Origin of the sequence: Nodosilinea nodulosa PCC 7104 (assembly GCF_000309385.1) — a bacterium.
Classification (GTDB): Bacteria; Cyanobacteriota; Cyanobacteriia; order Phormidesmidales; family Phormidesmidaceae; genus Nodosilinea; species Nodosilinea nodulosa.
In genome coordinates, this window is sequence record NZ_JH976537.1 from 909,552 (window position 1) to 1,092,426 (window position 182,875).

Sequence of the window (182,875 nt, forward strand, 5' to 3'; positions counted from 1 at the left end):
GCCAGCCCCCCCCAAGGACTAGCCCTGGAGTGCGCCTGGTCAACGCCGAAGACCGCTGCAAACATTTCTCACCTGCTGATTGTCCCAAAAAAAAGCGGATTTTGGATGAACCCTGGGTCTGATTGCCGTCTTAGCCCTGTTCAGTTACTCGGAGGAGGTCGCAGAACGTTTTAGCCTGCAGCTAGTCTCGCAAGTTGCTCTCCTGGCCGTCGCGACGGTAGCGCGGGTCGCGCCAGGCCCCGCCCACGCCGCGCAAAATGCCCCGCCCAATCAGGCCAATGCCGCGCCCGATCACGTCGGTGAGCACGTAGACGATGCCGCTGCCCACCAGCGATACCGCCGAGCGAAACCGGGGGGCGATCGCATCGCGAGCCTCCACCGCCAGAGTGACCGCCCGCTGCAACCCCGACAGCTGCTCCAGCTCCTCGCGCCGGGGCGAGTACACGGTTTCGGCCTGAATGCCCCGCTCGGTGAAGCCAAACAGCCGGTACTGGCTCTCAAAGATGGCCCTGGGTTCGTTGATCAGCCCGTCCCAGCGGTAGCGCCAGGACAGATCGTTGCGAAAGCGCTCGATGTCGCGGCTGGTGATCAGGCGGCGGTGGTAGAGGTTTTTCTTCAGCAGTTCGACATCGGCAAAGTGATTGAGCACCGGCTGCACCACGGCGTTGGCCAGCTGAATCAGCAGGTGCTCTAGCAGCGCCTGGCTGCGGGCCATGGCCTCGGGGCTGGCGGCGGCGTAGAGGCTGCCGTCCACCACCACCGATTCGTTGAACAGCAGGTGCCCTAGCAGGGTGGGCACCAGGGGAATGCGATCGAGGATGGCGGCCTGCACCACCGGGGCCTCCACCAGCAGCGTCGGCACCACGGGCTGCTCCAGGTTGCCCACCTGGAGGGTGTAGTAGCGGCCAAAGAAGTCGGCAATGGTCGCCTGCCACAGGTCTTGCAGCACCAGGGGGCTTTTTTCGCCCAGTTGCCCCGGCGGCACCTCGGCCTGGCGCAGGCTGTCGAGGGCATCTTCAATTTTGCGCAGCACCAGGTAAAACAGCTCCCGCTTTTTGTCGTCGCGCAGAATGTCGGTTTCCAGGGGCACGCCGCTGGTGTTGTCGAGCAGCCCCTGGAGTTTGTCAAACACCCGCTCAAACACCTGGGTGGCCAGGTCGCCCTGGCGCAGGGCCAGGCGCTCGGCGGTAGCGATCGCCAGGGCATCGCTCTCGTTGCCGGTCCCCCTGCCGCGGCCGCTACCATTTCCTTTGGAAGACAGCGACTCACGCCCGCTGCCCTGGGCTGAAAGTCGGCCTGAAGGGGTAGACGTCAGAGCGTCTCGCCTGGATTCGTCCCCTTGATTTGAGCGGCGGTTCAGGCGGCGCGCTTCCAGCTCTGCGGCGGTGGGGGTGGCCAGCAGCCTGCCCACCAGCCAGCGGGCGGCCCTCAGCTCGCGGTAGCGCCCGGCCAGCACGGCCTCGGCCAGGGGCGACCCCCGGCCCCGCCTGCGCTCGGCTTCGATCTGGGCCATCGCCGCCTCAATTTGCCGTACCGACGACCGCCGCAGGTTGAGCCGCAAAACCGCAAACGCCCCCAGGGCTGGGGTTGAGCCAGGGTCAGGGCGCTCGGCCATGGTGACAGCCGGCGATCGCGCCGATCTGGGGTCAGGGGCAGCGGGCGGGGGAGTACCCCTCCCCGCCAGCCGCTGAATTAGCTCCCCCAGCTCAGCTACGGCCATGCTGCGGGCCCCAAACCCGTCGGCCCCCATCTGGCTGGCGGCGGCCTCTAGCACCGGCTCGGCCTGGGCGCTGAGCACCAGCACCGGCAGGGTGGGGTAGCGGGCCTTGAGTTCGGCGCAGAGGCGCAGGCCGGGCAGCTGATCGGGCTGCCCCGCCCCCAGCCCCAGATCCAGGATCACCAGGTCGAGGTCGGGCAGGCCCCCCTGGGCAGCCCAGGCCTCGGTCCAGTCTTCGGCGGATGCGGGCGGGCCAGCCAGGCTAGAGCGGGTGGCCAAAATCGCCAGGGCGTCGTCGGCGCGGCTGGCCTCGGCCACCACCGCATACCCGGCGGTTTGCTCCAGCCAAATCCGCAGGCCCAGGCGAAACACCGGGTCTTCGTCTACCAGCATCAGGCGCAGGGGAGCGGTCGTCATTCTGATTTTGAATCTGTAGTCGAGGAACCAGTCGAGGCACCTTCCCCACCGGGCACGGGCTTGCCTTCGGCCTCCCAGATTGACCAGATGTAGGCCCGCTCGGATTTCCAGAGGGCGATCGCGGCTCTGGCCTCGTCGTAGAGCGCCCGCCCCGGCGCAATCTGGCTGGCCCGGTTGATTGCCGCCGTCAGGCTGCCGCTGTAGGCCAGGTCCTTGGCATCGTCCAAAATTGGCTTGTCTTCGGCAATCTGAATCGAGGCCGTCCAGTCCTGCACCAGTCCCTGGGCGCGGCTGTAGAGGGCGCGCCCAGGCTCAATATCCGTGGCTTTGTCGATCGCCTCCTGGAGCTTGCCGTCGTTGGCCAGGGCCACCGCCGCATCGAGAATCGGGCGATCTTCGATCACCTGAATTTCCTGCTGCCACCCGGCAATCAGGGTCTGGCCCTCCACCCGCAGGGCGCGCCCCTGCTCGACCTCCGCCGCCTTGGCGATCGCCGCCTCCAGGGCAGGGATGGTGCCGGGTTTGGCCAGGCTGCGGGCCTCGGTCAAAATTGGGCGGTCTTCGATGCGCTGAAGGTTGGCCTGCCACTGGGCCACCAGGGTCTGCCCCTGAATCCGCCGGGGACGGCCAGGCTCGACCATCTGGGCCTGGTGCATGGCCCACTCGTAGGTGGTTCGCTGGCCCAGTCGGGCTACCATTTCGCTAAACTTAAGTCGTCTCAAATCGTTGAGCTGCTCGCTCCACTGGTCCTTTGACGATAGCTCAGCCGCTGCGTAGGGACTGTTCGCCGGGAGCTGATTGACGGCAGCGATCGCCGCCATCAGCTCAAACATGTGGCCGTAGCGGGGCACCAGGCCGTCGCCGGAGGGTTCCGCCTGCTGGGCCAGCGTTTGGCCGTGGCTGAGCCGCAGCAGGTCGGCGGCAGCGGGCATTAGCTGGGGGCTGGGGGGCACCACGCTGGCCAGCGCCAGGGCCCCGGCGCGATCGCCCACCTGCCAGCGCTGGAGGGCCACATCCAGCACGGTCTCGCTCCAGCGATTGACGTCATTTTCTGCCGCTGGCCACACCTGGCTGCGCAGATCGATGCCCCGCGCCAGCACCACCGCCTGGCGCAGGTTCTCAATTTGGTTGGTGGAGGCCAGGTTGCGGGCCTGCAAGAGCTGATTCCACGCCTGCTGCTCGACCACGAACTGCTGCTGCCAAAACATATAGCGCGTCGTCAGCCAGTAGTCGCTCTTGAGGGTTTTGAACTCCTGAAGATAGGCTTTGGCCTGCGCCCAATCGCTGGCGGCCAGGGCGGGTTTGAGCTTGGCCTCGATCGCCCGGCCCTGCTCCCACTCCTGCTCCCACTCAAAAATCACCGACTGGGCAGGCTTACGCAGGGGCGTATTGAGGGGAATTTCCTCGGCCAGATTGACCGCATCGTCCAGCTTACCCGCCTGAGCCCAGTGGTTGGCCAGCACCAAAATTTGCTCCGAGGCATCCTTCAAAATGTCCTGGGCATCGTCGTAGTGGGCGTCGCTTTTGGGCCAGTTGGCGGTCAGCAGCACCGACTCCACCAGGTTGTTGGGTTCGCCGGTGCGGGCCTGGGCCTTGGCGCAGTACAGCAGGTCGCTCTCGGAATTAAAGGGCGTGATCTGGTCGCAGTCGGGCAGGGGCGGAATCCGGGTGAGCCACATCAGCGCCCAGCCGCAAAAAATCCCCGACCCCGCCAGCAGCAGCACCCACAGCGTCAGCCAAAACCATTCCCACGGCTTAACCTGGCGGCTCGGCCCAGGGCGCTGCCGACGAGAACTCAAGGGCGAAGAAGCCGGTGTAGATGCCATGAAGTCAAACTACCGAGAGCGAGCAGTAGAATCGAGACGGCCAGTGGGGGCGATCGCCAGGCTTTATCAGCCCAAACCCCACCGAAGGCAAAGATGCTGACACATTGTAGAAGCAATCTATAGACTTGATCGTAGATTTCGGGCCTAATTTTTGGGGAGATGACACCGGTATGGCGCGCGGCACAAAAAAACGCCTGAACAATAGACTCAGCCCCTCGGTGGGGAGTAAACGCTGGCCACTGGCCGCGATTGTCCTAGCCGCCCTGGCCGCCCTGGCCGCCGCGCCGGTCGCCGCCAACGGCCCCCTGCGGCAGCTGCTGATCAGCCACAACTGCATCGCCTGCGATCTCAGCGGCGCGATCCTGTCCGGCGCCAATTTAGAAAACGCCAACCTCACCAGCGCCAATCTGGCCGGGGCCAATCTGCACCAGGCCCGCCTGCCCAGGGCGCAGATGACCGAGGCCGACCTCGGCGGCGCCGACCTCAGCGGCGCGGTGATCAGTCAGGCCGACCTGTCCCAGGCCAATCTGGCTGGCGCCAACCTGAACGGGGCCACCCTCACCGGCAGCCGTTTTGTCGAAGTCAACGCCACCCATATCCAGCTGGAGAATGCCGAGGCCCGCGAGAGCAACTGGGCCAGCAGCGATCTCAGCGACAGCCGCCTGGACGGTACAAGCTTTGCCCAGGCCGGTTTTTCGGAGGCCAACCTGAGCCGCGCCACGCTCACCAACGGCAAATTTTACCGGGCCAATCTGATTGGTGCCCGCCTGGACGGGACCGACTTTACCGGGGCCGACCTGCGCGAGGCCCTGATTCGCGATGCCTCCGTCGAGGGCGCTAACTTTACCAACGCCGACCTGTATGGGGCCAATCTGGTCCGCACCGACCTCAGCCAGGCCAGGTTTTGCAACACCCGCATGGCCAACGGAGACATTAACAATGAAAACTGTGGCAGCTGATGGCTGGGCCTCTCGGCTGGCGGACGGGTCAGTGGCCCGGTTCGCCCAGCGGCCATGAAAATTCTGCTGGTCGAGGATGACGAGCGGATTGCGTTTCCGCTGGCGGAAGCCCTGGGCGACCAAAACTACGCCGTCGATGTGGCCGAGGACGGCGAACTGGGCTGGGACTACCTCGACACCTACACCTACAGTCTGGTGCTGCTAGACGTCATGCTGCCCCGCTTGAGCGGCATTCAGCTCTGCCAGCGGATGCGCCAGCGGGGCCTGCAAACCCCGGTGCTGATGCTGACCGCCCGCGATACCAGCACCGACAAAGTGCTGGGGCTCGATGCCGGGGCCGATGACTACGTGGTCAAACCCTTTGATCTGCAAGAGCTGCTGGCCCGGATTCGGGCGCTGCTGCGGCGCGGCACCGTCGCCCTGACGCCGGTACTGGTCTGGAGCGCCCTGGAGCTAGACCCCAACACCTGCCAGGTCACCTGCGAGGGCCAAGACCCGGCCCCTGGGGGCGATCGCCTGCCCCTGCCCCTCACCCCCAAGGAATACCAGATCCTGGAGTTGCTCATGCGCAACCCCCAGCGCACCTTTAGCCGCGACGACATTCTCAACCACCTCTGGGCCACCGAGGAAACCCCCGGTGCCGACACCGTCAAGGTCCACATTCGCGGCCTCCGCCAAAAGCTGACCGCGGCGGGACTGGCCCCAGACGCAGTAGAGACAGTCTACGGCCTGGGCTATCGGCTCAAGCAGGGATAGGTCCAGTGCTCCAACCCCAGTCTCCCCTTCGGTCTCAATTTGCCGCCCTGCGCTGGCGACTGCTGCTGTCGTCCCTGGGCGTGATCGCGCTGACCCTGGGCGCAGGGGCGATCGGGGTTTACCAGGTGGTGGCGCGAAGTCTCTACGGCCAGCTCGATCAGGCGCTGTTCAACCTGGCCGATGCGGCGGCCCACAGCCCGCCGATCGCCGAGCGAGCCAGGCCTGGGGCCACCTCAAAAAACCAGGCAGAGTCCTCCCGCGATCGCGAATCTGAGCAGGGGGAATCCGATCGGGGGGAATCTGGCCAAGGTCAACCTGTCCCGCCACCGGAGGCCGACACCTCGCCCGCCCCCGCTCCCGCCACAGACGGCGACGGCGACCTCGATTTACGCTGGCAAAACCTGCGCCAGGGCGATCAGACCATTGAGTGGTTTGATCGCACCGGGCAGCCGCTGCGCCAGGAGGGGAATGCCCCCACCGAAATGCCCCTTTCAGACAGCCTGCGCCCCCAGCAGATTAAAGGGCTGCGGCTGCTAACGGTGCCGATCTACGATGCCCAGGCCCTGCGGGGCTACGTGCGCGTCTCCAGCAGCACGGCCCAACTCGATAGCGAACTGCGCCGCCTGCGCCTGGGCCTGGGCTGGGGTGGGCTAGTGGCCCTGGGAGTCTGTGGGGTGGGCAGCTGGGGGCTAATGCGCCTGGCCATGACCCCGATCGAAAGCAGTTTTGAGCGGCTGCGGCAGTTTACCGCCGACGCCTCCCACGAGCTGCGCAGCCCTTTAACCGCGATTAAAACCTCCGTGGAGGTAATGCAGAGCCATCCTGAACGGTTTCAGGACACCGACCTGAAAAAGATGGGGTTAATCGCCAGCGCGACCGAGCAAATGACGCGCCTGGTCAACGATCTGCTGTTGCTGGCCCGGCTGGACGACAGTCGAATGGCCCCGGCGCAGGCCGCCGCCATTCCCATCGACGATTTGCTCGACGATCTGGCCCAGGTTTACCAGCTCCAGGCGGCCGCCCAGGGCCTGGGGTTTACTGTTGAGCTGGCGGCGGCGGGCAAGGTGTGGGGCGACAGCAGCCAGCTCAAGCGTCTGTTTGCCAACCTGCTCGACAATGCGATCAAATACACCCCGGCCCAGGGCAGCGTTAGGCTCAGGTCGCAGCTTCAGGAGGCCAGCGCAGTGGTCTGGGTGGAGGATACCGGCATTGGCATTGACCTGGCCCATCTGCCCCGCCTCTACGATCGCTTCTGGCAGGCCGACCCGGCGCGATCGCACCGCTCTGGCTCTGGCCTCGGTCTGGCCATAGCCCAGCGCATTGTGCAGACCCACCAGGGCAGCATCACCATCACCAGTCAGCCGGGCAAAGGCACGGTGGCGCAGGTCAAGCTGCCTCTTTCCTAGTTCTTTACCCCCCCCTTGCTAGAGTCGGAGCGAACGGGCCACCAAGGCATTTCCGTCCCGTTCGCGCAGTGACTTGGACTCAGCACATCATTATGGTTCGCACATTTCGCAAATATCATCGCTCCCTCGCCATCATCATGGCGCTACCGCTAGGGCTAACCATTCTCACCGGTCTGGGCTACACGATTTTTGAAGACTGGCTGCACATCGACAGCATTGGCCGAATCTTGATTGGGCTGCACTCCGGCGAACTTCTGGGTCTGGAGGACATCTACCCGGTCTTAAACGGTGTGGGGGCGATTGGGCTATTGGTCACCGGGGTGGTGATGGGTGGGTTGATGAAGTCTAACCGCAAGTCGCAAAATTCTTGAGCATTTGGAGACGCTAGTTATGGATCGCAGAATCTTTTTACAGTGGATAGGCCTTGGTTCGGTGGCCGGGCTGCTGCCCAGCTGCTTGGGTCGGCTGCGGGCCGCTAATGGCGCTACTGGGGGCGCTGCCGGTGCCGCTCCCCTCACCGCCCAGGCCTCTGCCTATACCCCGGTGGGCACGGTAAGCCAGCTCAACCAGGCCGGCGTTATTGTGAACAACCACACGCCGCTGGGGGCCGTCACGGTCGTCCGCGACCAGGCCAACCAGCTCAGGGCGGTGAGCCCAATTTGCCCCCACCAGGGCTGCCGAGTAGACTGGCAGGCCAATCGCTCAGAATTTCACTGCCCCTGCCACGGGGCGCGGTTTGCGGCTGGAGGCAAAGTTTTGACTGGCCCCGCCCGCTCCGATCTACCCGCCTTCTCCACGCGGGTGGAGAATGGCAATGTCCTGGTTGCCCGGGTGGGCAACTCGGCCTCTGGTCAAATCCCTGGCCAAACCTCTGATCAAGCGACTGAGGCTCGCTATCCGCTCGAAGCCGACGACGAGCTAGAACGCGGTGAGCACGAGGGCAATGATGACCGTGGGGAGCGGCACTCCAAGGGCCAGTCTACGGAGGTCAGCGCCTAGTGCAGCGTCAAGACTTAACTTTAGGGTAGGCAGAGGCCAGCTTACAGCGTGCGTCGTCTACCTTCATCTCCCAGTCAACGCCGCGCTGGGTGTTGTTGACATCGCAGGACCAAGCTGAGGTTTCAGCCTGCAAGGTTTCGATATCGCCAAAGCGACGGCCATCGATGCACTGTCGAGTCAGGGCAGTCAACTCATTCTCAGCCATGTTGAGCTAACTACCCTGTTTCGGGGTGTAGCAGAACTCAAGTCGCCGGACTAACTGCCGGGCTCGTTCAGGCTCAAATGCCTCATAGAACGCGCCTTTGGTATGGGTATTGAGGTTGTCACAGACTAATGGCACGACCTGGCCATCGGTGTAGCGCTCCTCCAGCACTCGGGCGACTTCAATCGCCCGGTCCACTTTGGTGCGCTGCGGGCGGACCGGCGCATTACGCCAACCCGCCAACGGCTCTGTAACCATAAAAATACAAGCGGTTCCGGCTCGTTCATACTCGTAGTCCACCCGTTTGCCGTGCTGGAGAGTAGCCGGACGCGGTATCCGGGTTTCCCGTTGCAGTTGCACGGGTTGTTCATCCATGCACAGAACCGGGCGGCTCGGGTCATAGGGCTGGGCATAAACCTCTAGAACCGCTTCCATCTGAGCCGTAAACTCAGCATCGGCCTCCGGTGGGATCACCCAGTACTCAATCTTGCGGTTGGTCATGCCGTTTTTTTCAGCGTCTGGCGCACGGTCTCATGGCTAACAGCCTCAACAAGTCCGAGCTCAACCACCTTGCGAGACAGGAGTCGCAAGGACCAGTTAGCCTAGCCCCTTGGGGGTGACCCTAGACGCATCGCGATGATCTGCGCTTCTCGCTCCCCATCGAACCGCTTTGCTGTCGGGGGACGGGTCCGTTTGACACCGTTGAGGAGTGACCTCAAAGCCCTGCTCGACCAGACGCCGTCGGAGGTTCTCCACCGTTTTCGTACGGCAGTCAAAGGCCTCGGCGATCTGACGGTCTTTCCAGTTTGGCCCCTCAGCATCGGCTTTTAGCAAAATCTGCGCTCGACGCACTTTCTGGCTACTGCCGCTGAGTTTCTTGATCACGGCTTGCAGGTGATGGCGATCGTCTGCGCTCAGGCGAACAATGTACTTCTTCTGCATAGCATTCTGGCTCGCTCCATGCAGAACAGGTTACCTCAGTCTTCCCATCAACCCTAATTCTTAGGGCTGATGCTGCCCTAGATACTGTGTTGGTTTTGGGCTGTCAAGCGATTGCTGCCGCCGACTCAGGCGGTAAGAGTTTGGTTGGGTCATACGTTTGGCCCGAGACCAGTATGCCGTAGACAATGCGAATGAGCTTGTGCATGGTGGCACCGACAATGGCCATTTTGGTCTTGCCCGCCGTCGCTAGCCGTTGGTGCCAAGGCCGAAGTTCTGGTGCCCGGCGCAGGATGGTGAGAGCCGGGAAGTATAGGGCTTTGCGGATCCGGGCGTTGCCAATTTTGCAGAGTCGAGTCTTGCCGGTCACCGAGGTGCCCGAGGTGTGCTCCTGTGGGGTGAGACCCGCATAGGCAGCGAGCTGCCAGGCAGAGCCAAAGGCCTTGATGTCACCAATTTCTGCGAGCAGCCAAGCGGCGGTGTCAGGGCCAATCCCGACGATGGAGACCAGCAAATCCGCCCGACCCAAAAACAGGCTAGTACTTGACCAAGTTAATTGTGACAGGGGCGATGGCCTGGGTTCAAGGTTCACGGTATACGGTTCACGGCTTACCTTAAACCGTATACCGTATACCTTGCCTTACCTATCATCTTTGGCTTGGCCGTCTGCTAGGGGCTGTAACCGCTGATTGTTGGCCCATCAGCAACTAATTGATGACAGCCCCTAGGACAATTCTCCCAATGCCAATTGCGACCATTGCCCCGGTGAGGTTAGGAGGTTTGCTTCAAGCCTCGCCTCAGGGGCAGCCCCTAGGCTAGAGCTGCCCCTGCCTAGGCAGCTATCTCCAGGCAAGGGGCATGTGCTCCCTACACGTCGCTGGAGATGTGCTCATGCTCAATCAGTTTCTAGGCCGTCGGTATGTTTATTTATCGCTGTTTACCGTCATGGTCGGGGCCGTGATGGTGGGCAGTTTGGCTACAGCCCAAACTAAGCCTGCAAAACCCATCGCCGCTATCAGTTCACCGGGAATAGGAAGTCTGAGTCTCAGCTCCAGTCAGATGCAGGCTCTAGAGGAGGTCGTTGCAGCCCATCGAGCCAGCTTTGAGGCCTTGCTGACCCCAGCGCAGCTCGACCAGCTCACCGCCCTGCGGGCGGAATATCGGAACGTCCCCATTGTCAACCTGGACGAAGACCCGATCGCTCGCCTCCATCTAAACCCCGCTCAGCAGGAAGACCTTACGGCCCTGCGCGCCATTCTGATGGCTCAGTTTGAGGCTATTTTTACCCCCCAGCAGCTTCAGCAGCTCGTAGCAATGGGGCTAATCGTGCCAGTTGAAGGGCCATAGGACAAATTTCCCACCGCAGAGGGCGACAATTGCCCTGCCGAGTTTGGGAGGTTTGCCTCAGGTGCATGCAGGAACCAAGCCCCTAGGATAGGGCTAACCCAGCAGGGTTGGTTGTGTGTTTTCCCCCCTTGTTTGTTCCATTTATGAGTTCCGCTGTCTATTGCTATGGAGAAATCACGTTATGCCCAGATCGTAGGTGGCTTGGTTATCCCTTTGCACCATTGGGGCTAGGGATAGCCGATAGCCGGTAAAGCGCACTCGAGAGTGCGTTGACTTTTCACTCCCTAACATCACTCCCTGCTTCTCTTGGCCTCCTACCCCGAGGCTAGGGGAAGTTTTTTTCTTAAGGAAGGCTGAAGATGTTAGGGGATGTTTGAAAAGTCCTATGCACCAGTTACCGCAAGTCTTCGCCGTCGCTCGTAGCTTCGCGCTCAATTCCAGGCCGAGAGCTAGACGTCGAATTCAGCCGGGTCAAAATCGGACTTTAGGCTGGTACTTCATTGGCAAAGCTCGCCTTGCGCCTAAACTCAAACGGCCCCGCCAGCGCCCCCCACACGTGCTCGTGGGTTTCCGGGTCGCGGCCCCGGTCCCAGCTGATGAACTGGTCGGCGTCGATTTCAAACTCGCTGTCTAGGTAGGTGAGTTTGCCGTTGCGGGTGACCATGCAGGCATTGCCGGGTTCGACCGACCCTTTAAAGCTGTGGCCCGTCCAGCGGACGAGCAGGTTGCAGCCGGGAGTTTTTTCAAAATGATCGGCGGTGAGCTTGGCTAGCTGCCCCAGGTCGCGGGAGGCGCCGTGGAAGGCTTCACCATCTTTAAGGGTGTAGTTTTCAATCACAATGTGATCGACCTGGACACTGAGCTTCATGCCGCGAGCGCGGTAGGGCTGATTGAGCATGAAGTCGTAGGCCTGCTCGATATAGAAGCCCAGGCCGCCCAGGGTTTCGGTGGGGAGGGGGCGCATGCAAACGCGAATGTGGGCAAACAGGGGCGGGTTGTCGAAGGCCTGCTGCTGATTGCTAAAGTCTGCCGCCATCCAGCGGGCTAGGGTGTGAACATCGGTGGCGTGGGTCATGGATGGGTTTAGAAATCGTCGTGGTAAGGTTCTAGTTTACAGGGTCAACGGTACTGGCTCTGGGATCAATGCCCCCATGAAAAAACTCCATCTGGCTATCTCAACCGACGACATTGCCGCCTCCGTGGCCGACTATTCTGCCCGATTGGGCTGCGCGCCCACGTTGGTGATTGAGGGAGCCTACGCCCTGTGGCGCACAGAGACGCTGAATCTCTCGATTCGCCAGGGGTCTGGAATCGCGCCGGGGCAGGTGCGCCACCTGGGCTGGGAAGATGATCAGGCCGAGGCGTTTACGGCGGAGGTAGATGTCAACGGCATGACCTGGGAGCGCTTTGCCGCCCAGCACCAGGCCGAGGAAATCAACGGGATTTGGCCTGGAACGAACTATCGGGTGCATGATGGGTAATGCACTGAAGCGGTGAATTGCGATGGCGGCTATGCCCACCTCTGAGACCTACCATCTGCATATTGAACTGCTGGATAGCGATCCGCCCATCTGGCGACAGGTCTGCGTTCAGGGCGATCGCTCCCTAGAAGACCTGCACCAGATCTTGGCCGCCGCCGTGGGGTGGTCGGGGCAGGCCGACTATGTGTTCAAGGGCCAGGGGCAGGTTTTAGCCAGTGGAGAAGATCGCTCCCTGGCCACGCTGCTCGCCCAGCCCGGCGATGCCCTGATCTACATCTACGCCCCGGCCCTGGGCTGGCTGCACAAGATCACCCTGGAGGCGATCGCCCCCGCCCAGCATCCACTCCCCCACTGCACCGCCGGGGAGCGCCAGTGCCCGCCAGAGTTTTGCAACGGCGTGTGGGACTACGTCGATCTGCTCGATCGCCTCAGCGACAGCGACGACCCGGAGGAGGTCGATGCCCTCTGGCAAAAAGTCGGCTACGACTTTGACCCGGAGCATTTTGATCGGGCGTCGGCCAATCAGCGATTGCAGAGCCTGGTGCAAGATTAGAAATCTGCAAACCAACAAGCCTGGGCGTCATTACTCGCGTAGGCGGAAATCTATGATGGACTGGCTCGTGTAGCTGGTATCTTAATTTCGGCGCAAATCGCTTAGGGACTCGCAGGAAAATAAGGTACCCGCAGCTTCCTCAGCTCACAGGGTCAGCACTGCCCGGTAGCGCACCTTGTTATCCATCACCCTTTGCAAAGCTTCGTTGGCCTGCTCCAGCGGAAACAGCTCAACCATGGGCTGAATGCCAAATTTATCCACAACCTGAAGCATTTCCGTAATCATGGCGGGGCTGCCAATCTCAGACCCCATAATGCGGCGCTGTTTAGAGGTCAGCGGCGTCACAGGAATCGTCAGCGGCTCGCTGGGAATGCCCACAAACACAAAGGTGCCGTTGGAGTCGTGATAGTTCACGTAGCCCAGCCAGTCCAGGGCCTGATTGGCGGTGTTGATGATGATATTCAGCTTGTTAATTGGCAGGGGCGGGGAGCCACCGGGGGGCACCAAAATGGCCTCGTGGGCGCCTAGCTGGGTGGCAAAGTCGGCTTTGTCGGCGGAGGTGATAAAAACCGTGACCCGATTGCCCAAACGGCTGGCAAACTGAATGGCTAAATGCCCAAGCCCGCCGATGCCAATCACGCCGATCTCCTGCCCGGAGGTCATGCCCGCATTGCGCAAGCCGGCGTAGACCGTGGCCCCACCGCAGAGAATTGGCCCCGCCGATTCCGTTGAAACGCCGGCGGGCAGGAGAAAGGCAAAGCGCGAATCGACCACCATGTAGTCGGCAAAGCCGCCATAGCCACTGACAATCAGCCCTCGGCCCGATCGCAGAGGTTGTGGTTGCCCTTCAAACAGTCCAGGCAGTGCATGCAGGAGCCCTGCTGCCAGCCCACCCCCACGCGATCGCCCCGCTTTAGGTGAGTGACCTGGGATCCCAATTCAACCACTTCTCCGATCACCTCATGGCCCGGCACCAGAGGGTATCGCGACCTCTGCCTCCACAAACAAAGCGACGCCCCTATGGTTTATTTTCTGGCTCTGGTCATTGGCATTGTTGCCGGACTGCGGACCATGACCGCACCCGCCGCGATCAGCTGGGCGGCCTATCTGGGCTACCTAAATCTTGACGGCAGCTGGCTGGCGTTTATGGGCTACCGCTTCACCCCCTGGATTTTTTCGCTGCTGGCCCTGGCAGAATTTGTCACCGATCAGCTCCCCTCCACCCCCAGCCGCAAGGTGCCGGTCCAGTTTGGGGCGCGCCTGGTCAGCGGTGCGCTGTCGGGGGCGGCGGTGGGAATCGGCAGTGGTGTGGTTTGGGGCGGCCTAGGGGCCGGGGTTGTGGGCGCGGTGATTGGCACGCTGGGCGGTGCGGCGGCGCGATCGCGGCTGGCGATCGCCCTTGGCCGCGACTTGCCTGCGGCGCTGATCGAAGATGCGATCGCCCTTGTCGTTGCCGTTTTAGTGGTGAGAATGCTGCCCTGAGCCAGACACAGCCTGGCCGCCAGCAGAATACTCAGCCCCAGAGGTTCAGGAAGTCCACTTCCAGTTAACGATGTCGTCGTGGTCTTTGCCCTCGGTGTGGGCGTAGTTGAGACATTCGATGATCTTGTTCTTCATTTTCTCTTTCACATGGGCTGCCGCTGAACCCAGCTTGGGCACGCGATCGATCACATCGATCACCAGGCTAAAGCGATCGATCTCGTTGTTGATAGCTAGCTCCAGTGGGGTGTTGATATTGCCCTGCTCCTTATAGCCCCGCACGTGGATGCGCTCCTGGTTCGAGCGGCGGTACACCAGCTTGTGAATCAGCCAGGGATAGCCGTGGAAATTGAAAATAATCGGCTTATCGGGGGTAAACAGCGAGTCAAAATCGCGGTTGGTCAGCCCGTGGGGGTGCTCTCCGTGGGAAATCAGGGTAAACAGATCGACCACGTTGACAAAGCGCACCTTCAGGGAGGGAAATTCTTCCCGCAAAATCGCCGTAGCCGCCAGCGACTCTTTAGTGACAATGTCGCCGCAGCAGGCCATCACCACATCAGGACTGTCTGGCTCGGTGCCGCAGTCGTCATTGCTGGCCCAGTCCCAAATGCCGAGGCCCTTGGTGCAGTGGGTCACCGCTGCCTCCATATCCAGGTACTGGAGGTGGTTTTGCTTGTCGGAGACAATCACGTTGATGTAGTCAACGCTGCGGAAACAGTGGTCGGCCACCGACAGTAGACAGTTGGCATCGGGCGGAAAGTAGACCCGCACCACGTCGGGGCTCTTGTTGGTAACCAGATCGACATAGCCGGGGTCTTGGTGGCTAAAGCCGTTGTGGTCTTGCCGCCACACCAGCGACGACAGCAAGATATTCAGCGACGACACCGATCGCCGCCAGGGCACGTGATTTTTGCAGATATCCAGCCACTTAGCGTGCTGATTAAACATGGAGCTAACCACGTGGGCAAAGGCCTCATAGCTGTGGAAGAGGCCGTGGCGGCCGGTCAGCAGGTAGCCCTCCAGCCAGCCCTGGAGGGTGTGCTCGCTGAGCATTTCCATCACCCGGCCATCGCGCGACAGCTGGCTGCCGTCTAGGTCTTCGGGCAAGAAATCGGCCATCCAGGCTTTTTTGCTCACCTCATACACCGACTGCAAGCGGTTTGAGGCGGTTTCATCTGGCCCCATCAGCCGAAAGTTGTTGGGGTTGTGGCGCATAATTTCGCGCATCAAGATCCCCAGGGCTTTGGTGTTCTCAAACTCCACGCTGCCGGGCTTAGGCACGGCGATCGCATATTCCCGGAAGTCGGGCATCTTCAGCGCCTTGCGCAGCATGCCGCCGTTGGCGTGCAGGTTGGCGCTCATACGGCGGGTGCCATCGGGGGCTAGCTCCTTCAGCTCAGGAATCAGGCTGCCGCTGTCGTCAAACAGCTCCTCAGGGCCGTAGCCGCGCATCCACTCTTCCAGCAGGCGCAGGTGTTCGGGGTTGCTGTGCATGCCGCCCATGGGCACCTGGTGAGCCCGCCAAAATCCCTCCACCTTGTGGCCATCGACATCCTTGGGGCCAGTCCAGCCCTTGGGGCTGCGCAGCACAATCATGGGCCAGCGGGGCCGCTCCAGGCTGCCGTTGATGCGGGCCTCGCGCTGAATGTCTTTGATTTTGAGCACGCACTCTTCCATCACCGCCGCCATTTTCTGGTGCATTTCGGCGGGGTCGCTGCCTTCGACAAAGTAGGGGGTATAGCCGTAGCCCCTAAACAGGCATTCCAGCTCCTCGTGGGAAACGCGGGCGAGAATGCTGGGGTTGGCAATTTTGTAGCCGTTCAGGTTGAGAATCGGCAGCACCGCCCCGTCGCGGGCTGGATTGACAAACTTGTTGGAGTGCCAGGAGGTGGCCAAAGGCCCGGTTTCAGCCTCGCCATCCCCTGCCACGCAGGTGACGATCAGATCGGGATTGTCCAGCACCGCACCGTAGGCGTGGGAGATGCTGTAGCCCAGCTCACCGCCCTCGTGAATCGATCCAGGCGTTTCTGGGGTGACATGGCTACCGATGTGGCCGGGGAAAGAGAACTGCTTGAAGAAGCGCCGCATGCCGTCCTCATCCATGCTTTTGTCGGGATAGATCTCGGAGTAGGTGCCTTCCAGATACACCGGCCCCAGCACCCCCGGCGCGCCGTGGCCCGGTCCGGCCACGAAGATCATGTCCAGGTCGTACTTTTTGATCAGCCGATTGCAGTGGATGTAGGTAAAACTTAGGGCGGGAGAGGCACCCCAGTGGCCCAGCAGGCGATGCTTCACCTGCTCGGACTTCAGGGGTTCCTTGAGCAGAGGATTGCTGCGCAGGTAAATCATGCCCACCGCGAGGTAGTTACAGGCTCGCCAGTAGGCGTGCATTTTACGCAGCTCTTCGTCAGTAAGGGGCTTGGTCTGGGGGGGAGAGGCTACTACCATGGCGTTTATTCCAGCAGAAAGTACGCGTTATCGTAAGAGACCAAAAACAGAGTTTTCAGATTTCAGGGTGTTCCACACAACACCTAGCTAGGCTTTCACCGTGACCGACTCAGCGGGCTGAGTTTATGCCATTGGCGCGTCACTGGTAAAGAGAGGAAGGTAAAAACAGGAAAGATTTTTTTCAGGTGGAATACTCTTGAATGTTTTAAAACATTTTTTCGCTTGCCTGAACAATACTCCGGTGAAGTTAAGCTCCAGTTATGGGGCCTGGAGAGAGCTGTAAATCCCGTTTTGCAAGGGCTGAAGCTGATTGGCGATCGCGATTTATCGTTTTGTTTCTATCGTTTTGTTTCTATCCTTAAAAAGCCACAAAAAGCCACAATTCGCCCCATAGAACTAACTCAATGTCAGCATAATGTCAGTTCAATGCGCGGGCGCAAAACCCGCCTGAGGCAATCCTATAAAACAGGTTAGGGCTGCTGTTTTTTGTCAGCATTGCTACAGCCAGTATTGCTACAGCCAGCATTGCCAAGCGATCAACCTCAGCGAGAATAACCGGGCTAGGGGCGCAGGTAGTACATTAAGGCCTGAACCAGGTCGGGGGCCAACTCCAGGCGGCGCTGGAGGTCAGCCAAATCTTGGTAGGGGCCGCGGCGCGATCGCTCCTGCACCAAAGCCTGGGCCAGGGCCGGGGAGATTCCCGGCAGGCCGCACAGCTGGCCCGCCGTAGCCTGATTCAGGCCTAGCCTGGGCAGCGTGCCGCTGTGTTCGTCGTAGTAGCAAAATGACAGCACCGGAGCCAGGGGCCGCAGCTGAGTTGGGGCTACCCCCAGGGCGGCGGCCACATCGTCTAGGCAGTGAAACTGCACCCCGGCCTGCCGCAGCCGCACCAACCCCTGGGCCTGACGAATCGACAACCCCGGCAGCCGCAGCCAATCGTCCACCGTGGCCTGGTTGACATCCACCGCAAAGCCAAGCCTGGCCGCCTGCTCCACCTCCTGGTAAGACCGCAGCCGATAGGCTGGATCCTGGCTCAGCCGACTCGCCAGCGGGTTAAGCTGTGCCCGTAGAAGTTGTAGACGCCTTAGCACAGATCACCCATCCACCCGCTCACCGACATTCATGTATACCTAGGCAATGCGATCGAGCAGCTGGCGCCGCTTTTGCTCAAACTCCAGCTCCGAAATCAGGCCCTCCTGGCGCAGGGTGTCCAATTCCCGCAGCGCAGTTCCCAAGGCGCTCACCTGGGCCGCATGGAGGGGAGAAACACCGTCGGTTGCAGCGGAAGCCTGGCTCCAGCGCTGGGCAAAATCCTCGGAGGACTGGGAAAGCAGCATCACCCCCTCAATGGCGCAGGCCACCTTGGGGATTGGGGTTAGGCCTAACAGCAGGTACAGCGCGCCCCAAAAAGGCTGACCCAGGTAGAACTTGTGTAACCCAGATAGCGGGGTCAACACTCCCAACCAGGCTAAGATAATGGCTGTCCGACGGGTGCGCTGTGCCAACATCATTCCCTTCGCTACCTGTGAGGTCTGTGAAGTGTGAATCTTTGAACTAATCTTGTGAAACCAGTATAAGCCTGGTATAAAGAATCGACATTGACCTCCGGATTCTAGTATGGGGTTAGCACTGATCCGCAAAGATAAGGATACTGAAAATACCTCACCTACGCTCTCACCCCTGAATGTCCCACGCTGCCTTCTCCCCTGAGTGGCTAAGTCGCTTTACCGATCCCTACGCGCTACTGGGGGTCTCGGTAGCCGCTGACGAGCGCCGTATCCTCAAGCGCTATCGGTCTGTGGCTAAACAGCTGCATCCCGACACCCTGGTGAATGTACCGGCAGAGCTGCGCCGGCTGGCCGACCAGGTGTTGCCCAAGCTGGTCAACCCCGCCTATCAGCGCCTTAAGCAAGACAAAGGCCGCAACGAAGTGCTGGCCACTCTGCGCTTTAAGGTGCGTCGCCTGAGCCGCGATCAGCAGCTCAAGCCGACGGGGGAGCAAAGCCTCAAGCTGCTGGAACTGCCCGAGGCCGAGGTCGAGGTATTCTACCAACAGGCGGTCGATCAGCTGTGCGGTCGCCAGTATGAGTCGGTGGCCGATTTTGAGGCCTGCACCCTACATCTGGGCGAGCTCAACCTGGTCTATCTGCGCCGCAAGATGGGTGCTCCCGTCATTCGGGAAAAGCGCACCGGGCTGGTGGCGGCTACTGCCCTTGCCTCCGAACCGCTGACTGATGTGCCCTCGGGCAAGTCAGCCTCTGGGCTGATGTACGCCGAACGCCACTATGGCCGTGCCCAGGAATATCTCAAGGGTAAAAACGTTCAGGCCGCGATTCAAGAACTCAAAGACGCGCTTAGGCTGGATCCCCAAAACAGCAGCTACCACTGCCTCATGGGGCAGGCCTACCTGCTCAACAAGCTGACCGGAATGGCGAAGGTTCACTTTAAGCAGGCCCTGCGCATCAACCCCAGCAACGCTGTGGCGCTCAAGTATGCCCGGCAGCTCAATTTGACCACGGCAGAAACCTCGCCTCGCCCCGCTGCCGTACCGAGGCAGGACAGCAGCAAGCGATCGCTATTTGGCGGCCTGTTTTCCAAGGGGCCAAGCCGCTAAGCCAGGAGCAATCTTGGCGGCTTGGCCCGATCGGCAGCACAGCCTACAGCACAGCAGGGCTGCGAATGTAATAGAATCGCAAGCGCCATGCCCGTCGCGATCGGAGAGCCTTTGTGAACAGCTTTAACGCCAAAACCCACCTCACCGTAGGCCATACCACTTACACCATCTACAGCCTGCCCGCCGCTGCCGCCGTGCTGGGAGATGTCAGTCGCCTGCCCTTTAGCCTCAAGGTGCTGCTCGAAAACCTGCTGCGCCACGAAGACGGGCGATCGGTCACGGCGGCGGATGTGCAGGCGGTGGCCGACTGGCTCCAGACCCAATCCTCCTCCCGCGAGATTGCCTATCGTCCCGCTCGGGTTCTCATGCAGGATTTCACCGGGGTACCCGCTGTCGTCGATCTGGCCGCCATGCGCGACGCCATGGTGAATATGGGCGGCGATCCCGACAAAATCAACCCCCTCTCCCCGGTGGATCTGGTGATCGACCACTCGGTCATGGTCGATTCCTTCGGCAGTGCCGCCGCCTTTGGCGAAAACGTTGAAAAAGAGTTCCAGCGCAACTTTGAGCGCTACGCCTTTTTGCGCTGGGGCCAGAACGCCTTCGACAATTTCCGCGTCGTGCCGCCGGGCACCGGCATCTGCCACCAGGTCAACCTGGAATACCTGGCTCAGGTGGTGTGGACCAAGGACGAAAACGGCGAAACCACGGCCTACCCCGACACCCTGGTGGGCACCGACAGCCACACCACCATGATCAACGGCCTCTCGGTGCTCGGCTGGGGCGTGGGCGGCATTGAGGCCGAGGCGGCCATGCTGGGCCAGCCGATCTCGATGCTGATTCCCGAAGTGGTGGGCTTTAAGCTCACCGGGTCGCTGCCCGAGGGGGCAACCGCCACCGACCTGGTGCTGACCGTGGTGCAAATGCTGCGGGCCAAGGGCGTGGTGGGCAAGTTTGTCGAATTTTACGGCGACGGTCTCGACCATCTCACCCTGGCCGATCGCGCCACCATCGCCAACATGGCCCCCGAGTATGGGGCCACCTGCGGCTTCTTCCCCATCGACGGCGAAACCATTCGCTACCTGGAGTTTTCGGGCCGCGACCCCGATCGCATTGCCCTGGTCGAAGCCTACGCCAAAGCCCAGGGCCTCTGGCGCGATGCCGACGCCCCCGACCCCGTCTTCACCGATTCCCTGGCGCTGGATCTGGCCACCGTAGAACCTTCCCTGGCGGGGCCAAAGCGACCCCAGGACCGAGTCACCCTGGCGGCCCTGGCGCAGCAGTTCAGGGAAAGTGACTTTCCCGGCTTCAGCGGCAAGCCCTACGGCGAAAAGCAGTCGGTGCCTGTAGCCGGCACCGGCTACAGCCTCACCGACGGCGACGTGGTGATCGCCGCCATCACCAGCTGCACCAACACCTCCAACCCCTCGGTGATGATTGGCGCGGGCCTGGTGGCCCGCAAGGCCCGCGAAAAAGGCCTCACCGTCAAACCCTGGGTGAAAACTTCCCTGGCTCCCGGCAGTCAGGTGGTCTCCGACTACCTGGAAAATGCGGGCCTCCAGGACGACCTCAATGCGCTGGGCTTTAACCTGGTAGGCTACGGCTGCACCACCTGCATCGGCAACTCCGGGCCGCTGCCTGCCCCGATCGCCAGCGCCATCGAGGAGCACGACCTGGTCGTCGGCGCGGTGCTCTCCGGCAACCGCAACTTCGAGGGCCGGGTCAGCCCCCACACCAAGGCCAACTACCTGGCCTCGCCGCCGCTGGTGGTTGCCTACGCGATCGCAGGCAGCCTGGCCATCGACCTCAAAACCGACCCCCTCGGCCAAGACAGCCAGGGCCGCCCCGTCTACCTCAAAGACATCTGGCCCACCAGCGCCGAAATCAAATCTGTCATGGCGGCAGCGCTCACCCCCGAGATGTTCCGCAGCCGCTACGGCAACGTGTTTACCGGCACCGCCGACTGGCAGCAAATCGCCACCCCCGAGAGCCAAACCTACACCTGGAGCGGCGACAGCACCTACGTGCAAAACCCCCCTTACTTCACGGGCATGGCCCCCAGCGTCAACGGTCAGGCCTTTGCGGATATTCTCGGTGCCCGGCCCCTGGCCATTCTGGGCGACAGCATCACCACCGACCACATCTCCCCTGCCGGAGCGATCAAAACCGATAGCCCAGCCGGTAGCTACCTGGTCGGCAACAACGTGGTCGCAGCCGACTTCAACTCCTACGGGTCGCGGCGGGGCAACCATGAGGTGATGATGCGGGGCACCTTCGCCAACATCCGGCTCAAAAATGAGATGGTGCCAGGCTCCTCCGGCGGGGTGACCAAGCTCATGCCAGAGGGCGAAACCCTCTCCATTTATGATGCCGCCATGAAGTACCAGGCCAGCGGTACCCCCCTGGTGGTGATCGCGGGCAAAGAGTACGGCACTGGCTCCTCCCGCGACTGGGCCGCCAAGGGCACCCGGCTGCTGGGGGTCAAAGCCGTGGTCGCCGAAAGCTTCGAGCGCATCCATCGCTCCAACCTGGTGGGCATGGGCGTGCTGCCCCTCCAGTTCGTAGATGGGGTGCATCGCGGCGTGCTGCACCTGGACGGCAGCGAAACCTTTGACCTGACGGGCCTCAGCGGCGGTATTCAGCCCGGCATGGCGGTCAATCTAACTATTCATCGGCTGGGAGGCGACTCCACCACCGTGCCCGTGCTGTGCCGCATTGACACCCTAGATGAAGTAGAGTACTTCCGCCACGGCGGTATTTTGCCCTACGTGCTGAGACAACTGCTGGCGGCCTAGGGGGCAAAACGCCCTCTGGAACTGTATTGCCCTGCATCCGTCAAGGGGAGAAACACGCAGTTGTTCCTAACCAACTCATCAACGACTCGTTAAGACTCGTTGAAGTTAAGAGCGGAGGCAGGGCAGCGCGGGGTTGCAACTTCTATAGTTTGGTCATTGTCGAGGGAACCCTGACAGTACCTATTGCCACTAATCATTACCAGGGATGCCGGTATGACCTCATCCATTGCCCCAGATCAGAATCCACCAGTAGCCGCCCAGCAGCCCGTCGATGAGGATCTAGACACCGCCTGTGTTGTGGGTGTGCCGTCTACGCTAACCGTTGTTGAAGCGGTTGAGTTTGAGCAGCAGGTCAAGCGCTACTGCCTCAACCAGCCTGTGCCGGAGTCAATCATTATTGACCTCAGCCAGACCGAATTTATTGACAGCAGCGGTCTGGGCGCCCTGGTAATTTGCTACCGCACCTGTAAGGCCAAGGGCATAGACATGGTGCTGCGGGGCGTACAGGAGCAGGTGCGCATGGTGCTGGCCCTCACCGACCTAGAGCAGCTGTTCACCTTTGAGGCTGTCGCCGGGGAACCAGAAGCCCCAGCCGCCAAGCCCGAAATGCGCTTTGTGGCCCTGACGGCCCATCCCTCGGTAACCTCCAGGGGCAAGCGCATGCTGGATATTGTGGGCGCCATTGTGGGCCTGATCATTACCGCCGTGCTGTCGGTGCCGATTGTGCTGGCCATCAAGCTCGAAGACGGCGGTCCTATTTTCTTTAAGCAGGTGCGGTGTTCCTGGATGGGCAAGCGTTTTCAGATTTGGAAATTTCGCTCGATGGTAACCGATGCCGAAGCCCTCAAGGCCCAGGTTAAAAACGAGGTGGAAGGCCCGCTGTTCAAGAACGAGAACGACCCTCGCATTACCAGGGTGGGCCGCTTTCTGCGCCGCACCAGCCTAGATGAGCTGCCTCAGTTTTGGAATGTGCTGCGGGGCGACATGAGCCTGGTGGGCACTCGGCCTCCTACTCCCGATGAGCTGGAGCAGTACCAGGTGCCCGAGTGGCAGCGCCTCGACGTGAAACCCGGCATGACCGGCGAGTGGCAGGTCAACGGTCGCTCTACGGTGAAAAAATTTGAGGACGTGATACGCATGGATTTGGACTACCAGAGAAACTGGAGCCTGGCCTACGACATTCAGCTGATTATCAAGACTGTGCTGGTGCTGTTTTCCAAGAAGGCTGGGGCGTCTTAGCCAGAGCGCAGATGCCAGGGCGTAGGTAGGTGAGGCGGTGGAGGGAGAGGCTTAGCGGTCTCTCCCTCGGTTGTTTTTGCGGGCTGGAATGCGCTTAGGACTACTCCGTCGCCTCTGGTTTGGCCAGCCGCGATAGAGTAAAGGTGTCGAAATTGCGGATGCACCAGCGGTATGGGGGTTCAGGTTCTGGCGATCGCGGTTTGGCTGGGCAGCATTGCCCTGTACGGGGCCGCTTTTTTCTTCCCGGAAGTGCATCGCCGCCACGATTTTTTCTGGAGCGGGGTAGGGGCGTTTTACGGCCTGGTGCTCTGGTTTAGCGCGGTTCAGACCTCATCGGTGGAGCTGCTTGGGCACCTGGCCAGTATTGCGCTGCTGGGCTGGTTCGGCTGGCAAACCCTGGCCCTGCGCCGTAAACGCACGCCGCTCAATTTACAAACTCCCCTGACCCAGGACGCCTGGCCTGCTTTCGGTCGGCAGCTCAGGCAGTCAGCATTGGGCCTGCTCAGGGGTACGCCGCTGGCCCGCTGGCTGCCCGAGGCAGAGGATGGTTTGCGGCCAGGGGATCCGGCGATCGCCACCAGCGAGATTCGAGTTTCGTCGCTCAAGGATGTGGATTACGAGTTTGTCGATGAGCTGGCCCCCAGCCCCCGCCGATCTGGTCCATCGGCGATCGCAGCTCCGTCTCCTGCACCTGTGATCGCAGAGTCAGCCAGGTCAACGGCTTCACCGCCCGTTACCGCCAAACGATCGCCTCGATCGCCAGCCCTACAGCCTCCCCCTGGCCCTAAGGTTCCGCCGAAGGTCAACCAGCCTGCGACCGTTGGGGCCAGGCTGGCGGGGCTCAAAGCCTGGATAGGAGACGTGGTCAAGGCTAAGACCACCCCCAAACCCAAGCGGGCGGTGATCGAGATTCCGCCCCGCCCCTCGCCGCTAAACAAGGGCAAACCCCAACCCACCGCCTCGACTGCGGCAAAACCGTCCAGTCCGGAGTCGTCTTCAGCGGTGACCATCGTCGATACTGAGGCAACGGAGAGTTTTGACGGGCCTGGGGAGGGCGATCGCGCCGCCGCTGCCCCGGGCGACCAGTCCATGCCCCCTGGGGCAGGGGCAGATGCTCCAGCCGGTCAATCCCCGGCGGATGACGAGGAGGCCAACTGGGGCGACGACGAAAACTGGGCCGAGGATGGAGATTCCTGCCACGCCGACCCCGACCGGCCAGATTAGCCCTGCAATTGCCGTCAACCTGACCTAATGTATATAGATGGTTCCCTGCCTGACCGACCTCCACGGTGCGGCGGGTCGAATCTGCAATAATGGCGCAAGCAATCCTTCACCCTTAGTCGATTTCAGGCTGTGACAGACCCCAAAAGCTACAAAGATACCGTTCTCTTGCCCCAGACCAGCTTCGATATGCGGGCCAACGCCACCAAGCGAGAGCCCGAAATTCAAGCTTTTTGGGCCGAAAACCAGATTTACGAAACCCTGTCGACCAGTAACCCCGGCGAGGTATTTGTGCTGCACGACGGGCCGCCCTACGCCAACGGCGACCTGCACATTGGCCACGCCCTGAACAAAATTCTGAAGGATACGATCAACAAGTACCAGCTGCTCAAGGGCCGCAAGGTGCGCTACGTGCCCGGCTGGGACTGCCACGGCCTGCCCATCGAGCTGAAGGTGCTCCAGGCCATGGATGCCGAGGCGCGGGAAAAGCTGACGCCGATCAAGCTGCGCTACAAGGCCAAGGCCTTTGCCCTCAAAACCATCGATCGCCAGCGGGAGAGCTTCAAGCGCTACGGCGTGTGGGGCGACTGGGATCATCCCTACATGACCCTGCTGCCCGAGTACGAGGCGGCCCAGATCGACGTATTTGGCCAGATGTATCTAAAGGGCTACATCTATCGCGGCCTCAAGTCGGTGCACTGGAGCCCGAGTTCTCAGACCGCCCTGGCGGAGGCGGAGCTAGAGTATCCCGAGGGCCACACCTCCCCCAGCATCTACGCGGCGTTCCCGATGGTGAGCGCGGCCCCCACCGCCCAGAAGGCGCTGGAGCCTTACCTGGGCGAGCTGGGCGTGGCGATCTGGACCACGACCCCCTGGACCATTCCCGCCAACCTGGGGGTAGCGGTAAATGGGGATCTAACCTACGCCGTGGTGGAGGTGGCGTCGGGGAAGCCGTTTAAGTACCTGATCATCGCCAGGGATCTGTGCGATCGCATCGCTCAAGTCCTCGGCTCTGATCTCACCCTCAAAGCCGAAATTAAGGGGGCAGCGCTCGAGCATTCCACCTATCGCCACCCCCTGTTCGATCGCGAAAGCCCCATCGTCATCGGCGGCGACTACGTCACCACCGAGTCGGGCACCGGCCTGGTGCACACCGCCCCCGACCACGGCGAAGAAGACTTCAGAGTTGGCCAGCGCTACGGCCTGCCGATCCTCAACCTGGTGGATGAAAAGGGCGACATGACCGCCGCCGCTGGCCCCTTCGCGGGGCTAAACGTGCTCAAAGATGCCAACCCCGCCGTCATTGAGGCGCTGGAAAAGGCCGGTTCGCTGCTCAAACACGAGCCCTACCAACACAAGTACCCCTACGACTGGCGCACCAAAAAGCCCACCATCTACCGCGCCACGGAGCAGTGGTTTGCCTCCGTGGAAGGGTTCCGCGACCAGGCCCTGAAGGCAATCCAGGCGGTGCAGTGGATTCCGGCGACGGGGGAAAACCGGATTACCTCAATGGTGAGCGATCGCTCCGACTGGTGCATTTCGCGCCAGCGCACCTGGGGCATGCCGATCCCAGTGTTCTACGACGAGGCGACGGGCGAACCCCTGCTGAATGAGGAAACCCTGGCCCACATCAAGGCCATCTTTGCCGAAAAAGGCTCCGATGCCTGGTGGGAGCTGAGCGAGGCGGAACTGCTGCCCGAGGCCTACCGCAACAACGGCCACACCTACCGCAAGGGGGCCGACACCATGGATGTGTGGTTCGACTCCGGTTCCTCCTGGGCGGCGGTGGCCCAGCAGCGCAACGAGCTGAAGTACCCGGTCGATATGTACCTGGAAGGCTCCGACCAGCACCGGGGCTGGTTTCAGTCGAGCCTGCTGACCAGTGTGGCCGTCAATGGCTGCGCTCCCTACAAAACGGTGCTCACCCACGGCTTTGCCCTCGACGAGCAGGGCCGCAAAATGAGCAAATCCCTCGGCAACGTGGTCGACCCTTCTATTGTGATCAACGGCGGCAAAAACCAAAAAGCCGACCCGCCCTACGGGGCCGACGTGCTGCGGCTGTGGGTGTCGTCGGTGGACTACTCCTCCGACGTGCCCCTGGGGGGCAACATTCTCAAGCAAATGTCGGACGTGTACCGCAAGATTCGCAACACGGCGCGGTTTTTGCTGGGCAACCTGCACGACTTCGACCCGGCCAAAGACGCGGTGCCCTACGACCAGCTGCCCGAGCTCGATCGCTACATGCTGCACCGCATGACCGAGGTGTTTGCCGACATCACCGACGCCTTTGAGACCTACCAGTTCTTCCGGTTCTTTCAGACGGTGCAGAATTTTTGCGCGGTCGATCTGTCGAACTTTTACCTGGATATCGCCAAGGATCGGCTGTACATCAGCGCGGCAGATTCGCCCCGCAGGCGCAGCTGTCAGACGGTGCTGGCGATCGCGATCGAAGCCCTGGCCCGTGCCATCGCCCCGGTGCTCTCCCACATGGCCGAAGACATCTGGCAAAACCTGCCCTACCCCACCCCCTACAAATCTGTCTTTGAGGCGGGCTGGGTGAACCTGGAAGATCGGTGGCAGCAGCCCGAGCTAGCCGACACCTGGGGCCAGATTCGCACCGTGCGTCAGGAGGTGAACCGGGTGCTGGAGCAGGCCCGCACCGCCAAGGAAATTGGCTCTTCTCTGGAGGCCAAGGCGCTGATTTACGTCGCCGATGGGGAACTGCGGCAGAAATTGGCGGCGATGAATCCTGAAGATGCGATCGCCCCGGAGACCAACCACGTAGACGAACTGCGCTACCTGTTCCTGGTCTCCCAGGTCGAGGTGCTAGATTCGCCAGCGCCTCTGACGGGCACGAAATTTAGCACCGAGTCTGACGCGCTGGGCATTGGCGTACTGGATGCAGAGGGCGAGAAATGCGATCGCTGCTGGAACTACTCCACCCACGTAGGGGAAAGCAGCGAAGATCCGACTATCTGCGATCGCTGCGTCGAGGCTCTGGCAGGCTCGTTCTAAATTCGTTCTAAACGGGAGCGGAAGAGTGGTACTCCTCAATGATGTCTCGAATCGGTTAGCCCTAGAGGACTCGGAAGAGCGGCGGGTGTTTAGCCAGGTGTCTTGGCAGCAGTACGAAGCTCTCCTGGCCGATCTAGGAGAAAAGTCTCCCTACCGGGTGCATTTTTTAGCCGGAGATTTGGAAATTGTGGCCCCCAGTCGTCTCCACGAGAGCGGTAAAACCCGGATTGGAGATCTGCTGCTGATTTACTTTTTAGAAACCAATACCGAATACTTCCCCATGGGATCGACTACCCTGCGCAGGCCAGAGCAGCAGGCCGGGGGTGAACCCGATGAAAGCTACTGCATCGGGCTAGATAAGGAGTTCCCTGACCTGGCGATCGAGGTGATTGTCACCAGCGGCAGCATCAATCGCCTGGAACTCTATCGCCGCCTGGGGATACGGGAAGTTTGGTTCTGGCAAAATGACCATTTGGCTATCTATCACCGCCGCGAAGACGACCAGTTTGTCGCCACCGCTGGCTACGAACCCATCGCCCGCAGCGAGCTGCTGCCCGGTTTAGATATCGAGCTGCTGACCCGCTGCCTGCAAAACCCCAACGCCCTCGCTGCCGCCAGGGCGTTTCGTCAGGGGCTTCAGAGTGCTAGGGGTGAGTAGCTTAGGGGGTAAGTAGCCATGGTGTATTCTTGGCAGATACAGGGTTAATCTCTCCGATCAGATCATCTAAATTAATCGATGGGGAAGAAGAATCATCTCAAGGCAATTAAAAGCTTGGAAGCACGAATTGCAGAGCATTTAGAGAAGATTGGGGTTGAGCTTCACAGGGAGATGCCAGATCCAGGGCTTGTACGACACTGGGAAAAAGAGATCAGGGCTTTTGAAAATGGCATTCGACAGGCTAGAAAACGATTAGGTAGATAAGAATGCAGTTAAGCTCAAGACAGCGATCCCTAGCAATTCAAGATGCGACGCTGAGCGCCTTAGTTCGAGAATTAGGTGATGAATGCAGTCGAGTCCTAGAGTTGATTCATCAGCTGCAACTGCCTGGCCTGAATGATGGCCAAAAAGCTGAGATCTTGGCAGAGCTGACGGCTTCAGCCATACATTTGCAGAGCCATTGTGATCAAGATTTTCAAGACTCTCTTGCCGATGAGCTAGAACAGCTCTCGGATGATGAGGGATGACTTAAAGAGAAGATCCCTGGGTTCTCAGAGAACCCAGGGATCTTTCTCCAGGCAGAGAATTTTGTTTTGGGTGAACCGGACGGGTCTTCGGCGAACCTACCAAACCATCCGGCCCGGTTTTATATTTGGATGGAGTCGCCCCCATCGCTGGAGCAGGTTTGGACTCCCGATCGTACGCCCAGCCGAATTCCTTCGGCTAGCTCTGACAAGCCAGGAGTGCTCGCGCCGGACACAACACGACCCGAAAACCAAAAAGGCTGTCGCGGTCGCCGGGCGCGAGTCTGCCGCGGTTGGCAGACCGGCAGACCGCGGGAACGTCGACCCAGGAACCACCGCGCAGCAGCCGCCGGGCATCATTATTCTCAGTTAACCAGGCACTGCCGTCGGTTGGGGCACCTGCATAGGTATCGTGCCAGTGGTCGGCACACCATTCCCACACGTTACCGTGCATGTCGTACAGCCCAAAGGCATTGGCTGAGAACTGAGCAACCTGCGTGGTCTCTCCGCGAAAACTACCGTAGGGGCCGCCGCCATAGTTACCTGGATATGTTTTACCTTGGTACTCCCAGTCTTGCCCTCGATAGTTGGCCAGATCTGTTGTGATAGTTTCCCCAAAGTGAAAAGGCGTTGTGGTCCCCGCTCGACAGGCATATTCCCACTCAGCTTCGCTGGGCAGACAATAGAGGCGCTGGGTGCCTTGAGCCAGTCGATCGCAAAACTCCACCGCCTCCCACCAGGAGATCTTTTCAACCGGGCGATTGTCGCCCTTGAAGTGTGATGGGTCAGGATCTAGCTCAAGCTGCACCTTTGGCAACGCCGCTACAGCTCTCCACTGCGCCTGGGTGATCGGGTATTGCCCCATGAAAAACGATTGCAGAGTAACCATGTGAATGGGTTTCTCGCTCTCATAATCGTTTGAGCCCATTTGAAAACTACCACCGGGAATCTGCACCATGTCCAAAAAGGTACGGTTGCCCAAATCTTCCCGATAACCTTGCGCAGACTGGCGACTGCGAGCAATCGGGTAAGTCTTCACCTCCTTATTGCTGAGGCCTAAAAAACCACCTGGCTGAGTCTCTGTCTTAACCTTGACGGTCGCCACCTCAAACTCAACCGGTTGCAACGGTAGGGGCAGAGTCCTGATATCTGCTGGCGGGCGCGGCGGCTCTACGATGGGTGGGGTCGTACGGGGTAAATAATTCGACATCATAGCGCCAGCAAAGCGGGCTGGCAGGCGCGGCTCTACAGTGGGTGGGGTCCTCGGCGGCGGCTCTGCGACTGGCTGCGGGTGATTCTGGAGCTTACTCATTTCAGCTTTGCCAGCGATCGCCCGCTGCCAGATGTCTGCGACATCCTCATCAGCCAAGCCCAACACCTGCCGTTGCCAGTCCCGTAAATCTGCCTTCAGGTGTGGGTCTAACGGGAACTGGTAATCAACCTCCTCCTGAAGGGCGGTTTTGAACCGTTCTAGGTTGGCCAGTCGCCGACGAAAGGGTTCCAACACGCTGTGGATGATCGCCTCTGCGGCTTCCTCTGCAATCCCCCACTCTTGCTGCCTCAGCCGCAGAATATCCTGACGGTAGGTGGTAATTTCGCCGCCTCGGGCAGACTCCTCTACCAGGCGGCGAAACTCTAGGGTGCGATCGCCTCTGGGGGCCTTGCTGAGCAAAATATCGAAGCCTTCTCTATCCAGCAAGATGTCGGGCTTCATATTCGGTTTGGCCTCCTGCACTTTGCCTTTGACGTAGTCGTGCAGTTCTCGCACAAAAATCTTGCCGTCCCGATCGGCATCGGCGGCTCCGGTTTCAATGCCTTCCACTAAGTATTGGGTATAGAGCGATAGCTCTGCACTCTCCTGCTGAAAAGAGGTTTGGGTCGCAGTAGAAGAGGTTAGCACCACACGCCCTTCGGCCCCCAGTTCTGGGCGCAGGTCTAACCCAGCGGCCTTGGCCTGCCAACCGTCCTTAAAGGCCCCGCTATAGCAACAGTCTAAAATCAGAATTTGCCGCCGGGCGTAGCACTGCACCGACTGCTGCTGCACAAAGCGAGCCGGTACCGCCGTGGCTTCAAAGTCGTCTTTGCTCGTCAAGCGGGTAGCCAAATGGAGGTGATTGTTGTCATCGGTAATGCCGTGGCCTGAAAAGTACAGCAGCACCAGATCATCCTTAGCAGGCTGTCGATACAACCGCTGAATCGCCAGGCGCATTTGCACCGGGTCTGGATCAACCAGGGTTTCAACCTGGTCAAATTCGGCCATAGCCGGATTTTCCAGCACCCGCTTGAGGGCGGCCACATCCTGGGGCGTAGCCAACAGCTCCGGCAGCCCCTCGCCGTACTGGCTGACGCCGATTAAGAGAGCAAATTTCTTTGGCGTCTCAGGCACCCGATTCTCCTTTGAGTGCCGCCAGCAGCTTCAGGGCGGTTGCTTCGGGGTCTTGCAGCTTGTCGCTTTCTAACTCTACTTCGCGATCGCCCACCTTTACCTTGACCTTAACGGGCGTATCGGCAAAGCGACTCGCGATCCAGGCCAAAAATCCCACAATATTTTTGGCGCTGACATCCGCCGTCAGCCAGCCGACTAGGGTGGCGTAGCCCTTAGCCCCTTCTAGGGACGTGACCGCTTCGGTGCGGTCGGCGCGCGCTACTTCATCCACCTGGCGCAGCTCTGGCAAAAGGCGAGTGGCAAACCTCAGGCGTTCATCATCCTCTAGTTCAGGATCGTCGAGACCAAGGGTGAATTGAAAGAGCTCGGATTGTGTCATGGTCTTGTTTCAGAATGGTGCGCCTGACTCGTTTATACCAAATCAAGTGCAAGTACGCTGTTCCCGGACGATTGGCCTATCGACGGAAGCGGGGGATGCTGGGGACAGAAGTGCGATCGCGGCTGGAACTACTCCAACCACGTGAGGAAAGCAGCGCCGAACCTGTGCCTGCGACAAATAACAAAACAGGTGCCCCTCAGATATTACTCAGGGGCACCTGCTAAGCCAGATTACAGGAGGAGATTAGGCACCGCCCGCGACGAAGATATATCGCAGCAGGAAGATGGCCGCCAAAATCCACATGCCGAGGGTGGTGTCGCTGGTTTTGCCCTGGAAGGCTTTGATCAGCGGGTAGGCAATCAGGCCCATGGCCAGGCCCTCAGCGATGGAGAACGCCAGCGGCATCATGATGATGGTGAGAAAGGCGGCGATCGCATCGGCGGGTTCATCCCAGTCGATTAGCTTGGCCCCAGACATCATCAGCACGCCGACAATGATCAGCGCCGGGGCGGTAGCAAAGGCGGGAATGCCCTGAAGCAGCGGAATAAACAGAATCGACGCCATAAACAGCGCCGCCGCCACCAGGGCGGTAAAGCCGCTGCGACCGCCCTCCATAATGCCCGAAGCCGACTCGATATAGGTGGTCACGGTGGAGGTGCCCAGCACGGCCCCGGCGGTGGTGCCCACGGCATCGGCCATGAAGGCCTTTTCTACGCCCGGAAAGCTGCCATCTGCTTTGATATAGCCCGCCTTTGTCCCCAGCCCCGTCAGGGTGCCAATGGTGTCAAACAGGTCCACAAACAAAAACACGAAGACGATGCTAATCATCTCCCAGAAGTTAACCCGCAGCATCTCGCCCAGCCCGACAAAGGCCTGGCCAAACAGGTCGGTAGGGGCCGCCGGAATCGACATCAGCCCCGTGGGCCAGGGGGAAACGCCAAAGATCCAGGCCAGCAGAGAGGTGCCCAAAATGCCCCACAGCAGCGCGCCCGTAACCCGGCGGGCGAACAGGGCGGCGGTAATGGCCAGCCCCAGCAGCGCCATGGCCGTTTGGGGCGATCGCAGGTTGCCCAGGGTCGTAAAGGTCGCCTCCGATGGGGCAATAATGCCCGCTCCCTTGAGGGCAATGTAGGCAATAAATAAACCAATCCCGGCAGTGGTGGCGTGCTTGACCGCATCGGGGATGGCCTCCACGATTTTGCTGCGCACGTTGGTAACGGTCAGCAAAATAAAGAGAATGCCCTCAATGAACACCGCCGCCAGGGCCACCCGCCAGTCCACACCCAAGCCCAGCACCACGGTAAAGGCAAAGTAGGCGTTGACGCCCATACCGGGGGCCAGCAGAAAGGGCAGCTTGGCGTAGAGCGCCATAATCAGCGTTGCCAGGGCGGCAGAAACCCCCGTGGCCACCACCAGTTCGCCAAACAAATCGCCCGACTCGTTGAGGAAAATGGCGTTCGACAGAATAGCCGGGTTGACGACCAGAATATAGGCCATCGTGACGAAGGAAGTGACCCCCGCCAGCGTCTCGGTGCGAAGGTCGGTGCGGAGCGCCTCAAAATTAAAGAACTCTGCAAGCTTGCTCCCCTGCCCCGAATCGGGGGGCGACTGGGGCAGATTTTCGGTGGGCTGGGTCACAGTAGCACTCCTTGTGAAGGGATTAGGTAAGTTGGCCGATATATAGCTGTGGCCAATGCGCCTAGGACCGTGGGGATCGTCAATGCGGAGACGGGAACAGCGCATCGGCGTATAGCGATCGCACAGGAGCTATAGCAATAGTCCCGTTAGCTAGGACATCCAGAAACCCTATGGACGTTCAAACGTTTGAACGTTTACAGGAGACATGGCTTAACCAGACTGGCTACAGCCATACCTGTGCAATGTCCTAACCTGTTTGGCTCTAGCTATAAACCCACAAAGCCAAGGGATTTAGACCCTAGTCCACGACATCTATCCGGTGGAATCTGTTATGAGAGCTACAATCCCCCATTTTTGACGCATACTGTAACGTCTCTGGCCGCGGTCTCCGCTGGTGGGCAGGCTGCGCGGTCAGCCCCGCCCGAGGGATGGATACTCACTTGCGCCAGGGCCAGCGCGTGCCCATTTCGGTCGCCGCCGACCAGCCCAGGTAGAGCGCCAGCAGGGCAACGCCAATTAGAAAGGGACCCAGGTCGTCGGGCATGATTGTTCTCAGCACTACCTACGATCGCCGCTGCTGAAAGCGACTGCGCAGCGCGATCGCCACGCTATTCATCAGCACCAGCATGACTAACAGCACAATAATAGCGGCGGCGGCGTTGTCGTGAAAGGCCTGCTGGGGGCGGCTAATCCAGTTGAAAATCTGAATCGGCAGCACCGTAAACGGGCTTTGCACCACATCTGCGGGGCAGCGCCCCAGGTCTAGGGGGTTGAAGTAGGGAAAGTCCTCGGTGCAGCCGGGGGTAAAGGGCACAAAGGTAAGCGCCCCGATGGTAATCAGCGGCGCGGTTTCGCCAATGGCGCGGGAGAGGGCCAAAATCACCCCGGTGAGAATGCCGGAGAGCGCGGCGGGCAGCACGTGGTCCCACACCACCTGCCAGCGGCTGCCCCCCAGGGCCAGCCCGGCCAGGCGAATGCCCTCGGGCACGGCGCGCAGGGCCTCGCGGGTGGCGACAATAATAATCGGCAGCACCAGCAGGGCCAGGGTGAGCGCCCCGGCCAGCACCGATCGCCCGCCGGTAAGCGGCTCCATCAGCCGTACAAAGGCGGCCAGCCCCAGCAGGCCGTAGATAATTGAAGGCACCCCGGCCAGATTGCTAATGTTAATTTCGATTAGGCGGGTGAACCCGTTGTCCTGGGCAAATTCCTCCAGGTACAGCCCGGCCCCCACCCCAATCGGAAACGCCACCAGCGGCACGATCACCATTACCCAGAAGGTGCCCGCCAGGGCGCCGATGATGCCCGCCTTTTCGGGGTGGCGGGAGGGAAAGCTGGTGAGAAACTGCCAGCTGAGGCGCCCTAGCCCCTGGCTCAGCACCTCAAACAGCAGCCAGCCCAGAACGGCGATCGCGATCGCCGTCGCCATCCAGGCCGCCAGCCCAAAGACGCGATCGGCGGCGTAGCGCTGGGGCAAATTGCCGGCGAACTCCGCCCCCTGCCCCAGGGTTGGCGCTGAAACCTTGGACGACTGCGAAGGGGCCATTAGTCGTATTTCTCCCGAAAGCGACGCACAAACCAGTAGCTGACAACGTTTAACCCCAGGGTGATCAAAAACAGGGCCATCCCCACCACAAAAATGGTGCGATAGGCCAGCGACCCAAAGGGCGCATCGCCCAGGCTGACCTGCACAATAAACGCGGTCATGGTCATCACGGGCACAAAGGGGTTGATAAAGCCCAGGCTGCCGTCGATGGCCTGGGGGTTTTGCCCCGCCGCCAAACTGACAATCATGGTTTCGCCCAGGGCTCGCGACGCGGCCAGAATGATCGAGGCCACAATGCCTGAGAGCGCCGCTGGCAGCACCACCGCCTGAATCGTTTCGCCCTTGGTGGCCCCCATGGCAAAGGCCCCCTGACGCAGATCCTGGGGCACGGCATTGATGGCATCTTCGCTGAGAGAGGCCACCAGCGGGACAATGCTCACCCCCAGCACCAGGCCCGCGCTGAGGGCGTTAAATCCCTGGAGCGCCGGGATAAACCGCTGCAAAAAGGGCGTTACCGTCAGCAGTGCGAAGTAGCCAAACACCACCGAGGGCACCCCGGCCAGCAGCTCCAAAATCGGCTTTAGCACCTGGCGCAGGCGAGGAGCCGCGTATTCGCTCAAAAACACGGCAATTAGCAGTCCCAGGGGCACCGCCACGGCCATGGCAATGGTGCTGGTCAGCAACGTGGCGCTGATCAGCACAAAGATGCCGAAGTCGGCGTCCTGAAACAGCGGCGTCCAGCGGGTGTCGGTAAAAAAGCGCCGGATCGCGTAGAAAACCCCCGCCGCCTGGCTGGGCGGTGCTAGCCCAATCGCCTCCGATCGCTCCACCAGAGTCCTGGGATCGAGGGCCTGAATCTGATCGCTCACCCCCTGAATTTCGGCTTCGGAGGCGTTGGGCAGCAGGTCGGGCAGGCGATCGATCCAGAGCGCCTGGCGAAAGAAGGGGTCTCGGAAAAAGTCGAGGGTCTCAAAAATCAGCGTCAGCACAATGCCCAGGGTAGTCAGAATTGAAATGGCCGCAAACAGCAGGCAAACAGCCCGCACTACGGCTTCTACCTGGCGACTGCGGCGGCGGTTGGGCCGCCACAGCGGAGATGTTTCGGCGGGCAACGGGAACTCGGCGGACATCGGGATCAGAGCCTCGCTGGGGGCTAGGGCATCAACAGTACATTACGTACGCTAAACCGCGATCGCACCATTTGCTCACAATATTTTGGGATTTAGCCAGTCTTTAAATCTCCCTTAACTGAAGCAAGGCTATTAGTCTATATTTTCTTAACCTAGCACCAAAATATTGCCTCGGACTCTTTTTATTGGGGATTTAATCTATGGTAAAAATAGACTTTTCCGGCTTCTCCACTGTATAGCTAAAGCCAGTCTGGCTAAGACATGTCCCCTCAAAACGCTCAAACGCTCAAACGCCCAAACACTCAAACGCCTCTGGATGCCATAACCCAAGTAACTATCGCTATATTCAACCAATACCCATTTTTGAAAAAGGCATAGCCAAAAAACTGCTCCGCCAAAGGCTAAATCCATCTGAGATTTTGGTTATCTTAGGGGCCGACTAAAGACTCTTAATATTTTCTAAATCCAACCTTATTGCAGGCATCAGACTTTCTTAGGATTAAACCTATACGCTCTCAAATGGCGAATTCGATATTTTAGTACGCCACGGAGAGTGTTGTATGGTTTTCAGTAGACAAAAATTCAACCGCTATGCGCTAGCCGGGGTGGTTACTGCCGCGATCGCAGCGGGCGTTGCTGTTCCTAGTGCATTGTCACAAGATTCAGTCATTCAAATCGATGGCTCCAGCACGGTCTTCCCCATCAACGAAGCCATGGCTGAGGAGTTCATGGCTGCAAACCGTGGTACTCAGGTTACTGTCGGTGTCTCGGGTACCGGCGGTGGCTTCAAGAAATTCTGTGCGGACGAACTAGATATTACCGGTGCGTCCCGCCCCATCAAGCAGTCTGAAATGGAGACCTGCGCCGCCGCTGGCATTGAGTACATCGAAGTGCCCGTGGCGACCGATGCCCTCACCGTGGTGATCAACCATGACAACACCTGGGCCAGCGAAATGACCACCGATCAACTCAAGATGCTGTGGGAACCGGCGGCAGAGGGCACCATTACCCGCTGGAACCAGATTGACCCCAGCTGGCCCAACGAGCCGATCACGCTGTTTGGCCCCGGTACCGACTCCGGCACCTTCGACTATTTCACCGAAGAAATCGTTGGGGAAGGAGGCGCTAGCCGGGCCGACTACACCGCCAGCGAAGACGACAATATCCTGGTGCTGGGGGTTTCTCGCGATGTGCACGCCCTGGGCTATTTTGGCCTGGCCTACTACCTGGAAAACCAGGACAAGCTCAAGTCCGTTGCGGTGAATGGGGTATCGCCCACCGCAGAAAACGTCGAGAACGGCACCTACGTTCCCCTGTCTCGCCCCCTCTTCATCTACGTGAAAAAGTCTAGCCTGGAGAACAATCCCCAGGTGCGCGCATACATAAAGTTTGTGCTCGACAACGCCGCTCAGGTTGTACCCGAGGTCGGCTATGTGCCGCTGTCCGACGATCGCTATGCGTCGATTCTCGCTGGGCTATAACCCTTAACCTAGGTTAAATCCGTCGATTCTGGGGCAAAGCCCTTGGCGAGATCTCTACTTTCCAGGGGCTTTGCCGTATTGTCCCCATCCTGTTGGCATGCCCTCGCTCTGCGGAGCAGAGCCTGCTTTTTCCCGCAGGCATCCCTGTTGGGTATGTGCTTTGAACTAGGGTTATTGAACTCGGATGGTGGACCAGGCACTGCGATCGCTCCTTCCCTAACGTTATCTCTGGTTTTCTATGGCCACTGGCAAGTCTCATCGGCCATTTGGGGTTAGGTGGTCCCCCTGGATTAAAACCCTGGCGGCTCCGCTGCTGGCGCTGTCCATGGGGTTCCACGCCCTGCTGCTGATCACGCCGCTGCCCTCCCGCCCTGCGGCAGAGGCTGAAGCGGACGCTGCCCCTGCCGAAGACGAAGAGGTTGTGGATTTATTGAGCATTAGCAGCCTGGCCGATGCTGAGCCAGCCCCCCCCGCTGATGAAACTCCAGCAGCGGAGGCACCTGCGGGTGCGCCGCCGCCAGCCGCGCCCCAGGCTCCGACCCAGCCAGTTGTGCCCGAGCAGTATCCTGAGGCACCCCCAGAAGCGCTTCCAGAAACGCCTCCAGCGGTAGATCCACTGGCCGCTGATCCCAGTGAGCCAGCTCCAGTGGCCGGGTTTGACCCCAACCGCCAGGCCCAGCTGGTTGCCTCAGCGATCGGTGGCCTGGGGCGAGAACCGGGCAAGAGCAACTTTGACCTGACCGACCAATTTCCGGGGGATATCTGGGATCTATACGTTGTCCAGTGGTCGGCAACCACCCAGCAGTGCTTCTTTAGTGCCATCGACAGAGGCAGTTACACCCTGCGCCCCCCCGCCGCCGATCTGCGGTACCTGAGCCGCAACATTCAGCTGGTAGAGCAGCAGGATATTCCGAGGACCTTCGCTGGGCAAACGGTGCAGCCCCTTGGCCAGGCCTACTGCGGCAACAGTCTGTTCGAGGTGCAGGATGGCGGCAGCACAATCCTTTGGGTTTCGCTGGTGCCCGTTAGCCCCGGTGGGTCTACCACCCTGGTGATCTTTTGGCAGGCCGACCCCAGAGGGTAAGCAGCCTCAGGTGCCATCAGAACTAATGGCACTATCCAATGGCAGTAATAGGCAGGTTGTTTTAGCCTGGGTTAGGCAGGTCTGGCGTCAACCATGATGAATCGAGCAGGAAAGGGAAAAATTCAGGGGCAGCGATCGCCGTGGCAAAACCTATTGGCACCCATGCTGCTGGCTTCGCTGGGCCTCCACGGGCTGTTGTTGCTCATGCCCATTGGGGCCTCCGACGAATCGCCGATTCCGCCGCCGGATCTAGAGCAAGACAGCGTTGCCATTACCCACGTTCCCCCAGCGGGAATGCCTGACTCAGCGGCAGCCTCAACTCCCTCGGCTGTGTCCTCGGCCTCTCCGCTACGGGTGGCCCAGTCCCAGGCCGCCAGGGTAGCGCGGGCTCAGGCCCCACGATCAGCCTCCGGCGCTAGGCAGCTAGCTCCCCAGCGGCGATCGCAGCCCTCCACCCCGGCTCGCCCCGCATCCCAACCAACCGCCGCGCCGCCGCCGCCCTCTACCCCGGCGGCCAGCAGCCCGGCGGCGACGGCCCCATCTCCCCCACCGGCCCCGCCCAGTCGCCCCCTGTTTAGCGCTGAGGTTGGAGAACACCTGCTGGCCTACGTAGCGACCCTCAACCTGCCCGCCAGCCAGATCGAGCAGGCGGCGGAGTCGATTCAAAATCGCTTTGCCTTTAACGCCGCCGCCGTCACCCGCGACGCTCTCAATGCCAACCAGCAGCAGTGGGAAGCCGCCATGCGTCAAGACACGGGCTTAGCCAATCTCTCCCCCGAGATCGATCGCACCGATTTTTCAACGGTATATCCCCAGCGCGTCTGCCTCTCTAACCTGCCAGGCAAGATCACCATCGGGGCCGTGGCCAACCCAGACGGCTCCTGGCGGGGCAAGCCGACTCTACTGCGGAGCTCAGGCTATGGCGCGCTAGATCGAAAAGCCCTTGAGGAGATTCAGCGCCACACCTTTGCCTCCGCTGAAGGCGTTAAAGCCTACCTGCTAACGGTGGACACCACCGTTGACTATGGTCCTCATCCCTGCCTAAATCCCAATCCAGACGCCTAGGGCTTGGTTCGTTAGGAGGCCAGCGCCAAAGGCACCTGGTTGCGATCGGTCAAGATTTCGTAGCCGGTTTCGCTGACCAGCACCGTGTGCTCAAACTGGGCCGACAGCGAGCGATCGACGGTTACCACCGTCCACTGATCCTTGAGGGTGCGGGTCTGCTTCGACCCGGCGTTGAGAATGGGTTCGATCGCCAGCGTCATCCCCGGCAGCAGCTTCATGTTGGGCAACTGCCGGGTGCGAAAGTTAAAGACCGAGGGTGCTTCGTGCAGGTTGCGGCCAACGCCGTGGCCAGTAAAGTCTTCGACCACCGTAAACCCATAGCTGGCGATGCAGTCTTCGATCGCCCCGGCAATATCCAGCAGCGTATTCCCCGGCTTCACCTGGGCAATGCCCGCGTAGAGAGCCGCCTCTGCCGCCGTCATGAGCTGCTGGGCCTGGGCCGACACCTCACCCACCGCAATGGTGATGCACGAGTCGCCGTGGAAGCCGTTGTAGTAGGCCCCCGTATCGACCTTCAGCAGGTCGCCCCGACGAATGACCTGGCGCTTGTGGGGAATGCCGTGCACCACCTGGTCATTGATGCAGGCGCAGATCGAGGCCGGAAAGCCGTGGTAGCCCTTAAAGCTGGGCGTCGCGCCCATTTCGCGAATCCGCGTTTCAGCATGGGCATCGAGGTCGGCGGTGGTCATACCGGGCCGGGCGATCGCCTCGATTTCTTTTAGCACCGTAGCGACAATACGGGCCGCCTCGCGCATAATCTCAAGCTCGGCCTCGCTCTTAAGCTCAACCCCTCGCACCCGGCGGCTGCGCTTGGGCAGTTTGAGCTGATCGGCCTGACCAGGAATTAGCTTTGCCAGTAGGTTCATAGATGACTCACGACGGGATTTTGGGCATTCACCCCTTTACCAGTGTAATAGCAGTCGAGGCTTAAGGATGGGCGGGCCAGCCGCGTCACCTCTCCACCGCTGCAACCAGGACAGAGCTGTCGGGGGAGGGGAAGAGCGGCAGCAGGGGCGATCGCCCCTACCACCAAATCCTGCTTAGTTACCCCCAATTTCCATTCGAATTCGCTGTAACTTCCCTTTAATATCAGACTTTAAATCGAACTCAAAGTTTTTCTATTGGGCCTCCCTAAAAGCAGGGACAAAGAGACTCCCCAACCGCTGCATACCCCCTCAATTGGCTCACCACCAGCTATTTTTCCCACTGGGTTAAAGCTTTTGTAGATCTTTTTCTGACCCACCAGATCAAATTCAGATCTTGAGTTGTACCAAGCAGAAAGCCACATTTCCTGGGCTGAACCTGGACAGAATGAGAGGATTTTACGTTTTCTTATGGATCGACCAGAACGGCCAAAATATAGTTTATAAGGATCTATGCGATGGTAATTGAGCCGTTTATTCCCCATGAGTGCGAAGCAGTTCATCCTTTTAGGACTTCCCGGTGTAGGGGTTAAAGCCCAGGCCGCCTCCCTTGCTCAGCGGTGGGGAATTCCCCATGTTTCGATGGGAGAGCTATTTCGGCAGGCCGCCGACCAGGGATCTGCCGCTGGCCTGGAGGCTCGTGCTTACCTGGAGGCGGGCGAACTGGTGCCCGATGCCCTCACCATGAAGCTGATTCGGAAGCGGTTTGAGCAGCCAGACACGATGCTCAAGGGCTGGGTCTTAGATGGATTTCCGCGCACCCTGGCCCAGGCCCAGGGGTTTGACGACTGGTGGTTAGCGTTTGGCCAGTCCGCAGCGACAGTGGTTTATCTTAAAGCCATGACCGAGCTTTTAATCAGTCGGCTAGCCGCTGAGCGAGGGCAGGCCGAGTCGGTTTCCGGCCTTCGCAATCGGCTAGAGCGCTACCAGGAAGAGATCGATCCTGTGCTTGAGTACTATCGGCAGCCGAGAGCAGAGGCCGACCCCCAGGGGCAATCGCGGCTAAAAACCATCAACGGCAACCTCTCTGCGGCTGAGGTCGCCCACGAACTCGCCCAGCTAGGCCAAAAGGACACCGGAGCAGCCCAGCTAATCACCAATGAAGCAGAACTCGACTCACTCATAGCTGAAAAATCGCGGCTGGTCGTAGATTGCATGGCCTCCTGGTGCGGCTCCTGCAAACAGGTGACCCCCTCCATAGATCGGCTGGCCGAGGCCTACAAAGACCGCGTTACCGTGATGAAAATAGACTTTGACACCAACCGGCAGCTATCCAAACGGTTTGGGCTTAAAGGCATACCAGCGGTCATGTTCTTTAAAAATGGTGAACGGCTAGAGACCCTAACCGGCGTCAAATCTTACCAGGAGTACAGCACCGCGTTAGCCCATCTGCTGGACTGACGTCGCCCTAGCCAGGCCGCCAGCGGCTAGTAGACTGCGGCAAAAGTGTAGCCGACTATTGCCAATCGCGAGGGAGCCAAGCGAGCTGGAATAGTCGGTATATTTCAGCATCTAGTTCTCGGCGGTTTGGTTGGGCAAAGGTTTAATGGCTCAACTGCATTATGAGTCTTCAAAGTATTTAAAGTGCCGTTGATCAAGAGTGCTTTTTAACTGTACCGATTACGGTTCCTGGGGCGTATTTGAGACCTCCTAGATCAAAAGAATTAAAGCGCTTTTGCAGGCATCATTACATCGCCGACCGATCTACAAGGGGCGACCAAATAGAGCTTTGAGAACCGCCGCTTCTTCGGCTAAAGCAGCAAAACAATCCGCCGTCAGAATTGCCGTAATTTTATTGAGCGCTAGACAATTAGGCGTGTTTTCCCCGATGTGATTTCTGACCTGCTGGGGATAAACTAGGGATCTGGAGGCAATTGCTGCTACCTCGTCCCCTAGAATTCAACCCCTGGGTTGTTATTTTCCGATGTCGCAGGCATTTAGGGTGTAGTCATAGTTCAACCTACAGTAGACCCCGTACCTGGCACAGTAGATTGCCCAGAATCTATCTATGGCTGCACTTTATCCCCTACCTGCCAATGAAGAAGAACGACTGGCAGCCCTATATCAGTATCAAATTCTAGATACTGAGCCAGAAGTAGCCTTTGATGGGCTAGTCGACCTTGCCGCCCATCTGTGCCAAGCGCCGATCGCAATTATTACTCTGGTCGATATGCACCGGCAGTGGTTTAAGTCATCGGTGGGGATAGACCTGTCTGAAACGCCTCGGGAGGTAAGCTTTTGTACCTACGCCATTCTCCACTCAAATCTACTGCTCGTTCCCGATACTCGCCAGGATGAGCGCTTCGCCAACAATCCCTTTGTGGTCTCTGAGCCTCACGTTTGTTTCTATGCTGGCGCTCCTCTGATCACTCCAGACGGCTACGCAATTGGCACGCTGTGCGTGATTGACACTGTGCCGCGATTTTTGAGCCAGCAGCAGCAAAATGCCCTGAAAGCCCTGGCCCACCAAGTCGTTGACCAGCTTGAACTACATCGCCACGTTGTCGCCCTCAAAGAGGCATTGCTAGAGCAACACCAGACAGCCAGCACGCTGCGCAACACCACCCAGGTTTTAGAAAACGCCGTCGAAGGCATTAGCCAGATCGACGTTCAGGGCCGCTATGTAGCGGTCAACCCCGCCTATGCCGCGATGGTAGGCTATGGGGCGGAGGAAATGGTAGGCATGCACTGGCGGCAGACGGTGCATCCTGAAGATATAGCCGCTGCGGAGTCCACCTACGAGCAGATGCTCATCCACGGCAGGGCCGAAATTGAGCTGCGGGGCCTTTGCAAAGATGGCTCTGTCTTTTTCAAGCAGGTTGTTTTGGTTAAAGCGAGTGGCCCCCAGCCCGACCCGCTCATTTTCTACTGCTTTACAAAGGATATTACGTTGCGCAAACAGGCGGAGGCGGCCCTGCTACAGGCCTACGACTCCCTGGAGCAGCAGATCGCAGACCGCACAGCGGCCCTATCGAGAACAAATCACCTGCTGCAGCAGGAAGTGGCAAGGCGACGACAGCATGAAATTGCCCTGCAGCGCCAGGCCCAGCGGCAGCGGCTGATGGGCGAGATTGCCCAGCGCATTCGCCAGTCTCTCAATTTAGACGAAATTTTAGCCACCACGGTGAACGAAGTCCGCCAGTTTTTAGCGGCGGATCGGGTTTTCATCTACCGTCTAGAGACAGACTGGAGTGGGGTCGTTGTGTATGAGTCAGCGTTAGAAGAGTGGGGCTCTATTTTGGGCATGAACCTGATCGAACCCTGCTTTGCCGAGCGCTATATCGAGCCCTACCGGCAGGGGCGCATCCACGCCATGGACAACATTGAGACGGCTCAGCTCAGCCCGTGTTATGACCAGTTTCTGCGATCGCTCCAGGTCAAGGCCAACCTCATCGTGCCGATTTTGCAGGATCAAACCCTGTGGGGCCTGCTGATTGCCCACCAGTGCCGCGAACCCTGTCGCTGGCAGCCCATCGAGATTGACCTGATGCAGCAGCTCTCAACTCAGGTGGCGATCGCCATTCAGCAGGCCAGCCTGTACCAGCAGCTGACCGTGGCCAATCAGGCGCTGCAGCGCCTGGCGGCGCTGGATGGGTTGACCCAGGTGGGCAATCGCCGCTGTTTCGACGATCATTTGGAACGGGAGTGGCGACGAGCCCTGCGCGAGCAAACCCCCCTGGCCCTAATTCTCTGCGATATCGACTTCTTTAAACTCTATAACGACACCTATGGTCACCAGCAGGGAGATGCCTGTCTGCGTCAGGTGGCCCAGGCCCTGAGCCGCGCGGTCGAGCGCTCGGCAGATTTAGTGGCCCGCTACGGCGGTGAGGAATTTGCGGTGCTTTTGCCCAACACAACCCCGGCCAGCGCCGCCTACGTGGCAGACAGGCTGCAGGCTGCCATCGAAGCCCTTCAGATCTCCCACGAAAGCTCGCCGATCGCGTTTCACCTCACCCTTAGTCTAGGGGTTGCCAGCCTGATTCCCCAACCGGCCGATGCCCCTGCAATGCTGATTGCAGCGGCCGATCAGGCGCTATACCTGGCAAAAGCAGCGGGCCGCGATCGCAAAGTAGTGCGCTAGCCCAGGCCTAATCTGAGAGGCTCGACCCCGTGTCGACATAGATAGACTCTAGTTTTTGCAGCACCTTGGGCTTGAGCTTGGTTTGCAGCTCGTTGCGCAAGAGTTCGCGGCTGGTGGCAATGGCCCCGGTGGCAGGCCGAGTTCGGGCGGTCAGAACCCATTCCTGGAGCAGACTCCGCTGGGGATCGGAAACGCTACAGCTCAGCACGTGAGCACAGCGGCGCGGGTTTTCTAGGGCAAACAGCAGCAGCTTGTAGGTGCCGCCCTGACCCAGCAGCGCGGCCATATCCTGACCCAGGGCGGTTTTGAGATCGAGGTAGCAGGGCAGCCAGCGAGCACCGCTGGCGCTGCTGTAGAGCACCGTAAGCCACAGCATCATCGGGTGGGGGGCCATGGTGCAGATGAAGGTGTTGTAGCGGGTGCTCACCAGCCGACGGTTGATTTCGGCATCGGGCATCATGGCCCAGAGGGTGGCCAGGGGGCCTTTGCTGGTGGGCAAGGCGTGGGGAAAGACGATTTCGGCAATGGGCTTGGTGGATGGCCAGACGGTTAGCTTACACACCTGGTCTTCTTTGAGCACCTCGGCAGGGGCGGGCTGGCGGGTGACGGGCACGCGGTTGAGGGTGGTACCAATCCGCTGGCTAATGCGAAACCCGTTGACGTAGCGCGACTGCAAAGGCTCCAGGATGTGCAAAATTTCCTGGGTGGTCTGGGGGCGATCGCCGGGCTGCTTGGCCATGCAGCCCATCACCAGATCTTCGAGCAGCTTAGGAATTTTAATGTTGCTGGCCACCTCCTCCATGCGCTTGGGGCTTTGCGTCTGGTGCACCTTGTACCAGCCGCCGAAGGTGTGGCTGCTGGCCCGCAGCGGCAGATAGCCAGTCAGCATCTGAAACATCATCACCCCAAGGCTGTAGATGTCAGAGCGGCTGTCCAGATCGTGGCCTTCCATTTGCTCGGGGGAGGCGTAGGCCAGAGTGCCCATGAAGCAGTTGGTCTGGTCGCTGTCGATCTGCATGAGCTTGGCGATGCCAAAGTCTAAAATTTTTGCCAGCTCCCCCAGGGTGGGGTCTTGCACAATCATGATGTTGCTGGGCTTGATGTCGCGGTGGATGATGGGGACCGGATTGGCCTGGGTCTTTAGGATAATGCCGTCGTGGGCGGCCTGAAGACCCAGACAAATTTGCCGAATCAGCCCTAAGAAACGAGGTACGGGCAGGGGTTGGAGGTTGATCATATGGCTCAGACTCTGCCCCTGGAGGTACTCCATCACGTAGAAGGGCACCCCTTCGTCGCTGACCCCGTAATCGGTAACGCGCACCACATGAATGCTCTTTTGGCCCAGCTGAGCGCAGGTCATGGCCTCCTGCATGAAGCGATCGCGCATTTTTTCGCCGGGCAGCGTTTGAGACAGCAGCTTAATGGCCACTCTAACGCTGCCCAGGAGCAAATCCTCGGCTAGATAGACCCGCCCCATAGACCCCTCGCCGATGGGTTCCAATAGCTCATAGCGATTTGCTAATTTACAGCCCAGGTTTGAGTCAGCCATAGAACGGTACTAGCCAGTAGTCAGGGGGCGATGGAGGCAAAATATCGACACAATAGCAGGGAGGAAAGCCAGGTTTGCTACCCCTGACGAGCCACCCAAAAGCTCAGAAACCGGGGTATTTGATCGCTGTAGCAGGACCTATCGACGCCAATGCAAGGCCCTGGCCTGACCCGCGACCCATGAAAATACGTGTGGCGGCGCCCGCCCTAGAACCTATGCCAATAGTGCACCCAGCTATACCCAAGCCTCAGCCACAACCACTGACCCTGGGATATAGAGTTAATATGCCCAGCTACAGTTGAAAGGTTTTGCCTCTACAGGTTTGTCTCTACTTTAGTACATTCTGCCTGGAGCACTAGCTGGGCAAGCGCCAGGCTAAATACCCAGGGGAGGGGTGCTTTGCAGGTGTAGGGTAGCCTCCATGGCGCTGGTCAGGTAGTGCCCGGTCATAATGCCGCTGGAGAGGTGATAGCGGTCTTTATCGAGGCGGTAGAGGGTCTCAAAGCCGGTGCGGCGCTGGCGATCGCCCAAGGCCCAATAGCGCTGAATAATTGAGTCAGGAGCCACCCAGCCCTCTCCTTCGACCCGGCCCAGCAGGCTGTGCTGCAGCACAAAGGTGTACTGGCAGTCGCCGCTGGTCAACCGACCCCGGTACTGAAGCGCCATTTCGCTGGGCTGGGTGTCCGGTAGCGCCAGCTTCATCACCATGGTGAACCAGTCGTCGCGGCTCCAGGCAATCAAGATTTTGCCTTTGACCGGGGTAGGCAGGCGATCGCGCTCCAGCCAGCTGCCTTGCAGGGTCCACCGGCCAGGCTCAATTAAAAAGCTATGCTCCACACCCTGTCTCCCCAGCCATTACATCCCCTGTGATACTGTCTCGGTTCAGCCTGGCCCACGGCAATCTGTCCATATTTCTCAAGCATACGCCCTATTGTTCAGACCGAGGTACGGGGCGCGGGCACCCCCTGGATTTAGAGGCTCAACCGGGGATGGCTGAGATGTCCCAACACCACCGGACCGCTCGCTCCGGTGACAGCGGGTAGGTTGCCCGCAAACCTCTGGCAGTGCCAGTAGCCCAGCATCGCGAAGGCGATCGCCTCTTTGTAGCTGGCCGACAGCCCCACCTCGTCGGTGGTCTGCACGGCGCTCTCCGGCAGGTGGGCCTGGAGGCGCGCCATCAGCACCGGGTTGTGGCTGCCGCCGCCGCCCACCAGCACGCGATCGGGCAGGGCGGCCAGAAAAGTGCGGTACTCCTGCGCCACTGAGGCGGCGGTGAACTCGGTCAGGGTTGCCACCAGATCCACGGCACTTAGCCCCCGGGCGCGGGCATCTTGCTGGCACCGCTGAAAGAAGTCCCAGCCAAACAGCTCTCGCCCGGTTGACTTGGGCGGCGGTTGCAGAAAGTAGGGGTGCTCCAGCCATGCCTCGATCAGGGCCTGGCAGGGAGTACCCTGGGCAGCCCAGGCTCCGTCGCGATCGTAGGCTAGGGTGCCCTCAGAGAGGGTGTGCATGGCGATGTCGATCAGCGAGTTGGCCGGCCCGGTATCCCAGCCCAGTACTTTAGGAGCGGGGCTCTGGCGATCCCAAGGGGGCAGATAGGCGACATTGCCGATGCCGCCCAGGTTTTGCACGCACCGCCGCTCGGTGGGGTGGCTGAGCAGGCAGAGATCGAGCACCGGCGCCAGCGGGGCACCCTCGCCCCCGGCCTCAATGTCGGCCTGGCGAAAGTCGCTGACGGTGGGCAGCTGCACCCGCTGGGCCAGGACGGCACCGCGCCCCAGTTGCAGGCTGTAGCCCAGTTGAATATCGCCGCGCCCCGGCAGCGAGGGACGGCCCACCGGGCGGTGAAACACGGTTTGCCCGTGGGAGGCCACCAGTTCGGCGGGGCCGGCCTGGGCCATCAACGCCTGGGCGGCATCGGCAAAGCTGTGGGCCACGGCGTCGTCCAGGTGAGCCAGCCTCTCTAGGCCCACGGGCTCACCGGCACAGAGGGCCAAAATCTGCTGCTGAAGCTCGGCTGGGTAGGGCCAGGTGAGGCCGTCCAGCAGAGTTACGCTCAGGTCGTAGCCCTGGCCCTCAAGCTCGACTAGGGCGGCGTCAATACCGTCGACGGAGGTGCCGCTAATTAAACCAATCACGCGCATGGGCTATACCGGTAGACGTTCCAAACCTTTGTTGCTGCCAATCACCACCATCAGCCCCCCGGCCTTAAGGCGGGTGACAGGGCTGGGGTTGATCTCAAATTTATCGGGTTCATTTTCGTGGCTGAGGGCCAGCAGGGTGAGTTCGTAGCGGTTGCGCAGGTCGAGGTCAACGATGGTTTTTTGATCAAAGGCCTTGGGCACAATCACTTCGGCGATGCAGTGATCGGGGTCGATCTCAAAGCGATCGAGAATGCCGGGGGTGGTGAGCGATCGCGCCAGTTCGCAGCCCATCTCGTGCTCAGGAAAGACCACGTGGTCGGCCCCGACGCGATCGAGCAGCTTGCCGTGGATCTCTGACGATGCCTTGGCGACCACGTTCTTAACCCCGGCCTCCTTGAGGTTGAGGGTGGTGATAATGCTTTCTTCGACGTAGTTGCCGATCGCCACGATCACCGTGTCAAAGTCGGTGATGCCCGCCTCGCGCAGGGCCGTGGGCTGGGTGGTGTCGAGTTGGAGAGCGTGGGCGGCAATCTGGTCGGTGAGGGCCTGGCTGACCCGGCGTTCGTCATTGTCGGCGGCCAGCACCTCATAGCCCAAATTGTTGAGGGTGCCGCACACCGCCCGGCCAAAGCGCCCCAGGCCAATCACGGCAAACTGGCGATTGGGCGATCGCATTTTGCGCAAAAACGTCAGCGACGACAGATTCACAATCCTTTTTCCCCGCTAAAAATGGTGCTCTGGTCGTGCTCTGGCCCGAGCCTGACCAATCTTATCACCCACCGCCGGTATCCCTATTGTCAGCGGGGTTCCAGCCCAATGGCTATACGGCAAGAATTCTTTTTTGCTAGGCTAACCTAATGGTTTTGGCCCAGAGGGTAAAGTAAGCACGTGAATATACAACTTGGTCGCGGCAAAGTAGTCCGCAGAGCATACGGCATTGACGAAATTGCCCTGGTCCCAGGGCCGAGAACTCTGGATCCAAGCCTGGCCAATACCCGTTGGCAGATCGGCGGCATCGAGCGCGATATTCCGATCATCGCCAGCGCCATGGATGGGGTGGTCGATGTGGCCATGGCCATTCAGCTCTCTAAGCTGGGAGCGCTGGGGGTGCTGAACCTGGAGGGCATTCAAACCCGCTACGACGATCCCAACCCCATTCTCGACCAAATCGCCTCGGTAGGCAAAGACGAGTTTGTGGGGCTGATGCAGACCCTCTATGCCGAACCCATCAAACCGGAGCTAATCACCAAGCGCATTCAGGCGATTAAAGCCGAGGGTGGCGTCGCCGCTGTGAGCTTGACCCCCGCCGGAGCGGCTCGGTTTGGGGCTACCGTTGCCGAGGCGGGGGCCGACCTGGTGTTTGTGCAGGCCACGGTGGTGTCGACAGCCCACCTGTCTCCGGCAGATATCGAGCCGCTGGATCTGGCGGCCTTTTGTACCGAAATGCCGATGCCGGTAATTTTGGGCAACTGCGTCACCTACGAGGTTGCCCTCAACCTAATGAAGGCCGGGGCCGCCGCCGTGATGGTGGGCATTGGCCCTGGGGCTGCCTGCACCTCGCGCGGGGTGCTGGGGATTGGCATTCCCCAGGCAACGGCAGTGGCCGACTGCGCCGCCGCCCGCGACGACTTCTTTGCCGAAACTGGCCGCTACGTGGCGATCGTCGCCGACGGCGGCCTGGTGACCGGCGGCGACATTTGCAAGTGCATTGCCTGCGGTGCCGATGGAGTGATGATCGGCTCGCCCTTTGCCCGCGCCGCCGAAGCGCCGGGGCGCGGCTTCCACTGGGGCATGGCTACTCCCAGCCCGGTCCTGCCTCGAGGTACCCGCATCAAGGTGGGCACCATCGGCACCCTAGAGCAAATTCTGCGCGGCCCTGCCGGCCTCGACGACGGTACCCACAATTTCCTGGGAGCGCTGCAAACCAGCATGGGCACCCTGGGGGCCAAAGACCTCAAAGAAATGCAGCAGGTGGAGGTGGTGATTGCTCCCTCACTGCTGACCGAGGGGAAGGTCTACCAGAAAGCCCAGCAGCTCGGCATGGGTAAATAGGCAAATCTGGCAGAGCCTCAACAGTTTGAGAAATGGCTTTTGGGACTTTAGAGTTTCAAAAGCCATTCTTTTGTCGAATTCAAGGCCTCTAGCTCTTTGAGTGTCGGCAGCCGTGGCAGAATTGGTGAAACAGCTGGAGACAACCCATGGTTGACATGCAGCAAATTGAAGCACTGGGTCGGCAAATTGCTGAGCAGTTCAAACCCGATCGCATCATTCTGTTTGGCTCCTACGCCTATGGCGAACCCACCGAAGACTCTGATGTAGACATCTTGGTTGTCTTACCTTTTGAGGGATATCCCGCCCGAAAAGCCGCTGAGATTCGTTGTCAGGTTAAGCCTGGGTTTGCGCTTGACTTGCTGGTGCGAACGCCTGAATATTTACTTCAGCGCTTGGCTATGCAGGACTTTTTTTTAGAAGATATCGTCAACAACGGCAAAGTGTTGTATGACAGCGACAATACAGGAGTGGGTTGATAAGGCTGAGGCAGATTTTGGCACAGCTAGCCGAGAATTGCAGGTTCGGCAGCTGCCAAATTACGATGCCGTTTGTTTCCACACTCAGCAGTGTGTCGAAAAATATCTCAAAGCAAGATTGTTAGCCGCTAACATTCCCTTCCCTAAAATCCATGACCTGACTGCTCTGCTAACTCTACTCAATCCAGTAGAACCTGACTGGGAGCGCTTTCGCCCAGCTCTAGCATTGCTGACCGACTTTGCGGTTGAAGTTCGCTATCCAGGCTTTTCTGCTGATCAAGAAGTCGCCGAAGAAATGTATGAACTTTGCGCCGAGGTACGGCAAGCGGTACGTCAAAGCTTGGGTTTGGCATGAGATGTATTAAAAGCCGAAATAGCAGGGTTTGCTGGGGCAATTGCCAGTGAGCCTTGGCACATACGTAGAAGCCCTGTTTCTTGCCTTAGGATACCGAGAATTAGGCCATAAAAAGCAAAAACTGGCTTTGACAAAATTTTGTCAAAGCCAGTCGATTTAGGGGTCTAGCGAGGAACCGAACAATCGCTAACTTACCAGCTGCGGGTGGGCGCTAGCGCATGGCCGCGAATCAGGCTGCCTACGGTTTTGGCGGTGATTTTCATCTGCACCAGGGGGTTGGCGGGCACCACGGTTTTGTAGAGGTAGCTGTCGAAGGTGAGCTTCTGCACGTCCATGTCAGAGCACATTTCGACGAAGGCCTCGCGGGTGGCGTCGGAACGGTAGAACACCGTTTGCAGCAGATCTAGCACTTTGTAGGTCATGCCGTACTGCTTATCCCAGCGCTTCAGGTAGACCTTGAGGTCGGCTTCGGTGGGAATGCGCTGGCCGTTGTTGGAGAATTCCACAATGGTTTCGGCGCACATGCGGGCCGACTTGGCCGCAAAGTAAATGCCCTCACCGGAGGATTTGGTGACGGTGCCTGCCGCGTCGCCCACCAGAGCCACCCGACCAACGACGCGGCGAGGTCTGGGATGTTCGGGGATGGGGTGAGCTTCCACCTTGATGATTTCGCCGCCTTCTAAGCGCTTGGCGGCGCGAGCGCGAATGCCCGCCTGGAGGCCCTTGATCTTGGCCTGGTTGACCCGCATGGTGCCGGTGCCGACGGCGACGTGGTCGTACTTGGGGAAGACCCAGGCGTAGAAGTCGGGGGAGACGTCGTTGCCCACGTACATTTCGGCCAGGTCTTCGTAGTAGGCCATTTTGTCTTCGGGCAGGCGAATGCGCTCCTGGAAGGCGATCGCGTAGTTATAATCCCCCGCCTTGATCGCCTTGGCGACGCGGGAGTTGGCCCCGTCGGCCCCAATCACCAGGTCCACCTGGAGGGATTTGTTTTCACCCACCAGCCCGTCTTCGGTGTGGGCGGTGTAGTGCAGGGTATAGGCCCCACTCTCGCTGGTGGGAATTTCCAGGGTGTGAACGGTGCCGTTGATTAGCTTGGCCCCGTGCATGGCGGCGCGATCGCGCAAAAACCCATCCAGCACTTCGCGGCGGCACATGCCGATGTACTCGTCATCTTTGAGAGTGCTGCCGATGTTGACCTCAACGTTGGAGGGGGAGATCATCTTCATCTTGCGCACGCGGCGATCGATGATTTCAGGCGGTAAGTCAAACTCTTCCACCATGCAGAGGGGAATGGCCCCGCCGCAGGGCTTGGCGTTGTCTAGCTTGCGCTCGAACAGGTACGTTTCAATACCGGCTTTAACTAACGTCTCAGCAGCCGAGGAGCCTGCTGGACCTGATCCTACTACTGCTACCCGAAGTACCAAGGGTGCCTACTCCACTATTGCAAAAAGCTACGGATGCATCGTATCACGCGACTTTCGGGATTTTGGCCCACTCTCGCGGGTTGTAACTCGATTGAAATACTCGTTTACATTGAGATACCCAGGCAGGTCTCAATCTATTCCCTGGCCAGAGAGAATTCTATGCCTCTCTTTGCGAGCGGTTCAGCTCGATGCCCAGCTCATCGGCCAGCCAGTTGATTACCTGCTGCCGTTCGCCGGGAGTAAGGTAAAAGCGGCCCGTCTGGCGCAGGCGATCGTTCATATCCTCGGTGTCGGCCAGGGTAAACAGGCCAGCGATGGTGCCCAGGGTGCAGAGAATATCGTCCCGACTCTGCTGGTCGAGGTTGCCGTAGCGGTAGCGGGCAATATGCTTGCCGAGACGATTGAAGTCGTAGCTGTCCTGGGCGAGCCGCTGCTTTTTGTCGTCAGGGATGGGTTCTCCCGCCGCGATTTTGGCGTAGTCGGTGTCCAGCATATCGAGATGGATGATGCGGGGCTGGGAACTCAAGCTGCCTCCTTTAGCCGGGCTGGGCCAGAACATCTAGCCAGGGTATGTCTATTAGCGCTATCAGGGTCAGCGCTACCGGGGCCAGAGGTTCCAGAGTAACGGAAGGATTTGAGATAGGCCTGTTTCGATCGGATATTTTTCAGAAATGGGCCGGAGAATGGAACAGAGCGTCTGCCTAGCCCAGGTCAGCAATTTCCATCGCCTGGTAGGCCGCCTCCGACATTAAATCGGTTTCTGACTGCACCCGATCGAGAAACACCTTGCCCTCCAGATGGTCGGCCTCGTGCTGAAAGATGCGGGCGACAAAGCCTTCCCACACCTGATGCCGGGGCTGGCCGTGGCGATCGCAGTACTCCACCTCGACCACCCGATGGCGAGGCACCCGGCCTCGCACCCCCGGCACGCTGAGGCAGCCCTCCCAGCCCAGCTCCAGCTCGTCGCTGGCGGAGACTAGACGCGGATTAATCATCACCAGCGGCTCCATCAAAGGGGCATGGGGATAGCGCAGGTTAGGGCGCGACGCCACCACCAGCACCCGCAGCGAATGGCCCAGCTGCGGGGCTGCAATACCGACACCGCTGGCGCTGCGCACCGTATCTAGCATGCGATCGATGAGCTGTTGCAGGCGGCGGTCATCCACAGACTCCACGGGCTGGGCGACCTGACGCAGCACCGGATTGCCAAGGGTCAACACCGCAGCCGACGGGGACTGGTTTGGGGACCCTGGCGGGTGCCATTGAGGGGAGTCTGGCATAGTCATTGCGCTCCAGTAGGGGCAAATAGTGGTTTGTCGATAGATACTGTAGTCATTGTATACATGCTCCCCAGGGGCCGGAGAGCTGTGCTTCAATAGACCAGCGGGACGCCACCGGCGCCTGACTCAATGGGGCACTACGGGATCCGATTTTTGCTGAAACGCTATATGTGGAATCAGGGACATTTTTTCGCCATATATCTAGTACCCTAGAGATCCCTAAGGCGGGGCGAGCTGGGCTGTCCCAGTCTGCGGCCAAGGGCCGAGAGAGCAGTTACACCTCCTTGGAGAACCCCCAGTTCGGGCGCCGGTTCTGGTGCCAGAATGCTAGCGGGAGGGAGGGCTCGCCCGATTGGCTAAACCATGCGCTATGTCTGCCCTCGGGCAGCGGTTGTTTAAGAGGTAAACCGTGGATCAGGCCCTGAATCGGTTGTGGGAAGAGGTGCTGAGCCAGCTTCAGGTGGAGCTGAGCCGCCCTACCTTTGAAACCTGGATTAAGCCCGCCCAGGCGCAAACCCTGAGCGATCGCGCCCTGGTGATCTCAACCCCCAACCCCTTTGCCCGCAACTGGGTGCAAAAGCACTATGCGGGCACCATTACCCAGGTGGTCAACAATATTTTGGGCAAGGCGATTGAGCTCCAGGTGACCGTGGTGCCCGATGGCGACAGCGCCTCGGCAGCGCTGCTGCCCATGGCGGAGGTCAACTGGCCCACCCAGGCGCCGGCCCTGCCGACTCGTCCGCTGCCGCCCACGCGGCAGGCTCCGATCGATCTACCGAGCTCGACCCAGGAAGCCTATAACGACCTCAACCCCAAGGCGGTGTTTTCGCGCTTTGTGGTGGGGGCCAACAACCGCATGGCCCACGCGGCGTCGCTGGCGGTGGCCGAAGCCCCGGGCCGCGAGTTTAACCCGCTGTTTTTGTGCGGCGGGGTAGGCCTGGGCAAAACCCACCTGATGCAGTCCATCGGCCACTACCGCCAGGAGATTGCCCCCCAGGCGCGGGTGGCCTACGTCAGCACCGAGCAGTTCACCAACGACCTGATCACCGCCATTCGCCGCGACAGCATGCAGCACTTTCGCGCCCACTACCGGGACGTGGATATTCTGCTGGTGGACGACATTCAGTTTATTGAGGGCAAGGAGTACACCCAGGAGGAGTTTTTTCACACCTTTAATACGCTGCACGAGGCGGGCAAGCAGATCGTGCTGGCCTCTGACCGACCCCCCAACCAGATTTTGCGCCTGCAAGACCGGCTGATCTCGCGCTTCTCGATGGGGCTCATTGCCGACATTCAGCCCCCCGACTACGAAACCCGCATCGCCATTCTGCAAAAGAAGGCCGAGTACGAGCAGGTGCAGATTCCCCGCGAGGCGATCGAGTACATTGCCGCCAGCTACACCTCGAATATTCGCGAGCTGGAGGGGGCGCTGATCCGCGCGATCGCCTACACCTCGATCTCGGGCCTGCCCATGACCGTGGAACACCTGACGACGGTGCTCAACCCGCCCGCCGACAAAATTGAGGCCTCACCCGGGGCGGTAGTGGCCGCCGTCGCCGAGCACTTTGGCGTCTCTGTAGAAGATCTCAAGGGCGCGTCGCGGCGGCGCGAAATCAGCCAGGCCCGCCAGGTGGGCATGTACCTGATGCGGCGGCACACCGGCCTCAGCCTGCCCAAAATTGGCGATGCCTTTGGCGGCAAAGACCACACCACGGTGCTCTACAGCTACACCAAGATCGAAAAGCTGCTGAAGCGCGATCTGGACCTGGCCCAGACGATTCGGCAGCTGGGCGATCGCATTAGCGTCGTTGAGCGGGGGGGGTAGGGGCGTGGGAGCGTCGGGGCTCAGGCCAGGCCTGAGCCAGCAGTGGGATGGGATAATCAGGTATGACTTTGATTGCCCTATGCCAGTATGGCTGCCGAACCTCCCGAAAACTCTATTCAGGTTGCGAGCCGGGCTGAGTGGCGCGATTGGCTGGCGGCTAATCACGATCGCCCGGAGGGGATCTGGCTGATCACCTTCAAAAAACGACCCGGCCAGCCCTACGTCTCCTACGACGACGTGGTAGAAGAAGCGCTGTGCTTTGGCTGGATTGACAGCAGGCCCAACCGCCTCGATAACGAACGCACCATGCTGTGGTTGGCCCCCCGCAAGCCCGGTACCGGCTGGTCGGCGCTGAATAAAAAACGCATTGAGGCCATGACTGCGGCGGGGCTGATGATGCCCGCTGGGTTGGCCAAAATTGAGGCCGCTCAGCAAGATGGCTCATGGGAATCGCTGGATGCGATCGAGCGGCTGGAGATCCCCCCCGATCTGGCGGCAGCGTTGGCAGAGAGCGATGTCGCTAGGGCCAATTTTGATGCCTTCCCGCGATCGGCCAAGCGCGGCATCCTGGAGTGGATTGCCAGCGCCAGGCGGGCTGAAACTCGAGATCGCCGCATTGCCGAAACCGTCAGCCTCGCCGCCCAGAACATCCGCGCCAACAGCTGGCCCCGCCGCCCCTAGCCAAGGGTCTCTAACTCCATCACCCCATCACCCCATCACCCCACCACTCCATCACCCCATCACCCCATCACCCCACCACTCCATCCCCCCATCCCCCCGTCCCTCACCCGCCCGCTGGCCGTGCCAACCCCGCAGCACCTCACTAGCCGCCGCCAGCGGCAGGGGCCGAGCAAACAGGTAGCCCTGGGCAGCTTCGCAGCCGAGCGCCTGGAGCTGCGATCGCTGCTCTTCGGTTTCCACCCCCTCGGCAATGCAGTCCATCTCCAGGTTGTGGGCAAGGTCAATGATGGCCTGCACAATGCCCTGGCGGTGGGGCTCTAGCTGGCTGACAAAGGAGCGATCGATCTTGAGGGACTGCACCGCAAACTGGCTCAGGTATCGCAGCGACGAGTAGCCGGTGCCAAAGTCATCAATGCTGAGCTGTATGCCGCGGGCGGTAATTTCGGCCAGGGTGTGGGCAATGCTGTCGGACTGCTCCAGCAAAACCCGCTCGGTGATCTCCAGCTTGAGGCGATCGCCCCGTACGCCAGTTTCAGCCAAAATTTGGTCGATGGTGGCAAGAAAGGTCGGATCGCGAAACTGCTGACCCGAAACGTTGACGCTGACCCGAAACCCCTGATCCAGCAGGTCATCGTGCTCCCACTGTTTAAGCATCTCACACACCTGGCGCAAAATCTGGCTGCCGATCGGCTTGATCAGGCCGGTGTCTTCGGCCAGATCGATAAAATCCCCCGGCATAATTAGGCCCCGATCGCGGTGCTGCCAGCGGGCCAGGGCCTCAAACCCCAGCAGGGTCTGGGTGGGTATCGCCACGATGGGCTGAAAATAGGTGATAAAGTCCCGCTGCCGAATGGCCAGGCGCAGATCGTTTTCCAGGTTAAGCAGTGCGATCGCCTCCTGGTACATCTCCAGGCCAAAAATTTCGTAGCGGTTGCGACCCGACGCCTTCGCCCGATACAGGGCAATGTCCACATCCCTAAAGATTTCGTTGCTGGTTTTGTAGGCGCTATTGCCCATGAGAATGCCGATACTGGCCGAGGTAAAAATAATCTTGCCATCCACCTCAATCGGGCTTTCCAGGGCAGTTTTGATTCGTTCTGCCACCTGAATGGCCTCTTTGAGATCGGCAATGCGGTCTAGAAAAATCACAAATTCGTCGCCGCCCCAGCGCGACACCATATCGATATCGCGCACACAGCCCTTGAGCAGATTGGTGACGGCAATCAGCAGCTTGTCGCCAGTCAGGTGGCCCAGACTGTCGTTGACCGCCTTAAAGCGATCGAGATCGATCATCAGCAGGCCAAAGCAGTTCTGGCTGTAGCGCTGGCACTGGAGAATTTCTAGCTCCAGACGTTTGGCTAACCAGTCGCGGTTGGGCAGGTGGGTGAGGGCATCGTGGAGCGAGTCGTAGCGGAGCTGCTTCTCCATTTTGACCCGGCGAGTCACATCCCTGGAGCTAGTGACAAGGCCCGTCACCCGGCCACCTCGATCGAGCACCGGCTTGGCCAGGGTTTCCAGCCAGAGGTAGCGCCCCGATTGACAGCGAAATCGGTAGCAGCTGGTCATCGATTCAGTCGAGGTCAGGGGCGTTTGAAACTGGAGCTGCAGGTACTCCCTGTCGTCGGCATGGCAAAAGTCAACGATCTGCTTGCCGATCAGGGTCTCGGGGTCGTGGCCGAGCAGCGGCTGAGCCGACGGGCTGACGTAGAGAAACTGCCCGCCAATGTCGTGCAGGCAGACTAAATCCCCCATGTGGTCGGCAATCAGTCGGTAGCGCATTTCGCTGTCGCGCAGCTCTTGCTCCACCTGCCGGCGCATCTGAATCTCGACCTGGAGCGATTGGTTAACCTCACCTAGCTCGCGGGTACGCTGCTGGACCTGCTCCTCCAGCGATTGGTTAAACTGCTCAAGCTGCCGCTGGGCCTGCCTCAGGCTGAGCTGAGTGCCCACCCTGGCCATGACTTCGGCGGTTTTAAAGGGCTTGGTTATGTAGTCAATACCGCCGACGGCAAAGGCCTTAACCTTGTCTAACGCCTCGTCTAAGGCGCTGAGAAAAATCACCGGAATGGCCTCGGTGGCCGCATCTGCCTTGAGGGTTTGACAGACGGTGTAGCCATCCATATCGGGCAGCATGATATCGAGCAAGATCAGGTCGATGGGGGTAGAGCGGGCTACGGTCAGGGCCATGGTGCCAGTCAGTACCCCCCGTGTTTCGTAGCCCTGGGCGCTCAGCTCGCGGGTCAGCAAATGCAGGTTATCAGATATATCATCGACCACCAAAATAGTGGGTTTAGGGCTGCGAATGGTGCTCATCGTCCCTGGGAGTGAGGGTCATAATTTTGTCAAACTGGAAATTGCCAATCCAGCCTTGAAGGGTTTGGTAAACCTGCGATCGCGCTGGCGGCAGCGCCTCGATCAGCTGAAGTAAGGTTTGCTGATCGGCCTGGCTGGCGGCCTGATAGAGGCGATCGCACCAGGCGGGCGGCATACCCTCTAGGCTACCCATCGGCAGGTTGCCGTCCCCAGGAGCAACCGCCGCTGCCCCCGGTTCGGGCTGGGCGTAGACAAATTTGGCCCCTAGGTGCTGGCCCAGCTTCTCGACGATCACCGCCTGCTGAAACGGCTTTCTAATAAAGTCATCGCACCCGGCGGAGAGCACCAGCGATTTTTCTTCATCGAAGACGCTGGCGGTGAGAGCCACGATGGCGGTGGCCTGCCCCTGCATCTGCGCTTTGATTTGGCGTGTGGCCTCGTAGCCATCCAGGATCGGCATCCGCATATCCATCCAGATCAAATGGGGCTGCCAGGACTGCCAGGAGGCGATCGCCTCCTGGCCGTTGCAGGCTTCGCGGACCTCAAACCCCAGATCGGTCAAGAACTGGGTGAGCAGGCGGCGATTGCTAAACTGGTCATCGACCACCAGCAGGCGATAGGGCGGCTGGTCGGGGGCCAGCCCGGTGGCCTGGCGGGCAGGCGCAGCAGGCATCAGCTGATCGGCAGTGGCCCACTGCACCGGCACCACAACGCTAAACTGCGACCCCTGGCCCGGCTGACTCTGCACCTCAATGGTGCCGCCCATCAGCCGGACAAACTGATCGCTGATGCGCAGCCCCAGGCCGGTGCCCTCGTGGCTAGCCCGCCCGGTCTCGGTTTGCGAGAACGCCTGAAACAGCAGCCCCATCTCCTCGGGGGAAATGCCGGGACCGGAGTCGATTACCTCAAACCGCAGCCAGCAACCCCGCTCGGCGGGGCCGGGAGAGCGCAGCACCCGCAGGGTGACGTGCCCCGCCTGGGTAAACTTGACGGCGTTGTTGAGCAGGTTGATCAGCACCTGGCGCAGCTTGCGCTCATCGGCTTGAATAAACGGCGGCAGGTCGGCATCGCGCTCGATGGTGAACCGGATCGACTTGATCTTGGCCCGCAGCGAAAAGATACTGTCCAGATTGTCAACAAAGTCGGAGAGGCTAAAGGCGGTGGCGCTGAGACCCATGCGTCCGGCTTCAATTTTGGCCAGATCGAGAACATCGTTAATCAGCTCTAGCAGATGTTCCCCGCTGGATTTGATCAGATCTAGCTCGGGGTGGTGAGCCGCCAGGGCGGCCTGGCGGCGCAGCAAATCGGTAAAGCCGAGGATGGCGTTGAGAGGAGTGCGCAGCTCGTGGCTCATATTGGCCAAAAACTCGCTTTTAGCCTGGTTTGCCACCTCGGCGGTTTGCTTGGCCCGCTGCAGCTCCTGAAATTTATCGGTCAGGGTGGTGGCCATCTGCTGGAAGTTTTGCACCAGCGATCGCAGCTCCAGCACCGGACTGCTCGGCCACTGAATCACCCGCCGCCGCTGCACCTGGGCGGGCAGGTTTGTCGTTACCTGGGCCAGCTCAAAGAGCGGGTCCACAAAGCGACGGCTGAGCCAGGTGGCAATGGCCAGGGCCAGCCCCGTCACCCCCAGAAGCACCAGCAGGCTCCTGGCGTGCTCCCGCTGCACCTGCTGAGCCTGGGCCTGGGCCGGTGACTCGATGACCAGCATCCAGTCGGCGATCTGCCGTACGGGGGACTCTTGCACAAACCGCGAGTTGCTCCAGCGGACAACGTACAGGGGGCTGTCGGCGGTGGGCAACCACTGGTAGGCGCCGTCGCCGAGGGGCACCACTTCCCCGGTCTGGCGCAGATCAAAGACCGTACCCCAGGGGCGATCGGGGTCTGTGCTGATGATTACCCGTCGGCTGGCATCGATCAGGGCTACCCGAAAATCCAGCGCGGCGGCGGTTTCTGCCAGCATTACCTGGAGATCAGACAGGTCAATCTCACCCCATACTCGCCCCTGTACCTGCCCCTGGTTGACAATGGGCTGACTCAGCAGCAGACTACGTTCTGGCGCAATATCGTTCCCCAGGCGATCGGGGGACAGAGTTGGACTGAGGCCGGCGGCATAGTCCACGGAGGGTAGCCGGATGCCCTGCGCGGAGCTGTGGTCGCTGGCCGCCTGCACCACAATCTCATCGGCGCCATTGGTCACAAGCAGGTGGTGAAAATCTGGCACCAGCGCCCGAATGATTTCAGCCTGAGCCTGTAGCGTTGTTTGGCTTTGGGCCGAGAGGGGAGAAGCAGCGGCGGCGCGGGCCGCGATCTTGGCCAGGGTTGCGGTGGCATCGGCATGGCGTTCGTACCAGTTGTCAATGCGGGCTTCCAGCGGTTGAGAAACCAGGCTGAGGTGAATTTTCTCTTCGGCTATCACATCGGCCACAACCCCGTGGCTGGCCTGGGCCATCAAAATCAGGGTGGGGAAAAAGGCCGCCGCGACCAGGAGATTAAACAGAGTTTGCTGTAGCGATAGGGCACTGGTGGCCTGGGGCCGCCCCAGCCAGCGGTGAATCGGCGTATAGGCCAGCAGCAGACTTGCCACCAGGGCATTAAAAATGCCGTTGACCGCCTGCTTGAGCATAATGATTTGGGTCTGGTCAGGGTTTAGCCCCAGCACCTGACCGTAGAGCAACCACACCAAAGGCACGCCCAAAAATGCCCAGTACAGCGCGCAGAGCAGCACCAGATTGTGCTGGCGGCGGCGGGCAAGACCCGCTACCAGCAAAAACTCTGCACAAAAAATGACAATGGCGTAGGGGTGATGCCACAGAACGTAGGTGTAGCTAGCCGCTACCAGCGCGGCGATCGCCCCCCAGCGCACCCCGTAGAGACTGAGCACGAGCCAGACGGCAATGGTGCCAAACAAAAAGTCGATATGAAAAAAAAACGACCAGCGAAAATAATTACCTAAAACCCCTAAACCAAGCAGGAGTGCCAGCCCCGCCCCGCTCTGCCGCTGCCCTAAGCTCTTTTTTAGTAGTGATGGTTTCCATGGCGCATGACCCATCGCTCCCGACTGTTGCATTAACTCCCAACCCCGCTGGCAGGATAACGGACCCGAACGCCTCTCCCTTGGCATCGGAGATGTAAGCCATCTCAACCCTCGGCCAATGCCGCTTTAGAGCGGTACAGCACAACCATCTCCTAGATTTAACGTTCCCTAGGGAAGGCGAAACGCCCTGGAGTATAAAGAAATTAATCTACGGAGCCAGATGTTTTGTCAGACAACCTTTGGCAGCTTTTAAGGTTAATAATTATTATTTTTCTTGCCCAAAACGGGCCTGGCCAGTGACGTGAGCTAGCATGAAAAGCGATCTTTTTCCGCCAGCGGGCAGCATCCTGTGGCCTAGGCCGTTACAGCCTGGGTAGAGCCAGATCCTCTCGGAGGCTGTGCCCTCAGAGGCCCAACCCATCCTGATATGAATAGGATTTAATCAGGCGTCAAAAAGAAATTTTGGTGGTGCTCTACTAGGCTTAAATGATTGCACCAGAGCGTGTTTGCTCTCGTTTAACCAGGCGATCTGGCCCGGACTATAGATTGAATTTTAGTTGCCAGTATTTTGCTGAAACCTGGCTTACCGGGAAGTTAGACCCAGGAAAATCTAGCTAGTGCTCGAAGGCTGAAATATCTCCACCACTTTGGTGCGCTTGGCTGCCTAGCTTGCAGAAATAGTTCCTAACTTCCGCCTCATAGCACCAGCGCAGCGCCAAGCTTAAGAATTTGGGCTCTGGCAAGCTGGGAACAGCGGAGTGAAATCCAGCAGCGGTAAGTCTCGTTGGGGCCTGCGATCGCGCCACCCAATCTACAAATTTAGGTTTGACAGACCGCTGGGGCGATCGCCAGCGCTCCGCCCCTGTTCCACCAGTAGGGGCAACCGAACCTGCTTGGTACAGAAATCGCCGCTTGTGAATTCTGGTCGCAGCGTCAAAGATTGGTGTAGGCAAACTGTCATCCAAACTCATCACCGAACCGCCATGACGACGATTCTGGAACAGGGTAATATCTCGATCCACACCGAGAATATTTTTCCGATTATCAAAAAAGCGCTCTACTCCGAGCACGAGATTTTTCTGCGGGAACTGGTGTCAAACGCCGTCGACGCCATCAAAAAGCTCTCCATGGTGGCCCGTTCTGGAGAGTACTCCGGTGACATCAGCAGCCCGGAAATCGAAATCAGGCTCGACAAAGACAAAAAGACCCTCACCGTCTCCGACACCGGCATCGGCATGACCGCCGATGAGATCAAGCAGTACATCAACCAGGTGGCCTTCTCCAGCGCCGAAGAATTTATTACCAAGTACAAAGACAGCGCCGCCGAAGACCCCATCATCGGCCACTTTGGCCTGGGTTTTTACTCTTCGTTTATGGTGGCCTCCACCGTTGAAATCGACAGCCTCTCCTACAAAGACGGGGCCGAGCCGATCCACTGGAGCTGCGACGGCACTACCCAGTTTGAGCTGAGCGCCTCGGAGCGCACCGCCGTTGGCACCACCATCACCCTGCACCTGATGGAGGGCGAGGAAGAATACCTGGAGCCCGCCCGGATTCGGCAGCTGATTAAAACCTACTGCGACTTCATGCCGGTGCCGATTAAGATCGACGGCGAGGTGGTCAACAAGCACGAAGCGCCGTGGAAACAGTCGCCCAGCAGCCTCACCGACGAAGATTATCTAGAGTTTTATCGCTACCTGTATCCGTTCCAGGAAGACCCGCTGCTGTGGATTCACCTCAACACCGACTACCCCTTTGTGGTCAACGGCATTCTCTACTTCCCCAAGCTCAAGCCCGATATCGACATCACCAAGAGCAGCATTAAGCTCTACTGCAACCAGGTGTTTGTCACCGACAACTGCGAGGAAGTGGTGCCCCGCTTTTTACTGCCCCTGCGCGGCGTCATCGACAGCACCGACATTCCGCTAAACGTGAGCCGGAGCTTCTTGCAGGGCGATCGCACCGTGCGCCGCATTGCCGACTACATAGCCAAAAAAGTGGGCGACAGCCTCAAGGCCCTGTACCGCGATAACCGGCCTAAGTACATCGCCAGCTGGCAAGACCTGGGCAACTTCGTCAAGTTTGGCTCCCTCAACGACGACAAGTTCAAAGAGCAGGTCAAAGACATCCTGATCTTCCGCACCACGGCCAAGCTGGGCGAGGCTGAGGAAGCCCCCAAGGTGGAAGTGCAAACCGACGAGGGCGACGCCTGGTCAGAGGTCTCTGAGGCCGCTAAGCCCGCCACCGACGCCAAGGGCAACTTCTACACCACCCTGGGCGAATACCTGGAGCGCAACAAAGACAAGCACGAAAACCGCGTCTTTTACGCCACTGATGAAGTCTCCCAGGCCACCTATATCGAGCTGTTCAAGAGCCAGGGCCTGGAGCTGCTGTTCATGGATTCGTTCATCGACACCCACTTTATTCCCACCCTGGAGCGCGAATACTCCGACGTTAAATTTGTGCGGGTCGATGCCGATCTAGACGACACCCTGCTCGACAAAGAAAAGCAGAGCGAAATTGTTGACCCCGCCACCAACAAGACCCGCGACGACGAAATTAAGGAGATGTTTGAGCAGGCGATTGGCTGCCCCCGCGTGAACGTCAAACCCCAGGCGCTCAAGGGCGAAGGTGCGCCCCCGGCCATGGTGCTGCTGCCCGAAGAAGCCCGCCGCATGCAGGAAACCATGGCGATGATTCAGCAGCAGGAAATGCAGTTTCCCGATGACCACGTGCTGATGGTAAACACCGCCCACCCGCTGATTCAAAACCTGCTCTCGCTGAGCCAGAGCACGATTATTGGGGCCGATGGCGGCAGCTCCCCGGCGGGCGACCTGGCCAAGATGATCTGCAACCAGGTCTACGACACGGCGCTGATGGCCCAAAAGGGCTTTGATGCGGAGGGGATGAAGACCTTTGTGGAGCGGTCTAACACCCTACTGACCAAGCTCACCGAGCGTTAGCAAACGCCTTCTGTAGCCAGAACCCCGGTTTCTTGAAGGAGCCGGGGTTCTTTCTAGTTGACGGTGCAGGCACGCCGCAGGCTACCGGAGATTTTGCCCGGTGGCAGCGCACAGCCCCTGTTGTTGTCTAACCCTTAGGATGGAATTAGACATTTGAGTTCTGGCGCGGTCGATGCGCCGTCACGCCCCTGCCCCTGGGGCATTGAAACTGATACTTTGAACTCACTTGGGTGAAATGAGTATCCAGATGGTTCGATGACGGCTCTGCTCTGCTTGCCCAGATGCTGTTTTCCCACCATGAGCTATGGCACCCCACACCTACAAGCCCCCCGTTGACGCCCTGCTGCACTACGGCGAATGCCAGGGTTTCAGCCCCAAAGATTGGCCCAACTACGTGCAGGAATTGAGCCTGACCGCCGACCATGTTCCCGCCCTCATTCAGATGGCACAGGACGAGCAGCTGTGGGCGTTTTTTGAGTCGGACTACGAGCGCGAAGTCGAGTTCCAGGCCGCAGGCATCGATCCAGATGAGGCGCTGTGGGCACCGATCCACGCCTGGCGATCGCTGGGGCAGCTGCAAGCCGCCGAGGCGATCGCGCCCCTGGCTGAGGTGTTGCAGCGCTACGACTTTGACTGGTGCTGGGAGGAAATTCCCCAGGTCTTTGGGCTAATCGGTGAGGCGGCGATCGCCCCCCTGGAGGAGCTGCTGGCCACCAAAATCAGTTACAACACAAAGATCTTCTTGGTCGGCGGGTTTGGCCGCATTGCCGAGACCTTTCCAGAACTGCGCGATCGCTGTGTGGAGGCGCTCACCCGGCAGCTCAGCCAATACAAACACCACCACCGCTCCGTCAATGGTGCCCTGGTGACTGAGCTGTTTAAGCTCAAAGCCACCGAGCCAGAATCTTTGGCGGCAATGGAAGCGGCCTACAGCGCTAAAAAAGTGGACGAAATGTTCGTTGGCTCCTGGCCCAGGGTGCAGGTCGATCTGGGCCTCAGGCAAGAATCTGACTTCACCGCTGAAGAACTGGCGATTCACTACACTCCCCAGCAGGAGGAGATGATGGCCAATATTAAAGCCTCGCTGGAGCAGCCCCCCCTGCCGCCGTCGCAGCGCTTGCCCAAAAAACTGGGAGCCTACGGTCTGGAAAAGCCGCCAGAATTTAAAGATATTGCGGCCCAGAGAGGCAGCAAAAAGCTACCCGAAAAATCTGGCTTTGGCGGCGGAGCGGCATCAGGCTCCAAAAAACGCGCGAAAAAGAAAAAGTAGCGCTCAATGCCCTGGGAACTACCAGCCCCTAATCCCTCGGCAAATACTTAATCAGGGCTTTCATGACTTCGTCGGGCCGAAACTGGATTAGCCTATCGGCATTGGGGGCGCTGAGAAAGTCTGTCCACTCAAAGATTTCGGCAAAGCCGAGCTGGTGAAGGGCAACAACGATAGAGCTAACCGAGCGCTTGCTGCCGATGACGAGAATTTTGACAGGCTCGCGATCAGGGTTGGGGTAGCTGTGGAGCTTGAGGGTGAGTTCGAGGTGAACTTGGCCAGAATCGGCTGACTCTGAACCAGTGGCAGGGTCTGGGGTAATGATGCGGGCACTGTAGCGGGCGGTGGAGTTGGGCTGCATGGTGCGTCAACAAAAACGATGACAGCATCATAGTCAACAAGTTAGTTGCCGTCAACAGATCAGTTGTTTACGTGCCTATGCTGGTCTGACACCATGAAGGCATGGGAAAAGCAGGACAGGTGCTCAGGCAGGTGCTTGAGGAATACGAGGTGAGCCAATACAGCCTCGCGGCGGCTCTCGATATTGAACGCAACAGCGTCTATCGATGGGCGAATGAAAAGAGCGATCCATCCGGCGAGACGATTGTGGAAATTGTCAGAGCCTTAAAAACGCTGCATCCTTTGGCGGCCAAGGCTTTTGTAGAGCGCTACTTAGGTGAAGAGGTCAAGGATATTTGAGACCTGTCTGTACCCAGGAAAGAGGTGAACATGCCAGTGAGAGATTATCGGGCCGATCTACTGGTTCAGTTGGCTGACTCAGACTATGCTGCCCTGTACATAAAGGCGTCACTAGACGAGACGCTGAAGGATCGCGATTGGGAAGCTTTTTGGCTGGCGATCGAAGATGTGGTTGAAGCTAGGCAGACAGCGGCGGCGGCGGTGATTAATATCAAGTCCGGCTAATGAACCCAAGAATTGTAGGCCGCTAACCCTTGCTTCTTCTGAGACCATAGTGCGGTCGATTAAGCGGACTTGATATGACGGTGATGATACGCTGTCGATCAGCCCCTGAAACGGCCTTGGGGGTGGGAAAACCCCAAGGCTGGAGCAGCCGTAGGTTGGATTAGCTTTAGCGAAACCCAACAAAACCCTTACTGGTGTTGGGTTTCGCTTCGCTCAACACCAACCTACATCAGGACTTTTGCCAGTCAATCAGGACAATACCTTCACCGACTCATCCTGGCAGTGCAATCGCTCCTAGCCCCCCGCCAAACTCACCTGGCTAGCCGCCGCAGCATACAAGCTGTTGGCGAGTGCGATCGCACCCTCCCGGTCAATAGGTTCATCCGCCTCTAGCAGAGACTCGTATCTGATTTGTGCAGCAAACGCGCTGTACTGTTGCAACGCCTCAAACGAGTCCATGTTGTAGCCCCTTTCTTCCAGCGATCGCAGCAAAATCCCCAGGTCGTGAACAAATGGATAAATGTCTCCAATAGCGGCGATCCAAGCCTTCAGACATTTCTCAGTAGCCTGCTGCATATGGAATCCAAAAATCTCATCGGCAAAAACCTCTGCATCCCTCATTCCCTCAAGGGCGCGGAGATCTCTCAAGGCGGCTTTCAGCAAGACCTTAGCCTGATCCACATCGTTCATAGATCACCCTTCCCTCCTGCAAGGCCCTTGTGGTGATATGGTTGCGGCTGCCCTGCCAGCCCTCTACCTCCTGCTGGCTGTAGAGCAAAATATCCGTCGGCACCCCAAACCTGCCCACCGCCTTTGAAATGCGGGTTATCTCCTGTCTGCGGCTGCGGTGCGGCCCAAACCCCGCCGCCGTCACCACCAGCAAATCTACATCCGAGTGCGGCCCTGCATTTCCCCGCGCCCTCGAACCAAACAGCACAATTTGTTCCGGGGCCACTGCCTGCACAATGGCCTCCGTCATCTGCTCCAGCAGTTCTGGAGTCAGTAAAGGAAGAGCTGCCATGCCCACAGTTTAGCCACTATTCCGTTTAGCCAGCCCAGGAAATATCATCCGGTTGGGGTTTAGATGGCGCGTCGGCCTGTAGGTCTGTAGCCATTTTTGGCTGCGGCTGACTAGCCGGGCTGCCGCGATGGTCAGAGACTGGCCCGGCAGGGCCATCGCCATTATTCACCTGCTTCCGCTTGATGAAGGCAGAAGAGGCAGACTCCTCCGGGGCCAGCGATCGCAAAAACCAATCGAGCGTCTCCTGGGAAAGCCAGCCGTGCAAAACCGCCAGCGCCCCAATTCGCAGCCCCGCCTGCGCCTGCTCTTTCAGTAGAGCTTCGACCTGGTGAGCATCCAGCAGCCCCGCCTGCTGAAAGTAGTACCCGATGGGGCTATCTCGACCGACCGCGACCAGCTTCGGCCACTGTTCAGCGAAAAACTCAATGGCGTCGCGCTTGACCCACCCGCGCAGCTCCAGAATGTCGCCTATTCTCAGATCGGGCTGCCACTGCTGATCTCGAAGCACCACATCAAGCTGAGCCTGGGAGAGCAACCCCGCCCGCTGCAACATTTCTCCAAGGGGCCTGGTTTTGGTATGGGCTGGCATGGCTAACGATCGAAACAGACGGCAATAACCTCTATTCTACCGTTACGCTCTTGGCCAGGTTGCGGGGCTGGTCCACATCCAACCCGCGCCGGGCCGCGATGTGGTAGGCCAGCAGCTGTAGCGGAATCACCGCCACAATCGGCGACAGCAGCTCATCGACTACGGGCACCGGCAGCAGGCGATCGAAGGTTTCGGCGGCGTCGGTGTCGTTCATGGGCACCACGCCGATGAGCTGGGCATCGCGGGCCTTGGCCTCCTGGGCGTTGGAGAGCACCTTGTCGTAGACGCTACCGGGCATGGCGATCGCCACCACGGGCACCTTGGCATCCAGCAGGGCGATCGGCCCGTGCTTCATTTCGCCCGCCGGGTAGCCCTCGGCGTGGATGTAGCTGATTTCCTTTAGCTTCAACGCCCCCTCCAGGGCGATGGGGAAGTTGATGCCCCGGCCCAAAAAGATAAAGTCCTGGGTCTCGTTAAACTCGTGGGCCAGCTCCTCGATATAGCGCTCCTGACTTTCGAGCACCTGCTCGATGTGGGCGGGCAGCTGGTGCAGCCCGTTGAGAATGGCCTCGATGCGATCGCCCGGCAGGGTCTGGCGGCGGTAGGCCAGATCGAGGGCTAAAAAGTAGAAGGCCATCACCTGGGCGGTGAAGGTTTTGGTGGCGGCCACGCCAATTTCAATCCCCGCATGGGTGTCAATAATGTGGGGCACCAGCCGCGACAGAGAGCTTTCGGGTCGGTTGGTGATGCCCAGCATGCGGGGGGCAAAGCGGGGATCGGGGTGGGCGGCGCGGCGGTTTTGCTCCATCTCCAGGGCGGCCAGGGTGTCGGCGGTTTCGCCCGACTGGGTGACGCCAATGGTGAGGGTATTGGGTATCAGCGGCGTGGGCGAGTAGCGAAACTCCGAGGCGTACTGCACCAGCACCGGCAGGTTGGCCAGATCTTCGATCAGGTACTTGCCCACCAGGGCGGCGTGCCAGCTGGTGCCGCAGGCAACGATCTGGAGGTGATCGAGACCCGTGAGCAGGTCGTCGGGCAGGCCCAGGCCCAGGGGAGAAGGAGAGGTGTTAGCAGCGTCGGCGGTCCAGGTGTTGTCGATGTAGGTCTCCAGGGCCGTGCGCACCACGCCGGGCTGCTCGTAAATTTCCTTCAGCATGAAGTGCTTGAACCCCTGCTTCTCCACCATGATGGGGTTCCAGTTCAGGGTGATGGGGTGCTTGCGCTGGCGATCGCCCGCAAAGTTGTACACCTCTACCCCCAGGGGCGTCAGGCTGGCCAGTTCGCCGTTTTCCATCGGCAGCACGGCGCGGGTGTGGGGCACAATCGCCGGGGTGTCGCTGGCGCAGAAAAACTCCCCCTGGCCAAAGCCAATCACCAGAGGTGCCTGCTGGCGCACCACCACCAGCTCGTCGGGGAAATCGGCGGAGATAATCGCCAGGGCAAAGGCCCCTTGCAGGTCGTTGGCGGCCAGGCGAGTGGCCTCCAGCAGACGCGATCGCCCCTGGGTGCTATCGACGGCCAGGTTGCTCAGGTACGAGGCAATCAGGTGGGGCACCACCTCGGTATCGGTGTCAGAGACAAACTGGTGGCCCTTGGCCTTGAGGGTTTCGCGCAGCTCGCGGTAGTTTTCAACGATGCCGTTTTGCACCACCGCCAAACGGCCAGAGCCGTCGCGGTGGGGGTGGGCGTTGTACTCTTCGGGTTTGCCGTGGGTGGCCCAGCGGGTGTGGCCAATACCCAGGCGAGCCGGGTTGTCGTGGCCGTCGAGTTTATCTTGCAGATTTTGCAGCTTGCCCTTGGCACGCACGCAGTGCAGCTCGCCTTCGAGCACCGTAGCAAGGCCAGCGGAATCGTAGCCGCGATATTCCAGCTTGCGCAGGCCATCCATTAGAATGTCGGCGGCGGGCCGGGTGCCGATGTATCCCACAATGCCACACATAGCGCTGTCTCCTGAGTAACTGCCTGGGGGGTTGAACGGCCGGGGGGACGGACGGGGACTCAAAATTAGCCTGACACTATAGAATACACGGTGCCTCGGCTGGTGGGATCGGTGAAAATCGTTTCAGAGCTGGTCAACGATTGCTCAGCCTCGGCCCGCTGTAGCCGAGGGCAGTAATCTGGCCTAGGGCACTTGGCAAAGGAGCGTTAAACCGTCAGGAATCGGCGTAAGTTGAAGCTCCAATTTGTCGTCATAAAAAAAAACTTTCCGATCCCGCAATCTTTTATTCGGTGGTTTACAGAGCCTCTAAACCTGGTAGATTGTCTTGGTATCGGCAAAGAGATTGAAGCATTGATATGAAAGTCCTTGTAATTGGCGGTGACGGCTATTGCGGGTGGGCAACTGCCCTGTATCTTTCCAATCGCGGCTACGAAGTCGGGATTTTAGATAGTTTGGTGCGGCGTCACTGGGATGCTCAGCTTCAGATCGAGACCCTGACCCCCATCGCCCCCATTCAAAGCCGCTTGCAGCGCTGGAAAGACCTCACCGGCAAGCACATCGACCTCTACGTCGGCGACATCAACGACTACTCCTTCTTAGAGGAGACCATGCTCGAGTTCGAGCCTGGCGCGGTCGTACACTTCGGCGAACAGCGATCGGCCCCCTTCTCGATGATCGATCGCGAGCATGCGGTGCTCACCCAGGCCAACAACGTCATCGGCAACCTGAACTTGCTCTACGCGCTGCGGGATCACTTCCCCGACTGCCACCTGGTCAAGCTGGGCACCATGGGCGAGTACGGCACCCCCAACATTGACATCGAAGAGGGCTACATCACCATTGAGCACAATGGTCGCAAAGATACCCTGCCCTACCCCAAGCAGCCCGGTTCGTTCTACCACCTCAGCAAGGTGCACGATTCCCACAACATTCACTTTGCCTGCAAGGTGTGGGGCCTGCGCGCCACCGACCTCAACCAGGGCGTGGTCTACGGCGTGCTGACCGAAGAAACCGGCATGGATGAGCTGCTGATCAACCGCCTCGACTACGACGGCATCTACGGCACCGCCCTCAACCGATTCTGTATTCAGGCGGCGGTGGGCCACCCCCTCACCGTTTACGGCAAGGGCGGCCAAACCCGCGCCTTTTTGGATATTCGCGACACGGTGCGCTGCGTGGAAATTGCGATCGCCAACCCCGGCGACCCCGGCATCTTCCGCGTCTTCAACCAGTTCACCGAAATGTTTAGCGTCGGCGACCTGGCCATGATGGTGAAGAAAGCTGGCACCACCCTGGGCCTCGATGTCGATATCCAGTACATGGATAACCCCCGAGTGGAGGCCGAAGACCACTACTTCAACGCCAAAAATACCAACCTGCTAGAGCTAGGTCTACAGCCTCACCTGCTGTCTGACTCGCTGCTCGACAGCCTGCTCAACTTCGCCGTCAAGTACAAAGATCGCGTCGACAAAAACCAGATTCTGCCGAAAGTTCAGTGGCGGCGCAGCTAGCGTAGATGTGTGGATGGGTAGAGGGGTAGAGGGGTAGATGAGTTGCTTGAACGTCACTCCCAGATGTTCTCTCGCTACCTCAAATGCTCCCTAAATCCATCCACCCGCCCCCCCATCCACTCGCCCCCCCATCCACTCGCTCACCCCCGAAGTCCCTATGCGAATTGCTCTCTTTACCGAGACTTTTTTGCCGAAAGTTGACGGCATTGTTACCCGTCTCAAGCACACCGTTGACCACCTGCAGCGTCAGGGTAATCAGGTGTTAGTGTTCTCCCCCGAGGGCGGCTTAACGGAGTATCGGGGAGCCAAAATTCACGGCGTGTCTGGGTTTCCGCTGCCCCTGTACCCAGAGCTAAAGCTGGCGCTGCCCCGCCCTTCAATCGGGGAGGCGCTGGAAGATTTTCAGCCTGACTTAGTGCATGTGGTAAACCCGGCAGTCCTCGGACTGGCGGGCATTTACTATAGCAAGACCCTGGATGTGCCCCTGGTGGCCTCGTACCACACCCATCTGCCCAAGTACCTGGAGCACTACGGCCTCGGCATGCTCGAAGGGCTGATGTGGGAGCTAATCAAGGCCATGCACAACCAGGCCCAGATCAACCTGGTCACCTCCACGGCTATGCAGACCGAGCTGTCGGAGCACGGCGTTGAAAATATTGAGGTGTGGCAGCGCGGGGTTGACAACGAGCTGTTTCGCCCGGAGCTGGCCAGTGCCGAGATGCGCGATCGCCTGTCGGCGGGCCACCCCGATGCGCCCCTGCTCCTCTACATTGGCCGCCTCTCCGCCGAGAAAGAAATTGACCGTATCAAGCCGGTACTCGAAGCCATTCCTGGAGCGCGGCTGGCGCTGGTGGGCGATGGCCCCTACCGCGCCGAGCTAGAGGCCCACTTTGAGGGCACCCACACCAACTTCGTCGGCTATCTGGCTGGGGAAGATCTGGCCTCCGCCTACGCCTCCGCCGATGCCTTTGTCTTCCCCTCCCGCACCGAAACCCTGGGGCTGGTGCTGCTGGAGGCGATGGCGGCGGGCTGTCCGGTAGTGGCAGCAAACTCCGGCGGCATTCCCGACATCGTTACCGACGGCATGAACGGCTTTCTCTTTGACCCGATGGATGAGGCGGGCGCGATCAGCGCCACCCGCCGCCTGATTGAGGCCAAAGCCGAGCGCGAGCTGATGCGCCGCAATGCCGTTGCGGAGGCCGAGCAGTGGGGCTGGGCGGCAGCCACCCGCCAGCTGCAGCAGTTTTACCGTCAGGTGCTAGCCCAGCGATCGCTGCCCATGGCCGCTTAAGCTCCTAAAATAGAGGCTCAAGCCCACGCTACTCTCCGCGAGGTTGGCCATGGTCGCCGCGTCCTCAACATCCTTGGTTGGGGAGGCTGAGAAGAGTGAGCAGGAGCGCCAGCGGGCCGAGCAAGAGCGCCAGCGGGCTGAACGACTGGCGGCCCAGCTGAGAGCAGCAGGTCTTGAACCCGAAGCATAGCCGCTGACTTACCTTGCTTTAGGTCGAATAATCGCGCCAAAATAGAGCTATAACAACGGCGATCGCTGACTCTATGACGGCTACCACTCCGCAATTCGTCTCCCCATCCCCCGCCCAGCAGATTCAGCCAGAGCTCACAGGGTCAGAGCTGGCCGTAGACGTAGCTATTGTTGGCGGCGGCATTGTGGGGCTGACCCTGGCAGCGGCCCTGGCCCCCAGCGGCATGGCCGTCGCGGTGATTGAAGCCCAAACGGCAGCGGGGGCAGCCGCCCGGCAGCGGGCCTACGCTTTTTCGCTAACCTCAGCCGATATTTTCAAGGGGCTGGGGCTGTGGCCCAAAGTGGGGCCGCAGATCTGCCATTTTGACAAGGTGCAGCTCTCCGATGGAGACTACGGCCAGGTAGTGCGGTTTTTGCCCGAGGATTTGGGCACTGAGGCGGTCTACTACGGAGCTGAGCACGGGGTGCTGATGGCGGCACTGCAAGGGGCGATCGCCGCCGCCGCCAACGTCTACTACCTGTGCTCGGCCACCCTGGAGGAAATGCATGACCAGGACGACTCGGTTATCGCTGAGGTCAGTACTCCAACAGGTAGATTCAGAGTGCGATCGCCGCTGGTGGTCGCCGCCGACGGCAAAGGTTCACCGCTGCGGCAGCGGGCGGGCATCGGCAGCGTCGGCTGGCGCTACCGGCAGTCCTGCGTGACCACTGTTTTAGAACCCGAACATTCCCACCAAAACACCGCCTACGAGCGGTTTTGGCCCAGCGGTCCCTTTGCCATCTTGCCCCTGGCCGATGGCCGCTGTCAGGTGGTCTGGACGGCACCCCATGCTGAGGCCCAGGCAATTCTCGATCTGCCCGAAGCCGAGTTCATGGCCGAGCTAGAGCAGCGCTACGGCACCCAGATGGGGCAGCTCAAGCGACTGACGGCCCCGGCGATGTTCCCGGTACAGCTAATGCAGTGCGATCGCTACGTACAGCCCCGCCTCGCCCTGGTTGGCGACGCCGCTCACAGCTGTCACCCCGTCGGTGGGCAGGGTCTCAACATGGGCATTCGCGATGCAGCGGCGCTAGCAGAAGTGCTAACCGACGCCTACCAGCGAGGGCAAGACCTGGGCGACGTAGCGGTACTGCGGCCCTACGAACGCTGGCGGCGGCTGGAAAACTGGGTCATTTTGAGCTTTACCGATGTGCTGACCCGCACCTTCTCAAATCAGATTTTGCCGGTGGTGGTGGTGCGGCGGGCAGGCCTCTGGGTTCTCAGCTCGGTGCCCCTGCTCAAGCGCCTGGCCCTGCGACTCATGACTGGACGGCTGGGGCGATTGCCTCGCCTCGCTCGTCTGGGGCAGCTTAAGTAGAGGTCCGTGGCAACTTACCTATCGGCGCAAGGGGGTTGCCGAAAACAGGTATTAACCAAAAATCAGCGCTTCTCGTAGGGGAAAATGGCCATTTTCCCCTGCCCAAATTCATACCTCAATTCAGTGATGCCGCCGCAAGCACTGCGCAACCAAGTCGTTAAATGGGAGCATGGTGCGCCACGGCCATGCATCGCACACCAGCTTATTTAAGCTCATTTAATACTGGTACTGTGCTGCCGATCGCGTGTAATCGCGCAGAGGAATGGCATAGTTCAGCGCCATATTTTTGGCAAACTTAAACAGGCTATCGTAGTTGCGCTGCCGACAGACCAGGCGGCCATCGCCGGAATACTGGTTGCCGTCGTCACGTAACTCAATGGCAAAATCAGACACGTACACAGAAAAAATTCGAGTTGCAGCGTTCATGATGGTTTGCGACTTGTTTAAGGATTGTTGAGTGAAGTAACCATTACTCACACTCAGCTTCAAACCGAAGGCGAGGCCCAGAAAAACCTGGTAAAACCCTGTCTAGGGTCAGAACCTGAAGTTGGACAAAAACCCGGCGGAACTATTGAGAAGTCTTGATATTGGCGGGATCTACGTAGTAGCAAGCGGCACTGTCCAGGCAGATATGTGCCCAGCCAGCATCGCTAATATCGACGAGTTCGTAGGTCGTTTCTTGAACAAAAAAGCCTCGGTGATCTCGGGTGCCGGGAAGCACAGAGAACCGATAATCGTGACCGTTTGAGGTGTTCATGGTGTTTTTTATCAGAGGTTTTAAATAACTGGCCGAGAACTTTCCCCACACCTTAAAGTTTATATGAAGCAAGTGTGAGGTAAGTCTATTTTTTGCGAATTAATTTGAATCTTTACCTTCGATCGCCAAATTGTTGTTACAAATACGATTTCTAAAAAAGGTTCATAAATAAGTTTTAAGCATTAGCTCTCCCAAAGCTCCAAAATGCGTCTTTATGTCCTATTACGGTCAATTAGAGGTGGCGGGCGCACTTCACGGAAATACACAACCTGCTTACGACTCTTGGCTGCTACCTGATTGACTGACAAAAGTGCTGCTGTAGGTTGGTGTTGAGCGAAGCGAAACCCAAAACCAACCTACAGCAGCATAAGGGTTTTAAGGGTTTTGTCAGTCAACCAAGGCCGCTACGTTGGCCTAGCAGACTGCGGCATAGGTTTTTGTGACTATGGCCAATCGCAAGGGGTTAGTGGGGCTAGGGTGCCAGGCTAATTGCGCTCGGCGACCCTCAGTTTAGCCGAGCGGGCGCGGGGGTTTTGGCTAATTTCGGCTTCGGTGGCAACCACGGGCTTTTTGGTGAGCACCTTAAAATCTGGAGAGTCTTTTAGGGTGTGCTTGACCATGCGATCTTCCAGGCTGTGGAAACTGATGATTACCAAGCGGCCTCCAGGAGCTAGCCAGGAGGGGGCTATCTTCAGCAGGGTTTCTAATACCTCTAGCTCCCGGTTGACGGCAATCCGCAGGGCCTGAAAGGTACGGGTAGCGGGGTGAATGCGACCATAGCGGTAGCTGCGCGGCACGCAGTGGGAAATGGCCTCCGCCAGGTCGGTGGTGGTCTGCCAGGGGCGCTGGTCGACAATTTTGCGGGCAATGCGGCGCGACAGCCGCTCTTCGCCGTAGGTGTAGATCAGGTTGGCCAGCTCGGTTTCATCCCAGTGATTGACGATGTCGGCGGCGGTGAGGTCCTGCCGCAGGTCCATGCGCATGTCGAGGGGAGCGCTCTGGCGAAAGCTAAAGCCGCGATCGCCCACATCGAGCTGCACCGAACTCACTCCCAGATCGGCCAAAATGCCGTTGAAGAGATTGCCCTTGGGGCTAAAGTCGGCAAAGTTGCCGTGCCAGTAGGTGACGCGATCGCCAAATTCGGCCAGGTTGGCCTGGGTAGCCGCGATCGCCGCCGCATCTTGATCGATGGCGACCAGCGTCACCGCAGGATTGGCCTCCAGAATCAGTCGACTGTGCCCCCCGCCCCCCGCCGTGGCATCTAAATATCGACTGCCGGGCTGAATGTTCAACCCTTCGACTACCGCTTCAGGCAGCACCGGCACATGGTGGAAGTCTAAATCAACCATTCCCGTCCATTCAAAACCTCGCTGAGTTTACTGTATCTGGCCCGGCCTCAGGCGCGACCTGTACTCAGCCCGTGGATGCCAACTGCGGCCAGAAGGGCGCTCAGCAATGTCCAGGTGCCGTCGGCAAAGAGGTTGATGCGGTGAATATTCTGACTTGCGTGGGCGACAAAAATGGCCTCTAGTCCGCTGTTCTGGTCAATAACGGCCTCGTAGTTCTGGTAGGCCAGCTGTAGAGCGTCCCAATCCACCAGGGCGTAATAGCCAAAGACCACGACCCCAACCGTCCCTGGAATGATGGCGCAAACAATAAGCAAAAGTTTTCGGGCCATTGGCAATCTCAATATCTGCTTTCTATGCCAACTGAGGCGATACCCATTAAGATACTCAAAGACACAGCACAACAGTACTTCGGCCATTGGGTAGCCCCTATGTCAATCATTGAAACTAAGACCGAGCCCATGGTGCTCAACATGGGTCCACACCACCCCTCCATGCACGGGGTGCTGCGGCTCATCGTCACCCTCGACGGCGAAGACGTGCTCGACTGCGAGCCGGTGATTGGCTACCTGCACCGGGGCATGGAAAAAATTGCCGAAAGCCGCACCAACGTGATGTTTGTGCCCTATGTGAGCCGCTGGGACTACGCGGCGGGCATGTTTAACGAAGCGATCACCGTCAACGCCCCCGAGCGACTGGCCGACATTGAGGTGCCCAAGCGGGCCAGCTACATCCGCGTCATCATGCTGGAGCTGAACCGCATCGCCAACCATCTGCTGTGGCTTGGCCCCTTTTTGGCCGACGTCGGTGCCCAAACTCCCTTCTTCTATATTTTTCGCGAGCGCGAGATGATCTACGACCTGTGGGAAGCCGCCACGGGGATGCGCCTGATCAACAACAACTATTTCCGCATTGGCGGCGTTGCTGCCGACCTGCCCTACGGCTGGATCGATAAGTGTCTCGACTTCTGTGACTACTTTTTGCCCAAGGTCGATGAGTACGAAAAGCTGATCACCAACAACCCTATCTTCCGCCGCCGGATCGAGGGCATTGGCACCATCAACCGCGACGAGGCGATCGCCTGGGGGCTCTCGGGTCCCATGCTGCGCGGCTCGGGCGTCAAGTGGGACCTGCGCAAGGTCGACCACTACGAGTGCTACGACGACTTTGACTGGGATGTGCAGTACGAGACCGCAGGCGACTGCATGGCCCGCTACCAGGTGCGGGTGCGCGAAATGCGCGAGTCGGTAAAGATTATTAGACAGGCCTGCAAAGGCTTGCCGGGCGGCCCCTTTGAAAACCTGGAGGCCAAGCGGATGTCTGAGGGACCCAAGTCAGAGTGGAACAGCTTCGACTACCAGTTCATCGGCAAGAAAATTGCCCCCACCTTCAAAATCCCCGCTGGGGAGCACTACGTGCGCCTGGAAAGCGGCAAAGGCGAGCTGGGCGTCTTTATTATGGGCAACGACAACGTTTTTCCCTGGCGGTTTAAGATTCGCGCCGCAGATTTCAACAATCTGCAAATTTTGCCCCACATCCTAAAGGGGGTGAAGGTGGCCGACATCATGGCTATTCTGGGCAGCATCGACATCATTATGGGATCTGTAGATCGCTAGAGATGGGGCCACACCCCAGGGCAGATTTTTGGGTCGATGGATTAATATAGCGATGGCTTGATTTTTGCCTTACCTGGAAAAACAGGCAGGGCAACGATCGCGGGCATAGCTTCTTTGCAGGGGCTAGATCGCCCCCACGGGGCAACTGCCCCCAACCCAGGCTAGCCGCAGCTAGTCTCCCTGTTCCTGCTCAGATCGCCGCCTGTGACCTCACTGCCCTCAAGCCCATCTCGCCATCTGATCCGACAGCGCCGTATGCAGCAGGCAAAGCGACGGCGGGCAGCGGCCATTGCGCTGCTGCTGCTGCTGGGAGTAGGTGTATTGGGCGTGCGATCGCTGCCGCGCATCTCCCTGCGGCAGCTGCAAAAAGCAGTGTGGGTTAGCCATCCCGAGCCGCTGGCTATGACCGGAGGCGATCCCTACATTCGCGCGCTCATGCGCACTATTTCTGCCGCCGAGTCAAACACAGATCAGCCCTATAACGTGCTCTACGGCGGTGCCGTTGTGCAGCAGCTCAACCACCACCCCAATATCTGCGTTGAAATTGTCGCCGGGCCAAACCAGGGGCACTGCACTACCGCCGCCGGGCGCTACCAGTTTTTGGCCGATACCTGGAAAGAAAAAGCCCTTCACTATCACCCCAGAGCGTCTAGCTGGTTCAAAGCCTGGGGAGACTACAGCTTTGACCCCGAGTCCCAGGACCTAGTGGTCTACTACTGGCTTAAGGATTCCTCCGCCTGGGGCATGGATATCCCTACCGCTCTGCGGGATGGCCGCCTGGAGGCGGTGCTGCACCGCCTCTCTGGCACCTGGACTAGCCTTGGCTACGGCATCGAGTCAAACAGCATGACGGCTCGGCTGCCCCACATCTACGACAACCTGCTCAAAGAAGAGCTAAAGTCGTCGTCCTCTGGCCAGCTGCCTTGAGGATATTCTAAAAACCCCGCCCCTGGTATGCGCATACCAGGGGCGGGGTGACTCAACTTCAACTTCGCCGAGAAACACTACAGCGTCATTCACGGCCATTCCATAAAGAACATCTGCTTTTTGCTCAAGGTTGTCTAACCGGACGCTGGAGTGCTCAGGCGGCGTTTGCTTTGTCGAGGTTTTCCTGGCGCAGACGCTCGAAGTTAACGGCGTCTTTGTCGAGGTTTGCCTGGCGCAGCTTGCCGAAGTCTACCTTGTCAAGGTTTTCCTGGCGCAGACGCTCGAAGTTAACGGCGTCTTTGTCGAGGTTTGCCTGGCGCAGCTTGCCGAAGTCTATCTTGTCGAGGTTTTCGTTGCGCAGCTTGCCAAAGTCTACGGCAGATTTGTCGAGGTTTGCCTGGCGCAGTTCACGTAGATTATAGGCGGCAAACGCTGGGGAGACTGTAGCGGCAGCGATCGCAGCAGTCAGAATGAAGAGAGCGGTGCGTTTCATAATTTCAGCTCCTATGGATCTCAGAGGTGTGTCGAATTGCTCGACTTGAGTTCCATAGTGCTGGAGGCAACTGAGCAGAAACCTTCCACCATCTGAGCACCCCTTAAAGGCTGGCTGAGAAAACTGAGCGACCCTTGATAGCCCCCTGAAAGTACAGCCGTAGCCAATTTAGCTAAGACCAATTCCCCAAAAAACGCTCAACCGCTCAACCGCTCAACCGTCTCTGAACGTCCTAATCTAAATAACTACAGCTACAAACACCTAAGACGCCAAACGCCCCAACATCGGAGTCATGACGACCAGGTATAGCGGTATCGCCACCGAAATAAAGCTGATCACGAAGCTCGTTTCCAGGCCATTCTCCTGGGCAAAGAACAGCGTCAACAAGCTGGGAGGCAATCCTGCACCCACCAGCACGGCAGACCGCTCTACCCCATGCAGGTCAAAAGCCGTTACAGCTACCCAGCCAAGGCCCAGACCGCAGCCGATCTTGGCCAGCGCTACCAACAGGTAGAGGTAGCCCCCCCTGCGCGGCACCTCAAACTCCATGCCTATCACCAGCAGCACCAGCAGCAAAAAACTATTTCCCAAAATATCCAGCAGGCCCAGCACCACTCCGTGGGTTATCCCCAGCCCGTTCAGCAGCAATCCCAGCAAAATGGCCCAGAAAAAAGGTGTTTGCCCCAGTCTTTTTACCACTGCTCCAGTCGTTACCCCGGTCTGGCCAAACCAGGCCGAAAGACAGTACACCACCGTTAGCAGGTAAATGGCCTGGGCCAGGTCAAACAGGACAATGCGGCTCAGTCCCACCTCACCGAAGGCCAGCAGCATCAGCGGGTAGCCCACCGCACCTCCCTCGAAGGTAGGGAATGTGGTCATCAAGGCTCCGGCTTTTACCTTCTCCCACCGCAGCCAGCGATTGGCCAAAAGGCCAATTGCCGTCAGCCCCAGCACCACGACCAGCGCCGACAGGGGCAGGTAGATTAAGTCGGGGCTTAGCTCAGCCGTAGCCAGGGCTTTAAGAATAACGGCGGGCAGGGCCAAATGGGTGAGCAACTTGCCAATTACCTCCGCCTCCGGCGGCCCCAGCACCCCAGCCCGCTTGAGGCTATAGCCGATGCAGCAGACCAGCACCATCGGCAAAATTTGAACAAGCATATGACTCCTTACCTGAAGTACACCCCCATGGTGTACAACGTTTTGGCAAAAGCCTATGGCTTTAGCTAAACCGTCTAGAACGGCTTGCTCTGGAGTTAGGGCACCTGTTGCCCAGTTTGCTGAAGCTGCCCGGCCTGCTGCTCGGCTTGCTGCTCGATCGCCTCAGCGGCTCCCGTCTGCTGCTGCTCCATGATGTCTGCGGCTTCGTTGACTTTCTCAATCGCCCCGGTGGGAAGGGGTTGCTCGGCCTCGGGCGACGGCTTCAGTTGGTTAAACATCAGCACTCCTACGGCCCCAGTGCCCACCAGTAGCCCAATCAAAGACAGTCCACGCATCGGTTTTACCTATTTCATAACTGCCAATACTTGGCGGCAGTTTCCTAATCTCAAAATACCCCTGCAGAGCGGTGGCCTTATCCAAACGAGATGGCTAGCACCCGCTGGGCCAAAACTCCGCCGGGATTTTTGCAAAGTCTGCTAAGAATTTTTGGGTATGGCGCTTCTGTAGATGCTTCAGGGGCCGAAAAACAGCTGGCCAAAACAGACAGTTAGCTCGTCACTACAGCTAGCCCATCGCCTTTGGTTTACAGACTTTGGCTCGCATGCATAAGACTTAACCTGGCTCAAGGGATAGCCCTGAGCCAGGTCAAACGTCGGTTTCACTTGCTCTAAAGCTGGCTAGCGCAAGCTTAGACTACAGATCTAGATCGGTTTAGAGCAGCAGCCTGACGAATTCGGTTTGCTTTGTCGAGTTCGCTTGTTTGGGGCGATCGCAGCCCCAAGATGGTAACGGCAGCCCATTTAGCTGCCCTGGCGTCGCGCCCGCAGCCGCTCTTCGTAGGAGCGCAGAGGGCCGTGGTTATCTTCTTCGCTCAGCCCGTAGTAGCCGGTTTCCTGATCGTAAATGCTGGGGTGGGCAGCGGTTGGGCGCGCGCTTTCACCGATAGGCCCCATACGCCGCAGATCTCCCTCTCGGGTGGGGTCTGCAATGGTTGCGGTGTTGCCCAGGGGAGGCATACGCCGTAAGTCTCCGGCTAGAACTTCGCTTTGCCCGTTGGTGACGGTGTAAGTATTGCCCATAAACTGACGGGTAGAGCGTCCCTTGGCTATGGGTTGATAAACACTCCTGACGTTGTTCTCATAGGTGTCGTCTACCACCATGTCATCGTTGTATTCTGGCAGGTGCTCGACCTGAGATTTGGTCAGACCGTCAACATAGACGCGGGTTTGATTGTAGTCAAACTTGGCTAGACCAATGGGCAGCAGCACGTTTTTGCCAAAAATCCACGGCCCAGTGTCGACCACCAGGTAGCGAAAGTGGCCGGAATCATCGACCAACAGATCTTTGGCTGTGCCTACTTTGTCGTCTCCCTCGGTGTAGACAGAGTAGGAGCTGATTTTGTCCATTTGGCCATCGACCAGGGTTTCGCGATAGTCAGGATAGTAATCTTTGAGTCGATATAAAGGCATATCAGCCTCCTTTAGTTTGATCTTACTTAAGATGCTAGCGAGGCAGCTTTTCTTCTCCATCGCTCAAGGGATGGACAGAGGCGTCTTCGGCGGGCATACATTTAGGTGGCAAACAGTTAAGTTGGCGAGCACAGTTAAGTTGGCGAGTAGCGATAGGCCATGATGCAGACTCAATCAATCCTTGCTACGGATGTTGTCCTGGTGGGCGGTGGCCACACCCACGCGCTGGTGCTGAGGCGGTGGGGCATGGCACCCCTGTCCGGGGTGCGGCTGACGCTGCTGACCGACCTGGTGGATACGCCCTACTCGGGGATGCTACCCAGCTACGTCGCCGGGCGCTACAGCTTTGACGAGGCCCATATCGATCTGCGGCCCCTGACTCGCTTTGCCCAGTGTGGGCTGGTGGTCGATCGCGCGGTAGGGCTCGACCTGGCCCGGCAGCGGGTGCTGTGCGCCAATCACCCGCCGATCGCCTACGATGTGCTGTCGATCGACACGGGCAGCACTCCGGCAACGGTGGCCGTGCCCGGGGCCGCCGAGTACGCGATCGCGGCCAAACCCGTGCCCACGCTGCTGCGCCAGTGGCAACAGATTGTGGAAGCTGTCGAAGCGAATCCCCAAGCGCCTCTCACGCTGGGGGTGGTGGGCGGTGGGGTGGGCGGCGTGGAGCTAACCCTTGGTCTCCACGAGCGGCTGGCGGAGTTGCTGACCCGCCTGGGGCAACCCGTCTCTAGCCTCACTCTGCATTTGTTTCACCGGGGCAGGGAGCTGGCGGCAGAGCGCAACCGCTGGACGCGCCACCGCCTGGAGCGGGTGCTGCGATCGCGCGGCATCCACCTCCATCTCGACGAAGCGGTCGTTGAGGTGTCTCTGGATGACCAGACCGGGCAGCGGATTGTCCATGGATCGTCGGGATTGACGGTGGGCTGCGATCGCCTCTTCTGGGTCACCAGCGCCGCTGCCCCCACCTGGCTGCAAACCTCTGGCCTATCTCTGAATGACAAGGGGTTTATTCAGGTGGGCGACACCCTGCAAACCCTCTCCCACCCCAACGTGTTTGCCGCCGGGGATGTGGCGACCATGGTGCACCACCCCCGCCCCAAGGCCGGGGTCTTTGCCGTGCGCCAGGGGCCGCCCCTGAGCGAGAACCTGCGCCGCTACGTGCGGGGCGAGGCGCTCAAACCCTTTCGCCCCCAAAAAGAGTTCCTTACGCTGATCGAAACCGGCCACGGCAGGGCGATCGCCTCTCGCGGCCCCTTTGCGATCGAAACCTCCCTGGCCCACCGCTGGAAAGACCACATCGATCGCAAGTTCATGGCCCGCTTCCGCGATCTGCCCGTGGGTCAAATGTCCCCCATCCCGTCCCCCCGTCTACCCATCCCCCCATCGCCGCCGCCCTGCGCGGGCTGTGGATCCAAGGTGGGCAGCGACGCCCTTACCACCGCCCTCGGTCGCGTCCGCCAGGAGTTTCCTGCGGTGGCCAGCGACGCGGTGCTGATCGGCCTGGAGGATCCAGATGATGCCGCCGTGGTCGCTGTGCCCCCCGGCTTAGCCACGGTGCACACCGTCGATTACTTCACCGCCCTGATTGACGACCCGTTTCTTTTTGCCCAGATCGCCCTGAAGCACTGCCTCAGCGATCTCTACGCGATGGGGGCAAAGCCTCACACCGCACTGGCCATAGTGCAGGTACCCTACGCTACCCCCGCTAAGCAGGCCGAAATGCTGTACCAAATCCTGGCGGGTACCTTTAAGGGGCTGCTGGTCAACGACGCGGTTTTGATTGGGGGCCACACCACGGTCGGGTCCCAACTGGCCCTGGGCTTTGCCTGCAATGGCCTGGTCCAGCCCGATCGGCTGCTGCGGAAGGGGGGGATGCAGCCGGGAGATGTGCTGATTCTGACCCAGCCGCTGGGCACCGGCACCCTGTTTGCCGCCGACATGCAGGGCCAGGCCAGGGGACGGTGGATTGAGGGAGCGATCGCCCATATGCTGACCCCCAACCGGGCTGCCGCCGACATTTTTCGCGCTCACGGAGCCACCGCCTGCACCGACATCACCGGCTTTGGCCTGGCCGGGCACCTGCTGGAAATGGTGCAGGCCGCCGGGGTTTCTGCCACCCTCAGGCTCGATGCCCTGCCGATTTTAGCTGGGGCCACCGACACCCTGGCCGCTGGCATCGTCAGCACGCTCCAGCCCCAAAACCTCCAGGCGGCCAAATTTGTCGATCCTGCCGCGAGGGATCACCCCCGCTACCCGCTGCTGTTTGACCCCCAAACCGCTGGCGGGCTACTCGCTGCCGTCCCCGCCCCCAGCGCCCAAACCTGTCTGGCGGCGCTCCAGGGCCAGGGCTATGGGGCCGCTGCTGTGGTGGGTGAGGTGCGCGCTGGCACCGATACAGCCTGGCCCTTGAGCCTATAGCAATAGTCGCGTTGGTTAGGACATCCAGAAATTCTATGAACGTTCAAACGTTTGAACGTTTACAGGAGACATGGCTTAACCAGACTGGCTACAGCCATAGTGCTCGAAGGCTGAAACATACTGACTATTCCAGCCCGCTTGGCTCCCTAGCCCCCCACTCCCTCGCCCCCCTGCCCCCTCGCCCCCGTGCTCCCTCGCCCCCCCGCTCTCTCGCAATTGACAATAGCCGTCACCCTTTTGCCGCAGTCTACTAAAACCTGGAACATAGACCACTTGGAGGCTCAGGCTCAAGAATTCAGGCTTTGGGTAATGGTGGCGCCATCGATCGCCCTGGCAAAGAAATAGCCCTGGCCATACTCGCAGCCCAAATCCAGCAAAATATCGTGCTGCTGAGCGGTTTCGATGCCCTCGGCGGTCACCGCCATGCCCAGGGTGTGGCAGAGACCAATGATGGCGCGCACAATCTCTAATTTTTCGGAGTCGATGTCCATACCCTGAATGAAGGAGCGATCGATTTTGACAATATCGATGGGAAACTGGTGCAGATAGCTGAGGGACGAATAGCCCGTACCAAAGTCATCCAGGCAGATCTGAACGTCGAGCTGCTTGAGCTGGGTGAGCATGGCGGCAGCCTCTTTAGCATTCTCAATAAAGACGCTTTCGGTAATTTCCAGCTTTAGGTCATCACCGCTCAGGCCGGTGTCTCGCAAAATTTCGGCAAAGGTGTCTACTAGATTTTTTTGGGTAAAGTGATTGCTCGACAGGTTGACGTTGATCGCCATGGTGGGGGATGGGCTGGGGCTGTTGGGCAGTCTGGTGATGCGGCCGTCCACCATTGCCCAGGCCCCTGTTCCCAGGTGCTGCCAGGCTCGGAGCTGCTGGCAAGCCTGCCGCAACACCCACTGATCGATGGTGGCGATCGCGCCCATTTCCTCGGCCAGGGCGATGAACTGATCGGGGTAGATCAGCCCATCTCCTGGTTTTTGCCAGCGCACCAGGGCTTCTAAACTGGCGATGTTCTGGGTGGCTAGGGAAACAATCGGCTGATAGTGCACCCGCAGCTCATCGTGGGCGATCGCCTGGGTTAGGGCCTGCTCGCGCTGCATCAATGCCAGCGCCTGCCTGTGCATAACGGCATCGAACACCTGGTAGCATCCCCGCCCCTGTTCCTTGGCTCGATACATGGCAATGTCGGCATCGCGCAGTAAATCGGTTGTGTTTTCGTAGGGAATTGAACTCTGCACGATGCCAATACTGGCGCTGATCAGCAGCTCATAGTTGTTGATCAAGAAGGGCTTTTTGAGTTCATCGACAATTCGTTCGGCGGTGTAGCAGGCGGTGGTTACATCGGTTATATCTTCTAAAAGGACGGCAAATTCGTCTCCGCCAAAGCGAGCTACGGTATCTACCGTTCGCAGGTGAGATTTTAACCGGGGCGCAATCTCCATCAGCAGCCGATCGCCCAGCAGGTGGCCCAGGGTATCGTTAATCACCTTGAAGCGATCGAGATCGAGCAGCATGACCACAAAGCCAAACTCCGGCAATCGCCGGGCGCGATCGATCGCCTGCTGCAGCCGATTCAAAAACAGAGCGCGATTGGGCAACTGGGTCAGGGCATCGTGCAGGGCGTTGTGCTCCAGCTGGGCCTCCATGCGCCGCTGTTCAGTGCTGTCGCGCACCACCATCACAGATCCCTCCACCAGACCTCGCTCGTTGCGAATGGGAGAGGCGCTGTCGGAAACGGGGGTTTCATGCCCCAACCTGGTCCGCAGCAGGGCATTCTCGGGCAGGTGGATAGTATTGCCGTCCTGGAGCGATTTCAGCAGCGGGTTTTCGATCAGGCTGCGGGTGAACTCATCAATGAATTGAAACACCTCCGTGGGCGATCGCCCGATCGCCTCAGTCTGAGACCAGCCGGTTAAGGCTTCGGCCACCGGGTTCATAAACTTAATCAGACCACTGGCATCACTGGCGGCCACCCCCTCACTGATGCTGTTGAGCACCGTCAGCAGCCACTGGCGATTCTCTCTGAGGTTTTTCTCGATGCCGTGTTTGTAGAAGGCAATATCGATATTGGCCCGCAGCTCTCTGGCCTCAAAGGGTTTGAGAATATAGCCAAAGGGCGTCGTCAGGCTGGCCCGCTGGAGGGTTTCTTCATCGGCATAGGCGGTCAGGTAAATGACCGGAATATCTAGGGCTTGGGTAATTTGGGCAGCGGCATCAATACCGTCAACGGCATCGCTGAGGTGAATATCCATCAGCACCAGGTCGGGACGCAGCTCTAGGGCAACCTGAACGGCCATTTCGCCGGAGGTGACGATGGTGGGCACCGCGTGGCCCAGGTCAATCAGTGTGGCCTGCAGGTCCATGGCAATGACGACTTCATCCTCTACAACCAGGATTGTCTTGCGATCCACGTTCTCCACAGTCATGCTCCCTGCAATGGAAAGGTAATCTGAAAGACTGCACCAGTGAACTGTGGTGAAGTCGGCCCAGGCTGATGGCAAGCCTGCGCTGGGTAAAGAGGCTGTGCCGACGGAGCGGCAGCGCTAGCGGCTATCTCAACCTCTCCGTGGATCTGTTTGGCCAAGTTTTGTACCAGACGCAGCCCCAGGGAAGACGTGCAGCGTAAATCAAAGTCTTCCGGCAGGCCAACCCCATTATCTTGCACCGTAAGCAGAATTCGATCGCTGGCGCCGGGACAGGAGGTGATGGCAATTTCACCCAGCCTACCGTCTGGAAAAGCGTACTTAAGGGAGTTTGAGATCAGCTCAGTCAGCATTAAACCGCAGGGCAGCGCCGTTTCAATATCAAAACTGTAAGGCTCAACCTCGATCCGCAGAGAGATGCGATTGTGGCTGGACAGATAGGTTTCAAGCAGGCTGTGGGCCAAACTATGGATGTAGTCAGCCAGATTGATGCGGGTGAGATCTTCGGATTTGTAGAGTTTTTCGTGCACCAGGGCCATGGCCCTAACGCGGCTTTGGCTGTCTCGCAGCACCGAGAGAGCCGCCGGATCGGAAACATTGCGCATCTGAAGGTTGAGCAGGCTGTAGATCACCTGGAGGTTGTTCTTGACCCGGTGGTAGATTTCTTTAAGCAGCAGTTCTTTTTCTTTGAGCGAGGCCTGGAGCCTTTCCTGGGATTCTTTGCGATCGCTGATGTCCTGCTGCACCGCCACCAGCACCGTGCCGTACTCGGGATGCTCAAACACCGAGGTGGTGGCGGTACACCAAAACGGCGTGCCGTCTTTTTTGACGTTGTGGACTTCGTAGGTAGACTCCCGATTGGCCAGCACTGACTGGCGAATGGCCTGGTTAACGTCTTCAGCGCTGATCGCCTCGGTGGCGTAATTCACGATCGACACATGCTGGCCGTTTAGCTCGCCGGGGCCATAGCCAAACATCTGCTCAAACTTGCGGTTGGCGTAGGCAATTATGCCATTGTCGGCCCTCACCACGCAGATTCCCCCGGCCATGTTGCGGGTAATCACCGCCTGAAATTCTTGGTTTTGCTCGGCCTGCTTGAGCTCGCTGATGTCGATAATTACCCCCAGCATGCGCACGGGCTGCTGGTCTGCGTCGTACAGGCCTCGGCCCCGGCCCACCAGCCATCGCAGGGTACCATCGGGGTAAAACACCCGATACTCGGTTTCGTAATCCGTGCGCTGGTGCAGGGCATCCTGCAGCGCCTGCTCGACCCGGCCCAGATCGTCGGGGTGAATGGCCTGGCGCCAGCTCTGATAGGGATCGTCCGTGGCGCTGGGATCTAGCCCCAGCAGCTTGAAGTGGTTGTCATTCCAGACCACAGTATTTTGCTGTAGGTCCCAGTCCCAGGTGCCGATGTGGGTGAATTCGAGGGTCAGCCGCAGCTGCTCTTCGCGGTGGGCCAGGGTGGCCTCGGCCCGCTTGCGATCGGTAATGTCTTCGACAATGTACGAAAACCGGGGATATCTGCTGGGACTGTTAGCAATGGGGCATACGCTGCCCGACAGCCAGCGATCGCCAGATGGATTCTGGCGGCAGTATTCAAACCGCACAGGGGCCTGGGTGCGCTCGGCCGCCTGGCAGTAATCGATCCAGCGCTGAATCGTAGCGAGGGATGTGCCCAGTTCGCTGGCCAGCCGATTCTCCATCACCTCAGGGGTTGCACCTAACACCTCGGCGGCGGCCCAGTTGTCGGAAATATGCAAAATGTCGTTGTGGCGCAGTTCAATCACCCCCATGGGCATGGCGGCACTGTTAAAAAAACTGCGCAGAATCGATTTTCGCTGGTGCAGGTCGGCGTTGATGCACTGCAGATCGGCGGTACGTTCGGCCACCCGCTGCTCTAGCTCGGCTTTGGCCTGGTGCAGGTCATTCAAAGCCTGCTGCCGCTCTGCCTCAATCCGCTTGCGATCGGTCACCTCTTCGCAGACGGTGCTAATGCCGATGACGCGATCGCCGTCCTTGAGTGGCCAAAAGCTTTCTACCCAGGTGCGCTGCACGCCGGGCTGAGCCGGGGTCTCGCCGCTAATTTCCACATTCAGCAGCGGCACCCCGGTCTCCAGAATGGGGCGCAGCATCGCCTCGGCCTGGTCGGCCAAATCGGGCAATAGTTCCCGCACCGTACGGCCCAGGTGAGCCTCTATGGGCAGACCGTTCATTTCGGCCAGCCGCTGGTTCACCCGTATAAAGCGCAGCTCGCGATCGATCACGTTGAGGCCAATGGGGGCCGACTGGTAGATGGTCTCGATTTCGGCGAGCTGCTGCTGGAGCTGGGCCTGCTGGGCCTGAAGACTGTTTTCAATGCGTTTGCGCTCCGCCTCTAGCCGTTTGCGTTCGGCTTCTAGCCGTTTGCTCTCGCTAATATCTCGAAAGAAAATATTCAGCCCGCCCGGATGGGGATAGGCCCGAATCTCGAGCCACACATCATGGTCGGGCGGTTCGTAATAGTGGCGCGAGAAATAGGCCGGCTGCTGCTGGGCGATCGCTTTTCGGTACAGGCTCTCCAAATTGCTGTTGAGGGCGGCGGGCCATTCTTCCCAGAGGGTCTTGCCCAAAACCGCCAACCGCGGCTTGCCGTTGATCTGCTCGCCCGCCGCATTTTGATAGGTAATTCGCCAGTCGCGATCCACAGCTACAAAGGCATCGCCCATGCCCTCCAAAACCTGGGTTAACCGAATCGAAGCCGTCTCGGCCAGGGCAACGGTGGGCTGGCATGTGGTTTCACAGGCTGGCCTAGGGGCGATCGCAGCGGCCCCAGACTGAACTGCTTCGCTGCACAAACAAAACAGACCGCCCACCCCACCGCTCTCGTCATGCACCGGGCTAAGGTCAACGGTGAAATCCTTGCCCGCCCCATCTATTGCAGCAATCAGCACTGACGCCTCGTCTGGGTCAACCGCCAGCTCGGGCCATACCTCCGGGCCGGGTCGCCCCAAAGCCCAGGGGTGCCGATCGCCCAGCAGCAGTCGGCAGCTGTCGTTGTAGAGCATGGCCCGCTGTGGCCCCCACAGGGTAAACAGGGGAGCGCGCGAATTCAGCACAATGCTGAGCGTGGTGCGCAGGCTCTGGGGCCATCGATCGACGGGGCCTAGGGGAGTATTGGCCCAATCGTGCGATCGCATCAGGACGCCCATTTCTCCTGCCCCGCCAAAGAGGTTTGCAGCACTATTCACGCTGTCGGCTTGGGCCATAGTGTCTATCCGAACATCGGCAAAAATTCGCTTCCTTGAGCGCCTAGAACCGCACCCCCAGCCCCTCCCCTAGCCCCCGGCCTCAGCCATCAGGCTCAGGCTCCCGGTCAGGCCCTGTTCAACAAGAGGCAGGCTTTTACATAGGATTCCCGAGTACAGCAGCAGCCCCTATGTTCTCGACAATAAACTTACAATAGGCAACAGAGCTGAGGGGCAAAAATGGCCTAAAAAAGCCAAAATCCCCGACTCAGTTCAGAGGGGCACCTCTAACGCGAGCAGGGGATTCTGGTTAACTGGCCGGGAGTAGATTAAATCCGTCAAGTCCGCAGCCTAGGTCGTGGCAGCCTTGTAGGCCGCCCACCCGCCGTAGGCCGAAATATCGGGCCAGCCGTGCTCGTCAATCAGCGCTTTGGGATACAGAAACGCGATCGCCGTGCCCCCGTCGGCCAGCTTCACCTCGTGGGGATACATGTGGGGCGGCTCGTTGTCCTTCAGGTAGGCGTACTGCTCCGCCGTCATCACGTACAGCTCTCCCGGAATGGCAATACCGTCGGCCTCGACTTCGTAAATGCCAGGATGCCAGCCATCCTTCACCGCGTGTAAACGGTAGATGGGAGACGTCTCGGTGGCCCCCACAAACGCTGCATCTTGCAGATTTTGGTTGTCGGGCTGGCCGCGCAGAGCCGAGCCGCAAATAAATACGGTAACGTTTTCGGTCGTGTCAGTCATGGCGAGCGTTCCAGTGCCAGGGGTAGCGCAAAAGGTTTCCAATTTACAACCTTAGAGGATCACGCCGCCCTCAACACATTTTTTTGCATACAGTCTTCAGCTTGACCGTTAGACCATGCGGCCATTGGGTTCCAGCAGCGCCAGCGTAAATGTAGGTGGTTCAATGACCAGCAGCGTTTCATCCCCCCGGCGAGCCAGCTTGGCCGCAATATCCAGCACCTTCACCGCATCGGTATCCTGCTTAAAAAAGCTGTAGTAGCGATTGTTGTAAGTCAGCGCCATTAGGGGCTTGGTCACATCGGGCACCTGCAGGCGGCAGGTTTGGTAAGCGTTCTCGTCGGCCACCATCAGACAGGGCTGAGGCCCCAGCATTGGCCGAATACCATAGCCCTGCTGCCGGGCGGGGGGCGCATAGCGGGCACCGACCTCGTGGGCCCATACCGCATAGCCCCGGCGCGTTTGAGTGATAGCGGCAATGGAATCTCGCTTGCCTAAACGCATCACCACATCGATGGCCTTACGGGCCTCGGGTACGACTTTGAGAAAGCTGTAGAACTGGTTATCTACGTAGATGGCCGACAGGCGGTGGTCGGTATCGGGTACCCGAATGTGGCAAGGGGTATACAGGTCGCGGTCAAACAGAAGCTTACAGGCAATGGCTGAGGTTGACGCAGCCGTCAGGGAAGCCAGGGAATCGAGGCGGGGGGAGACGCTCATAGGGCAGGAGAAGTTGCGGTGAGTGGGGCCGTCACCAGGGCCGTAACCCCAGCAACACAGTAGGTTTACCCAATAGCATGGGGGATGGTCAGTAATTTCCCAATGTTGAAATAACGGAGGTTTCGCGGCCTCAAAAAAGGGTTGGCCAGGGAAAATACGGAGACTTTTGGCTGTTCGCAACACAACGCAACACAGCACGGCTCCCGGGCGGATCGCTGGCCCGCCGCTCAGCTCCCAGCTCTGCTTTAGCCAGGTCAAGCGAAGCGTAGGGTTGGGCAATTCCTGATATGGTGAAAGTCTGAACCCTTGCCGATCTTGAGTACGCTGCCCCCGCTATGACAGCCACAGTAGATTCCCCAATTCCGGTTGTGTTTCCCCTGGCGGCGGTGGTCGAGCAGGGGGCGATCAAAATGGCCCTGCTGCTGGCGGCGGTGGACCCCAGCCTGGGCGGGGCGGTGATTGCCGGACGTCGGGGCACCGCTAAATCGGTGATGGCTCGGGCGCTGCATCAGCTCTTGCCCCCCATCGAAGTGATTGAGGGGTCCTGCTGCAATGCCGACCCCGCCGCCCCGCCGCTGTGGGACGATCAAACCCGCGATCGCTTCGGCGACAGTTTTGATGTTGCCGACCTGCCTACCCGCGTTATTCCGGCCCCCTTTATACAGATTCCGCTTGGGGTGACCGAAGATCGGCTGTTGGGCTCCGTCGATGTGGCCCGCTCCATTCAGGCTGGCGAGAGCGTGTTTCAGCCGGGGCTGCTGGCCGCCTCCAATCGGGGGGTGCTCTACGTCGACGACATCAACCTGCTTGACGATCAGGTGGCCAACCTGCTGCTGGCTGCCCTCACCGCCCGCCGCAACCAGATTGAGCGGGAAGGGCTGAGTTTTCAGCACCCCTGCGAGCCGCTGCTGATCGCCACCTACAACCCTGAAGCCGGGCCGCTGCGGCAGCATTTGTTAGACCGCATTGCGATCGCCCTCTCCGCCGACGGAGCCATGACCCTAGGCGATCGAGTCACGGCAGTGGAGCAATCCACCCAGTTTGCCAACGATCCCCAGGCGGTGATCGCCGCCTACGCCGACGAAATCGACGCCCTCAGGACCCAGATCATTCTGGCGCGGGAATGGCTCAAGGATGTCACCATCAGCCGCGAGCAAATTCAGTACCTGGTTACCGAGGCCCTGCGGGGAGGCATTCAGGGCCACCGGGCCGAGCTGTTTGCGGTGCGGGTAGCCAAGGCCCACGCCGCCCTAGAGGGCCGCGCCGAGGTGACAGCCGACGACCTGCGAGTGGCGGTGGAGCTGGTGATTGTGCCCCGCTCTCTGCTGCCCCAGGAGCCACCCGACGAACCGCCGCCGCCGCCCCCGCCGCCGCCCTCCGACCCCGACCAGGAAGAACCCCAGGACAATACTGAGGAGCAAGACACAGACGAGGACGACGAGGACGATACCCCCGACGAAGACGACATCCCCCCCAGCATCCCTGAGGAGTTTATCTTCGACCCAGAGGGCGTCATCATTGACCCATCAATGCTGCTGTTTGCTCAAACCATGGGTCGCCAGGGCAAGTCGGGCAAAGCTAACCTGATTTTTTCCGAAGAGCGGGGCCGCTACATCAAGCCCTTTTTGCCCCAGGGGCCGGTGCGCCGGATTGCGGTAGATGCCACCCTCAGGGCCGCCGCCCCCTACCAAAAATCTCGCCGCGAGCGCGAACCCGGTCGCCGGGTGATCGTGGAGCAGGGCGATATTCGCGCCAAGCGCCTGGCCCGCAAAGCGGGTTCGCTGATTATTTTTGTCGTCGATGCCTCAGGCTCAATGGCGCTAAACCGGATGCAGTCGGCCAAGGGGGCGGTGCTGGAACTACTGACCGAGGCCTACCAAAACCGCGACCAGGTGGCGCTCATTCCATTTCGGGGCGAACAGGCGGAGGTGCTGCTGCCCCCGACTCGCTCCATTGCCATGGCGCGGCGGCGGCTAGAGCGCATGCCCTGCGGCGGCGGCTCGCCCCTGGCCCACGGTCTGACCCAGGCGGTACGGGTGGGCATCAATGCCCAGCAGTCGGGGGATGTGGGCAGCGTGGTGATCGTGGCGATTACCGACGGTCGCGGCAATGTGCCCCTGGCCCGCTCCCTGGGCGAAATGCCCGAGCCCGACGCCCCTAAGCCCGACATCAAGCAGGAACTGCTGGAGATTGCCGGTCGCATTCGCGGCGTTGGTTATCAACTCCTGATTATTGATACTGAGCGCAAGTTTGTCTCCACTGGATTCGGTAAAGAGTTGGCCAAGACCGCCGGAGGCCGCTACTACCAGCTGCCCAAGGCCACTGACCAGGCCATTGCCGCCATGGCCCGAGGGGCGATCGCCGATATGAAGACTGGGTAAACAGTTCTGGTTCCGGCCTCTATTTAGCGCATCGGAGGGTCTAGACGGGCAATATGTAAGGTATAAGCGTCTGGGGGGCTGTCCGCCCTAGATATGGCCCACATCTGCTGTGCACCACCGCGAGTCGCCATGGAACGTCGAGTGTCATCGTTATCCCAGGGGCAACGCCTGCTCGCCGCTATCATGATTACCGACGCGGTGGGGTTTAGCACCCGCATGTCGGTCGATGAAGAGCGCACGCTAAGGCTGATCGATCGCGACCTTACCCTAATTGGCGACATCTGCCGAGAGTTTGGCGGTACGGTGCTCAAGTCCACTGGCGACGGCCTGCTGATTTATTTCCTCAGCGCGGTTGAGGCGGTCTCCTGCGGGCTAGAGATGCAGCGACGGCTGGTCGATCTGGCCGAAGGCCTGGAGCCTCACCAGTACCTGGATCACCGCATTGGCATTCACCTGGGCGATATTCTGGTCAGCGAGCAGGATGTGATGGGCAACGGGGTAAACATTACCGCGCGGCTGCAAACCTACTCCAAACCCCGAGGCCTGTGTGTATCGCGCACCATCTACGACGTGGTCAAGGCCCGGCTGAATCTGCACACTACCTTTTTGGGGCCGCTGCACCTCAAAAACATCGAAGAGCCGGTGCCCGCCTACCAGCTGGCCCTCCAGGCCGAAGAGACCGAGGCGGGGCCGCAGGGGTCTGAGGATCATACCTGCACTCTGCCCATGACCACCGAGGCCCTGCTGGCCAACGCCGTGCGCACCCTCAGTACCCACACCCACAGCCTGCGGATTAAAAAACTCGTGTTTGCCACCTACCAGCAGGCCTGGGAGAACGACCCAAAGGTGTTGGAGCAGTTTGATCTGCGGGTGCTGCTGCTCTCGCTGCGCGATCGCTATCCCGCCCTGGCCGATCTGGAAGACCAGCTGCAGCGAGTGGTAGCTGGGCTAAATCGCCGAGATTTTTACAACGAAGTAACTGAGATTATTCTCAAGCAGCTCCAGCCCTGGTACGGGCGATCGCTGTTTCAAAATTCTGAAACCGCCGATCCTGAGTTTACTCAGCTGACGGTGCGATCGCTGGAAGAACGCTGCCAGGCCATTGCCGAAACGTTCGACCAAAGCCCCGACGCGCTGCGGCTGCGCAAGCTCATCCACTGTCTCTGCCACGGCGGCTGGGAGAACGACCCCACCTGCCTTAACCAAATCTATTTGCCAGGGCTGATTCAGCAGACCTTAACCATGGCCCCCACCACCCAGGACCTACGCTATCGGCTGGGCCGTATTGTTAAACACCTCAACCGACGGCAGCAGTACACCCGCTTGGCCAACCAAATTGTCTTGGGCTTTCAGCCGTTGTACCAAAGCCAGCCGGAGGCGTTATCCGGTGCTACGGCCCTGGTCGAATCGACAGCACTAGGGGATGCTGCGGCTCTGGCCGAACCATCCGGCCCCTCAGTCCAGAGCGTTGAGGGAGGCTATACCACCCTCACCAGTTTGGCTGGACCTGATCAGCCCGCCGATTTGACCACCCTCCACGGTACGCTCTCCCACCCCCTGAGCTTTGAGACTGAAAATAGTGGTCCCCGGCACGATCGCTCGTCCCTGTTTGACCTGCGGAGTGAAATTCTTCAGTACGCCAACCCGCTGCGGGCCAAAATTCTGCTGTACTCTTGCCTGTACGGCCCCTTCGGCTACACCTCGCAAGACTGGTCTAACCTCAATCGCCGCACCCTCAACGATTTACTTCAGCAAACCTTTGAATATTGCCCCACCTATACTGATTTAGACAGTAAGCTATCCATTATTGCCCACTGCCTAGGCCGGGCCGGCGACGGCGGGCAGGCGGCTAGCGCCATTACCCAAGCCATGCGGGCCTACTATCCCCAGGACCCTAACGCAGCGCTAGAGCCTGCGGGAGTATCTGTCCAGAGTCAGTCATCCCCCCTTGAAAAGGGCCGGGAGTTAACTAACCTCAGCGATCGCCCTGCCGTAGTGGCCCAATCCTCCGTCCGCTCCTCTGCCTAAGCCCCCTATCAATATGAACGCCCGTGAACTGCTCGATGCCTACGCCCGTGGCGAGATGGATTTTAAGGGTGAGGCCTTAGTTGGCATTGATCTGGCTGGAGCCGATCTGATTGGGGCCAACATGGTGCAGGCCGACCTCGAAAACGCCAACCTGATGCTGGCCTTTCTCACCCGAGTCAGGTTTCGTCAGGCCAACCTCTCGCGGGCGCGCCTGGGTGGAGCCAACCTCAATCAGGCGGACCTGTCGGCGGCCATGCTGCGCGATGCCGACCTGCACGGCGCCAGCCTGCAAGGAGCCGACTTACGCAGTGCCAACATGGCTCTGGCCGACCTGCTAGACGCCAACCTCACTGGAGCCGACCTGCGCAATGCCGACCTCAGCGGTGCTAACCTGACCGGAGCCTGTCTGCGAGGAGCTAACCTGCGCCAGGAAAACCGCAAATATGCCACCAACCTGCGCGGGGCAAAGCTGCGCCTGGCCGATTTGCGAGGCACTAACCTATCGGGTGCCGATCTGGCCTACGTTGACCTCAGCGGGGCCAACCTGAGCGAAGCGGTGCTGCGCGATGCCAGCTTAAAGGGGGCCAACCTGCAAGGGGCCATCTTGTGCAACGCCAACCTCAGCGATGTCGACCTCAGCCAGAGCTGTTTAGAGTCGGCGGATCTGACCTATTGTCGCTTTCCCCGCAGCAACCTCAGTCAGGCAAACCTCAACCGTGCCAATGCCAGGGGGGCCGACTTTAGCGATGCCGTTATGGCCCTGGCCAAAATGGATGACTGCGACCTGGCCAACTCTCGGTTTAGCCGGGCCGACCTGAGCCGGGTAAGCCTGCGCCGATCTGTTCTTACCAAAGCCCTACTGGTCGAAGCCTACCTAGGCCGGGCCGATCTCACCGATAGCAACTTGAGCGAGGCTATTCTAGAGCGAGCCGAAATCAGCAGTACCACGCTGAGCAACGTCATTCTGACCGGAGCCACCATGCCCGATGGTAGTATTCACGGATAGTTAGCAAGTCGTCTATACCCTCTAGGCACATACCCTCTAGGCACATACCCTCCAGGCACACATTCTCCAGGCACTACTTCAGTGACCCTGGCACCGTTAGCTGAGGACTAAGTCTTGAAGTTTGATCAATCCAAACTGCGGCTGTGGCTGCGGCTCGTTGGGCAGTATGGCTACCGAGGCTGGCTCGCAGTTCAGGTCTGGCTGTGGGATACCCTCCTGGGCGCAGCGGCCTGGGTTGAGAACGCCCTGTCGCCCAGGCGGCGTTTGGTTGCAGCGGGCGACTTAACTCGGCTCCGGCAAGACCTGAAAGAAGAGTCTCAGCTGAGCTGGCACTACCTGGTGCTGGTGGTGGGATCGTGCATTATTGCTACCTTAGGGCTGCTCTCTAACAGCGCCGCCGTGATTATTGGGGCCATGCTGATTGCGCCTCTAATGCTGCCTATTCGCGGCGCAGCCTTTGGCATTCTAGAGGCGGATCGCCCCCTGATTCGCACCAGCCTTCTCGCCCTGACGGTCGGTTCGCTGCTGGCGGTAACCATCTCTGCTCTGTTGGGGGCACTGACCGGGGTAGCCCAGTTTGGCAGCGAGGTGATGGGCCGCACCCAGCCCACCCTGCTCGATCTGGGCATTGCGGTTACCGCTGGGGCGCTGGCGGGGGTCGCTAAGGTAGAGCCAAAATTGTCGAGCACCGTTGCGGGTACGGCGATCGCGGTTGCCCTCATGCCGCCCATCTGTGTCGTGGGGCTGTGGCTCGGCCAGGGCAACCTGTCGCTCAGTCTGGGGGCTCTGCTGCTCTACCTGACCAACCTGTTTGGCATTACGCTGGCCTGCATGGTGGCCTTTGTGCTGTTTGGCTACTCTATGGTGCATCGCGCCCGGCGGCCCCTGGGCATTACGCTGATCTTTACGGCGCTGCTGGTTGTCCCCCTGGGGGCCAGCACCCTGCAACTGCTCCAGCAAAACCAGCTAGAAGCGAGCATCAGAACAGCCCTGCTCGATCGCACGCTTACCTTTCAGCGCGTCACCCTGGTAGATATGGACGCCAACTGGTTGACCACTCCGCCCGACATATCCCTCACGGTACGCTCCTCAGAGCCAATTTCCCCTAAGCAGGTGGAGCTACTGGAGCAGTTCTTAACTAAGGAAATGGGCCGCCCCTACAGGCTTACATTTTTGGTAAGCCAGGTAGAGGCGATCACAAGCAGCCCACCCGCAGCGAACAGCGACGGGCAGTAGAGGCTCAATAGTCCAGCTCTTCTTCGTACTCGGTAACTTTTTTCTTTTGGGGAATATTGAGGGGTTTGGCCTGGTAGGGATGGCCCTCATCTTCCTCGGTCCAGACATCTTCGGTGACATCCTGGAAGTCGGCTTCGTAGGCTTTGTAGCCGCTCTGATCGTCGAGGGTGGCGGCCTGGTAGCGCTCGGCGGGCTGCTGGGCCTGGAGCGGTTCTTCGATGCGCTCGGGTTCACCCCAGTCGTCATCACTCCAGCGCTCTTCGGCGGTGGCGGGGCGAGCCTTAGAGAACTCGGCGGGCACCTGTACCCCAGAGGGCAGCTGGTTGGCGGTTGACACCGGCATGATGTACTCGCTGTCATCGTTGCGGTCCCAGGGGGCGCTGCCGATACCGAGGCGCTCCAGCAGGCCAACGCTGAGCTGCACCATTTTTTCTTCGGCGCCCTCAAAGACAATTAGGCGATCGGGACCGCTGCTGACGACCTCATCGATGGAGAGTTCGTAGGTGCTAATCACCTGGTCAGGAATTTGGGGCAGCCCAAAGGAGGCGATCACAATGGTTTCTATGCGCCCGTTGGTGACGTCAAATTTAAAGCCGCGTACCCGGCCCAGGGGCTCACCGGTTTCGGTAATCACTTCGCAGTTGACTAGGGTGCTGTAGGGGGCCACGCTGATCTCGTCTTCCATGGCGGCCTCGTCATCGACCAGAATGACGTCGCCAATTTGGCGGATGTTGGTTAGGGGCATGACCTGCTGGGTGCTTGAAACCAGCCCAGACATAATATTTTCCCGCAGGCCAATGGCCACGACTTCTCGCTGGTCTACATCAACCCAAACCTGGCTGACAATCCCTAGTCGCTGGCCCGAGTTGCGGGTAATGACCTGCGTACCTAAGAAGTCAGAGCGAAGACGATATTTGTCTAAGGTCATGTTTAATCCATCTCGTGGACCGAGACAACAGAGCGCTGGTGAAGCCAGGCATCCGGTAGACCGCATTACCCAAGGTAAATTTGGCACCTTAACCTGAATAGCTATCTTAACCAGAATCGTCTAATTCTACAGGAGGAAAGACCGAACTACCAGACGCAATCGAAGCACCCTAACCCCCCAAACACAGCCCTCTTGCCACCACCCCTCTCCGGGCCGGAGTTATCTAGGCAGAAGAGCTACAGCGTTGCGCCCTGGGCCTCCAGGTCGATGCCGAGCACCTGGGTGTAGGCACCCCGCGCCTGGGTGACGCCGATGGTGCGCTGGGCCGCCTCGATCATGGGACGGCGCAAACTGACCACAATGAACTGAGCCTGTTCAGCCTGGCGCTTAATCATGCGGGAGAGGCGTTCTACATTGGCCCCGTCGAGAAACATGTCTACCTCGTCGAAGGCGTAGAAGGGAGAGGGGCGATAGCGCTGGAGCGCAAAGATAAATCCCAGAGCGGTGAGGGATTTTTCGCCCCCCGACATCGAGGCCAGCCGTCGCACGGGCTTACCCTTGGGGTGGGCCACTAGGTTGAGACCACCGTTGAAGGGGTCTTCGGGGTCTTCAAGCTGGAGATGGCCGTCGCCGTCGGAGAGTTCGGCAAAGATAGTCTGAAAGTTTAGGTTGACAGCGTCGTAGGCTTCGGTGAAGGCCTGGCGGCGCAGGGTGGTAAAGGTTTCGATCCGCAGCAGCAGCTCGGTGCGCTCTTCTTCTAGGGTGGTGAGCTTGTGGGTAAGTTCGCCCAGGCGCTCCTCGGTGCGGTTGTATTCTTCCAGGGCCAGCATGTTGACCGGCTCCATAGCTTCCATGCGGCGCTGGAGCGATCGCAGCTCTTTGCGCAATTCCTCTAAGTCGGTTTCAGGGGGAATCTCCGGCAGTGGATCGGGGAGCTCAGCCGCCTGGGTGGCCAACAACTCCTGGGCCTCGGCTAGCTGCTGACGCCGCTCCTGCTGGGTTTCGATCAGTTTTTGGCGCTCCCACTCCTGCTGCTGGGTTTGGGTACGCTGGGTGCGTAGCCGCCCTTCAAGCGCGTCGCGGGCGGCTTTTTCGGCGGCCAGGGTTTGGTCGAGGACGGCCATGGACTGGCGCAGCTGGGCGATTTCTTGATTTAAGACAGCCTGCTGCTGCTGGAGCTGGGTGAGCTGCCGGTCGCGATCGCCCTGCTGCTGGGTCAGGGCCGTGAGGGTCTGCTGGGCCTGGTCGAGGGCCAAGGTGAGCTGCTGGCGCTGGTTATGCAGATCTTGCAGGCGCTGCTCGGCGGCCCGGAGCTCCTGCTGGCGACCGCTGAGCTGGGCCTCTAGCTGCCCCACGGCAGCCTGGGCCTGCTGCCATTCGCTGTGGGCCTGGGACTGCTCTAGCTGGCTGAGGGCCTGCTGCTGACGGTCAATTTCAGCCGCTTGGATCGGTAGGGATTCTGCTAACTCTTGCAGGCGAGCCTGGGTGCTGGCAAGCTCTTGCTGATGCTGACTGAGCTGCCGGTCGAGCTGAGCACGCTGCTGGGCCTGCTGCTGCTGCTGACTCTGCTGCTGCTCGCCCGCCAGCTGAAGCTCGCGGTACTGCTGACGCTGGGCAATCAGCGTTTGAGAGAGGGTTTGCAGCGTGCCGGAGGTGGTGTTGAGATCGCGATCGCAGCGCTCCAGCATCACCTCAATATCCCCCAGCCGCTGGCGCAGGGCCTGGGCCTCGGTAGATTCTGCCGGTTCAACGGTGCCAAAGTGCAGGCTGCCAGAGCGCGACGACACATTGCCCCCGGTCATGGCGCCGCTGGTTTCCAGAATTTCGCCCTCCAGGGTGACGATGCGGTAGTCGCCCAGGTGCTGCCGAGCTGACTGGAGCGTGTCGAACACCACAGTGCTGCCAAAGGTGTAGCCAAAAATATCGCGATAGCGCGGGTCGCAGTCGATCAGGTTGACGGCGTAGTCGAGAAAGCCATCGGGGCGCTTCCAGTCGGGCACCGGCGTAAACCGGGGGGCGCGAATTTTGTTGAGTGGTAGAAACGTAGCCCGCCCTGCCTTGCGCTGTTTGAGGAACTGGATGCCCTGGGCCGCCACCTGGTCAGTTTCGACAACCAGGTAGCCCAGCCGCGCCCCGGCGGCGATTTCCAGGGCTAGCTGATACTTGGGATCGACCTTGCCCAGCTGAGCCACCAGGCCGCTGATGCCCGCCAGGCCGCTCTCTAGCAGTAGCCGGGTGGCGTGGGTACCCTGGCTTTCTTGCATCGCCTGGGTTTGGGCTTCAAGTTTGTCGAGCTCGCGCTGTTTGTCGCGCTGTTCTCTGAGCAGGCGGGTCTGGGTGTCGCGCTGAACCGCTAGCTCGGCCTCGGCGGCGGCAATGCTGGCGGCGGTGGCCTGGATTTCTTTTTCTGCCGCCCCCAGCCGCTGGGGCAGCCCCGAATCTTCAGATACTAGCGGGGCTTCTCCCAGGCTGCGGTGCTGCTCGGTGAGCGCTTCGATCTGCTGCTCTAGCTGGCGCAGCCGCTCCTGGAGCCGAATCTGCTCGGCCCGCTGGGGCTCGATCGCCTGGCGCAGGGTTTCGATCGCCTGGCGCAGCTGGGTTTGCTGCTGAAGGCTGGCCTGGGACTGGGAGGCGATCGCCAGGGTGGCCTGACGGCGCTCTTCTAAGGACTGCTGCACCTGGTTTTTGGCCTCAGTCAGGGCGACTAGCTCGCCCGTGGTCAGCGACTCAATGGATTGCCCCACCTGCTCGAGGTCGCGCTGCTGCTGCAATTGGGCGATCTCGGTGTCGCGGCGCTGGGCGGCGGCCTGGTTCGTAGCCGCGCGGTTCTCCTGCTCCTGGCGCTGGAGCTGGCGCAGCTCGGCCTCGTGGGTGGCAACCTGGGCCTGGAGGGCCAGGTGCTCGTCTTCGCCCATGGCCCGAATGCGCGCGTTCAGGCTGGCCAGTTCGGCCTCCAGGGCCGCGATCGCCCCCTGCCCCTGGGCGATCGCCTGGGCCAGTCGGGCTGACTCGGCTTCGCCCTGCTCTAGGGTTTGGCGCAGAGCCGCGATCGCCCGCTGCTGGTACTGCCACAGCAGCACCGCCTCCCACTGGCTCTTGGCCTGAAAGGTGTCCTTCAGGCGTTGGTATTTCTCGGCCTTTTGCCGATCCTGGGCCAGACGTTCGAGCTGGGTTTGCAGCTCGCGCTCCACGATGCGAAAGCGATCTTCGTGATCGCGCACCGCCTCCAGTTTGCCTCGGGCCTGGTCAATTTTGCGATCGAAGGCCGCCACTCCGGCCAGCTCATCAATGATCTCCCGGCGCTCGCGGGAGTTCATCGAAATAATGCTGGTGACATCCCCCTGAAGCACCACGTTGTAGCCTTCGGGGTAAACGTGGAAGCGCTGCAGCTGCTCGTGGAGCTGGTTGAGGGTGCAGGGCTCGCCGTTGATATAGTAATTGGAGGTATAGGTACCCTGACTGGTAACCCGCAGCCGTCGGGTCACGCTCCATTCGCGGCCCACGGGCAGAGGAACAATATTTTCAGCCGCGTCCCCAGGTGCCGAAATGTCTAGGCCGGGGGCATGGCCGTCGGTACTGTGACCATTGGCACTGTTGCTATTGACGCTGTGGCCGTTAGCGCTGGCCAGACTGGCGCTGCCGCTGGAGGCTGCGGCTCCGTCGTCGCTGCCCTCCATCAGCAGTTCGGCGGGTACGTCGCTGAGGTCGAACGTGACGGTGACGCTGGCCTCGGAGGTAGCCCGCCGACTCATCTGGTTTTGGTTGACCAGATCGGGCAGGCGATCGGCCCGCATCCCCTTGGAGCTGGCCAGCCCCAAACCAAACAACAGCGCGTCTAGAATGTTCGACTTACCCGAACCGTTAGGCCCAGACACAACAGTAAACCCAGGCAGCAGTGGAACCTGGGTCGTACCCCCAAACGATTTGAAGTGCGATAACTCGACACGCTTGATGTGCACTGGCCAGCGTTACCTCAGGCTTGAGACAAGTGTACTACAGGGCAGGGGGTTTGACCACCCTTTCTGGCAATCAGGATCCACAGCGCCGTCTGGGGTGCTGCCGCCGACTAAGTTTAGTGCAAAGCGAAGGTTTTGTACGCCCCATGGCAGGGCCGCCCCCGGTCCCATGGCCAAGCGGAGGGATTGTGCCTCCCCGTTTTCTACGCTGTGGCGAAGGGCACCCGGAACCTAACGCAAAGCCCTCATCTTGGGCGCCAGAGGGGGGCGCTGCAACTTTCTGGGCGAATTTGGTCTAGATGGCACAATAGAGGGGACCTTCAACCCCCTGCCCCTGTGAGTCAGCCTACCCCGCCACCCCTGTCTCAGCCTGTGATTTTGGGTTTTGATCCTGGCCGGCAAAAGTGTGGTCTGGCCGTTATGGGGCTGGACCGAATGCTGTGCTATCAGCAGGTGGTCGCCGCCGATGCGGTGATGGAGGAGATTGCTGCCTTACGCCAGCGGTTCCCGATCTCAATGATTGTGCTGGGCGATCAAACCGCCTCCGGGGGCTGGAAAGATAGGCTTGGCCAACTGCCCGATCCGCCGCGCATCATGCTGGTAGATGAGCGATATACCACGCTGGAGGCGCGCGATCGCTACTGGCAGATGTATCCCCCCAAAGGATTAGCAGGGCTCATGCCGCAGCCATTGCGCAAAATCCCCCGCCCCATCGACGACATTGTGGCCATTTTGCTGATCGAGCGCTATCTGAGCCGTTTGACAGGGGAATAACTGAATACAGCAAGTTTCCACAGGCAGTATATGGACCCCGAGCAACGGCTAGATTACCTCTACAGGGAATACGTTCGTCTCAGTGAGCAGGCCGAGAACTACATCAAGAGTGCCTTTGAAGACCTGAGGCTAATGGGCGTGATTGGGGCAACCATAGCGCTTTGGAAGCCCATCGCAGACATCGTAGTTCTGGTAAATCCAGGTGTCGACTACAGCGGGCTGTTGTTTCTGGGGTTTTTGAGTCTGCTGCTAATTATTTCTATCATTGGCTTCTGGAACTTGATCAAGCAGTCCTTTATTATCTTTTTTGCCGATAACCTCCAGGGCTACGAAGAGGAGATCAGAAAAACGCTAAATGCCCTGGAAGATCCCAGGGTTTTTGGCTTGAATCTGGAAAAAGAGGCTAAGCTGCTGAGCAGCTACAGAACCACCTTCGCCGCCTTTTTGGGCTTGTTTGGCCTGGCAACAACTGTCATTCCTACCCTGATCCTGGCTTCTTTTCAAACCGCATACGCAACTGTTTACTTCACGCTGTCCCTGGTCATCTTCGGCATTTATTTTCGAGTCCTTAAAAAGTCGACCCGAAAATACCTGAAACGGTAGTGGAACGGCCTGTAGCCCTTCAAATCCGCTCTACAGCTTTGCCCGGATGGTAAACGAGTAGTCGCCGCCCGGTTCAAGCTGATAGTCAAAGCGCTCCAGAAAGCGGCTGAGGGGCTCGCAGATCAGCGCTCGGCCCAGCGATGGCTCGACCCTCAGCTGGCCCTGGCGAAAGCGCCACTGAAACTGCCACTCGTAGGTGCTGGCCCGCACTTCCCCTTCAATGCGGCCCTGGCTCCACGACTGGTGGGTAATGCGAACGTAGGCGGTAGTTTCAGATTGGCGACGGGTCACAGCGATAAAGGCAAACCAGTAAAAACAGCAGGTGGGCAGTGGGTTGGGCCAGCCCCCACAGGTACGATAACCGTAGCGTAGGCCGTGGTCTACCCCAATATTGTGGGCATCGATACGACCAAAGGCCCGAAATGCATGGGATAGCGAAGCAATTCAATCGGGGGCTGTTTAACCCTAGACGAAAAAACGGTAGCCTAGGGGGAAGGTAAACTGTGATCCCCTCTGGCGTTTTCCTTGGCGTGTTCGGCATCTTAGCGGGTGTAGGACGCGTTTTGTTCACCCATCTGCACCGATTGTAAGGTTGGACCCTGCCTGTGCCCAAGGTTGGCATTATTTACAACGACGTTAAACCTGTGGCCTGTCAGGCTGCTCTCGAATGGGAGGAGAAGCTGACTCGGCGAGGCTGCACCGTGAGTCTGGCTACGGGTATGGGCGGCATTTTGGGCTATTCTCAGCCCGATCGCCCGGTTTGTCATACCCCCCTCGGCAGCCTGGTACCGCCTCACTTCAACGAGGACATGAGCTTTGCCGTAGTGCTGGGGGGCGATGGCACCGTGCTCTCGGCCTTTCGCCAGCTGGCCCCGATTGGGGTGCCCCTGTTAACGGTAAACACTGGCCACATGGGTTTTTTGACCGAAACTTATATGAACCAGCTGCCCCAGGCGATCGAGCAGGTGCTAGAAGGCAACTACGAAATTGAAGAGCGGGGCATGATGGCCGTCCGACTCTTCCACCGCAGTGATCTGGTCTGGGAGGCGCTGTGCCTGAACGAGATGGTGCTGCACCGCGAGCCCCTGACCAGCATGTGCCATTTTGAAGTGGCGATTGGCTGTCACTCGCCAGTGGACATCGCCGCCGATGGCATTATTTTGTCAACCCCAACGGGGTCTACGGCCTACTCGCTGTCCGCCGGGGGGCCGGTGATCACGCCGGGAGTAGAGGTCACGCAGCTGATCCCCATTTGCCCCCACTCGCTCGCCTCGCGGGGGCTGGTGTTCCCCGATCGCGAGCAGGTGACTATTCGCTCGGCCAACCCAGATCCCCTGGTGCTGATTGTGGACGGCAATGCGGGCTGCTACGTGATGACCAAAGACGAGGTAAAAACCTGTCGCGCCCCCTACCCGGCCCGGTTTATTCGCCTCAAACCGCCTGAGTTTTTTACGGTGCTGAGGGAGAAGCTGGGCTGGGGGCTGCCGCACATTGCTAAGCCAACCTCGGTGGAGCTGCCCTGAGGGGAAGGTGGGGAAGGTGAGGAGATGGGGAAGGTGGGGAAAGTGGGGGGAGAGGGTGGGAATACTGGTCTGAGTCCTACATCCCCTGCCGCTATGGATTGGCCCACCCTTGCTGTGATCATCCCGACGTACCAGCGGGAGGCGGTGCTGTGCGACACCCTGCGCAGCGTGCTGGCCCAGGACTACCCGGCCTACCAGGTGGTGGTGGTCGATCAAACCCAGCGCCATGAGCCGGAAACCCAGCGATCGCTGGAAGCCTGGGCAGAGTCGGGGGCGATCGCCTGGCACCGGGTGCCCTGGGCGAGCCTGCCTGCGGCGCGAAATTTTGGCATTGAGCGCAGCCGTAGCGACATCGTGATCTTCATTGACGACGATGTGGTGCTGCCCCCCGGCTACCTCTACGCCCACGCCCGCACCTTGATGGAACGGCCCGAGGTGGGGGCGGTAGCCGGGCGGGTGTTTGACCGCATGAAGCTGGCAGAGCAGAAAGAACTGGAAATCGACTACCTGCCACCAGCGGCCATGGACCCCGGCATTGCCTGGTATCACCTGGATTTGGTGCACACGACTCAGCCCCAGCAAGTGCTGACGGCGCGGGGCTGCAATATGTCGTTCCGGCGAGAGCTATTCGATCGCCACGGGCTGCGGTTTGACGAGCGGTTTTACGGCAGCGCCGTGCGCGAAGAGTCTGACTTTTGCCTGCATATCCGCTCTACCGGCTATATCATCTGGTACAACCCCGAGGCCCATCTGGTGCACCTGGGGGAAGAGACGGGCGGCTGCCATGACATTGCGACGCGATCGCTCAACTACCAGATGAACTTTTACCACAACCACTTTTTGCTAGCCCTAAAAAACCTCACCCTAAGCCAAAATCTGCGCCTCTACGGGCGGCTCTTCAACTGTCATGTGCTGGGGCGCCCCCCCTGCAACAAAGATGGCAATCCGCTAAAAGTGCTCAGTCGGGGGGGATTTTTTGTGGCGGGATGGCTCTACACGGTCTACACCCTGATCACCACAGCGGGCAAACGCGGACGACTTTATGCGGAGAAGACATCAAAAGCGCTGTAATCCTTGTAATCCTTGACGTTAAGAATCTGGGGCTGGGGAATCTGCTCTGCGTGCCAGCCTCCATAATCCTAGAAGTTTCCCTAAGGGCAGGCTATGGCTGACGATCGAGACTCCACCATTCGATTACAGCTCGATCTGTCGTCCGACCAGCCGGGGCTGCTGGAAGGGTTAGACAGCTGGCTGCGCCTGGGGCTGATATCCGAGCGGCAGGTGCAAGAACTTTGCCGGACTCACCTCAGCTGCGACCTGTCGCCAGCGGTGGCGGCGGTTTCGGAGTCGGAGCTGAGCGGGGTGGTAAATCCCTTTGCTGAAAATCCCTTTGTCGAACCTGAAACGGCGATCGCCGCTGAGGATGCGCCAGGGCCGGAGCCGGCCGCCGGAGCTGCGCCGATTACCGATTTTATTCCGGCGGATTCGCCACCGCGATCGCGCCGCCCGAGAGCCGCCCGCGATCGCCAAAGCACCCCATCGGCTGCCCCTGCCGCGCCCGCTGCGCCGCGATCGCCCTCCCCTAGCAGCCTGTGGCTCAGCCGCCTCATGAGCGAGCTAAGCGTGATCTGGCTGCTGGGGCTGGGGGTGTTCCTAGTGGTGCTGTCGTCGGCAGTGCTGGCGGCCACCCAGTGGACCCGGTTCAATGCGGCGGGGCAGTACCTGGTGCTGCTGGCCTACACGCTGGCGTTTTGGGCGGTGGGGCTGTGGTGCCGCCGCAGCGCCAATCTACAGCTGACCGCTAAAACCCTGCAAATGATTACCCTGCTGCTGGTACCGCTGAACTTTTGGGCCTTAGATGGGCTGGGGGTGTGGCAGGGAGGCGGTTTTGTGGTGGCGGCGATCACGGCAACGGTCCTCACCCTGGCGGCCCTGCAAGAGCTGCGCCAGCACCAAAGCACTCCCTTGGAGCAGGCCAATGCCCTGGGGCTGGCCTACCTGCACACCGGCTGGGGCCTAGGAGCTGTGCCCATTCTGGCGGTCTACGCTGGGGTCGCGGGCAGTGCTGCCGCCACGGTCTACGGTCAGCGGCAGCGAGGGATGTCCTCGGGTCTGCGCTGGCCCACCATCGCCATCACCGCAGCCCTGGGGCTCCTGCTGGCGCGAGGGCTCACCGCTGTAGAATCCCAGGAGCTGGGACTATTTGGCCTCGCCTTTGGTCTGTACGGCGCGACCTGGGTGGGGCTGGGCCAGCGGCGACTGGTGCCTAAACCAGCGGCAGAGGCAAATCCAGAAGATGCTGCAACGCCGGAATCTCACGGCGATCGCACCGCTCGGTGGGGCATTGTCGCAGGCAGGGGGCTGCTGTGGTGGGGCTGGCTGATGGCGATCGGCGACTGGCTGGCCCAGGCCTTTGGGGTGAGTTTGCTGGGCCTGGGGCTGCGCCTTCAGGCCCTGGGCAAGCTGGGCCAGCGGCGCGATCTGCTGATTGCCTACGCGATCGCCGTACAGCTCGCCTTTGTCGGCTGGGAGCTGCTGCCGGGCTCGCTGCGGCAAACCATCGTCACCCCGCTGGCCAGTTGGGGGCAAATCAGCGGCGGCAGCGACGCGCTGCTGGGAATTTCTCTGTTTCCCTACGTGGTTGGCATGGTGGCCCTGGGCGACTGGTATCTGCGCCAGGGCAAGCCCAAGCTAGGGCAGTTTAGCGATGGTTTGGCCCTGGGCAGCAATGTCCTTCTCACCGGCCTGAGTCTGCTCAGCAACCCGGTGCTGGTCGTAAATTTGGTGGCCTCTACCATCACCGCGCTGGTGGTGACCCGGCGGCGATCGCCCCTGGCCCGCTGGCGCATTGTCGTCACCTACGGCCTGGCCCTGGTGACCACCCTGGTGGCGATCGGCAACCGCTGGCCGGGGCTATCCCTCAATCGCTGGCTGGTCGTGGTTGTTGTTTTGGCTACGGTTGCCCTGCTGCTCAGCAAAGCGCTGCCCGGGCTGTGGGGCAGCAGCGCCTGGCTCTACGGCGTGGGGCTGTCGGCGATGACCTATGCCCTGCTGTGGGGATACCTAATTGACGACGGGTTTTCCTTTGAGCTGAGCTGGCTGGGGCTGGTAATTCCGGTGGTGCTGGCGCTGATTGGTCGCCATCCGGCCAGCGTGTTAACTACGGGGATTGCTCTGCCCTTTACCCTAGGGCTGCCCTTAACCCGGCTGGTGGGGCTGGGCACCGCCACTGTGCTGACGGGGGTAAACAGCCGTTTTTACCGACGCCCTGGGGTAGCGTTTTTGGCCGTGGGCTTTGGGCTGGGCTGGGTTTACAGCAGCCTGGAGGATTGGATACCGGACCTGCCGCGCTCTTTGGCCGCTTGGGGATTGGTCACCGTGGGGCTGATGGCGGTGCTGTGGGGAATCTGGCGATCGCTGGCTAGAATCAGTCTCGACCCATCGCCTCTCGCCCATCAGGAAAACTCCGCCCCCCCTGCCCTATCTGCCCTGTATCGGGTGGCCTGCGATCGCTGGGGCCACATCCTCGCCGTTGGTGTGCTAGTTCTTTCAACGATCGCGATCGCCTGCTATTACCTCGACTGGCGCGAACCCCGACCCCTGATCGTCGCCGTTCTGGCGACCTTTTTGCTGGCCCTCACCCTGCGCTACTGGGGCGATCTTCGCCCTCTGGCCGTCTACCTCGCGGGCTGGGGGGTAGAACTGCTGGTGTCGGGGATGCTCATCGAGCGCTATCCCGAGCCGGTTGCCCTGGCGGTGCCGACCCTGGGCCTGGGGGCGATCGCCCTAGCCTCATCCGCGGCGATCGCCCGTTCCCGCCCAGCCCTCGCTCCCCCGCTGCACAATCTCACCCTCGCCTACGCCGGGCTGGCCCTGGCCCTGCGGGCCTACACCGCCACCGCCTGGACGGGCTGGCTGGTCGTGGGCGCAGCGCTGCTCCTTCTGGAAGTAGGCCGACGCATGCAGTCTCCCCCCACCCGCTGGCTGGCGCTGGGCCTGCTGTCGGTGGGCTGGTACGAACTGGTGATTTACCAGATGCTGCTGGGCTCTGGGGGAGAAACCGCCGATGCGCTGCTGGTGCTGGCCGGGGTGGCGGCGCTAATTATGACCGGGTACCGTCTAATGGCGGGACAGATCGATCGCACCCTCGGCATTCCCCAAACCGAGCTGGTCTGGGCCGCCCACCTGCACTGGCTGATCGCCAGTCTGCTGATGCTGGGGGGGGGACTTGGCCTTGGCTTTGGGCAGGCAACCCTGGGATGGTTGGGACTGGCGATCGCGGCCAGCCTGATCGTTTACGCCCTCAGCCAGGGGCGGTTGGCCAACCCCGACGCCAGTCAATCCGCCTGGGTCTACGCCGGGCTAGGGGAACTGGTGGGCTGGTTCGCCCTGGGGCGATCGCTCTTTCCAGCGCTAGGATCTCTGGATCCCTGGTGGGGCGTGGTGGCCTGTGCCGTGGCGGTGCCGGTGTACTGGGTGCCCTGGCCCACCTGGGGCTGGCCCCAGCGGCCCTGGCGGGTGATGGCGGTGGGCGTTCCCCTGGCGATAACGCTGCTCACGGGCGGATTTGATCACATTCCCACACTCTGGGTACTGACCGGGTTCTACGGCTGGCTGGCCTGGCACAGCGGTAAAATTCGCGTCTCGTATCTCTCTGTCTTTTGTGCTGCCTGGGCGATCTGGGTCTGGCTAGAGAATCGCTCCATTGACGATAGCCTCGCCTGGGTGCTGCCCCTGGGTCTGGCCCTGCTCTACATCGCCCGGGTTGACCCAGCGCTGAAACGGCCCGAAGGCAAAGAACAGCGTCACTGGCTACGGGTAATTGCCCTAGGGCTTATTCTGCTGACGGCCCTAATGACAGAACGGTGGGCCGGGCTGCCGGTAGGGGCCATGGCCTTGGGGGCGATCGCCGCTGGGCTGCTGCTGCGCCTGCGCGCTCCGCTCTACGTAGGCACGGTGATCTTTGCCCTCAACGCCCTCAATCAGCTGGTGCTGCTCAATTCGGCCTTCCCATTCATCAAGTGGGTGGTGGGCATCGTCGTGGGCATCGCCCTGATCTGGATTGCCGCCGATGTGGAGCGCCGCCGCGACCAGTGGCTCCAGCTCACCCAGAACTGGGGGCAAGATTTAGACGATTGGCAGTAAGGACAGCCGAGAAACCCGGTTTCTGGGCCAAAAACAGAAGTTAATGGTACGTCCCAAAAAGAAACCAGGTTTCTGTTCCCCCTTAGCTAAGCTCCCACAACTCCAGCCGCTGCCACCGCATCCAGCAAGTCCCGATGGATTTTCTCAGAGCTGCCAATCACCATGCCGGGGCGCAGGTAATCGTTACAAGTATGCAGCGGCGGCGGCGGCTCGCCCGTAAACGTAGTGACGATATAGCCCATTTCCTGGGCCATAAAGGCCAGGGCCGCGCCGTCGATAAACTGCCCCCGCGCCAGCACGGCACCGCACAAATCGCCACTGAGCAAGCCGTTGAAGTTGGGAATTTGGGTGGCCTTAGAATAATCGGTTTTGGTGTGATAGACCCGGTAGCCATTCCCGCAGGGATCGCTTCGCGAAGCGCTCAAATGCGGCACCATTTCGCCCATCTGCCAGCCCAGACAAACAGCTAGCGGAGGACTATCAACGGTGATTCGCGTGCAGTCCTCCAGGGATTGATCCAGCCTGCCTCTAAAGGTGCCCTCACCCCGCAGGGTGTAGTAGTAAATACCCTGGCTGGGGGTAATGGCGATCGCCGCCTCGTACTCATCGGCGTTGAGAATCGCCAAAATAATCTGGTAGTTGGAGTGGCCATCTAGATAAAACTGGGTGCCGTCAATGGGGTCAAGGGTGATCAGGTAGTCGCCCGCTGGCCCCAGGTCAATGGCGCGAAAATACTTGGTGTTGTAGGTCTGCTCATGCTCTTCGCCGTAGAAGCGCACCTGGGGGAACAGCCCCAGCAGCACCACCTCCATCATGGTTTGAACCGAGAGATCGGCATCGCTGAGGGCCGAGGCAAAAAAGTTGTCGCCCTTGCCGTCTTTGTCGGGCTGGGCCGCAATCTGAGCCTGAATTTGCTGGGCATAGGCCCCAGCGGTTTTTAGGTAAGGCAGCAGGGCCGTCAGAATTTGCCGAGGGGTAGTTGGGGGCAGCATAGGCATGTCTTTGGCGGTAGAGCACCCCCAATGTACGCCAAGGGAAGCAGGTTTGCTTTCCGGTATTGACCACAGGTACCCAATTCGGGTTCAACACCACCCCGATTCAACGGCAGGCAGCGTTGTAGGGGCAAACGGCGTTTGTCCTGCCTGGGTCAGGGCAAACAAAAAGCAGGGTCTCTTCAACGAAGAAACCCTGCTACATCTCAAGCTAGACCAGATTCATTACAGAATCCAATCGATCGCGCCATCCCTAGACGGCCGCAGTCTTGGCGACCTTGGCATCCAGTTCGCCCTTGGCGTACTTAACGGCATAGACCTCCACAGGCTCCTGCTTGATCTTGCTGGCTTGCCCAGCGGTACCGAAGGCGGTGTAGCGATCGCTGCACACCTCGGTCATGTACTTCATCGAGGGCTTCATAAAGTGGCGAGGATCAAAGTTGGAGGGATCCTTAGCCGCCGCTTCGCGAATAGCCGCGGTGATCGCCAGGCGGTTGTCGGTGTCGATGTTGACCTTGCGCACGCCGCTCTTGATGCCCTTCTGAATTTCCTCAACGGGCACGCCGTAGGTTTCAGGAATATTCCCGCCGTACTCGTTGATCATGTCCAGCCACTTCTGGGGCACAGAAGACGAGCCGTGCATGACCAGGTGAGTGTTGGGCAGGCGGCGGTGAATTTCCTCGATGCGGCTGATGGCCAGAATTTCGCCCGTGGGCTTGCGGGTAAACTTGTAGGCGCCGTGGCTGGTGCCAATGGCAACGGCCAGAGCGTCCACCTGGGTGGCTTCGACAAACTGCACCGCCTCATCGGGGTCGGTCAGCAGCTGATCGTGGCTGAGGGTGCCCTCAAAGCCGTGACCGTCTTCCGCTTCGCCAGCGCCGGTTTCGAGGGAGCCGAGGCAGCCCAGCTCGCCCTCAACGCTACAGCCAATGGAGTGAGCGACTTTCACCACTTCACTGGTGACCGCTGCGTTGTAGTCGAAGCTGGCGGGGGTTTTGGCATCAGCTTCTAAAGAGCCATCCATCATGACGCTGGTGAAGCCGTTGCGCAGGGCCGAATAGCAGGTGGCAGGGGAGTTGCCGTGGTCCTGGTGCATCACCACGGGAATATGGGGGTAGGTTTCGACCGCAGCGAGCACCAGGTGACGCAAAAAGTTTTCGCCAGCGTAGGAGCGGGCACCGCGAGAGGCCTGCAAGATCACGGGGCTGTCGGTTTCATCCGCCGCCTTCATGATGGCCAGAATTTGCTCCAGGTTGTTTACGTTGTAAGCCGGAATGCCGTAGCCGTTCTCAGCTGCGTGATCCAGCAGTAGCCTCAGTGAGACAAGCGCCATAAAATTCCTCCTAGTGTGTTCTCGCCGTTAGGCCTTCAAGACATGTGCGAGCATTCCATCTAACAAATATCCGAGTCCAGGTCGGTGGACTGAGCCAGATGAACTGGTCTAGCCAACATCCTGTGGTGGAGTATTAGCGGGAACACTCTGAGTAGGTAGCCTTACTCATCAATCTTAGAATAGATCGATGATCTATAACGAAATGTTTGGACAAGCTAAAACTAAGCTTAAAAGAACTCCCCACCCAACCGGGATGTGTACATCCCATCGCTATGCCTCATCATAGATCACTGTGGGGCACAGACCGTGAGTTCTGCTACCGGGGCATCCATCGATAAAAATGGGTCGCCTGGGATTCGAACCCAGGACCAATCGGTTAAAAGCCGAGTGCTCTACCGCTGAGCTAGCGACCCGTGACTGAAGCGATGTGACCATTCACTCAGCACGATTAGCAATCGTAGCACACGGCATTCATTTATAGCGCTGATAGCGAAATGAATATTGGGTGAAGCGGCGATCGCCGCCTGAATCCAGGGAAATCTTGGCTACAACCCCATTCTTAGTAGATTCGTTTCCCCATCATCCCTATGAATAAAACGCCCAGCGAAACCGGCCAGCCTCCGTCCCCCGCCAGCATGGCGCTGGAGCGACTGCTGGGTCAGATGCCGCCTGCCGTAGCCCACTCGTTCAGTGACAGGCAGCGAGAGGCGCTCCAGGCTGCCCTGGCCACTACCCTTTGGCAAAAGCATGCGGTAGACATTCGCCTTTCTATTCCGCTGCTGCTCAAGCGCTACTACCTGGTGGTCGTAGCTGGTCCAGAAAAGCGCTCCAGGGAGCGTCGCCAGCAAGATCAGTACCAGCGATCGGTTTCAGGGCAGATGGCCGTGGCAATAGGGGTAATGACCCTCAGCCTGGGGGTTTTAGCCGTGCTGATGCAGCTTACTCAGCATCAGGCTGGCTCCGGCGATCGCCCCCAAATTAGCCCCGCCGCCATTCCTTTTTTGGGCGATCGCACCACCTGCGAACGCAGTGGACGCACCTGGGAAGACGGCGAGTGCCTTGACTTCAAGCACGACCCTACCTTCTAAGCGCCTGCGGCCTGGTCAAAAGCGGTTACCGGCTCAGGGCAAGAAATGCTGGCTCTCCTGGCCACGGGGTGAGGTTACGTTCCGTAACCAAGCGCTTGTTTTCGTCCCAAAATGAAGCTTTAGTTTTAATGAAGCTTCACGTTTAGAGACCTTTTCATCCCCAGGCCATGTTCCCCACCCATCGCCCTCGTCGTTTGCGCCAGCACCCCCAACTTCGCCGCATGGTGCAAGAAACCCTGGTCACCCAGGCCGATTTGATCTACCCCTTGTTTGCGGTGCCCGGTGATGGCTTCGCCAAGGAAGTATCGTCGATGCCTGGGGTCTATCAGCTTTCGGTCGACAAAATTGTCGAAGAGGCCAAGGAAGTCTACGACCTCGGTATCCCCGCTATCATTTTGTTCGGTATTCCCGCCGACAAAGACACCGATGCCACCGGAGCCTGGCACGACTGCGGCATTGTGCAAAAGGCCACCACGGCGGTCAAAGAAGCGGTGCCTGACCTCTTGGTAATTGTCGACACCTGCCTGTGCGAATACACCTCCCACGGCCACTGTGGCTATCTGGAGGTAGGCGATTTGAGCGGGCGCGTGCTCAATGACCCCACCCTCGAGCTGCTGAAGAAGACCGCTGTGGCCCAGGCCAATGCGGGGGCCGACATTATTGCCCCTTCGGGCATGATGGATGGCTTTGTGCAGGCGATTCGGGCCGGGCTTGATGAGAGCGGCTTTGAAGATACACCCATTCTTTCCTACGCCGCCAAGTACGCCTCGGCCTACTACGGGCCGTTTCGCGATGCTGCCGAGAGTGCGCCTCAGTTTGGCGATCGCCGCACCTACCAGATGGACCCGGCCAACGGCACCGAAGCGCTCAAAGAAATTGAGCTGGACATTGCTGAGGGGGCCGACATGCTGATGGTGAAGCCCGCCCTGGCCTACATGGATATCATCTGGCGGGTGAAGCAGGCTACCAACCTGCCGGTGGCGGCCTACAACGTGTCGGGCGAATACTCGATGGTCAAAGCCGCCGCCCTCAACGGCTGGGTCGATGAGCAAAAGCTGGTAATGGAAACCATGACCAGCTTCAAGCGCTCTGGGGCCGACATGATTTTGACCTATCACGCCAAAGACGTCGCCCGCTGGATTGGCTAATTAATTGCGCTGAAGTGTTGCTCGAGATCCCAGGGTTGTACCCAAAGCCCTGGGATCTGGGTTAACAAGCTACTCGAACACCAGAGGCCACAGGTCGGCCACGGCGACTTCCCAGCCGGGCAGCAGGTCAGGGACGGTGAGAATGTCTCCATCGCTGAGGGCGATCGCCTCCTGCCCCAGCCGGTAAACCTCCACCTGGCGGCTCTCGGGATTGATCAAGATGCCGACCTGAGTACCCAAATTTAGGAATTCCTGAATTTTGTCTCGTAGTTTGGCGGCGCTATCGGTCGGCGATTTGACTTCTACCATCAGGTCTGGGGCCAGTTCGGCAAACGATCGAGGGCTACGGCGCAGCCGATCGGCTCTGACGAAGGAGACATCCGGGGCGCGGGTATCGGAATTTGGTAGCACAAAACCTGCGCTCGACCCCGTAACCCTGCCTAGCTGGCGGGGGCGAACCCAGTTGCCCAAAACTCTGGATAGTTCAGTAGAGACCTCGTCAGCCTCGTAGCCGGATGGACTCATAACCTTGACCTCACCATCCACCAACTCCATGCGATAGTCGGGATAGTCGGACTGAAGTTTGGCCAATTCGCGGACTGTCAATCCCATAATCTGTCCTCCCGCCAGAGCGATCTAGGTCTATTCTAGGGTTTGCCAGCGCCTAGATAAACTCGTGAATTGCGAGGAGTTTATGCTTTAGGCTTCAAGCAAAGAATTTTTGCCAACCTGCCTATGACCCTTATTCTGACCAACGATGACGGCATTGATGCCCCCGGCATTGCGGCCCTGCGTGAGGCGCTGGATGGCCACCCCACCTGGGTAGTAGCGCCCGATCGCCACCTGTCGGGCTGTAGCCATCAAATGAATCGGGGCGGACCGATCGCGATCGCCCAGCGGGAAGAACGCACCTTTGCCATTACCGGCACCCCGGCAGATTGCGCCCGCGTTGGGGTTAGCTACCTGTGCCCAGACGCGACCTGGGTGCTGTCAGGCATTAACGCTGGAGGCAACATGGGAGCCGATATCCACGTATCGGGTACCGTGGCCGCTGTGCGAGAGGCGGCTTTGCTGCGGGTGCCGGGCATTGCCATTTCCCACTACATTCAAAACCGCCGCCCGATTGACTGGGGGTTGGCGACCCGTCTCACGGCTCGGGTTGTTGAAACTTTGATGGCTGAGACACTTCCACCGGGCTGCTTTTGGAATGTGAATTTGCCCCATTTACAGCCCGGCGACTCAGATCCTGAGCTGGTCTTCTGCACCACCTGCACCCAGCCCCTGCCCACGGAATTCAAGGTTGACCAGGGCCGGTTTTACTACGTGGGCAACTACAACGATCGCCGCCACGACCCCGACTCAGACGTGGCCGTGTGCTTTGGCGGCAACATCGCGGTGACTAAAATTTGCCTCTGGTAAAAACTAAAACTGAATGTCTATGCCAACGCCGAAGTGATCGGAGAGGCCGCGCAGATCTTCAAGGCATTGGGGCCAGACAAAGGAACCCTGAATTGCCCCAGAGGGTTTTGGGTCAAGCAGATGTGGTCGGTGTTAGAATGCTGCCCCTGGATGAGTCGGTGTACTGGGTCGTTCTCCCCAGCGGTATAGCAAACTAGCTTCACGCTGTCTAGGGCCTGCCGCAGGGCCTGTTTGTTGCGGCGCGATCCGTAGTAGTTCAGGGCATTTAGGTCTTGGTTAAAGTCTCCGGCAACGATTAAGCCCGCCTCTGGATGGACTCCCTGAAATCGTTTCCAGTCGGCTTGGTGGGTGGCTAGGGCGGCGGCAAAAGTCTGGCCTTGGTGGTCGGGCTGAGAGGGCAGCACCGTGCCGTACAGTACCCATCCCTGGCCGCTGGGCTGGGTCAGCAGGGCGGCGACGGTGCGAGCTTTATCCCCAGTTTCTAAGGGTACAAGCTCGCCTGTTCTAACCCAAATTTGTACCCAGCGCTCATCCTCTGCCCCAGGGCGATCGGGCAGACCGCTGGCCACAGAAACGAAGTCCTCCCCTGGGGTAATACCCAGATGGGTCTCGGTCAAAATCCAAATGTCGGCATCGATGCGGCTGAGCCATTGTTGCTGGCGCTCAGCCTGTACCGAGGCAGGCAGGGCACGCTCAAGGTTCCAGGTGGCAATTTTCATGCGGAGTCAGTGGGCAGGCAGAACAGAGAACGTTCTCTGTAGAAGCTCCTACTTAACTCTGGAAGCGTGCCTTTTGCATATATTCCTCAATACAAAATTGGCCCCCGCTGACTTTCCGAAGATATTAAGGGGAAAACCATGGCCTATATAGCTGTAGCCAGTCTGGTTAAGACACATCTCCCATGAACGTTCATAGGGTTTCTGGATATCCTAATCAACATAACTATGGCTGTGGCCCTGGCCTAAAGCTGGTAAAGCTGGTTCAGCATGGCGCTGCTCACCTGGGCGGCGGCGCTATCGAAGAGAATTTGGCCCTGGCGCAGGCCGATGATGCGATCGCAGTATTTCACCGCAAACTCCACCTCGTGCAGGCTGATCACCAGGGTTTTGCCGGTGGATTCGCTGAGCTGGCGCAGCAGGTCCATCATCGCCCGCGATCGCTCCGGGTCCACGCTCGAAATCGGCTCATCGGCCAGAATGGCCATCGGGTCTTGCACCAGCACCCGCGCCAGGGCCACCCGCTGCTGCTGCCCCCCCGAGAGGCGATCGGTGCGGGCGTAGAGCCTGTCGGCAATGCCCACCTGGGCCAGGGCCTGGGCGGCAACCTCCACCTGCTGGGGCCACACCAGCGACCACAGGGCCTGGGGCAGCGACCAACGCCCCAGGTGGCCAGCATTTACGTTGTGAATCACCGCCAGGTTGCCCACCAGGTGATGCTGCTGGTAAACGGTGCCGACCAGCCGCTGAATGCGTCGCCGTTTCCTGGGGCTGAGACGACCGACCTCCTGCCCCAGGATGATGGCGCGTCCTGAGGTTGGCGCCTGGCTGCCGTTGAGCAGGCTGAGCAGGGTGCTTTTGCCTGCGCCGCTGGGGCCAATCAGGGCCACTCGCTCGCCGGGGGCGATCGCCAGGGTGCAGTCGCTCAGGGCCGCCACCGCCCCAAAGCGGCAGCTCACCCCCTCTAGCTGAAATATGGGTTCACAACTACTGGATTTTGCCAATTTTGCGGCCCACCGCTTCGATTTCGGCATAGTTGTCGTTGCTGGTGGCAATAAAGCGCTCAGCCCCAAACAGGTCGAGAATTTCCTTTTGCTCGGGTACGGCGGGGTCGAGCGCCAGCAGGGCTGCCTGCACTTTCTCCGTGAAACCGTCACCGTAGCGCTCATCCACGGCGGGGTTGATCACCCAGTGGTAGTCATAGTAAGCAGGCGTGCGCCAGATGACGTTGACTTTAGCGGTGTCAACAGCCCCTTCTGCGACGCGATCGCGCCACACCTGTTCGTTCAGCGCCCCCACCTCGTAGGTGCCCGCTTCCACCAGCTTAATGGTGGTGTCGTGGTTGCCCGAGAAGCCCACTTCCCCCTTAAAGTCTTTGGCGGTGTCAAGGCCCGCCTCTTCCATAAAGTACTGGGGCATCAGCCGCCCGGAGGTCGACGACTCGCTGCCGAAGGTGAAGGTGTGTCCCTTGATCTGGGCCAGATCTTGGGGATCGGTAAATTCCTTCAGGCCGGTACTCGCATTGGCAATGAAGACGCTGTGGAACTGCTCGTCGATGTCGCGCTGGGCGATCGCCTGGGCACCGGGCACCTGCAACCTGGCCTGCACCCCGGTCAGCCCGCCAAACCAGACCAGATCGAGATCGCCCACCTTAAAGGCGGTGACCGCAGCGGCGTAGTCGGTTACAGGCTTATATTCCACCGGCACCCCCAGCTCAGCTTCTAAATAGTCGGCTAGCTTGGTGTAAAGGCGCTGAAGCTGCTCGGGATCTTGATCGGGAATGGCCCCGGCAGTGAGGGGAATCACGGTTTGCTCAGCGGTTGTGCCGCTCTCCCCGGCCACATTTTGGTCTGGGCCGGAGGGCGCACAAGCCCCCAAGGGCAACAGCAACAGCAGGCCCGATACCCCTGCGATCCAAGAATGACGAATGCTTACCATAGATAATTTGCGCCCTAGATTGCGCCTTAAACAGCAGCATTAGATCATAAGCACCGAACTTCACCCAAGGCAATGCCCTGCCCTGGGGAAGCACCCGTTTCAAACCGCCCCTGAGATCGCCCTAGCTCAAATAGAGCAAACCGCCCAGCACCAGGGCCACCCCCACCAGCGCCGCCCACAAAAACCCGTTGTCGCTGCGATTGATTTGGCTGGGGTCAAGGGCCGGTTCTTCGGTCTTGGGGCGCGATCGCGGGGCAGACTTAGCCGCCACGGAAGAGGCCGATGTGCCCAAACTTCGCGCCCCGTCAGCCGATAGCTCATCTAAATCGGGAATTTGCGTCATCCAGTTGGTGGGGCGCTGGAGCTGAGGGGCTTGCAGTATGTAGAGCAGGTTTTTGCCCTGCTTGCGGGTGTCTAAATCCGGGTGGCGGGTCAGGATCTGGCAGAGGGCGATCGCATCCTGCTGCCTGCCCACGGCGCTGTAGGCATTCACCAGCCAGGTCTGAATCTCTCCACCCAGAGGCGTAGTGGCCTTGGCGAGCTGAACCGCTTCTTCAAAACGCTCCACCGCCTCGCGGTAGCTGCCGCGCTCAAAGGCGGCTTGGCCATTGACATACTGGGCTTGGGCACGGGCACGGGGGTCTTCGGTCATGGGTTAAATTAGGTCTTCATCGAGCCAGCTAGGCCCATCTACCAATGTAAACTGACTTCTACGGGGTTGAACAACCCGATGGGACTATAAACCGATGCCAGCCAGGGAAATCTATCACGATGCGGTGTGTACAGCACTGAAAAAGGACGGGTGGATAGTTACAGATGACCCGCTAGTTTTAACCATTGGCTTGCGCTCTGTTTTTGTAGACGTAGGGGCAGAAAAGCTGATTGCCGCTGAGCGCGGTCCCGATAAAATTGCTGTAGAGGTAAAAAGTTTTCTTAGCCCTTCTCCCATCAGTGATCTTGAAATGGCCTGGGGCCAATATTTTCTCTACGCTAGGGCACTCCAAAAGCAAGAACCCGATCGCGCCCTCTACTTGGCGGTGAACGAAACCGTATTTCAGACCTTATTTACCGAGGAAGCCGGGCAACTACTCTTGGCGGGACCAGGCTTTCGTCTACTTGTATTTGATTCAAACGCTGAGGAAATACTGCAATGGAACCCCTAGATCAATGGCGCAGCATTTTGGAAAAAACGCTCCAATACTATGCTGACTTACCCTATCGCTACGGCGATGTCAGAACTGATGTTGTAGTCAGTCGTGACCAAAATCATTTCTTCTTAATTCATGAAGGCTGGAATGGCAGCAGGCGCATTCATGGCATGGTTGTACATGCAGAAATACGCGATGAGAAAATTTGGATTCACTATGACGGCATCGAAAGCAGTATTACCGCAGATCTAGTGGCAGCTGGCGTACCTAAAGACCACATTGTTCTGGCTTTCCATTCCCCAGATGTAAGGGAACACACCGGCTTTGCCGTGGCCTAGCCGCAAGCTTTACCAGATTAGTGCCATGTTCAATCTAAATTCGGGGAGAACGGAATCTTCTGAAAGAGAAGTGGGATTGTTAAGCAGCTCAGGTGCTTGCCCCTGGCGGTAGATTTCGACCTGTCGGGTCTGGGGATTGATCAGCCAGCCCAGACGGACGCCGCTGGTCATATACTCTTGCATCTTCGCCTGCACCATCGAGAGGCGATCGCTGGGCGACAGCAGTTCCAAGACAAAGTCGGGGGCAATGGGCGGAAATTTTTGCCGCTGCTCGGGGGTGAGGGCATCCCAGCGCGACTGCTCGACCCAAGCCACATCGGGCGATCGCTCACCGCCACCGGGCAACTTGAAACCTGTGGAGGAGTCGAACACCAATCCGAGTTGCCGCTGGCGATTCCACAACACAAATTCTGTGGCCAGTTCAACATTCCGGTTGCCGGTTTCTCCACCCGTAGGCGACATGATGAGGAGATCTCCCTGGGCATTGCGCTCAAATTTGAGGTCTGGGTTGGTGATGCACAGCTGATAGAACTGATCATCGGTCATATCCAGGGCGGGCTGGAGCTTAATGGTGTAAGCCGTCATCAAAACCCCCAGGAGAGTGGTGCTGTTTCCTATGATAGGCCGCTGTAGCCCTACTCCTGGGCGGAAAAAGTATCATGACACGCTAACCCCATGGGAGCTGTTTTCCCTCAAGATAGAACTAGGGAATCAAGGAGATAAACACGTGGTAGCCCCAGCAATTAAGCCTCAGACCGACCCGCTTCATTACGAGGCCAAAACCCTCGCGATCGCCACGGCCCTGCTCGGGGCCACCCGCGAGAAGAAAAATCTCTTTGCCCAAATGCGCGACCAAATGCGCTGGGACGACAAGATCATGGACTTCGCCATGGCCAACCCCGGCCTCAAAGTGCAGCTGTTTCGCTTCATTGACGCCCTGCCCGCCCTGCGCAGCAAGCCGGAGATTGCTCGCCATCTGCAGGAGTATCTGTCCGCCGATGAGGTCGAGTTGCCCAACGTGCTGAAGGGCCTGCTCAACTTCACTGACCCCGACTCGGCCCCTGGCAAGCTGGCCGCCACCACCGTCGCCCCCGCCGTCGAGACCCTGGCCTACCGCTACATCTCTGGCGAAAAGATGGACCAGGCGATCAAGGCGATCGAGCGCATGCGCAAAGACAAGCTCACCTTCACCATGGACCTGCTGGGGGAGGCGGTGATCACCGAGGAGGAGGCCCAGGCCTACCTGCAGCGCTACCTCGACATCATGGCGCAGCTGTCGAACGCGGCGAAAAACTGGAAGACCATCGATGCGATCGACGTTGCCGAGGGCAGAGAACTCTCCAAGGTGCAGGTGTCGGTAAAGCTCACCGCCTTTTACTCCCAGTTTGACCCGCTGGATGAGGCGGGCAGCCGGGCCGGGGTCAGCGATTCCATTCGCACGTTGCTGCGCCGGGCACAAGAGCTTGGGGTGATGGTGCACTTTGATATGGAGCAGTACAAGTACAAAGACCTCACCCTGGCCATTCTCAAAGACATTTTGCTGGAGGATGAGTTTCGTCAGCGCGACGACATTGGCGTCACGCTCCAGGCTTATTTGCAGGACAGCTATGAGGATCTGCAAGACCTGGTGACCTGGGCCAAGCAGCGAGGCACCCCGGTCAGCGTGCGCCTGGTCAAGGGGGCCTACTGGGACCAGGAAACCATCACCGCACGGCAGAACGACTGGCCCAGCCCGGTCTATAGCCAGAAGGTCTCGACCGACGCCAACTTTGAGCGCATGACCCGGCTGCTGCTGGAGAACCATGAGTATTTATATGCGGCGATCGGCAGCCACAATGTCAGGTCCCAGGCCTACGCGATGGCAATCGCCGAAGAACTCCACATTCCCAAGCGTAATATCGAGCTGCAGGTGCTCTACGGCATGGCCGACAAGCTGGCCAAAACCCTGGCCGACCAGGGCTACCGAGTGCGGGTCTATACCCCCTTCGGTGAGCTGATTCCGGGGATGTCTTACCTGATCCGCCGCCTGCTGGAGAACACCGCCAACAGCTCCTTCCTGCGGCAGAACCTCGAAGATACTCCGGTGGAGACGCTGCTGGCGGCCCCGGAGTTTGCTGAAGAGGATTTGGCAGGGGAGCAGGGGGGCCACGGGGATTGGGAGCCGCCGTTCCCAAATGCGGCGGATACGGACTATGCGATCGCCGTCAAGCGCACCGAGGCCTTCGCCGCCCTCAAAGCGGTGCGGCAGCAGATCGGCCAGCGCTACAGCCCGATCATCGATGGCGAAGCGGTGAATACTGAGGCGTTCTTTGACTCGGTGAACCCCTCCAACCCCAAGGAGTTGATCGGCAAAGTGGGCATGGCCAGCCAGGAGCAGGCCGAACGGGCGATCGCCGTCGCCAAAGCCGCCTTTCCCGCCTGGGCCGCCACCCCTGCTAAAGAGCGGGCCAACATCCTGCGCCGCGCTGCCGACATCATGGAGGCTCGCCGCCACGAGCTCAACGCCTGGATCGTGCTGGAGGTGGGCAAGCCCCTGGGCCAGGCTGACCCCGAGACCTCAGAAGCGATCGACTTCTGCCGCTTCTACGCCGACGAGATGGAGCGCCTGGACGGGGGCTACGCCTACGACTACCCCGGCGAAACCAACCGCTACCGCTACTTTCCCCACGGCATTGGCCTGGTGATCTCCCCCTGGAATTTCCCCCTGGCGATCACCACCGGCATGACCGTGGCGTCGCTGGTGGCGGGCAACTGCACCCTGATGAAGCCCGCCGAAAACTCCTCGGTGATTGGCGCCAAGATTGCCGAAATTCTCTACGAAGCGGGCATCCCAAAAGGAGTGCTTCAATTTCTCCCCGCCAAAGGCTCCACCGTCGGGGCCTACATGGTGGAGCACCCCGACATCCACATGATCACTTTCACCGGCTCCCGCGCCGTCGGCTGCCGCATCTACGCCGAAGCTGCCCAGCTGCGCCCCGGCCAAAAGCACCTGAAGCGGGTGGTGGCCGAGATGGGGGGCAAAAACGGCATCATCATCGACGAAAGCGCGGATCTGGATCAAGCGGTGCAGGGGGTGGTCTACTCCGCCTTTGGCTACAGCGGCCAGAAGTGCTCGGCCTGCTCCCGCGTCATGGTGGTGGAGTCGGTGTACGACACCTTTATGCACCGCTTAGTGGAGGCTACCCGCTCCCTCCAAGTCGGCATCGCTGAAGATCCTGGCACCTTTGTCGGCCCCGTGGTCGATGCCGCCGCCCAGGCCAAAATTAAAGAGTACATCGAAAAGGGCAATCAGGAAGCTACCCTGGCTCTGGAGATGCCCGCCCCCGACACCGGCTACTTCGTTGGCCCCACAGTGTTTACCGATGTGGCTCCCGATGCCGTCATTGCCCAGGAGGAAATCTTCGGCCCGGTGCTAGCGGTGATCCGAGTGAAGGATTTCGACGAGGCGCTAACGGTAGCCAACAACACTGACTACGGGTTGACCGGCGGTCTTTATTCCCGTACGCCCTCCCACATCGACCGGGTGCAGAACGAGTTTGCGGTGGGCAACCTGTACATCAACCGGAGTATCACGGGTGCGATCGTCTCGCGGCAGCCCTTCGGTGGCTTCAAGATGTCGGGGGTGGGGTCAAAGGCGGGCGGCCCTGATTACCTGCTGCAATTCCTGGAGCCGCGCCACGTCAGCGAAAACGTCCAGCGCCAGGGCTTCGCCCCGATCGAGGGGGTCGATTAACTCAGAATAGATACCGGGGGTTCTTTGAGCACCCCCGGTATTTCCCTTTCCATCCCAGACCTTAATCGCAGATTCTGAACGGTTAATGGTCAGGTAGATCAAGTCGATCTCAGGAGCTGTTTAGCGCTCTTGAGGCAGGCTGTTGATAAAGTTCCATACCTCTGAGGTTAAAACTAAATAGTAAAAATCCCTCGTGTCGTCCTGTCTCATTTAGAGCAGCGAGATATTTCTGCCATCTTTGCAAACCTTGTCCAGGGTATAGTTACCGCGGGCTAAACCTAAATCTTGCGAAGTCAAAGAGGTTCGCCCAATGGGCTGGGCAAAGTAGGCCGACGCACCCCGTCGATGATCCCCTTGGCAGGATATACCCGCAAGAGCTTGGCTGGGAAAAAACACAGCGATAAAAACGACGAATACATATTTCCGCATAAAGCTAACTCTAGATTTCTTGCCATAAATCGTTCGATCTAGAGTGCCCGCTCTGATTTGGCCGTTATCAACCCTACAACAGGCCTTTGCAGATCAACCGATCGCAAGCCATATTGAAACCTGATGCCGACAGACTCAAATATCTATAACCTATAGCTAGAGTGAAATAGCGTTCTATCGTACCGCCACAGGGATGTGTTCACTTTGGCCAAACTGTGGGTTAATGGCAAAGGTCAACCCCTGCACCCTAAGAGCTAGCTATGACAGAAGCAACCAATCCTAGAGTATTTTTTGACATCACCATTGGCGGCACCCCCGTGGGCCGCATTGTGATGGAACTGCGGGCCGATGTTGCCCCCAAAACCGCCGAAAACTTCCGCGCCCTTTGCACTGGCGAGAAAGGCATGGGCACCGCTGGTAAGCCTCTGCATTTCAAGGGCTCTAGCTTTCATCGCATCATTCCTGAGTTTATGTGCCAGGGCGGTGACTTTACCCGCGGCAACGGCACCGGCGGCGAGTCGATCTACGGCATGAAATTTGCCGACGAAAACTTCACCCTCAAGCACACCACCCCCGGTCTGCTGAGCATGGCCAACGCTGGCCCCAACACCAACGGGTCGCAGTTCTTTCTCACCACCGTGGCCACCCCCTGGCTCGACGGCAAACACGTCGTCTTTGGCAGCGTGGTCGAAGGCATGGACGTGGTCAGCACCATGGAGCAGGTGGGCAGCCGCAGCGGCCAAACCTCTGAGCCTGTGGTCATCGCCGACTGCGGCGAACTGTAAAGACAGCTAGTCGTCGGGCGGAAACTGAAGTCTGATTTCCCCCGTCTCGCTGATGGTAACTTTGCCGCCCAGAGCCTCAATGCGAGCGATGGCTTTTTGGCGGGTGCCATCGTCAAAGGCGTTGGCGAGTACACTGGCCCAGGCATTGACCTGGGCCTGCTTGCTGAGGGGATTTTGGGCCAAAAAATCTGCCGTGCGCTGGGAGTTTTCGGCCATCAAAGGCGCATCAGGCTCGGGGGACTGTCGCGCCCAGTCGGCAGCGGTTTGAAATGATTTTTGGGCTGCTTTTCCGTTCCCTAAATACAGCAATTCGTCGACGCCGCGATAGCGCCAGATATAAAACCCATCCGATGGCAGCGCTGGGGTCAGATGCTTTAGTCCTTGGGCAATCAGCGCTACACTCTGCTCTGGTTGGCCAGCAAAGTTGCTTACACTGCCCGACAGAAACAGATAGAACCTCCGATAGTACGGGTCGTTGGGGATGATGGCCCTAAAAAAATCGGCGCTGAGGCTATAGCCTGTTTTAGCCCTTGCTTCATCGTCGCCAAAGTATTGCAAAAACCGCAGAAAAAACCAGTCTGCCACCACATTGTCGAAGCCAAAGGTAGGCATTTTTTGCGCCAGAGCCAGCGTAGCAGCGGTGGTCTGATCCTGCTGCTCAAGGTTCTGCTCGGTGACGCTGTGGTCTTGTAGGGCGGCCAAACGCCGCTGCTGCAAGGGCACAAGACTCACTAGCAGCGCCACGGGCAAAATCCAAAGCAGCAGGCTTTTGGCTCGATGCATAGGGGGATGGGGTGAACTGGAAAATTGCAGCATCGTTGTGGTTGGTAAGCGTAAGAAACCTATAGTGCGGGCTTCAAAATTGGGGGTGGTTCTAGAATAAGTTTACCCACGCCTGCCGCGATCGCTGCCCCAAGAGCTCCAGCCCAAGAAAGGCTGCGGGCAGCCCGTCGGCTCTCTTTCCTGCACGGCTATCCAACCTGTTAGCACCGTATTGGCATCTTCTACTATGGCTCAAGATTCTTCTTTGCAACCGACCCTAGCTGCGGCTATTAAGGAGCATTGGCTGGGGGTGCTGGGGGGAGTGGCCATGGTGGTTATGACGTGGCTGCCCTTCAGCTACCTGCGGATGGTGGGCTGGCCCTGGGTGCTGGTATGGCAGGCTGGATTTTTAGCGATCGCGATCTGGCTCCTAGGGCAACTGCGCCATCTGGACACCCCGTTCCGCCCCCTGGGCCACGGCCTTGACTGGGCCGTAGCGGTCACAGGCATTAGCCTGATTGTTTGCAGTCTGGCCAGCGACTTCAAAACTGTGGCCCTGTGGAACGTGATTTTGGCAGCGGTCTACGTCTTGACCCTCTACAGCGTAGTCAACTGGGCCAGTCGCGCCCAGGTTAAGGCAGTTCACCTCGCGGTGCCCCTGGCCGTAACGGTTTTGGGCACAGCCGTCATCTCTCTACTGCTGTGGCGGCCATCGGCCCCGTCGGCCCTAGACGACAGCTTTTCTACCGCCCTCCGCAACGCCATGCCCTTTGGCCATCACAACTTTGTCGGCGGCTACTTTGCCCTGGCCACGCCCGTTGTGCTGGCCTGCGCGATCGCCTTTAAAGGGTGGTTGCGATGGGGCGCCGTGGCCGCCAGCCTCTTAGCTGGAGCGGCCCTCTACGTCAGCGGCTCCAGGGGAGCACTGCTGGGAGTTCTGGTATGGTTCCTGGTGGTTGTCGTGGCGTTTGTCGTGGGTGCCACGGCCAAAAGCAGGCTCCGTCGTCTAGCTATCGGGGGCGGTGGGTTGGCGCTAGCTGCGCTGGTGCTGGCCAGCAATTCGCGGGTTCGCAGCCTGCTGGGTGGCTTAGGTTTTGTCCATCCCTCTGGCGCTGTGGTACAAGATGGCCCGCTGCTAGACCGCTACTTCATGTTCAAAACCGCTGTCAATATTCTGCGCGATCGCCCCCTGGTCGGCGTTGGCCCTGGGGTCATGAGCCGCGTGTCGAACCTCTATCGCCCCATAGAAACGGGAATGGGCCTAGACCATGCCCAGCAGCTGCACAGCACCCCAGCCCAATTCCTAGGCGAAATGGGGCTTTTAGGATTGGCCTTGTACGGGGTTTGGCTGGTACTAGTCGTCAGACTTTGGCTGCGCCTGTACCACACCGTGCAGGATGGTGCCAGCCGATGGCTGCTGTACGGCATAGGCGGCAGCATCTTGGCCTACAGCATCTCCAGCCTGACCGACTATCAGCTAGAAAACATCGGCATTTCGATCACCCTGGTCGCCTTGCTGACAATTTTGCTGCAAATTGCCGATCACACAGCCCTACCTGCGCCCTCACCTTTGGGTGGAGCAGCCCGCCGCTACTTCAGCCTGGGGCTCCTGGCCTGGCTGATTATGACAGGCTATCTGTGGCTGATGGCCGACCTGGGTTTCTGGTTTGCCCAGCGTGCCCTGCACCAAGTTGAGCAAGAAAATTTGGACGGCGCCATCCAAAACCTCTCCTCTGCCGCTGCCTTTGTCCCTTGGGATCCAACTTATCCTGCCCTGGTGGGGCAAGAACTCTATGGCCTACGGCCCGTGGTTCCCCCCGACCAGCAAGAGGCCTTGCGGCAGGATACGCTGGCCAATTTCTCTGCCGCCGCTGCGATCGCGCCCAACGACGCCTGGTTTAACTACAACCTAGCTGCCCTGCTGCTCTCTAAAGACCCAGCCGCCGCTGAGGTCTACAGTCGTCGAGCTTTGCAACTGCTGCCTCGAAAAGGGGGCTTTGGCCGTTATTTGCTGGGGCAAGCCTACCTGGCCCAGGGTCAAACGCCATCGGCCATCACGGCGCTGAGCCTCGAAGGGGTCGTCCAACCGGAGTTTTTGACCCTGCCCCTGTGGCAAAAAGAGCCGTTTGCCCCCCTCCAGGCCTCGGTGCTAGACCAAGCGGTGGCCCACCACGGGGCCGTACTTGGGGCCATGTCGCCAGAGGCCCCAGGCTATGCCCCCTTCTACGATCAAACAACCCTGGTGCGCTGGTGGTATCGGCAGCCCCTGCCTGAGCCACATCCCGACAAACTAAGCCCCATCACCCAGGCGCTGTTAGCGACCGATCGCAGTATCGAAGCCGCCCTGGCCGTTGTCACCCAGGCCCTAGACCAAGCCCCCCAAGACCAAGGACTACTGCTGCTTAGGGCCTGGCTGCAACCCAGCGAATTTGCCCAGGGCTACTTTGCCCAGGCTGAGCTATCGCCGCCAGCACAAGCCCAGCTAGCCGAGTCGTTTACGCAACATCGAGAGGCGCGATCGTGGTTGACATCCCTAGTCGCCCCTGCCCAGGGCACAGGCCGCAGTCTGCTGGGCCTTACCTATCGCAACCGCTACGCCCAGGCCGTTAACTTCATTGCCCCCCTCGCTGGGCTAGATGAGTGGGTAATTCCAGGTTTGCTGGGGCTATTTCCAGAATTTCCGAGAGAGTTTGCGGCCCTAGACCAAACCGTAGAAACCCTGCAAATAGAGCAGCTTAACCTACCCAGCGCCGTCAACAACCATTTTGAAATTACGCCCCCACCCCCCTAACCCTAAAACTTTTTGAGCAGGCGTGATCGCTAGTAGAGAGCAAGTGGGTAAGTTAGACCCAGGCGCAAACAACACCTCTACCGCCTACCCTCAAGGAGACATACACCTATGAAAACCTCTCTCAAAGCCAACCTGCTGAAGCACTTCATCACCAAAAAAGAAGAAGGCGGCTTCACCCTGATTGAACTGCTGGTTGTTATCATCATCATCGGTATTCTGGCTGCTATTGCCCTGCCTTCTTTCCTCAACCAGGCCAACAAAGCCCGTCAATCTGAAGCTAAAACCTACATCGGTTCTATGAACCGTGGTCAGCAAGCTTACCGCCTGGAAAACCGCGCTTTCGCCCCCGACTTTGTGAGCCTGGCAATTGGTATTCCTTCTACCACCAACTATTACACCTACACCATCGGTACCAACGGTGCTTTCGGTGCTGCTTCCCTAGCTACTGTCGTTGACCCTGCCCTTAAGGCCTATGTGGGCGGCGTTCAGCTGTCTTCGGGTAACGCAACTACTGAAGCTACCACCATTGCTACCCTTTGCGAATCGACCGCTGCTAACACCGCCGCAGCCGTTGGCGCTTTGAGCGGCTTTAACGCAACTGCGACATCCAGCACCCTGGACTGTAACTCTTCTGGCTGGAAAAAGCTATAACTAGCCTAGGCTTTGCCTAAATAGTTATTTTCACATCTAAAGGTTCAGTCACTGGTTATGTGGCTGAACCTTTACTTTTGGCTTTCTTTTCCTTAACTAGCAGCGGCAAAAAGCTAGCTTATAGCCTTACTAGAACTCTCACAATCTGCATTTCTTGATTTTTAGTTATAGCTGTAGCCAGCCTGGTTAAGACATTTCTCCTCAAAACGTTCAAACGTTCGAACGTCTCTAGATGTCCTAACCCAAATGACTATGGCTTTAGCAGCTATTCTGGCCATAGACTATTAGCTATGCTTTAGCCATGGCAAATCACCTGAGCTATGTACACGCATAAATCACACAAGTCTTAATCTCAAAAAACCAAATTAAACCAGGCATTCCGCAGCGGTAAACGACCATTTGACCCCAAAAATTGGGGCAGCAAACCAGGATTTGCATTGTCCCTAAAAATTTGAAACTCAAAGATTGAGGCTGCTAGCTCCCAGGGGAGTCACCAACGAGGGCATTTTCGTTGAGGACAGGATTGGTCACAATACGCTGCCCTAGGTTAACGCGCCACAGGTTAGTTTTCTTAAAGTTTGCCCCGGCTAGGTGAGCATAATCAAGGCAGGCCTCAGATAGGTTAGCGCGAAACAAATTGGCATTTTCCAGGCAAGCATGGCTCAAGTTTGCCAGTCGCAAAACGGCCTCTTGCAGGTTAGCTTCGGTTAGGTCAGCGCCGGTCAGTGTGGCCCGAAAGAGATTGGTTCCCACACAGCTGGCCCACCGCAGGTTAGCTTTGGCCATATTGGCGCCCATGAGGCTGGCACTGCTCAGATTGGCCTGACATAAATTGACGTTACTTAAATTAGAGTAGTAAAAGGTTGTTCTCATCAGACTGGCCGATTGCAACATGGCCTCTCGCATGTCTACTTCGTAGAAGTTAGACTCCCCTAAATCGGCCTTGGCTAGCAGGGTTTCCTGCATATCGGCCCTATAAAAGTGTGAATGCCGCAGGTTGGCGCTGCTCAGGTTAGCCGTGTAGAGATTGGTTTTGTAAAAGTCTACCAGGCTGAGGTTAGCATGGCTCAAATTGGCCATGCACAGGTCGCAGCGATATAGGGTCGATGACTCAAAGTTGGCGTGGGTAAAAACGCTTTCTCTCAGGTTGGCTTCGTAAAAGTTGGCGTGGCGAAAGTCAATCCCAGGCAGATGTAATCGGCCTAAATCTGCCCCCTGAAAGTCTGGTCGTATATCTGGATTCTGAACTCGCCAGGCGTTCCAACTTTCGACTCCTTCTTTCAGCAGGGTTAGATGTTCAGGGTTTGCCATGGGTTAATGCTCCCTAAATTGCGCACGGTGACAGATAGCTCGGCCATGCGCAATGCAACGATGTCAGGACAGCCTTTGAGCACTATGGGGTTCAGCAAACTGCTAAACCCCATAGTGCTCATTAGCCTTTTGGCTCTGTTTATAGCGGCACGAAACGTCCAGTCGTTTAGCCAAATCAGCAGGCTTTGCAAGACGTTGTGACTTCGCCCGCCAAGGTGGGACAGAATCTGCCAAGTTCAACTTTCCCTAAGAAGAAAGCTTGTTAACACTTATTCATATAATTGCGTAATTTCCTCAGCCCTCAGTAAACCTACGCAGTCGATGGCTAGCGAAATTCCATACCTCTCTCGGGGCGGCGCGCTGGCGCATAACCGTTGCGCCGGAAGGCTATGCAGAATGTTTTAAGCGATTTGGCGATGGCTATATCTACAATAAAATCTATGGGAGGAAATGCAGTCTCTGGTGGACTGACAGCTTTTCAAAGTTGTGCCAGCCAACCAGGTGCAGTTCTGGCCTGTTTGCTTGCCAGTTTGCCCATCTCGCCACCTATGCCGTAATCAAGATGACAACATCTCACGGGTTAAGCTTCCTGAACAACGGAGGAGAAACCGGAGCTCTTATTCAGGCGTTTAACTGGGCCGATACCCCACTGGGGCCGATGGCGTCTTGGTCGCAGAGCCTTAAGGTAGCGCTGCAGATTCTAAGCTCATCCCGATTTCCGATGCAGATTTTGTGGGGGCCAGACTATATTCAGTTCTACAACGACGCCTATATTCCGATCGCAGGCAACAAACATCCGGCCGGGATTGGGCAGCGGGCGGCGGACTGTTGGCGGGAGGTGTGGGATTTTTCGGGGGCGCTGCTGGATCAGGTGATGGCCACCGGGGAGGCCACCTGGTCTGAGGATCAGCCTTTGGTCTTAAATCGCAGCGGCCTGGCTGAGGAAGGATATTTTACCTTTTCCTATACGCCGATTTGGGACGAGCCGGGCCGCGTAGGGGGCATTTTCATTGCCGTCAATGAGACTACCCAAAAAATTTTGGGGGCGCGGCGCGAGCGCGCCCTGCGTGACGAAGCCCAGGCGGTTAGCGAAAGCCTCGCCAACGTGTTGACCAGCATCAGCGATGAGTTCATGATGTTTGACGACAACTGGTGCCTTACCTACATCAACGATCGCGCCGCTGCGGCCCTGTCCATGCCCGGTCAAGACCTGCTGGGGCAGTCTATCTGGACGGTGTTTCCCCAGGCGACAGCGGCCCCCTTTTACAAGGAACTGCACCGGGCGATCGAGGCTCAGGCGGCCACAAATTTTGAGCTGTTTTGCCCGGTCGAGAAGCGCTGGCTAGAGCACCGGGTCTACCCCTTTGGCAGGGGAGTATCGCTGCTGCGGGTGGATATTACCGATCGCAAAAATCTGGAGCAGGCCCTGCAAACCTCCGAGGAGCAGCTCAACAGCTTACTCAGCACGGCCCCAGCCTCGATTGCCCGCTGCCGCTTTTTTGCCGACCGCACCTACATTTTGGACTACCGCTCCGTGGGCTGTGAGGCCCTGACCGGCTATGCTCTGGAGGAGATTACCCCGGAGCTGTGGAGGGCTTGCACCTTTGCGGAGGACTGGGCGGCGATCGCTGACCCGATGTTCGATGCGGTGTTTGAGCAGCGGCCCATCACCGTAGAGTATCGCTTTTGCCACCGAGATGGGTCGGTGCGGTGGATTTCAGACAGCCTCACCTCCCGCCGGATGGACGACCAAGACGGCTGGATGGTGACGATGGTGGGCATTGATATTACCGCCCGCAAGCAGGCCGAAGACGACCTGCGCAGCAGCGAGGCCCATTTGGCCATGGCGCAGCGCGTGGCGCAGTTCGGCAGTTGGGAGTTCTATCTCGATGGCCAGCGCAGCGTGTGGTCAAAGGAGATGTTTGACCAGTTTGGCTACGACCCCGCCCGGGTCGAACCCAGCTATGCCGAACTCACCCAGCGCATTCACCCCGACGATCGCCAGATGGTAGAGCGATTTCTGGAGCGGGCGATCGCCGACCACCAGTCCTGCGCCTTCGACTTGAGAGTGGTTTTGCCCGATGGCTCGCTGCGCTATTTGCACTCGCGCTGCGAACCGATGGTCAATGCCCAGGGGCGGGTGGTCAAACTGCTGGGCACCTGCTTAGACATCACCGATCGCAAGCGGATTGAGGTGATTTTGCAGGAAAGCGAAGAGCGCTACCGCGTTTTGGCGGAGGCCATGCCCCAAATGGTTTGGATGGCCGACCGCAGTGGCGTTCAGTACTGGAATCAGCGCTGGTATGATTACACAGGCATTCAGCGGGGCGAAGCGCTGGGCACTGGCGGTACGCAAGTCGTGCATCCCGACGAGCAGGAGCGGACCCAGGCGCTGTGGCAGCAGGCCTTAGAGAAGGGTGAGGCATTTGACCTGGAGCAGCGCCTGCGTCGCCACGACGGCGTGTACCGCTGGTTTATCAACCGCGGCCTGCCGGTGCAGGACAGCCACGGCAAAACCACTCGCTGGGTGGGCACTATCACCGATGTGGACGACCAAAAGCAGCTCGAAAACCAGCGCACCCAGCTGCTGGAGCAGGAGCGACTGGCCCGCGAAGCCGCCGAAAACGCCAACCGCATGAAGGATGAGTTTTTGGCGGTGCTCTCCCACGAACTCAGGTCGCCCCTCAACCCCATTTTGGGCTGGGCCAAGCTGTTGCGCACCACTCAGCTCAGCGCAGCCAAGACCGAGTACGCCCTCGAAGCCATTGAGCGCAACGCCCGCCTGCAATCTCAGCTCATTGACGACCTGCTCGATGTTTCACGCATTTTGCGCGGCAAGCTGATTCTCAATAGCCTGCCCACATCGCTGACCGCCGTTATTCAGGAGGCCCTGGAGACGGTCCGCTCGGTGAGCGACGCCAAGGGGGTGGCCGTGCAAACTCAGCTCGATGAGTCGCCCGTTAGGGTTTTAGGCGATGCCAATCGCCTCAAGCAGGTGGTTTGGAATCTGCTGTCGAATGCGGTCAAGTTTACGCCCCCAGGCGGACAGGTGACGGTGCAGCTGACCTACCCAGACCATTGGGCAGAAGTTCGCGTCAGCGATACCGGCCAAGGCATTGACGCCAGCTTTTTACCCCACGTTTTCGATCGCTTTCGGCAGGCCGACAGCACCACCACGCGAGATTTCGGCGGCTTGGGGCTGGGGCTGGCGATCGCCCATCAAATTGTTGACATGCACCACGGCACCATCCAGGCCGAAAGCCTGGGGGAAGGGCAGGGCGCAACGTTTACCGTACGGCTGCCGGTGACGCTGGCGGCGGCGAAGGTTGAGCAGGCGGCACCATCATCCCGCCTCCACAACCTGAAAAATGTTCACGTCATGGTGGTGGAGGATGATAGCGATAGCCGCCATGTCATCACAGCGGCGCTCCAGCAGTTTGGGGCAAAGGTTACGACCCTGCCATCGGCGGCAGAGGCGATCGCGATCCTCGCCCACATCCAGCCTGACATTTTGGTGAGCGATATCGGCATGCCCGGCATGGACGGCTATACGCTGATGCAGCAGGTTCGAGACATGACCCACACCAGCCAGATTCCGGCGATCGCCCTAACCGCCTACACCACCGAAATAGATCAGCAAAAAATGGTTTTAGCCGGGTTTCAAAAGCATTTACCCAAACCCATGGAGGTGACCCAGCTGATCGAGGCCATTGCAGAGCTGATATCCAAAAATGTCGAGTAGCCGACAATGAAACCGAATCCCTATGGGCACACCCCTGCGTTTATTCATTCAGACTATTTTTCCTGAATTCACCATCAACTGGGCGCAGGTGGAGCCGCATTTAGAGACGCGATCGCTCAAAAAAGGCGACCTGCTGCTGCGTGAAGGCGACCCCTGCGAATTTTTAGGCCTCACCCTCCAGGGCTGCCTGAGACTTTTCTTTTTGAAGGACGGCAAAGAACTCACCCTGTTCTTTTGCCCAGAGGGTTATCCCCTGGGCGATTACCAAAACCTGCGGCTGCAGCGGCCCGCGATTTTTTCGTGCCAGGCGATTGAAGACGCCGAGGTGCTAGTGCTCAATCGGCAGGTCCTGACAGTGTTAGAGGCCGCCCCTGAGGGGCCACAGCTAATGCGGCTGGTGGTAGAGTTTTTGGCCTTTCGGCTGCGCGATCGCCTGCTGTCCCTCTACTGCGACAGCCCCGAGCAGCGCTACCTGGCTTTGATGGAATCTGAGCCAGACCTAGTGCTGCGGGTGCCCCAGCACTACATTGCCTCCTACCTGGGCCTAGAGCCAGAGTCGCTCAGCCGCCTCAAGCGCCGGGTCTATCAGCGGCAGCTATCCCGACAGAAGCCTTAACCCAGGTCAAGGCGGCCCGGCAAGGGGGCCCCCTAGCATGGGGTTATCGCAAACGAGAGACCCCATGGATATCAACCCCAACGCCCCTGTCAGCGCCCGCCACCAGATCACCATCCACGCCCCGGCTCAAATTATTTGGCAGATTTTAACCGATATCGATCGGTGGCCAACTTGGAACTCTAATATTTCAGCGGCAACCCTGGGCGGGCCGCTGCAGCCTGGCACGACCTTTGGCTGGAAATCGAACGGCACCGGCATTGTTTCAACCCTGCAAGCGGTTGAACCTCACCGCTACCTGAGCTGGACGGGGAAGGTGATCGGCACTCGCGCCATCCACACCTGGTCGCTAGAGCCGACTGGTGACGCCGTGGTGGTTACTACAGCAGAATCCTTTGAAGGCTGGCTGGTGCGGTTGACCAAAGGCATGATGCAGCGCACCCTCGACGCATCGCTGGTGGCATGGCTGGAGAGCCTGAAGCAGCGATCGGAGCAAGTTCAATAAAAGCCTTGCAGATTCCGTAATCCTGTGTTGTAGTATGTATACTACAACGTACTCGCTCGCAGGACGTTCATCGTCATGGCTTCCTTTCAACAGGTTATTCGCTACTACAGTCGCTACCGCTGGGTGGCTGTGTTTAGCATTGCCGCCAGCAGTCTGTTTCAGATTGTCGATCTGGCGGTGCCCTACTCGATTGGGCAAATTCTCAACGTGCTGTCACAGCAGCCCGTCGACGACCTCAGCCAGAGAGTCATCGATCGGGTTGGGGCCGGGGTGGGCTATCCGGCGGGGCCGGGGCTGGCGATCGCCCTCTTCCTGGCGGTTATCTTTATCGCCACCGTCGTGCGCGCTCCGATTCAGCCCTGGCTGAGTTCCTGGTTTCACTGGGATATTGCCCTGCGCACCCGGCGCGACCACTCGCTGTCGGTGGTGCGCAAGCTGCTGAGGCTGCCCCTGGGCTTCTACGACGAAAACAACCCTGGCCGAATTTCTGGACGGGTGGCGCGGGGGCTGTCGAACCACACCTGGACCTATCCCGAAATCGCGGGCCAGCTGATTCCCAAGCTGTTTCGCATTACCGGCATCTTTTTGCTGATCGCCTGGATTGACTGGCGCATTGCCCTGGCTTTTTTGGCGTCGTTTATTCTGATTTTGGGCTTTAGCTCCAAGGATCTGATTCGCCTGAACCGCAAAGAGCAAATCCTCGATCGCCACATTGAAAACACCGAGAGCCGCACCTCGGAGATTATCACCAACATCAAAACGGTGAAGGCCTTTGCCACCGAAAGCCAGGAGCTGCGGCGGCAGAGCCAGCGCCTGGAGCGGGAGTTCACCATGGTGCTCCACGTCATTCACAAGGGCTACGTGATTTTGTCGACCTGGCAGGATTTCATCATTCAGGGCTGCGTGTTTGGCATTCTGGTGATGACCCTGCTGGCTACCCTGCGGGGGCATATTTCGCTGGGGCACTTTATCACCACCCTGACGGTGTCGAGCATGGCCTACTCGGAGCTAGAGCCAATTAGCAACCTGGCGGAAATTTTCGCCCGCCGCTACGCCTCAATGCTCAGGTTCCATGAATTTATGGAGCAGCCCCTGGGCACCGACGTGGTGAATTTGACCGATAGCCCTGAGAGCCTGCCCGCCTACGAGTTCACCGGCAAGGTGCACTTCGACCAGGTGAGCTTTGGCTACGACGACGAAAAGCCTGTACTACAAAATATCGACCTGCTGATTGAGCCCTGCCAAACGGTGGCGCTGGTGGGGCGATCGGGCTCGGGTAAGTCGACTTTGGTGAAGCTGCTGTTTCGCTACTTCGACCCCCACAGCGGTCGCATTCTGATCGATGGCGATGACATTCGCAAATTAGATGTGACTGGCTACCGGCAGCGGCTGGCGATCGTGCACCAGGAGGTGGACGTGTTCAACGGCACCCTGCTCGACAACCTCAAGTACGGCAACCCCACCGCCTCCATGGCGCAGGTGAACGAGGCCTGCCGGATCGCTCGGGTCGACGAGTTCATTCACCGTCTGCCCAAGGGCTACTACACGGTGGTGGGCGAGCGGGGGGTGCGCCTCTCGGGCGGGCAGCGGCAGCGGCTGGGCATTGCCCGCGCCCTGCTGGTCAACCCCGACGTGCTGGTGTTTGACGAGGCGACCTCCAGCCTCGACTACGAATCGGAGCGATCGATTCAGCTGGCCATGCGCTCTATTCTGGGCACCCGTACGACCCTGATCATCGCCCACCGGCTCAGCACCGTACGCGAGGCCGACAAGATCGTGGTGCTAGAGGAAGGTCGGATTGCCGAAGTGGGCAACCACGAGCAGCTGCTAGCCCACGGCGGCATCTACCACCGCCTGCACGTACTGCAAGAAACCGGCGAAATGGTGGCGTAGAAAAGTCAGCAAAAAACATGGAAAAAGGACGCTAGTTAGAGGGCTAGCGTCCTTTTTCGGGTTTTTCTATGTCTATACGCAGATTTAGTTCTATTCTTGCAGATTATGTTTTTTTGGTGCGCTTTTTTTACTTTACTTAGATCATTTAAGATGGCTAAACGTCCACGGTAGGATTTTGAGATGTCGGCTAATTCTCAAGGCTTAGCACCCTATCGGCAGGAGATACATTCTAGATTGAAGCAACTTTCCCGGCAAATTTGTCTGGTTGTCATTTTCATTGCTGTAGCGGTGTTGGTGGGCTGGGAATCGGCCATTCCCTGGCTAAAAAGCGGCCTGCCGGGGTTGCCAACCATGACACCCAATACGGCCTTGGGCTTTCTTTTGGCCGGCACTGCTTTGTGGCTAGAGGGTACCCCCCCAGCAGATCAGCGACGCTACGTTTGGCAAACGACGCTTTCTCTGGGGCTGGCGCTGGTTTGCTTCGGGCTAGGCGGCATTAATCTCTTAGAATTTTTGCTGCATTGGGATACAGGTCTAGGGCATTGGCTATTTCCCCAGTGGGCCGAACAGCTCAATCCGGTTTCTAAGGGCCGCCTTGCACCTAATACAGCGCTCAACTTTGTGCTTTTTAGTGGGTCGGTGTGGCTGCTGCACCAGCGCCAGTATCGCCAGGCCCAGGTTATGGCGTTGGGAATGTTTTATATTGCGCTAATTGGGTTTCTTGGCTACCTCTACGACGTTGAATCGCTATACGGTCTGGGCTCTTATTCGGCGATGTCGTTGCCCACTAGCGGGGCTTTTTTATTGCTAGCGTTGGCGCTGCTGTCGCGCTACCCCAATCGCGGCGTGGTGGCGATTTTGACGGCAGACCACGCCGGGGGCGCCCTGGTGCGGCGGCTGGTGCTGGCGGTTGGCCTGGTGCCAATAACTCTGTGTGGGCTGATTTTGACAGGGCAGCGCCAGGGGCTTTACAGCAGTGAGTTTGGGGTTGTTTTGCTCTGCGTGTCGGTGGTGCTGATGCTGAGCCTGGTGACCTGGTGGAGTGGCCAGGTGCTAGAGCAGAGTGACTACTATGTCTCCTTTGACACGCTGACCGGGTTGCCCAATCGACGGCGATTTGAGCAGCAGCTCAGCCAGTGGATGGGCTACTGCCGCCAGCACAATCACCTGCTGTGCGTGCTGTTTTTGGATATTGATCGGTTTAAGTACATCAACGATGTGCTTGGCCACGATCTGGGCGATGAACTCTTAATCCATCTGGGGCGGCGGCTTCAGGGCCTCACCCCTGAGGACGGGTTGCTGGCCCGCTGGGGAGGCGATGAGTTCGTGCTGCTACTGCCCAAAATTCAGGATTTGGCCGCTGGCGTGAGCCTGGCAGAAGTGATATTGACCTCGCTGGAGCTGCCCTTTCAGCTGCAAACCCACTACCTCAACATCAGCGCCAGCCTGGGGGTGGCCATTTTTCCTGAGGATGGCGAGGATTTGCGGGCCTTGCTTCAAAAAGCCGATCTTGCCCTATTCGAGGCCAAAAGCCAGGGCCGCAATACCTACCAGGTCTATAGTCAGGTGTTCTCGGAGCGAGTCAGCGAAACCCTGCGACTTGAAAACGCCTTAGTTAAAGCCCTAGAGCAAAGGGAGTTTTCGCTTTTTTATCAACCCAAAGTGAGTCTAGCCACGGGGCAGCTGACGGGCCTGGAGGCGCTGCTGCGCTGGCACTCTCCTGAGCTAGGCCCAGTGTCGCCAAAGCGCTTTATTCCCGTGGCTGAGGAAACCGGGCTAATTGTGAGCATCGGCGCCTGGGTGCTGCAAGAATCCTGTCGTCAGGCGCATGTATGGCAGCGCGAGGGGCGACTGTCGGTGCCCATTGCTGTCAACATATCGGTGCTACAGCTTTACCAGGCTGACCTGCTCTACCAGCTAAAACAGCTGCTGGCTGAATTTGATCTGCCGCCGTCGCTGCTGGAGCTTGAGGTTACCGAAACAGCGGCTATGCAAGATGTTGACTACGCCCAGGCAAGGCTGCATCAGCTGTCTGACCTAGGGATTGGCCTGAGCCTGGATGATTTTGGCACAGGCTTTTCGTCCCTTGCCTACCTGAGTCGGTTTCCCCTAAAGGTGCTGAAAATTGACCAGGCCTTTATTGCCCCGATCGCGACATCGGCGACGGCCCAGGCCATTGCCCGTTCCATTATTGAGCTAGGCCACGGTTTAGATCTACGGGTTCTGGCGGAAGGTGTAGAAACAGAGGATCAGCTAGCCTACCTGCGATCGGTCCACTGTGATGAGATTCAGGGCTATATCTTTCAGCGACCGATGTCGGCGGCGGAAACCGCAGACTTTTTGCACAGGGTCTCTGCGCCGTAGGTAACTCTGCCCCGCAGCCAATCGGTGGCCGTCACCCCTTAAACCGGTGTATCCAGCCTGGTGTATCCGGCCTACCGAGGCCGCACCTTTTGCCTGAAATGTTCGATATCTACGACCTTGGGCGCAGTAGGCCCGACCAGTCCATCGAGCAGCCCTGGATCTAAACCGTCCAGGGGGGCGAGCACAAACTGTCCCATGGTGCTGCACCCGTGGCCCACCAGGTGAATTATCTGCGGTGCAGCCGTTTCCGATCGCACCCAGCTGACCCCATGGCTGCCGATAACCAGGTGCTTGTCGCGCAGGGTGCAGCCCACGCCGTGGTCTTCAAAATACTGTAAAATCTTGCGGATAGTCTGAAACGACAGGTGCTGCCGCAGCCGACTGATGGCGCGAATTTCGAGGATTTGCTCCCAGGAGTAGAGCACCTCTAGCCGGGGCGACTGCCCCACTCGCTGAGGCACCACAATTCCTGTTTTTTCGAGATAGGCGAGGCGGCCTGGGCTGCTGCGGGCTAAGACAACGGCATGGCGGCGAGGGAACCAATCCATAGCGGGCACTCCAACACAAACGCTAGATGTGGGGCCAATACAATCAACTCTACGCTATGGGTATGGAATTGTCCGGAGGCTGAGGAACCTTTTTGGAAGTTTTGCAATCCTTTAAAAACAAAAAAAATGGGGATCGCCTACCCTGCACTGGATGCGGCGACTCTAACGTTTCTTGAAGTATTCTTCGCAGAATAGGGTTTTTGCACTAGGGCGATTGTACTAGCCCTAGCCGCCGCTGACGGGGGGGATCAGCACGACCTCATCGCCGTCGTGCAGCGGGGTATCGTCGGCGACAAACTGGAGGTTGAGGCCCAGGCGGGTGCGATCGCGCCAGGGTTCCAGTTTGGGGTGCTCGGCCAGGGCGCGATCGCGCACATCCCCCACCGTTGCCCCGGCGGGAAACTGCCACTGAACCTCGGGGACGCCGTAGGCCTCCTGGTAAATGGCAAACAGCTTGACGGTGACGGTGATGGGGTTGGGCACGGGGGGCGATCGCTCCTATCCGTTAACGTTCTGGTCGGTGCTACTGGGCCACATCCACTCCAACCAGCCGAGACACCACCGTCTGAATCGCTGGCGCGAACGCCTGGAGCACCGGCGACAAAATTACCACACTCCCCGCCGTGATGATGATAGTGCGGGCCGTGGTCAGATTATCGCGTTGAAACTGAAAGAAGCGCTCATCCCAGCGCTCTACCTCCGACTTCAGCTCCTGGCGGCTCTGCTCCAGCTTGTCATTCAGCTCCTGGCGGCTCTGCTCCAGTTTGTCATTCAGCTCCTGGCGGCTCTGCTCCAGTTTGTCATTCAGCTCCTGGCGATTTTGCCCTAAGTCGCCTCTAAGCGCAATGATTTGCTCAACAACGTCGGCCAGGGTAGGTTCTCGATCGGGGGTTGTTGTCATAAGCACTCCTATGGTTCAAATTTTAGGTCAAAGCTTCCCTGATGCGCCGAGTATGCCATCGCCTGGCGTACCCAATTTGGTTTCAGTATTGGTAACGTCACCTGAGCCCTATAAGGCTCAGGCCATAGTAAAACCATCTAAGTTTGGCTGAGGCAACCCTATGACCCGTTCTGCATTCCCCCTGCTTCGTAACCGTCGCGCTGCGCTGCTGGCCTTTGCGCTGGGGGCAACCCTGGTGGGCGGCTGTGCCGAAGCACCTAACCTGACGCTAAATCAAGACGCCATGACCACCGATGCTGAGGTGGCGATGGGCGGTGCTGCTGCCGGGGCCGAAAACCAGGCGCTGGCACCGGCTGCCGATTCTGCGGCCAAGGTCAGTGAACCCGTTGACCCGCTGCCCTCTAGCGATATCGGCCAGGCTGCGCCCCAGCTGGTTAAGCAGGCCAACCTGGTGCTGCTGCTGACCGATATTGACCAAGGGTTAGATCAGGTGCGAACCATCCTTCAGCAAGCCCAGGGAGACGTGCTGAGCCTGCAAGATCAGCGGTCTCCCCAGGGGGCAGCCCAGCAGATCACGCTGACGCTGCGGGTTCCCCAGGCCAAGCTAGATGCGGTACTGGATAGTTTGCGCCCCCTGGGCACCGTGCAGCAGCAGTCGCTCAGCGCCGAGGATGTGTCGAGCCAGCTCGTCGACCTGGATGCCCGGATCAAAAATCTGCGCCAGTCGGAGGCCGCCCTGCTGAAAATTATGGAGCGATCGGGGGAAATTTCCCAGGTGCTAGAGGTGTCGCGGGAGCTGAGCAGCGTGCGCGAATCGATCGAGCGGATGGCGGCCCAGCAGCAAAACCTGAAGCGCCAAGTGGCCTACTCGCAGATTTATTTAACCCTGCAAAGCCCCGTCACCCAGGTTGCCCCCCTGCGCCCCGTGGGCGAAACCCTGGGCAACACCTGGGAGGCCGCTACCCAGTCGGTGAAAGCGTTTACGGTCGGTGGATTAAAGCTCGGGCTGTGGCTGCTGGCCTATAGCCCCTACTGGGCGCTACTGGTGGCGGCAGGCTATGGCGCCTATCGCCTGCGGCAGAGTCGCACGGCCCAGCCCGCGGTGGCTGAAGCCGACAACAGCTGAGCGCCCCGAGAGCCGCCGACCCAGTTTCCATTCTTGAAACCACGCCTGGCCCACCTCTGGCCCATGACATCGTAGATACAGCGTTAACCGACACTTCTTTGCTATGGAACACCGATGGATGGGATGGGCCGCGCTTTCGGGCGGTCTGCTGGCGATCGCCCTGGGCGCTAGTCAGCTCCAGGCCGAGCCACCCACTGCCCCCGAACTCGCCCCTCGCCGTGGATTGGGCGACGCACCGCTTCGTTTAGCTCAGGCACCCACCGTGGCCCCCCCAATGAACCCAGAACTGACCCAGGCCCAGCTAGGCTTTGGCTTTGCCCTTTTTGATCAGCTGCGCCAAGAAACGCCCGACGAGAACGTGCTGGTGTCGCCAACCAGCGTATCTCTAGCCCTGGCGATGGCCTACAACGGCGCGGGCGGCGAGACTCAAGTGGCGATCGCGCGCGCCCTCCAGCTTCAGGGGCTAGACATCGACCAGCTCAATGCGGGCAACCAGGCCCTGACCCAGTATTTGACCCAGCTCGACCCCGAGGTGGCGCTGGACATTGCCAACTCCCTCTGGGTAAACCAGGATCTGCCGGTGCGGGCCGACTACGCTGACCGCATGCAGGCAGCCTACGGTGCCGAAGTGGCCGCCCTTGACTTTGGCCAGCCAGCCGCTGTCGATCGCATCAACGACTGGGTCAAGCAGCACACCCGCGATCGCATTCCCACCATTGTCGATCAGCTGCCCGCCGACCAGCTGCTGGTGCTGGTCAACGCCGTGTACTTCAAAGGAGCCTGGAGCGAGGCCTTTGACCCCGCCCGCACGGCGGAGCATACCTTTACCCTGGCCAGCGGCGACACCATTCAGCATCCTCTAATGGCCCAGCGGGGCGATTACCTGTATTTAGAAACCGACCAGTTTCAGGCGGTAAGCCTGCCCTACGGCAGCGGCTCGCTCAGCTTTGAGGTAATTTTGCCCGCCCCCGGTCTTGACCTGGCCGAGTTTTCTGCGCAGCTCAGCCCTGGGCACTGGCAGAGCTGGATGAACCAGATGCGATCGCGCCCCGGCCAAATTCAGCTACCCAAGTTCCAGTTTGACTACGAAGCCGACCTGATCCCGGCACTGAAGGCCCTGGGCATGGGCATCGCCTTTGAGCCCGGCAAAGCCGACTTCTCAGGCCTCACCGACCTGGAGGCCGTGATCAATCAGGTGCGCCACAAGACCTTCATTGAGGTCAATGAAGAGGGCACCGAAGCCGCCGCCAGCACCGCAATCGGCATCATGCCCACGTCGATCCAGCTGCCGCCCGATCCGCCGTTTGAAATGGTGGTCGATCGCCCCTTTATCGCCGCCATCCGCGATCGCGACACCGGTACGCTGCTGTTTTTAGGCGCGATCGTAGACCCGAGGTAGGTGGATGGGTGGATGGGTGGATGGGTAGGCGGGTGGATGGGTATACAGGTCAAGCGATTATGCTTTCTCCTACACGCTCCCACGCATCCACGATCCCACGCCCCCACCCTTACTTCCCTCCCCCCCGCTGCTCCAACAGCCGCTGCCACTCGGCGTCAATCTTATCCTTCTGCGCCTCCTCCTGTTCCGTGAGATCGGTCTCAGTGGTGTAGGCCAAGTTATCGGTACCCAGCACCGTCTGGCCCGTGAGGGTTTCGGCAAAGGCAAGCTTTTCGCGCTGGTCGTCGGTGAGCTGGTTCAAGACTTCGGCCCGCTGCTCGCGCTCGGCGTTGCGTGCTTCAATCCTGGCATTTTGCCGCTGCACCCAAAAGTAGCGAACCAGGGGCACGGCCAAAAAGGCTACCCCGTAGCCCAGCAGCACCCAGTAAAGCGAGTGCGCTAGGGCAACGATACCGCCCAGCTGAATAGCCAGGCTTGGATCTTTGAGCATGCTGCCCAGCACCAGCGCCCCCACCAGGTTAGCCCCGCCGAGGCCAGCGGCGGCCATGATCTGCCCAGAGGTGGCCTGGCTAAAGCGCTGGGGAATTTCGCGCAAAAACCGAGGCGGTGTAAAGCGGCGACTCTCCTTGGCGGTCACCTGGAGTTCTGGAAACTGGTACACAATGCCACCCTGGGGGCTGACCTGGGGCACGCCGTTAAAGCGGCTCAGCACCGGCACCATGAAATCTTCGAGATCGCGATCGCGGCCCAGGTCGCCCAAAAACGGGGTAATCTGCTCGGCCACCACGGCCCCGCCGTTGGCCTGAATCACCTGGGCAACGTTCTGCCAGCGGCGATCGTCGAGGTCGGCATTGGGGTCACCATCGCCAAACAAGAACGAAAATACCGCTTCCAGAAAGTTCAGTTCGCTCTTAGTGCGCGGTCTGCGGCGGCGATCGCGCCTGGGGTCAAACATCCAGAAAATATCTGGCCCTAGCCAGATACGGGGCATGAAGACCATGCCGCCGCCGCCCCGGCTACCGCCGCCGTTGTTGTCGTCACGCCCGGCGCTGCTGGCCGCGATCGCCAGCAGCGTAATGGCCACCACAATCAGCACCAGCGACAAAATCAGCAGAATGCCAAAGGAAATGCGAATCAGATAAAACAGCGCCCGCCAGACCTTCTCCCAGGCGGACTGCCAGCGCAGCCGCCAGGATTTGCTCCACAGCACCGCCTGAATGTTCTTAGGAAAGACGTAGGCCACCTCGCCCGACTCGGCCACCTGTAGGTGGGCCTGCACCTCGGAGGCCAGGGCCAATACCCCCTGCTGGGCCTCCAGTAAAGGAATACCGGCCTCGGCGGCCACATCCCCAACTGTGACTCGATAGCCCAGCCGCTCTACGGCCTGGGTAATCGTCTTTGTCTGCGCCATGATTTGCGCCATAGATAAACGAACCCCCTGGGTTCTAACGACCGCACAACCACTAGTTGCACCTACAACCAGTATAGAAAGCGCAGTCTTGAACTACAGGGGGCAGTAACCGTACCGGGAGGAGCAATTTTGGATTGGCCATTTTGGATCTTGGTGGTTAGCCTGTGCATTTCTACGGCTTCGGCAACCGAAAATCTAAAATCCAAAATCCAAAATCACCGTTAGCCCTTGCCCAGCACCTGGTCACGGATTGCGGCAATGTCGCCCAGCAGCTCTTGCCGATTCGACGCCTTGAGCAGATAGCGGTAGAGAAACCAGCCGCTGTAGATTAGCCCGATGAGCTCGAAGGTGGGAGCCAGCAGCGGAAAATCGTTGATGGCGCTGAGCAGAGCCAGCACCAGCTTGACCGCAATAATGGCGGCAATAATCAGGCCCACCGTCACAATGGGGCGGCGGTATTGCTTAAAGAAAGTAGATACGTAGTCGGGCAAATCGCCCAGTAGTCCAGACACCTTATCCCACACGATCTGCACCTGGCGGGTCGCCTCTTCCCCCAGGCTCTCAGTGGCAGATTCCGACGTTTCTACGTCAAGTACCGGATCAGGCACCGGCGTTACAGGCTCTGTAAATGCAGTATCCGATTGATAGTCACTCATGACGGCTTATCCCAGGGGCTTAGTTAAGGTCTAATGATATGCCGAGCACAGCTCAGGAAAATAGCTTTCCCACAGACAAAACTCCACGTCTAGACTTGGCTCGGCGCTAAACTCGAAATAAGGATACACCCAATTCTGATTGAGTGTATTGAGCTTTAGGAGTGTTATAGACCGAAACCATTCGATTTTCAATTTTTTTTGCCCCAATTCGAATGGTTCAGGTCGTGCGGCTGGGGCAGCTTATTCTCCTGAGAGCCCCTCCAGAGAATTTAAATACTTGTAAAGCCGTTTGCGATCGACCACAAAGCCAGGATCAGAAAGATCTCTAGAGCTGCTGTGGCGAGATGGGGCCGACCAGCGAATAAAACTGCCCTGGGGGCGATCGCCAGCGCGATTGTTGGAATATTGCGATGTCATTGACGCTCTCACTTCGGCCCCATTACTATGGCATATCAGCTCCATCTCCAGATTCGCCCCCAGCTTTGCCTTAGGAGTGTACTAGCCCTATCGAAACGGTCTACGGAAATCTAAAGGGTCTCAAACCCAGCCAGCTCAAGCAGCTACAGCGCATTTATCACCAGCGGCTGCCGGGCGACTGCGTAGTTACGCCCGAATTTGCCCAGCGCCTGGCAGCGGTCAGCACCGAGCTTGACAGCCCTCTCTGTGCCTACGTCAACCGTCGCGGCCAGGTGATCAGGGTGGGAGTGGGCACCCTGCGGCAAACCCAAATTCCACCCTCGGAACTGCCCCGCTACGGAGCCGAGCGTCTCAGCGGCATTCGCTGTATTGCTACCCAGTTTGAGCCAGACCCACCCAGCGACGCCACTCTCACCACCATGGCCCTGCAGCGGCTCGACGTATTAGCGGTGCTGGCGCTGACGGGCACGGGCTTTGCCCGCCGGGGGGGCGGAGCCACGGGCTACATTCAGAGCACTTTTCTGGCTCACCTGGTGCCTCACCCCGAGCAGCGCTGGCTGGTGTCGGCCCCCACCGACCTGGACGAGCTGGCCCAGCAGGACTTTTTGGCCCTGGTCGAAGGGCTGGAGGCGGAGTTTAGCCGCGCCTTTACCGCTCTCCAGGTTGAAGATGAGCGCGATCGCGTCCTGGTCGTAGGTCTTTTTACCAGCAACCAGAGCACCGATCACTTTGAGCACCGCCTCGAAGAACTAGAGCGTCTGGTCGACAGCGCTGGCGGCGAGGTGCTGGACACGGTGTACCAGAAGCGCCCTCGCCCCCATCCCCAAACCGTACTGGGGGCCGGGAAGGTGCAGGAGGTAGCCCTGGCCGCCCAAACCGTCGGCGCAAATTTAATTGTGTTCGATCGCGACCTGTCCCCGGTGCAGGTGCGCAACCTGGAAAATATGGTGGGCATTCGGGTGGTCGATCGCACCGAGCTCATTCTCGATATCTTTGCCCAGCGCGCCAAGAGTGGCGAAGGCAAGCTCCAGGTGGAGCTGGCCCAGCTGGAGTATCAGATGCCGCGCCTGACCGGGCGGGGCAAAGCGATGTCGCGCCTGGGGGGCGGCATTGGCACCCGAGGCCCCGGTGAAACCAAGCTGGAGACCGAGCGGCGCACCATTCAGCGGCGCATCGTCAAGCTCCAGCAGGAGGTCAACCAGCTCCAGGCCCACCGGGCTCGCCTGCGCCACCGCCGCCAGGACGACAACCTGCCCTCGATCGCCGTGGTGGGCTACACCAACGCGGGCAAGTCAACCCTGGTCAACACCCTGACCAACTCCGAGGTCTACGCCGCCGATCAGCTGTTTGCCACCCTCGACCCCACCACCCGCCGCCTGGCCATTACCGACCCCGAGACGAACGAAACCACCCAGCTGGTGCTCACCGACACCGTGGGCTTTATCGAAGAACTGCCCACCTCGCTGATGGATGCCTTTCGCGCCACCCTTGAGGAGGTCACCGAAGCCGACGCCCTGCTCCACGTGGTCGATGTGTCGCACCCCGCCTGGCAGGACCAGATCCACTGGGTAATGCGCATTCTCAAGGACATGCCGATTGTGCCGGGGCCGGTGCTACTGGTGTTCAACAAGGCCGACCGGGTAAGCAGCGAAACCCTGGCGATTGCCCACGACGAGTACCCCAATGCCCTGTTTATCTCCGCCACCGAGCGGCTGGGGCTAGAGACGCTGCGGCAGCGATTGCTGCAATTGATTGACTATGCGGTCACGGTATAACTAGAGAAACCGATTTCCTTGAGGCCACCATGGTTCAGGCCGCCCCCCAACCGCTTACCTTGGACGAATTTATAGCCCTATATCCCGAAGACGGCGGTCGCGCGGAATATGCCGCAGGGCAAGCTTTTCTGGCTGGCCAGAGACTGACCTCGCCAACTTTTTCGGAACTAGAGCTTACGGTAACCTCAGTTCGGGATAATGCTGTCCCCTCCTTGGAGGGGTGCCCGAAGGGCGGGGTGGGTTAAACCTACGGCAAAATACAAGCTTCTAGATAGGGTGAGTTGCCATGCTGGCCTAGACAACCCACCCCTACCCCTCCCAAGGAGAGGACAGTGGGCCTGCTTTGTCAAGGTCTTTTCTTATCCCGAACTCAGCTTACGGTAGACCAAATCATCGCCGTGGGCCAAGCAACAGACCTACCGCATTAAGTGTCCGCAGGGTTGGGGAGATATAACTATGTCAGTTGAAATCATGCGGGAGAGTTAGCGGGTGCCCGATAAACCCATCAAGCGCAACGTTCGCCGCTACGAACAGGACTGGTTTAAGCTGCTGTTTCGGGTCCGAGGGTCGGTGATACCGGCGGTCATGCCTCGGGTGCTGCTGTGCGCTGCTTTTTCGCTGGGGATATTGCTGCTCCATGGCCGGGGCTGGCCGGTGTCGTCGCCCATTTTGGGTTCCCTGGTGCCCAGCCTGGTTCTGGGGCTGCTGCTTGTCTTCCGCACCAACACCTCCTACGAGCGGTTTTGGGAGGGGCGCAAGCTGTGGGGCAATGTGGTGAATCTCACCCGCAACCTGGCCCGGCAGATGTGGGTGGCGATCGCCACGCCCCAGCCCGCCGACCACGAGGCCAAAAAAGCGGCCATACACCTGCTGCCCGCCTTTGCGATCGCTATGAAGCTGCACCTGCGCGGCGAACCCCCGAACTCCGAGCTGGTCGGTCTGCTCACCGCCGACCAGTGCGCCCAACTGCGGCAGATGCACAACCCGCCCCTGGAGATCGCCTTTTGGGTGGCCGACTACCTGCAAACCCAGCAGGGGCGGGGCACCCTCAACCCCCACCAGCTCACCTACTGCCTGGAAACCCTGGACGGTCTGGTGAACGCCCTGGGCGGCTGCGAGCGCATTCTCAAGACGCCCATGCCGGTCGCCTACAGCATTCACCTCAAGCAGCTGCTGATGCTGTACTGCCTGGCGCTGCCCTTTCAAATGGTGGCCTCGGTGGGCTGGGCCACGCCCTTTCTGGTAGGGCTGATCAGCTTTGCGGTATTTGGCATCGAAGAGATCGGCATCGAGATCGAAAACCCCTTTGGCCACGACCCCAACGACCTGCCCCTCGACTTGATCTGCCGCACCATGCAGCAAAATATCGAAGACTTGATGTCGCTGGTGCCGGGCGTGGGGCGATCGCATCAAGCCGCTGTAGAATCAACCGCTGACAATGCTGAGCACAGATATGAATCCAAAAATCAACGCCTCTCGTAGGGGCAAACGACCGTTTGCCCTCACCCAACGGCATGCCTCACGCCAGCAAAAACCCAACCGCGGAATTCACGGCAAAAACCCGATCGTCTGCCCCGGTGGCCTCCTTTGACAATGGAGCACTGAAAACGAAGAATGGATTACGAAAGTTTTCTAAGCTTTTTGGTGCTGCGCCCGGCGACCCGGCCCCCAGGCCCAATGGCCAGGCGGCTGAGACTGAGCAGACCAATACCAACCACCGCAAAATTGCTGGTGCTGGCTACACCTGTTTTTGTGATGGCTGCCTTGGCGTTGCGCCGCAGGGTTTCAGCCTGGGTGTTGATGGTTTGGAGGGCCGTGGCAAAATCAGCCTCGGTAGCGGTAGCGGCAATTTCAGGATTAGACCGACTCTCTTCGACCTGAACTTTCAGCTGTGCGGCCTGTTTAGTAATGTTGTTTATAGTCTGAGCTTGGAGGGAGAAGCTTTCACGCACAACAAATAGGCCGATCAGCAAAAAGAGGGTCCCCAGACCAAGACCGACGTAGCCAATCGCTTTACGCAGGCCCAGGTTATCCCAGGCGCTGTAAATCAGTAGCGCAATGCCAATCAGCAGCACGATGCTGCGATCGCCCATCTGCAGCAGCAGCCCCACTCGCCAAGCCGTGCCCGACCCCAGCGGAAATATGAGAGCCGTCATGTCTACAACAAAGCCCAAAATGCAGGTCATGCCGACAATGCGGGCAATACCCTGACTATCTACAAAGGTAGAAGAAACTGGATTCGAAGCACCAACCATACCAAAACTCCCGCTGTACATTCGCTGAGGTCTAGGGCGATAAGTGAGCTAACCGCCGCTAGTACATCGTCCTACCGAAACTTTTTCATTCGGTAGCGGCTGATTCCGCCAGGTTTTACTCAACTTCACCCGATGTTTACAGGCCAATTGCCCTGCCATGCCGAAGCCCCTGCCGTGATGGCAAAGGCTCCCGCGCATTGACTGGCGTAGCAAGGATTGACTTAAGCGTCCTGCTCCTGGCTGGACCGGCGACGACGCAGAGCGGCGACGCCCATGCCAATTAACCCCGGCAGCAGCGCTGGAGTCGGCACATAGCCGTATTGCAGGTGATCAACCTCCCAGTCGGCACTGTTAGCAACCTCAATTTCGATCGCGCTAATACCGGGGTAGTAGCGGGCACCAAAGAAGCGATCCTCATCGGTTCCGCCGTAAGCAGAGCTATCGCCCAGATTGTTGCTAATAATTGTCTTCAGCAGCTGGTTACCGGCCCCAAAGGCTCTAAAAATAACGTTCCCGCCCCCAATAGCACCACCATCTACATACCCAATATCGGTAAGTACGATACCGGCATGGCTGGGCAGCTTGCCTAGCACAGCGGCGTCAAAGACGAAGCGCAAAACTTTATTGCCGTTGGAATAGAGGCTGTGGCCGCCATTCCCGTTGCCGTCGAGAGCACCGTCGTCCCCATCGACAGAATCGGTCAGGGAAGCGGGGCCTAACACTAGGGGGGGAGGGCTAGAAACAATCGACACCCCTGGTGTGTTTAAAGCCCCATCTTCAAAGTCTTCGACATAGAAATAACGAAAATATGGATCTGTGACCCCAGGGTATCCGGGATAGTCAGACAAAAAGGGGCTATCACCAACTTGGGTATAGGCAGTAGGACCGTATGGGGTGGCCGCATTTGCGGCTGGAGCCTGGCTTACCATGGCGATTCCAGCGATCGCAGCAGCGATACCGAGGGTGGTTTTTTCAAAAAAAGGTGAATTCATTGCTGATGTGCAACTCCGGTGAAAAGAACAGCGGTAGACTGGCCCTGAGTTGCGACAAGGAAAACTTGTAAGAAACCTGCCGTGGTAGAGACTCTAGAAGCTAGGGAAGATGTAGAACCCTGCTATAGAGTACTACGTAATTTGACTTAGACTGGTAAAGTTTAAGACCCGGCTGGATATGCGAGTTTAAAGAAAGAACGAAGCACGCCAAAGCCCTCTCTATTTCTCTATGAAGTCTCTAGAAAGAGTACAGAGTGAAAGATTGCCTGGGCAAGCATTGCGCCTAGGCAAAGTAATTTGCAGCATTTAAAGCTCCGGCGTTGGCATCTCCTCCGGCCATTCGCAGGCCAGTCACTTCAGCTACCAGGTCGGTGTCTTTAGAAAAGGCTGCCGTGCTGTTGTTGACTGATACAAAGCTGCGGGTTCCCCAGCTATACAGCACCGCCTGATTGGCCCTCAGAGCTTGAGCGCCACTCGATGCTTTATTTTTATCTCTATAAGCCGCTATCGTTGCCTCGGCTAGATTGCCGCCGCTCACCTTCCCAGCATTAAATAAACCCTGGGGTACCTGGGTCGTCAGCAGATTGTAGTCGTAGTCGAGCTGAATGCGATCGCCCTGGGTGACATCAAACCCGACTATGCGATCGAGGGCATCTAGGGTTGACTGACCGAGGGCCTCGGCCTGCGATCGCCCCGTGTAGACAATGCGATCGGCCCCACTGCCGCCCGTCAAAACATCGGCCCCTCCCAGCCCCAGCAGGCTATCCTGGCCACCATTGCCCAACAGGGTATTGGCCCCCGAGGTGCCGAGCAGGATATCACTGCCGCTGCCCCCGGTGGCGGGCAGTCCGCCTCGCTCAAAGGCACCCACATCGGGGCTCGAATCACGGCTAAACTGGCGCTGGTCCTGGGTTGGCACCGAGCTGCCTTTGACTCCGGTGTTGATCGCCGGGCTGCCCGCCAGCAGGGGATGCACCAGGTCGCCGCCAATTTTCATCAGCGGCCCCAGCTGTGGGTCCACAACGCGGCTGCTGGCGGCCACCCGCTTGCCAGAGCCGCTGGGGGCCGGAAACTCAATATTGCCACCGCCGTCTTTGGGAGGGTAACCCACCTGGTTTTGGTTGCGATCGCCCGCCGTATTAAACGCCACAATCGAATTGCGCAGGGTGATAGATCCCTTATTGGCGTAGTTCATCCACAGCGCGCCATTGGCCCGTCCGGCCACATTGTTGACAATCGTGGCGTTGGTAATGTCGACGGGGGCAGCCGCGTCGGTGTTGAGAAATATCGCGCCCCCAGCATCTTTGGCCACCCGATTGGCAGAAAAGGTGCTGTTTGCGATCGTGACCGCTTTTTTGGTTTGTATCCAGAGCCCCCCGCCCTGAATCTCGGCCACGTTGTTGGCAATACCGACATTGCGCAGGGTAATCAAGCCCCCATTTACCTCTAGCCCGCCGCCGCGAGCCAGGTTTTTACCGCTCAGGCTAACCGTGTTTTTGAGCAGCGTGCTGTTTTCAACTACCAGCTTATCTGAGTCATAGCCCCAGGCGTAGATCGCACCGCCGCCGCCTTTGGCCTTATTGCCCTCAAACCAGCTGTCCTGAATGCGCACAGTGCCACCACTGGTGGTACCCGGCCCGCCAGGTCCAGCACCGTCGCTAAAGATTGCGCCGCCGCCATTGCCAATGGCGGTGTTGTTGTTAAACACCGAGTTTTTGACCGTCATCGGCGTCGAAATATTGTAGATAGCGCCACCGTTGAAGCCGCGGTTGTTGGTAAACCGAGAGTTTTCAATCGTCAAAAACCCAGAGCCACCCGCCCCGCCAGCGCTATTGGTCGAAATAGCCCCGCCGCTTTTGCCGTTTTTGGTCAGGCTGCCGTCGTTGTGGTCAAAGACGCTGTTTAAGATAGTTACCTGAGCCCCAGAACCAACCTGAAGCGCCCCGCCCCGCCCGGCTTTGTTGTTTTTGAGCAGGCTGTCCACCAGCGTAATTTTAGAGAAATTGCTGGCGTTGATAGCCCCTCCCAGGCCAGACACCTGGGCACCCTTGCCATTGCCGTTGACCAGGGTCAATCCTTTAAGCGTTGCCGTTACGGGGGCTTGAGATGTCCCCACCTGGAAGATGCGGCTGGCGTTGTTGCCGCTAAGGGTGAGGTTGGCAACTCCGGTGGCATCGATGGTGATGTCTTGATTCAGGACCAGCTCACCGCTGGTAAGTTTAATGGTCTTATTAGCCAGACCCGACGCAAAGCGGATTACGCTGCCTGCCGATGCCGCCGCAATAGCGGCCCGCAAAGAACCCGCCCCGCTGTTGGCCGTATTACTGACGGTAATCGTGGCTAGATTGCCGTTGTAGTCGGCCTGGGCCTGGGCACTAAAGGCCATGCTAGCCTCAATGGGGCCGGTCACCAACTCCAGGTCCCAATCCCCGGCTGCACCGGTAATATCGTCGGAGGCGGCGACATCAGCCCCGGTTAGGTTGCTCAAGCGGTCCATAAATGACCGACCGCCAATGCCACTACCAACACCGCAGCCGTAGAGCAAAATATCGGCGGAAGGCGACAGTGCGCTACGCCAACTGCCCAGAGAAGCCCCATAGGCATTTAGGCTATCGCCGCTGAGCGTCGTCGATCCCAGTTGCAGACTACCCGCCTCACCGTGGGAAACAATGTGGATGCTGTCTAAATCGGTGACCGATCGCAGGGCGGCGGTAATCTGCTCAATACCATCGCTAGCCGAGTCAAGAAAAACAATATCTAAGCCGGGCAGTATGCCCTCCCACAGGGGGTTGGCATCGGTCACTGCGCCATCAATAAAGACAATGCCTTTGGCGGTAGCGGGAACACGTTGAGTCGTCATTTTTTCTCCAGGAAATCTGCGTCAAATGTCGTCTCATTGTGTGCTCCAAAGCTCAAAAAGCTATTCGAAAAACTAATCAAAAAAGCTTTTACGGTTCAGAAGTTAGCATAAAAAACAAGCCAAATCAAATTTGTTTCCCTATACCTAAAAATCCGGAAAGGGAAAACAAATCTTAGCGAAGACACGTGATAATGACTTACAAGCAATGGTAGATAAAGCCCTGAGCAGATGAATGGCAAGATTGAAGGATCGCGATCGATTCCTTCGCCTTCTCTCATCAGCCTAGCTTTAGATTAACTTTATAAAATCTTCAAAGCCTTCCGTGTATTCACGCGCCTTTGCCATTATTTCCTTAGTTTACTATCCGTATTCCTGCTAGCGCCTAGCGGCAGCTTTAGGGGTTCGCAAGTCACAGCCCAGCCGATGCGATCGCAGAAAAGAGGTGCAGCAAAAAGGGCGCAGCATAGCAACGCCCTCAGGAGGTTACAACCCTCTATTCATCCAAGCGAAGCAAATTAGGCTTGCTCGTCTTCGGCCAGATCACCCTGTTTTTTACGCAGTGCTGCGATACCAAGACCCACTAGACCTGGCAACAAAGCTGGGGTGGGAACGGCAGTTGCATATTCCTTAAATGCAATACCACCGGAGAAATCTTTTGAAATTGTGACACTGCTGATTTTCTCAATGGCATTTTGTGGAAGAACGTTCAAAACAGTATTATTGTTGATCAGGCCCTGGAACGTGAATTGACTGCTGTTGCCGAGCTGATCAAGAACCGTAAACAGAACCGATTCACTGCTTGAAATCGATGTCGCGAGCTTAATGCCAAAATAGGCCACCGGAGAAGAAGAAAAATCAAAGACAGCAGTACTAGCACCATTACGCAGCCTGAGATTATCATTGCCAGGATTAATGCGGATATTGATATTTGGACCGGCTGGCTGAAGGCCAGCGAAACCATCAAAAACCTCGACCGGGTTGCCTCCCGCTGTGCTGAGGAAGTCAGCAGTCTGCGTAAAGGTAAACGCATGGGCGGGCTTAGCGTTAGTGACGCTTACGGTCGCCAGCACTACAGCTGCAGCGATAGCGACATTTTTGGGTGGGAAAATCGACATGCTTGTGCTACCTAGTTATCTAAAAAACATGAGTTATCTAAAAAACCTGATTCAAATTTATTGGTAGATTACTGGGTAGATTGTATTTGCTCTGATTTTGGCCATTCAAACAGCACTCTAAACCAGAGGCTATATGCTCGAAGCCAAGTATCAATACCTAGGATTCTTGACTATATTAAAGCACAAAGTTCTCTCTACAGGCTACGGACAAGCGTTGCTCACAGTGTTCTTGCAGACATCTTTAAATAATCAGTAGCTGAGGGATCTAAATCTACACAGTATAAGGGAACCTGTCATTTATTAACTAGGTATGACCAATATCTATAGCGAATATAGACTTGAATTCATTCAGACAAAAGGCCTACATTCTGTAGTATCTCTACGACGAAAGAGATCTTTGCTTCGATCGCTCTATCAAAGCCATCATGGTGTAGTAATACACCGTCAGCAATATACCCACAAAAATTTGCCCGCCCCAAAATCCATGCCAAAAGTTAAACCACCACTCGCCCCAGTACACGTGGGCAATAGTCACCAGCATCAGTCGCGGAATGTTAAACGCCAGCGAAATCACAACAGCCACAGCAATCAGCATTGCCATCTGGGCTGGCTTTTGCTTATATAAAATTCCCATAATGAATCCAGTAGCCGCAACTGAAAGCGCCATGTCTAAGCCATTGCACCCCCATCCCACCTCCACGGCCCCCTCAGGAAATGTAATATAAACTCCCTGCTGCACGGCGGGAAAACCAATCGCTCGCATTGCTGCCGCACTGACTTCAGCCATTCTAATTTCCAGGAACTGATAGGGGGTAACAAAATCCCAGATGAACCGAGAAATAAAGCCAATACGTGGGTAAGTGGTCAGCCCAATCAAAGACGTAGGCACCCAGAATTGACGAAAAACGCTGGCTCCCCAGGTGCTACAGGCAATACCCGCCAAGATTGTCATCCACAAAAATGCCTGGGGCCACAGCGCAAACCGACAAAAGGGAAACAGCACTGCCCCGGCTACGATTAGCAGATGCCCCAACAGTCGGTCTTCTTCAGAAGCCTGCAACTTAGTCAGCACAGCCCGCCGATTCCACAGTTCGGCTCCAGCCACCAACAGCATGCACAGGATCAAAAACCAGCCCACTTTGCCCTGAAAAATTCTGGGGATTAAGTAGCCTAACCAGGCCGGGAAATAGGCAAGGCCAACGGCTAACCCCAGCAGCACAAACCGCCCGTGGCGATCGCTCGCAAGTGCTTTCAACCAAACCAGAGCAGATTGCAGATAAGCTTGCAGCTTCATGGGAAAGGATATCTATGTACTGCGGGTGCACTTAATGCCAAATCGGCCCAGGCTCAATAACCCAAGTCCGACAACAATTTGGCTGCCCAAAATCGCCACCATTGACTTAGCCGTCGTGCTGCGGGCAGTTTGCTTAAAGTTGCTGGCCTGGGCTTCAATTTGAACGAGTTCTTGATCCAGGCGCTGCTGAGTAATTTCGCCAGGCAGGTCAGGGCTGGTTTGCGCAGTTTGGACTTGGGATTGTAGTTCCTCAAGCCGGCTATCGATATTGCCTAGGGCCTGATTCTGAAGCACCAGCGCATCTCGAATGACCAGTACGCCCGACAGCAGAAATATAATCCCGCCGAGCAGGCAGGCCAGCGCTATAGGACGAGCCAGCGATCGCTGCTCTAGGCTACCGTACAGCACCAGTGCCACTCCCAAAAACAGCAAAATGCCGCGTCCACTCACCTGCTGCATCAACGCAACCCGCCATTCCAAGGCCATTGGGTCAGGCGGCATAGCAGAGGTCAAGATATTGAGGGCAAATCCAACAATACAAGCCAGGCCCACAACTACAAAAACGCCCCTAGCGGCATAGAGTGGGTCACTGGATGACGAAAGAAAGGGAGATCCAGGCATGCTGGTCATGGCAAAACCAAAGTTAAAATCAACACATAGGCAGGCGAACCGCCATCTCTTAAATTTTCTGCCTGAGAACCCCAAAACCGGACGCTTTTGGGCAAGCCAAACAAGCTACACAAAAAATTTATACATTACATATCTAAGGTCCTAAGAGAACCAGCTGTCTCCTGGCGGGGAGATCGAAGCAACAGGGGTCTAGTCTGCCTCGCTTCCCGAGCCTCGTGCCATCGCAGACCTAACAGCACGGCAATGGTAACCACCTGCCCAGGCTCCTCCATCTGGGTCAGAATGAAGCCAAACACTACTGTACTCAGCAAAAAAAACTTAGCTATATCGTCTACACAGAACCAGCGCCAGGCTACATAGGCCAGGTAGAGATAGCTAAACAAGCCCAGAAAGCCCAAATCGCCCCAGATACCTGCCCAGGTAAACAGCGGGAAATACACGGTGGACTGCCGCGCAATCCAGCCGCTGGTAACAACGTTAAATACGGCTTCTGAAGCTGGGTGAGTAGTTGACCCCAGAGGTGTCAGTAAGTCGGCATAGTCCCTTAAGATCCATCCCCCCAATCGGCTGACGCCATGGCCAGGGCCAATCCCAAGAAACCAGTTTAGCAATGATGTGTAGTAGGTTGGAATAATCCGAAACGCGGCGGTTTTCGTTAGGGTTGCCTCGCCATCTGGTCCGTATATTCCATCGCGACCCAGCCAGTTTCGGTAGGGGGCCAAAAACCCATAGTCTAGATTAAAAACCGCCCAGTAAAAAACGCTGATCAAAATAGCCATAACCATGGCGTAGATAATCAGCTTGCGGAAATACCTGACCTTGGTAAAGACTAGCAGTACTCCGCCCCCCATCAGGGCGAGAAAAACCTGTTTAGAGTCAGAGATCTGGGTTTGGAAAATCCCTGCAATGAATAGAGAACTGCGTATCCACAGGGGCTTATCTTTAAAATAGCTAAATGCATATAGGCCCACATAGATCGTCACCGTACAGGAAATGTAGTTGCCTGCACTGCCGCCGCCGCCGCCAAATACGCCAGTAATATTGTCCTGTAGCGTTCCCCCGTCGGGCTTGGGATACAGCCCAACCGGGATGAAAACCCACTGAATAAAGGCCAAGCCAGCGTTTGAGACAGCAAAGATCAATATCCATCGACGAAACCGCTCCAGGTTCCGGCCAACCAAAGGAGCCATGACCATGGCCGCTAGCAGCATGTAGGGCTCAGCCAAAATCATGAAATAAATAAAGACGTTAATCAGCCCAGCCCGGTTGAGTAGGGCGCTGGCGGTCATAACGGCTAGCAAAAGGCCGATCGCAAACACCAGGTCTTTGACAATTCTGGCCTGCATGCGATCGCGCAAAGGAGCCGTCAGTAGCACAACTCCAGTGACAATAGGGATGAAACCAAAATGGACAAAGTTCAGGACTGAAGGCGCACCAAAAACTGTGAGCAGGCGAGGATAAAAGATCGTGGCATATCCCCACAGCAGTAGGGTAACGGCTTTAACTCTCCCTTTAGTTTTTGAATAAAGAACAGGTGTATTCATCGTTTTAGGTAAATGCCCTGAGACAGTTATATTTGTAGTTTCGAACGAACTACGCCATACAGATTCAGATATTGTTGAGCAACGGTTTTCTTTAGAAAAGCGGGGTTAATGTAGCTATCCCGAGGGGCTGGCTGAGTCAGGGCATTTTCCATGGCCTGCACCAGGTTTGATAACGGCGCTTCGGTCAGTGAAAAATAGCGGCAGTGGGGAGAGGCAATCTCATGAAAGATCGCAATGTCTGAGCAGACAATTGGGCAGCCCAGGGTTTGGGCCTCCACCAAAGGCAAGCAAAACCCTTCGGTGGAAGAGGGCATCACAAACACCTCGGCATGTTCATACAGCCACCGCAGTTCGCCGTCGCTCAGGCCCGACAAAAACCGCACCTGCCCCTGCACGCCAAGGGCTTGCACCAGCTGATGCAGCGCCTCGGTTTCGGGGCCACTACTGCCGACTAAACAGAGCTGCGCGCCTGGGGTCAGTCGCTGGGCCTGGCTGAGCTGGGCATAGGCCCGAATCAGCAGATCCAAATTTTTGTTTTTGCGGTGCTGGGCCACGCCCAAAAGAAAGGGCTTACCCAAGTCTTGGGCAAGCTGGGCGGGCACGGCCGCCTCTCCCGCACCAAACTCAACCGAGTTGTAGATCACCCGCAGCGGCTTTCGGCGTTGCAGGGTGGGGAAATACGCCTTCAGCGCATCCAGGGTAACCTGAGACACGCAGGACAAGCCCTGGCACTGGCCGACACACTGCCGCAAAAACCACTGGTTAAACCAGACCTGAGGGTAGCCAAAATTTTGGGGGCACTCGTAGGGATACAGGTCGTGGATGGTGGCCACCAGCGGAGCCTTAAACCAGCGCCGAACAATGGGAAACGGAAAGGAGAGGTGCACCACATCGGGCTGGAGCCGATTGGCCAGGCGGGGGAGTTCGTTCAGAAACCAGACGTTGCGGCTAACGGAACTATTTTTGATATCGATATCAATCAGCTTAATTTTAGGAGAGTCCAGATCAAAGCTGTTGGCAAAGTAGTCGACCTGCCAGCTACCAATCAGCACCGTCACCCGGCTGACCTCATCGCGCTCGGCCAGGCACTGGGCTAAGTTAGCCCCGTGGCGGCAGACCCCGGTTGGTTTTTCGGGCCGATGGAGAATGGGAATCAGGATATGCATAGATTTCCTAGCTCACCTTTACGGGGGTGGGGCGCACGGTGGCTTGATAGAGACGGTCCAGCCGCTCTCCCACCACCCGCCAGCCATAGTTTTCGCTGACCAGGGTGCGGCCGGCGGCTCCCATGGTTTCGCGCAGGGCAGGGTCTTGGGCCAGGCAAGTCATCGCCTCGGCCATGGTGTGTACGGTTTGAGCAGGGGTTTGGGCCGCCACTTTGAAGCCGGTTTCTGCGGTCACCTGCACGGCTGGGCCACCCAGATCCAGGCAAACCACGGGTCGCCCGGCGGCCATGCCCTCAATACAGACCCAGCCCCCCGAGTCGTGCAGGCTGGGGTGCACCAGCACGTGGCATTCGCGCAGCTTTTCGAGGGTGTCCTCGCGGCTGAGGCGGCCCCAAAACCTGACCCGGTGGGCAATGCCCAGGGCTTGGGCCATGGCCTGGAGGGTCTGGCGTTCGGGGCCGTCGCCCACCAGCCAGTATTCGGCATGGGGCAGATTGGCCTTCGCAAAGGCCCGCAGGCCCAGATGATAGCCTTTCCAGTGCAGCAGCCGCCCCATGCTGATAAATCGCACCGGCGCATCGGTGGGTAGGAGATACTGCCGCAGCGCCCACAGCTCGTCTTCGAGCAGGCCCACCTCGGGCACGATTTGGATATCTTGCGCGCCCATCTGCCGCAGCCGGGCGGCGGTATCGGTAGTGGTAGCCCGTACTACGGTGCTGTTTTGGGCGGTGAGGCGGGCGAAGGGGTCCAGCTCGCCCAGTTTGCGCACCAGATCGCGGCCCACTTCGTAGAGCCGCGCCCGCAGGCTAAAGTCTTGCCAAAAGGGAGCCGGGGCGGTTTCACCGCCGCCCACCGGACCCCAGATAAAGGGAATGGGCAAAAAGGCCAAAAAGCTGGGGCTGGAGTATTTGACGAAGGTGACGTGGTGGGCCAGATCGAAGCCGATTTCCCGGTGCAGCTTTTTGGCCACAAAGTAGGCCTGAATTTGCCACAGATAGTAGTGAATCTGCATCGCTCCCGACTGGCCCCACCGCATGCTGTCCTGCCAAAAGGGCAGGGTGAAATAGACAAAGTGAAGGTTGGGCAGCGGGTTGCGGGCCAGCTCGGCCTCGATCGCATCTTTGCTTTCGTCGGGCCGGGTGAGCACCCAGACCTCGTGGCGCTTGGCGACCTCGCGGGCCACGTTCCAGCCGACGCCCCGCTCGGAGCCTCGCCCAGGTTCGCAGGAGTAGGCAGAGAGTAAGACCTTCATCGATACGCTCCTTGGGCTAGTGGGACAGGGTAGGAACGGTGGTCGCCAGGGCCGGAGCCAGTTCTGCCACCCCGACGTTGGGGCTGAGCCCGCGCTGCTGGCGAATGCGGTTGGCCACTTCAATAAACGACTGCACCGCAAAGTTCAGGTCTTGACCGTCGAAAACAGCCATGGAGCGCTGGCTGTAGCGATCGCGCGTTTCGGCATCGGCCATGTCAACCATGGCGGCGGCCAGGGCGCTGACGCTGCCGTAGCGGTACACCAGGCCGTTGTAGCGGTGGATGACCGTGTCGCTGTAGCCCCAGTTGCCGCAGCGATCGCTCAAAATCGGCGGGCAGCCCGAGGCCATCGCCTCCGACACCACCAGCGGATGGGGGTCAATGCGCGAGGTGCACACAAAACAGTGCATGGCGGCGTAGTAGAGGGGCAGCTCCGACTGGTTGACAAAGCCCACATTCACCACCTCGCCGTTGAGCTGGGCCAGGCGGGCGTTGATCTCGGGCTCCAGATCGCCGCCGCCCAGCATAATGCCGCGAATGCGAGGATCTTGCCGGTGGGCGGCGGCGATCGCCTCAATGAACTCAAACGGCGACTTGCGCTCGATGTACTTGGCCACAAAACCGTAGAGCAGGGTGTCGTCGTCCCAGGCGTGGCGGCGGTAAACCCGCTGAATATCGGCCTGGCGGTGGGTGATGGTCTGCCGGTAGCGATCGCCATCCACCGGGTGGCAGCCCCGAATAATCTTGTCGTCGCCAATGCCGTAGTGGCGCAGGTGAATTTCGTTGTGGTCGCCGCAGGAGAGCCAGTAGTCGGCCAGGTTCATCATCCAGGGATACATAAACGACATTGCCACCCGTCGCGCTCGGCTATAGCGCCCGTCGGAGAGAATCGTGGCGTCGTTTTGCATGATCAAAGGAATGCCCCGCAGCTTGCAGAGCAGCGCCGTCAACCGATAGGAATAGTTGACAAAGCTCTGCATGAATACCGCATCAAAATTTTGCGACGTTAGCTGACTCACCAGCCCAGGGCTAATGGTGGTTTTGCGGCGGACGGCTGGCACTTTGCCGGACAGATCTCTGAGGTATTGATAGTCGTAGCCATCGAGCAAATCCACGTCCCAGGCCTGGGCGCTATTGCCCAAAAGCTGGTCGCCAGCCTGCTGATTTTCATTGGAGAGGTACAGCACCTTGACCGATAAATTGGGCTGTTCGCTCAGCTTTTTCCAGAGTGGGCCGTGGTGCTGGGTAGGGTGGGTAAACACTACCCCCAGGCGAAATGGTGTCGTCATGGTTCCTATCCCTATGTGTAAACGCGCTGAATTCCAACGGTGAGTAACTACCAATCGAGGCTCGTTTCGTAGCCCAAGTCCATCAGCAGCTCGCCTGCAACTCGCTTAAAGGCTTGCCTGTGGGGGTCTTTGAAATACTTTTGCCAGCCGCCAATCGAGCCTTTACCACCCTTGACGTAGGTGTGCGATTCTTCGGGATTCATCGCCCGTGACGAAAATCGGGCCTTCACCTCGTTGTCAGGCACCGAAATCTCCAGGTGGTCTAAGATTTGCTCGACCAGGCAAAGTCGCTTGTCTTCGTCGCCGCCACCCCGTTCCCCGACTAGATCTTCAAAGCGAATAGACAAGGTATCGGGATGACTTAGCCATCCTTTCCACCGCCTAAAATCCTGGCCAATATCGGGTTGCGACAGGTTGGAACCCAGGGGCGAGCCCAGGGGCACCCCCTCAATGGTGTGCATCAACTGCTGATCAAAATCGGGCAGCTGCCGGTACAGCGGGTGCAGAAAAATGCGCTCTTCTTTGGTGACCCAGCGGGCGTGGGATACGGCCACATCGCGCAGATCGCGGTAGATAAAAAACAGCTTGCAGCGATGCTCGCTGAAGATATCCAACACCTCGTCACTGCACATCAGGTGGCTGCGAACAATGGCCTGATCTGGCGCTGAACCAACTTTCCAGCGAATGTGGGCCGGAGTATTCATAATGCCGCACAGGGCCTGCACCGAAACAATGTCATCCCACTGCTTTAGGCCCGGCATTGAATAGAGAATTTGATACAGTAAATGGGTGCCGCTCTTAGGATAAGAATTACAGATAACCAGCCGTTTAGATTTACCTAAACCAGTGAGCTTTTCTTTAAGATATCGACTCAAAAATAGGGTGTCTCTAGCCTGAAGTCGGAGGCTGTTTTTTAATAAATAACTCAATGGGGCAACCCTCCTGGGCAAAACGACTTAGCTCCAAATGACTCGGCTCCAAATGACTCAGCTCCAAATGACTTCGCGCCCGCTCTCATCCCTTCTTCAGTACATCCTGGTAGGCATCCGCAATTTTTTGGGCGGTTTTTTCCCAGGTGAACAAATTTATTCTCTCCCGGCCTCGCGCTACGAGGCTGTGGCGCAACTCCGGATCGCCCCACAGCTGCCGCACGGCCTGGGCGATCGCCCCCTCATCCAGCGGATCAACCAGCAGGGCGGCATCTCCGGCCACCTCTGGCAGCGCCGTCACGTTTGAAACCACCACGGCGGTACCGCAGGCCATCGCCTCCAGCACAGTGAGGCCAAACCCTTCATAAAAGGAGGGAGCCATCAAGATATCGGCGGCGCTGTAGATCTGATTGAGGGTGGCTAGATCCGGCTGCCCCAGATAGCTGACGTTTTCCTGAAGACCTTGATCGTCGATAAACTGCCACTGGGCGAGGGTAAAATCACTGCCCACCTTCCACAGGTGTACTGGCATCTGCCCACGCAGTTGCACCAGGGCGTTGAGAATGCCCTCCAGGTTTTTGCGAGGGTTGTTAGACCCCACGTTGAGTAGGCAGCAGGTGGGTTCGCTCAGGCCATAGCGCTGCCGCACTGAGGCTCGTTCGGCCAAGGGTCTTACCGCCATGCTGGGATTGACTCCGTTGGGGGTAACGGTAATCTGCTGAGGTGGAATGCCTAGGTGGCGAGTCAGGTCTTTGGCAGTGTAGTGGGAGACGGTAAAAATGTGTTCGGCCCTGGCCATACCGCGCACGGCGTATTTCCAGGTGGCCATGCTCACCCAGGGCAGCCGGGCGCGACCCTGAAACCAGTCGGGGCGAATCCAGTTGATGATGTCGTGGCAGGTAACCACCGTAGGCAGACCCAGGCGCTGGAGCTGGGGCACCAGGTAACCATCACTGTGGTCGATAATGTGGGCAACATCGGCCTTGAGGTGCCGCAGCGATCGCGGGTAAGACCAGTAGCGCTGGTAGTACTTATGCAGCCCTCCCTGCCAGGATTGCTGCACCTGCTTCAGAGCACTGTGGTCGGGAGCAATTTCAACAAAGTCCCAATCGGGTCGCACGGTTCTGAGCCCGGCCACAACCGCATCGGCATAGACATCCATGCTGGCTGAGACCCCAGGGGACCGTCGCAAAATAGCAATACGCATAGTGGGTTAAGTTATAAAAAATAGCGGGTCCAAGAGCCTTAGCCCAGATCCGACCCGGCTGCTCCAGCCACAGCGGGAGCAGTAACCAGGCTGCGCAAGCCCTTCAGCAGCCGCTGAATCGCCTGGGGGCGCTGGTGGGGGGCGAACAGCCAGACAATGGCGGGTTTGGCCAGCGCGCCCGGCATCAGCCCCACCCACAGAAACCAGAGGCTAAAAATCAGCCGCTTGGGGGCGTTGTAGTCGGAGTAGCGCCACAGGGCGCGAATGCCCAGCCGGGTTAGCTGCCAGCGAGTGTCACTGGGCACCGGGTGCACCTCGGGGTCAAACCGCAGCGACGACAGCCGCGACCACACCCGCCCAAAGGAGCGCATGTAGAGATCCTCGGGCACCGCGTAGCCCAGCTTTGGCCCCCAGGTTTGCAGCAGTTCGCAGCGCTGCAGGTCGTGGCGAATAAAGCGGTGAAATCGGCCGCTGCTGATGGTGGCCATGGCCCACTGGTTGCTGTCGTGGATGCGGTAGGCCCCCAGGGGGGCTTCCACCGTCGCCACATCGCCATAGAGCGGAATCAGCACCGAAAGGTAGTCGTCGGAGGTGGTGGCGTACTCGCTGGCAATTGGGGTGACCTGGGCCAGGGCCTGGCGACTGAGGGCGTTGCCGCTGGTGGGGGTGCCGTTGTAGGTACCCATTTTGATCAGGGTGCGCCACACCTCGCCAGCGGCTAGGGGCAGGCTGGCCGGGGGCAGCGTGTAGCCCCGGGGGGTGCCTTCGCCATCGACCACATCCAGCCGGTAGTGCACCTTGGCCAGCCCCGGCTGCCAGGCGGCAACGATGCGCTCCACAGCCTGGGGATACAGGTAGTCGTCGGCATCGAGAAAAAGAACGATATCGCCGCTGCTGGCGGCAAAGCCGCTGTTGAAGGCAGCCCCCTGCCTGCCGTTGGTGGTGTGCAGTACCGGGATGATGCGATCGCCGTACCCGGCAATCATCTGCCGCGACCCATCGGTGGAGCAGTCGTCGACGACAATCACCTCGACCCTGGCGTAGGTCTGGCCCAGGGCGCTCTCGATCGCCTCGCTCAAAAAGCGCTCGTAGTTGTAGTTGTTGACAACAATGCTAACCAGCGGCTTTGCCTGCTCAATTGCCATTTCAATCGCCATTGGGCCTCCCTAGCTGCGCTCTGAGACGCCGCTGCTAAACTGCAATCGAAACCGCTCCTGAATCGCCACCCAGCGCAGGCGCAGCATGACCACCGTAAACTGCCACTTTTGGCCGGGGCCACGCAGGCGACCGTCCTGCCAGGTGCGCCAGAAAAAGCGAAAGGGCGGCTTCAAAAAGAGAATGAAATCCCTCAGCAGAGCCGATTTAGACTGCTGAGCCGCCGTCAGCATGTCGTAGCGGCCTCCCATAATTCGCACCGATCGCTTGCGCAGATCGGCCCAGGTGTTGCGGGCCGGGTGGTTGACCTGGGCCTCGCGGCCGTAGAGCTGGCGGTAGCCCGCCGCATACACCCGCTGCCCCCACTGCTTGTCGCCCCCCGACTTGAGGGTTTCGTCAAAGGGGCCAACGGCGGCTAGCACATGCTTAAAGGTAAACAGGTTGGCGGTTACCCCAAAGTGGTCGTTGGCCAAAAACTGATCCTGGGGAAAAGCCAGGGCAATGGTCTCGTACAGCTCGTAGGGGTTGGGGCGATCGCGGTTTTGGGCAAACAGCTCCACATGGCCCGCCACTAGGCCCACATTGGGCTCACTCAGCAGGGCAGCAACGCCATGCTCTAGCCAGCCCGGCTGGGGAATGCAGTCGGCATCGGTAAAGGCAATCACCTCCCCCAGGGCCAGTTCTACGCCCCGATTGCGGGCAATGTAGGAGCCGGGGCGCGGTTCAGAGGCCAACCTCACCCGCTCAAACCCGGCTGTCGCCGCCGCTACGTCCTCCTCGGAGTTGTTGTCGACCACAATGATTTCGTAGCGCTCGGCGGGGTAGGTCTGCTGCGCCAGGGCCTGAAGGCAAAGCCGCAGGTGAGCATTGTCGTTGTAGACCGGAATAATGATGGAGACGAAGGGTTGAGAGCGTGTAGACATAGCCTGAGTAAGATAATTAGCAAGTTCTATAGCGATCGCCGCGTTAGGCAAAATGCAGCTCATGCAAAAGACCGCCGGGGTTGCGTCCAGCCGTGGCTGACTCAGCCAAAACGTTCCACCGCCAGCGCTATCTCTATACAAAGCTCTTGAAGCGCAGCCGGAAACGGTAGTAGGCAATCATCAAATAAATCTCCAGGCGGGTTAGCCAGGGGCTCTGGGCCAGGTAGGTTTGCAGCATTTGGTCGCAGTCGGCATCGGCACAGCGATCGCTGGCGTAGCTGCTGCTGCGGTAGGTGGCATAGCCCTTGGCCAAAAACTTCTGGCTAATCTTGCCCAGCTCGGGAAAATTTTGCTTCAGCCAGTAGCCGGTGGTGGTATAAATCTCCCCAAACATGCGGCGTTTTTTGTCGACGTTGAGGTTTTTGTAGTAGTTGTTGTGAAACCTGTAAACGCCCAGGTTTTTTGTAGTTCGATAGCCCAGGCTGAGCCCCACCGCAGGGGTTTTAATGTACAAATCGGTAATCGCCATGCCCGAAAGGCCCTTGATGGCTGGCAGCGGAAACAGCTTTTCAGATATGCGTCGCGAAAAACAAAGGTTCGAGGTAGAGGGCGTAAAGCCCGGGATTTTGCCCTCGCCTAGCTGCTTTCTAAAGTCAATTTTCTCAAGCTGCTCGCGCACCGGCATGGCGCGAATGGTTTCAAACAGCGTATCTAGCTGGTCTAGAGCAATATCCTCGGTTTCAATCGGGGCCGATTCGGTAAACACCCAGTCCACATCGGGGGCTGACTGAAACAGCTCAACCACCTGGGTCACCCGCTCTGGCAAAAACAAATCGTCGGCGTCCAGCAGGCAAATAATATCGCCACGGCTGGCAGCATAGCCCGCATTGAGGGCCGACGCCTGGCCGCCGTTGGGCTTGAGCACCGGGATAATGCGATCGCCGTAGCTCTCAATCACCTGGACTGAATCATCGGTAGAGCCGTCGTCTACCACAATCACTTCCACCTTGGGGTAGGTCTGGCCCAGGCAGCTCTCGATCGCCACCGGTAAAAAGCTGCCGTAGTTGTAGTTCATGATAATGACGCTAACAATCGGCAGCGCCTGATCCTGGGTAGCATATAGCTTTTTCATAGCCTTAATTCTCAGTCCAGTGGGACAAGTCCTGCTTAATCAGATCCTCTAGCTTGCGAATATCGTCGCGATAGCAGCGCTTAAGCTGCTCTTTAACCTCTGGAATAATGCTATCTTTTTTGGTATAAAAGACTCGCTTCAATGGGTTAGCAATAGCAGAGTAAACAGGCTCAGGCAGCATAGCCTGAATTTTCTCTTTAAACTGTCTGTTCTTGAAAACGTAGCGATTCAGCACTTTGCTGCGCGGTTTTTTAGAGGCGTTTTCCCGTGAAAAATTGGGCGCAAAGCTAGGGTCAACCCCCAGGAACTCAAACACCTCAGCGCAAACCTTTCTGGGGTTTTGGTTGAGATTTCTCCACAAAATTATTTTAATTCTGTGGTGCTCAAACAGCTTGTAGTAGCGATTTACCTGCTCGTAGTAAAAGCCCCCTTTCTTATAAAACCAGCCCACCTGCCAGTGCTGTTTTTCTCGGGTCGGTTCCTGGGCCAGGGCTTCCTCAAAGCTCAGGGTCTCACGTCCGTCGCGCAGATGAAAACAGTAGGCCGAAAATGCTCGATCGATGGGGTTACGCAATATCATTAAAATTTTGGCGTCAGGGATAGCCTGTTTAATGCGCTCCGCTGACTTTTCAAAAAATAAGTACTCCGTAGAAGCCTCACCAATGGCAATTTCGTTGGTTACACCGTCAAATAGAGTTTCGTACTCCTGCCGCGACATTCCCTTCTCGCGGTAGAGGTTGCCGATCGCCTGGTGATAGAAGGTTGTGTAATACTCGGGCGCAAAGTATCTGGGTTCCTTGCGAGGGCTCATATAAACCTGCGGATGCTGGCTGAGGTATTTATAAAGGGATGTTGTTCCGGCTTTGGCTGCTCCTACAATTAAAAAATTGGGCAGTGTCATGGGCATAACCTCTGAACTCGCGTGTGATATCGATCTTTGCTCCAATGGTTTGAAAAAAGTTTTAGACAGGTAAATCTAACGGAAGTGAGGTAGCCTTTGGGGTGAAGCTAAACCTCCAGTCCCCACTGGCCAATATCAACCCCATAGACCTGCTGTAGTCGTTTCAAATCGTCGCGCAGCTCGTCTACTACAAAGCTGTACTGTTCCTCAGAGAGCTTAAATTTTTCCTGTACCCGTCCGGTGCTAAACCAGCCGCGCACCGTGGTCATTACGGGTTCTCGATAGCTGTGGGGCAACCGGCAAATCACCGGAGAGGCGATGTATTTATCCACTACCGGCCAGGCGCGGTTGGTAATTTTTTTGCCCGTAGAGCTATTGTGCTGTTTGCCCAAATCAGAAAACTCAAAGTCGGCATCCACCCCAAGAAACTGGCAGACCTGTTTGAGAATTTTGTCGGGTTGTTTTCTAAGATCGTCGGCATTGAGCAGCAAAATATCTTCAGGGTCAAACCGCTTAAAGTATTCGTCTAGCTGCATCGCGTACTTTGAGACTTCAATGGCTGGGTAAGGGATACCGTTGACGATCGGCTGCTTGTAGCGAATTGACCAGCGTTCTTCCAGGTCGTGGGTGCAGTGGGAAATAATCCGCTCAACTGGGTTTTTGATGATGTAGATAAACTTAAATTTGACGTTTTCCTGCTTGGCTGTGGTGAGGATGCGATCGGCGGCATTGGGCAGCCGGGGTATCTTTGAGTAATTGATCGAGGCCTCCATGGCGATCTGGTGCTGACCAGGGTCTACTTGCCAAAGACTTTGATAATACTTAAACCCTTTCTCCCACGACTTCTCATGGGTAAAGAAGTTGGGCTCTTTGCTGATGCAGCCCACAATCTGGGGATGCTGAGCCAGATAGTTGAACAGGCTGGTGGTACCGCACTTCATGGCACCAAAAATAAGTAGATAGTTTTGAATAGGGTCAACCACAGCAAACTCCAAAAGCTTAAACGGCCAGAAGGTGTCTAAAGCGTAAACCTGAAAAGCTTAGGGCAAAACAAATAAATTCTTTTTCTACGCAATAAAATATCTATCGAAGCAGTTTTGATGGCTATCAAAGACTGAACCTAAGCTTAGCCTTTCTCCCAACTCGTCAACTCTGTCTGTCGATATAGCTTGGCTCGAAATCAGCTTAAAAATCGCCTTAGATAAAGCTTCGCCCGTGTAAGGTTCAAAAGTGCTGATTGCCCCTGGAACCAGATGATTATACTCCTCAATCTGGGGAAGGCTATAGGCTAAAATATTAGGGTTTCGGGCTGAGATCCAGGTCGATAGCGAGCCTGAAGCCGAACATGTTTTAAATGGACATACGGCAACATCAGTAGCGGCCAGGTACAGGTTGAGATCGTCTTCAGTTAGATAGCCTGTAACCTGCAATCGATCGGCAACATTGAGCGATTTGGCCAGGGTAAATAAGCCATCTAAAAAAGTTTCGGAACCAGGGCTACATTTCCCCGCAAATATGACCCTCACATTCTCAGGCAGGGTAGCCATAGCTTCCACCAGCAGCTCATGCCCTTTGCGACGATGGATCCATCCCAGCAGAGTAACTACAATATCCTCTTTAATGCCCAGCAAGATCCGAGATTGATGCTTATCCACTGCCAGACTTCTAGCCTCTACAAAATGGGGAATAATCGCTATTTTTTTGTCAACCTTTTCTCGGATGCTATCTATAGATGCCAGTCGCTTTTTCTCTTCTTTGGTGCAGACCAATAACAGGCTGGCATGATTAACGAGCAGCCAGAGAGCAGAGGCCTTAAACCCATACATTGCCTTCAGGAATGTGAGCATGTCGCGGACTTTAAAGGCGTACTGCTGCCAGTAGACGTCGTGTAACGTAACAGCTAGTGGCGCTTTGCACCCGGCCATAAATACCATCAGGTTGATAACGCTAAAATTGTTTCCCCAAATAGCTTGGTTGTACTGGATATGGACAATATCCGCCTCAGCTAATTGTTTGGCAGCCTGCCAGAGAACTCTGAGGTTGCTGAACCAGCTAGGGCCTAGATCAGCTTGAACCTCTAAAACTGCCAGGTTTTCTCTACGTCTAGCTTCTGCCGCTAGCAGACGACCATAGCGATGCAGCCCGTGCTCGGGCTTGCCCAGGTGTAGGTAGCCAATTTTCATCGCTTTATCCGCTTCTCTACGTACTGCCTGGCTCGATTGAAGCTGCGCTCGGTTTTAAGCTGGGTTGCCACCCACAAGACCTGCCAACCGGAAGCGTAGGGCTCATAGCCCAGTCGCATCATTTCGTCTTTAACCACCCAATCGACGGTGGCAATTTCTTCGGGGGTCATGTCCTGCTGCCATCGGGTTAGGGAGTCAGCACTGACGGGCTTGACGGCGTTGCCCTTCCAGGGTTCGCGGCTGACGTTGACTCCTTTAGAATCTTGTCGATAGTAGTCCAGCATGGCGGCCTGAAACGAGAGGCCTAAAAATTGGCAGATTGCTTTGAGGCTTGCTTCGGGATTAGAAACCAGGGCTTCATAGTGCAGGTTATAGATAGCGCCATCGGCGGGAGGGCACTGCCGAGCCGTTGCCATGTAGCGCCGCCACACGCCCGCATCGCCGCCAATACTGCCCGTGGTCCAGGGCACTTTTTTCCAGGAGTTAACGACCGCCCGAGGGTCCCGAATAATATGAATAAAGCGAGCCTCGGGGAAAAATTCTTGGAGAGTTTGCATGTAGAGCAGGTGGTTAGGCGTTTTTTCGCCAACCCTAGCGACGGCGCGCTTTTGGCGAAACTGGCTGAGCACCAGACCGAATAGATTTTTGTAGCTGCGCTCCAGGGTTTGGGCCGCTGCGATGAAGTCGGGAGCCGATAGCTCCATTTCGGCGAATTCGGGCAGATCGACGATGGCTTGGAGCAGGAGCTGGTAGGCGCGATCGCTCTCTAGGCTGCCGTACTGCTCGCGCTTGAGCCAGAAGTTTCGGATAAAGTGCGTCTCTGGCGCGATCGCCACCTCCGGATGGGCATCTAGCATTTGCTGAAGCAGGGTGGTGCCCGAGCGAGGGCAGCCGACGAGAAAAATGGGGGCCAGCGTTTGCATAACCATACTCTCTTGCATCGTTTAAGACGAATAGCCCAGACGGCGCAGCAGGGGGCCTGCTTCTTGCTCAATATGCTGAAGCTGATCGGCTGAAAGCTGGCGCTGCCATCCCCCTACCGAGTCAGCCCTGGCGTGGGCAAAGGCCTGGTACAGGCACTGAGCAGAGACTGGGTTATGAATACCCAAATAGTCGAGCAACTGCTCGGCCTCTTGCTGAGGCTGAGAGACTAAATTTTCGTAGCGAAGCTCGTAGTACTGAGCCGCCGGGAGGGTTTGAGCCTGCTCTAAAATGGCGCTGACGTGGCGCCGCCAGGCCCAAATGCAGCGGTGAATATCGCTGGTGGTTTCAAACTCGTGGGCGCGATCGCTCTCTACCCAAAAGCGCGGATAGGGACCGTGGCGATAGCCACTCGACTCTCGCTTGTTAGACTCCGCTGAGGCAGCCTGCAACCAGGGCTTTTTGCTATGGGAAAGGGCCGCGTCTCGCCCGTCTCGAATAATGTGAACAAACTGGGCATCAGGAAAAGCCTGGTGCAAAAAACTAATCAAAAAGCAGTTGCGGGGAGTCTTTTCGGCAAATCGCAAATCGCCATCGGCATGCAGGCGCAGAAGCCAGCCATAGACAAAGTGGTAAAACCGACTGGCCTTGCTAAAGCTCCACTCGTTGCTGTGCACATAGCGAGCCGCAGCTTTAGTAGCTACTGGCTCAAAGTGGTAGGAAATTTCTGGAATGTCGGCAATGCATGAACCTAGAAAGGTGGTGCCAGATCGGGGCGAACCGACGATAAAAATAGGCCGACTGAGATTGGGAAAAGCCAGGTGCCACAGTCTGGAAGTAGAGAAGGGTCGCGACTGGCTGTGGTAATACTTTTTATCAACGACTGCGGTTTGTCGCGCCCAGCTCAGCAGATTAAACCAGTTAATAGGCTTAACCAGCTCAGGGCGATCGCCACCCGCCTTGGCTAAGGCAGCAGTTTCTACAACATTCATAGCTAAGTTAATCGGTAGGAGAACAGTTAAATCAGCAGAATGCTAGGGGTTTACCTGAGCCGCTCTAGCGAGTATGGATTCTGTCTTGCCAAGCCATGCCGCAATATAGTCGCTATCTAAAATAGTCAACAGCTCTTTGATCTCGCCTTCATATTTTTCGGCCAGCAGAAACTCTATCTCGGTAGGTATACTTTTTTCAACCGATACATTCTTGCGCTCAGCCAAATTCTTGGGGGGAAGCTTCAGAGCATCTAAATTGAGAAAGGCGCAAACCTTTTGTAGTAAACGCTGCGGATCGGAAACTATTTCGTCATAAAAACCAATAAACACGGCATCTTTACCAAAAACTGCCGTCCAATCGTTAATCATACGAACGTAGTCGCCGCGTCTAGACACTTTAGGTTGATCTAAAATATGCTTAATTTTAGCTGCTTCATTGAGATGGCTAAACCGACCTTTGGTATACTCAAATCGAACCTGAGACCAGGCCCGATCCACAGGATTTCTCAGCATTAAAATAATTTTCAGCTCTGGCAAGAGCGTTTTAATCGATCGAATATCATCTAGATCGATCAGCGAATAGTCGGGAGTAATTTCACCCTTGAGCAGATGACCGCCGTCGGCAAACAATGACAGGTACCAAGAATCCCCATAGGTGCCAAAGTAAAAGCGCGTCATCCAGCGTATTTGCCGCCAGCTACCCGATCTAATTGCCCTTGACAAATCTTCTTTGAGCAATCGTCGAAATTCTTGGTGATAGGTTTCCTTCCCGATGAGACGATTAATCAGTTTTTTTTCTGCCAGATAGCTCCAGGAGGGATATTTGCGATCGCGATCAAAATAGTGCAGCTCTTTCTTCGGCGGCATCCACACATCGGGATGGCTTTTTAGAATGCTCCAGAGCCAGGTTGTACCTGCCTTTTGCGCTCCTACGCCTAAGAAATCAATTGTGCTAGTGTTCATTGGGTTTGCCTATACTGAAATTCTTTAGATGTAGCGGTGCTTGGGTTAACAAGATACTTAGGCGTTATTCCAGTAAAGCCGCACGTTAACAAGCGCCTTAGCCAACTTTAGATACAGGTAGATATAGACAACCAGAATTCGCTTTCCCACATTTCTAATATTGCTATTTCTCAAAATCTGTATTAGGTGGCTAGCCGGAGGCTTTAAGTCAGCCAGAACAACGCCTAAAAATTTGATGGGTGGTAGCTCAAGCTGATTTTTAATGTAAAACTCGCCTTCGTAGACGCGGCGTAGCTTTTGGCTCAGCTCTTTTAGCTCAGACCGAGCGGGGTGGCAAATCTCCACATCCTCGGCGTAAACCTGCTCATACCCAGCAGCATATACCCGCTGTCCCCACTCGCGATCGCCCCCCGACTTTAGCGCCGGGTTAAACAGCCCCACCGCTTCAAAAATCTCGGGCGTAGTAAACAGGTTAGCCGTTACCCCAAAGTGAAACGACTTGATGTACTTCTCTTGCTGTAGAAAGTGTAGGCTGTCGTAAAGCTCAGCCGGGGTGGGGCTTTGGGGGTCTTTAAACGAAAAGTTGATGCGCCCCGCCACCAGACCACAGCCCTTGTGGCGAAGCATTTGGTCCACGCCTTTTTCGATCCAGTCTGGGGCGGGGGAGCAGTCTGAATCGGTAAAAGCCAAAATGTCGCCCTTGGCCAGGGCAATACCTGTGTTGCGGGCGTTATAGGAGCCAGGGCTGGCTTCAAAGGCATAGCGCGCCTGGGCAAACGAGGCGACAATGCCCTTTAGATCTTCGGTAGAGTTGTTGTCTACCACCACCACCTCATAGGCCGATTTAGGGTAGGTTTGGTTTTCTAGCAGGCCCAGGCAGGTGCGCAGGCGATCGCCATCGTTGTATACCGGAATAATGACCGAGACAAATAAATGGGTCATAGCAGCCTAGGCCCCAAAGCAGGCCCGATAAACTTCCACGGTCTTCTTAGCGACATCATCCCAATCCCAGGCTTGGGCCATTTTATAGTTGTACTCTCCCCTGGCGGCGATAGTTTCTTGCTGCCGCAAGGCCGACTGCAATGCTAAAAACAAGCCATCTCGCTGCGCTGGCTCGTACAGAAAGCTGCCCTGCTCGGTTAGAACTTCGGTAATGCAGTCTTTTTTGGGCGCCAGGCACGCGCGACCAAACGACATTGCCAGCAGCACAGCTCCAGAGGTCAGGATCTGACGATAGGGAAACACCGCCACATCGGCGGCATTCATATACACTTGAACATCGTCGTCGGGCACAAAGTCAGGAATGAAATCGATCGAGGGGTTAGCCTCTGCCCTCTGCTGGATGGTTTCAAGTAGTGCTTTGTCTTTTGATTTACCAGCGATGACCAGATGGGCCTCAGGATGGTTAAGCTTTTCAAAGGCATCAATTAGCTCGGTTACACCTTTGTAGGGTCGAATTAAGCCTAAAAACAAAAAGACAAACTTAGACTCTGGAATGTTAAGCCTCTGGCGGGCTTCCTGCCGTGACACCGAGTTTTTGTACTGCCCAATATAGTTAGCATGGGGAATCACGTGCACTCTGCGGGAAATATTGAAAGGAAACTGTGCAACCAGCTCTTTTTTCGCTGCTTCTGAGTGGACAATGATGGCATTGGCTAAGATTACCGTAACCAGCGTGCAAATGCGATCGAGCAGGGGTTCGCGATCGTCGTGATCTTTGATGTTGTGAGCTGTCCAGACGACCTTTATCCCACGCAATTTAATGACGGTTAGCCCTAGTACATATTTAATTAAAGGACGGAAGGCTTTGAGGGTAGAAGATTCACTATAGAACTCGTGTAGCCAGTGAATATGCAGTAGCTCGGCCTCGCGACTGTTGATCTCTTGGGGCAGATAAACTCGTTTACCTTCAATGCCTTCTGAGCTAATACCAAATTTGGCCATGGCATCAGCCAAATTGAGTTGGTAGGGGTTAACAGCAATAAATCTAGGATAAAAACATGTATTCATAGAGCTAGGAGCCTAGGAGCTGTAGTCCTCAGAATAGGATAGTGCCAGTAGTACTAAGAAACTGACTCGCTGATCTTCAATACATTGCATTAATTAATACACTCTGCACAAGACCCAATATTCAGGAATTTCTGACAATTTGATAGCAAGGTTTATCCAAAAATTCCTAACTGTTTCAGTCCTCGGTTAAGGAACGAAGATTTGGCTTTAGACTTATTGTGGCCTTGAAAGCCAATTGCCCCTGTGGGATGAAGACCCCATTTCTCAACAAACTTTTGCCTATCAACATCTGAGCCTGTTTTTTGCCTGAGTGTATCTCCAGAATAAGCTATAGGCTTGTGCTCAAAGAAGATTTGAGGTAAAGCATGGACAATTACTTCTTGCCTATAGCATTGCATAAAGAAGTCGAATAGTTCAAAAAAGAAGTCATATCTTGGATCGAATTGGATTCTCTCAAAAACCTTGCATCGAATGAGCATCGTGGCTAGGACCACATCGACTTTTACGCTCGTCATCTTCATCTCATTCGCATCGTCAAACCCAAGAAAACTTTTGTAAACCAGCTGTTTATCTCCTGATTGACCAAAATGAAAGTATTGTCCTATCGCTCTTTTCGAAAAATCTCCATGTTCTCGCCATGCCGCACCTACGATGTCTACATGAGGCTTTTCCTCTAAGTATGAGATCATCTTTTCAATTGAACCAGGCGTAACCTCATTATCATCGTCAAGAAACAATAAATAGGGAGTCTGAGTGTTCTCGATAATTATTTTTCTCGCAGCCGATGGACCAATCGGAGAATCAAATTGAATGCATTTAATTTCGGGATATTTACTATAAATATCTAGATTTCTATTAGTTATAAGGCTGTCAACAACTATAATTCTATGATCAATTTTTAGATTTCTAGAGATACTACTAAGGCAGCCTTCAATAGCTTCAGGCCTGCCGCAGGTTGGTATGCCTATGGTTAGACAAGATTTAGTGTTCATGGCAACTATGATGCTCCAATGAGATGTCTGAAGTCAGAAGTTTTTCGCGTGGAATTATGGCATTTTTCCGAAAAAATAGCCTAAATCTGCCTAGAAATAATTAACTTGACCACCAAAACCTCAATCATTTTTTATTCGAAAACTTAGTACCTCGACGATAGTAAGCCACAGTATTATGCCTTAGTTGTCTGACTGGTAGAAAACTGCATTTGATGATACTTCCAGAGTTTTCCTCGCTCTTTTAATAAATCATCGTATCCGCCTTGCTCCACAATTCGTCCTTTTTCCATTACCACCACTTTGTCCGCATTAGCAATGGTCGAGAGTCGGTGAGCAATAGCAATCACCGTGCGGCCCTTGGCTAGCTTCTCTAGCGACTCTTGAATCAGTCGCTCCGTTACAGAATCCAGGGCGCTGGTCGCCTCATCCAAAATCAAAATTTCGGGATTTCTAAGCAAGGCGCGAGCAATGGCAATTCGCTGGCGCTGCCCACCCGAAAGCCGCACGCCGCGATCGCCCAGCACCGTATCAAACCCCTGGGGCAGGTCATAGACAAAATCCAGCGCATTGGCCATTCTGGCTGCCTCTAGCATGTCGGCTTCGGTGGCGTTTTCTACCCCGTAGGTCAGGTTGTTGCGTACGGAGGTGTTAAAAATAAACGTGTCCTGGCTCACAATTGCCATGTTTTGGCGCAGCGTGTTGATTTTGAGATCGCGCAGGTCAACCCCATCCACCAAAATGCGTCCCTGGGTGGGGTCATAAAACCGGGGCAGCAGGTCAGCCAGAGTCGTTTTGCCCGCTCCAGAAGAGCCAACCAAAGCGGTCGTTTCTCCCCGCTTAATCGACAGGGTAATGTCGTGCAGCACTGGCTCATCGGGGTTGTAGGCAAAGTCAACAGCTTCAAAATCAATCGAGTGCTTAAACCCAGCAAAGGTCACCGTGCCGTCGGCAAAGTAGGGTTTGTCGTCGCGGCGCAGCAGGTCGTTAACCGCGCTCAGCGCTCCCTGGGATGAAATAAACCCAACCCGAGCATTGTTTAGGGCCGAAACCAGCGGCGTAGTGCGAATCAGCACAAATAAAAAGGTCAGCAATTCCGCCGCCTTGAGCCGCCCGGTAGAAATTAGCAGCCCGTACGACACCACCACCATACCCACCAGCAGCGTCGCGCCCAGCCCCTCAATCAGCGGCTGCACCAGGCTAGACAGCCGAATGACCCCTAGCTGTGAGTCGTGAACCTTGCGGGTTGCGGCATAGTAGCGCTTGCGCTCAAACTCCTGGGTGCCCGAGGCGTGCACCGTGCGAATGCCGTTGATAAACGACAGGGCGCTGTTGGTAAAGGCCTTGTTGGCCTTGGGCACCTCAAAGCTAGCCTCGCGCACCCGCCGGGTGAGCGAGGTCAACCCCACCGACATCAGCCCAAACACCAGCACCGAGGTCAAAAAGAGCTGCCACGATAGCAGCAGCATCGCCGCCAGATAGGCCAGCACCTTTGACCCCATTACTACGAAAGTAGACAGCACGTTAAAGGCCGCCTGCACCTGGTTGATTTCTCCCCGCAGGGTGCTAATCAACGAGCCAGGGCTAGAGGTAGCAAAGTAGCTGAGTTGAAAGCTGGCAAACTGGTCAAAAACCCGACGGCGCAGGCAGTCTACTAATCTAAGGGCAGTGCGTTTAGAATAAATGTTGCCCAAATAGTCAAAGCCCGCCCGTAGCCACACCCCCAGCAGCAACAGCCCAGATAGCCGATAGATACGCTGCGCAGCCGGGGCTTCGGTGGCCAGCACCACCTGGTCAAACCAGGCCAGCCCGGTGCGCAGGGCTGGCTCTTCGGGGTTGGTTAGCCCCTGCAAAAACGCGGCAATAAAGCCTACGGTAAGCCCCTCAAACACAGCGGCAATTAGGGCAAAGCAAACGGCGGCAATGGCAATCCAGCGAAAATGCCTGAACTCGCGCAAAATGAGCTGGTTGTCTTTCCAAAAGCTGGTAGCTTTGACCAGGTTTCGAGCAAAGGTAGGTAGCGTTAATTTCATAGAGAAGAATATTCCAAAAACAAAGGCGATGGCCTGAGTCAGCCATCGCCTTTGAAACAACTATAGCGATTAATAGTGGACGTGCCTGGTCGCCCCTAGGCGGTCATCGCCGCTTTGCGCTGGGGTCGCTTGCGCTCTGAGCGCCTTACTCCCCCGGCCATTTCGTACTCATAGCTATCGCGGCCAAACTTAACCTTGACCCCGCTCAGCATGTGGTCCGACATTTCGCCAAGCGCTCGTTCCTCCGCCAGCATTTCGTTATACAGGCTATCTACATTCGACAGCATTGCATTGTATTTTTGCTGCTTGGCCCGCAAGGCGTTGATAGCCTCCCAATACATCTCTAGGGTTCGTCCATTGCCCAAATCTAGCTCCGGCTCAATCGACACCATCGACGTGGCCCGCAGTTCAGCTTTTTCTAAAATTGCAGAGAGTCTTTTGCGTCTCGACATCCTGTAAATGCCCCCATGGCATGTAAAACAACAGTGTTGGGCTTTCCCAACGCTCACACTGTAGCCAAGGCTTGAAAGCCAATATCACCGTAAAAATTGGGAACTCTGCAATGCCAGATCTTGCCTCCCTGTCAAAAAGATCCGAAAATTTCCCCAAGGCATTAATCCCTTACTGCAAAGCAATAAGCATTTCAAAGGAAGGCTTACTGCTTTCTTTAAAGGGCTTATTGCTTTCCTTGAACGTCATAAGCCTTTCCTTGCAACACTCAAGCCAGCTAACGCAAGGTTTATCGATTCTAAGACATGCTATAAGCTACTCAAACAACCCCCAAAGCCTTCCTTTGCATCCTCTAAGCCATTTACTGCAAGGCGTAAGTGTTGCAAAAGCTGCCTTTAGCCACACAGGTATGCAGGGTGTACAAAGCGAAGCGTGCCCGCCCTAGCAGGCACACCTATCCCCTGCGCTGCCCGATCGCCTGGCGGCATTTCGGAACAGGGCAAAGAGACTGAGATCTAGAGCGACCGTCAAAGCCCCTTTGCAACAAGGACCCTCAAAGTAGAGGGCTGGCTTAGGTTGTTATTTTCCTTTACAAGGCTAAAAGGCCATCTCCGGAAATATCTGCACCCGGCCCCCCGGTCACCCATGGTTTAAGGTCTGGTGAAATCTGTATCAAAATATCAAAAACGTCCTGATCGCACGTTTGCAGGGTAACAAGCAGCGAACACGCTCTACGCCCTTAGCCCTAGCGCCATGGTTGGGAGTGGGCTAGCGATCGCCAATCGAGTCACTGCGGTACCGCAGTGAGGTCAGAAAATTGGCGGCATCTTCCGGACGCAAGATTAAGAGACGGTAAACGTAAGGTAAATAAGGCCATTGCTATTGCCCCCAAACGGGCCAAGAGCACGGTACCTGCTTGGGTATATCTCACTTTTGTTAGCCTGACTTTCCGCCAGAGGCGCAAGCCAGATCTCCTAGATCGTTCTCCCCACTTAGAGACGAGAGAACGAAGCCAGGATTAAGACTACAAAACTGAGATGTGCCCAACCGCTCCTCTGCGGGTAACCAGCTCGCATTTTTCTGCAAACCGCCCTAAAGCTTTGAAAGATCATGCAAAAAACCTTAAACCACTATGCAGAGGTAATCCTCAGCCCAAATAGAGTTGGCTTGTTTTTACTGGCCATTGTAGCCGTAGCCGGGGCAGGGCACATTATTGTATATGTGCTGGCGAATTTTTTCGACATCAGAAGCTTCCCACTGGCGGGAATATTTCATTTTTTCAATATGCGTGATGAGGGCAATTTCCCTACCTACATTTCGGCCTTAAATCTGCTGCTGGCGGGTGGGCTATGTGGATTCATTTTTCACCATGAAACTCAGCTAAAAAAATATGCTGCCTGGCACTGGCTAGGGTTGTGCATGCTGCTTTTAGGTATGAGCTTAGACGAGGCGGCCCGAATCCACGACGCCATCATTGGGCCGCTGTCCATCTACTTCTTAGGTCGAGGAGAAGGTGTTTTGTACTACAAGTGGTATCTATTCTATCTTCCTATTGTGGCTGTTGTGTGCGCTGTTTATATCCCTTTCCTCAAGCGACTTACGCTGTTTTTTTTCGTCGCGTTTTTTCATGTCTGGGGCGGTCTTTTTGACTGGGGCAGTCGGCATGGAGATGGTCGAAGCTTTCCTGTTTTCAACAGGTCGAAATATAACTAACCAAAGCGTAGGCATGAGCGTTTTTCTAGAAGAAACGCTAGAAATGCTGGCCGTGGTTATTTTGATCCATACGCTGCTGGTCTATATCTCAACTTTTGGTTATGCCCTCAAGCTCAAAATATCTAGCCATAACCGCTAGAGGTCTTGGCTATGGCTAGATTGCCTTAATCCTTTGCGGGATGCGTTAGCGATAGCGCAACGCACCGTCGTATAAATCTGAGTGGCTGACAGAAGTTCTACTTGGGGGTTGGATGAAACGAAGTGAAACCCGACAGCAGCAGCGGTTTGTTGGGTTCTGCCAGCGCTCTACCTAACCTAGGTAAGACCATAGCTTTCATCAGCTTTGTCGGTCAACCAGCGTATAGGGTAATGCGCTATGGCTACGCCTGATAGCACCGTTTAGGTGCGGCAATCTACTTAAACCGACTTGATCTCTCAGAGGGCGTTTGAAAAGTGATCTGCTGTAGCTTTAGCCACCTGCTGATCCCCCCTGCCCCCCTTAAAAAGGGGGGTAAAAGTCCCCCTTTTTAAGGGGGATTTAGCGATTATCTTGATTGTCAACCACTTGTGGCTGGCGTGGCAGTCTGAGCGGGTTCTGTATCCTTAGGGTCTCGCCACGATTGACCTTGGGTGACCAGCGCATTGAGGATGCCTAACAGC

At 58.2% G+C, this 182,875-nt stretch carries 156 protein-coding genes, 1 tRNA gene and 2 pseudogenes; 68 read left to right on the plus strand and 91 right to left on the minus strand.

The annotated features are described in order from the left end of the window. Positions 1 to 181: 181 nt before the first annotated feature. A complete protein-coding gene (locus tag LEPTO7104_RS0103970) occupies positions 182 to 2,134 on the minus strand; it encodes a DUF3685 domain-containing protein (protein ID WP_017297251.1) in 1,953 nt (650 codons plus the stop codon). Continuing rightward, the gene (locus tag LEPTO7104_RS0103975) at positions 2,131 to 3,933 is read right to left on the minus strand and encodes a hypothetical protein (RefSeq protein ID WP_196358087.1); all 1,803 of its coding nucleotides are present in this window, start codon (positions 3,931 to 3,933) and stop codon (positions 2,131 to 2,133) included. Before LEPTO7104_RS0103975 ends, LEPTO7104_RS0103970 begins: the two co-directional genes overlap by 4 nt. A 197-nt stretch (positions 3,934 to 4,130) precedes the next feature. On the opposite strand from LEPTO7104_RS0103975, the gene LEPTO7104_RS32655 reads away from it, so the two are divergent. The 5 genes from LEPTO7104_RS32655 to LEPTO7104_RS32660 all read left to right on the plus strand — a co-directional run bounded on the left by LEPTO7104_RS32655 (position 4,131) and on the right by LEPTO7104_RS32660 (position 8,080). Next, positions 4,131 to 4,919 (plus strand): pentapeptide repeat-containing protein, encoded by a 789-nt coding sequence (locus LEPTO7104_RS32655; protein WP_017297253.1) that lies wholly within the window; start codon positions 4,131 to 4,133, stop codon positions 4,917 to 4,919. 54 nt (positions 4,920 to 4,973) lie between these two features. Further along, on the plus strand, positions 4,974 to 5,675 hold the full coding sequence (locus tag LEPTO7104_RS0103985; RefSeq protein WP_017297254.1) for a response regulator transcription factor: 702 nt from the start codon (positions 4,974 to 4,976) through the stop codon (positions 5,673 to 5,675). A 5-nt stretch (positions 5,676 to 5,680) separates the two neighbouring features. Next, complete coding sequence (locus LEPTO7104_RS0103990) at positions 5,681 to 7,081, plus strand: sensor histidine kinase (protein ID WP_017297255.1); 1,401 nt, start codon at positions 5,681 to 5,683, stop codon at positions 7,079 to 7,081. Positions 7,082 to 7,173: 92 nt separating this feature from the next. Then, on the plus strand, positions 7,174 to 7,452 hold the full coding sequence (locus LEPTO7104_RS0103995; RefSeq protein WP_017297256.1) for a hypothetical protein: 279 nt from the start codon (positions 7,174 to 7,176) through the stop codon (positions 7,450 to 7,452). 19 nt (positions 7,453 to 7,471) lie between these two features. Continuing rightward, positions 7,472 to 8,080, plus strand: coding sequence for a QcrA and Rieske domain-containing protein (locus LEPTO7104_RS32660; RefSeq protein WP_017297257.1), 609 nt, complete (start codon positions 7,472 to 7,474; stop codon positions 8,078 to 8,080). 7 nt (positions 8,081 to 8,087) lie between these two features. Here the strand turns inward: LEPTO7104_RS32660 and LEPTO7104_RS39865 are convergent, their stop codons facing one another. The 4 genes and pseudogenes from LEPTO7104_RS39865 to LEPTO7104_RS32675 form a co-directional block, all read right to left on the minus strand. Then, entirely contained in the window at positions 8,088 to 8,285 is a 198-nt protein-coding gene (locus LEPTO7104_RS39865) for a hypothetical protein (protein ID WP_017297258.1), read from the minus strand. A gap of 6 nt (positions 8,286 to 8,291) precedes the next feature. After that, positions 8,292 to 8,783 (minus strand): transposase, encoded by a 492-nt coding sequence (locus LEPTO7104_RS39870; RefSeq protein ID WP_017297259.1) that lies wholly within the window; start codon positions 8,781 to 8,783, stop codon positions 8,292 to 8,294. A gap of 96 nt (positions 8,784 to 8,879) precedes the next feature. Continuing rightward, on the minus strand, positions 8,880 to 9,224 hold the full coding sequence (locus tag LEPTO7104_RS32670) for a helix-turn-helix domain-containing protein (RefSeq protein WP_083886997.1): 345 nt from the start codon (positions 9,222 to 9,224) through the stop codon (positions 8,880 to 8,882). Positions 9,225 to 9,327: 103 nt separating this feature from the next. Next, positions 9,328 to 9,744: pseudogene (locus LEPTO7104_RS32675) on the minus strand (transposase); the annotation flags it as partial. 368 nt (positions 9,745 to 10,112) lie between these two features. Here LEPTO7104_RS32675 and LEPTO7104_RS39875 point away from each other — a divergent pair. Then, positions 10,113 to 10,568: a hypothetical protein gene (locus tag LEPTO7104_RS39875; protein ID WP_196358088.1), complete on the plus strand. Its 456-nt coding sequence runs from the start codon at positions 10,113 to 10,115 to the stop codon at positions 10,566 to 10,568. Between the two features lie 484 nt (positions 10,569 to 11,052). On the opposite strand, the gene LEPTO7104_RS0104025 is transcribed toward LEPTO7104_RS39875, so the two are convergent. Further along, on the minus strand, positions 11,053 to 11,643 hold the full coding sequence (locus LEPTO7104_RS0104025) for a chromophore lyase CpcT/CpeT (RefSeq protein ID WP_017297262.1): 591 nt from the start codon (positions 11,641 to 11,643) through the stop codon (positions 11,053 to 11,055). Positions 11,644 to 11,719: 76 nt separating this feature from the next. Here LEPTO7104_RS0104025 and LEPTO7104_RS0104030 point away from each other — a divergent pair, with 76 nt between their 5' ends. Together LEPTO7104_RS0104030 and LEPTO7104_RS36665 are read left to right on the plus strand one after the other, a co-directional pair. Beyond that, a complete protein-coding gene (locus tag LEPTO7104_RS0104030) occupies positions 11,720 to 12,049 on the plus strand; it encodes a VOC family protein (RefSeq protein ID WP_017297263.1) in 330 nt (109 codons plus the stop codon). Between the two features lie 22 nt (positions 12,050 to 12,071). Beyond that, positions 12,072 to 12,602, plus strand: a complete 531-nt coding sequence (locus LEPTO7104_RS36665; protein WP_017297264.1) for a plasmid pRiA4b ORF-3 family protein — start codon at positions 12,072 to 12,074, stop codon at positions 12,600 to 12,602. Between the two features lie 144 nt (positions 12,603 to 12,746). Here LEPTO7104_RS36665 and LEPTO7104_RS32685 read toward each other — a convergent pair whose 3' ends face one another. Together LEPTO7104_RS32685 and LEPTO7104_RS41525 are read right to left on the minus strand one after the other, a co-directional pair. Continuing rightward, positions 12,747 to 13,379 (minus strand): zinc-binding dehydrogenase, encoded by a 633-nt coding sequence (locus LEPTO7104_RS32685; RefSeq protein ID WP_017297265.1) that lies wholly within the window; start codon positions 13,377 to 13,379, stop codon positions 12,747 to 12,749. A 32-nt stretch (positions 13,380 to 13,411) separates the two neighbouring features. After that, positions 13,412 to 13,549, minus strand: a complete 138-nt coding sequence (locus LEPTO7104_RS41525; protein ID WP_277996974.1) for an alcohol dehydrogenase catalytic domain-containing protein — start codon at positions 13,547 to 13,549, stop codon at positions 13,412 to 13,414. A gap of 73 nt (positions 13,550 to 13,622) precedes the next feature. Here LEPTO7104_RS41525 and LEPTO7104_RS0104045 point away from each other — a divergent pair, with 73 nt between their 5' ends. Continuing rightward, entirely contained in the window at positions 13,623 to 14,084 is a 462-nt protein-coding gene (locus LEPTO7104_RS0104045) for a hypothetical protein (protein ID WP_017297267.1), read from the plus strand. A gap of 45 nt (positions 14,085 to 14,129) precedes the next feature. Here LEPTO7104_RS0104045 and LEPTO7104_RS0104050 read toward each other — a convergent pair whose 3' ends face one another. The 3 genes from LEPTO7104_RS0104050 to LEPTO7104_RS0104060 form a co-directional block, all read right to left on the minus strand. After that, positions 14,130 to 16,529 (minus strand): phosphoketolase family protein, encoded by a 2,400-nt coding sequence (locus tag LEPTO7104_RS0104050; RefSeq protein ID WP_017297268.1) that lies wholly within the window; start codon positions 16,527 to 16,529, stop codon positions 14,130 to 14,132. Positions 16,530 to 17,089: 560 nt separating this feature from the next. Beyond that, positions 17,090 to 17,620 carry a ComEA family DNA-binding protein gene (locus LEPTO7104_RS0104055; RefSeq protein ID WP_026072352.1) on the minus strand — a complete coding sequence of 177 codons (531 nt, stop codon included), beginning with the start codon at positions 17,618 to 17,620 and terminating at the stop codon, positions 17,090 to 17,092. A gap of 39 nt (positions 17,621 to 17,659) precedes the next feature. Then, positions 17,660 to 18,040, minus strand: a complete 381-nt coding sequence (locus tag LEPTO7104_RS0104060) for an NINE protein (protein WP_017297270.1) — start codon at positions 18,038 to 18,040, stop codon at positions 17,660 to 17,662. A gap of 173 nt (positions 18,041 to 18,213) precedes the next feature. Between LEPTO7104_RS0104060 and LEPTO7104_RS0104065 the strand changes: the two genes are divergently transcribed. The 8 genes from LEPTO7104_RS0104065 to LEPTO7104_RS0104095 all read left to right on the plus strand — a co-directional run bounded on the left by LEPTO7104_RS0104065 (position 18,214) and on the right by LEPTO7104_RS0104095 (position 28,598). Further along, positions 18,214 to 19,143: a J domain-containing protein gene (locus tag LEPTO7104_RS0104065; RefSeq protein ID WP_017297271.1), complete on the plus strand. Its 930-nt coding sequence runs from the start codon at positions 18,214 to 18,216 to the stop codon at positions 19,141 to 19,143. A 113-nt stretch (positions 19,144 to 19,256) separates the two neighbouring features. Further along, positions 19,257 to 21,938, plus strand: a complete 2,682-nt coding sequence (gene acnA / locus LEPTO7104_RS0104070; protein WP_017297272.1) for an aconitate hydratase AcnA — start codon at positions 19,257 to 19,259, stop codon at positions 21,936 to 21,938. A 213-nt stretch (positions 21,939 to 22,151) separates the two neighbouring features. Beyond that, positions 22,152 to 23,177 (plus strand): anti-sigma factor antagonist, encoded by a 1,026-nt coding sequence (locus LEPTO7104_RS0104075; protein ID WP_017297273.1) that lies wholly within the window; start codon positions 22,152 to 22,154, stop codon positions 23,175 to 23,177. Positions 23,178 to 23,348: 171 nt separating this feature from the next. Continuing rightward, entirely contained in the window at positions 23,349 to 24,401 is a 1,053-nt protein-coding gene (locus LEPTO7104_RS36670; RefSeq protein ID WP_017297274.1) for a Ycf66 family protein, read from the plus strand. A gap of 129 nt (positions 24,402 to 24,530) precedes the next feature. After that, positions 24,531 to 27,413 carry an isoleucine--tRNA ligase gene (gene ileS, locus LEPTO7104_RS0104085; protein ID WP_017297275.1) on the plus strand — a complete coding sequence of 961 codons (2,883 nt, stop codon included), beginning with the start codon at positions 24,531 to 24,533 and terminating at the stop codon, positions 27,411 to 27,413. 25 nt (positions 27,414 to 27,438) lie between these two features. Beyond that, the gene (locus LEPTO7104_RS0104090; protein ID WP_017297276.1) at positions 27,439 to 28,071 is read left to right on the plus strand and encodes a Uma2 family endonuclease; all 633 of its coding nucleotides are present in this window, start codon (positions 27,439 to 27,441) and stop codon (positions 28,069 to 28,071) included. 78 nt (positions 28,072 to 28,149) lie between these two features. Then, positions 28,150 to 28,335: a hypothetical protein gene (locus LEPTO7104_RS43495; RefSeq protein ID WP_040695269.1), complete on the plus strand. Its 186-nt coding sequence runs from the start codon at positions 28,150 to 28,152 to the stop codon at positions 28,333 to 28,335. Between the two features lie 2 nt (positions 28,336 to 28,337). Beyond that, entirely contained in the window at positions 28,338 to 28,598 is a 261-nt protein-coding gene (locus LEPTO7104_RS0104095) for a hypothetical protein (RefSeq protein WP_017297277.1), read from the plus strand. 196 nt (positions 28,599 to 28,794) lie between these two features. Here LEPTO7104_RS0104095 and LEPTO7104_RS36675 read toward each other — a convergent pair whose 3' ends face one another. The 5 genes from LEPTO7104_RS36675 to pstC form a co-directional block, all read right to left on the minus strand. Continuing rightward, complete coding sequence (locus LEPTO7104_RS36675; RefSeq protein WP_017297278.1) at positions 28,795 to 30,981, minus strand: caspase, EACC1-associated type; 2,187 nt, start codon at positions 30,979 to 30,981, stop codon at positions 28,795 to 28,797. Next, complete coding sequence (locus tag LEPTO7104_RS0104105; protein WP_017297279.1) at positions 30,974 to 31,360, minus strand: effector-associated constant component EACC1; 387 nt, start codon at positions 31,358 to 31,360, stop codon at positions 30,974 to 30,976. The genes LEPTO7104_RS36675 and LEPTO7104_RS0104105 overlap by 8 nt, the downstream gene beginning before the upstream one ends. A gap of 243 nt (positions 31,361 to 31,603) precedes the next feature. After that, complete coding sequence (locus tag LEPTO7104_RS0104110; protein WP_017297280.1) at positions 31,604 to 32,998, minus strand: NCS2 family permease; 1,395 nt, start codon at positions 32,996 to 32,998, stop codon at positions 31,604 to 31,606. A 562-nt stretch (positions 32,999 to 33,560) separates the two neighbouring features. Continuing rightward, positions 33,561 to 34,541, minus strand: a complete 981-nt coding sequence (gene pstA, locus LEPTO7104_RS0104120) for a phosphate ABC transporter permease PstA (RefSeq protein WP_017297282.1) — start codon at positions 34,539 to 34,541, stop codon at positions 33,561 to 33,563. Continuing rightward, entirely contained in the window at positions 34,541 to 35,671 is a 1,131-nt protein-coding gene (gene pstC / locus LEPTO7104_RS0104125) for a phosphate ABC transporter permease subunit PstC (RefSeq protein WP_017297283.1), read from the minus strand. The genes pstA and pstC overlap by 1 nt, the downstream gene beginning before the upstream one ends. Before the next feature lie 560 nt (positions 35,672 to 36,231). On the opposite strand from pstC, the gene LEPTO7104_RS32705 reads away from it, so the two are divergent. The 3 genes from LEPTO7104_RS32705 (at position 36,232) to LEPTO7104_RS0104140 (ending at position 39,301) form a co-directional block, all read left to right on the plus strand. Continuing rightward, on the plus strand, positions 36,232 to 37,152 hold the full coding sequence (locus LEPTO7104_RS32705; RefSeq protein WP_071527179.1) for a PstS family phosphate ABC transporter substrate-binding protein: 921 nt from the start codon (positions 36,232 to 36,234) through the stop codon (positions 37,150 to 37,152). A gap of 238 nt (positions 37,153 to 37,390) precedes the next feature. Beyond that, a complete protein-coding gene (locus LEPTO7104_RS36680; RefSeq protein WP_051158473.1) occupies positions 37,391 to 38,236 on the plus strand; it encodes a hypothetical protein in 846 nt (281 codons plus the stop codon). Positions 38,237 to 38,329: 93 nt separating this feature from the next. After that, complete coding sequence (locus tag LEPTO7104_RS0104140; RefSeq protein WP_155523514.1) at positions 38,330 to 39,301, plus strand: energy transducer TonB; 972 nt, start codon at positions 38,330 to 38,332, stop codon at positions 39,299 to 39,301. Between the two features lie 11 nt (positions 39,302 to 39,312). Here the strand turns inward: LEPTO7104_RS0104140 and map are convergent, their stop codons facing one another. After that, positions 39,313 to 40,167 (minus strand): type I methionyl aminopeptidase, encoded by an 855-nt coding sequence (map, locus tag LEPTO7104_RS0104145; protein WP_017297285.1) that lies wholly within the window; start codon positions 40,165 to 40,167, stop codon positions 39,313 to 39,315. Between the two features lie 540 nt (positions 40,168 to 40,707). On the opposite strand from map, the gene LEPTO7104_RS37930 reads away from it, so the two are divergent. Together LEPTO7104_RS37930 and LEPTO7104_RS36685 are read left to right on the plus strand one after the other, a co-directional pair. Further along, complete coding sequence (locus LEPTO7104_RS37930; protein ID WP_071527180.1) at positions 40,708 to 41,625, plus strand: nucleoside monophosphate kinase; 918 nt, start codon at positions 40,708 to 40,710, stop codon at positions 41,623 to 41,625. Between the two features lie 607 nt (positions 41,626 to 42,232). Then, a complete protein-coding gene (locus LEPTO7104_RS36685) occupies positions 42,233 to 44,305 on the plus strand; it encodes a diguanylate cyclase domain-containing protein (protein ID WP_017297287.1) in 2,073 nt (690 codons plus the stop codon). 7 nt (positions 44,306 to 44,312) lie between these two features. On the opposite strand, the gene LEPTO7104_RS0104160 is transcribed toward LEPTO7104_RS36685, so the two are convergent. The 4 genes from LEPTO7104_RS0104160 to LEPTO7104_RS0104175 form a co-directional block, all read right to left on the minus strand. Beyond that, positions 44,313 to 45,854 carry a serine/threonine protein kinase gene (locus tag LEPTO7104_RS0104160; RefSeq protein ID WP_017297288.1) on the minus strand — a complete coding sequence of 514 codons (1,542 nt, stop codon included), beginning with the start codon at positions 45,852 to 45,854 and terminating at the stop codon, positions 44,313 to 44,315. A 375-nt stretch (positions 45,855 to 46,229) separates the two neighbouring features. Further along, on the minus strand, positions 46,230 to 46,691 hold the full coding sequence (locus LEPTO7104_RS0104165; RefSeq protein ID WP_017297289.1) for a hypothetical protein: 462 nt from the start codon (positions 46,689 to 46,691) through the stop codon (positions 46,230 to 46,232). A 134-nt stretch (positions 46,692 to 46,825) separates the two neighbouring features. After that, positions 46,826 to 47,998 (minus strand): anhydro-N-acetylmuramic acid kinase, encoded by a 1,173-nt coding sequence (locus LEPTO7104_RS0104170; RefSeq protein ID WP_017297290.1) that lies wholly within the window; start codon positions 47,996 to 47,998, stop codon positions 46,826 to 46,828. Positions 47,999 to 48,001: 3 nt separating this feature from the next. Next, positions 48,002 to 48,706 carry a potassium channel family protein gene (locus tag LEPTO7104_RS0104175; protein ID WP_017297291.1) on the minus strand — a complete coding sequence of 235 codons (705 nt, stop codon included), beginning with the start codon at positions 48,704 to 48,706 and terminating at the stop codon, positions 48,002 to 48,004. A 180-nt stretch (positions 48,707 to 48,886) separates the two neighbouring features. On the opposite strand from LEPTO7104_RS0104175, the gene LEPTO7104_RS0104180 reads away from it, so the two are divergent. From LEPTO7104_RS0104180 to LEPTO7104_RS37935, 3 genes are all read left to right on the plus strand, one after another. After that, a complete protein-coding gene (locus LEPTO7104_RS0104180) occupies positions 48,887 to 50,050 on the plus strand; it encodes a GuaB3 family IMP dehydrogenase-related protein (RefSeq protein ID WP_017297292.1) in 1,164 nt (387 codons plus the stop codon). Positions 50,051 to 50,196: 146 nt separating this feature from the next. After that, on the plus strand, positions 50,197 to 50,526 hold the full coding sequence (locus LEPTO7104_RS0104185; RefSeq protein ID WP_026072357.1) for a nucleotidyltransferase domain-containing protein: 330 nt from the start codon (positions 50,197 to 50,199) through the stop codon (positions 50,524 to 50,526). Then, positions 50,498 to 50,881: a HEPN domain-containing protein gene (locus LEPTO7104_RS37935; RefSeq protein WP_071527181.1), complete on the plus strand. Its 384-nt coding sequence runs from the start codon at positions 50,498 to 50,500 to the stop codon at positions 50,879 to 50,881. The genes LEPTO7104_RS0104185 and LEPTO7104_RS37935 overlap by 29 nt, the downstream gene beginning before the upstream one ends. A 191-nt stretch (positions 50,882 to 51,072) precedes the next feature. Here the strand turns inward: LEPTO7104_RS37935 and chlP are convergent, their stop codons facing one another. The 3 genes from chlP to def form a co-directional block, all read right to left on the minus strand. Next, the gene (gene chlP / locus LEPTO7104_RS0104195) at positions 51,073 to 52,308 is read right to left on the minus strand and encodes a geranylgeranyl reductase (protein ID WP_017297295.1); all 1,236 of its coding nucleotides are present in this window, start codon (positions 52,306 to 52,308) and stop codon (positions 51,073 to 51,075) included. A gap of 157 nt (positions 52,309 to 52,465) precedes the next feature. After that, positions 52,466 to 52,834 (minus strand): hypothetical protein, encoded by a 369-nt coding sequence (locus LEPTO7104_RS0104200; RefSeq protein ID WP_155523515.1) that lies wholly within the window; start codon positions 52,832 to 52,834, stop codon positions 52,466 to 52,468. Between the two features lie 175 nt (positions 52,835 to 53,009). Then, positions 53,010 to 53,588: a peptide deformylase gene (def, locus tag LEPTO7104_RS0104205; protein WP_083886998.1), complete on the minus strand. Its 579-nt coding sequence runs from the start codon at positions 53,586 to 53,588 to the stop codon at positions 53,010 to 53,012. A gap of 409 nt (positions 53,589 to 53,997) precedes the next feature. Here def and dnaA point away from each other — a divergent pair, with 409 nt between their 5' ends. Together dnaA and LEPTO7104_RS0104215 are read left to right on the plus strand one after the other, a co-directional pair. Continuing rightward, the gene (gene dnaA, locus LEPTO7104_RS0104210; protein ID WP_017297298.1) at positions 53,998 to 55,413 is read left to right on the plus strand and encodes a chromosomal replication initiator protein DnaA; all 1,416 of its coding nucleotides are present in this window, start codon (positions 53,998 to 54,000) and stop codon (positions 55,411 to 55,413) included. 87 nt (positions 55,414 to 55,500) lie between these two features. Then, entirely contained in the window at positions 55,501 to 56,094 is a 594-nt protein-coding gene (locus LEPTO7104_RS0104215; protein WP_017297299.1) for a YdeI/OmpD-associated family protein, read from the plus strand. Positions 56,095 to 56,145: 51 nt separating this feature from the next. Here the strand turns inward: LEPTO7104_RS0104215 and LEPTO7104_RS0104220 are convergent, their stop codons facing one another. After that, a complete protein-coding gene (locus LEPTO7104_RS0104220) occupies positions 56,146 to 58,407 on the minus strand; it encodes a two-component system response regulator (protein WP_017297300.1) in 2,262 nt (753 codons plus the stop codon). Further along, positions 58,385 to 61,459: an ATP-binding protein gene (locus LEPTO7104_RS0104225; protein WP_026072358.1), complete on the minus strand. Its 3,075-nt coding sequence runs from the start codon at positions 61,457 to 61,459 to the stop codon at positions 58,385 to 58,387. Before LEPTO7104_RS0104225 ends, LEPTO7104_RS0104220 begins: the two co-directional genes overlap by 23 nt. A gap of 968 nt (positions 61,460 to 62,427) precedes the next feature. Here LEPTO7104_RS0104225 and htpG point away from each other — a divergent pair. Next, a complete protein-coding gene (htpG, locus tag LEPTO7104_RS0104230) occupies positions 62,428 to 64,407 on the plus strand; it encodes a molecular chaperone HtpG (protein ID WP_017297303.1) in 1,980 nt (659 codons plus the stop codon). A 304-nt stretch (positions 64,408 to 64,711) separates the two neighbouring features. After that, complete coding sequence (locus LEPTO7104_RS0104235; RefSeq protein WP_017297304.1) at positions 64,712 to 65,677, plus strand: hypothetical protein; 966 nt, start codon at positions 64,712 to 64,714, stop codon at positions 65,675 to 65,677. Positions 65,678 to 65,705: 28 nt separating this feature from the next. On the opposite strand, the gene LEPTO7104_RS0104240 is transcribed toward LEPTO7104_RS0104235, so the two are convergent. Beyond that, complete coding sequence (locus LEPTO7104_RS0104240; protein ID WP_017297305.1) at positions 65,706 to 66,035, minus strand: hypothetical protein; 330 nt, start codon at positions 66,033 to 66,035, stop codon at positions 65,706 to 65,708. Positions 66,036 to 66,136: 101 nt separating this feature from the next. Here LEPTO7104_RS0104240 and LEPTO7104_RS0104245 point away from each other — a divergent pair, with 101 nt between their 5' ends. Together LEPTO7104_RS0104245 and LEPTO7104_RS0104250 are read left to right on the plus strand one after the other, a co-directional pair. Next, positions 66,137 to 66,373, plus strand: coding sequence for a helix-turn-helix domain-containing protein (locus tag LEPTO7104_RS0104245; protein ID WP_017297306.1), 237 nt, complete (start codon positions 66,137 to 66,139; stop codon positions 66,371 to 66,373). A gap of 30 nt (positions 66,374 to 66,403) precedes the next feature. Further along, positions 66,404 to 66,598, plus strand: a complete 195-nt coding sequence (locus LEPTO7104_RS0104250) for a hypothetical protein (RefSeq protein WP_017297307.1) — start codon at positions 66,404 to 66,406, stop codon at positions 66,596 to 66,598. 294 nt (positions 66,599 to 66,892) lie between these two features. On the opposite strand, the gene LEPTO7104_RS0104255 is transcribed toward LEPTO7104_RS0104250, so the two are convergent. Genes LEPTO7104_RS0104255 through glmS form a run of 4 tightly spaced genes read right to left on the minus strand, consistent with a single transcriptional unit; the run spans position 66,893 to position 70,147 of the window. Next, on the minus strand, positions 66,893 to 67,288 hold the full coding sequence (locus LEPTO7104_RS0104255) for a HEPN domain-containing protein (protein WP_017297308.1): 396 nt from the start codon (positions 67,286 to 67,288) through the stop codon (positions 66,893 to 66,895). After that, entirely contained in the window at positions 67,266 to 67,619 is a 354-nt protein-coding gene (locus tag LEPTO7104_RS0104260) for a nucleotidyltransferase domain-containing protein (RefSeq protein ID WP_017297309.1), read from the minus strand. The genes LEPTO7104_RS0104255 and LEPTO7104_RS0104260 overlap by 23 nt, the downstream gene beginning before the upstream one ends. Positions 67,620 to 67,644: 25 nt before the next feature. Further along, the gene (locus LEPTO7104_RS32725; protein ID WP_017297310.1) at positions 67,645 to 68,208 is read right to left on the minus strand and encodes a hypothetical protein; all 564 of its coding nucleotides are present in this window, start codon (positions 68,206 to 68,208) and stop codon (positions 67,645 to 67,647) included. Between the two features lie 31 nt (positions 68,209 to 68,239). Beyond that, positions 68,240 to 70,147: a glutamine--fructose-6-phosphate transaminase (isomerizing) gene (glmS, locus tag LEPTO7104_RS0104270; protein ID WP_017297311.1), complete on the minus strand. Its 1,908-nt coding sequence runs from the start codon at positions 70,145 to 70,147 to the stop codon at positions 68,240 to 68,242. Between the two features lie 356 nt (positions 70,148 to 70,503). Between glmS and LEPTO7104_RS0104275 the strand changes: the two genes are divergently transcribed. The 4 genes from LEPTO7104_RS0104275 to LEPTO7104_RS0104290 all read left to right on the plus strand — a co-directional run bounded on the left by LEPTO7104_RS0104275 (position 70,504) and on the right by LEPTO7104_RS0104290 (position 74,496). After that, on the plus strand, positions 70,504 to 71,658 hold the full coding sequence (locus LEPTO7104_RS0104275) for an NAD-dependent epimerase/dehydratase family protein (protein WP_017297312.1): 1,155 nt from the start codon (positions 70,504 to 70,506) through the stop codon (positions 71,656 to 71,658). A 157-nt stretch (positions 71,659 to 71,815) separates the two neighbouring features. Then, on the plus strand, positions 71,816 to 72,949 hold the full coding sequence (locus LEPTO7104_RS0104280; RefSeq protein ID WP_017297313.1) for a glycosyltransferase family 4 protein: 1,134 nt from the start codon (positions 71,816 to 71,818) through the stop codon (positions 72,947 to 72,949). A gap of 49 nt (positions 72,950 to 72,998) precedes the next feature. Continuing rightward, positions 72,999 to 73,139, plus strand: coding sequence for a hypothetical protein (locus LEPTO7104_RS39880; RefSeq protein WP_017297314.1), 141 nt, complete (start codon positions 72,999 to 73,001; stop codon positions 73,137 to 73,139). 73 nt (positions 73,140 to 73,212) lie between these two features. Then, positions 73,213 to 74,496, plus strand: a complete 1,284-nt coding sequence (locus LEPTO7104_RS0104290) for an FAD-dependent hydroxylase (RefSeq protein WP_017297315.1) — start codon at positions 73,213 to 73,215, stop codon at positions 74,494 to 74,496. A gap of 216 nt (positions 74,497 to 74,712) precedes the next feature. On the opposite strand, the gene LEPTO7104_RS0104295 is transcribed toward LEPTO7104_RS0104290, so the two are convergent. The 4 genes from LEPTO7104_RS0104295 to LEPTO7104_RS0104310 all read right to left on the minus strand — a co-directional run bounded on the left by LEPTO7104_RS0104295 (position 74,713) and on the right by LEPTO7104_RS0104310 (position 76,931). Further along, complete coding sequence (locus LEPTO7104_RS0104295) at positions 74,713 to 74,922, minus strand: hypothetical protein (protein ID WP_017297316.1); 210 nt, start codon at positions 74,920 to 74,922, stop codon at positions 74,713 to 74,715. A gap of 142 nt (positions 74,923 to 75,064) precedes the next feature. Beyond that, entirely contained in the window at positions 75,065 to 75,253 is a 189-nt protein-coding gene (locus LEPTO7104_RS32730; protein WP_017297317.1) for a hypothetical protein, read from the minus strand. A 485-nt stretch (positions 75,254 to 75,738) separates the two neighbouring features. Continuing rightward, a complete protein-coding gene (rsmH, locus tag LEPTO7104_RS0104305; RefSeq protein WP_017297318.1) occupies positions 75,739 to 76,602 on the minus strand; it encodes a 16S rRNA (cytosine(1402)-N(4))-methyltransferase RsmH in 864 nt (287 codons plus the stop codon). 47 nt (positions 76,603 to 76,649) lie between these two features. Continuing rightward, on the minus strand, positions 76,650 to 76,931 hold the full coding sequence (locus LEPTO7104_RS0104310; RefSeq protein ID WP_017297319.1) for a hypothetical protein: 282 nt from the start codon (positions 76,929 to 76,931) through the stop codon (positions 76,650 to 76,652). A gap of 99 nt (positions 76,932 to 77,030) precedes the next feature. On the opposite strand from LEPTO7104_RS0104310, the gene LEPTO7104_RS0104315 reads away from it, so the two are divergent. Together LEPTO7104_RS0104315 and LEPTO7104_RS0104320 are read left to right on the plus strand one after the other, a co-directional pair. Then, the gene (locus tag LEPTO7104_RS0104315; RefSeq protein ID WP_017297320.1) at positions 77,031 to 78,215 is read left to right on the plus strand and encodes an NAD(P)H-quinone oxidoreductase subunit H; all 1,185 of its coding nucleotides are present in this window, start codon (positions 77,031 to 77,033) and stop codon (positions 78,213 to 78,215) included. A 255-nt stretch (positions 78,216 to 78,470) separates the two neighbouring features. Next, a complete protein-coding gene (locus tag LEPTO7104_RS0104320) occupies positions 78,471 to 79,142 on the plus strand; it encodes a glycoside hydrolase family 24 protein (RefSeq protein ID WP_017297321.1) in 672 nt (223 codons plus the stop codon). 154 nt (positions 79,143 to 79,296) lie between these two features. Here the strand turns inward: LEPTO7104_RS0104320 and LEPTO7104_RS0104325 are convergent, their stop codons facing one another. From LEPTO7104_RS0104325 to LEPTO7104_RS36690, 4 genes are all read right to left on the minus strand, one after another. Then, positions 79,297 to 79,635, minus strand: coding sequence for a hypothetical protein (locus LEPTO7104_RS0104325; RefSeq protein ID WP_017297322.1), 339 nt, complete (start codon positions 79,633 to 79,635; stop codon positions 79,297 to 79,299). 261 nt (positions 79,636 to 79,896) lie between these two features. Further along, positions 79,897 to 80,793, minus strand: coding sequence for an AEC family transporter (locus tag LEPTO7104_RS0104330; RefSeq protein WP_071527183.1), 897 nt, complete (start codon positions 80,791 to 80,793; stop codon positions 79,897 to 79,899). A 95-nt stretch (positions 80,794 to 80,888) separates the two neighbouring features. Further along, positions 80,889 to 81,128 carry a hypothetical protein gene (locus tag LEPTO7104_RS0104335; protein WP_017297324.1) on the minus strand — a complete coding sequence of 80 codons (240 nt, stop codon included), beginning with the start codon at positions 81,126 to 81,128 and terminating at the stop codon, positions 80,889 to 80,891. 465 nt (positions 81,129 to 81,593) lie between these two features. After that, positions 81,594 to 82,262, minus strand: a complete 669-nt coding sequence (locus tag LEPTO7104_RS36690) for a PRC-barrel domain-containing protein (protein WP_017297325.1) — start codon at positions 82,260 to 82,262, stop codon at positions 81,594 to 81,596. Between the two features lie 159 nt (positions 82,263 to 82,421). On the opposite strand from LEPTO7104_RS36690, the gene selD reads away from it, so the two are divergent. Beyond that, the gene (selD, locus tag LEPTO7104_RS0104350) at positions 82,422 to 84,683 is read left to right on the plus strand and encodes a selenide, water dikinase SelD (RefSeq protein ID WP_017297327.1); all 2,262 of its coding nucleotides are present in this window, start codon (positions 82,422 to 82,424) and stop codon (positions 84,681 to 84,683) included. 287 nt (positions 84,684 to 84,970) lie between these two features. On the opposite strand, the gene LEPTO7104_RS0104355 is transcribed toward selD, so the two are convergent. From LEPTO7104_RS0104355 to LEPTO7104_RS36695, 4 genes are all read right to left on the minus strand, one after another. Then, complete coding sequence (locus LEPTO7104_RS0104355; protein ID WP_017297328.1) at positions 84,971 to 87,115, minus strand: EAL domain-containing response regulator; 2,145 nt, start codon at positions 87,113 to 87,115, stop codon at positions 84,971 to 84,973. Continuing rightward, on the minus strand, positions 87,112 to 90,360 hold the full coding sequence (locus tag LEPTO7104_RS0104360) for a PAS domain S-box protein (protein WP_017297329.1): 3,249 nt from the start codon (positions 90,358 to 90,360) through the stop codon (positions 87,112 to 87,114). Before LEPTO7104_RS0104360 ends, LEPTO7104_RS0104355 begins: the two co-directional genes overlap by 4 nt. A 330-nt stretch (positions 90,361 to 90,690) precedes the next feature. Continuing rightward, a complete protein-coding gene (locus LEPTO7104_RS0104365; protein ID WP_017297330.1) occupies positions 90,691 to 91,089 on the minus strand; it encodes an allophanate hydrolase-related protein in 399 nt (132 codons plus the stop codon). Positions 91,090 to 91,197: 108 nt separating this feature from the next. Beyond that, entirely contained in the window at positions 91,198 to 91,806 is a 609-nt protein-coding gene (locus LEPTO7104_RS36695) for a hypothetical protein (protein WP_017297331.1), read from the minus strand. A 335-nt stretch (positions 91,807 to 92,141) separates the two neighbouring features. Between LEPTO7104_RS36695 and bchD the strand changes: the two genes are divergently transcribed. The 4 genes from bchD (at position 92,142) to LEPTO7104_RS0104390 (ending at position 98,457) form a co-directional block, all read left to right on the plus strand. Beyond that, positions 92,142 to 94,187 (plus strand): magnesium chelatase ATPase subunit D, encoded by a 2,046-nt coding sequence (bchD, locus tag LEPTO7104_RS0104375; protein WP_017297332.1) that lies wholly within the window; start codon positions 92,142 to 92,144, stop codon positions 94,185 to 94,187. Positions 94,188 to 94,316: 129 nt separating this feature from the next. Continuing rightward, positions 94,317 to 96,215: an adenylate/guanylate cyclase domain-containing protein gene (locus tag LEPTO7104_RS0104380; RefSeq protein ID WP_026072360.1), complete on the plus strand. Its 1,899-nt coding sequence runs from the start codon at positions 94,317 to 94,319 to the stop codon at positions 96,213 to 96,215. Positions 96,216 to 96,228: 13 nt separating this feature from the next. Then, on the plus strand, positions 96,229 to 97,221 hold the full coding sequence (locus LEPTO7104_RS0104385; protein WP_017297334.1) for a pentapeptide repeat-containing protein: 993 nt from the start codon (positions 96,229 to 96,231) through the stop codon (positions 97,219 to 97,221). Between the two features lie 114 nt (positions 97,222 to 97,335). Continuing rightward, positions 97,336 to 98,457 (plus strand): DUF389 domain-containing protein, encoded by a 1,122-nt coding sequence (locus LEPTO7104_RS0104390; RefSeq protein WP_017297335.1) that lies wholly within the window; start codon positions 97,336 to 97,338, stop codon positions 98,455 to 98,457. A 4-nt stretch (positions 98,458 to 98,461) separates the two neighbouring features. Here the strand turns inward: LEPTO7104_RS0104390 and LEPTO7104_RS0104395 are convergent, their stop codons facing one another. Next, on the minus strand, positions 98,462 to 99,385 hold the full coding sequence (locus LEPTO7104_RS0104395) for a PRC-barrel domain-containing protein (protein WP_017297336.1): 924 nt from the start codon (positions 99,383 to 99,385) through the stop codon (positions 98,462 to 98,464). A 236-nt stretch (positions 99,386 to 99,621) separates the two neighbouring features. Beyond that, entirely contained in the window at positions 99,622 to 103,344 is a 3,723-nt protein-coding gene (gene smc / locus LEPTO7104_RS0104400) for a chromosome segregation protein SMC (RefSeq protein ID WP_017297337.1), read from the minus strand. A 417-nt stretch (positions 103,345 to 103,761) separates the two neighbouring features. On the opposite strand from smc, the gene LEPTO7104_RS0104405 reads away from it, so the two are divergent. Next, on the plus strand, positions 103,762 to 104,115 hold the full coding sequence (locus LEPTO7104_RS0104405; protein ID WP_225887079.1) for a RuvC family protein: 354 nt from the start codon (positions 103,762 to 103,764) through the stop codon (positions 104,113 to 104,115). Positions 104,116 to 104,145: 30 nt separating this feature from the next. After that, positions 104,146 to 104,718, plus strand: coding sequence for a hypothetical protein (locus LEPTO7104_RS36700; protein ID WP_017297339.1), 573 nt, complete (start codon positions 104,146 to 104,148; stop codon positions 104,716 to 104,718). A 30-nt stretch (positions 104,719 to 104,748) separates the two neighbouring features. Here the strand turns inward: LEPTO7104_RS36700 and LEPTO7104_RS0104415 are convergent, their stop codons facing one another. Then, positions 104,749 to 105,009: a DUF3146 family protein gene (locus LEPTO7104_RS0104415; RefSeq protein ID WP_017297340.1), complete on the minus strand. Its 261-nt coding sequence runs from the start codon at positions 105,007 to 105,009 to the stop codon at positions 104,749 to 104,751. 314 nt (positions 105,010 to 105,323) lie between these two features. Between LEPTO7104_RS0104415 and LEPTO7104_RS0104420 the strand changes: the two genes are divergently transcribed. The 3 genes from LEPTO7104_RS0104420 to LEPTO7104_RS0104430 all read left to right on the plus strand — a co-directional run bounded on the left by LEPTO7104_RS0104420 (position 105,324) and on the right by LEPTO7104_RS0104430 (position 111,386). After that, on the plus strand, positions 105,324 to 106,241 hold the full coding sequence (locus tag LEPTO7104_RS0104420) for an NAD(+) kinase (protein ID WP_017297341.1): 918 nt from the start codon (positions 105,324 to 105,326) through the stop codon (positions 106,239 to 106,241). A gap of 93 nt (positions 106,242 to 106,334) precedes the next feature. Continuing rightward, a complete protein-coding gene (gene hpsN / locus LEPTO7104_RS0104425; RefSeq protein ID WP_017297342.1) occupies positions 106,335 to 107,312 on the plus strand; it encodes a hormogonium polysaccharide biosynthesis glycosyltransferase HpsN in 978 nt (325 codons plus the stop codon). A gap of 93 nt (positions 107,313 to 107,405) precedes the next feature. Further along, positions 107,406 to 111,386 (plus strand): SCO7613 C-terminal domain-containing membrane protein, encoded by a 3,981-nt coding sequence (locus LEPTO7104_RS0104430; RefSeq protein ID WP_017297343.1) that lies wholly within the window; start codon positions 107,406 to 107,408, stop codon positions 111,384 to 111,386. Positions 111,387 to 111,472: 86 nt separating this feature from the next. On the opposite strand, the gene LEPTO7104_RS0104435 is transcribed toward LEPTO7104_RS0104430, so the two are convergent. The 3 genes from LEPTO7104_RS0104435 to LEPTO7104_RS0104445 all read right to left on the minus strand — a co-directional run bounded on the left by LEPTO7104_RS0104435 (position 111,473) and on the right by LEPTO7104_RS0104445 (position 114,124). Next, on the minus strand, positions 111,473 to 112,378 hold the full coding sequence (locus LEPTO7104_RS0104435; RefSeq protein ID WP_017297344.1) for an inositol monophosphatase family protein: 906 nt from the start codon (positions 112,376 to 112,378) through the stop codon (positions 111,473 to 111,475). Between the two features lie 253 nt (positions 112,379 to 112,631). Next, positions 112,632 to 113,711: a class II fructose-bisphosphate aldolase gene (fba, locus tag LEPTO7104_RS0104440; protein ID WP_017297345.1), complete on the minus strand. Its 1,080-nt coding sequence runs from the start codon at positions 113,709 to 113,711 to the stop codon at positions 112,632 to 112,634. A 341-nt stretch (positions 113,712 to 114,052) separates the two neighbouring features. Continuing rightward, positions 114,053 to 114,124, minus strand: a tRNA-Lys gene (locus LEPTO7104_RS0104445). Positions 114,125 to 114,298: 174 nt separating this feature from the next. Between LEPTO7104_RS0104445 and LEPTO7104_RS0104450 the strand changes: the two genes are divergently transcribed. Further along, the gene (locus LEPTO7104_RS0104450; RefSeq protein WP_017297346.1) at positions 114,299 to 114,799 is read left to right on the plus strand and encodes a hypothetical protein; all 501 of its coding nucleotides are present in this window, start codon (positions 114,299 to 114,301) and stop codon (positions 114,797 to 114,799) included. Positions 114,800 to 114,966: 167 nt separating this feature from the next. Beyond that, positions 114,967 to 115,947: a porphobilinogen synthase gene (hemB, locus tag LEPTO7104_RS0104455; protein ID WP_026072362.1), complete on the plus strand. Its 981-nt coding sequence runs from the start codon at positions 114,967 to 114,969 to the stop codon at positions 115,945 to 115,947. 69 nt (positions 115,948 to 116,016) lie between these two features. On the opposite strand, the gene LEPTO7104_RS0104460 is transcribed toward hemB, so the two are convergent. Further along, positions 116,017 to 116,559 carry a Uma2 family endonuclease gene (locus LEPTO7104_RS0104460; RefSeq protein WP_026072363.1) on the minus strand — a complete coding sequence of 181 codons (543 nt, stop codon included), beginning with the start codon at positions 116,557 to 116,559 and terminating at the stop codon, positions 116,017 to 116,019. Between the two features lie 123 nt (positions 116,560 to 116,682). Here LEPTO7104_RS0104460 and surE point away from each other — a divergent pair, with 123 nt between their 5' ends. Further along, the gene (gene surE, locus LEPTO7104_RS0104465; protein ID WP_017297349.1) at positions 116,683 to 117,366 is read left to right on the plus strand and encodes a 5'/3'-nucleotidase SurE; all 684 of its coding nucleotides are present in this window, start codon (positions 116,683 to 116,685) and stop codon (positions 117,364 to 117,366) included. 17 nt (positions 117,367 to 117,383) lie between these two features. On the opposite strand, the gene LEPTO7104_RS0104470 is transcribed toward surE, so the two are convergent. From LEPTO7104_RS0104470 to LEPTO7104_RS0104485, 4 genes are all read right to left on the minus strand, one after another. Next, on the minus strand, positions 117,384 to 118,085 hold the full coding sequence (locus LEPTO7104_RS0104470) for an endonuclease/exonuclease/phosphatase family protein (protein ID WP_017297350.1): 702 nt from the start codon (positions 118,083 to 118,085) through the stop codon (positions 117,384 to 117,386). Between the two features lie 242 nt (positions 118,086 to 118,327). Next, positions 118,328 to 119,116, minus strand: a complete 789-nt coding sequence (locus LEPTO7104_RS0104475; RefSeq protein ID WP_051158474.1) for a phosphonate ABC transporter ATP-binding protein — start codon at positions 119,114 to 119,116, stop codon at positions 118,328 to 118,330. After that, positions 119,070 to 120,020 carry a putative selenate ABC transporter substrate-binding protein gene (locus LEPTO7104_RS0104480; RefSeq protein WP_017297352.1) on the minus strand — a complete coding sequence of 317 codons (951 nt, stop codon included), beginning with the start codon at positions 120,018 to 120,020 and terminating at the stop codon, positions 119,070 to 119,072. The genes LEPTO7104_RS0104475 and LEPTO7104_RS0104480 overlap by 47 nt, the downstream gene beginning before the upstream one ends. A gap of 121 nt (positions 120,021 to 120,141) precedes the next feature. Continuing rightward, positions 120,142 to 120,672 carry a tetratricopeptide repeat protein gene (locus tag LEPTO7104_RS0104485; RefSeq protein WP_017297353.1) on the minus strand — a complete coding sequence of 177 codons (531 nt, stop codon included), beginning with the start codon at positions 120,670 to 120,672 and terminating at the stop codon, positions 120,142 to 120,144. A gap of 94 nt (positions 120,673 to 120,766) precedes the next feature. On the opposite strand from LEPTO7104_RS0104485, the gene LEPTO7104_RS0104490 reads away from it, so the two are divergent. Together LEPTO7104_RS0104490 and LEPTO7104_RS0104495 are read left to right on the plus strand one after the other, a co-directional pair. Further along, on the plus strand, positions 120,767 to 121,183 hold the full coding sequence (locus tag LEPTO7104_RS0104490; protein ID WP_017297354.1) for an element excision factor XisH family protein: 417 nt from the start codon (positions 120,767 to 120,769) through the stop codon (positions 121,181 to 121,183). Further along, positions 121,171 to 121,506, plus strand: a complete 336-nt coding sequence (locus tag LEPTO7104_RS0104495; protein ID WP_017297355.1) for a XisI protein — start codon at positions 121,171 to 121,173, stop codon at positions 121,504 to 121,506. Before LEPTO7104_RS0104490 ends, LEPTO7104_RS0104495 begins: the two co-directional genes overlap by 13 nt. A gap of 9 nt (positions 121,507 to 121,515) precedes the next feature. Here LEPTO7104_RS0104495 and LEPTO7104_RS0104500 read toward each other — a convergent pair whose 3' ends face one another. Beyond that, positions 121,516 to 122,091: a Uma2 family endonuclease gene (locus tag LEPTO7104_RS0104500; protein ID WP_017297356.1), complete on the minus strand. Its 576-nt coding sequence runs from the start codon at positions 122,089 to 122,091 to the stop codon at positions 121,516 to 121,518. Between the two features lie 142 nt (positions 122,092 to 122,233). On the opposite strand from LEPTO7104_RS0104500, the gene pruA reads away from it, so the two are divergent. Both pruA and LEPTO7104_RS0104510 read left to right on the plus strand, forming a co-directional pair. Beyond that, complete coding sequence (pruA, locus tag LEPTO7104_RS0104505) at positions 122,234 to 125,239, plus strand: L-glutamate gamma-semialdehyde dehydrogenase (protein ID WP_017297357.1); 3,006 nt, start codon at positions 122,234 to 122,236, stop codon at positions 125,237 to 125,239. A gap of 689 nt (positions 125,240 to 125,928) precedes the next feature. Next, positions 125,929 to 126,453, plus strand: a complete 525-nt coding sequence (locus tag LEPTO7104_RS0104510; protein WP_017297358.1) for a peptidylprolyl isomerase — start codon at positions 125,929 to 125,931, stop codon at positions 126,451 to 126,453. A gap of 6 nt (positions 126,454 to 126,459) precedes the next feature. On the opposite strand, the gene LEPTO7104_RS0104515 is transcribed toward LEPTO7104_RS0104510, so the two are convergent. Next, positions 126,460 to 127,236 (minus strand): hypothetical protein, encoded by a 777-nt coding sequence (locus LEPTO7104_RS0104515; protein ID WP_017297359.1) that lies wholly within the window; start codon positions 127,234 to 127,236, stop codon positions 126,460 to 126,462. 226 nt (positions 127,237 to 127,462) lie between these two features. Between LEPTO7104_RS0104515 and LEPTO7104_RS0104520 the strand changes: the two genes are divergently transcribed. Together LEPTO7104_RS0104520 and LEPTO7104_RS0104525 are read left to right on the plus strand one after the other, a co-directional pair. Then, the gene (locus tag LEPTO7104_RS0104520; RefSeq protein WP_017297360.1) at positions 127,463 to 130,006 is read left to right on the plus strand and encodes an O-antigen ligase family protein; all 2,544 of its coding nucleotides are present in this window, start codon (positions 127,463 to 127,465) and stop codon (positions 130,004 to 130,006) included. Between the two features lie 108 nt (positions 130,007 to 130,114). Continuing rightward, positions 130,115 to 130,657: a type IV pilin-like G/H family protein gene (locus LEPTO7104_RS0104525; RefSeq protein ID WP_017297361.1), complete on the plus strand. Its 543-nt coding sequence runs from the start codon at positions 130,115 to 130,117 to the stop codon at positions 130,655 to 130,657. 474 nt (positions 130,658 to 131,131) lie between these two features. On the opposite strand, the gene LEPTO7104_RS36705 is transcribed toward LEPTO7104_RS0104525, so the two are convergent. Continuing rightward, entirely contained in the window at positions 131,132 to 131,968 is an 837-nt protein-coding gene (locus tag LEPTO7104_RS36705; protein WP_017297362.1) for a pentapeptide repeat-containing protein, read from the minus strand. 562 nt (positions 131,969 to 132,530) lie between these two features. Between LEPTO7104_RS36705 and LEPTO7104_RS32755 the strand changes: the two genes are divergently transcribed. The 5 genes from LEPTO7104_RS32755 (at position 132,531) to LEPTO7104_RS36710 (ending at position 141,085) form a co-directional block, all read left to right on the plus strand. Continuing rightward, entirely contained in the window at positions 132,531 to 135,710 is a 3,180-nt protein-coding gene (locus LEPTO7104_RS32755) for a PAS domain-containing protein (RefSeq protein ID WP_083887001.1), read from the plus strand. A 22-nt stretch (positions 135,711 to 135,732) separates the two neighbouring features. Next, complete coding sequence (locus LEPTO7104_RS0104545) at positions 135,733 to 136,326, plus strand: Crp/Fnr family transcriptional regulator (protein ID WP_017297365.1); 594 nt, start codon at positions 135,733 to 135,735, stop codon at positions 136,324 to 136,326. Positions 136,327 to 136,390: 64 nt separating this feature from the next. Next, positions 136,391 to 136,828, plus strand: coding sequence for an SRPBCC family protein (locus tag LEPTO7104_RS0104550; RefSeq protein ID WP_017297366.1), 438 nt, complete (start codon positions 136,391 to 136,393; stop codon positions 136,826 to 136,828). A gap of 75 nt (positions 136,829 to 136,903) precedes the next feature. Beyond that, the gene (locus LEPTO7104_RS0104555; RefSeq protein WP_017297367.1) at positions 136,904 to 138,721 is read left to right on the plus strand and encodes an ABC transporter ATP-binding protein; all 1,818 of its coding nucleotides are present in this window, start codon (positions 136,904 to 136,906) and stop codon (positions 138,719 to 138,721) included. A gap of 234 nt (positions 138,722 to 138,955) precedes the next feature. Further along, a complete protein-coding gene (locus tag LEPTO7104_RS36710) occupies positions 138,956 to 141,085 on the plus strand; it encodes a putative bifunctional diguanylate cyclase/phosphodiesterase (RefSeq protein WP_017297368.1) in 2,130 nt (709 codons plus the stop codon). Between the two features lie 71 nt (positions 141,086 to 141,156). Here the strand turns inward: LEPTO7104_RS36710 and LEPTO7104_RS36715 are convergent, their stop codons facing one another. From LEPTO7104_RS36715 to LEPTO7104_RS36720, 3 genes are all read right to left on the minus strand, one after another. Next, positions 141,157 to 141,633, minus strand: coding sequence for a MerR family transcriptional regulator (locus LEPTO7104_RS36715; protein WP_017297369.1), 477 nt, complete (start codon positions 141,631 to 141,633; stop codon positions 141,157 to 141,159). A 225-nt stretch (positions 141,634 to 141,858) separates the two neighbouring features. Then, complete coding sequence (locus LEPTO7104_RS0104570) at positions 141,859 to 142,116, minus strand: MoaD/ThiS family protein (RefSeq protein WP_017297370.1); 258 nt, start codon at positions 142,114 to 142,116, stop codon at positions 141,859 to 141,861. Positions 142,117 to 142,156: 40 nt separating this feature from the next. After that, the gene (locus LEPTO7104_RS36720) at positions 142,157 to 142,534 is read right to left on the minus strand and encodes a hypothetical protein (protein ID WP_017297371.1); all 378 of its coding nucleotides are present in this window, start codon (positions 142,532 to 142,534) and stop codon (positions 142,157 to 142,159) included. Positions 142,535 to 142,694: 160 nt separating this feature from the next. Between LEPTO7104_RS36720 and LEPTO7104_RS32775 the strand changes: the two genes are divergently transcribed. Both LEPTO7104_RS32775 and LEPTO7104_RS0104585 read left to right on the plus strand, forming a co-directional pair. Further along, positions 142,695 to 143,660: a DUF4349 domain-containing protein gene (locus LEPTO7104_RS32775; protein WP_017297372.1), complete on the plus strand. Its 966-nt coding sequence runs from the start codon at positions 142,695 to 142,697 to the stop codon at positions 143,658 to 143,660. 103 nt (positions 143,661 to 143,763) lie between these two features. Next, positions 143,764 to 145,059 (plus strand): serpin family protein, encoded by a 1,296-nt coding sequence (locus LEPTO7104_RS0104585; RefSeq protein WP_155523517.1) that lies wholly within the window; start codon positions 143,764 to 143,766, stop codon positions 145,057 to 145,059. 109 nt (positions 145,060 to 145,168) lie between these two features. On the opposite strand, the gene LEPTO7104_RS0104590 is transcribed toward LEPTO7104_RS0104585, so the two are convergent. The 3 genes from LEPTO7104_RS0104590 to LEPTO7104_RS39885 all read right to left on the minus strand — a co-directional run bounded on the left by LEPTO7104_RS0104590 (position 145,169) and on the right by LEPTO7104_RS39885 (position 147,543). After that, positions 145,169 to 146,470: a hypothetical protein gene (locus LEPTO7104_RS0104590; protein ID WP_040696053.1), complete on the minus strand. Its 1,302-nt coding sequence runs from the start codon at positions 146,468 to 146,470 to the stop codon at positions 145,169 to 145,171. A gap of 221 nt (positions 146,471 to 146,691) precedes the next feature. After that, entirely contained in the window at positions 146,692 to 147,126 is a 435-nt protein-coding gene (locus LEPTO7104_RS0104595) for a CAAD domain-containing protein (RefSeq protein WP_017297375.1), read from the minus strand. Positions 147,127 to 147,366: 240 nt separating this feature from the next. After that, positions 147,367 to 147,543 (minus strand): hypothetical protein, encoded by a 177-nt coding sequence (locus LEPTO7104_RS39885; RefSeq protein ID WP_155523518.1) that lies wholly within the window; start codon positions 147,541 to 147,543, stop codon positions 147,367 to 147,369. An 89-nt stretch (positions 147,544 to 147,632) separates the two neighbouring features. Between LEPTO7104_RS39885 and hflX the strand changes: the two genes are divergently transcribed. Further along, positions 147,633 to 149,318, plus strand: a complete 1,686-nt coding sequence (gene hflX / locus LEPTO7104_RS0104600) for a GTPase HflX (protein ID WP_026072367.1) — start codon at positions 147,633 to 147,635, stop codon at positions 149,316 to 149,318. A gap of 489 nt (positions 149,319 to 149,807) precedes the next feature. Further along, positions 149,808 to 150,800, plus strand: coding sequence for a bestrophin family protein (locus LEPTO7104_RS0104605; protein ID WP_017297378.1), 993 nt, complete (start codon positions 149,808 to 149,810; stop codon positions 150,798 to 150,800). Between the two features lie 137 nt (positions 150,801 to 150,937). On the opposite strand, the gene hpsJ-C (LEPTO7104_RS0104610) is transcribed toward LEPTO7104_RS0104605, so the two are convergent. The 26 genes from hpsJ-C (LEPTO7104_RS0104610) to LEPTO7104_RS32795 form a co-directional block, all read right to left on the minus strand. After that, entirely contained in the window at positions 150,938 to 151,573 is a 636-nt protein-coding gene (gene hpsJ-C / locus LEPTO7104_RS0104610) for an HpsJ-like protein, cyanoexosortase C-associated (RefSeq protein WP_017297379.1), read from the minus strand. A 221-nt stretch (positions 151,574 to 151,794) separates the two neighbouring features. Continuing rightward, positions 151,795 to 152,565 (minus strand): PTPA-CTERM sorting domain-containing protein, encoded by a 771-nt coding sequence (locus LEPTO7104_RS0104615; protein ID WP_017297380.1) that lies wholly within the window; start codon positions 152,563 to 152,565, stop codon positions 151,795 to 151,797. A 283-nt stretch (positions 152,566 to 152,848) separates the two neighbouring features. Then, positions 152,849 to 155,425 carry a DUF4347 domain-containing protein gene (locus LEPTO7104_RS36725; protein ID WP_051158475.1) on the minus strand — a complete coding sequence of 859 codons (2,577 nt, stop codon included), beginning with the start codon at positions 155,423 to 155,425 and terminating at the stop codon, positions 152,849 to 152,851. Positions 155,426 to 155,940: 515 nt separating this feature from the next. Beyond that, a complete protein-coding gene (locus tag LEPTO7104_RS0104625) occupies positions 155,941 to 156,540 on the minus strand; it encodes a PTPA-CTERM sorting domain-containing protein (RefSeq protein WP_017297381.1) in 600 nt (199 codons plus the stop codon). 379 nt (positions 156,541 to 156,919) lie between these two features. Next, positions 156,920 to 157,795, minus strand: a complete 876-nt coding sequence (crtC, locus tag LEPTO7104_RS0104630) for a cyanoexosortase C (protein WP_225886924.1) — start codon at positions 157,793 to 157,795, stop codon at positions 156,920 to 156,922. 51 nt (positions 157,796 to 157,846) lie between these two features. Next, on the minus strand, positions 157,847 to 158,464 hold the full coding sequence (hpsJ-C, locus tag LEPTO7104_RS0104635) for an HpsJ-like protein, cyanoexosortase C-associated (RefSeq protein ID WP_026072370.1): 618 nt from the start codon (positions 158,462 to 158,464) through the stop codon (positions 157,847 to 157,849). Positions 158,465 to 158,589: 125 nt separating this feature from the next. Beyond that, positions 158,590 to 159,840: a hypothetical protein gene (locus LEPTO7104_RS32785; RefSeq protein ID WP_155523519.1), complete on the minus strand. Its 1,251-nt coding sequence runs from the start codon at positions 159,838 to 159,840 to the stop codon at positions 158,590 to 158,592. A gap of 194 nt (positions 159,841 to 160,034) precedes the next feature. Further along, entirely contained in the window at positions 160,035 to 161,174 is a 1,140-nt protein-coding gene (locus tag LEPTO7104_RS0104645) for a glycosyltransferase family 4 protein (protein WP_017297385.1), read from the minus strand. 7 nt (positions 161,175 to 161,181) lie between these two features. Further along, positions 161,182 to 162,426: a glycosyltransferase family 4 protein gene (locus tag LEPTO7104_RS0104650; RefSeq protein ID WP_017297386.1), complete on the minus strand. Its 1,245-nt coding sequence runs from the start codon at positions 162,424 to 162,426 to the stop codon at positions 161,182 to 161,184. A 16-nt stretch (positions 162,427 to 162,442) separates the two neighbouring features. Next, complete coding sequence (locus LEPTO7104_RS0104655; protein ID WP_017297387.1) at positions 162,443 to 163,714, minus strand: glycosyltransferase family 4 protein; 1,272 nt, start codon at positions 163,712 to 163,714, stop codon at positions 162,443 to 162,445. A 47-nt stretch (positions 163,715 to 163,761) separates the two neighbouring features. Continuing rightward, complete coding sequence (locus tag LEPTO7104_RS0104660; RefSeq protein ID WP_340627199.1) at positions 163,762 to 164,664, minus strand: sulfotransferase domain-containing protein; 903 nt, start codon at positions 164,662 to 164,664, stop codon at positions 163,762 to 163,764. Between the two features lie 64 nt (positions 164,665 to 164,728). Further along, positions 164,729 to 165,850 (minus strand): glycosyltransferase family 4 protein, encoded by a 1,122-nt coding sequence (locus LEPTO7104_RS0104665; protein WP_026072371.1) that lies wholly within the window; start codon positions 165,848 to 165,850, stop codon positions 164,729 to 164,731. Between the two features lie 38 nt (positions 165,851 to 165,888). After that, entirely contained in the window at positions 165,889 to 167,007 is a 1,119-nt protein-coding gene (locus LEPTO7104_RS0104670; protein ID WP_017297390.1) for a glycosyltransferase family 2 protein, read from the minus strand. 9 nt (positions 167,008 to 167,016) lie between these two features. Then, positions 167,017 to 167,928 (minus strand): glycosyltransferase family 2 protein, encoded by a 912-nt coding sequence (locus LEPTO7104_RS0104675; RefSeq protein ID WP_017297391.1) that lies wholly within the window; start codon positions 167,926 to 167,928, stop codon positions 167,017 to 167,019. Between the two features lie 133 nt (positions 167,929 to 168,061). Beyond that, complete coding sequence (locus LEPTO7104_RS0104680; protein ID WP_017297392.1) at positions 168,062 to 169,060, minus strand: glycosyltransferase family 2 protein; 999 nt, start codon at positions 169,058 to 169,060, stop codon at positions 168,062 to 168,064. A 4-nt stretch (positions 169,061 to 169,064) separates the two neighbouring features. Beyond that, entirely contained in the window at positions 169,065 to 169,961 is an 897-nt protein-coding gene (locus LEPTO7104_RS0104685) for a sulfotransferase family protein (RefSeq protein ID WP_026072373.1), read from the minus strand. Positions 169,962 to 170,068: 107 nt separating this feature from the next. Then, complete coding sequence (locus LEPTO7104_RS0104690; protein ID WP_225886925.1) at positions 170,069 to 170,944, minus strand: sulfotransferase family protein; 876 nt, start codon at positions 170,942 to 170,944, stop codon at positions 170,069 to 170,071. Between the two features lie 84 nt (positions 170,945 to 171,028). Further along, positions 171,029 to 172,144, minus strand: coding sequence for a glycosyltransferase (locus LEPTO7104_RS0104695; protein WP_017297395.1), 1,116 nt, complete (start codon positions 172,142 to 172,144; stop codon positions 171,029 to 171,031). Continuing rightward, complete coding sequence (locus tag LEPTO7104_RS0104700; RefSeq protein WP_017297396.1) at positions 172,141 to 173,067, minus strand: sulfotransferase family protein; 927 nt, start codon at positions 173,065 to 173,067, stop codon at positions 172,141 to 172,143. Before LEPTO7104_RS0104700 ends, LEPTO7104_RS0104695 begins: the two co-directional genes overlap by 4 nt. Before the next feature lie 21 nt (positions 173,068 to 173,088). Continuing rightward, on the minus strand, positions 173,089 to 174,057 hold the full coding sequence (locus LEPTO7104_RS0104705) for a sulfotransferase family protein (RefSeq protein ID WP_017297397.1): 969 nt from the start codon (positions 174,055 to 174,057) through the stop codon (positions 173,089 to 173,091). A 42-nt stretch (positions 174,058 to 174,099) separates the two neighbouring features. Further along, positions 174,100 to 175,020, minus strand: coding sequence for a sulfotransferase family protein (locus LEPTO7104_RS0104710; protein ID WP_071527185.1), 921 nt, complete (start codon positions 175,018 to 175,020; stop codon positions 174,100 to 174,102). Between the two features lie 57 nt (positions 175,021 to 175,077). Continuing rightward, positions 175,078 to 175,962: a glycosyltransferase family 2 protein gene (locus tag LEPTO7104_RS0104715; protein WP_017297399.1), complete on the minus strand. Its 885-nt coding sequence runs from the start codon at positions 175,960 to 175,962 to the stop codon at positions 175,078 to 175,080. Positions 175,963 to 175,968: 6 nt separating this feature from the next. Beyond that, positions 175,969 to 176,964 (minus strand): glycosyltransferase family 4 protein, encoded by a 996-nt coding sequence (locus LEPTO7104_RS32790; protein WP_017297400.1) that lies wholly within the window; start codon positions 176,962 to 176,964, stop codon positions 175,969 to 175,971. A gap of 218 nt (positions 176,965 to 177,182) precedes the next feature. Continuing rightward, entirely contained in the window at positions 177,183 to 178,022 is an 840-nt protein-coding gene (locus LEPTO7104_RS0104725; protein ID WP_071527186.1) for a glycosyltransferase family 2 protein, read from the minus strand. A gap of 173 nt (positions 178,023 to 178,195) precedes the next feature. Beyond that, positions 178,196 to 180,052, minus strand: a complete 1,857-nt coding sequence (gene hepA / locus LEPTO7104_RS0104730; RefSeq protein ID WP_017297402.1) for a heterocyst formation ABC transporter subunit HepA — start codon at positions 180,050 to 180,052, stop codon at positions 178,196 to 178,198. 95 nt (positions 180,053 to 180,147) lie between these two features. Continuing rightward, entirely contained in the window at positions 180,148 to 180,504 is a 357-nt protein-coding gene (locus LEPTO7104_RS32795) for a hypothetical protein (RefSeq protein ID WP_040695285.1), read from the minus strand. A gap of 110 nt (positions 180,505 to 180,614) precedes the next feature. On the opposite strand from LEPTO7104_RS32795, the gene LEPTO7104_RS39890 reads away from it, so the two are divergent. The 3 genes from LEPTO7104_RS39890 to LEPTO7104_RS42215 all read left to right on the plus strand — a co-directional run bounded on the left by LEPTO7104_RS39890 (position 180,615) and on the right by LEPTO7104_RS42215 (position 182,354). Then, positions 180,615 to 180,947, plus strand: coding sequence for a hypothetical protein (locus LEPTO7104_RS39890; RefSeq protein ID WP_155523520.1), 333 nt, complete (start codon positions 180,615 to 180,617; stop codon positions 180,945 to 180,947). A gap of 665 nt (positions 180,948 to 181,612) precedes the next feature. After that, positions 181,613 to 182,215, plus strand: coding sequence for a hypothetical protein (locus LEPTO7104_RS0104740; RefSeq protein ID WP_026072374.1), 603 nt, complete (start codon positions 181,613 to 181,615; stop codon positions 182,213 to 182,215). A gap of 13 nt (positions 182,216 to 182,228) precedes the next feature. Next, the gene (locus tag LEPTO7104_RS42215; protein ID WP_017297404.1) at positions 182,229 to 182,354 is read left to right on the plus strand and encodes a hypothetical protein; all 126 of its coding nucleotides are present in this window, start codon (positions 182,229 to 182,231) and stop codon (positions 182,352 to 182,354) included. A gap of 418 nt (positions 182,355 to 182,772) precedes the next feature. On the opposite strand, the pseudogene LEPTO7104_RS43500 reads toward LEPTO7104_RS42215, so the two are convergent. Continuing rightward, positions 182,773 to 182,875 (minus strand): annotated as a pseudogene (locus LEPTO7104_RS43500) (IS110 family transposase); the annotation flags it as partial.

Bases quoted from the DNA above. Each gene is read 5' to 3' on its own strand.
- rsmH (WP_017297318.1), bottom strand. From the start codon at position 76,602: ATGGTTGATTTAGACTTCCACCATGTGCCGGTGCTGCCTGAAGCGGTA.
- LEPTO7104_RS0104645 (WP_017297385.1), bottom strand. From the start codon at position 161,174: ATGCATATCCTGATTCCCATTCTCCATCGGCCCGAAAAACCAACCGGG.
- htpG (WP_017297303.1), top strand. From the start codon at position 62,428: ATGACGACGATTCTGGAACAGGGTAATATCTCGATCCACACCGAGAAT.
- LEPTO7104_RS0104480 (WP_017297352.1), bottom strand. From the start codon at position 120,020: ATGGTAAGCATTCGTCATTCTTGGATCGCAGGGGTATCGGGCCTGCTG.
- LEPTO7104_RS36685 (WP_017297287.1), top strand. From the start codon at position 42,233: ATGGCTGCACTTTATCCCCTACCTGCCAATGAAGAAGAACGACTGGCA.
- LEPTO7104_RS0104330 (WP_071527183.1), bottom strand. From the start codon at position 80,793: ATGCTTGTTCAAATTTTGCCGATGGTGCTGGTCTGCTGCATCGGCTAT.
- selD (WP_017297327.1), top strand. From the start codon at position 82,422: ATGATGCAGACTCAATCAATCCTTGCTACGGATGTTGTCCTGGTGGGC.
- map (WP_017297285.1), bottom strand. From the start codon at position 40,167: ATGAACCTACTGGCAAAGCTAATTCCTGGTCAGGCCGATCAGCTCAAA.
- LEPTO7104_RS0104060 (WP_017297270.1), bottom strand. From the start codon at position 18,040: ATGATGTTGGCACAGCGCACCCGTCGGACAGCCATTATCTTAGCCTGG.
- LEPTO7104_RS0104250 (WP_017297307.1), top strand. From the start codon at position 66,404: ATGCCAGTGAGAGATTATCGGGCCGATCTACTGGTTCAGTTGGCTGAC.
- LEPTO7104_RS0104515 (WP_017297359.1), bottom strand. From the start codon at position 127,236: ATGCATCGAGCCAAAAGCCTGCTGCTTTGGATTTTGCCCGTGGCGCTG.
- LEPTO7104_RS0104680 (WP_017297392.1), bottom strand. From the start codon at position 169,060: ATGAAAAAGCTATATGCTACCCAGGATCAGGCGCTGCCGATTGTTAGC.
- LEPTO7104_RS0104450 (WP_017297346.1), top strand. From the start codon at position 114,299: ATGAATAAAACGCCCAGCGAAACCGGCCAGCCTCCGTCCCCCGCCAGC.
- LEPTO7104_RS0103995 (WP_017297256.1), top strand. From the start codon at position 7,174: ATGGTTCGCACATTTCGCAAATATCATCGCTCCCTCGCCATCATCATG.
- surE (WP_017297349.1), top strand. From the start codon at position 116,683: ATGACCCTTATTCTGACCAACGATGACGGCATTGATGCCCCCGGCATT.
- LEPTO7104_RS32705 (WP_071527179.1), top strand. From the start codon at position 36,232: ATGGTTTTCAGTAGACAAAAATTCAACCGCTATGCGCTAGCCGGGGTG.
- LEPTO7104_RS32655 (WP_017297253.1), top strand. From the start codon at position 4,131: ATGGCGCGCGGCACAAAAAAACGCCTGAACAATAGACTCAGCCCCTCG.
- LEPTO7104_RS0104260 (WP_017297309.1), bottom strand. From the start codon at position 67,619: ATGGCAGCTCTTCCTTTACTGACTCCAGAACTGCTGGAGCAGATGACG.
- LEPTO7104_RS0103970 (WP_017297251.1), bottom strand. From the start codon at position 2,134: ATGACGACCGCTCCCCTGCGCCTGATGCTGGTAGACGAAGACCCGGTG.
- LEPTO7104_RS0104490 (WP_017297354.1), top strand. From the start codon at position 120,767: ATGCCAGCCAGGGAAATCTATCACGATGCGGTGTGTACAGCACTGAAA.
- LEPTO7104_RS39865 (WP_017297258.1), bottom strand. From the start codon at position 8,285: ATGGCTGAGAATGAGTTGACTGCCCTGACTCGACAGTGCATCGATGGC.
- LEPTO7104_RS0104065 (WP_017297271.1), top strand. From the start codon at position 18,214: ATGTCCCACGCTGCCTTCTCCCCTGAGTGGCTAAGTCGCTTTACCGAT.
- hpsJ-C (WP_026072370.1), bottom strand. From the start codon at position 158,464: ATGACCAGCATGCCTGGATCTCCCTTTCTTTCGTCATCCAGTGACCCA.
- hemB (WP_026072362.1), top strand. From the start codon at position 114,967: ATGTTCCCCACCCATCGCCCTCGTCGTTTGCGCCAGCACCCCCAACTT.
- LEPTO7104_RS32790 (WP_017297400.1), bottom strand. From the start codon at position 176,964: ATGGCCAAATTTGGTATTAGCTCAGAAGGCATTGAAGGTAAACGAGTT.
- LEPTO7104_RS0104030 (WP_017297263.1), top strand. From the start codon at position 11,720: ATGAAAAAACTCCATCTGGCTATCTCAACCGACGACATTGCCGCCTCC.
- hpsN (WP_017297342.1), top strand. From the start codon at position 106,335: ATGGATTGGCCCACCCTTGCTGTGATCATCCCGACGTACCAGCGGGAG.
- LEPTO7104_RS0104185 (WP_026072357.1), top strand. From the start codon at position 50,197: ATGGTTGACATGCAGCAAATTGAAGCACTGGGTCGGCAAATTGCTGAG.
- LEPTO7104_RS0104545 (WP_017297365.1), top strand. From the start codon at position 135,733: ATGGGCACACCCCTGCGTTTATTCATTCAGACTATTTTTCCTGAATTC.
- LEPTO7104_RS0104725 (WP_071527186.1), bottom strand. From the start codon at position 178,022: ATGAACACTAAATCTTGTCTAACCATAGGCATACCAACCTGCGGCAGG.
- LEPTO7104_RS0104485 (WP_017297353.1), bottom strand. From the start codon at position 120,672: ATGACCGAAGACCCCCGTGCCCGTGCCCAAGCCCAGTATGTCAATGGC.
- LEPTO7104_RS0104495 (WP_017297355.1), top strand. From the start codon at position 121,171: ATGGAACCCCTAGATCAATGGCGCAGCATTTTGGAAAAAACGCTCCAA.
- LEPTO7104_RS37935 (WP_071527181.1), top strand. From the start codon at position 50,498: ATGACAGCGACAATACAGGAGTGGGTTGATAAGGCTGAGGCAGATTTT.
- LEPTO7104_RS36705 (WP_017297362.1), bottom strand. From the start codon at position 131,968: ATGGCAAACCCTGAACATCTAACCCTGCTGAAAGAAGGAGTCGAAAGT.
- pstA (WP_017297282.1), bottom strand. From the start codon at position 34,541: ATGGCCCCTTCGCAGTCGTCCAAGGTTTCAGCGCCAACCCTGGGGCAG.
- LEPTO7104_RS0104740 (WP_026072374.1), top strand. From the start codon at position 181,613: ATGCAAAAAACCTTAAACCACTATGCAGAGGTAATCCTCAGCCCAAAT.
- LEPTO7104_RS36680 (WP_051158473.1), top strand. From the start codon at position 37,391: ATGGCCACTGGCAAGTCTCATCGGCCATTTGGGGTTAGGTGGTCCCCC.
- LEPTO7104_RS0103985 (WP_017297254.1), top strand. From the start codon at position 4,974: ATGAAAATTCTGCTGGTCGAGGATGACGAGCGGATTGCGTTTCCGCTG.
- LEPTO7104_RS0104275 (WP_017297312.1), top strand. From the start codon at position 70,504: ATGAAAGTCCTTGTAATTGGCGGTGACGGCTATTGCGGGTGGGCAACT.
- LEPTO7104_RS0104240 (WP_017297305.1), bottom strand. From the start codon at position 66,035: ATGCAGCCCAACTCCACCGCCCGCTACAGTGCCCGCATCATTACCCCA.
- LEPTO7104_RS32725 (WP_017297310.1), bottom strand. From the start codon at position 68,208: ATGCCAGCCCATACCAAAACCAGGCCCCTTGGAGAAATGTTGCAGCGG.
- LEPTO7104_RS0104235 (WP_017297304.1), top strand. From the start codon at position 64,712: ATGGCACCCCACACCTACAAGCCCCCCGTTGACGCCCTGCTGCACTAC.
- LEPTO7104_RS0104710 (WP_071527185.1), bottom strand. From the start codon at position 175,020: ATGAACACTAGCACAATTGATTTCTTAGGCGTAGGAGCGCAAAAGGCA.
- def (WP_083886998.1), bottom strand. From the start codon at position 53,588: ATGCCAGACTCCCCTCAATGGCACCCGCCAGGGTCCCCAAACCAGTCC.
- LEPTO7104_RS32730 (WP_017297317.1), bottom strand. From the start codon at position 75,253: ATGAACACCTCAAACGGTCACGATTATCGGTTCTCTGTGCTTCCCGGC.
- LEPTO7104_RS39885 (WP_155523518.1), bottom strand. From the start codon at position 147,543: ATGACATCGCAATATTCCAACAATCGCGCTGGCGATCGCCCCCAGGGC.
- LEPTO7104_RS0104460 (WP_026072363.1), bottom strand. From the start codon at position 116,559: ATGGGATTGACAGTCCGCGAATTGGCCAAACTTCAGTCCGACTATCCC.
- LEPTO7104_RS0104435 (WP_017297344.1), bottom strand. From the start codon at position 112,378: ATGCTGCCCCCAACTACCCCTCGGCAAATTCTGACGGCCCTGCTGCCT.
- LEPTO7104_RS0104695 (WP_017297395.1), bottom strand. From the start codon at position 172,144: ATGAAAATTGGCTACCTACACCTGGGCAAGCCCGAGCACGGGCTGCAT.
- LEPTO7104_RS0104705 (WP_017297397.1), bottom strand. From the start codon at position 174,057: ATGAATGTTGTAGAAACTGCTGCCTTAGCCAAGGCGGGTGGCGATCGC.
- LEPTO7104_RS0104335 (WP_017297324.1), bottom strand. From the start codon at position 81,128: ATGCGTGGACTGTCTTTGATTGGGCTACTGGTGGGCACTGGGGCCGTA.
- fba (WP_017297345.1), bottom strand. From the start codon at position 113,711: ATGGCGCTTGTCTCACTGAGGCTACTGCTGGATCACGCAGCTGAGAAC.
- LEPTO7104_RS0104385 (WP_017297334.1), top strand. From the start codon at position 96,229: ATGAACGCCCGTGAACTGCTCGATGCCTACGCCCGTGGCGAGATGGAT.
- LEPTO7104_RS0104050 (WP_017297268.1), bottom strand. From the start codon at position 16,529: ATGGTAGTAGCCTCTCCCCCCCAGACCAAGCCCCTTACTGACGAAGAG.
- LEPTO7104_RS0104225 (WP_026072358.1), bottom strand. From the start codon at position 61,459: ATGGGTCATGCGCCATGGAAACCATCACTACTAAAAAAGAGCTTAGGG.
- LEPTO7104_RS0104095 (WP_017297277.1), top strand. From the start codon at position 28,338: ATGCAGTTAAGCTCAAGACAGCGATCCCTAGCAATTCAAGATGCGACG.
- LEPTO7104_RS0104430 (WP_017297343.1), top strand. From the start codon at position 107,406: ATGGCTGACGATCGAGACTCCACCATTCGATTACAGCTCGATCTGTCG.
- LEPTO7104_RS0104140 (WP_155523514.1), top strand. From the start codon at position 38,330: ATGATGAATCGAGCAGGAAAGGGAAAAATTCAGGGGCAGCGATCGCCG.
- LEPTO7104_RS0104365 (WP_017297330.1), bottom strand. From the start codon at position 91,089: ATGACTGACACGACCGAAAACGTTACCGTATTTATTTGCGGCTCGGCT.
- LEPTO7104_RS0104590 (WP_040696053.1), bottom strand. From the start codon at position 146,470: ATGGCGCAGACAAAGACGATTACCCAGGCCGTAGAGCGGCTGGGCTAT.
- LEPTO7104_RS0104655 (WP_017297387.1), bottom strand. From the start codon at position 163,714: ATGACGACACCATTTCGCCTGGGGGTAGTGTTTACCCACCCTACCCAG.
- LEPTO7104_RS0104470 (WP_017297350.1), bottom strand. From the start codon at position 118,085: ATGAAAATTGCCACCTGGAACCTTGAGCGTGCCCTGCCTGCCTCGGTA.
- LEPTO7104_RS36700 (WP_017297339.1), top strand. From the start codon at position 104,146: ATGGACCCCGAGCAACGGCTAGATTACCTCTACAGGGAATACGTTCGT.
- LEPTO7104_RS0104555 (WP_017297367.1), top strand. From the start codon at position 136,904: ATGGCTTCCTTTCAACAGGTTATTCGCTACTACAGTCGCTACCGCTGG.
- LEPTO7104_RS36670 (WP_017297274.1), top strand. From the start codon at position 23,349: ATGGGGGTTCAGGTTCTGGCGATCGCGGTTTGGCTGGGCAGCATTGCC.
- LEPTO7104_RS0104220 (WP_017297300.1), bottom strand. From the start codon at position 58,407: ATGAGCACCATTCGCAGCCCTAAACCCACTATTTTGGTGGTCGATGAT.
- LEPTO7104_RS0104215 (WP_017297299.1), top strand. From the start codon at position 55,501: ATGGCTGCCGAACCTCCCGAAAACTCTATTCAGGTTGCGAGCCGGGCT.
- glmS (WP_017297311.1), bottom strand. From the start codon at position 70,147: ATGTGTGGCATTGTGGGATACATCGGCACCCGGCCCGCCGCCGACATT.
- LEPTO7104_RS37930 (WP_071527180.1), top strand. From the start codon at position 40,708: ATGAGTGCGAAGCAGTTCATCCTTTTAGGACTTCCCGGTGTAGGGGTT.
- LEPTO7104_RS36720 (WP_017297371.1), bottom strand. From the start codon at position 142,534: ATGACAACAACCCCCGATCGAGAACCTACCCTGGCCGACGTTGTTGAG.
- LEPTO7104_RS32775 (WP_017297372.1), top strand. From the start codon at position 142,695: ATGACCCGTTCTGCATTCCCCCTGCTTCGTAACCGTCGCGCTGCGCTG.
- LEPTO7104_RS0104025 (WP_017297262.1), bottom strand. From the start codon at position 11,643: ATGACCCACGCCACCGATGTTCACACCCTAGCCCGCTGGATGGCGGCA.
- hpsJ-C (WP_017297379.1), bottom strand. From the start codon at position 151,573: ATGGTTGGTGCTTCGAATCCAGTTTCTTCTACCTTTGTAGATAGTCAG.
- LEPTO7104_RS39870 (WP_017297259.1), bottom strand. From the start codon at position 8,783: ATGACCAACCGCAAGATTGAGTACTGGGTGATCCCACCGGAGGCCGAT.
- LEPTO7104_RS0104360 (WP_017297329.1), bottom strand. From the start codon at position 90,360: ATGGCCCAAGCCGACAGCGTGAATAGTGCTGCAAACCTCTTTGGCGGG.
- LEPTO7104_RS36715 (WP_017297369.1), bottom strand. From the start codon at position 141,633: ATGGATTGGTTCCCTCGCCGCCATGCCGTTGTCTTAGCCCGCAGCAGC.
- LEPTO7104_RS36695 (WP_017297331.1), bottom strand. From the start codon at position 91,806: ATGAGCGTCTCCCCCCGCCTCGATTCCCTGGCTTCCCTGACGGCTGCG.
- LEPTO7104_RS0104255 (WP_017297308.1), bottom strand. From the start codon at position 67,288: ATGAACGATGTGGATCAGGCTAAGGTCTTGCTGAAAGCCGCCTTGAGA.
- LEPTO7104_RS0104585 (WP_155523517.1), top strand. From the start codon at position 143,764: ATGGAACACCGATGGATGGGATGGGCCGCGCTTTCGGGCGGTCTGCTG.
- LEPTO7104_RS32685 (WP_017297265.1), bottom strand. From the start codon at position 13,379: ATGGTGGTCGATTCGCGCTTTGCCTTTCTCCTGCCCGCCGGCGTTTCA.
- LEPTO7104_RS0104595 (WP_017297375.1), bottom strand. From the start codon at position 147,126: ATGAGTGACTATCAATCGGATACTGCATTTACAGAGCCTGTAACGCCG.
- LEPTO7104_RS42215 (WP_017297404.1), top strand. From the start codon at position 182,229: ATGAGCGTTTTTCTAGAAGAAACGCTAGAAATGCTGGCCGTGGTTATT.
- LEPTO7104_RS0104160 (WP_017297288.1), bottom strand. From the start codon at position 45,854: ATGGCTGACTCAAACCTGGGCTGTAAATTAGCAAATCGCTATGAGCTA.
- LEPTO7104_RS0104310 (WP_017297319.1), bottom strand. From the start codon at position 76,931: ATGGCCCGAAAACTTTTGCTTATTGTTTGCGCCATCATTCCAGGGACG.
- bchD (WP_017297332.1), top strand. From the start codon at position 92,142: ATGACAGCCACAGTAGATTCCCCAATTCCGGTTGTGTTTCCCCTGGCG.
- LEPTO7104_RS36690 (WP_017297325.1), bottom strand. From the start codon at position 82,262: ATGCCTTTATATCGACTCAAAGATTACTATCCTGACTATCGCGAAACC.
- LEPTO7104_RS0104715 (WP_017297399.1), bottom strand. From the start codon at position 175,962: ATGACCCATTTATTTGTCTCGGTCATTATTCCGGTATACAACGATGGC.
- LEPTO7104_RS0104380 (WP_026072360.1), top strand. From the start codon at position 94,317: ATGGAACGTCGAGTGTCATCGTTATCCCAGGGGCAACGCCTGCTCGCC.
- LEPTO7104_RS0104685 (WP_026072373.1), bottom strand. From the start codon at position 169,961: ATGACACTGCCCAATTTTTTAATTGTAGGAGCAGCCAAAGCCGGAACA.
- LEPTO7104_RS0104315 (WP_017297320.1), top strand. From the start codon at position 77,031: ATGTCAATCATTGAAACTAAGACCGAGCCCATGGTGCTCAACATGGGT.
- LEPTO7104_RS0104550 (WP_017297366.1), top strand. From the start codon at position 136,391: ATGGATATCAACCCCAACGCCCCTGTCAGCGCCCGCCACCAGATCACC.
- LEPTO7104_RS0104405 (WP_225887079.1), top strand. From the start codon at position 103,762: ATGGGGCTGGACCGAATGCTGTGCTATCAGCAGGTGGTCGCCGCCGAT.
- LEPTO7104_RS0104325 (WP_017297322.1), bottom strand. From the start codon at position 79,635: ATGAAACGCACCGCTCTCTTCATTCTGACTGCTGCGATCGCTGCCGCT.
- LEPTO7104_RS32670 (WP_083886997.1), bottom strand. From the start codon at position 9,224: ATGCAGAAGAAGTACATTGTTCGCCTGAGCGCAGACGATCGCCATCAC.
- LEPTO7104_RS0104395 (WP_017297336.1), bottom strand. From the start codon at position 99,385: ATGACCTTAGACAAATATCGTCTTCGCTCTGACTTCTTAGGTACGCAG.
- LEPTO7104_RS0104670 (WP_017297390.1), bottom strand. From the start codon at position 167,007: ATGGCGATTGAAATGGCAATTGAGCAGGCAAAGCCGCTGGTTAGCATT.
- LEPTO7104_RS0104700 (WP_017297396.1), bottom strand. From the start codon at position 173,067: ATGCAAACGCTGGCCCCCATTTTTCTCGTCGGCTGCCCTCGCTCGGGC.
- LEPTO7104_RS0104245 (WP_017297306.1), top strand. From the start codon at position 66,137: ATGGGAAAAGCAGGACAGGTGCTCAGGCAGGTGCTTGAGGAATACGAG.
- LEPTO7104_RS0104525 (WP_017297361.1), top strand. From the start codon at position 130,115: ATGAAAACCTCTCTCAAAGCCAACCTGCTGAAGCACTTCATCACCAAA.
- LEPTO7104_RS0104510 (WP_017297358.1), top strand. From the start codon at position 125,929: ATGACAGAAGCAACCAATCCTAGAGTATTTTTTGACATCACCATTGGC.
- LEPTO7104_RS0104665 (WP_026072371.1), bottom strand. From the start codon at position 165,850: ATGCGTATTGCTATTTTGCGACGGTCCCCTGGGGTCTCAGCCAGCATG.
- LEPTO7104_RS0104520 (WP_017297360.1), top strand. From the start codon at position 127,463: ATGGCTCAAGATTCTTCTTTGCAACCGACCCTAGCTGCGGCTATTAAG.
- LEPTO7104_RS0104170 (WP_017297290.1), bottom strand. From the start codon at position 47,998: ATGCGCGTGATTGGTTTAATTAGCGGCACCTCCGTCGACGGTATTGAC.
- LEPTO7104_RS39875 (WP_196358088.1), top strand. From the start codon at position 10,113: ATGCTCAATCAGTTTCTAGGCCGTCGGTATGTTTATTTATCGCTGTTT.
- LEPTO7104_RS0104295 (WP_017297316.1), bottom strand. From the start codon at position 74,922: ATGAACGCTGCAACTCGAATTTTTTCTGTGTACGTGTCTGATTTTGCC.
- LEPTO7104_RS0104675 (WP_017297391.1), bottom strand. From the start codon at position 167,928: ATGTCTACACGCTCTCAACCCTTCGTCTCCATCATTATTCCGGTCTAC.
- LEPTO7104_RS39880 (WP_017297314.1), top strand. From the start codon at position 72,999: ATGGTCGCCGCGTCCTCAACATCCTTGGTTGGGGAGGCTGAGAAGAGT.
- LEPTO7104_RS0104475 (WP_051158474.1), bottom strand. From the start codon at position 119,116: ATGCCGAAATCGAAGCGGTGGGCCGCAAAATTGGCAAAATCCAGTAGT.
- LEPTO7104_RS0104045 (WP_017297267.1), top strand. From the start codon at position 13,623: ATGGTTTATTTTCTGGCTCTGGTCATTGGCATTGTTGCCGGACTGCGG.
- LEPTO7104_RS0104320 (WP_017297321.1), top strand. From the start codon at position 78,471: ATGCAGCAGGCAAAGCGACGGCGGGCAGCGGCCATTGCGCTGCTGCTG.
- LEPTO7104_RS32755 (WP_083887001.1), top strand. From the start codon at position 132,531: ATGACAACATCTCACGGGTTAAGCTTCCTGAACAACGGAGGAGAAACC.
- LEPTO7104_RS0104280 (WP_017297313.1), top strand. From the start codon at position 71,816: ATGCGAATTGCTCTCTTTACCGAGACTTTTTTGCCGAAAGTTGACGGC.
- LEPTO7104_RS0104075 (WP_017297273.1), top strand. From the start codon at position 22,152: ATGACCTCATCCATTGCCCCAGATCAGAATCCACCAGTAGCCGCCCAG.
- LEPTO7104_RS43495 (WP_040695269.1), top strand. From the start codon at position 28,150: ATGGGGAAGAAGAATCATCTCAAGGCAATTAAAAGCTTGGAAGCACGA.
- LEPTO7104_RS0104615 (WP_017297380.1), bottom strand. From the start codon at position 152,565: ATGAATTCACCTTTTTTTGAAAAAACCACCCTCGGTATCGCTGCTGCG.
- LEPTO7104_RS0104290 (WP_017297315.1), top strand. From the start codon at position 73,213: ATGACGGCTACCACTCCGCAATTCGTCTCCCCATCCCCCGCCCAGCAG.
- LEPTO7104_RS0104625 (WP_017297381.1), bottom strand. From the start codon at position 156,540: ATGTCGATTTTCCCACCCAAAAATGTCGCTATCGCTGCAGCTGTAGTG.
- LEPTO7104_RS32795 (WP_040695285.1), bottom strand. From the start codon at position 180,504: ATGTCGAGACGCAAAAGACTCTCTGCAATTTTAGAAAAAGCTGAACTG.
- LEPTO7104_RS0104105 (WP_017297279.1), bottom strand. From the start codon at position 31,360: ATGACACAATCCGAGCTCTTTCAATTCACCCTTGGTCTCGACGATCCT.
- LEPTO7104_RS0104355 (WP_017297328.1), bottom strand. From the start codon at position 87,115: ATGACTGTGGAGAACGTGGATCGCAAGACAATCCTGGTTGTAGAGGAT.
- LEPTO7104_RS0104500 (WP_017297356.1), bottom strand. From the start codon at position 122,091: ATGACGGCTTACACCATTAAGCTCCAGCCCGCCCTGGATATGACCGAT.
- LEPTO7104_RS36665 (WP_017297264.1), top strand. From the start codon at position 12,072: ATGGCGGCTATGCCCACCTCTGAGACCTACCATCTGCATATTGAACTG.
- LEPTO7104_RS36725 (WP_051158475.1), bottom strand. From the start codon at position 155,425: ATGACGACTCAACGTGTTCCCGCTACCGCCAAAGGCATTGTCTTTATT.
- LEPTO7104_RS39890 (WP_155523520.1), top strand. From the start codon at position 180,615: ATGCCAGATCTTGCCTCCCTGTCAAAAAGATCCGAAAATTTCCCCAAG.
- LEPTO7104_RS32660 (WP_017297257.1), top strand. From the start codon at position 7,472: ATGGATCGCAGAATCTTTTTACAGTGGATAGGCCTTGGTTCGGTGGCC.
- hepA (WP_017297402.1), bottom strand. From the start codon at position 180,052: ATGAAATTAACGCTACCTACCTTTGCTCGAAACCTGGTCAAAGCTACC.
- pstC (WP_017297283.1), bottom strand. From the start codon at position 35,671: ATGTCCGCCGAGTTCCCGTTGCCCGCCGAAACATCTCCGCTGTGGCGG.
- LEPTO7104_RS0104650 (WP_017297386.1), bottom strand. From the start codon at position 162,426: ATGAAGGTCTTACTCTCTGCCTACTCCTGCGAACCTGGGCGAGGCTCC.